Raw genomic sequence first — 230,686 nt, forward strand, 5'->3', positions numbered from 1 at the left:
TCAGAGGCTCCAAACCCTCGTTACCAGGTTCAACCTGGTAACGAGATATTAGAGCCTCTGGCTCTTGTTGGGTACAAGATCTGAGCAAAGGGACATACGCTTATATCTTTAGGGACTTCCAAATAAAAAAGTATCCAGCTACCTCTTGTGAAGTTAGGCGTCTTGCCTCGTATTTAGTTAGGGCGGGCTGTCCGGCCCACCGCACAAGATTGATAATTATTTTTTGGAAATTCCCTACTGATAGATGCCGATGTGATTTCAGGGTAAAAGGTTTAACAGAAAATTTAAAATAAAGTTTAAAAGTTTACTAAATATAAACACGCTATTACAGATTATTACGCTGCACCAGGCTGAAGAAAATTTTCACCTAAGTAAATACTGCGGATATCTGTTGGTAATTTCTCTTCTAGCACACGGTAACCTTCTTGAAGCAAAATTACTACTTCGCTTGGGGTAATGGCTTCTCCTTCAGCTTGTAGGTAGGCGGCAATTCTAGTTTCGCTCCAGTGGAAAGTTTGAGCCATCAAAACCATCAATCGTAACATAGCAGGCAGTTGATCTAATGCCTGTTCTACATAACACCAGAGTGGTGGAGAAGTGGCTTTGAGAGAATAATGAATCGCTTCCGTGGGAGGGAGTTCAATCTCGTTGATACAATAAGCTGTCATATTGATCAGCCAATTTTGAACAGTCAGACCGTCTTTCGCAAATTGAGTGGTGTTTAAATCGAGTCCACCGAGTTCGTAGTAGATATGTCGCCAGGTTAAAGCAAAAAGATAATCAGCTTGCACAGGCGATCGCGCTGAATGCCGAATCAACGTGTAGACTATCGGGTTGTAGCGGCAAAAAATCGCCGTGAAGTATCTACCTGCATCCGGGTTTTGCTGAAAAAGAGTCAGCAGTTCTTGGTCACTGTGATGAAACAGTGACTTAATCAGTGGGTGATTAGCTTCAGGAAAATGAGGAATTTGCACCATCCGAATCAGGCTATGTTGCTAAAATTATTTTGGCAAAGGCAATTAAGTTGCCCGTTGCATAATATCTTGCTGCTAGTCTTTTTATCAAAATTTTGGGTTTAAAACCCCGTCCTTGTAGGACGGCTTTATGTAAAAAATGGTAACATAAGGTAAGTATTGTTTAGGTCGAGCCGATGATAATTTACGAGTTCAAAGTTAAAGGGAAAGACAGGCAGTACAGAGCGATAGACGATGCTATTCGTACTAGTCAGTTCATTCAAAATAAGTGTTTGCGTTACTGGATGGATAACAAAGGTACTAGTTTGAATAGATATGATTTGAATAAACATTGTGCTGTCCTTGCTGCCGAGTTTCCCTTTGCTGAACAGCTAAATTCAATGGCTCGCCAATCTGCGGCTGAACGGGCTTGGAGTGCGATAGCGCGGTTTTACGACAATTGCAAAAAGAAAGTTAAGGGCAAAAAAGGATTTCCACAATTTAAAAGACACGGTCGTTCTGTTGAATACAAAACGTCAGGATGGAAACTCTCTACTACCCGAAAAGCAATAACCTTTTCAGACAAAAAGGGAATAGGAACCTTGAAATTAAAGGGAACCTATGATTTGAACTACTACGACATCAAACAGATAAAGCGTGTCCGGTTACTGCGTCGTGCTGATGGGTACTACGCTCAATTTGCAATTGATGTTGACTTGAAGGTTGAGACTCAGCCTACTGGTCAAGTAGTCGGTATTGATTTGGGATTGAAATACTTCATTGCTGATGATAAAGGCAATGTTGAACAGTCACCTCAATTTTACCGCAAGTCTGAAAAACAGTTGAATCGGGCTAATCGCAAGAAATCTAAGAAATACGATCCCAAAAAGAAAAAAGCTCACTTGCCGCAATCAACCAACTACCACAAAGCTAGAAATCGATATGCCCGTAAACATTTAAGAGTAAGTAGGCAACGAAAAGAGTATTGCAAGAAATTGGCATACTCCGTTATCCAATCTAACGATTTGGTAGCCTATGAAGACTTGAATGTGAAAGGCTTGGTACGTAACCCGCAACTGGCAAAGTCAATTAGTGATGCAGGCTGGTCAACTTTCCGGTCATGGTTAGAGTATCTTAGTCACAAATATGGGAAGGTAACGGTTGCTGTTCCTCCCCATAACACAAGCCAGAACTGTTCTAAGTGTGGCCAGAAGGTGAAAAAATCTCTATCCACCAGAACTCATGTCTGTCCGCATTGTGGATTTGTGGAGGATAGAGACGTAAACGCAGCCATCAACATCCTACAAAAGGGACTCAGTACCGTGGGGCACACGGGAACTTACGCTTGGGGAGATTTGCCCTCTTGGGCGATTGGGGCAACCCTGTCGTCTAATGGCGAGTCAACGAACCAAGAATCCCCGTCTCTTTAGAGCGGGGAGTGTCAAACTAGCGGTAATATTCTATTGCTCTTGATACACTAGAAACACAGACTTAAACTAAAGTCCTAATCTACAAAATTAAAAGTGGGTTTGTTTATACATTTCCTAATTTGTTCATGGTTATAGCAGTTAGCGTGTCCCAGTTCCTGCACGAGCCTTTTATCCTAGGCTCTTTTTTGCCTTCCCTACCGTTAGATAGCCTTTTTTCTACCCAAGGCATAATGGTGATGCTACTAGCAGCCTATGCTGGTGCGATGTGGATGTTTCTCACCAGTGCGCCGAAAGTACACACTGTTATGGTGTCGGATTTAGAGATTGCACGACAGATGTATGAAGGACTGCTAGATTTGCCAGCAGCTGAAGTGCCTTTGCACTACTACTACAACTACGAGCAAACTTTAGGTGCAACGGGAGTTGATCCGCTTTACCTGTCCAGCACTCCCAGCTTTTCCAGCAGCAGAATGTCCAATGCTAGCGAAGGACTTTGGTATCAGTTAAAGAAAAATACTCAGCTGCACGTGATTACGGGGGCAAGTTTAGGTAGTAAAAGTCAGCAACGCCACGTTTGCTTTGACCGCGACTGCCTAGAAATGATTTTAATGCGCGTGGAAACGCGGGGCTTAAAATTTAAGATCCGTAACCAAAAGCCATTGAATTTTTTAGTCAAGGACTATGAAGGGCGCATCATTGAGATGGCTGAGGTAGCGAATTAGTTACTTTTAGATTATACAGTAATTTGCAGTTGCAATTGTGGGGTGGGCCGGACAGCCCGCCCCTAATCTTAAACAGGCGTCTCGCCTATTTATCAAGAAAGTCAAAGCGCTAACTCTGGGGACGTGCTAACTTCAAAGCTTCGCGAGCTGATATTCCTTCACTTTGAGTACCAAAATACCACAAAGCAGCAGCAGCCTCAGCGCGGGTCAGTGGTTTCTTGGGTTGAAATAGCGTTGTATAGCCAAATACCCGACGAATATTTGATTTTTCACCATTTTGGAAATCTGCCAAAACTGCCCGTAACGCTTTCGGGTCGATTTTCCCAGCATCCTGAAAACCCCAAGTTTGTTTGACTGCTTCTAAATTGGCAGAGGGTAAAGCTTGACGTGTGTCAAGCGGGACTTTCCAAAGAATCAACTGCTCGCGCAACAGAGGTGCATCAGGTTGAAACAAAACTGCTGTAGAATCTCCAGACAGAGAACTGGGAATTAATCCTGCTTCGGCTAATCCCTGAATTGTCGGAAAATCAGGGTCTGTTTTTGGCACATCCCGAAAAGTTGGTTGAGAACTTTCTGATGCTACACGAATCTGCTTTGCTGCATCGTTAGCGTGCATCGCATTGTTAGCTGCAACAAGCCAACGGGCAAATTGCCGACGAGTCACAACTTTACCTGGGTCAAACTGGTTCGTTGTGCTGCCATTGGTTTTTGTCACATTTGATTCTACAGTTAAAACTCCTAAGGCTCCCAAATCTTGAATGTATTGCCGGAATCCTTGAGGTACCTTGTTGAGATCGCTGAATTCTTGAGAAGTGGGAGTGGCTGCTGTAGCGTTTTTGTTATCAGATGTATCACTTGGTTGTGTTGCTGTTTGTGATTGTACCGGACCAACAAACGAGCGATCGCCTGGCTGCGCAACAGCAGCATCGTTAGCAGTTTGAGGGCTTGGAGTTGGGTTAGGTTCAGTTGTTTGGGCGTTAGGAGTTTGGGGGCTTGGAGTTGGGTTAGCTTGTGCTGTTTCGGTAGAATTAGGTGAATAGGAAATCAGTATTTCAGTAGATGTTTGTGGTTGGTTGGGTGCAGGGTTGGTAACTGTTTTCGGCTGAATTGAAACTTTCAACTGCATATCATTGCGCCGCGCCTCAAAAGAGCTTCCTGGCTCATCTGTAGGGCTTTTCACAATCTGCCAGTTGTTTGCCTGAAATTGTTGAAGATAATAGTTTGCAATAAGATTGCTGGGGTCAGAACTCAGCCAGCGAGTGGATACATTGGAATTTTCGTTACTTGATGGTGTCACCTCTTGCAAGGTGGCGCTAGGATACAACGGGATATCCTTGGGAAAATCACTTGGCAACTGAACTGTCGGCTGAGGGGTTTGTGGTTGTTGGCTATTGCGTACCTCTTGAGCGCCAATGGTGAGTGGGCTATCCTTCAACCTGGGATCAGCCGCCAAAGACTGCTCAATGTTTTTGGCGGCGGGACTGTTGGCACAGGCTGTTAAAGAGGTGAGTAAAACAGCCAAACTCACTAATAAAACTGGATGTTTACAGTGCACCACGCTTAATCACAATTCAAGTGTCAATTCCTACACTAGCAAAATACTTTGAGAAGAACCTAGAAATCAGGTTAAAGCTGCAACGAAAAATGTCTAAGAACTGCAAAACTAAGTAACCTTGCACGTACATTAGAACCTTGGAGAACTTTTAGACGTAGAAAGCGTCCAGTTGCCAAACGAGAAATTCCCTTGAGGCGAGCCTGAAGCCTGACTGTTAAAAACTTGATTCCATCTTTTTCATTACCAGCATATAACGGCATAAATGCCAGTTGACCATAAAGGACATCAGCACGATGAGTTCTACTAAGATTGTTTTGCTGATGTTCTGGATTGGGTAATCCTCCATGTTCACCATAGTTCCGCCAAGGAATGTAGTTTTTCAACTTTCTTTGGCGTAGAAACGAATCAATAGTTGAGTCCCAAGTAGAGTAGGTCGTGGCTCCCTGTTTTTCTGTCACTTCCTCTGCCAAGTCTAGCAAGTAGCGGGCAGCCTGTGGAGTCACAATGTAAGCAACTGCTGAAGTAGAAAACCCTTCGGCATAGCCATCAGATGAAACGCTGTAGACCTGGGGTGCACAAGTATACAGCCAACAAATTCCAACATCACTTTGATTCGGATTAAAGGGTAGAGGAAGCTGAGCAAAATTTCGTACTGGGACAAAATCCGCCTCAATAATCAGAGTGAGTTTATCCTCTTGGACGGCTCTTTCCCAAGCTCGTTGATGATTCATTAGGCAAAGATAACTCCGGGAAAATTTTTGATATTCTGGTTTGGTTTCTTGCCTGAGGACTTCATGCAAAAAACCTTCTTTGCTCAATGCTTCTTCAAGCTGCTGAGTTGATTCTTTACTGGCAATCATAAAAACTTTACTAATAGAGTCTCCTAGGAGATTTTTTCTTGGCTGTTGGTTAGTCAACACTGCTTCTGGTGCTTTGATTTTCAAAGGATTAAGTTTCATGCTGTTAAAATTTTCCGAACAATTTTTGCAGGCGAAACAACTCAGTTAAACTCAATTTATAATTTTATGTTCAAAAAATAAAACGCTTTGAGTATTAATACTTTAAGCGAAGATTCAGCTTTTCTAAGAGGATGTTTGGAAAGTTGCTAATAACACCAAAATTTGAAGCAGATCCCCCCAACCCCCCTTCTTAAGGGGGGCAAAAAGCCTTTCAAAGTCCCCCTTTTTAAGGGGGATTTAGGGGGGTCTAAAATACTTGGCGTAACAAATATGACTTCTCAAACATCCTCTAACGCTAAATCTTTCAACCAGTTATTCAGTTATTCGTTACCAGTAGTTTTTGTCCATTATGAGTGTGCTAGTCACAGTCAAGCACTTACCAGTGATAACTGTTCAGTGTTCACTGTTTTAAATCCACTATTACGCTGTCATCTACGGCGCTAAGCAAAAGAAAGGAAGTTATCACCAACTATTTTGAAGTGCTAAGCTGGGAGTAAGTCCCCCCTTTGCCTCACTCAAGGGCGCATTCATGATAGCGATCGCTGTCCTTTCCAGTGCAGCCGATTTTGGATAGTATTCAGCGGACGAAGATAAGCTGAAGGCAGGCAACACTCGGAAAATTCCTATGTTGAGCGGTACAATGGCAGGTTGCATCGATCGTTGATTATTAGCCAGGGTTTTTTTCCAGTTCTACCGATGATGGATGGTAATTTGGGCGGTAAATTTGGCTGTTGTGTTGCTTTAAGGTGTCGCTGGTTTTCCAAAATCGGGACGCACAACAAGCGCAATCAAAAGCACAGAGTCTGATTGTTACTCGCTACGGACAAGTGGGAATCTGACTAACGTTCACTCATCGCGCAAAAGATAGCCCAGAGGTAGACAGACTGTTGTCTACCTCTGGGGTAAGATGGCAGCAACTCCTGGCTAAAAGCATACAAAGAGCAGTAAATTTGAGTTTGTGATGCGCTCAACTGATCTGCCAAAAGAAAATCATTTGCAGAGGATGGTGATGAGTTACACAAAGCTTTAGGGTTTTGGTACTACTCCCATCAGGAGTGCATAATGACCTATTTTTTCTTGGCGCTCTAGCGTGCGGCACGCCGCTTTGCGTCTTCCCGCGTCTAAAGCCCTAAGCGCAAAGCGTACGCACTCGCGTTCGCGTCTAAGGCATCTTGGCGGTTTTTTTAATAGGTAATCTTTTGGCAGGATAGGAGTAAAGTTCTTTGAAAACCTTCTAGAGCGTTAGTTGGGACAGTCAATTGCCCTTCTTGAGGTTGGCATCTGGTTGGGAGCAGCGTAAAAGATTGCCCGCAGTCTATGCAAGCAATCAAATTGATCTGATCTTGGACAAACCTTGACGAAACAGTTGATGAGAGCGAAGATTGCGGCTTAGATTCGATGCGCGCATGTCTTTGAGGTCAGCTAATTCCTCAACAAAAAGCAAGGAAATCGCTAAAAACTAAGTATCTCATTTGAAAAACCTATGTGGGTTAGGAGTCCGAAAAATCTAAAATAGATATTAAATTGAAAAAAAACAACGACTATTCCATCGACAACCGCCAGTCAATTTTTTACTTTCCGTAAAGCGTCCTCGGTTTGTTACCAGTGCTGAAACACGATTACATGCAAGTTTCCCAGGATCAGCCTATTTATTCTGATGCTCCACTACAGCTGTTACTTTTTGTCGATGGACGACCAAAGTCCAAACCGCAAGTACAGCGAATTCGCTCTTACTTAAAAGAGTTACAAGCTGACTACAACTTTGATCTTCAAATCATTGATGTCGGTCAACAACCATATTTGGCGGAACATTTTAAACTGGTAGCAACGCCAGCCTTAATCAAAATTCACCCTGAACCAAGGCAAATCCTAGCTGGTAGTAATATAACTGGTGAATTGAAAACTTGGTGGCCCAGGTGGCAAGCAGCTGTAGACGCCTACTTAGAATTACAAAGTGGTTTACACGAAAATGATGAAAATGGTCGTCTCAGAGAACCAAAGTCGTCTATTCGTTCAGTTGCTGTTTCAGCCGAACTAATACGACTTTCAGATGAAATTTTTCGCCTAAAACAGGAAAAAGAGAAACTCCAGGAGCAGATCCAGTTTAAAGACCGGGTGATTGCCATACTAGCCCATGACCTCCGCAATCCCCTGACTGCGGCTTCTATAGCTATAGATACCCTGCAATCTAACTACAATCCTCAAAAAGGTGAATTCGAGCGTCTAACACCAAAGATGACGTTGCATTTATTTAAGCACGCCCGTAACCAAGCCAAGACAATAGACCGTATGATTACTGACCTTTTGCAGGTAGATCGTGGTAATGAAAGGGAATTTCCCATTCAACCGCAAAAGGTGGATATAGGCAAACTTTGCCTTGAGGTTCTGGAGGAATTGCGCGATCGCTACATCGCCAAATCCCACAAAATAAAAAAAGATATCCCCAAAGACTTACCCAATGTTTACGCCGATCCAGAACGCATACGCCAAGTGCTGATCAACCTGTTAGACAATGCTATCAAATACACGCCTGAAGGTGGCGACATCAGCGTTTGTGGACTTCACCGCACTAGCCAAAAGGTTCAGTTTAGTATTGGCGATACTGGTCCTGGTATTCCTGAAGAAAACCGCGATCGCATCTTTGAAAATCACTATCGCCTGGAACGTGATCAAGGTAAAGAAGGTTACGGCATTGGTCTGTGTTTATGCCAGCGCATTATCCAGGCGCACTACGGTCAAATATGGGTAGATACAGCACCCGATGGCGGAGCATGGTTCCACTTTACGTTACCAGTGTATCCAACTTAGCTAGTTTTTGGATGTGAGTTGTCTCGTTCCCTGGCGGAGCGTGGGAATGCTATCAGTCAAGTGGCTCACATTATCCGTTTCAAACCCTAATTCTTGGCTTTGTTTGAGTCAATACTTTTCCTGGCTTCCTGAAAGCCTCAAAGCAGCGATAATTTGAGTATTTGCTTCCGGAAAAGCATACTGATCTAGGTCATCCAAACTGACCCAACGAATTTCTTCACATTCAATTGGTTGAGGAACACCACAGAGGTAACGGCAATTATGCACTGTCAGGGTAACGCGCAAGTGGGTATAGGTGTGGTCAATTGTGATCAGATGCTTTCCTACTTCTATCTCTATTCCCAGTTCTTCATAAATTTCCCGTCTAATACACTCCTCGACAGTTTCGCTTGGCTCGACTTTACCTCCAGGAAATTCCCACAAACCCCCCATCGTACCACCAGAACGACGGCGATCAATGAGAATTTTCCCCTTGTCGTTCCAAATCACAGCAACGCCAATAACTTTATGAGGTAGGAGAGTAGTGCTTTCATCCATGGTTTGTTTTTAGAGTAATGTGGAGACAAGCGGACAATAGGACTAATAGACTTCTTGCACTCATTAGTTTGCTTGATGTTCTTGTTTGCGACGAAAGCGCTACTCATTTCTACTTCTGTTGCCTCTCTACTATTGAGTCCATGTCCGAAGACTCCAGTGAAGAATATGACATCAAAGTAATCATGTTTTATATAATTACTTAATTTCTCAATAGAATCACTGATATGGTTTTTAGCACCATATTTCCTTTTCTCCTGCTCAATTTCTATTGTCCAATAATCTTTATTTTTAAAGTATTTTTATAAGGTTTTGTATACCAATCACAACCAATAAATAAAATTTTATGGAATTCCTTATGTTTCACAAAATAAGGAATAATGATATCTTCTAAGATACGGCGCTCAGGATAATTTAGATGTATATCAAACCCCCGAAGCCTATGTGTTGCGATTATAAAAAGAAAACTTTGAACTTTTTTAACTAAGGGAAGAGGAAGTAAATTCCTTAAAAAAGTTTTTGTGGAAGCAAGGACATCCATAAGTGATTTGTCATTTTAGAGTGGTAGATCATAAGGAGAAGGAGTTATCAAAATACTGCTGATTATGAACTCTAGCTCAGTGTTAGCATATCAACAGTATAATGACTCCCTCTACTACTAATAAGTGACCCTAGTTAAGAAATCAATTTTCGCCTTATGAGAATTTAACTTTTGAAAAAAATCTCATAAGGCAAAAAGAAACGTTGTAGAAAGCCACTGGGTAATCCAGGCATTTGAGAGGAGTAGGTTTCAATAGCTTGTTTTTTTCTGTCTTTAACAGAATCAATCGCTAATCGGTAAGCATCACCTATATCCTTAAAGTTTAGATCAAAAGACAGTGGATTTTGCCAAAGCATCCAAATTGGATATTGTAATAGTTCGACTTGGATTCCCGATGCGGCGATCGCCTCCTGAACCAACTGGTAAGTTGCTTCGTGATCCCCATGAACATCTTTTCTATGAGGAACGTAAATCTCTTCTGGCATAAAGGACTGTAGCCGTTTAACTAACTCATTAACTATGTATTGGCGTTGATCATCAGCCAGATTTTGCAAAGAACCATCTATTTGATTGAGAAAGTGAGTTTCTGAACTTGCAATTCCCAAAATATTTAGAGCCTTCGTAGCTTCTTGCTGGCGAATATCTGTGATTGTTTCTGGTGTAATCCAGTCGGGTCTGCCATACCGTCCATCCGTCAGAAAAATTACCTCTACAGGCACTCCTAGTGACCGTTTCAGAGCAATAGTACCACCACAACCTAGAGTTTCATCATCTTGATGGGGAGCAAACACCATTGCTGATTTTTTACTCACTGTTAGTGGCTGACTTTTAAAATACAAAATCCAGCGAGACAGGATGCCTGCATTGATAGAACGAAGCTTACCTCCGAAAATCGCTTTTAACTTACTAAAAATTTGTCTGTTTCCCATGTTCTTCCATGCGTGTCTTTTTTGCCCTGATTGCTGAGAATTTTCTCTACAACATTTCGATATTATTCTGTAAATTTCTCTCTGGTATGATTAGCTCTCACAAATTCCCAGGCTTTTCTCGCCATGATTTTTAGTTCTAAAGGAGAAAGACTGGCAATCATCCGGATCGAATTCTTAATTTCTTCAACCGAAGATTCTTTTAAAAGCACCCCAAAATCGTCATGTACATCCACACTTGCTTCATAGCATTTTACTAAAATTTAGCTATTTTAGAGTGTAATCTGGTTCTAAAACAGAAGAATGAAGTAAGAGCAAAAATGCCTTTTTACCCCAGTTTTACTGTTGTGTTAACTTTACCAGAAACAGAAATTTAAAAGTTAACATATAAGCAAACATAGAGTTAAGTTTTTGTAAAGATAATAGAAAATTTTATAAACTTTTGATTAAGCGTAACTACTAATGCGCATCTGAGCAAAGTAGTAGCCCTGATTCAGCGGCTGTTCTGTCATTCGGTTAACAACCTGCTTAGAGGAATTTGACAAAATACGTAGGAGGAAATAAATAAACTATCTTGACTTATTATTTAAATTTATTGATGCCATCATTCTGAAAAAATATACTTTTGTATTTTTTTTGTAAGGATTGTTCTAAGTGGCGCTTTGGTTTACATATCTTCGCATAGCGCTCTTTCCTTTTTTCTATCTAATTAGGTATTGACTTTTGAATGGAGGTGTCGTCTGTTTGCTTACTAAGCAGAAATTGAGGTGGTATAAATACATCGAGCATTGAAAAGTAAAATAGAAGGCATGAGCGATTGCAAGGCTATGCTCAGGTAAATCTTTGATAGGACGCCATAGAAAATGTTTTGACAACCATTTACCAAGAGAACAATCTCATCAATTTTCGCTTGTTCCTATTTGGATAAATTTTGGATAAATTGCAGCCAACAATACAAAACGGTAAGTGCTAAGTCATACCATTATTCATTGCGTAACATATCACACAACTGCACTGAGTAAAATATTTTCCACAAAGTTTTAGCTTTCGTACTTCCGGCGCGAATTTCAAGTTTTAATATTTGCTTTAACTTCCCAGTTATGATCCAAAAAACCTCTAGCTCTCTCATCGAGACTTTACGCGATCGCCGACAAAGACTAGCCAACCTCATTGATTTTCCGGCAATTCTTTGGTCAGGAACTAGCAGCCCGCGTAACTTTCCAGCAAATGTCTTTCCGTTCCGTGCAAGCAGTCATTTCCTCTACTTTGCAGGGCTTCCACTGCCCAATGCAGCAATTCGGCTTGCAGCAGGTAAGCTAGAACTCTTCATGGATGATCCCCAACCAGAAAGCGCTCTTTGGCATGGAGAAACGCCTCATCGTGAGGAAATTGCTCAGATGATTGGAGCAGACGCTGCTAAACCAATGGCAGAATTAGAGTTGTGGACAGAAGATGCAGCAACAATTGCCGCACAAGATGCTGCTACTTGGACACAGCAGTCGCAACTCTTGAATAGATGGGTTTTGCCAAAAAGCCCACCGCAAGGAATCGACTTCGAGTTAGCCAAGGCAATTATCTCGTTACGCCTCATCCACGACGACGGGGCATTAGCCGAACTCCGAAAAGCTGCCGCCCTCACCGTAGAAGCTCACAAAGCTGGCATGGCGGCGACAGCTAGCGCCAAAATTGAAGCAGAAGTCCGTGCGGCGATGGAACGAGTCATTATTGGCAATAATATGACCACGTCCTACACCAGTATAGTCACAGTTCACGGCGAAGTTCTGCACAACGAGCAATATCATCACGCACTGCAACCAGGCGACTTGGTGCTTGCTGATGTTGGTGCTGAAACCGAGATGGGTTGGGCTGCTGATGTTACTCGTACTTGGTCAGTTACGGGTAAATTTTCATCTACCCAAAGAGATATTTATGATATTGTACTAGCGGCTCATGATGCTTGCATCGCCAAAATACGCCCTGATGTGGAGTATCAAGATTTACATTTACTCGCCTGTACTGTGATTGCAGAAGGCTTGGTGGATTTAGGCATTTTGCAAGGAAACACGCAAGATTTAGTGGAAATGGACGCCCACACGCTCTTTTTTCCCCACGGTATCGGTCATTTGCTGGGTTTAGATGTCCATGATATGGAAGATTTGGGAGATTTAGCAGGTTATGAAGAGGAACGCACAAGGAGTAACCGTTTTGGTTTAGGCTACTTGCGTTTAAATCGTCCCTTACGTCCGGGAATGTTAGTCACAATTGAGCCGGGATTTTATCAAGTTCCAGCAATTTTAAATGATGCCAATCGACGTTCCAAATATCAAAATATTGTTAACTGGGAGCGCTTATCTCAATTTGCCGACGTGCGAGGAATTCGCATTGAAGATGATGTTTTAGTGACAGAAGAAGGGAGTGAAGTTTTAACTGCGGCATTGCCGACACAAGCCAGTGCTGTCGAGAATTTAGTACGTGGTTAAAAAGGACAATGGTCTGTGGCTACTTGGTTGACATTTAAGCGAATGCTTAACTATAATGAAATTAAGCATTTGCTTAAGTGTTGGCAGCAATATCCTATGCTGCGTATAAAGGTTGAAATCTTATGAATCAGGAAGACAGAAAAACTATTGAGAAACGAGTTGTCTATGTGCCTGAAGTAAATAACTCATTTGCACCTGGTTCTGTCCTTAGTGTTGAAGTGATCAATGATGAAGAAGTTGAGTGGCAATGGACGCACTTTCCTCAAGGTCAAAGTGCAATCACTGGATATAAGATAGTCAAGAAGAACAATAAAGCTAATCTTCCCTAGCTAGCCTTAAGCGACGACTAGCACTAAGTTCAGTGAGCAAAGTTTCATAAGTTTGCCAGCTAATACCTGATAAGTGAATTATTTCTTGAGGTTGAATTAGAGTTTTACTAGTCATATCAATAAATTGACAAATAGAAAGTATTTATGGCTATTTCATTCTATGCACAACCACCCGGAAATAAATTTCACTGGGTTTTAGCCGAAGTCAGTTTTAACTGACTGAAAATCAGAATTTTGTCGGTTAAAACTGATATCTTGCAAGAGTTGCAACAGTGAGTCGTCAGAGGCTCCAAACCCTCGTTACCAGGTTGAACCTGGTAACGAGATATTAGAGCCTCTGGCTCTTGTTGAGAATAGTGCAAGATCTGAGTTAAAACCGACTTAAGCTATAAGCTGTGGAACTTGAGTTCCTGGCAAATTGAGGAAGAATGAAATAACCTTGCCCTGACTTTAGTCTACGAGCGAAGGCGTTAGCGCTTTTCCAGAAACTGTAGAAATTGCGACGGATTGTACCAGTTGCTTCTAAATTTTCTATCTACACTCTTATCACCTAACTAGAAGTTCCTAACTTTGGTTGATTCAAAGTTTCCCAGACTACAAGCCATTTTTTCTCCAACTGTGTTGCCTGGTTAATTTTTACACTACTCAAGTTCGCACCATTGAGATTGGCTCTGCTGAGATCAGCGCCTTCCAAATTAGCACCTTCCAGGTTAGCATTCTCTAAATTGGCATCGCTGAGGTTGGCGTTCTTCAAATTGGCACCACAGAGGTTAGCCCCACAAAGGTTACTACCGCTGAGGTTTGCCTCCTTAAGCTTGGCATCGCTGAGATTGGTTTCTTTGAGAAAGGCACTACTAAGGTTCGCATTCCTGAGTTTGGTGCTATTCATATAGGCACTGCTAAGATTAGCACCCAAAAGCGTGGCATTACTAAGATTGCCACGCCATAAATAGGCACTACTGAGGTTTGCACTGCTGAGGTTTGCACTCCTCAAGTCAGCATTGCTGAGGTTGGCATTACTGAGATTTGCATCTTTTAAGTCAGCATTGCTGAGGTTGGCATTACTGAGATTTGCATCTTTTAAGTCAGCATTGCTGAGGTTGGCATTTATCAAATCAGCACTGCTTAGGTTTGCATTCTTCAGGTTGGCATTGCTGAGGTTGGTATCTACTAATCGAGTACCACTGAGGTTACCATTCGATATGCTGGCTCCACTGAGGTTGGCACTACTGAGGTTGCTACCGCTAAGGTAGACAGAGTTGAAATCAATATCTGCTAATTGAGCATTGCTAAGGTTAGCAAGGATGAGGTTCAAACTGTTAATGTCTTGATTGTGAGATTTCAGATTAATAATTTGCTCAAGCAAATCAGATTGACAATCAACTTCTTTTTCTGCGTCACTCAAGTCTGTGTTGTTAAGAGCTTGAGAAATTGTCAATATTTTTTCAGACTCCTTCTCGACGCGCTGCTGTTCGCTCCAAGCAAAAAATAAAGTACATAAACATAAGTACAAACCAACTACAAACCCTGGTGGTTTACCTTTTGTCAGCAGCAGCATGACGGTAAAACCTGAACCAACCCAAGCCATTGGCTTGACTAACGAAATCACTCTAGTCTTCGCTTCTCGATAGACACTAAATTTTTTACGGTTAGTTAAAGTCATGCTCAATACCTTTCTTGCCTTTGTTGGAATTACTCAAATTTGCTTAAAACTGACTAGCTATTCAACCTACAAGCAAAAGCCATAGAAGAACCTTAAATGTCAATATGCTCAAACCTGGCATACTATGGTAGACACAAGCCATTTTCTTGCAGGCAAACATCATGGTCATAAGATCCATTTATCACGCGATGTGCTGCCCGATTAAGTTTAAAATTGTGAGAATATAATTCAGGACGAGTTTTGTTGGTTTGAGCTACCCTGAAGTAAGCGACCAATGAACAGCATTTCTGCTGAACGCGTCCTGATTTGGCTGGTAAATATACCTGATAAAAAATATGTATAACTATATACTAGTTTAATTGTAGTAACTCTTTCTATATTTTTTGTCTGTCAAAGTTTACTGACAGCATCATTTGTGATCAGAATTTCTTCAGGAGCCTAACTACAATCTGTGACGCGTGTGATGCACCTTATTTATGATCCTGATTTGTAGAGGGCGTTCAATTGGTAACGCCAACAATATGTTATTGAACCCTTCTTTTGAGCGCTGTAGATGAGCTTCTGACTACAAGGGAACCTAAATATTCTAAAACCTCTAATGGTTCAACTGCAACTTTATCTTTCACTACTTACATTAAAGTATCATTCTTTTTTCACTATTATAACAATTATAAAAAAGCGAAATAAAGTCTAGATATTTACATAAAATAACAAGTGCATTTGACTAAAACGAAAAACTTAAATATATTCAGATTTCTATAATGAAAAAGTTTGTAGACGCACTTAGGGTAGGTTTCTATCGGGCCAAGCGAAGTATAAAATTTTTCTTTTCCTTGCTCTTTTCTCCTCTAGACTTTCTACACAGTATCCCTTTGCTACAGTGGAAGTTAAAAAACACTAAGCTGTATATAGCGCGTTAAAACTCTGCTGCTAACTACCTGTCACTTAACTCATTATGTTTGAAGCACTAGCTGACCGTTTAGAATCTACCTGGAAGAAACTCCGAGGTCAGGACAAAATTTCCCAATCCAATATTCAAGAAGCTTTGCGGGAAGTGCGTCGCGCCTTGTTAGAAGCGGATGTCAATCTCCAGGTAGTTAAAGATTTTGTCACCGAAGTTGAAGCCAAAGCACAGGGATCAGAGGTCATCGCTGGCGTACGACCTGACCAACAGTTCATCAAAATTGTCTACGATGAGCTGGTAAAGGTGATGGGGGAAGAAAACGTTCCTTTAGCACAGGTTGAGCAGTCTCCTACAGTTGTGCTGATGGCGGGGTTGCAGGGTACTGGGAAAACAACTGCTACTGCCAAGTTAGCCTTGCATCTACGTAAATTAGAACGTAGCTGCTTAATGGTGGCGACAGACGTGTATCGTCCAGCAGCGATCGACCAACTGGTGACACTAGGTAAGCAAATTGACGTGCCAGTATTTGAGCTAGGATCTGATGCTGACCCGGTTGAAATTGCGCGGCAGGGTGTGGAACGCGGCAGAGCAGAAGGGATTGATACAGTCATTATTGATACTGCGGGTCGCTTGCAAATAGACCAAGATATGATGGCGGAGTTAGCCCGCATTAAAGAAACTGTCCAACCCAATGAAACGCTGTTGGTGGTGGACGCGATGACTGGTCAAGAAGCAGCCAATTTGACCCGCACTTTCCACGAACAAATTGGCATCACTGGTGCAATTCTCACCAAGTTGGATGGCGATAGCCGAGGTGGAGCAGCACTGTCTGTGCGGCACATCTCAGGAGCACCAATCAAGTTTGTTGGTGTGGGTGAAAAAGTTGAGGCTCTGCAACCGTTTTATCCTGAGCGCATGGCATCGCGGATTTTAGGGATGGGCGATGTTCTGACCTTGGTAGAAAAGGCTCAGGAAGAAATTGACCTTGCCGATGCCCAGAAAATGCAGGAGAAAATCTTGTCAGCGAAGTTCGACTTTACTGACTTTCTTAAGCAAATGCGCCTGCTTAAGAACATGGGTTCGCTCGGAGGAATCATGAAACTGATTCCAGGGATGAACAAGCTGTCAGATGAACAACTCAAGCAAGGCGAAACTCAGCTTAAGCGCTGTGAAGCGATGATTAATTCTATGACCCGCCAAGAACGCACTAACCCCGATTTGTTAGCAAGTTCTCCGAGTCGGCGGCGGCGGATTGCTAATGGATCTGGCTATAAGGAAGCAGATGTTAGTAAGCTGGTGAGTGACTTCCAAAAAATGCGTAATCTCATGCAGCAAATGGGCCAAGGAAGCTTTCCTGGTATGCCAGGAATGTTCGGTGGTATGGGTAACCCAGGGGCTGCCCTTAACCGTCCAGCTGCCCCTGGTTGGCGCGGTTATACTGGCGGTGCTACCTCGAAAAAGAAACCGAAGAAAGACAAAAAGAAGAAAGGCTTCGGTACGCTTTAGTCATAAGTGAGTGCTTAGTTGCAACTAAAAAATAACAACTAACACCTGACACTGTGCAAGTGCTAAAATAAGCATTTTAGCATCACTAGGTTCACCCGCCTACTTAATGGGAGGAGCCTAGACAAATAGATAGACTGTTTTTAGAGGAGTAACGTTGCCCTTTAAACTGTCTTCGGGAAGCTTCTATAATATGACTTCCCCATAAACTTACTTGCAAACCGATTTCACCAAACAGGAGAATGATTTCTTAACCATGATTAAACTGCGCCTGAAGCGATACGGTAAAAAGCGGGAAGCGAGTTACCGCATCATCGCTATCAACAGCCTCGCTCGCCGCGATGGTCGTCCCCTAGAAGAACTGGGTTTTTATAACCCTAGAACTGATGAAGTACGACTGGACGTTCCCGGTATCGTCAAGCGACTAGAACAGGGCGCTCAACCGACTGACACAGTGCGTCGCATCCTACAAAAAGCTAATGTCCTTGAACAGGTTAGTGCAAAAGCCTCATCATAAGGTCGGAAAAATATCCGCCACAACCAGCCCAGACTACGTTGAACTAGTACGGTTTCTGATACAACCGTTTTTAGATTCTCCGGAGTCTTTGAGTATCGATTGTGAAATGTCTGGCACCGGCAAACGCGCTTGGATTCGCATTGCCTTTGATAGCTCAGATAAAGGAAAAGTGTTTGGTCGGGGTGGACGCAATATTCAGGCGATTCGCACTGTGGTTGCCGCAGCAGCTACAGCAGCTGGACAATCAGTGTATTTGGACATCTATGGCAGCACTGCTACTCGGGAGGGCTTGTCTTTTGATGACGACACAGAAGAGCGATTACCGCCGCCAAAACCCAGAGAAAAACGTGGAAACGGACACAAACCTATTGCTAGATCACGCTCCCGATAGGTTTCAATTAGATTGTTGCCAACTGAAGTATCCAAGGTAGACCCCCAAAAGGAGATTTCCCGTAGGGTAGGGTAGTATAGGTATGAAGTAAAATACGGTGTATTTCAACCTTTATGCTTCAGCCTTTACCGCTCCGAAAAACCTATACAGAACTAGTCAATTCTAGACAAAACTGTACACAGTGTCGGGGCGTGCAGTCTAAGCCTTAAATGGCTACGTTCGATTGGTCATGACACCTACAAGTGAACGCCAGCTTGTAGCCACCGAAGTTTGTTACGGAGGGAAACCCTCCTGACAACTTCTCACTGTCGAAGATAGTTAAGGAATTAGCGAACAGGTTTATAGCTATAGTGCTGTCTTCCTAACAAGCCATTTGAACATTGACGAGGCAAACGTTACCCGCAAGGGGTTGGCAGAATATGCCATTGACACACATCTATACAAAATTACCTTTCTTTGTATAGATGTGTATAGAAATCAAGTTTCAGTTACTAGCCCTTGCTTTCATGGTTGATACTTCAACCTTGTAGTACCTGAAGGGGTGAAAAACGAGCAAATTTGGTACCCTGGCATGGCTTGGTTAGTGCAATTGCTGGTTGTAGCGCAATACCCTAACTTATAAATGGAATACTGCGCTCATCCGCAATCGGGCACTACATAGCAATAGCATTGTCAACACGCGATGCTAAATCAATTCTTCTCTCAAATTCATCAAAGAATCTCTGTAAGGAGGTGAAAACAGGGAGTGGCTGAAGTGCGTTTGGGTGAGAATGAGTCAATTGACTCGGCATTAAGGCGTTTTAAAAAGAAAATTCAGAAAGCTGGAATTTTATCAGAGGTCAAGCGCCGGGAAAGATACGAAAAACCCAGCTTGCGTCGTAAGCACAAAGCGGAAACAGCACGCAAAGGGGGTCGCTATTAAATCAAAGCAATGTCTTTGATTGTGGCGATTAATCAATGCCAACTAGCTGTTAAAGTTAAGCTTTGAATTTGTTGGAAATCCAACCAAGACAAAGTAGAGAAGTGATTCTGGTCTTCTCTACTTTTCATCAACAAGTCTTAATTTAGACGCAAATGTTCTCAAGAAATAAAACAACAAAATTATTTGAATTGTCTAGTTCAAGTAAAGTCTATTGCGTATTTTTATAATTTTGGATTTAGAATTTAGAATTTATGATGGCAGGTAGCTTAACAATTGAACTGCCGGATATTCCAAGTGCGATCGCACTGGCAGGAGAGGGGGAAGAAAATCTCAAAACTCTGGCACGGCAAACAGGAGCAACTCTAGTATTGCGCGGGCAAGAACTGTATATTTCTGGCACAGAAAAGCAAATTGATCTAGCGAATCGATTAGTGCGATCGCTTGAAGACCTTTGGAGTAAAGGCAATAGTATTGGTAACACGGATATATTGACAGCGCGTCAAGCCTTAGACAGCGATCGTGAAGAGGAACTGCAAGATTTACAGCGAGATGTGATCGCTAGAACGCGCAAAGGTGAGGAAATCCGCGCCAAAACCTTCCGCCAGCGACAGTATATCGAAGCGCTAGGCAAGCGTGATTTGACTTTTTGCACCGGTCCAGCTGGTACTGGTAAGACTTTCTTAGCAGTTGTCGTCGCTGTACAAGCACTGCTTGCCAACCAATTTGAACGGCTGATTTTAACTCGTCCTGCTGTGGAAGCTGGTGAAAGACTTGGTTTTTTACCTGGAGACTTGCAGCAGAAAGTTAATCCTTATTTACGTCCACTCTACGACGCGATCAACGAATTCATTGACCCAGAAAAAGTCCCATCATTGATCGAAAGAGGCGTTATAGAAGTGGCTCCTTTAGCGTATATGCGGGGACGTACACTAAACAATGCTTTCGTCATCGTCGATGAAGCTCAAAACACCACACCAGCTCAAATGAAAATGGTTTTGACTCGTTTGGGTTTCCGTTCTCGTATGGTGATTACGGGTGATATGACGCAAACCGACTTACCACTCAACCAACAATCTGGATTAACAGTGGCTGTACAAATTTTAAAATACGTTGAAGGCATAGCTTTTTGCGAATTTTCCCAAAAAGATGTTGTACGGCATCCTCTCGTTCAGCGCATAGTCGCTGCTTATGAAAAGTACGAAAAATAGTCATTACTCATGAAACAATGACTAATAGATCTATTGCAAAAGTCCAATTTTTTTGAATGGAAACCACAGATGGACACAGATGGACACAGATAATTTATCCGCGTCAGTCTGTATGCATCTGCGGTTCCAAATACCCAATTTTTGCAGGAAATCTAATGACTAATACAGCACATTGCAAGTAAATGAAGTACAACGTTGTTATCTAAAAGTCAGACACAGAGCAAATTTGACTTCTAACTTCTGACTTCTGACTCCTAAATTCTGCTGTCACTGATCACTAATAACTCATGACTAAAACACTTAAAGAATTTTTGGAAGCTTGTGAAACCCTGGGAACATTGCGTTTCATTGTCACTAGCAGCGCCGCTGTTTTAGAACCACGCGGTAAGCTGGAAAAGCTGTTTTATGCAGAACTCCCCAAGGGGAAGTACGCGAATATGCATACCGAAAGTTTTGAGTTTCACTTGAATATGGATAAAATTACCCAGGTGAAATTTGAAACAGGTGAAGCGAAGCGAGGCAACTTTACCACCTATGCTATTCGGTTTTTAGATGACAAACACGAACCAGCTTTGAGCTTATTTCTACAATGGGGTAAACCAGGAGAATATGAACCTGGACAGGTAGAGGCATGGCATACTCTACAGGAGAAATATGGGGAAGTTTGGGAACCAGCACCAGCAGAAATTTGATATTAGGTTCCAACAAGTGGATTTTCAGATTTTCTGCAAATTCTTGTAAAGAAAGCCCTGATAACTGTAGAGCGTTGATTGTTTACTGTTTACTGATAATTCCTAGAGATGCAACTTGACAAGAAAATTCTCCGCGTCTTCTTGGTTTTCACAATTTGGTAAACTCAAATACATCGTAATCACCTCCGCGAAGCACAGATTCGGTGTGTTTACCTTGCAAGCGCTTACCAGTAACTTGCTCTAGAACACCCCAAACAGCACCGAGCGTATAACTACATTTACGCTCGGAACCTTGGGGTTCGCCTGCAGAACAAAAAGTTTCTGAAGTGTAAACTTTAATAACATCGCCTTCTGATACAATGCTGTGAATAATACATAAGCGAGTCCCATTTTTACCCAAAGCCAACTCAAGTTTGTAGGCAATATCCTCGAAGGACAAAGATGTCTGTGTCAAACCTAATTCTTGTGCGAGATGTCTACCACGATTTCGTCCAGCAGCAATCAAGGCGATCGCAGCTGCCTTTTCACCCAATGCATCTTCTATCCCGACAACTGCTGACTTAAAACAGATAATACTGCTGAAATCTCCAAGTATTGGACGTAACATACATTATGCTCCAGTAAATAAAGGTCTTTTGGTGTAGCGAATTTAGATTTTGAATGCGCGGATTTTGGATGTAAAATCTCAACTCCAAAACGAGTTAACCTTTAAGCCAACAGCGGTATAATTCTGCCAACAGCGCGTTTAACTTCAAGAAACAAAATGCCTTGCTTGACAGCAGAATTTGCTAAAACCAATAAAACTGCTTCAGCACCACAACTTACTAATACGCCATAGCCTTTCTCACCTTCTACGACAATACGATCAACATTGCCGCGAGCTAACTCGCGTCCAATCCGTTCGCCCAAGGAAAGCATAGATGCAGACATAGCAGCAGTACGCTCTTCATCCATTCCAATTGGGAGCACGGAAGCTAACGTCAAACCATCAGGGCTAGCAAGAATTGCCCCTTGAACTTCAGCACTACCAGAGACAAAGTTTTGCAGTTCATCTTGCAACATTGAAATGTTAATCATGACTCTTTCCTGGGGAATTGTTAACAAAATTTGCGATATAGGGTATGGAACTTTGACAATTCAAAATTATTTTTTTGAATTTTGAATGAACGAATTTTTTTACACCTTGTCTTTTTCAATCGCTGTCTTTGAAAGCAACGTATAAGCTTTGGGCGACATTTATTCAGTGGAGTTTTGATGAAATTCGGCAATTTCTTGGATGAGAGCAATCAACGCTTGTGTCACCGAAGTTTTACAGGTAGCATTGACAGAAATGATCGGCGATCGCGCCTTTTCATCCACCAATCCCAAAGCGATCGCCACATCTTCTGCTTCCCATGCATCCGGGCAATCGGTGTGAGTCAGCCCAATCACATATGGTATCTGCATCCGTTGGTTAACAAAGTTGAGAATACGCCGTCCAAAACGTAAATGATCCGGGCGATGTGCATCTACGAGCAGGATGTAGGCATGTGCCTTGGCAATGAGGATGTCCCACATAAAGTCAAACCGTAACTGTCCAGGTGTACCATACAAGTGCAGCGATTGATTTGCTGCAATATTGAGTCGCCCAAAGTCCAAAGCGACTGTGGTTTTCTCCTTCAGTTGTCCGACTTCATCTGTCGCTTTCCTATCGGTATCCACGACATCTATTTCACTGATTGTGCGAATCAAGGTTGTCTTTCCTGCACCTACGCCTCCTGTCACCACTATGCGTAGGATTTCCATTTATACCTCCCCAATGGCACGAGAACCATAGTTACAAAATGCTTCTGGGGAAATGACAAAGCTAATCTCAAGACTAGGGGATATAACTTTAATGAGTAACTTTGAGCGATCGAGTGCGGATGATTGTGTTAAATACATCAACTTTTGTCCTCTTCAGGAAATTCGACAGTCATCACTTTTGTGTGTACCGATGCAATGTTCCTAACTATCAAAACAAATTGGGAGGATGAGAACCCCTGAAGATGTAGTTTTCCTCCGTGCGTCAAACTACATCTGTGTTTTTAAGGGGGGGCGAGGGTCTAACACGAAGAAAATGGTCAGCCTTATTACTACGAGTACGCGACTACGAAGACAGATAAACATTACAAAGGCTGACCATTTTCTAGGGGACAATGCGTCGGATGAAATCTGACTCATAGGGCTTTAGCTATGCGTTTCTTTTTCAATGTATTGCCTTACGGCTTCTCTGATTAACTCATTCATTGACCTCTCTTTTCGTTTACTTAGTTTTACCAATTCTTCATACTCTTATGAGCGAAAATCTTGCACTAAACCTACTCATAACATCATTAATATGTTATATTGATGTCATGGTAACACAAGGATGAAAAACTCCAAAAAACAAACGTGATGCCATGCCTACCCTCACAACTGAAGATATAGGGTTGTGTTGAGAAGAACCATTGCGTTGCCAACAACCGCGTAAAATCTTCAAGGTTGGAAGATCCTAAAGTAGCCGCACATTCCTTCTCCTGACGGAGACGCTACGCGAACGGGAGCGAGGCGGGTAGGACTGTTTGAACCAGTCAAAGCCTCTTTGGGGCAGAACAACGTTGCGTAGTCCGATTTCTAAGGAAAGTGCAACAACAGTTCGGAATCCACGTTTTTCAAAGCGTGGAGAGTTCAATGCATTTGTAGATTCCGCACCCTGAAATAGTGTTTTTAATCCTGGATTTTCAGTATCTCATATCACATAGAACGTGCGCCAGTGGTAATTAACCGTCTAAACAAGCCTTCTGTCCAGCCAGTTTCTTGAAGAACAGCAGCTGAAGAAACTTCCACATAAGCTTGCTCAATAAAAGCCAAGTCAATCATACAAATACGGCTGAGCGAATCTTTGAGAGCTTCAGTTTTCCCTTCTGTTTGCAGGCGTTTACCGACTTCGTGGATCACCGTCGCCATTGCTGGAACAACGTGCTGAGGTCCAATCCCAATGCGGACGTGAACTAAACCAATTTTCCAACGGCGATCGGCGTAAGCTGGACCCCACTCATCTATACCTGTAAACATTTCGTGAAACCATTCAGTAAAAGTTTGGCGGAGGCGATGAATGCGAGATTCTCCAGTGTGCAAAATCGCATTCATCTCCTCATCACGTTCCAGGTAAGCATAAAAGTGGTCAGCCATTTGTGGAGCAATTTCTAACCCCCAGTTTGCATGAGATTTCAGCACAACTTTGTCTTCATCTGTAAAGCTAGAACGCTTTTCCAGCGCGGACATAAATGCATATGGTTCTAAAGCCATTATCTAAGTTCTCCTTGTATCAATAAAAATAAGCAACCTTAATTAGGAACCTAAACATTGCTGTACAGGCTCTTGTTTATTCGCAATCAAGCCAAAAGGGGTGTAATTTTTGCAACAGCCCGTTTGATTTCAAGAAACAAGATGCCTTGCTTGACAGCAGAACTTGCTAAAACTAATAAAACTGCCTCAACACCACAACCCACCAATACGCCGTAGCCTTTCTCACCTTCTACAACAATACGGTCAACACTGCCGCGAGCTAACTCGCGTCCAATGCGTTCGCCCAACGAAAGCATCGATGCAGACATAGCAGCAGTACGCTCTTCATCCATTCCAATTGGGAGTACAGAAGCTAACGCTAAACCATCAGGGCTAGCAAGAATTGCCCCTTGAACTTCAGCACTACCAGAGATAAAGTCTTGTAATTCATCTTGTAGCATTGAAACTTTGATCATGATTCTTTCCTCCAAAATTTTTGGTAAAGGTGCTCCAGTATTTTCTGTAGTTGTCACTAAATTCGATATCCAGCGATTCTCGAAAGACTGACATACAACATTCCCAAACTCCTCTTCACTAGGCAAAATGGGGGAATTTTTCGCCTCGTCGTTTGCAGCAAGGGATAAGGGTTGGTGTTCTGGTTCTTCAGTATTTTCCACTAATATGGGTAACAAAGAATCTTCTTGAATTGATAAATTTGATACGTTTTCAGACTGAGTGAATATTCTTTGAAATACTACTGAAAGTAGGTTCAGGACTTTGCCAAAAGGCATAGCGGCTAAACAGCGTATCCAATATGTTAGTTTTTATTATTACATTAGTTTTTGTCAAAAAACTTTCTTGCCCACCTACTTTTTACATTCTTAGTTTGTTCTCAACAGGACAAAAACCCTCATCCCACCTAAAAGCCTTCTCAACTGGGAACGCATGAAACCACAGATGTAGACGCGTGATGTCTGTTGCAAAGAAGTTACGCTGTACCTGCGGCTTATAGTAGCTTCCCGTAAACTCTTTGATAAACGCACCTTTGTTAGGGGCTAGGATTCTCGATTAAGCTTTGCTCTTGAGAAAACCAACCAAATTTTGCAAAAACGAGGTACTTATCTTATGTGGTTCTAGTTGTTTAGATTTTTGGAATTGGGAGACAGAGGAATTAAGTGAGTTAAAATCCATCGGATAATCATTCAGGTTTAGTGTAGACTCCGCTAAGGGAATTTCTTCTACCAAACCTACAAGCATCAGCCGAAAAGCAGCTTGCTGGACTATCGCTATTGGTTGGTTGAGTTGAGAGGCGATCGCACTTAAAGAAACACTACCATTAGCAAATTCCCACACTTGCCACTCCAATGGATGCAAGTGAATCTGAGGTTTGTTATGAGTAATACTCCTAATACCAGAACTAGCATCCGGGAGGACATCGGCTAGCACTTTCCAGTCTTTTAAAGCTCTTACAGCCATCAGAGCCACTTCTATCGTTCTCAGGCTTAATCCTGTCATCTCTTTTAAAGGTACGGCTGCTTTGCTATCCAGTTTAAAGACTCCCTTTTGGATTGCAAAAAGCTCTCGAACCTGTTGTAATTGGCTGGCAAATAATAGGTTTAGCTGCTCAGCACTTAATATTCCATGAGTTTTCAGGAGTAACCCAAGCGGTGTTGCTAGCGATGTTTCAGGACAAAGTTGTTCAATCAGTTGTTGGTTTGCCCAGCCCCTTTGTATTATTTTGTAGCTTAAACCTTCACCGTTTAAGCGATTAGCAGCAGCAACAACACGCCCTTGGCGAAACCAAATGTAGTAGTAATGAGATTTAGAACCTGGAGCATGAAGATCTGGTAAAGTACAAACTGTTAAACAACCAGATTTTCGCCCTTGGTCAATCAGTTGAAACAATTCAGCCAAGGAAAAATCCGTAAAAGAACTAGATAGGCTCATTATTAATGCAAGAACTATAAAAGAATTAATTCATCCGAACTTGCACCCTGATAAATATTTTTTTTAGCAAGTTTGATATTGTGCTTTAGTCAAAAGCGACTTCATCGACTATTCGTTCACTAGAAGCATAAATACAATTTTCAATTAAGAGAACGAGTAATTCTACCAATAAAAAAACTCCTATTTCTTTACTTAAGTGATAGTACTTAAATAAAAGCTGATTTTTTTTATAAAATATACTTGTCTTTTGTCCTGACTTTTCACGTCATGTGGAAAAACCAACGTGAAACCTAACCCCCTAGCCCCCTTCCCTTGTAGGGAAGGGGGAAAATTGAAAGCCTCTCTCCTACAAGGAGAGAGGTTTTCCAGATATCGTGAAAAGTCAGGTCTTTTGTCCTAGCTTCTGTTTAACAAAGAGATTGGGTTAAGTATTGAGTTTATAGATGTCCATGTGAAATTTCATGAAAAAATAGCAATACAAGTTTTGATTGAATGAGTTATTACTCAAATAAAAATTCATAATTTGCAAAATACCGTCATGATGCTTGCTATGAAGGTGATTTGGACTTTTTGCTTGGTTTGTTTATTCCTTCTGTTAAATAGGGAGGCGTTAGCTGGAGAGTTATCTGAGCATTTGCTACATTTTCCCCAATGGGAAAAATTAACTTCCGTGCGACCTGCTGTCGGAGATTTAGTTTATCCTGACTGGATAATGGGTTCTTGGCAAGTGAAAAGTACGCTATGCGATTTAGTTGCACCCTTAGCTCCCGACATCGTGACACCTGGATTTGAGGGTAATCGTCAGTATCTCAAAGAGCCTATAAGTTTTCCAGTGCGATTTGTGCGAAAAACAACGCCTGAACCTGGATTAAAAATCCTTCCCCAAACAAGTCGCAAATCAGCAGTAGTAGCGGATAGAGCTTTTAATGGCTTGAATTTGGCAAAAGCATATTTAGGCAACACTGTGTTATCCGTCAAAGTAGATCCAGATTCTCCCAATCGTCAAATTACGTTTTTACGGGGTGAGCGTCAGCTTGTTTCCATTGTCGCAGCACGCGCTACAGAAAATACATCAGATGGCAAGTTTATCACCACAGAAGTGTTTCAACAACTGTTTAAAGGTGGTGGGCGTCCTTATTTCAACACTGTAGAATCCACCACCGCCTACCGCAAACTTTTGACATCCAATCAAGCTATTGAGGCGGATCAAGTCACTGCTGTTTATCTGTCGCCTCAAGATCCAGATTACTTTAAGGCTGGCTCTCGACCAGTCGCACTCTATCGCTATCGCCTGGAATTTCTTCCCATCGACGAGGTTCCAACTACTCCTTAAGAATGATTTACTCGTTGAGATGTTGAATAGTTTGTAGTATAAATGTAGTATAGAATTCCAAGCTAACGCTCTTGACCAGAGTGCATCATGGCAAAATTTAGAGATATTCTCACATACTACGATCGCTATCGAGCGATCATTATTTTCAGTATTGCCGCAGCAAGCATCTTTGAAATTGTTGATTTAATTGTACCTTATGCTACCGGACAGATTTTAAACGTACTTTCTGGACAACCGGTGGATCGCCTCATGCAGAATGCGATCGCCGCAGTTGCCAACATCACCCAACTCCCACAAAATCGGTTCCTATCTCTTGCAGTGCTAATGGGTTTAATCTTCTTAGTCACCGTTGTGAGAGCGCCGATTCAAATGTGGTCAGCATGGTGGTATCATTGGTACATTGCTTTACGTACCCGGCAAGATCACTTCAAAAAAACGGTAGCAAAAATCCTCACCCTACCGCTAGAATTTTACGACGAAAATAACCCAGGACGCATTGCCGGAAAAATTTCCAAAGGTATAGAAAACCACACCTGGACTTATCCAGAAGTCGCGGGACAATTGATTCCAAAGCTGTTTAGAGTACTGGGAATTTTTGTAGTTATCTTGTTGATTGAGTGGCGCATAGCTTTACTATTTCTACTTTCGTTCGTGGTTATCCTCAGCTTCACTCTTAAAGATTTGAAGCAGTTGGTGGAACAAGAACGACGGCTAGATAAATACATGGAAAATACCCAAAGCCGCAATTCAGAAATTATCACCAACATCAAAACAGTCAAAGCTTTTGCCACAGAAGCACAAGAACTGAAACGGCAAAAACAACGGCTTAACCGCGAGTTTAAAGTCGTTGTTTTCCGCATCCATCTTGGTTACATCAAGCTAGGTACTTTAAGAACAGCTGTCATTCAGTTTTGTGTTTTTATGGTGCTAGGTTTGACGCTGATGGCTACCGTAAAAGGACAAATTTCTCTGGGACATTTCGTAACCACTTTAACTGTTTCCAGCATGGCTTATGCGGAGTTGGAACCAATTAGCAACCTAGCAGAAATATTTGCCCGTCGCTATGCTTCAATGTTGGGGTATCACGACTTAATGCAGCAGCCCATTGGGGTAGATGCAGCCAGCCTGGAAGAGAGTACCGAGGCTTATAATTTCACTGGGAAAGTTGAGTTTTCTCATCTCAGTTTTGGGTATGACAGCGAGCGCCCGGTTCTTTCTGACATCAATCTGTTAATTGAACCATATCAAACAGTGGCACTGGTTGGGCGATCAGGTTCAGGGAAGTCTACTTTAGTGAAATTGCTGTTTCGGTATTTTGAGCCGAATCAAGGGAAGATATTGATTGATGGGCAAGATATTCGGACGTTAGATGTTGGCAATTATCGGCGGCGGTTGGCGATCGTTCACCAAGAAGTAGACGTCTTCAACGGGACTTTGTTGGATAACCTGACATACGGCGATCGACAAGCGAGTTTTCAGCAAGTGGAGGAAGCCTGTAGAATTGCCAGATTAGACGAAGTGATTCGCCAGTTACCCGAAGGTTACTACACTGTTGTCGGTGAGAGGGGTGTCAGGTTATCTGGAGGACAACGACAGCGATTGGGAATTGCTAGGGCGTTATTAGTGAATCCAGATGTCCTGATTTTTGACGAAGCGACATCTAGCTTAGATTACGAGTCTGAGAGATTGATTCAGCTAGCAATGCGTTCAATTTTGGGAACCCGCACCACAATTATCATTGCCCACCGTCTGAGTACAGTACGCGAAGCAGATAAAATTGTGGTTCTGGATCAAGGCAAGATTGTGGAAGTAGGTAGCCACGATGAACTTCTGCGGCACGAGGGAATTTACCGCCGCTTGCACTCCTTGCAAGAAACAGGTGAACTCATCGGCTAGGGTATGAGGTACAGGGTGTAGGTAGGGTACGCGATAGTTTAGCTGTCCGCTGTCACCTATTCCCTTTTTTTCTAAAAAAGCTTGCATTTCTAAACGCTTGTGGTAAGATAATAAATCGTTGGGTGACAAGGGTCGGTGTCCGAGTGGCTAATGGAGGCGGACTGTAAATCCGCTGGCTTACGCCTACGCTAGTTCGAATCTAGCCCGGCCCACCTCAAATTCGGTACCGAGTGCTGAGTTTTGAGTGACTAAAAAACTAATATAGTGATTTAGCATTCACAACTCAGCATTTAAAAACTAAGTCTGCCCGTGTAGCTCAGTGGTAGAGCACACCCTTGGTAAGGGTGAGGTCACGAGTTCAATCCTCGTCACGGGCTTTTTGAAAATAACGAAAAATCTAAAGCTTTCAAGTCATCGGATACTCCAGGATAAAGATTTCTGGGTATCCTATCTTGTTTTTTGGGTATCAAATGGGTATTCTGTTTCTAGGGCGTTGCAGAATAGAAATATGAATGTGCGAATCGATGTCGCACGACTTGAGCGAGAAAAGTCCAAATGGCTCTTAAATAGGCTATTAACCCGCCATCAGACAAGTCTCGGAACCAGTGTCCAAAGGTTCCTTCCCGCCCAAAGGGGCATCACGGATAACTGCTATGTCTCACAGCTAGAGGGTAGCTAGTATCGGACTCGTTGGGATTTGTTATATTCTCCTAGTTATGAGTTGGTGGATTCCCTTAGTGCCAACCTTGTTAGCTCTTTGGGGTGCGGAACTGACGACATCTTTTTTCGACTGAGATTTAAGAGTGCTACTCGAACAGCGCTCTTTAACTATCAAGCGATCTTTTGAGGCAATCCACAATGGACCTCTGCAAACTTTGGCTGTGATCTTAAGAAGTCTCGGCGAAGAAGATATATCGCCCGAACAATTGCGATCGCAACTTCAAGAACTGAATCAGGAGTTACGGAGTATCCCTGATTCCCTGAGTCAACCTCTGAGCGATCGCTTTTCTAAAATCATTGTTAGATTTGTAAATAATTATCTACTACAAAAGTATTTCCCTCTAATCATAGATTGACAGTGTTTGCTACTCACTGCCAATGTGTGACCACAGCCCCATCCCCAAAGAAAAAAACTGAGGTAGACATCAGTTACCTCAGTTTGCCATACGCAGCACTCGTCTTACATGAAAATGCTTGCGCCAGGAAATAGCTCGCCATCGACAACTGGTGGTATCAAAAAAATCGCAGCTGCACGTATGCTCAAAAACCTATCCATACCTGGAAGTTGGTTTTTAAGGTCACCACCAAAATTTGTACTGCCAAGCCAAGTTTGTTGTGTGAGCATTCTAAGCAACCGTTCGGGGGTATCTTGAAAACTCACAAAGTTCAACCCTGTGAGAAAGCCGGGAGCACTACCAAGTGGTTCGAGGAACTCGTAGCCTTGGCGAAAAATGCGGAGTGAGGAGCGATCACTGACTGGTGTAAGGTGATGGTTTGCCCTTTGAACATGACTTTGCTGTAGGATTGTTTCACTTACAGTGTCAGGTTCAAAGAAAGCCTCGTTGCCAGGGCTTAAAACATCCATACTTCCTGTGACTGGACACCCTGTTTTCGTCACTGGATTACCTTCACTATCAAGGGATATCAAAGGACAACCAGTTAATTTGTTCCTACCTACTAATAGCTCTTGCTGTTGACGATTAAGCTTTTGCCAAACCGTCAAGTTAATTGCAATCCTCAGAAACGCTAAATAAGTGCCGCCTTCAATCCATTGCTCCTCTGGTGGACGAGGTTTGATTGTGATCGCGCCAGAGCGTTCCGAGCTTTTCATGTTAGAGATACCATCATGAAAATCAATCCAGCTACGTCCATCATCGCGCTGAAATCCGCCATAAAAGGCGGTCAAAAGTAATGGAGCAGCACCTGTAGCTGGATCGCTCATGTTTTGCAAGGCTTTCCACGTTTCCACAACTGGACGATTTACTGCCAGTTGTGTTTCTGCAATAAACTGCACTGCAATCTCCTCAGTCGCAGGATTCGTTTTCACATCATCCGCATACCGCAAACCCGAACCAATCAGTAGTGGACCGCCTCCGGTTGGTAACGGCGAACGAAATGCACCAAAATCCTTAATATGATTGGGTAATTGACGCTGAATATCGGGGAGTTTAAAGACATTAGCACCATAGCCAACAAGAACTGTTAAATCACCAGCAGGAAGGGACTGTCCTGGCAAATCTCTTAACTTACCATTTTTCAAATCCTGATACATCTGCCAAAGCTTGCCAAACGCTTCTCCCACTTGGCGAGCATTCAAACCTGGTGAAGCTCGCAAAAATAAAATGTTAAAAAATTTACCAGGTCTTGCTCCTGGAGCATGATAAATGCCCTCTTGCAACTTTCCAGTCACTATCTTTAACCTCTAAATCCCATTGTTCGCGGCGCTATCCGTACCATTTGGTGCGTGTTATCATACTCCTGCTTGAGAGATTTTATAGTTTCACAAATTCGAGCTTCTTGGCATTGGATAGGAGCATCGCTTGCACTGAGAATGACATACTCATCCTCTGCGATGGGAGTAGGTTGCCCAATAACCACCAGAGGTCCTACCTCCATCTGTTGCACCACCTGAAAACCGCCTGTTAGTGGTTCTTCATTGGCACCAACAGCCACCGTAATATCATCTAAAAACGTTGGCTCGTCATCACTAGGACCAAATTCCAGGCGTTGATACATTTCTTCACTTGCACCTCTGCTCAAGCGTACCCATGAATCTGGAATGGGTTCCCCATTGAACAGAAAGACATCTTTTGTGAATGAACGAATATACATTCCTAACGGGTTAGCAAACGCAACTGTATGTCCGTTAAAAGCAGCTCCTAGTGCACCCATTGCCGCATTCGGGTCTGCATGACGGCACGCTAAATGCTCCACACCGAATTGACGGAAAAGCTGTTCTCGCGTTGCTTGTTTCGGATTACTAGCAGTGCCACTGGCATAAGGCTTGGCACCAAACATCACGATGTAAAGCAGGTCGTCGAGTCCGTTAATCGGATGCGTCATAAATAAAGCGTAGTCAGTGTTTAACTTACCAGTTGGTTGCGGCTCATTACCTTGACCTGCAACCACTGTAGAGAAAGCAATTTCCCGCTGCTCTTCAGTTAACGCAAGTGGGTCGCTGACTCCATAAAGGTCTTCCCAAGTTGGCTCAAAGCCAAGTACACTTTGTGCCATTGCACGCACAGATTTCGGGTCATACTTAGCAACAGATACCCAGTACTCGCGCAATTCAGTTGTGACTTGCACTCGTTTTGGTCGCATCCGACCTGTAGCATCAGCCTTCTCAATAATTCGATATTCGCAGTACTCGTTATGCAGGTTGTGTCTTCCTCGGACACCCCAATCAGATAATTGCCGCGCCACTTCTGCACCAAGACAAAAGTTAGGCTCTGCTGGATCGCCAAACCATTTAATCGGTGCTGGAATGGGGTTAGTCAAGGTGCTGGGGTCAAGGGTAAAAAAGCGACTGCCAAAATCGGGTTGTAAATTCCCATAGGCAGATTGAATTGCCTCATTCCATTTCTGAACTAAGTCAGCACTAAGTTGGTCAGCACGACCTGGAACGTCATAAACCATAGCTCGTCAAATACTCCTTTTTTATCTAATAGGACTTACGCATTGACAGAAGTTTGATTATGTGCATAAGTTTTACCTGATTTGCAACAACGGAAGTTAAGCTTAGAGAGCTTTTCTTGCCGTATTTTTATGTAAATGTAAGCAAAACCAACTTATGCACTCTTGGAGACAGAAATAGGAAAAACGTCATTTTACTTCTTCTAAAACGTGTAAATTTTTGCAAATTGTTTAGACAAATTCACTTTTAAGACAAGTTATAAACCGAAGTACGGGTTACCGAGAAAGATGGTGTAGCCAATTGAAGGGTCGATTCTGTCTGCAAAGTAAGGGTAAACGTCCTGCTGCTTTTGATAATCCGCTTCATGAGGATTTACAAAAAGCTGCTGGGCTCTTTTTTAATCATGGGCAGACTGCGGAACATCAAGAAATGATAGCTTTAATCAAAAAACTTCAGCAAGGTTAAGCTTAAGCTTTTTAGCCACTACCGCGCACACAGCAGTGTTAACCCTTTAAGAAAGTTCTTGTGGGGTTTAATAATGACCTAGTGGAAGAGCTACGTCAAATCTATCAGCCTTCAACCTGAGAGTGAAGCAGTTGACTAGCCCTCAGTTCTCACCGAGGGCTTTAATATCCTTTCAATTTTCCAGCTGAGAACTAGCTCAACTTAATCCCAGAGAACCGTACCCAACTTATCCCAGGTTTTTGCACCAACGATACCATCTACTTTCAAGTCGTTTTCTTCTTGGAAGTTTCTCACCGCCTCATCTGTTTGGTCTTGAAAGTTTGTAGTGGGTGAATCACTGTCAAGGTAATCTAGAGCAATCAAGATATTCTGTAGCAATTTTACACTACTACCAGTATCACCCTTTTTTAGAACTGGCAATTCTTTACTAGTTGTTGGTGCCATAATTAAAATCCTCCATAAATTGTAGTTTGATCAGCTTAACCACGTTCCAGATACTTTTTAATGCAATGCACAGAACCTAAGTTTTGTGCAAAGGGGTGAAAGTCGGCGAGTTGATGAACCACAAAACCTAATTCTTCCCAAATGCGTTTATTTTCCGCATCGATGGAAGCAAGATCCGCCCAATCACCATGACCGTATGTTGGTAACCAGACGTGATTTCCATTATACGTATCAATTTGCACTAGGCTATTATTGGCTGTCGCAAAATACCAAAAACGGGTTTTGCTTGCAGCATCATCGACATACGTGATTGGTAGAGGGTTGCGAATCACTTCAAATCCCAAGTTTTGCAGATTTTGGGCTATGTCATCGAAAATTTCTGCGATCGCATGTTCCACAGGAGGACGACCGAGAATTCGGTCTGCTTCTGGCATTCGCAGTGTTCATTTTTCTTCGCCTCATCTGTATTCTTAATAAATATCAGTTAAATTATCTTATGCACTTTCAATTTAATAGATTCAAAAGTTTTGTCGCTGGGTAGCTATCCGCTAAACACGCTTACATCAGTGGACAAGATAGCCAGTCTGAGTACAAGCTACGTTATCTAAGTCATGACACCCGTGGGTGCTTTCCAGCTTGCGGCTCTGTCGTTAGTCGTTAAACATCTGTATTTAGCTAAAGACTTGCGGCTAACACAACAAGTTTAGATAACCTTGACGAGGAAAACTTAACCTGAGTAATCAGAGGACAAAATGTCTAACTTTGTATTTGTTCTAGATGCCAACAAACAACCCCTCAATCCAGTTCCACCAGGACAAGTGAGACGGTTACTCAAGCAGGGGCAGGCAGCAGTCTTCCGTCGCTACCCTTTCACGATTATTTTGAAATATGCCGTACCCAATCACAGGATCAAGCCCCACCAACTAAAGATAGACCCAGGTTCTAATACGACTGGGCTAGCTATTATTCAAGGAAACAAGGTTGTGTGGGGTGCGGAAGTTAAACATCGGGGACAGCAAATCAAGAATGACTTAGAGTCACGTCGTGCGATTCGTCGTAATCGGCGTAACCGCAAAACTCGTTATCGCAAGCCTAGATTTCTTAACCGCACTCGATTATCAGGATGGCTACCGCCTAGCTTGCAATCTAGGGTTGAGAATGTCATGACGTGGGTTCATCGCTTACGTCGGTTTGTACCAATAACTGGAATATCTCAAGAATTGGTCAAATTCGACACTCAAGCAATGCAGAACCCTGAGATTTCCGGAGTGGAATATCAGCAGGGTGAATTGGCTGGCTACGAAGTACGGGAATATTTACTCGAAAAATGGGGAAGGAAGTGTGCTTATTGTGGTGCAACTGATACTAGACTTGAAGTTGAACATATAGTCCCACGCTCTAAAGGTGGAAATAATCGGGTTTCTAATCTTGCATTAGCGTGCCATCATTGCAACCAAAGAAAAGGGAACCAAGATATTCGTGATTTCTTGTCGAAGAAGCTAGACGTGATGAAACGCATACTAGCTCAAGCGAAACAACCACTTAAAGACGCCGCAGCCGTTAATAGCACTCGATGGGCGTTGTTTAGTAGGTTAAAAGAAACAGCGTTGCCAGTTGAAACGGGAACAGGTGGTAGAACAAAATACAACCGTACACGTCTCGGGCTACCCAAGACTCACTGGTTGGACGCTGCCTGTGTTGGCGTTGTTGAAACCTTGCAAGTCCTAACGATTCAGCCTCTATTGATTGTTGCGAAAGGGTGGGGGAACCGTCAGATGTGTACAACAAATAAGTACGGGTTTCCTATTAAGCATAGAACCCGTTGTAAAACCTTCTTTGGCTTTCAAACTGGTGATATGGTGCAAGCTATACTACCTACCGGAAAATTTGCCGGAACTCACGTCGGTCGATTAACCGTAAGAGAAAGTGGTGTCTTTGAAATGAGAACGCCAAAAGGCAAGATCAGCCCAGTTCGCTATAAGTACTGCAAATCTATTCACCGCAACGATGGCTATATGTACGCATTTTCCAGCAATGTCCAGCAAATAAGCAATTAGAGGCGTACCGATCGCCCTCTAGGACGCTGCGCTCCGCGCGATCGCTACCCATGCCACTGTTCCTTGCCCAATCGCCCATAAACGCTTAGATTCCCGACTTCTTTAAGAAGTCGGGAATCTTGTTGTTGACGTAGCCGAAGGCAGCTCGTAGGGCTTATGATTTAGGATTGCTATAGGCGACTACGCTGTGTTTCCATCACCAATGACTAATTACTCATAGGTAATCTACTCTACGGGAACACCTAGCGGCGAACGAGGGCGACAGAAGTAGCATTTACCATCTGGCTGCAACTATCGGTATTTGCATGATCTCAATAGTGGTTTGACACCAAAAAGCAAAAGATTATTGCGGCTCAATGTGCTGACGAGGAGCAACACCGGGATTAACGATTTCTGCCACCTCTTCTTCCGGCAGACTGTTGAGTTTAGTTTGCAATTCTTCGGCAGTGAAGTTATAACCACTGTCTTGAGCAATTTGGACCCAGTCCTGGGTATCAGTTGCCGCTTTGAGTTTTTGTTTTAATTCTTGGTCTTTTCTGGCATCTGCTAAAAATTCAGTGACACCTGCTTGAGACATAACTGTTATTCTCCTTTTCATTGAGCCTGTTGAGTTTGAGATTTGAGAGGCGGAGGGTTTGAGGCACTGCTATCATCGGAAGGATGCTATCACTTAGCGGAAGTGGGTAGGATTAGAGCAACTTGCTTTTCTCTTGGCTTGCGGTTCGTGTTCAGTTGAGCAATTGTATGTTGTGCTTCCTTAGCGCAATAGACATCTTCAACTTGATCAATCACCGCTTGTAATGCCACCGTTGCAACTTCAGCCGAATTTGTCTTCGATTTGTCGTCATCGTTGCTGAAGTCGCTGTCAACGCTTCTATTGATAGACTAGCGGCTTTTGAAGCCCTATAGCTTCCCCTCACAGGCAGATTCACAAGCGCCTATTAACAGTGAACAGTACCAGCCGCAGTTATCAGTTAAATACGAGTGGTCGCGCGTCCCCCACCAAGAGCACCTTTATGCGTTGGTGGCGGTGAGCGCATCCCCCAAAGCGCCCGTCTGATAACTGATAACTGATAACTGATAACTGATTTAATTGCCCCTGCTATCTCAAGCTGTTCCGCCGTTAACGCGGATGTTTTGCCCAGTGATCCAACGCGCTTCGTCACTGGCAAGAAACGCCACCACGTCAGCAATATCTTGCACTTGTCCCAGTCGTCCTAACGCTGCCATTTGGGCAAAACGATTTATTTGTTCTTCAGTTTTGCCTTGTCTGAACAGTTCTGTGTCGGTGGGACCAGGAGAAATGATGTTGGCTGTGATTTCCCGTCCTCCCAACTCTTTCGCCAGAACTCTTGTGATTTGTTCGACAGCACCTTTAGTTGCCACATAAGCACTATAAGTAGGTAGCATCATAGCCGTCGTTGATGAAGAAAAATTGATAATGCGTCCGCCGTCTGCCAAGTGGTGTGCAGCTTGTTGACAAGCAAAATAAGTCCCTTTGACATTGATGGCAAAAATCTTGTCGAAATCTTCTTCTGTTACTTCAGTAATTGGTTTATAGAAAATAACACCAGCATTATTGACTAAAATATCGACTTTGCCAAAACGTTCAATTGTCTGCTGAAAAAGTCGCTGGATATCAGCAACTTTGCTGACATCGGCTTGAAGTGCAACTGCTTGTACTCCAAGCTTTTCGATTTCTGTAACAACTTCTTGTGCCTTGTCTGCATTACCCGCATAGTTAACGACAACTGACGCACCGTTACTAGCTAATTTGAGGGCGATTGCCCGAAGGGCACTGCGCTTCGCGCAATCGCTCGTCCAATTCCCCGTGATGCCCCGGTGACTATCGCAACTTTTTCTGCAAGAGGTGCCATCAATGTCTTTCCTTTACTAAACATTAATTTTGCTTCTAGGTTCAACCTAGAAGCAAAATTAATGTTTCTATGTCTCTAGAAAATTCTTGAGACTTAGCAACTGTTGCTCAAGAATTTTCGTTTCTTCAGGTGTTTCTTACGCCAAATCAAAAAGCAAGATTTCTCCACCAATGTTGGTGGTGATTTCAAGTTGCTCTTCGCCACTGATTTGTACCCCATCACCTGCTCTGAGTTCTTCACCATTCAACGTTACGATACCTTGAGCTATTTGCAACCAAGCATAACGATTAGGTTGGACCTGATAATTTATAACGTCACCTGGTTGTAAAACAGATGTGTATAAATCCACATCTTGATGAATGGTTATAGCACCATCACGCCCATCTTTGGCACCAATTAAACGCAGTTTCCCACGCCTTTCTTCAAGGGAAAAAGCTTTTTGGTCATACCTTGGTTGCAATCCTTGTTTGTCAGGAAGAATCCAAATTTGCAGAAAGTGGACTGGCTCAGTATCAGAATGATTGTATTCGCTGTGCGTGATGCCAGTACCAGCGCTCATGATTTGCGCTTCACCAGGACGTATGACTGAACCAGTTCCCAAGCTGTCTTTATGTTCTATTGCTCCTTCCAATACATAGGTGAAAATTTCCATATCACGGTGTCCATGTGTCCCAAAACCAGCGCCGGGAACAACACGGTCATCGTTAATCACTCGTAGAGCGCGAAATCCCATGCGGTCTGGATCGTGAAAACCACCAAAGGAAAATGTGTGATAACTATCGAGCCAACCTATCTTGGTACGACCGCGTGCATTTCTATCATGAATGAGGTGAGTTTTGGTATTAGCAGCCATAGATTTTCCCTCCATTTTGATGGTTGATTGCAGTAAAAACATTCTGCACACTTGTTGACTACCATTCATCAATTCTGGTTACAACAGCCAGAACAAACTTTCTCTTTGGTAGCTACACTGCAGGAATGATAATTTTGGAGTTGCTTGAAAGCTAAGAAATTTCGTGAATCAATACTCAATTTAGGTATGGTTGAATACCAGATTACAACAGCTATGTTTACAAAATCACTAAACAAACTTTTTCTTTAGATTTATCTAATTGCATCTGGTTTTCAACTATCTCAATCTTAAAATATGTATATATAAAATGAAAAGTACGCACTTGAAAGTGCTGTACTTACCAAAAAGATACTGCTAAATTACATTCAGATTCCCGACTTCTTCAAGAAGTCGGGAATCTAAAAATTTAAATGCAAACTACTGTAACAGATAAGCTGGGTTGAAGAACGAAACCTAGCCTACAATACATGACTAATAGCTATTAACTATTAGCAACAAGAGACTTATCTGACAGCAGGTTGTCTGACAACAGCTTGCTCTTCAGTTTTAATATTAGCTGCATTACCATTTCCATTTTGGGTGACAGCGGCTTGCAGATGGGCTTCTAGGAACCACAGGCGCTTGTCAATGGTACGAGACACTTCGGTGTAAAGGTCAGCGGTGTCAGCATCGCCTAGCTCCGTCGTTTTGTCAATGGCTTCCCGCAACTGCTTAGCATAGGGTGCAAAGCGCTCTGCTAAAGCTGTTACATGCTCCATACCCATTAAAATATCAGTAGGATATTCTGACAGGAATGAATTCTCTGCAGCCATACGAACTGTGCCACAAGCATACCCTCCTAAGGCGGTGATGCGCTCAGCAAACATATCAATGTACTCTTCTAACTCACCTGCAATTTCATCGAACAATTCGTGCAACTGGTAGAAGTCGGTGCCTTTAACGTTCCAGTGCGCTTGCTTGGCTTGGCTTTTCAGATCCGATGTTGCGGCTAGAGTTTGGTTGAGAATGCCAGCAATCTGCTTGCGCGCCTCGGCTGGAATGTCAATACGGGTCGGATACAGACGTGTTGCAAGATTATCGCTCATTGTTCTACCTCTCTCATCAGCGTGACAAGACAAGTCTACAGATACTGCTATGCTGTCGGAAACTCTCTACCGACAGATGGAATTTTTGCTGAACCAGTTATAATTTTTGTTAATAATTTACTCTTCGGTTCATAACGAATTGCGATGGTTGTCTATAGCACTGAATGTACCACCGTAGAGGCGATCGCGGATTGTGTCATTTTGTAAAAAGTCGTGGGGGAAGCCAAGCTCAATTTGACTCACTTCGTTTAAGCGTTGCAGATGTTCTGGTGATAGGGTGAGATCCAGACAAGCTAAGTTATCTTTAATCTGCGATTCTTTACGTGCGCCGATAATAGGGATAACTACGCCGCTTTGTGCGCGTAACCAGGCGATCGCCACTTGGGAAGGTGTGCGTCCAATCTCTTGTGCAACTTGGGACACAACATCAGCAATAGCGAGTTGGCGTTCAGAAATATTTCCTCCCGTAGTTTCGATTCGTCCCTGTTCGCTATTACCGTTGCGCTTGTTGTACTTACCAGTTAGCACACCACCTCCAAGAGGTGACCACGGCGTCACAGCCAAGTCAAAGGCTTTTGCCATTGGTAATAAGTCGCGTTCTGGCGTCCGTTGAATCAAACTATACTCCACTTGCAGTGCAACAAACGGTGTCCAACCGTGACATTGCGCGAGAGTATTTGCTTGTGCAACAATCCAAGCTGGTGCATCAGAGATACCAATGTAGAGTACCTTGCCTGAGCGAACCATGTCATCGAAAGCACGCATCACTTCCTCAACAGGGGTCATGAAATCCCAAGCGTGCAACCAAAATAAATCAATGTAGTCGGTGTTCAGCCGTTTCAAACTGCCTTCTAACGACTGCATCATATTTTTACGATGATTGCCACTGCCATTAGGGTTGCCTTTGTGGTCATTCATCTGCAAGGGCAATGAGTACTTCGTCGCAACAACAAAGCGTTCTCGTTCCGAGGCGATAAACTCTCCAACAATTTTCTCACTGGTGCCATCAGTGTAACCGTTAGCCGTATCGATGAAGTTTCCCCCCGCTTCCACAAAGGCATCAAAGACTTTGCGGCTTTCGTCTTGGGATGCACCCCAACCCCAGTCTTCACCAAAGGTCATGGTTCCCAAGCACAGTTCAGAGACTCTTAACCCGCTTTTGCCTAAAAGTTTGTAGCGCATAGTTAATCATTCTCCTTTTATTTGTTAATGCTGATAAGGATTATTGGTTGCTGTAGGGTAAATTGCATGAATTTGTCCTGCTCAACAAGCCTTAAACTTGATGAAATTGAGTTTAGCGATCGCCTCCTACTCTTGTCTTGTCAGTTGTTGCTAAAAATATCACTATTTTGCGGAAATTCTCCTCAAGCCACGCTCTCGATTGTTGCTTAAACTAAAAAGCAGGGAACCAGATGATGGCGAATCCTACGCAGGCAAGGCTAATGATGTTAGATTTTAATCGTTCTGAGCGTGTGGTTAGTCAGGACATCGGAGAAGTCAGAGTACAGGTTAAGCTTACGAATGCAGTGGATGAAGCTTTGGTCAATCGAGGACTGCTTAACCCAAATCAGTTGCGTGTGCATGAGACACAAGCACTTGTAGACACGGGTGCGGTACGCACTGTGCTACCAAGGGAAATAGTGGAAAAGCTTGGTTTACAGCAGTTTTCACGTATTTGAACCACACTGTAAGGGCACAGCAATGCTGTGCCCCTACGGCAGATGTGGTCTATTTACCTGAAAATAGCTGTAAGAATTCGAGGTCAGCAAATGGCAAAATATGCTGATGGCAGACAGGAAGCAGTGGGATTGACCGAACCTGTGATTATTGAGTTGACGTACTCCCCGCACTAAAGCGACGGGGATTCTCAAAGGATGTTACGAGGCACGGCTTCAGCCTGCCTCGTAACCCTTCTTCGTGTCTCTTCGACTCTTAACTAGACTGTCACCAGTCCCCGTCAGATCGTCTCCACAGGCATTTTGTTCCACGCTGCGTCCCAGCGCGTTGATCCCTCTGTTACGGATCACTTGTGCGGCTGCCACATCTCGATGTGTCGTGTAGCCGCATTCAAGACAGGTGTGAACCCTATCCTTCAGTTCTTTTTTCCCCGTGTGGGCATCACATTGAGGGCAAACTTGAGATGTGTAGTCCTTGTTTACTTTCGCAAAATACACCCCCCGTTTCCAACATACCCATTGCAAGATTTCGACAAATTGCCCAAACCCAGCATCAAGAGTATGCTTGCAGAACATCCCTTTAGCCCACACACGGAAATCGATATCTTCAACAAAAATCATTCCTGCATTATTGCAAAGCTTATGGGCTAACTTAAAATGCCAATCTTTGCGAGTGTCAGAAATGCGTTGATGTAGTCTTGCAATCTTCCGATTTAACTTGTGACGATTGTTTGACCCTTTTTGCTTTTTTTTGAGTCTACGTTGCAGCAATTTCAGCTTGCGATGTAGTGTCTGAAGAAAACGAGGGCGTTCAACTAAGGTACCGTCAGAAGTTGCCACAAATTTATCTAATCCCAAATCCAATCCCACAGGATGCTCCGCAGGAACAGTATCAGGGACATTGACATCACACTCCAGCGAGAACATCAGGAAATATCCAGAGGCTTTACGAACAAGCCTAACTTGTTTCGCTTTAAAGCCGTCAGGAATTTCGCGTGATTTCACATACTCCATCCATCCCAATTGTGGCAACTTAATTTGGTTGCCTCTTAATATCTGCCCTTCTCCAAGCTGAGGATAAACGTAGGAACGCATTCTGTATCGATTCTTGAAACGAGGAAAACCCATTCCTTTGCGTCTCATATCGATAAATGCAGTTTCTAGTTTTCTCAATACCTGTTGCAACACTTGAGCGTTAACAGTTTTTAACTCTGGATATTGCTTTTTGGCGAGTGTGAGAGATTTCGCTTGAGTATTGTAATTGGGGTATGGCTCGTCTACTGGGATAATGTATTCAGATGTGATTGAACAAGCGTTAATTGGGCACTTACGAGAATTTAACCAATCTTTGCGTTCACGTAGAGCAAAATTCCAGACTTTGCTACATACGTCTAGCGTGTGTTCAATTAGCTGAACTTGCTCTTTAGTGGGCTTGGCTTTGTATTCGTAAGTTAAATTTAACACTATTCATCACCTCCTACAAAATAATAACACATTTTGTAGGATTAATGCTAATAACGGAAACACCGGGTTAAAACCCGCTGCGTCACGTTTCATCCCCGGATTAAAAGGTAGGGGTTCTCACGCTCCCGCGATGACTTGATAGTCTTGGAACTACTACTGCGGTTTAGCCATAATTAACTCTGCTGCAGCTTCACTATCCAATGGTGGGGAGAAAAAATATCCCTGAGCATATTCACATTTCAACTCTTGAAGGAATGCCAGTTGCTCTGCTGTTTCAACTCCTTCTGCTGTCACATTTATACCAAGTTTGTGTGCTAAAGTGACGATCGCCTCAGTAATTTCTGAATCTACTGACAAAGCACCCATACCACTGATAAAGGAACGGTCAATCTTCAACATACTAATGGGAAACTGGTGGAGACGACCTAATGAGGAATAGCCTGTTCCGAAATCATCAATTGATAGCCCAATTCCAAGTTCCTGTAGTTGTGAGAGTACAGTAGCCGCCTGATTTCCATTTTCCATGATGACGCTTTCAGTAATTTCTAGCATTAAGCGATCAGTACTCAGACCTGTTTTCCTCAAAATGTCTACAATTTGCAGCACCAAATTAGGTTGCAAAAACTGCTTGACAGAGAGATTAACACTGATTTTTCCAGGCGCGTCATCACCAAATCGCATCTGCCAAGCTTGTAGTTGGTGGCAAGCCTCGTGTAGTACCCAATAGCCAATTGGAACAATCAATCCTGTTTCTTCTGCTACAGATATGAACTTGGCTGGATTGACAATACCCCGTTCTGGATGCTGCCAGCGCACTAAAGCCTCAAACCCAGCTATCCGACCAGTATTAAGTGCCACAATTGGTTGGTAATACACGCGAAACTCTTGGCGCTCAAGGGCGTGGCGCAGATCTGTGTCCAACTGTAATCTAGCTACGGCTTGAGTATACATATTGGGATTGAATATCTCGCAACGTGCCTTACCCAAGGACTTAGCATGGTACATCGCTGTGTCGGCGTCGCGCAACAAATCTTCTGGTCGATCATACCCAGTTGTACTTAGGGCGATGCCAATACTTACGCTCGTAAAAACCTCTTGCCCTTGGAGAATAAAGGGTAATGAGAGAACCTGTTGAATCCTGTTAGCAACGTAAAGGACATCATCGACATCCTGAAGCTTCTCTAGCAAAATTGTAAACTCGTCTCCTCCAAGTCGAGCCGCTGTGTCTGAATGACGTAGACAGGTTTTAATCTGGTTGGCGATCGCGCATAACAATTCATCGCCCACAAGATGTCCAAGGCTGTCATTGATCACTTTAAAGCGATCCAAGTCCAAAAACAGGACTGCGAACAGCTCATGATTCTCCTGGGATTGAGCCTGATCAAGCGCCTGCTTCAGGCGGTTCATAAAAAATGCTCGGTTGGGTAAGCCCGTCAAGGTATCGTGAAGGGCGGCGTGCAGTAATTGCTCTTCTACCTGCTGGCGAACGGCAATTTCTTTTTCTAGCTCAAGTTTGGCAACCTCAGCCACCTTCGCTCGTAACAGAGCCTTCTCTGCTTGTTTACGCTCAGTGATGTCCCGAATGATAACTTGCGTTGCCCCTTTGCTGCGATAAGTCACGGGTATTCCTGTGATCTCCACATCAATAACCTCACCGTCAAGCCGAACCAACTTTCCCTCGTTGACAGCAGGTTGGTTTGGTTTCTCCTCAAGAAGTTCCAGTTGCACCTCTGGGTTTTGCTGCTCATTTAAATAGATGAGATTCTCTAGTGATTGACCAATCAGTTCTTCTGCATTTGCTGCACCAAATAGTTTGACACCAGTCGTATTTATGTAGGCTAATTTCCCTCTACTATAAACAGCGATAGATTCCGGAGAAAGTTCTATCAGGCGGCGATAGCGTTGTTCACTTTCTCTAAGCGCTGCTTCTGATTGCTGGCGCTGTATCATCGTCTCTTCTAAAGCTGTCAGATTCCGCCGTAACTCCAATTGTGTGATCACCTGTCGCCCTAGAATCCCTAAAGCTTCTTGTTGTGCACCACTCAAATTTCGTGGTACGTAATCAATGACGCATAAGGTGCCTAATGCTAGGTTTTCTGGGGTAATCAACGGAATACCAGCATAAAACCGAATCTTAGGCTCTGAAGTTACCAGAGGATTGTCACAGAAGCGAGCATCCTGGCAAGCATCCCCAACGATAAACAGGTGAGGCTCTAGAATTGTGTAGGCACAAAACGCTACATCCCGGGGGGTTTCTGATGCGTTTAAACCTACTTTTGATTTGAACCATTGTCGGTTAGTATCAATCAAGCTGATGAGCGCTGTTGGCGTGCTGCAAATATGTGCAGCTAAGCGGGTAAGATCATCATATGCTTCTTCCGCAGAGGTATCGAGAATTTTGTACTGATGTAGCGCCTTAATCCTGGCTGCTTCATTAGTTGGCAGTGGGAAGCTCACTATCTTATTATTTTGGTTTTAGGTTAATGGACACTAGACAATTTTTTTAAATTAGGTAATACTAACTGAGTTGCTGCAGTCGGCTAAACAAGAATTACCGATGTGCATAAAGCATCGCTTTGAATTACTAGAAAAGCTGTGTTGTTCAACCTTAATTTGTTCATAAGTGATTACGCTGCTCATCAAGTGATCAAGAATCTAAGAAATAGAAACGCCTAGTGGCTACCTCATTCCTGGAGCTTCATAGATTCTTGTTCCAAAAATTACAGAAAGTACAAAAAACTCGTCTCAGTAATTTCCTCTCCAGGCTTAAAAATGGAAATGAAAACAAGGCAATAAATATCTTCCCCATTTAGAGGTAAAGTCTATACATTTATACACGTTCCAAAAAAAAGATCAGGAACATTCATCTACAGTGACAGATTAGTACCGTCGTAAAAAATAGTTGTCATCAAAAAGCTGAGTGTGGTTGAAAGCTAAGGGAGATGCTCCTAGCTCCTGTTTCTCATGTGTCTCAAGGGCATTGAGCCTTTGAATTCTGCATACTACGGAAATAGAGGCTCTGAAAGCTTATCCTATATAGATTTCACCTTTTTACTTCTCTGTTTTAACCAAACAGGGGAAGAGATATCCCTGCGATCGCCAATGGTCATGGTCGCCAGCAACAGCAACATTGGCTGAAAACCTTATTCTTTGATCAACTTTCAAAATTTTTCGTTCATTTGTAGAACTTCAATGTTTTTTTTGGAGATGTAAACAAGGGGTGTGGTGGAACTTCACTCCCTAAGTTTAATGGACTGCCTGCGTCATGATAGTGAAATAGCTACTCTAGCTCGGGTACTTCTGTTTTCGCCAATCAGCAAATTCTAAGGGAAAATCTGATGACAAACCAAGAGAAACACTCTAGTGATAAAACAAAACCTACTACCTCAGCAGAGCGGGACAATGAAATAGATAGATTGGGTCTAGAAGCTCAACGGGATGCCTCTGGAAGCCATGAGCAACAGCAAAATCTAGAGAGACTAATTTCAGCTATTTCACAACCGGACTGGCTGAAAGTATCTTCCAACAAGCATAAGTTACCAAAGGAGGGGCACAGGGAAGTTACTGATACAGCAATCCAAGATATCGGTTTGAGATTGATTAAGAAGATTCAAGCAGGAGAATTTGATCCCCAAAAAGGAAAAATCTCCCATTTTGTTAAGAAAAGTATATCCTTCAGACAGAAGGATGCTGCAAAAGAATACCAAAGTAAGTTTTCCTATGTCAGCCAGGGAAAAAAGAATTTTCTAACTCTTATATCATTTGATACTTTTTACCCGGATTCTCAGTTCGATGACACCGATAAGTCGGGAAGTTTGTCCGAGGTTTACCAAAGTTTAGAAAGTCCTTTACTATCTCAACAGATTATTGACTGTATCAAAGAAGACCCTGATAAAATCTTCAGGCAGAAACATATGCGAAAGCGCCCAAAAGCAAACTTTCAAGCAATAGCGCTACGCAGGATCTACGGCTATAACTGGCAGGAAATTGCGGAATATTTTGGAACTCAACTAAAAGCAACTGCTCGCTTTCACGACCGTTGTCTTCAAGAATTTGCGCCTAAAATCCGGGAGTACTTGCAATCATGATCGAACTACAGCGAGGATAATACGTATATCAGGAATCTAATGAAGATTCATAGAGGAGCAACTCTTCGAGCTTTGCTGCTTCACCACCTAAACTTAGTATTATGAACTAACGGAGGATTATCCATTTTTTAAAAGGGGGTATATCAAAAGAGTGTGCTGACTGCATGAAATAAGGACTTAGCCTTAAAAACAATATGAATGAAAAACGCCTGGATGCTTATCTAAATCTGATTAACGAGTTGTTGGTCTGTTCCAGTGGTGAGGAAAGTTTAATTTTGAACGCCAACTGGCAGCTAGTTGATGCTGGTTTAGTGAAAATAATGGCACAGGTGGCAGATGAGTTTAAAGACAAGGGCGATCAAGATTCTGCTGATTTTCTAATCGCTACGGCTCATCTAATTAAACAGACACTCCAATCTCCAAGAAAAATTACGGATAGGACAGTAGGTAAAGGCGAGGCGTTATCAACAACTAAACAGGAAGAAAACCTGATTTTTTTAGACAAGCTATATCAGGCGATATCAGAAAGCAATAGCGAGCCGCAGGTGGTATACCCGTTACTAGCAGCAAATTTGGACAAGCTGAATGATGATTTCGCTCAGTTATTAGATCGAGTCGTAACGGACACTCTGTCTCAAGTAGAACCAGAAAAGGCGCAGAGTATCGCAGCAGTTATTGGAAATTTCAGCAACCTGATACGAGAGTTTCCTTTAGGTGACAGAGCTAGCAAATTGGAGATTGCCCTTGCTAGCAGTAAAGTCGCTGCCACCATTTTTACTCATGAGGTATTTCCAGTAGATTGGGGCATAATCCAAAATAACTTAGGTACTATCTATAAAAATCGTATTTATGGGAATAGAGCCGAAAATCTGGAAATATCTATTGCTTGTTACACAAATGCTTTACAAATATTTTCCTTAGAGGCATTCCCACAGGAATGGGCTGCTATTCAAAACAATCTGGCAAATGCTTACAGTGAACGTATTTGCGGTAACAAGGCTGAAAATCTAGAACAAGCTATTAGCTGTTATCAACAAGCTTTACGTGTATACACTTCTGAGACAATACCCGAAGAATGGGCAAAAACCCAAAATAATCTAGGGGCTGCCTATAGCAACCGTATTTATGGGGATAAAGCCCAAAATTTGGAAATAGCACTCCGGGCTTACCAAATGGCTCTGAAAGTCCGCGCTAGAGAGGATCTACCAGAAGATTGGGCTGCGACTCAAAGTAATCTAGGTATCATCTACAGCAACCGTATTTTTGGAAATAAGGCTGAAAATCTCGAACAAGCTATCGCTTTATATATTAACGCCCTACAGGTTTATACTCGTGAGGCATTTCCCCAAGAATGGGCAATGATCCAAAACAATCTAGCAGTTGCTTACCGGGAGCGGATCTTTGGAGAAAGAGCAGAAAACCTGGAAGTGTCCATCCAAGCTTACCAGGCAGCTCTTGAAGTACGCACTCGGGAAGCATTGCCAGTACAATGGGCTGCAACTCAAAGTAATCTGGCAGTTGCTTATGGTGAACGTATCTACGGAGACAGAGCAGAAAATTTAGAGCAAGCTCTTGCCTGCTGCATAAACGCTTTACAGGTTTACACTCGTGAAGCATTTCCAGAACAATGGGCTGCAACTCAAAGTAATCTGGGTTTTGCTTACAGAGAGCGCATCTACGGGGATAGGACTGAAAATCTGGAACGAGCAATTATTTGCTATGTAAGTGCTTTACAAATCTACACTCGTGAAGCATTTCCTCAATACTGTGCAGAAACTTTACTTAAGCTTGGTCACCTCTATCAAAATGCTCAACAGTTGCTCAACGCCTACAATAGTTTTGCTACAGCTATTGGCATTGTAGAATCCTTAAAGGCTGAGATTGTTTCTGGTGATGAAGTTAAACAAAAACTGGCTGGAGAATGGAATAATCTCTATCAACAGATAGTGGAAGTTTGCTTAGAATTAGGCAATCTTACCGCTGCTATTGAATATGTAGAGCGTAGTAAAACCCGTAGCTTAGTTGAACTTATCCTCAACCGTGACCTTAAAACCGTCTTCCCCCCAGAAGTTGTCAATCAAATAGAACAACTTCAAGAGGAAATCACCATAGGTCAAAACCAACTTCAAACAGGCAGAGTAGAGAATCCAACTGTTTTAGGGCAACATCTCCAACAGTTGCGACAGAAGCGCAATGAACTGCAAGACAGCTACTTGCCCATCGGTTATGGTTTCAAATTCGACCAATTCCAAACAACATTAGATAAGCAAACCGTTCTATTGGAATGGTATGCCACAGGTGAAAAGCTACTAACTTTTATCGTCACATCAGAAACACAGACCCCTATTGTCTGGGAATCCTCTCTGGAAGACCAGCAAGCTTTGGTAGATTGGACAAGTACCTATTTTACAACTTACTACAGCGATAAAAGACAATGGCAGGATAAACTAAGTGTTTATCTGCGTGAACTTTCGGAGATTCTACACCTCAACCATCTCGTCTCCCTGATTCCAGCGGAGTGCCAAAAACTCATTCTCATCCCCCATCGCTTCCTGCATCTATTTCCCCTACATACTTTGCCGATAAGTGATAGACAATTGGAATGGGCAAATTACGATGAAGATTCTGCTACAGTTTCCGAACCCTTCTACTTGTTAGATCGATTTTCCCAAGGAGTTAGCTATGCTCCTAGTTGCCAACTACTGCAACTAGCCCAGAAGCGCCAGCGCCCAAACTTCAGCAATTTCCTGGCAGTACAAAATCCTACATCAGACCTAATTTTTAGTGATGTTGAGGTAGAGTCTATCCAACAGCATTTTCACCCTAATGCAGTTTTAGTCCACGAAGCCGCAACTAAGGACGCAATCTTTACTCAGCAACTAAGTTCGGTTCACTGCATTCACTTTGCATGTCATGGCTATTTTAATCTAGAATCACCGCCTAACTCTGCTCTAATCCTGGCAGATGCAATCCTTCCAGACTCTCAGCGCAATAAGAACTCAAATCAAGTTTTTGTGCCCAGAGAAGTTCAACAAGCTAAATATAATAATGTTATTGATCTATCTAAATGCCTGACTTTGGAAGATATCTTAAGCCTGAATCTTGATCAATGTCGTTTAGTCACACTTTCTGCTTGTGAGACAGGACTAGTTGATTTTAACTCCGTAAGCGATGAGTACATTGGTCTGCCCAGTGGCTTTCTTTATGCGGGCAGTCCTAGTGTCGTTAGTAGCCTTTGGGCAGTGGAAGATATGTCCACTGCATTCTTGATGATTAAGTTTTATGAAAATCTTCAAAAGTTCTCATCAATAGCTATGGCACTTGGCCAAGCTCAGATTTGGCTCCGAGATGTCACTATATCTCAACTAAGGCAGTGGATTCAAGAAAGGAACTTATCTTTAGATAACAGACTAGAGACTTTTTTACAAAATTATTTTTCTAAACACCATAGTAGAAAGCGAATTTTTGCAAACCCTTATTATTGGGCTGCTTTTACATGCCAGGGATTGGGCTAATTCCATCTTTAATTTGTCGAATCTTACGGTAGTTTGCTGAGAAGTACTTGACAGGAATTGGGAGGGAAAACAGCAATGTCCACAAGATTAATTGACATAGATGAAATCTTGGATTTACGGTATGAAATTCTCACTAAGGCAGAAAAACGCCTTGCTATCGTTGATGATATCTTTGCAAAAATTTCTATAGAGCAGAGAATTCGAGAAGAAATCATACCAGAACTTCGTAAATATGAGGCTAAGTATTGGCAGCTTTTGTCACAAGAGGCGCACTCCCATGTAATTGCAGAACTTAATGCACGTAATGCCATTACTGAGGTAGTGCGGGAACTTGAAATGATTGAGAAAAAGCCTAGTATGAACTATCCTGATGAGTTTATGCGGTTATTACTGGAAATTCGAGATAAACTTAACGAATCGGGAAAACCCGCAGCCGCTAAGGTAAAGTTAGCTCTGCCTCTTATCCCTGGAATTCTGTCTTATGAGGTAGAACTAGATACAGAAAGCTCCTTGAGAAGAGCATTTCAGCTTATTAGAAGACTATTTAAGGGGCACTGAAGCTAAAAAATTAATTAGCCCTAATAATTGCTTGGATTAGAGGCGACTCTAAACTGAAATACTTTCCAAAACCGGCAATAGAAAATTGTTTTTTGTTGCCAGTTTCTGAGTGAGTTAACACATGGTATATAGAAAGTCGAAATTGACACATTTACATCAGTTATTTCTTATGATAGAACACATCAACTGTGTGCCTTCGCTCCTCAAAAAATAGAGGTATTTCTGTTTTTAAGGTATAAATTGATGCCTACTTTAGTATCTAAATCTGTGTGTTGAGAACGTCATCTACATAATTCGCGAAACAATCACCGCGCTGTGCTGGTCGTAACGTTCTACGCACAAGAGCCAATCTACAACGCTCGTTACTCGAAACGCAGATTAGAAAAGGATTCCGGAGGATTGTATAGGCAATGCTCATCCTGCGTTAACTAGCACTAACACATCATCCAAAAGTGATTAAAGCTAAATTTTTACCTGTTTTCTATAAGCGTTAGGTGTTGTACCTATGAGTTTACGAAAGACGTTTGTGAAGTGGCTTTGACTCTGAAAACCTACTTGCTCGCAGATTTGGTCTATCGCTTCTTCTGTTTTAGCCAATAACCTTTTCGCTCTCTCTATTCTGCAATTCATCACGTATTGATGCGGCGAAAAACCAGTTGATTGTTTAAATAGGCGTGAGAAATAATACATACTCATCCCCACAGCAGTGGCAATTTCAGCCAAGCCTAAATCTTTTTCTAAGTTTTGATTGATATAATCAATTGTTTGCTGCAACTTCAAACGCGAAAGCCCTTCAGAATCGGAATGTCTGCCAATCTTAGTGGAAGGTGCAGAATAGTGCTTGAGTAAATGAATGCAGAGCGTCGTCGCAAGAGATTCGATGTAGACACGGCTACCTTTGCCATCTGATTCCAGTTCTGAGTGTAGCGCCAGTCCTATTTGCTGAATCAGCGGGTCTGCGGCAGCAAAATGTGGTATAATCTCCATCTGTTGCAAATCGACTGAATCGTAGGCAGCACGGGCAAATAAAGGTTTCTCTAAACTCAGGACTAAAAATTCAGATTCTAACTCCCAACTGCTTTTGTGATAACTGTTTGCTGGAACGACTGCAACATCGCCATATTTGATACACTCATGCTGAACGTGTCCATTCAACACCCGTTCTGCCTTAACAGCCTGTTTTGTCAGGCTGACACCAATGACGTGCTGTTGAGGAGTATGTTCTGGTGTCTCAAAAGCTGGCTGTTGATGATGATCTAAGCGGATACCATCCCAGTTAGCATGGTAACTGGACGCAAGGGGCGATCGCGGAAGAATTTCTGAACAGGCATCTTCCTGAGTAAAATCAATATTTATGATTTCCTGTGTTGGCATCGCTCTCACCCCAGAAACGATCGCTTTTAAGCTTTAACCTTTGCTGGCTTTTTTGACACCCTGGATAGTTGTCTTTAAAAGCAAAATGTTTAATGTTTAAAATGTTAACACACTAAGCGTTCAAAATAATTTGCGACTTCGATGAGTTACTTTGTTATCTACGACGGGAATTGTAATCTCTGTGTCACCAGCGTGCAATTGCTGGAGAATCTTGACCAAGGACAACTGTTTCGCTACGCCCCCATGCAAGATGAGGCAACTCTCAAACAGTGGGGAATTACACCCCAAGATTGTGAGCTTGGTATGATTCTCATTGATGCGGATGCACCAGAAAGACGCTGGCAAGGCAGTGCGGCGGCTGAGGAAATTGGACGGCTGTTACCTTTGGGGAGTGTATTTGTGGATGCATATCGTGCTTTACCTGGGGTCAAGTGGATCGGCGACCAGGTTTACGAACAAATCCGCGATAACCGTTACACCATTTTTGGTAAGCGTTCCAGTACCTATAAATCTGTGTATTGTGTTGACGATAGCTGCAAGACAGCTAAAAACGATGCATTATGATTCAGAATTATCATCGGTGACAGTTACCGAATCAGAGGTGAAGTACCTACATCAACTGCAAGCAGTATGATATAGGCTTCGGGTAAACTCCCGAATTTCCTTGAGGGTACTCATAGAACCCGAAGATTCTATCACCAATTTCCCCCTCCGGCTTTTTATAGTTGGAAAAACTCCCAATCCAACTCGTTTTATGTTGACTGCCGCGTTGATATCACGGTTTATAATGCCAACATCACACGCTTTACAATCGTGAATCCTATCTGATAGTTCTTTCGGTGCATAGGCATCACAATTGCAACAAATCTGGCTCGTGTAGTTTGGTTTCACCTTGATAACCTGTCCCCCAGCTTTCTCGGCTATGTAAGATAGGATATCAACAAACTGACCGAACCCAGCATCCAAGAAACTTTTATTTAACCCGCTTTTTTGGGCTTGATGATTTGGTAAGAACTTACCGTTTTCATCTTGTTTTGCTTTGTTCCGTAAGGTAAGATTCTTTAAGTCCAAGTCTTCTACAAAGAAGACTTTTTTACCAGTTATTGTTAACTGATGACTTGTTTTGAAGTGATGGTCTTTACGAGAACGTGCTATTTTCTGATGTAACTTAGCTTCCTGACTTGCTAGCTTACGTCTTTTAGCAGACCCTTTTTTCTTGGTTGACTTCTTTTTAGATATTTTTGCTAGTTTCTCTTGGTTTTTGCGGAATGCTTTTACTGATGGTAGCAGTTCCCCTTCGGAAGTGGCAATAAAAGCGTCTCCATCTAGTACCGCATCTAAACCATTGGAATTCTTAACAGTTGGAACAATTTCTATAGACGGAAGTAATGGTACTTTCCTGTCTTCCAATGATAGTGTTATGTACCAACCATCTGCTTTCTTGGAAACAATACAAGTTTTGACCTTGAAACCGGAGGGTAATGAACGGTGAAGAATTATTTCTACTTCCCCTATCTTAGGGAGTTTAATAAAATTTCCTTTAATCCAACTATCTAAGGCTTGTGGATAAGTGAATGATTTGAAGCTTGATTCTGATTTGAACCTGGGCTTACCACTTCGTTTACCATTTTTATCACCTTTGATGTAACGGTCAAAACCTAAATGAACCCGTTTAACAGTGTCTTGTAAAACTTGAGAGTAAACATCACTAAGGTCTAGTAATTCTCCTGACCATTCAACAAGAATTAAGTCCTCTTTGAGAAAGGGTAGTAAGTCTTGATGAGTATTGTAGTTAGGATTAACTCTAAGTTTTGGGAGTGGACAAGAGATGATTGAACAGCTATCTACTGGACAACGATTGTTTTCCCACCAATCCAATTTATCTCCCAACATCCTGTTATAAAGATACTGGCATAATCTTCTAACATGATTTAACCTATCCTTTTGTTCAGTGTTAGGCTTAATCCGGTACTGGTAGCTTACTCTCAACCCTATCTCACCCCCTCGTTGAGTATCAGTGTTATCATTAACTATGATTGATAGTAGGGAAAAATTGAATGAGTGTCAAGAATGACAGAAAAATATTTGTCCCGTGCCAGAGGGCTTTCAGACCTAAAAGCGCATTTAGTGTTAGTGACAAAATATAGAAAAAAGGTGTTTACAGATGAAATGCTAGTAAGGTTAGCTGATATTCTCAAAGAATTGCTTTCAAAGTGGGATTGTGAAGTAATAGAGTTTAATGGCGAAACTGACCACATCCATCTACTATTTAGGTATACTCCACAAACCGACTTGCCAAAATTTATTAATAATTTGAAGTCAGTTACTAGCAGGTATCTAAGAAAAGAATTCGCAGAGCATCTTAGTCAGTATTATTGGAAAGATGTATTTTGGAGTGGTTCATACTTCATTGCTTCGTGTGGTGGGGTAACGGTCGAAACGTTGAAGAAATATGTTGAATCTCAATCACGACCTGAGTAACAAATACTCATATGTCCTCCAATTTCGTCTGGCTGCGCCAAACATTGATTGGAGGACTATTCGCAAATGTTGCCGTTATTCATCCCGGCACTGATTCCTAAGAAAGAATACAGTGCGGGACTTCTACCGGGTAAAGTTAAAAATTTCTAGTGTCTGCTGACAAAACTGTTTAAGCTTTTCCCCTATCTGTGGGGAAGGTTCAGATGCACCAACAAAATTCCAGTTTTCCACCGTAGAAAGCCGCCACTGTTCACCAAGATGGTTGAACCCAGCGGCTTCCACACCTATTGCACGACGTGAACCGTTTAAGGGGTCTTGATAAAAACGGATTTGAATTAATATACTGCGGCTTTGCCAGGATTTACTGATACCAGGAAAGTGAAAACCTATGTCTATAGAATCTGGATCGACTAACTCCCTGGTTTGCGGGTCATTTTTCCAAGGTTTGAGATCCGATCTGGCATCTGGAAACTCAAATTTGAATAAATTTACTACGGTAGCAATCTTGCTGGCGAATTCAAGGTTTGTTGCCATCTCAGATGCGTTCACGAAAAATGCTCCTATATTGTTTCGGCTTACTTTATGTGACCACAGAAAAACCGCCAGAAGGCTTGATATATTAGTGTTTTAGATTATCAATACTTATTTAATTTAGCAACTAGTAGTTTATGTCATTAATTTTGATATGTCGTAGGGTTTAGATCCCCGACTTCTTAAAGAAGTCGGGGATCTTGTAACCCATTAGAATTAATGCGATAGACCACGAGTCCAAAAATCCTAATTCAGCAGTTTTGAAACTGGTATGGCTATATTAAGTAATTGTACTTAATATTTTGAGAAAAGATACTGAAAATATGCCTTCGAGGCAAAAGATTACGTGAAGATAGAGGATTTTCAGCAAAATCCCTCGCTAGCAAGCACGAGAAAATACCCTAGCGATCTAAAATGACACTGATAATTGGCAAGTAAATAAGTTCAGCTTATGCCGCGTCAACGCTCAATTTTGTCATTGATTCTGGTATTGTTGGCAACATTTCTCATTAGTTGTGGCGGTCCTAGCGTCGCAACACCACCTCCAACGTACACACAAGCTCAAGTCGTGAAAATTCAGGAATATACTCCTGAAATTCAGGCTGTACGCGATCGCTCACAAGAAGTGCAAAACCTGATCCAAACCAGACAGTGGATCAAGGTCAGAAACTTCACACACGGTCCTATGGCAGAAGCCAGGCTGTCGATGAACTACATCACATCCAATCTGCTCCCTAAAGACCAAGCAGCAGGGCGTGAGTTAGTGCGTGATTTATTGGATCACCTGATTAAAATCGACCAAGCTGCTGATGTGGGTAACACGAATAGTGCCTTGAATAACTCCGTCGCTGCTTTCGCAGATATTGACAAATTCCTACAACTGGTTCCTAAAACAAGCAGCCAGTCAGAAGAAAGCGAAGCGTGATAGGGTGAGGAGATGAGGGAGATGAGGGAGATGAGGGAGATGAGGGAGATTAAAAGATGAATTTGTCTTTCCCCACTTCCCATCTCCCCATCAATTCATCTCCTCATCTTCTCTGTGTTCACTAGCACAAACAATGAGTCATGTAGTTATTATCGGTTGCGGTGTGGTTGGGGCAACAATTGCTTACGAACTCAGCAAGGTAAAAGGGCTAGAAATCACAGTTGTTGACCAACAACCGCCCGCCCTTGCCTCGACAGGGGCAGCACTGGGTGTTTTGATGGGTATCATCAGCCAAAAAACCAAGGGTAAGGCTTGGCAGATGCGACAAACAAGCATCCAGCGTTATGAAACTCTTATCCCGGAACTGGAAGCCATCACAGGTCGTAAAATTCTCTTCAACCGCCAGGGAATTCTCATGTTACTCCCTGAACCCTCGATATCCTCTTTAGAAAAAGGAGATGGGGAAATCTCACAATGGGAAAAGCTGCAAGAAATCCGTCAATCTCAAGGTTTTTCCTTGGAAATTTGGGATAGTGCTAAACTTAAGCAAATTTGTCCTCAGGTTGATAACGATAAGATTGTGGGCGGTGTTTACTCGAAGTGCGATCGCCAAGTTGACCCGACAGCACTCACATTAGCTTTAGTTGACGCTGCACAGCATCACGGCGTTAGTTTCAAATTTGGCGTTCAGGTTTTGGGTATAGAACCCCACCCCCTACCCCCTCCTCTTTCAAGGGGAGGGGATACAGAACCCCACTCCCTGTCCCCTTCGCATGAACGGGGAGGAGGTGCTGAAAAATATTGCTACCAACTTGAGACAACAGAGGGAAAAATTACCGCTGATTGGTTTGTTGTGGCGGCTGGGCTGGGTTCATCTTTGCTCACAGCACAATTACAGCAAATGATTGATATCCGCCCTGTCCTTGGGCAAGCTTTGCACCTCCGCTTGGGGTATTCTTTGGGAAATCCCGAATTCCAACCTGTGATCACTGGTAATGATGTCCATATTGTCCCCGTAGGTGCTGGAGATTACTGGATAGGTGCCACTGTTGAATTTCCTAGCAACAAAGATGAAATACCACCCAACAAAGAACTGCTGGAGTCTGTTAGACAACAAGCGATCGCCTTTTGCCCAGACTTAGCCAAAGCAACGACTATCCGTACTTGGTCAGGGTTACGTCCCCGCCCTGAAGGACGCCCAGCACCAGTAATTGGTAAATTGCCTGGATATAATAACATCCTGCTTGCTACTGGACATTATCGCAACGGCGTTTTACTAGCGCCTGCAACAGCTGACGCGATTCGTGAGATGATTATCTCTTACGAATCTAAATAACTCACATCTGTAACAACATGACGACCCTACTCCCAAACCCCCTTCCCATGCATGGGGAGGGGGTGGGTCACTGTGCTGGTGCAAGCTGTGAAAATAACAAACTACCTTTTTATCTTTGCGTCTTTGCGCCTTTGCGTGAAGCTTTTCATTCAAATGTCAATAACAGAAAATAAAATTCAAGTTGGGTCATTAGAATGGTTTTACCGTGAATCTTCACCTATTGGTAGAACTGATTTACTCCCTGTGTTACTGCTGCATGGTTTACCATCACAAAGTTACAGTTGGCGCAACTTTTTGCCAGCTTTGGCAAAGCAAGGGACAAGAGCAATAGCGCCTGATTGGATTGGCTTTGGCTTTTCTTCCAAGCCAGAAAAAAGAGATTTCGCTTACACACCTGATGCGTTTATTACGGCTTTAGAAGAGTTTCTAAAATCCATAGAACTTGAACGTTTTTCTTTAGTTGTGCAAGGCTTTTTAGGTTCTGTCGGTTTACAATATGCCTTGCGTCATCCAGAACAAATTGCCAACATCGCTATACTCAATACACCAATTTCTAGCCAAGCAAAGTTACCCTGGAAAATTCAACAAATGGGATTACCTTTGGCAGGTGAAATGATTACCCAAGACCCCTTACTTGTTGACCGGACTCTAGAAGGTGGTTCTCGTTACGTCATTACAGATAAGGATTTAGATATTTATCGTAAACCCTTTTTGAAAAGTTCTGCTGCTGGAAGAAGTCTTCTAGCAACTATCCGTAATCTACAGTTGCCGTCAGCAATGACAGAAATCGAATCTGGTTTTCAAAAATGGCAACAACAAATTTTAATTTTGTGGGGAATGATAGACCCTTGGCTACCGCTAAAAATAGCGCAAGATTTTGTAAATCCCTTAGCACTTGGAGATTTAATTAAACTTAACAACGTTGGGCATTATCCCCAAGAACACTACCACGAAACAATTCTTGAAGACCTGTTGCCTTTTGTTCGTGTCAAAGATGTAAGTTAAGAAGAACACAGAACGCAGAACACAGAACACAGTTGGGTTTCCACAAAGAAAATATGTTCTATTTGGCAAGAAAAAATTCTTTTTTCTCGATGAAGAAATACATTAGCCTTTATATGAATACTCTCCATCCAGTTGTGGAGAACTTATACCGAAGGGCGTATAGGCGTTTTTTATTCTGAGTTCTGACAACTGGGTTCTGAGTTCTTTTTTGGTAAGAATGATAGCAATTGGAATTCAAAATTCAAATATCCTTTATATATTCTTAAGATTCTTGTGTCTGTAGGGTGGGCATTTTGTCCGCCATCTATTTTGCGCTTCATTAAATAACTCAAGTTCAGTTTCATGGATCAGATAGGATTTCTATAGCGCTGTTGTGTTACTTAACTTGCGGCGAAATTCCATTAATGGAGAAAAATATTCATGGCTTATTCCTGGTTTAAAGCTTTTCACATTGTTGGTATAGTCGTTTGGTTTGCTGGTTTGTTCTACCTAGTGCGTCTTTTTATCTATCACGCTGAAGCTAACCAAGAACCGGAACCAGCACGCACAATACTGAAAAATCAGTATCAAATAATGGAAAAGCGTCTGTACAGTATTATCACAACTCCAGGGATGCTGGTGACGGTAGCAATGGCAATTGGTTTATTGACTACGGAACCAGACGTTCTTAAAGAAGGATGGCTGCACGTCAAACTAGGATTTGTTGTCCTTTTAATTGGCTATCATCATTACTGCAAGCGTCTGATGAAGCAGTTGGCAGAAGACAAGTGCAAATGGAATAGTCAGCAGTTACGGGCGTTAAATGAAGCGCCAACTGTGATGTTGATAGTCATTGTGTTGCTGGCTGTGTTCAAGAATAATTTACCCACAGATATCACGGTTTGGGGCATTGTTGGCTTGGTGATCGCGATGGCGGCGACTATTCAGCTTTACGCCAGAAAACGCCGTAAAGATCAGGAAAAGCTTACCGAACAAGTGCCACAGATTCCACAGCAGCAAGGTAGTTAGATCATCTTACCTGGGTTGTCAAAGTTGTTATACATTAAGAAATGTTAAGAACAATACTTTGACATCTCAGGCGTAAGTATGTCCAGTCAACCATTCGGTCAACCTCGTCCTCTATGGCGAGTCATTCTTTTATCTGTAGTCACTTTGATGCTGTATTACGGGTGGTATAAATGGATTATCCAAGAGGAATTACGGCGCTATAACGGCTATGGTTGGTCAGGAACCCTTTCGCTAGCGCCGTTTGTCTTGGGGGTAACAGTTCCCCAAGCCTTGCGGATCTTCGATCCAGATGTTCCAGGATGGTTTGGCTGGTTTTCCTTGCTGGGTATCGTTTGGATTTACATCGTTCAGTTCAAGTTGTACAAAACAGTCAACGAACTCTACCGCCAAGCAGGAATGAAAGAACCGTTAGTGGTTTGGTGGCTGTTTATACCAGGATTGAATTTAATCGTCGGTTTGAGGCAAATTCACTTTTTAACTCAGTTTTGGGCAAAAAAACAGGGTATTACCGTTAACGATGCATTGGCTGAGAATATTCCTTTTTTGTCAGTTAATGCATGAGCAAACTTGATGACTAACCAAGAAAAAGCTCTCTTGCCATTGACTAACAAGAGAGCTACGGTGTGGTGTGAGGAGCAAACTTAATGTTTGCTTATATAAGTGTAGCAAACGAAATATAAAGTTTTGATAGTTAATTTCTTAAAATTATCAAAGCCGTAGTACCCCATCCCCAACGCCGTAGTCCGGGGATATAAGGCGGATAAAAAAAGTCCGTCTCCCAACAATATCAACTATCACTTGCTAACTTTGCCTTCACGCTGGCTAGAAAACGACCAGGACATATTCCCCTTTAAATTTTCTAGCGTAGTTAAAAATGACTCAATCCGGCAGCAGCTTGGCTGGAGCCCTCGTTATAACAGCGATCGCGAGGGGTTGCAACATGTACAGACATGGCTGAGTAAAAATGAAGTCGAATGACCCCGAATAGACATTAGGAATAGGGGACTGGGGAAGAATCTTCTTAATCCCCAATCCCCAATAATCAACCACCAATCCCTACCCACCAACCCGTTTCTTGGCTATGAATTAAAGGGTGATCTCCTGCTACCCACCCTAGAGCATTGCTTACTTAGTAGTACTTTATACTGTTGCTTGAGCACTGGACTTGCCAATCAGCTTTTCAGCATTTTCTTCGCTTTCGAGGATACCGAATTCAATCAACAACTCTTCTAGCTCCTCCATCTCAATGGGTGTGGGAATTGTGAGCTTATCGTTGTTGATGATCTTGTTAGCCAATGTCCGATATTCGTTACTTTGATTGCTGTCAGGTGCGTACTCGTTCACAGTCATCCGGCGTAATTCTGCGTGCTGAACGATGTTGTCGCGAGGTACGTAGTGAATCATTTGGGTGTTCAAGCGTTTTGCCAGGGTTTCGATCAGTTCGATTTCCCGGTCAACGTTACGGCTGTTACAAATCAAACCACCCAAGCGCACACCGCCAGTGTGAGCATATTTGAGAACACCGCGAGCAATATTGTTAGCTGCATACATCGCCATCATCTCACCAGAGGTAACAATGTAGATTTCTTGTGCTTTGCCTTCACGAATAGGCATAGCAAAACCACCGCAGACAACGTCACCCAACACGTCGTAGCTAACGAAGTCAACGTCTTGGTATGCACCGTTTTCTTCCAAGAAGTTGATGGCAGTGATGATACCGCGACCGGCGCAACCTACACCAGGTTCAGGACCGCCAGACTCCACACAACGTACGTCCCGAAAGCCGGTGAGCATGACTTCATGGAGTTCTATATCTTCCACAGCGCCTCGTTCAGCAGCCAATTGGAGAACGCTGGTTTGAGCTTTGCTGTGTAGCATCAAACGGGTAGAGTCAGCTTTCGGGTCGCATCCTACAATCAAAATACGCTGACCTATTTCTGCCATAGCAGCAAGGGTGTTTTGAGAGGTGGTAGATTTACCAATACCGCCTTTACCGTAGAAAGCTATCTGTCTGATTTTTTCGTCAGTAGTCATGGTTAGTGTTTTCCTACAATGATTTTGTTGGTGGATCTGAAGGTTTATGTGAGACGTTCACGCTTGCGTTGGCATATAGCGCCTACTGGAGGCGAACGAACCACCCCAAAAACAGTTACAATCCAGAACATATGCAAGTGTTGATAAGTTTGTGTTGATTATTAGTCATGAGTCCTTTTTCCTGAACAATGACTAATAAGCAATGGCTCAATTGCTTTGACTATCTGGTTCTACAGTCAACAGCGATCGCCCGGAGGCGGGCACTCTGTGCCATCGCTGCGGGCTGCGGGTACTGCGTGCGATCGCTCTTTGGACAGTGCGTTCCGGGCGATCGCCCAGTCTGGCTTTTATGTCAATCTTGAGGGTTGCCAAAACAATCCACACTGAGGCAGATATATTTCCACTCTCGTTTGACTTCGACACAACTGACGCCAGCCAAAATTGCCAAAAAGCTCAATTTATTGAACCGCAAAGCGGCTGCTAACGCAGATAAAAAGATGAGAATGCGTAAGTCCTATTCGATTTAGATCTCGTCAAACCGCTACGAGTCGTTCGTCGATTTCAGATGAATTCTGGCGTTTTGGCGGATAGTGCAAATGTCACCAGACGCGCAGTCATAGGGAATTGCGTTCAAAGATATCAGCCAGTTGTTGGGACAAGGGACACAAAGGAGAGAGGGTAAGATGTATGAACGCAACTTGGTATCAGATAGATGATTTCTCCAAACGAAGTGACGCTATCTGTAGCTTGCTTCCCATAGGGTAGAGTAAGCGTGCTTGGAGTTGATGTAGGGAAACTCTATATCTATCGATAACGAAGCTTTGAAAACTTGTATCTGACCATCGCCAGTTTTTACAACAAAACTCTAATCGTAGCTCAAATCTTTAGAATGGTTGCAGCAGGAGTTCTTAATTTACGTAGAGTTTTGCCACACAACCAACCAAAATAGCAATCCACTCTAAATCGTTGCTACCACGTTCCCAGTTTTGCTAGTATCATAACCGCCGAGAACCTCTAACTGTGAGTGAACCTGCCAATATCCCAAGGTAGTGAGCAAATACCGTGCTTGATTATAAGCTAGCTCAGTTAGCCAACTCTTGTAGGCTCATAACCAGACGAGTTCTGATTAACTTGAAGTTGTTACAAAGGTCACTATCCTGCTTCATCTGGCTTTATCCCTTTATTAAAAGCTGTAGCGAATTGAAGTGGATTGACCAAAGCAAATAAACTATATTCAACTTACCTCAATTTTTTATTGAAGTCTTTTTGTGCTTTTGCTTTTTTTGATTCCTATACAAACCATAACATATATATTGATAATTTATTTACCAATAAATAATAAAGTTTCATTGAAAGCCTATTTTTATTTTTCTTTGTGAGCTTTTGCTCATGGAGTTTCTTACAAAAGCCAATTTTCTAGAGATTTGATAGATATCTATATACGTGTGCTAAACAGAAATTCTCCAACTACTGTACTGCTTCGCGGTAACAATCAAAGAAGCAGATAAAAGGGAATTTGGCTGACACTGTCAGCAAAGGAAGTGATTAATCACGATACCAGGTTACCTGTAAGCCTTGGTTTTGCGCCAAGTTCATATCTCTGTATGAGTTGTAGCCTGTCATTGTCATCTGTTTTCCCTCAATTTTCAAAGAAAGAAATTTTTGAAAAAAGTTTATTTTTCCAGAACTAGTGATTTGAATTTCAAAGTAAGTTCCATCAGTAGCTCTAGTTACATTTTTGTAACTAACCTTTTTATCGTTACCGAACTTTATGGTATTTGGATTAATTAACAGAGTTTCTCCTCGACCATTCGACCATGTACCGACGTAATTTTGAGAAGATTTTGCTAATAGAAGTGTCGTGGGTTGTGTGTCGTTAATTGTTAAAGGTATAGTTTTAGTATCCTCAGCGGTAGGGAGATTTCTTAAAGCTAGCTCTTGAATATTTTTTTCTAGGTTGCTAGCACTCACTGGTGTTTGGAAAAGAGTATAACCACCAACAGAAGTAGCCAATAAAAGTCCTAAAGCAGTCAATCGCTTCTTGAACAATCTATACATGATTTTCTCGTTTATGTAGTTATTTTTTAAGAAAAAGATAGTATTTTTTAGCTTGATAAGTGATTTTCAGAAAAAATTACTATTTTTTCAAATTAATATAAAACTCAGCTTGTAAATCAAATATCTATGCTGTTTTTAATAGTTTTTAGTGCGCTTACACTTATCGGATAATCTGCATTTTGGTAATTAAAGTCTCTAATCGAGATTTACCGCAAGGCTCAGCGCTTTGGCAATCGTTTACCGAAACTCGGTTATAGGATAGCCGTACTTTCTTGTTTAAAAAAGTTTTTTCATTTGCACACAACTCAAACGATGCACCGACACTGTTATACTGTTTTCCTTTGTTATCTACTAAGTTGACATAGCACATGATGTCACCATTTACTATGCTTTTAACTGTGGCAATTGTAGGTCTTTGAACTGCCTTATTCTGTGCTTGTACAGTAGTACTACCCAGCAATCCAATAGCAGAGGCAGCAAAGATAGACACAGATAAGCTGATAGTTTTGAAGGACATTTTTGTACCTTGCATTGTTTTGTATTCCTTTGTTGTCTTGAGTTAAGACTACTTAAGTTCAATTCGTGATTCAAACTTCATCATTTGTCTTTGACTAAGTGATTCAGAATGTATTACTTGTTTTTTCCTACATCACATTCATCTAATATTCCTGAAAAGAGGTTAAACTACTTTTGCTATTAAGAAACGCTCTGGTTCAAAGTTACTAACTTGAGAATTGCCTATGCTGGGAATACTCCTATCCCGCCCGTTCGCCGCTCTTGTGTTCCCGTAGGGTAGAGTACCGAATTAAATAAAGCGCTCCTGAGAAGGACGCCAAGAAAAAGATAGGTAATTTTGTAGCACCGAAGGCAGTAGTCGGGTCTAAACTGATTTGAAAAACTTCAGAAAGTCAGGGGTTACGTAATTAACCAAAAATCTATATAAAATAACACATTTATACACTGCGTAAGTCCTAAACCTTTTCCTGAGCGCCGAGTACTCGGGAGAAAGTAAAGCAATGGCTTTCCTCAGCACTTAGAACTGTTTTGGTCAGGAATAGCAAGATTCAAACATTTTTGGCAAGAACTGAAAAGACAATAGGGGAAAATTACTTGTAAGCTTATTTTTAGCATTCCCCTTTCGATAGATTTGACAAGAGCACGGAAAAAGTATATTGAAATGGATTACTAAGTGGTTCACAGGTGAGCCTTATGCTACTTAAGCAATTTCTCTATCAACGGCTCCAGTTTTGATTCGGTTCTTTGTTAATTTCTTCACAGGTGCCTGTAAGTCATGAAATCTCCTGAGCCTCAAACTCATTTTGAAGACAATCGTCCAGAAAGCCGATTAGAAGAGCCACCCCGCAGATCGCGAAGGTGGCTTTGGTTATTGTTAGCCGTAGTAGTAGCAGGTGGAGGCTATGGACTTTGGCGTTGGCTTGCTCCTCAAAAAAGCGCACCCACAGCTACTAATGCTCAACCGCCAGCATCAAGAGTCAAGATATCCACAGTACAATCTGGCATCATTGAGGATAGTTCAGAGTTTGTTGCTAACTTGGAATCGCGCCGCTCAGTGACTCTTCAGCCGAGAGTTCAGGGTCAAGTAGCCCAAATATTTGTCAGGTCGGGAGATACAGTGGCTGCGGGAAATCCCATCATGCAACTCGACCCTAGAGAGCAACAAGCAGCTGTCAGTAGTGTGAACGCTGCTGCTGAGGTGGCTCAGTCACAACTGGAAAATGCCCGCGCTATCCTCAGATCTCTGGAAGCTGAACGGCAATCTAGCCTAGCTGATTTGAGGTTGAATCAGCAGGACTACGAAAGGTATACCAATTTGGCATCTCAAGGAGCTGTCTCTCGACAGACGAGTGAGCAGTATGCTAACAGATTGGCAACATCACAAGCTGCTGTCCGTGAAGTAGAAGCCCGGATTAAAGCACAGCAAGCTAGCATTAACCAAGCTGAAAAATCCTTAAAGCAAGCACAAGCTAATACCAGTGAACGACAAGTCCAGCTTCAGTATTACAAAATCACCGCTCCCTTTGCTGGCACAGTTGGGAACGTACCCGTAAAAGTCGGTGATTTTGTCAATACGTCTACACAATTAGTTAGCATTACTCAAAACCAACCTTTAGAAGTCAATATATTCGTGTCGATTGAGCGGGGACCTCAACTACGAAAGGGAACACCAGTCGAGGTTATGGACGCACAAGGCAAGGTTATAGGTATGAGTCGTGTATTTTTTATATCACCTAATGTCAATAATAATACTCAATCCATACTTATTAAATCGCTATTTGATAACTCGAACAATCAACTACGAGCAGATCAGTTTGCTCGCGCAAGAGTGATCTGGAGCCAGCGCCCTGGAGTCCTCATCCCAGCAACAGCAGTAACTCGTGTCGCAGGAGAAACTTTTGTCTATGTAACAGCTCAAGCACCCTTACAACCTCCTCAAGGAGAAAAACGAGAAAAACCTCAAGCAGCTCAACAAGGAGCATCTCAACTGGTAGCTCGGCAAAAACGCGTGAAGCTAGGCAATATCAAAGGTAATAACTACCAAGTTCTGGAAGGATTACAGCCAGGAGACAAAATTATTGTCTCAGGGTTACTCAATCTTAGAGATGGTGCTCCCATCGTTCCTGAATCATACTAATGGCGACTAGGGATTGGGGACTGCGGACTAGGGAATAGGTAATCCCTAATCTCTCATCCCCAATTTCTAATGCCCATTACCCTTAATCCCCACTCCCTATGTGTTTTGCAAATGGCAGGGGGGAAGCGTGAGTTCTCCAGTTCCCCATTCCTTTATGCCCCTATGTTCGTTGACTTTTTCATCAAGCGACCTGTCTTCACCAGTGTTTGCGCCATCGTTATTTTGCTGGTTGGGGCAATTAGTATCCCCACACTACCCACGGCGCAGTATCCTGAAATTAGCCCAGTTCAAGTTACCGTTAATGCAAACTATGTCGGTGCTAGTTCTGAAGTTGTAGAAAACACGGTTACGACTCTTTTAGAAAGAGAGATTAACGGGGTCGAGGGCATGAAGTACATGACCTCAAGCAGCAGTAACAATGGCAGTAGTACAATTACAGTTACATTTGATGCATCCCGTAACAAAGATATTGCAGCGGTCGATGTGCAAAATCGAGTGTCGCAGGCTGAGCCGCAATTGCCAGAATCAGTACAAAGGACTGGAGTTACTGTTAGCAAGCAAACCAACGACATCCTGTTAGCCATAGGTTTATACAGCGACAACAACGAGTTCGACAACGTATTTTTAAGCAACTATGCCGACCTTTACTTAGTAGATGCCCTACAAAGAATCGGCGGTGTGAGTGAAGCGCGGATTTTTGGTGAACGCCGCTATGCTATGCGTCTGTGGCTTGACCCCAACCGCCTCGCCAGTCGCAACCTCACCGCCCAAGATGTGGTTGATGCTCTCAACGAGCAAAACATTCAGGTGGGTGCTGGGCAAATTGGTCAGCAGCCTGCGCCAAATGATCAAATGTATCAAATAGACCTGCGAGCGGTCAGCAGACTCAGGGAACCATCCGAATTTAACGAACTAGTTATTCAAACAGGTCAAAATGGTACGCTTGTTAAGCTTAAAGATGTAGGTCGGGCGGAACTGGGAGCAGAAAATTATAACTCCTTCCTCCGGTTCAGAGGTAAGGAGGGTGTGGGTATAGGGATATTTCCCACTCCAGGAAGTAATGCTTTGGATGTTGCCAGGGCAGTTAAAGCGGAAATGGAGCGACTCAAACAAGATTTTCCGCCAGGGTTGAAATCTCAAGTAGCGTTTGATACTACATCATTTGTGGAAGCATCCCTAAGAGAAGTGGTTAAGACGCTGTTTGAGGCACTTGTCCTCGTAGTCGTAGTCATTTTTATCTTCTTGCAGGACTGGCGTACCACTCTGATTCCGGTAATTGTCATTCCTCTGACATTAATTGGTACTTTTGCCTTTATTAAAGTTTTTGGCTTTTCAATCAATACCCTGACCTTGTTTGGTCTGACTTTAGCCACTGGGTTGGTGGTCGATGATGCAATCGTCGTAGTTGAGGACATTTCTCGCCTGATCGAGGAAGAAGAAATGTCGCCGGGTAAAGCAGCCTCACACGCAATGCATGAATTGTTTGGAGCGGTGATTGCCACTTCCTTGGTAATGATGGCAGTATTTGTGCCTGTTGCCTTCTTTCCAGGGTCTATAGGACAGATTTACCGCCAATTTGCGCTGACCATTGCCTTCTCGATGGCAATTTCGACTTTTCTTGCCATTACCTTGACTCCTGCTCTGTCAGCTCTACTACTGCGTCGCGGGCAAAAACCAACCGGTTGGATGGGTTGGGCGTTTGCACGGTTTAATAATGTTATTGATTGGACTCGCAGGCAGTACGAGCGATCGCTTATCTTCTTAAATCGTTTCCGAGCAGTCGTAGTGCTGCTGTTTATCCTGTCATTGGGTTTCACAGGCTGGCTTTACACCCAAGTCCCCACAGCATTTATCCCTGAAGAAGACCAAGGCTATTTCATCACCATCATTCAAGGTCCAGAAGGTGTTTCGCTCAATTACACCAGCAAGGTCATGCGTCAGGTAGAAGAAGAAATCCTGAAATTGCCTGAAGTTGTCGGTACTTTTGCCATAGGTGGCTTTGGTTTTAGTGGCTCTACTGCCAATAAGGGTGTAATTTTTACAACACTCAAAAATTGGGAAGAGCGCCATGAGCCAGATCAGTCAGTACAAGGAATTATCAAGAATTTGGGAGGAAAGCTATCAACAATTACAGATTCAACAGTTTTGCCAGTTAACCCGCCTGCAATTAGGGGTTTAGGCAGTTTTGGTGGCTTCCAATTTCAACTACAAGACAGACGAGGCAACAGTGGCTTGGATACCATGCTGCAAGTCATGGGTCAATTACTAGGGCGGGGAAATCAGACACCAGGGTTGCAAGCTGTGTTTAGCACTTTTTCAGCAAATACGGCTCAGCTTTTGATTGAAGTAGACCGTAATAAAGCCAAGTCGCTGCAAGTCGATGTAGACGATATTTTTAATACCCTACAAAGTTACTTGGGTTCGCGGTACGTCAACGATTTTAACTATCTCCAGCGGACTTACCGAGTTTATGTCCAAGCAGACACTCAGTTTCGCTCCAACCCTCAGGATATTGGTCGTTTGTATGTCCGTTCTCAAAACAATCAAATGGTTCCCCTGAGCAATTTGGTGAAAATTGTCCCAACGACGGGGGCGCAAACAATTAACCATTACAACTTATTCCGGTCAATTGAAATTAACGGTTTAGCTGCTCCTGGTACTAGTTCAGAACAAGCCCTTCAAGCGATGGAACAAGTGGCAAAGCAGGTTTTACCAGCAGGTTATGGTTACGAATGGTCGGGAATCTCAGCTGAAGAGCAACAGTCTGGCGCTCAAGCACCACTGATTTTTGCCTTGGGACTTCTCTTCGTGTTCCTCGTCCTAGCTGCCCAGTACGAGAATTACATTGACCCCTTGATTATTATGCTGTCAGTTCCCTTAGCTATCCTAGGGGCGCTATCGGCGCAGTCGTTGCGAGGTTTAGCCAATGATGTATACTGCCAAGTTGGTTTAGTGATGTTGATTGGTTTGGCAAGTAAGAACGCCATTTTGATTGTGGAATTTGCCAACCAACTACGCGAGCAGGGACGCTCAATTACCAAAGCAGCGATAGAAGCATCAGAACAGCGCTTGCGACCAATTCTGATGACAACATTTGCTTTTATTTTGGGTGTTTGGCCATTACTATTTCCTGAAGGAGCCGGAACTGCTAGCAGAAAATCTCTGGGTACAGCTATTGTTGGTGGGACGTTAGTCTCTACTTTATTAAGCCTGTTTGTAGTACCAATTTTATATATTGTGATTGGAAAGATTCGCGATCGCCTACAACGACGGCGCAAGTCTCCACAGCTACAGCCAGTTGAGGATGGTAGAGTTCCTACTGAGATCCATAAGTAAATTGACTGACTAGGGTGGGCATTGTCCACCCTACTCTTTGTCCGCTATTGAAGAATGGACAGGCGAAGACACTTGTCCCAACAATCTGCCTCCTCAAATATTAGAGAAAACACCATGACACTAGTAGATACTATTACCAGAGTCACTTCTCTCAATTTCTACGAAATCATCCCTGTGCTTGCAACAGCCACAGAAGCAGAAAATGCACCGATGGTACTGTCAGGAGTACTGGCGAGTTTGGTTGTCATTTACCTTGCCAGCACCATCGGTGCAGAAATTTGTGCCCGCATCAATTTACCTCCTGTATTGGGACAACTGCTAGGCGGTTTAGTGGTAGGTATCTCTGCCTTTCATTTGCTGGTTTTTCCTGAGGGTGGTGGTAATATTAGTGACTCATTGATGATGAATTTCTTGGAAGTCACTACTGGGTTGAGTCCAAACGACGCAGCCGCAATTTTTCAAGTAGACAGCGAAGTGATTTCGACCTTGGCAGAAATTGGTGTAGTCATTCTGCTGTTTGAAATTGGTTTGGAATCAGACTTACAAGAACTACTCAAAGTAGGTCCCCAAGCAGCAATAGTAGCAGTGGTAGGAGTCGTCACACCATTTGTTGCGGGTACTTTAGGGTTAATATTCTTGTTCGGTGTCCCTACTATTGCTGCTATTTTCGCAGGTGCAGCCTTAACTGCAACAAGTATCGGCATTACGGCGAAAGTGCTGGCAGAACTCCAATATCTCAATAGTAAAGAAGGTCAGATTATTATTGGCGCAGCAGTGCTAGACGATATTTTAGGTATTATCGTTCTCGCAGTGGTTGCTAGTTTGGCAAAGACCGGAGAGGTGGAACTGACCAATGTGCTATATCTCATTGTCAGTGCAGTAGTTTTCTTGGTAGGAGCTGTTTTTCTCGGTCGCTTGTTCAATCCTTACTTTGTGAAAATAGTTAGTGAACTTAAAACACGCGGTCAACTTCTGATTCCTGCCCTGATTTTTGCTTTTGTTCTTGCCTATATCGCGACTGTTATCAAGTTAGAAGCGATTCTGGGAGCTTTTACCGCTGGCTTAATTTTAGCCGAAACTCAAAAATGCCGAGAGCTAAAAGATCAGGTGATACCAATTGCAGATATACTGGTACCCGTTTTCTTTGTCGTTGTCAGCGCTAAAACGAATATCGGTGTTTTAAATCCATTGATCCCTGAGAATCGCGAAGGGCTGATTATGGCAAGCTTTCTGATTGTAGTCGCAATTTTGGGTAAACTGGTTAGCGGCTTTGCAGTGTTCGGTCAACCAGATACGAATCGGCTGGCAATTGGTGTCGGTATGATTCCACGAGGTGAGGTGGGACTTGTATTTGCTGGTATTGGTTCAGCAAGTGGTATTCTCTCAAGTGCCTTGGATGCTGCCATTATTGTGATGGTGATTGTCACTACCTTTTTAGCGCCGCCTTTATTATCGGTTGTGTTTCGACCAAATCAGCTTGCTGCTGAAGCAAAAGTTCGAGAATCAGCCAAGGTTCCTGCTGAGGTTAAAGAGGCGAACTGAGAGGAAGACACAAAAATTTCTGTTTATCTTAATAAATAGAATCATTACAATCGCTTATTGCTGACAACAATGTTGTGCTTCCAATTCAAGCTGCTGTGCCATTTTGCGTAACTTTTGTGACTTAGAACCTAGAAAAATGGCTAGTAGCAGTGGTGCATGACACAAGGTATGATGCTTCCAAGCTTCCGATTTTCTGTAATTCAAAATAATTGCCTAGCAAGTCATCAGGAGATTAAGGCATGCCTGCGATCGCCAAAAACAACGATGTGATTACGGTGATCATTATCTTCGCCGTAGAACCGGAACGCCAGCAAGAACTCATTGATACTATTGTGGAATTTCTTGAAACCACGGTGAAACAGCAGCCTGGTTTTGTCTCATCCAGCATCCACAAAAGTCTAGACGGGGTGCGGGTGATGAACTATGCCCAGTGGAAAACTCAAGAAGACTACCAAGCGTTTATCAACAATTCCGAGGTGCAAGCGAAAGGAGCTAAACTTTCCCAGTTCGAGTTATTAGATTCCCACATTTTTGAGGTCGTCATTTCCAAGCCGGACAATCACAGCCCCAAAATTACTAAAGGAGGTTTTCTCACTCACTTGGCAGAATTCCGTATGAAACCGGAGAATCAACAAGCCATGCTGCATTTAGCAAAGAAAGAGATAGTGACAGCAGTACAACAGAATCCAGGACTTATATCTGCAACCTTCCACCGTTCATTTGACGGTACTCGTGTCATGAACTACGGACAATGGCGCTCTCAAGAAGATTTTGAAGCAATTCTAAAGAAACCAGATTTTGAAATCGAATCAGGTTATTGGGTAGGTTTAGCTGAGAACGAGTTTCATGTTTACGAGGTAGTTTACACCCAGCCTACTGATTAATTGGGTTTGTTTTCAGTCTCGTGTAAAGCCGCTAACAGAGAAACTTTGCGTCTTGGCGACGCCAGTCGCCTACAGAGGGAAACCCTCCTGCAGCGCTGGCTCGACTTTGCGCGAAATGATATTTGCCTGTATTTAAGGAGATAACCCCTGTGACCACCAATATCAACCTTTTCACCCCCGTTCAACTTGGTCCCTACACCCTGCCAAACCGCACAGTGATGGCACCAATGACCCGTTTGCGAGCAATTGACAATGTCCCCAACTCATTGATGGCGACATACTACGCGCAACGCGCAACAGCAGGGCTGATTGTCACCGAATGCACGATGGTTTCACCCTTAAGTTTAGGCTACATGAACTCTCCGGGTATCTACTCAGAAGAACACATTGCCGGATGGCGGCAAGTAACCAATGCTGTACATGAAAAAGGAGGAAGAATTTTCTTGCAACTGTGGCACTCTGGAAGGGTTTCCCATCCTTCTTTATTGGGTGGAGAGTCGCCAGTTGCACCTTCTGCCATTGCCGCTTCTGGCACACTGCATACTCCTATAGGGAAAGTAGCAATGGAAACTCCCCGCGCCTTAGAAACCCATGAAATTCCTGAAATTGTTGAGCAGTTTCGCAAAGGTGCAGAAAATGCTCTTGCCGCAGGATTTGATGGCGTGGAATTTCATGGGGCATTTGGTTACTTAATCGACCAGTTTCTGCAAGATTGCACAAACCAACGTACTGATGAATACGGTGGTTCGGTAGAAAATCGGGCGCGATTTATGCTGGAAGTTGTAGAAGCTGTCGCCAGTGTGTGGGGTGCAAATCGTGTTGGTATCAAACTTTCACCCAGTAACACATACTACGGAATGGGCGACTCGAATCCGCAAGAAACTTTTGGTTATGCAATAGATGCTCTCAACCGCTTTGATTTGGCATATCTCCACCTGATGGAACCAAATGAAGTTGATTTGGCAAACCGTGTTGTGATGAACCCGGTAACACCCTACTTCCGTAAAATTTACCAAGGGACTTTAATTACCAATGGCAACTATGATCATCCCAAAGCAGATAGCATACTCGCTAGCGGTGATGCAGATTTGGTTTCCTTTGGCAAATTATTTCTCGCCAATCCTGACTTACCAAAACGCTTTGAATTGAATGCATCTTTGAACACGCCAGATCCAAGAACGTTTTACGCGCCAGACGAGAAGGGATACACAGATTATCCATTCTTGGAACTTCAACATAAGTAATTAGGTGCTAGGAGCCAGAAGCCTGCTTGGGAGTTTTGCGTGACTGGCAACGGACTGCCCGTAAGCTTGTCCTGACTTCTGAACGCCAGATCCCTAGGTCGGGAAGCCCTCCTGCATGGCTAGCGCTCCTGCTTACAAAAAATTAATTAAAACTAGGTTGATTTTCACATAGTGTTTAAGTGAAAACCACGCTGTATTCTTCACACACAGTGTCCTTTGTATAAAAGGAAGGTCCATTATGCTTTACTCACGCATCACATGGCTGATTCCACTAGCCTTCACTTTAGTTGGTTTCGGGTCTAGTATCAAAAGCGCAACGGCGCAGACCACGTACCCATTTGAAGCTGTTTATGACACAGAAGCCACCCTTAGGCCCATTCCCAACAGGTCGAATGTCTTTGAGATATTTGTCTCAGGCACAAATCCTGATGCCCCTTACGGTCTGACTAACTTTACAAGCACCAACAACTACGGTCAGCTTGATCCCGGAACTGGAGTACTCACATTTGGTCCAGACCCAGCAACACTTGGTTTAGAAGGCCCATTCGGTAGAGACGAGTTTTTTGGTAGCAGCGATGATAGCCTGTTTGGAAGCAGTAGTGCCACCGCTTTATTGGACTTGCAAAACTTTACATTGTCAGGTTCTGGCACTGTAAATATCACTGGCGGTACGGGCAGATTCAGCGGTGCGATCGGCACACTAAACTTTTTCGAGAACGACGAACTCAATCCCGACCCAACTGCTCCCACAAGAGGTAGAGCTATTTTAAGTGGCTTTTTCCAAGTACCTGAAAAAGTTCCAGAACCGAGAACCAACTTGGCGCTGGTTGGCGTAGGGGTGACCGGGGCAGGTTTCCTGCTGCGTCAACGCCGCCTTCGTTCTGCTGGTAAATCATAATGTCTAGTTGGGCGTGGGAGTTTGCTCACCTATGCCCACAATTCAATTGATCATTAATTCAATACAAAAATCAATACAAAAAATAAATTTATGCAACCAGCAAGCCTGGATGAGCAGCAAAAATCCCCAAAGAATCTGTACATAGATACAAATTTTTACATTATTTGTGCAGTTTCTTTGATGGCAGTTCTCGCGGTATCTAGCGTATCTCCGGCTTTTCCGAAAATATCCTTAGCATTAAACGTCAATCCCCAAAATCTAGGATTGTTGGTTACAGTCTTTACATTTCCTGCTGTTATTTTAGGTCCTATTATTGGTGTCCTTGCTGATAGATTAGGTAGGAAAAAAATTCTCGTTCCTTCACTGTTTTTATTTGGCATTACGGGGACAGCTTGCGCTTTTGCCCGTGATTTTAACCTTTTACTCTTGTTGCGTTTCCTACAAGGAATTGGTGCTGCTTCTTTGCTATCTATGAGCATTACCTTAATCGGCGATTTGTATGCAGGAGATAGACGCACTACAGCAATGGGTTACAATGCCAGCATCACAAGTACTGGCACAGCTTTTTACCCTATTATTGGCGGCATACTAGCAACCCTCGGCTGGTACTACCCCTTTTTGTTACCTATTGTATCGATTCCAATTGGTTTGCTGGTGTTATTTGCATTAAAAAATCCAGAACCAAAAGGAGAAAGAAATCTTCAAGAGTATTTGAAACATGCTTTAAAAGCCTTGAAAAACCGGAAGTTAGCTGGACTATTTATTGGGAGTGCTGCTAACATGGTTCTTCTTTACGGAGCTTACATGACTTATTTACCCGAATTAATCAATGATACTTTCAAAGCGCCTGCTTCCACAATTGGATTCATACTCTCTAGTGTTTCTATAGCAATTGTTATTACATCTTCACAATTAGGAAGATTGACTAAAAAATTTAATACCACAACTTTAATTAGAGCATCTTTTATTTTGTATGCTCTAGCTCTATTCACAATTCCGCTAATACCTCCTCTAATAGCAAATGTCTGGTTACTATTAATCCCAACCACAATTTTTGGCATTGGTATAGGGATTGGTGCTCCTAGTATCCAAACTCGTTTGACAGAAATTGCCCCCAAACAATATCTGGCTACGATTCTCTCTGTCAATGGGACCTTTTACGGGTTAGGACAAACCCTTGGTCCGTTACTAATGCTAATTGCCTTTAGTTTGGGAGGTATCAATAGTGTATTTTATGCAGGTATTGGATTCGCAATTCTTACCCTTGCTGTCTTTAGGTATTGCACTTGCTTGTAATTAAGGAAATGAAATGACATGAGTCAGTCAAAGGTTGCAGTTGTTCTGGGGGTGGGTCCCGGGCTCGGAGCCGCAGTTGCTCATCGGTTTGCACGAGAAGGCTTTGTTGTAGGATTGATGGCAAGAAGCTTTGAGCAGCTGACTCAAATTCCGTCAGAAATTGAACAGTCTGGCGGTAAGGCATTGTCTGTTACGGTTGATGCCACTGATCCTGCATCAGTAAAAGCTGCATTTGAACAGGTGCGATGGCACGGAGTGCCCGCATAATAGCGATCGCAACTTGGTTGTGCTGAAGTCTTTGTCTACAATGCTGGAGCATTTAAGATGGCTGGCATACTCGAACTGACACCAGAACAGTTTGAACAGAACTGGAAAGTCAATTGTTTTGGAGCTTTTCTAGCGGTACAGCAAGTCCTTCCGGCGATGGTTGAACGAGGTCGCGGGACTATCCTGTTGACGGGAGCAACTGCTGCTGTGAGAGGTTCAGGCAAGTTTGCAGCATTGGCGGTGGGCAAATTTGGGTTACGTGCATTGGCGCAGTCGTTGGCGCGGGAGTTTGGTTCTCAGGGCATTCATGTAGCTCATATCATTATTGATGGCATGATTAACACTCCAAGAGTGCGAGCAATGGCATCACAGCGAGAAGAACATACGCTACTCTCACCTGAGGCAATAGCCCAAACATATTGGCAACTTTATCAGCAGGATGCAACTGCATGGACTTTAGAACTTGATTTACGACCTGCGGTGGAGAAATTCTGATTTGTTTGTCAAGTTTTAGCAAGATGAGAACATTTTCCGCAAGAACGTAAAAGACAACACCTCCGGACATTTGCCAATCTTTTAGACAATTGCTCACTCAAGGAGGCTTTTAAACTATGGCATCTCTCGTTGAAAAAGTGGCAATTGTCACAGGTGCATCGCGTGGTATCGGACGGGCTATTGCTGAAAAATTAGCTCAAGAAGGTGCGACAGTTGTTATTAACTATTCTCATAGTGCTGATAAAGCGCAGGAAGTCGTATCGGCTATTACAGCACAAGGCGGAAAGGCAATAGCCACGCAAGCCGATATCAGCCGAGTTACAGACATCAGCCGCCTATTTCAGGAAACAGTAGATAAGTTTGGCAAGCTTGACATCCTGGTTAACAATGCCGGTATCTCTTTATTTAAGCCGCTAGCTGAGACAACTGAGCAAGAGTTTGATCAACAGTTTGCTCTTAACGCCAAAGGGACTTTCTTTGCACTTCAAGAAGCAGCACTTAGGTTTTCAGATGGTGGACGAATTGTCAATATATCCACAGGTGGTACTGTTAACGGTGGTGCTAACTTCTCCGCGTACGTTGGCAGTAAAGCAGCGATCGAGGGCTTCAGTAAGTGCCTAGCAAAGGAACTGGGACAGCGCGGCATCACGGTTAACACCGTCCTACCAGGTGTAACTGAGACAGACATGAACCTAGAGACACTTCCCGAAGAAGCAAGGGCAGCGATGATTGCCCAAACACCCCTAGGTCGCCTGGGTAAACCAGAGGACATTGCAGACGTAGTTGCTTTTTTGGTGAGTGACCAAGCCCGTTGGATCACTGGGCGAAATATCCCTGTTGATGGTGGTTTAGCTTGATTTACAGCTTTTCTAAACAAGTAAAACAAAGGCACAAAACAAAATGGCAACAATGAAAGCAGTACGCATTCATACTTATGGTGGCCCAGAAACCTTAGCTTACGAAGATGCTCCACGACCAGAACCAGCAGCAGACGAAGTTCTGATTCACATTCATGCCGCAAGTGTAAATCCCCTTGACTGGAAAATTCGTGGCGGCTTTGGCAAAGACAGGTTCAAGCACCACTTGCCTTTGATTCTTGGTTGGGATGTTGCTGGAACAATTGCAGCAACTGGTTCTCAAGTGGAGCAGTTCCAGACAGGCGATGCTGTTTATGGTTATACAAGTTTGTTCCGTGATGGTGGTTATGCCGAGTTTATAGTTGCCAAGACAATAGAGATTGCTTTAAAGCCTACATCTGTTGATTTCATTGAAGCAGCCGCCATCCCAGTTGCCGCACTGACGCCATGGCAAGCATTGTTTGATACAGCAGGTTTGTCTGCAAATCAACGAGTGCTGATTCATGCGGCATCAGGTGGGGTCGGTTCATTGGCGGTGCAGTTGGCAAAGGCGAAGGGTGCCTACGTCATCGGCACAGCATCGGCACGCAATGCTGACTTTCTGCGCGAGTTAGGAACTGACGAAATCATTGACTACCAGACAACCAAGTTTGAGACAGCTGTCCAGGATGTGGATGTCGTTTTTGACACAATCGGCGGCGACACTCAAGAGCGCTCGTTTGGCGTGTTGCGAAAAGATGGATGGCTTGTCTCTATCGTTTCTCCCCCATCACAAGAAACAGCCGCCCAGTACGGTGTGCGAAGTACTATGGTTGGGGTTCAACCCAACGGAATACAACTTAAAGAGATTGCTGCGCTAGTGGACTCCGGAAAAGTCAAGCCGTATGTGGAAACAGTCTTGCCACTGAAAGAGGCGCGACAAGCACATGAACTCAGCCAAAGCGGTCGCACACGCGGCAAAATCATCTTACAGATGGTTGACAACTAGCCTGAGCTACAAAATAAATCTCGCTCAAGTTGATAGTCAAAGGTTTGTATGTCCTTAGAAAACAAAAAAATTGTCATTATCGGTGGAACCTCAGGTATGGGATTGGCAACTGCTAAAGCTGCGATCGCTACGGGAGCTTCTGTCACAATTGCCAGCCGCTCCAAGGAAAAACTAGAAACAACACAAAAAGAAATTGGCGGTCATGTAGAAGCTCAACCAATTGATTTGATGCAAGAAAATTCCATCCGAGACTTCTTTCAAACAGTTGGCTCAATTGATCACTTGGTAGTTTCAGGAAGCTCAACCAAATCTAGTTCTTTTCGCGATCTAGCAACCGAAGATGCAAAAGCGTCAATGGCGAGTAAGTTTTGGGGACCTTACCTAGCAGCAAAGTACGCGCAGATAAACTCCAATGGCTCGATTGTGCTGTTCTCTGGAATTCTCAGCCGCAAGCCTTCTTCTGGTATGGCAGTTCTTTCTGCAATTAACGCTGCGGTTGAGGGTTTAGGGCGGGCTTTAGCTGTTGAACTTGCCCCGATTCGGGTAAATGTGATTTCTCCTGGCTTGGTGGCAACTTCAGCTTATGACAAAATGCCAGAAGACCAGAGAGAAGCCATGTTTCAGAACACTGCGAGCCACTTGCCCGTAGGACGGATTGGCAACCCGGAGGAAATTGCAGCAACAGTGCTGCACCTGATGGAAAACGGTTATATAACCGGAGCAGTCATCGATGTCGATGGCGGTGCGCTGGTGATGTAATCTCAGGTTCCTGTTCGAGTGGTAGAAAACCAAGAGTGGTATCATGGTTAACCTCAAATGGTGGAAACAACTGCACTGGTCTGAATACGGAGCAGAACTGCTTGGAACTGCAATTCTTGTTTTTGTGGGGCTGAGCGCTGTTGTATTCAATTTTGCTCAAGGCTTGCCAATGCAACAACTCATACCCGATAAAAGCATACGCTTGCTGCTTACGGGATTGATGTTTTCTGGAACTGGTTCGCTCGTTGCAATTTCGCCGCTGGGAAAACTGAGTGGCGCTCACGTTAATCCTGCTGTTTCTTTGGGATTTTGGCTACAAGGCAAAATGCACCATCATGACATAGGCGGCTACATTATTGCCCAATTCCTCGGCGCAATGAGTGGTGCAGTGTTGTTAGTATTTGTTTGGGGAAAATATGCTGCCAATGTGAATAATGGGATGGCTTTACCTGGGACAGGTTATCCATTGTGGTATGTATTTTTGGCGGAAGTGACCATGACGGCAATACTTGTGCTGGCTATTTTTATTTTTGTCAGCAGTCGTCGCTTGATGCGTTGGACACCACTGATGACGTGGCTGTTGGTAGCAATAATGGTTTGGCTGGAATCGCCGATTTCTGGCACGAGTTTAAATCCAGCACGTAGCATTGGTCCTGCTTTAGTTTCGTGGTTCTGGCAAGACCAATGGCTTTACTGCATTGCACCACCGTTTGGTGCAATCCTTGCGGTGGGAGTTTTTCGCTTGGTGAGTTTGGGGGATAGCGAAATTTTGACCGCAAAACTTTTTCACGTGTCCCACTACCGTTGTATCTTTAAAAACGTTAAAGTTCCCCATCGAACCGCAGGATAAGGAGATCACTAGACATGAGCAATTATGAGTTCCACGACCAACTCAGCTTGGAAGCAAAAGCCGAACAACTAGGGAAACAGGCAATGGCACTTGGTTTGATACCTAGTTTTGTTGTCCATTATTTCCCTGATAACTGGATATTCTACATTCCTAACGAAAAGCAGTCTGAACCTCTAACACCAGAAGAGGCATACCTGTATTTGAAAAAATTGGTTCAACAGTAGACCCGTCAAGGCTCAAAATAAACATGACTATACAATCTCAACAACCAAAAGTCTCCTTGCTGCTTGCTGATGTGGATGGCACTCTAGTCACCCGCGAGAAAGTGTTGACAGATCGCGCCCGTGATGCTGTTCGCAAGCTTAACGAAGCAGGCATTGGCTTTGCCATCACCAGCGGTCGTCCACCTTTAGGGATGAAGATGGTCGTCGAAGCCCTCCAGCTAACCACACCAATTGCTGCCTTTAATGGTGGAGTCTTCCTCAATCCGGACTTTTCCATCATCGACCAGAATGTGCTGAGCGGGGCGATCGCCAAGCAAGTCATTGAAATCATCACAGCACATAAACTCGATGTCTGGATTTATCGCGGCAATGACTGGTTTGTGCATGAACGGCATGGTTCTCACGTTGACCGCGAAGAGAAGACAGTCAAGTTTCCGCCTACCGTCGTTCCCAGCTTTGATGATCTGTTGGACAACGTGGCAAAAATCGTCGGAGTTAGCGATGACTTAGAAGCTGTCGCCAAGTGCGAAAAAGACGTGCAACAACAGTTTAGTGAACAAGTTTTGTGCAAAGCTGGTGCCAATTCCTCTGGCGCTGAGTACGTCTGTGCTGCTCGTAGCCAACCCTACTACTTGGATGTCACCCATCCCCGTGCCAATAAAGGGGCAGTGGTTGACCGCCTCTCAGAACTGCTTGGGATTAACAGTTCGGAGATTGCCACAATTGGCGATATGCCCAACGATGTGCCAATGTTTCAGCGCAGCGGCTTGAGCATTGCGATGGGCAACGCCAGTGCTGATGTGCAGCACTCCGCCAACTACGTCACAACTTCTAACGAAGACGAGGGCTTTGCTCAAGCAGTTGAGCGCTTCGTTTTAAGTATTGAAAATCAAAATACAAGTCAAAAATGAAACGACTGACAAATAAAGTTGCCATTGTGACTGGAGCATCCCGCAGCATTGGACGGGCAATAGCCGAACGATTAGCTGAAGATGGCGCAACAGTTGCTATCAACTACAGAAGTGGTGCTGATGAAGCTAAAGAGGTGATTGAAAGCATCAAATCTCAAGGTGGAGTGGCGATCGCTATCCAAGCAGATGTCAGCCAAGTTTCAGATATTCGTCGCTTGTTTCAAACAGTCATAGACCAATTGGGGCAGTTGGATATTTTGGTCAACAATGCCGGGATTGCACGGGGAGGATTAGTAGCAGAAGTAACAGAAGAAGATTACGAAGCAGTTTTTGGCATCAATGTCCGGGGTGTCCTCTTCTGTCTTCAAGAAGCTGCTCGACAAATGTCGGATAACGGACGCATAGTCAATGTCTCCTCCTCAGCAAGCGTGTTCCCCAGTCCAGGTATTGCTGTGTACGCTGCTAGCAAAGCCGCAGAGAAGTTATTTACAGAAGTCCTAGCGAAAGAATTGGGAGGGCGTGGGATTACAGTTAACAGCGTTCTTCCAGGACCAACGAGTCCGGGAATGTTTGACTCAGTATCGCCGGAATATAAGCAGGCGGCGGCAATGAGTTCTCCGTTTGGTCGTTTGGGACAACCTGAGGATATTGCTGATGTCGTTGCTTTCCTAGTGAGCGAGCAAGCACGCTGGATCACCGGACAGCACATTTTGGCAAATGGCGGAGCAACAATTTAACCTTTTGACAACCTTTTGACAACAATTTGACAACAAGGAGAATAGACATGAAACTTGAAGATAAAGTCGCGCTAGTTACAGGTAGTAGTCAGGGAATCGGACAGGCGATCGCCATTCGTCTTGCCGAAGAAGGTGCGAATATCGTCATTGACTATCGCTCTCATGCAGAAGGTGCTGAAGAAACCAAAGCGAAAGTCGAAGCCAGCGGACGCAAAGGCTTAGTTATCAAAGCAGATTTAGGTGTCGTCAGCGATATCCGTCAGATGGTTGACGAAGGTATCCAACATTTCGGCAAAATAGATATCTTGGTAAACAACGCTGGGTTGGAAAAGAATGCCTCGTTCTGGGATGTCACAGAACAAGACTACGATAATGTACTTAACGTTAACCTCAAGGGTGTATTTTTTGCAACACAGGCTGTTGTCCAGCACTTCCGGGAAACTCAGCGCCCTGGAAAAATTATCAATATCAGTTCAGTGCATGAAGAATTGCCGTTCCCGCACTTTACCTCTTACTGTGCCAGCAAGGGTGGTGTGAAGATGTTGATGCGAAACTTGGCGGTGGAACTCGGACCCTTGGGGATCACCGTAAACAATGTTGCACCGGGAGCAATTGAGACACCGATTAACAAAAGTTTGTTGGAAGACAAAGAAAAGCTAGGCGCTGTACTAAAGAATATCCCCCTCGGGCGACTGGGACAACCCCAGGATGTAGCTTCTCTAGTTGCTTTTTTAGCTTCATCAGACGCAGATTATATCACAGGCTCCACCTTTTTTGTCGATGGCGGACTGCTGTGGAATTATCAAGAGCAGTAAGTCTAACGTTAAACGTCTGCACAAATATAGTGCTTCTGATTTACATGAACGGGATTGGGGATTGGGGATTGGGGATTGGGAATTGGATTCCCACTCTGATTAATTATGGTGGGGGTTGAAACCCACCACCAAATTTTGATTCCCAGTACCCAGTACCGTCGCGTCCATTCATGAGGGCAGTGCGGTGGTGAGCCAGCGCTGCAGGAGGGTTTCCCGACAGCAGGCGACTGGCGTGCATGGTTCCCCGGCATAAAGCAACTGCTCGTCCCCCACCAACGAGTACATATGGTAGGGGTATTCTGGGCGCGACTAGATGACTAGATAAAGTACAAATTTATCTGTGTCCATCTGTGGTTGATTATTTCTTTGGTGTATCTTACCCAATTGCAAACCGCTATGAAGGAAAACCATGAAACCATTAGAAGGAAAAATTGCAATTATCACCGGTGGATCTGGTGGCATTGGTTCAGCCATTTGTGAACGACTTGCCCAAGATGGTGCCAAGGTAGTTGTCCACTACGGCGGTCATCAGGATGCGGCGGACGATGTCGTTGCCAGAATTAAAGATAAGGGCGGGGAAGCCGTTGCTATCCAAGCAAACCTTAGCAAAGTCGAAGACGTTGTCAGGCTGTTTGACCAGACGCACCAACGTTTTGGAACGCCCGATATTGTTGTCAACAATGCTGGAACAGGTGTTGGCGGACCGATTGCCGAGACGGAAGAAGAAGCCTTTGATAAGGTCTTTGGGTTGAACACGAAAGGAACATTCTTCTCCATGAGGGAAGCCGCCCGTCGTGTTAATCCAAATGGGCGTATTGTCAATATATCTAGTGGGTTAGTTGTGCGCCCGCTCGCAGGCTTCAGTCTTTATGTTGGCAGTAAAGCGGCTGTGGAACTGATGGGCAAAGTTCTCTCGATGGAACTTGGCGATCGCGGCATCACAGTGAACACAGTTTCGCCAGGACCAACAGAAACAGAGATGTTTGCCCACTCTGGTGATGACCCAACAGCAGCGGCTGCACGGTCACCCTTTAACCGTCTTGGGAAATCAGAGGATATTGCAGATGTCGTCGCCTTCGTTGTCAGCGACCAATGCCGATGGATTACCGGGCATACCTTCCAAGCAGGAGGTGGATACGTTTGAGTTCGCAATTAAATGGAAAATACGCCCTTGTCACTGGCGGAAATAAAGGCATTGGTTTTGCCATTTGTCAAGGACTGCTAGCAGCTGGGTTTGATGTAACTGTTGCAGGGCGATCGCACCACAAAGCCAAAGCAGCAGCAGAAAAATTGCATACCAACTCGAAAGTGCGTGTCGTCGAACTTGATGTCGCAGATGACCAAAGCATTGACCGAGCTGTAAAGCATTTAAGTCAAGAAATTCCTCAACTGGATGTACTGGTAAATAACGCAGGCATTTATCCTGACGAAGGCGTGAACATTCTGACTATCTCTCGCGAATTGCTAAATCTAGCGATGAACACCAATGCTTTTGGACCAATTCGCACGAGCCAAGCATTTCTACCCCTACTAGAAAAAGCACCCAAAGCCCGTATCATTAATGTTTCTAGTAGTTACGGTCAGTTGGATGGGCTTTCTTTTGATGTTCCCAGTTATTGCTTGTCTAAACTTACCCTCAACGGCGCAACTATTATGCTAGCAGAAGCTTTACAAGCAAAAGGCATTGCAGTCAACGCTATAGATCCTGGCTGGGTCAAAACAGATATGGGCGGTACTTCCGCACCTCGTTCCCCGGAACAGGGCGCTGACACTGCTATTTGGCTCGCAACCGAAGCTTCACCAAACTTAAGCGGGAAGTTGTTCCGGGATCGTAGGGAGATTTCTTACTGAAGCATTTATTTGAACTTAATTTTCACATAGGAGTCAAAAATGGCACATAAATTAGATGGAAAAGTTGCGCTAATTACTGGCGCTTCATCGGGCATTGGTGAAGCAACCGCCCTAGCACTAGCAGCCGAAGGAGCAAAGGTGGCATTGGCAGCAAGACGCGCTGAACGCCTACAGAAGTTGGAAAAACAGATTACAGATGGTGGTGGAAAGGCGCTTTCCCTCGTCACAGATATTGCCGATGAAGCCCAAGCAACTGAGATGGTTCACAAGACTAACAGCAATTTCGGCAGTGTGGATATCTTGGTCAATAACGCTGGTGTGATGCTTGTTGGTCCCGTTGAAGGTGCAGATACTTCAGATTGGCAACGTATGATTAACATCAACTTAATGGGTTTGATGTATGCTACCCATGCTGCCCTACCTTTAATGAAAGCTCAGGGTGGAGGACATATCGTGAATATTTCCTCTGTAGCAGGTCGTGTAGCTGTACCTAATTATGCAGTATACAATGCCACTAAGTTTGGAGTTGGCGCGTTTAGTGAAGCTTTACGGAAGGAGGTTTATAAAGACAAAATCCGTGTCACCGTGATTGAGCCAGGTGGGGTGGCAACGGAATTAGCTGACCAGATTACCAACCCAGAGTTTAAGCAGCTGACAGACCAGTTTTATGAGTCATTAACGGCACTCGAAAGCGAGGATATTGCTGCTGCGTTCACCGAAGGTGGGCGCTCTGCGCCATCGCTTATGCCGTAACTCAGCCGCCTCGTGTCAATGTCAATGAAATTTTAATCCGTCCAACCGAGCAAGAATTGTAGCTTTTTGTCCAATTTCTATTAGGAGACTCTAAGACATGAGAATTGGCACGATTGGTACAGGAAATATGGCAAGGTCTTTGGGGATCTTGTGGGCAGAACAGGGTCACGAAGTTTTTTTCGGTTCCCGCGACTCCTATAAGGGTAAATCTGTAGCCGAATTTGCGGGACACGGAGCCAAAGGCGGAACCAATGATGAAGCAGTTGCATTTGCCGATGTCATCTTCTATTCAGTCCGTGACATGCCTTCTAGCGTGCTGTCCTCAACCGAGGTTCTATCGGACAAGGTTTTGATTGACTGTAACAACCGGGAGATTCCTGAAGGTTTCGCTTTTGAACCTATTTTTGATGAATCACTTGCTGAAAAACTGGCAGCAAATGTACCGAATGCTCATGTGGTTAAAGCATTTAACACAATGGCGCAAGAAGTTTTTGAATTAAGCCCGGAACCACTCAACGAATATAACGTTTCGTGTTTCATTTGTGCTGATAACGAGCAGGCTAAGAAAACAGTCATGACGCTTGCTAAAGAAATAGGTTTTTCTCCTATTGACTGCGGATCGTTACGTAGCGCTCGCATGGTTGAAGGTTTAGGGGACTTTATCCGTTTTATGATAGGTGGAATGAAACTTGGCTCATATGCAACTATTTCTGTCAATAAGCTTTCAGAAGCTAAAAAACAGCGTCTTGGCGGTCGAAACCCAGGGTATCGGTAATTCTTTTGAAATTTAAAATGCGTAAGGTGGGCACTTACCGCCCACCCGACTACTTGTGCAAAACTCGCATGAGATTTAAAACTTAGGAGAAAAAAGAGAAAATCAAGATGGATTTACAACTCAATGGAAAAAGAGCTTTGGTAACTGGCAGTAGTAGCGGCATCGGTCAAGCGATCGCTAAAATACTAGCGCGCTAGGGAGTCAGCGTTATTGTACATGGTCGCAGTCAAGAGCGAACGAATCGTGTTGCCCAAGAAATGATCAATGAAGTAATCATTTATCTGTGTCCATCTGTGTCCCATGAGTGGTTCATTATTTCTTTGGTGTACCTTACTCCGGATTCTTACCGCTATAAGAGGAAAATCATGACCCAAGAAGAAGCAAGATTGCAGCAAGATCGCGAACGCACCGCCTATTGGAAACGCTGGGGTCCGTACCTCAGCGAACGGCAATGGGGAACAGTCCGCGAAGACTACAGCCCTGACGGTAGTGCTTGGGACTACTTCCCTCACGACCACGCCCGTTCCCGCGCTTATCGTTGGGGTGAAGATGGAATCGCTGGTATTTCTGATAACCATCAAAGATTATGTTTTGCGATCGCTTTGTGGAATGGTCAAGACCCAATTCTCAAAGAACGAATTTTTGGCTTAACAGGAAATGAAGGCAATCACGGGGAAGATGTCAAAGAATACTATTTCTATCTCGACAACACCCCGACCCACTCTTACATGAAATGTCTTTATAAGTACCCACAAGCTGCTTTTCCCTATACTCAACTTGTAGAAGAAAATCGCTCCAGAAGCCGCAAAGAATTCGAGTTTGAATTGCTCGATACAGGTGTTTTTGCTGAAGACCGCTATTTTGATGTATTCGTTGAATACGCCAAAAATACACCGGAAGATATTTTAATTCAAATCAGTGCAGTCAACCGAGGACCAGAGGAAAAAACATTATATCTGTTACCAACGCTATGGTTTCGCAATACTTGGTCTTGGTATCCCAATCAAGAAAAGCCTTTTGTTAAAGTCTTAAAATCTGATAATCACCTCAGTGTGATTGAAGCTTTTGAATCAACTTTAGGAAACAGATGGCTATACTGTAACGAAGCGACACAATTGCTGTTTACAGAAAACGAGACAAATTGTGAAAGATTATTTGGTGTTAATAATGGTTGTGCCTACGTCAAAGACGGAATTAACGATTATTTGATTCAGGGTCGTCAAGATGCAGTCAATCCTAATCAAATTGGCACGAAAATGTCAGCTTCTTATGTGTTGACGATCGCACCCGGCGAAACCAAAACTGTGCGGTTGCGACTTTGTGACAATTCAGAACTGGCAGAACCATTTGGCGCTAATTTTGATACGATTTTGGGCGATCGCACCAGAGAAGCCGATGAATTTTATCAGCGCATTTCTCCCTTTCCTGCAACCGAAGACGAACGCAATGTCCAGCGACAAGCATTTGCAGGGTTGTTGTGGAGTAAACAATTTTACTATTATGTGGTAGAAGATTGGTTAAAAGGCGATCCGTCGGGTCCACCGCCACCAGAGTCGCGTCAAAAGGGCAGAAACTCCGAATGGCTACACGTTTTTAATGATGATGTGATCTCAATGCCTGATAAATGGGAGTACCCTTGGTTTGCTGCTTGGGATTTGGCGTTTCATTTGATACCCTTAGCCATGATTGACCCAGACTTTGCTAAGCGGCAACTTAGCCGCCTGACGCGAGAATGGTATATGCACCCCAACGGTCAACTTCCCGCTTATGAATGGGCGTTGAGTGATGTCAACCCTCCAGTTCACGCTTGGGCAGCTTGGCGGATCTACGAGATTGAGCAAAAGATGTACGGACGTGCTGATAAACAATTTTTAGAGCGCGTGTTTCAAAAGCTCCTCGTCAACTTTACTTGGTGGGTAAATCGCAAAGATATCGAGGGCAAGAATATCTTTCAAGGCGGTTTTTTGGGGTTAGACAACATTGGCGTGTTTGATCGCAGTTCTGAACTTCCCACAGGTGGCTACTTAGAACAAGCAGATGGTACCAGTTGGATGGGTATGTTCTCCGTGAATATGCTGACGATCGCCTTAGAACTGGCAAAAGATGAGCCAGTTTATGAAGATATTGCCAGCAAATTTTTTGAGCATTTTCTTCGCATTGCAAGTGCAATGGATGGCATTGGCAACGATGATATAGCACTGTGGGATGAAGCCGATGGCTTTTACTACGATGCGCTGCATTTCCCTGATGGTCATCATTGCCCGATGAAAGTGCGATCAGTCGTGGGGTTGGTTCCCTTGTTTGCTGTGGGAACGCTAGAACCAGAAATTTTAGAAAAACTGCCTTCCTTCAAACGAAGAACCGAATGGTTTATCAAAAACCGACCTGACTTGACTTCAGGTATCGCCTGTATGCAAAGCTTAGGGGCGGGTCATCGCAAATTGCTGGCAATTACTAATCAAGATAAGTTGCACCGCATTCTGGAAAAAATGTTAGATGAAGCAGAATTTTTGAGTCCTTATGGCATTCGCTCTGTTTCCAAATATCACCAGGAGCATCCTTATATCCTAACGGTAAATGGTCATGAGTACCGAGTGGATTACGAACCAGCCGAATCCTGCACTGATTTGTTTGGTGGTAACTCTAACTGGCGTGGTCCGATTTGGTTTCCGATGAATTATTTGATTATTGAATCACTCCAAAGGTTCCATCACTACATGGGCGACTCATTCAAAGTGGAATGTCCAACAGGTTCTGGCAATCACATGACCTTAAACGAAGTGGCAATTGAATTATCTAACAGGCTAGGTCAGATTTTTATGAGAAATTCCTCTGGACGTAGACCTGTTTATGGTGGTACCGAGGTGTTTCAAACTAATCCACATTGGCGTGACTTAATTCTTTTCAACGAATACTTTCATGGAGACAACGGCGCGGGTTTGGGCGCTAGCCATCAAACTGGTTGGACGGGTCTAGTTGCAGAAATGATTCAGCGATGCACAGAACATGGCAAAGAATTATGAAATCAGCGATTATAAGGTGCAAAAATGAGCCTGTCTCTTGATATTGTTGGTTACAGTCATCGCACTTATATGTAAGACGCTTGTCCTAAGGAGAAATTCGAGCATCTGTTGTGTTTACTCCCTTCCCACTCTAAAATTACCTAAATCTCTCTAACTCTTACCTCTGTGTCCTCTGCGCCTCTGCGGTTTTTTAATTAAGTAATCTTCGGGCGGGAAGGGAGTAGTTGTGTTTAATTGATAGCAAACTGCAAACAGGCATTTGGCGCAAGCCGTCTTGAAGAGAAGGACGCGAAGAAAAAAGGGAAAAACTTAATGAAAGTTGGAAAATCATACACAAGATTACTTGTCAAGGACTGGAAGGCTTGTTTCTTGTTTTACAAAGATGTCATAGAATTTGACGTTGCTGTAGAAAATGAACAAGACGGATATGCTGAGTTTAAAGCCGGAGATATGAGACTAAATCTATTCCGGCGGCAAGAAATGGCACAATTGATTCACAACTCAGAAAAGCCTGCTCATGCTGAATGTCAAGATACTGTGGCGTTGATTTTTACAGTGCATGATTTAGAGGAGGAATATCAGCGATTAAGACATAAAGGGGTGCAATTTACCGCAGCACCTATGAATAATCCCTACTTTGGAATCAAAACAGCTTATCTTCGAGATCCAGACGGAACTCTGATTGGCTTATACGAGTTTCTTGTATAAAAAACCAGCAATTAAACAAGGGAGGTCACCGAAGCGCTATGGCTAAACCTGTAATAATAACCGTTGACGATGACCCAGAAGTTTTGCAAGCCGTGGCGCGGGATCTACGGCAAGAGTATGGCGATCGCTTCCGAATTATCCGCGCCGACTCTGGTGCCAGTGCCTTGGAAGCTTTGGAACAACTCAAACTCCGTAATCAGCCAGTGTCGCTGTTTCTTGTGGATCAACGGATGCCACAAATGTCCGGTGTGGAGTTTTTGGAACAAGCCATGTCTATGTTCCCAGAGGCGAAACGTGCTTTACTCACCGCTTATGCAGATACCGATGCCGCCATCCGCGCCATCAACAATACAAAAATTGATTACTATTTGATGAAGCCGTGGGACCCGCCAGAAGAACGCTTGTATCCAGTACTAAACGATTTACTCGAAGACTGGCAAGCAAACTTCCACCCACCGTTTGAAGGGATTCGCGTCATCGGTAACCGCTGGTCACCGCACTCACACCAAGTTAAAGATTTCCTAGCGCGAAATCAAGTGCCTTACCAGTGGATGGATATTGAATTATCAGAAGAAGGACAAAAACTCACGGAATATGCTAGCGGTGATAAAGTAAACCTGCCGGTCGTCCTCTTTGCTGACGGTTCCCATCTCATCCAGCCAACCAACCTGCAAATTGCTGAGAAAATTGGGCTGCAAACTCAAGCAGGAAAACCATTTTATGACTTGATTATCGTTGGTGGCGGTCCTGGTGGTTTAGCAGCTGCGGTGTATGGCGCATCAGAAGGGCTACGCACGGTGATGATTGAACGTGAAGCCCCAGGCGGACAAGCTGGGACAAGCTCGCGTATCGAAAATTACCTTGGTTTTCCCACAGGCTTGAGTGGTGGCGATTTGGCACGGCGTGCTGTGACTCAAGCAAGACGGTTTGGCGTTGAAATTCTCACCCCACAAGAAGTTACGGGTCTTCGCTTAGAAGACCAGTATCGAATTGTGCAACTGGGAGACGGTGGCGAAATCAGTTGCCACGCCATGATCTTAGCGCTGGGTGTGTCGTGGCGGCGGTTAGATGTGCCTGGACTTGATCGGCTGACTGGTGCAGGAGTCTACTATGGTGCCGCACAAGCTGAAGCGATGAGTTGCCAAGGAGAAGAAGTTTACATTATTGGTGGGGCAAACTCAGCCGGACAAGCTGCAATGTACTTTTCGAGATACGCCCACACAGTGACGATGTTAGTGCGTGGCGGCTCCCTAACTAAGAGTATGTCTCAGTATCTGATTGAGCAAATTGTAGAAACACCAAATATCATTGTCAAGACACATAGCAGTGTGATAGAGGCAAAAGGAGAAACAAGTTTAGAAGCACTTACTATTCACAATTCTTTAACAGGTGAAACACAAACCGTTCCTGCAACATCACTATTCATTTTTATTGGTGCCGTTCCCCGCACTGAATGGTTAGATGGTGTCATTGAACGAGATGATCGCGGCTATATCATAACAGGTCCAGACTTGCAAAAAGATGGGCAACGCATCAAGGGATGGACACTAGAACGCGATCCCTATTTGTTAGAAACGAACGTCCCTGGCGTTTTCGCTGTGGGTGATGTGCGTCATGGTTCGGTGAAGCGAGTTGCTTCTGGCGTTGGTGAAGGTTCAATCTGCGTTCAGTTCGTTCATCGATACCTTAGCAACGTGTTGTGATCCTTGAAATGAGTTCACAATGTCTGCCAGATACAGCAACTCTGGCGTTGCATTTACCACATTGTAGGGGTACAGCACTGCTGTGCCTCTACAAGCGCGGTGTATTGCAATGAACTGAAAACCTTAATGCGGGGAATCTCTTGGATTTGATGTCAACATTGATTTAGCACTCAAAGGTGACAGCCATGCAGCAAATAACTCTCGCTGAAGCATCTAAACAATTGCCTGAATTAATCGAGGCAGTAATCAATGGCGAAGAAATTATCATTAATGCCTCATAACAACAGTATAATGATGCAACTGATCGCACCTGGAACACTTAAGACTTCACGGCTGTTGCTTGAGCCACTAGTGGCATCTCATGCAGTACATATCTACAGGGAATTGCAGGATGAAAGGCTTTATCAGTTTATCCCACAGGAGCCTCCTACATCATTGCAGCTTTTGGAGACTCGATACAGTGCGCTATCTTCAAGACTTTCTCCTGACCGGCAACAAGCATGGCTGAATTGGGCTGTGAGTCTTCGCGGTGGAAGATATATTGGAACATTAGAAGCAACAGTATATGCGAACCGGACAGCTGCGATCGCCTACATGATTTTCCCATCATTCTGGCGACAAGGTTATGCAAAGGAAGGATGTTTACAACTGCTAAATCATCTTTTCAACGACTATAAAGTCAACCTTGTAGCAGCCGAGATAGATACTCGTAACGTCGCGTCCATTGAACTCATTAAATCACTTGGATTTAAGCGCGTGTCCACAAAAGAAAACGCGGACTTTTTTAAAGGATGTGTCAGCCACGAGTATCGATATGAGTGTATGTCGTCTTTTACTTGACTCACTCATCTGCTAGTTGGATAAACTAAACTAAGGTTTTTGCATCAAACAACCAATTTTTGATGTAAGTATGAATTAGGAATAAGAGGTAACAGCCATGCAAGAAATAACTCTCGCTGAAGCATCTAAAAATCTGCCTGAATTAATTGAAGCCGCCATCAGTGGCGAAGAAATTGTGATTACAAAAGACAATCAACCTGTTGTCAAATTAACTCCTATATCGCCAGTGAAGCGTCGCCGTGCTGGGAGTGCTAAAGGCTTGATTACAATATCCGATGATTTCGACGAACCGTTAGAAGATTTCAAGGACTATATGTAATGAGGCTGTTGATAAACACTCATATCTTTCTTTGGTACATTCTGGACATTCAGAAACTTAGTCCTACAGTACGAGCATTAATTGACGATGAAGATAACAAAATTCTGCTTAGTACTGCTAGTGTGTGGGAGATGGCAATTAAACAAAGCACAGGCAAGCTCAATTTTCATCTGCCATTTAGGATATTCATAGAGCAGCAACTCAGCCAAAATAACTTCTCTTTGCTAAACATCAACCTCGACCACCTTGCTGTTGTTGCTACTCTACCTTTTCACCATCGTGACCCATTTGACAGACTTTTAATTGCACAGTCTATCGTAGAAAACATACCTATTTTAAGTGTAGATTCAGCCTTTGATGCCTATCCTATTGAACGGCTGTGGTAAGTAACAATTATTTGTTTAATATAAGGAGTTGCCATGCTGCACGATCCAAATCAAATGACGCTGTTTCCTAAATTGCCAGATGATGCTTTGGACGAAATGAAGCAGTTTGGTACTGAAATAGAACTTAATGCAGGTGATCTGTTGTTTAGTGAAGGTGACTCAAAATATCACTTTTTTGTTGTCTTAGAAGGCGAAATTGAAATCACTAAACAAGTTGGCGCTGAAACGAAAGTGCTAGCTGTTCATCGTCGTGGTGAGTTCATGGGCGAACTTTCAATGCTAACAGGTTCGGGTGCGATCGCCTCAGGGCATGCGATCGCACCCAGCCGCGTTTTGCAAATCGACGTTGAAACATTTAGACATATCCTCACTGAATGTTCGCCTATTGCTGAAGTCATTCTCAGTGCTATGGCAGGACGCACCAAAGATGTGGAAGTGCAACTGCGGCAGCAAGAGAAGATGGCAGCCTTAGGTAAAATGTCAGCAGGTTTAGCACACGAATTGAATAATCCAGGGGCGGCGGCGCGACGGGCGGCTTCCCAGTTGCGCGAGAATTTTCAAAACTTGCAAACTCAAGCTTTAGCGCTCAATTTACTATCCAAAGAGCAACTAAAATTTATTAATGATATTCAACATCAAGCAACATTACACGCCTGTCACTCGTCCAAACTCGACCCCATTACCCAAAGCGATCAAGAAGACGAAGTGACAGAATGGCTGGAAGACCATGATGTGAAGAATAGTTGGAAACTTGCCCCCACATTGGTTAACGCCGGACTAGACACTTCAAAGCTTGATACTCTTGCTGACAACATTCCCGTTGACTGTCTTTGCAGTGTCCTCACATGGCTTGACGCAACACTTTCATCCTTCGGGCTGATCCACGAAATTGAGCAAAGTACCGTCCGTATTTCTGAGTTGGTAAAAGCAATTAAAGGTTATTCCTACATGGATCAAGCCCCTCTGCAAGAAATAGATGTGCATGAGGGAATTGAAAACACTCTGCTCATTCTTCATCATCGTCTCAAAAAAGGAGTCATTGTTAACCGAGAGTATGACCGCACTTTGCCAAAAATTTGTGCTTATGCCAGTGAACTTAATCAAGTGTGGACAAATTTAATTGACAATGGCATAGATGCAATGAAAGGCAAAGGTGATTTAACGATTCGTACTTATAGAGAAAATAATTGTTTGGTTGTGGAAATTGGGGATACTGGGGTAGGTATTCCACTAGCAATTCAATCTCGGATTTTTGAACCATTTTTCACAACTAAAGGAGTGGGTAAAGGCACAGGCTTAGGTTTAGAAATTGCCTATCGCATTATTGTTAACAAACATCACGGTGATATTCGGTTTGAATCGAAACCTGGTGAGACACGCTTTCGAGTGCATTTGCCTATTCAAGGTGTAAATTCATGTCAAAAGGTTTGTGAGTAGAATTTTCACGCCTGATTGGATGCAAGCTATGACTGAGATTTTCCAAACACAGCGTTTGATTATTCGTGAGTGGATACCTGAAGCTGATGCTGCACAAGCCTTTGAAATCTACGGTGATTCAGAGGTGGTGCGCTTTCTGAGTGGCATTCCAGAGGAGAGTGTGGAAAACGTTCGGGTGAGACTGCAACGAGTGACTGAACGCTATACCCAACTTAATAATGGTTCTGGCTTGTGGGCAATTGTTGAAAAGCAAACCGGAGAAATTGTAGGAACTGTCCTGCTGAAACAACTACCTAATAACGAGGGCAAACCAACCCAAGATTATGAAGTGGGTTGGCACTTAAAAAAAGCGGTTTGGGGCAAGGGTTATGCGACAGAAGCCGGACGAGGTGCTATTGAGTATGGATTCAATCTTCTCAAATTACCCGTCATCTATGCAGTAGTGAAGCTTGAAAACCATGGTTCAATTCGGGTGACTCAACGGCTTGGCATGATACCAATGGGTCGTACTCACAAATATTACGGTATCGAACTGGAGTTATTTAAACTAGATACAGATCAGTTTTTTCTGTCTTGCCAAATTTAATAACATTCTAATTTTGGGATGTGTATTGCTAATACAGCCAAGGTTTAATATTCATAGTGCTGAAAATTTTGGGACTTAGGAGGAGCGGGTGTCCGAAGTGGAACTATTATCTGATGTTGGTGCGGACTATACCCGACTGCGTAAGCTGTTGGAAGCTGGCAAGTGGAAAGAAGCCGATGAGGAAACCGGAACGCTCATGCTTAAAGTTGCCAGTCGGGAAACTCAAGGCTGGCTAGATAGCGAATCCCTTAGCAAATTCCCCTGCACAGACCTTCGCACAATTGATCAGCTTTGGGTGGAATACTCAAAAGGGCGTTTCGGCTTTAGTGTGCAAAAGCGCATCTATGATGAAGTTGGAAAAGACTCCGAGAAGTGGGGCGATCTCGTTGGATGGCGTCAAGAAGGCATCTGGTTGAACTTTTCAGATCTCACTTTCAATATCAATGCCCCAACTGGTCACCTACCGGGACGGTTTGCGCGTTTCCCAGTGGGGTGGGGGTGGTGGTTTGGTCCTTTTCTTGTGTCGAGAATTGAAGAGTGTAGCCTTTGACATCCTCACCGCCCGCTTATGGGACGGTGATTCCCAAGACTCACGACTTGGGTTTCTGCTTCATTGCAACTGCCTCTACCCTTGAGGGATTTGGTCTTATGTTCGATCCACAGACTGTAACGGTGTGTCCCACCGCCATATGTATCGAAATCCAAAAAAAAGGAATTCTTATGCGTTTTGTTGATTCAAGGGATGTTTCCCATTGCCCCATCCTCTTTTCCCGGTCTACCGATTTTTCTTCCCCGTTGCAATACTTGCAAACTTTGGTGTTAGGGTTTATGTCTCCATCGTCGCGGGTGGGTCAGTGACCTCTTTGATTGTATCAGTAAAGCCGTCCTTTTAGGACGGGGTTTTAGACCCAAAATTTTCGATAAACTCAAGGTGTTATCATGCTTAATATAGAAACTTTACGCCAAGTTCCTCTGTTCTCTAAGTTATCAGACAAACAGTTGCAATGGCTACTTGATCAAGGTGTGGAGGTATGGCGAGAACCGGGAGAAATTCATCGCCATGAAGGTGACCCTGCTGACCATGTTTTTGTACTGCTAGAAGGTCAAGTTCGGATTACACAGAAAGTTGGCAATCAAGAGATTTTGTTGGCGATGTACGAACCAAAAACGCTGTTTGGTGAATTGCCTGTGTTAATGGGTCAGACACATTTCTGGGCGAGTGGTCGTGCTGTGACTCGTAGCCATATTCTGGAATTGCCAAACCAGGTGTTTTGGGAAATGCTTTCGAGTTGTACTTGCGTCATGACGGAAATTCTCCGCACAATGGCAGAACGGTTGCAAGCGGTACAGACGATATCACAGCACAGAGAAAAACTAGTAGCATTAGGCACTCTGGCAGCAGGATTGGCACACGAGTTGAATAACCCGGCTTCCGCATGTCGCAGAGCTGTAGGACAATTACGTCAAACCAGGCAGGTGTTGCAGCCTTTAACAGTAAAGCTGAATCAAAAAGAAATGACCTGCGACCAAAAAGCGTTTGTTGCTAAATTGCAGCAAGATGCGATCGCCACTGCTAGAACAGCAACCAGACTCGATCCACTGATGCAAAGCGATCGCGAGGATGAGGTGATGCAATGGCTAGAAGCACATAACGTTGGCAATGGTTGGAAACTTGCTCCCACGTTAGTTACAGCAGGGCTTGATATCGATTGGTTGGAGAATGTTAAGAAAAATGTAGGTGAATTCTTGCTTGGTAATGTCCTGACTTGGACAGAAATAACGTTACAAGAATGGGGTTTGTTAGACGAACTTGACCATTCTACAACCCGAATCTCTACCTTAGTTGATGCCGTCAAAGATTATTCCTACATGGATCGGGCACCTCTACAGGAAATAGACGTACATGAAGGTATAGAAAGTACTCTCACAATTTTAAATCACAAGTTAAAGCACAGTAATGTAGTGCTCACGCGCGAGTATGACTGTGACGTGCCGCTGATTAGTGCTTATGGCAGAGAACTTAATCAAGTTTGGACGAATTTGATTGATAATGCGATCGATGCTGTCAACGGGCAAGGTGGTCAAATCTGGATTCGCACCAATTGCGAAAGTGACTTTTTGCTCGTGGAGATTGCTGACAATGGTCCGGGAATTCCGCCAGAGGTTCAGTCTCACATTTTCGAGCCATTTTTTACAACTAAAGGAGTCGGTGAGGGGACTGGATTAGGTTTGCACATTGTCTACCAGATTGTCGTGGGACAGCATCAAGGTGATATTCGGCTGTTGTCTCAGCCAGGGGACACTAGGTTTCAGGTGCGGTTGCCGATGAATTTGTCGTAATTTGCTGATTTTACCTCAAAGTTTATCAAGCGTTATACGCGCGTTGCATTCATACGTATAACCTCACCCCGCCCTTACGGGCACCCCTCTCCTTAATAAGGAGAGGGGCAGGGGTGAGGTTTTGGACGCAACGCGCGTATTAGGCTTAAGCCCGAAGGTGTATATCACCTCAGCGAGAAAGGGTTATGATTTGGTGCAAAAAATAATTCCTAAGGATTCAGACAATGCGAGCAACCGTTTACCACGGACCCGGCGACGTGCGAGTTGAAAACGTTCCCGACCCAAAAATTCAGCAGCCCAGCGATGCAATTGTCCGAATCACCCACGCCTGCATCTGCGGTTCAGATTTGTGGTTTTACCGAGGGTTGGAGAATTGGAAACCGGGGTGGCGCACAGGTCACGAGTGGATGGGCGTAGTCGAGGAAGTTGGTTCCGAAGTCCGCAATATTAAAAAAGGCGATCGCGTCCTTGCCCCCTTTGCTTTTTCCGATGGCACCTGCGAATTCTGCGGTCAGGGATTGCAGACTTCCTGTGTTCAAGGTGACTTTTGGGGCGGAGAATCGAACGACGGCGGGCAAGCAGAAGCGGTACGTGCGCCGTTCGCTGAGGCTACTCTTGTCGTTGTACCCCCTTCCGTGGAAAACGACGATGCCATGCTCAAGGCAATTCTGCCTCTCACCGATGTCATGTCAACTGGTCATCACGCGGCGGTTTCTGCTGGAGTGCAGCCAGGGGGTACAGCAGCGGTCATTGGCGATGGTGCTGTTGGGCTGTGCGGCGTACTGGCAGCGAAGCGGTTGGGAGCAGAACGCATCATTATCCTTGGTCGTCACGAAAAACGTTTAGAAATTGCGCGGCGCTTCGGGGCTACTGATGTGGTGACGAGTAGAGATAAGCAGGCGGTTGGCGAAGTTCAGGAGATGACCAAGGGCGGCGTGGAGTCGGTGCTGGAATGCGTCGGAACTGAATCATCTATGGATACAGCAATCGGAATTGCTCGTCCTGGGGGGGCGATCGGCTTTGTGGGAGTACCCCACGGTAGCGAGACAATCAATTTGGGGCGGATGTTCTACTCAAACATCGCCTTACGCGGCGGAGTTGCGCCAGCCCGTGCTTACATTCCCGAACTACTTACCGACGTGGTAGCAGGTAAACTGGACTCTTCCCCCGTCTTGGATCTCACCGTTGACCTCAATGGCGTTCCCTCTGGATACGCAGCGATGGACACCAGGGAAGCGATTAAGGTGATGGTGCAACCCTAATTTCAATTTTGGATTGGTACTGAGTTGCCTTAAATGTGAAAATTAAGGCAGACATCAGGACAATCCTATGAGCACAAACTGTACGCATCTCAATGAGATCCACGACGTTACACCCAGCGCCAACGGCTGCAAAGAATGTCTCAAGATGGGCGATAGGTGGGTGCATTTGCGCCAGTGCCTTATTTGCGGTCACGTTGGCTGCTGTGACTCGTCAAAAAACAAACACGCTACTAAGCACTTCGACGGTACTGGGCATCCGGTTGTGAAGTCCTTCGAGCCTGGCGAGGACTGGAGGTGGTGCTACATCGATAAGACTTTCGTGTAGAAGCATGATTGAATTAGTTAACCTGAGTTCGGTATCCAATTAAGCCATTGCAACTTCTTGGAATTTAGATCCTACTGTAGCGGCTTTAGGAAGTTTTGCGATCGCCTTTATGCGGGGCTTTGCCCATCGCTTGGCATCACTTTGCGCTATTGCAAAACACCATAAGTCTTGCGGGCAGCCTAAGCCAACGCGTAGGGTGCGCTTTGTGTTTAGGCGGGTACAGACTGCCCGCTGAGTTCTGAGCCGGCGGCACGGCTTCGCCCTTAGCGCAAGCTCCTCCGGAGGAGGCACGGACACGCTACGCACATGAAGGAGCCTGCGCTTTGCGCTTACGCGATCGCATTAGGACGTTTGCGTAGCTTGCCCAGGTAATATAGCAATTCTCACTTGTATATAGCAGTCCGTGCAGGATTTGTGAAAAAACAAGATCCCCGACTTCTTTAAGAAGTCGGGGATCTGAAAAACTCAATTTTCACAAATGAAATAGGATTGCTATAGAATACACCTATAAACATAAATTTCCCTTACTGCAAAACCAAAAACCCGATGCCCGCCAAAGACCTCTATCACGATGCTGTAAAAAATGCTCTGATTAAAGATGGGTGGCTGATCATCGCTGACCCTTACATAATTAAATATGAAGACGCTGAACTGTATGCTGACTTAGCCGCAGAAAAACCAATTGCCGCAGAACGCCAGGGGCAGAAAATTGTTGTCGAAATTAAAAGCTTTGTTGGTAAGTCTCAGATGTACGACTTCCATAACGCTCTGGGACAGTACATCGTCTATCGCAACCTCATCCAAGTCAGCGAACCTGAATATAATTTGTACTTAGCAATTGACGACATTGTTTATTTAAACTTTTTTCAACGTCCATCAGTTCAACTCATTGCCAGCCAAAACAATCTGCAATTAATTATCGTAGATATCCAACAGGAGCAAATTGTGCAATGGATACACTAAGCCGCTATCGCCATACTGTCCAAGAAACCATAAAAAAATACTATAACTTGACCAATTCTCAACCCGCTAACACCACAGACTCTACAATTAGCGATCGCCTGATTTTAGATGAACAAAACGACCAATACCTGTGGCTGCGTTGCGGCTGGGATGACAAAAAACGAGTGCAGCACATTATCTTATACCTCCAGATTCAAAAGGGTAAAATCTGGGTTGAAGAAGATAGCACCGACTTGGTGATTGTTGATGACTTATTGGCAGCAGGTATCCCAAAAACCGATATTATTTTGGGCTTCCATCACCCAAGTAAAAGGGCATTAACTGAATTCGCGCTCGCCTAAAGCGGGGCGATGCCCATCGCCTAAACAAATTCCAGTCCTGACTCTGTGAAAAAATTAAGAAACCCGGTCTAAAGCACGCTTGGACGGCACTACGTGCCTGTTCCTCCGGGGCTTTCACGGTCCCGCTAAGTTTTGGTAAAAATACCATCAATCTCTTCACTTACCTGCGGAATGTGGGCTGTAATATAAGGCTTTAAGGCTTTCATCGAAATTTTCAGCAAAAGTTTGCCGGACATTCGGCTGCTTTTATCATTTTTATGAGAGATTCCCATAAGTAAATCATAAGTAAATATAGTTAGATTTGATAAAATTGGCAATAGCCGTATAGGTATACGGATAATACCTCAATGAAGCGTGACAGAACGGGAAAATTTATCCATACTTGGGAAAAAGAACCGAAGCAGGCAGTCAACTTATCGCTAACTAAGACAGCTTGGCAGATTCTAAAGCAGGAGGCGCGTGAACGTGGTATTTCCCGTTCTGAGTTGGTAGAACGCTATGCTCGTACCTTGCAATCTGATTTGTCTTTCAACAATCTTAGTAGCAACGGCAAGCTTGGCGCTTCCCATCTAGCAGCGGAAACACAACAAAGAGTTGATAACGACTTAGAAGGACTTGTCGCAGAACGAACGTCCCAACTATATCGAGCCAATGCACAACTGCAAGTGCAAATTCTTGAACTGCAACGAACCATTGAAGCTTTGCAGTCACGCAAGTTTGATTTCACTCCACCTCAGCCAGCCCAAGCAGCACTACAAGGTAATCCCGAAGTTATTCACATTCTCGAAAGTATCACTGATGCTTTCATTGCCTACGATCGCGACTGGCGCTACACCTACGTTAATGAGGCAGCTGTTGGGCTACTAAAGAAGAGCAGAAACGAACTCATTGGTAAGCGCGTCTGGGATGTGTTTCCTCTTTTATGCGGCACCAACGTTGAACGCATAATGCACAAAGCGGTAGATGAACAAACTGCTCTTGTCTTCGAGGATTATTACGCTCCTTTGGACACTTGGGGGGAAGTTCATGCCTACCCGTCTGCTGAAGGGCTTTCTCTGTTCGTTCGGGACATCACCGAGCGCAAGAAATTGGAACAACTACTCCAAGAGAACGCACAAGCTCAAGCTAATCAACGCCAATGGCTGGAGGCGGTACTCAATCTGCTGCCCATTCCACTGGTATTTATTGAACCTCAAACGGCTCGCTTCACCTTCTCCAATCAGGCAGCAAATGAGATGGCAGGGGGTAAAATTCTTGATCATCGCCCTGCTGGTGTGTATGATACAGAGTTTTCCTGCACCGATGCCACAGGGCTACTTATTCCGCCCGAGCAACTTCCCGCAGTCCGGGTGGCACGAGGCGAAAAAATTCATGGGGCAGAGCTGAACTGGCACACTCCAACAGGTGTTTACTCGCTGCTGGTTTATGCAGATACCTTACCCGCAATGCACGATCAACCAGCAACTTGCGTGATGGTGTTTCAAGATATTGGCTCCCGCAAACAGGTAGAGTTGCAACTTCACCAAAGCCAGCGATTCATCCAACAGGTTGCCGATGCTACGCCCGGTGTGTTGTACATCTATGATTTAATCGAGCAGCGCAATGTCTATGTAAATCGTCAGATTGGCGAACTCCTGGGTTATACCCCAGAACAAATTCAGGCAATGGGAAGCGAACTGTTTCCTCACCTCATGCACCCTGACGATTTTGCCACTCTTCCTAACCACTTGGAACGCTTTGAGCACGCTCATGACGGTGAAATTATTGAACGAGAGTATCGAATGCAGCATGCCAATGGAGAATGGCGTTGGCTTTGGAGTCGGGATCTTATTTTCAGCCGTACACACGATGGGTTACCCCAGCAAGTGATTGGCATCTCACATGATATTAGCGAACGCAAACAAGCAGAAGAAGCTCTGCGGCAACAAGCCGAGGCATTAGAGAACCAGCAGAAATGGTTGGAAGCGGTGCTTGATTTAATGCCGACGCCTATGGTGTTCATCGAACCGGGAACAGCAAAGGTAACTTTTGCCAATCGAATTGCCAATGAATTGGCAGGTGGTGACTTACCCAAAAACAAATCTCTCGAAGAATACCCCCAAGCATACTACTGCACAGATGCAGCAGGTCAGCGCATTCCGACTGAGCGAATGCCTGCGGTTCTTCTAGCAAGAGGAGAAAGATTAGAAAACTATGAAATGAACTGGCATACACCTGGTGGTATTCGCTCAACTCTGTGCTGGGGAGAAACATTACCACCCATGTACGGACATTCCGCTGTTTGCATTGGAATGTTTCAAGATGTCACTAGGTTGAAGCAAATTGAGGAGAACCTGCGACAAACCGAGGAAGGGCTACACCTTGCCTTGTCTGGAACAGGCACGATCGCTTGGGATATGGATTTGAGGGCAAATCATGTCGTGTGCTCTCCCAATGCCCTTGAGGTTTGGGGAATTCAAGCAGGTACGAGAGAAGACTTTTTTGCTGTCGTCCACTCTGAAGATCGGCAAAGTGTCATCGAAGCCTATGAGCGTGCTAAAACCGGAGAAGACTACGCTCAAGAATACCGCGTTATTGGTTCAGATGGAATGGCAAGATGGTTCCGCAGCCAGGGACGAGTATACAAAGATGCTGATGGTCCTGTACGGTTGGTAGGAGTATCGATTGATATAAGCGCCCGTAAACAAACAGAACAAGCGCTCGCAGCAAATGCTCAACGATTAAGTCTGGCTTTGGCAGCTGCGAAAATGGGAGATTGGAGTTGGGATGCAGCAACAGATATTGTCACATTTTCTCAACGAGCAGCCGAAATTTTTGGCATTCCGTCTGGTCCTTATATGACTTGGACGCATATGCGCGACCTACTTCATAAGGAAGACCGAGAGCCGGCTCGTCTAGCGGTCGAGGAAGCAATCCGCTACGAGCGTGATTATGACATTGAATACCGGGTGATTCATCCCAATGGAGCCGAACGATGGGTTGCTGCAAAAGGACGTGCTCAGTATAGCGTTTCAGGAGATGTCCTGAGTATGTTCGGAGTTGTGCAGGATGTGACCGATCGCAAACAGATGGAAGCGGAACTCCGTCGTCGAGAGCAAAGGTTCAAGACTTTAGCTGAAAATTCCCCAGATATCATCAGTCGAATTGATTCAGAATTTCGCCATCTTTATGTTAGCCCTGGTATCGAACAGGTGACTGGCATTCCAGCAGAAGAATTCATTGGCAAAACCAATATTGACTTAGGTATGCCACCAGAGAATTGTAGGCTCTGGCATGAGAACTGGCAACAGATATTCACAACTGGGCAAAGCCGTTCGATAGAGTTTAACTTTCAGGCGCTTAATGGTACCCGTTGGTATCAATCGCGTTTTGTACCTGAGTTTGCAGCTGATGGGACGGTCGAATCAATCATTGGCTATCTCCGTGATGTAACTGAGTTCAAGCGTAATGAGCAACAAGAGCGTTTTCTCGCTCAAGCATCGCAAACGTTTGCAGCAGCGAGTTTAGATTTGCAAACGGTTTTGAATACTATCACCCAACTTGTTAGCGAATATACAGGTGATGTTTGCGTCCTGAGTCTCCTTTCTGAAGATGGGCAGTGGCTTGACCCTGTCTCTGTTTACCATGTTGATCCAGAGGTAAGACAGTTTGTGAATGAACTGTTAAACAGTTATCCTCGCCGTGCTGATGAAGGGATTGGGGGGCGAGTGATGCAGACTGGAGTTGCCCTTTTGATGCCAGTGACATCACAGGAGGAGTTACGTGCCGCTATTATACCAGAGTATCAGCGCTACTTGGATCGCTTTAGGGTTTACAGCACATTGCTTGTGCCACTTAAGGTACGAGGACAAGCGATTGGAGTGTTGAGCCTGACTCGGAATTATCCCGGAGAACCTCACAATACCAATGACCAAACTTTATTTCAAAATTTGGCAGACCGGGCGGCTATGGCGATCGCCAATGCTCAACTCTATCAACAAGCTCAACTCTCACGCCAGCAAGCAGAGCAAACTGCTGACCGTAATGCACGTCTTTTATCAGTCACAGCAGCACTCTCTGAATCGCTCACTCCCACTGAAGTTGCTAAAGTGATTGTTGAGCAAAGTACCGCCGTTTTGAATGCTTGCTCTGCTATGATGGCAATTCTAAATAAAAATGGTACGGAGCTTGAAATCGTCTATTCTATTGGGTATCCACAAGATATAGGAGAATGGCGTTGCTTTCCAATCACAACACAAGTACCACTGGCTGAAGCTGTAAGAACTGGAGAACCCATTTGGGAAGAATCGACCGAAGCACGAGTGGCTCGTTATCCTCACTTGGCAGAATACTACGCCCAGTGTAATTACGGTAGTTGGATTTCGTTACCTCTGGTGGTAGAGGGTCGAGCAGTTGGAGGAATATCTCTCAACTTTACTCAATTCTCACCTTTAAGCGACGATGACCGGGCGTTTATCCTTGCCTTGGCTCAACAGTGTGCTCAAGCTATAGTCCGTGCCCAATTATATGAAGCCGAGCAACAGGCACTAGCCGCAGCCGTTCGCGAAGCGGCGCGTAGTGCAGCAGCTAACCGCACAAAAGATGAGTTTCTTGCTGTTCTCTCACATGAACTGAGAACACCCATGAACCCAATTTTAGGTTGGACGAAATTGTTGCGAGAAGGCAAACTCGATGCTAGCAAGACAGCAGTCGCTCTAGAAACTATTGAACGTAATGCCAAGCTACAAGTCCAACTGATTGAAGATTTACTCAATATTTCTCGGATTTTGCAAGGCAAGCTTAGTTTAAATTCTTGCCCTATCGATTTAAAATCGACAATTGCAGCGGCGCTCAAAACAGTAGATTTGGCAGCCCAAGCTAAAACGATTCAAATTCAAACTTATTTTGAATCGGATGTGGGTAATGTTTTAGGCGATGCCACTCGTTTACAGCAAGTCGTTTGGAATCTGCTCTCCAACGCTATTAAATTTACTCCGAATGGTGGGCGTGTAGAAATCCATCTCAAGGAAGTTGAAAAGCAAGCACAAATTATTGTTAGTGATACAGGCAAGGGCATCAATCCTGATTTTTTGCCCTACGTCTTCGATTACTTCCGTCAAGCAGATAGCAGTATCACTAGAAAATTTGGTGGTTTGGGGTTGGGGCTGGCAATCGCACGGCACATTGTTGAGCTACATGGGGGAACAATCCAAGCTGACAGTTTAGGAGAAGGACAGGGAGCGACGTTTACCGTTATGCTTCCCCTTATGCCGACAACGGCTTCAGCAACTCAAGAGGAGGCATTTATGCAAGACGCACTCACTTTGCAAGGAATTCAAATCCTGGCTGTTGATGATGATGCAGACAATTTAGAATTAGTCACTTTCGTTTTAGAGCAAGCTGGTGCTAGTGTTATGTCTGTGTCTTCTGCAACCGAGGCGCTGCAAAGACTCAAGCAAAACCAGTTCGATATTTTGTTAGCAGATATTGCTATGCCTGAAATGGACGGCTATACATTGTTGCGCTTCTTAAGAGCTATGCCACCAGAACAAGGGGGGGCAATTCCAGCGATCGCTCTGACTGCTTATGCAGGAGAAATCAATCAGCAACAGGCACTAGCCGCTGGATTTCAGTTACATATTCCCAAACCAATTGATCCAGAAGAACTGATTGAGGCGATCGCCCAAATTGTGTCGACTCATTCTACTATACTGTCGGATGAGCGCAAATGATTCATGAGACGACGGGGACTGTACATAAGGAAATCTTTATCCGCTCTCGGTTGCTATGCTATGGGGTTGCGATTCTGGCAGCGACAGTAGCCCTCCTGTTAACACAACTGCTTCTGCCGCTGCTAAATCCGCTGATATTTCCGCTGTTTTTCGCGGCTGTTGCAGTCAGTGCTTGGTATGGTGGAATGGGACCGGGATTGCTGGCGATCGCTCTGGGAGTTGGCTACAGCCTCTACTTCCTTATTGAGCCGATCCACTCATTTGTCATCACTAGTGCGAATCGCTTGGTGCAATTGATTGCGTTCTCACTCGTGTCATTTTTAATCGCATTAATCTGTACACAGTTGCACGTTGCCAACCGGAAAACCAAGGCAAGCTTGCGGGCAGTGCGGCAAGCCAATCGGCAGGTAACACGTACTTTAGAAAGCATAAGTGATGCGTTTGTTGCTCTCGACCGTGACTGGCGGATCATTTACCAGAATGCAGAAGCCGAGCGACTTAACGGCAAATCTCTGACAGAAGTCATTGGAAAGACTTACTGGGAGGAGTGGTCTGCGTTGGTAGGGACGAACGTAGAGCGCCAGTATCGGCGGGCAATGGCAGAACAGATTCCCGTCCACTTTGAGCATCACTATTACCAACCACCCACATCCGATATGTGGCTTGAGATTCACGCCTATCCTCATGAGGATGGTCTGGACATTTTCTTCCGGGATATCACTGATCGCAAACAGGCTGAAGTTGCATTGCGCGAACGGGAAGCACGACTGAGGCTAGCCCTTCGAGCCGCAAAAATGGGCACTTGGCAGGTAGACCTCCGCACAGGAGCAGTGCAGTTCGATGAAGCGCTCAATCAAATTTTTGGACTGTCGAGGAGTCCTCAGAATCGAGACGAGTGGCGCGAGTGCTTATATCCAGAGGATCGCGATCAAGTGGAACAGGTTTTTCAAAAAGCGGTGGCTAGTGAGGGTGAATACGATGTAGAGTACCGTATCGTTTGGTCGGATGGCTCACTGCACTGGGTCATCTCCAGAGGTGATATCATCCGTGACGAAGCCGGACAGCCAATCCGTGCTATTGGTGTCATTGCCGACATTAGCGAACGGCAAGCCGCGCTGCCCGAACGCAAACAAGCGCAACAGGAACTCCAAAAAACCTTACAAACCCTAAGCACCCTCATTAAAGCCTCTCCATTGCCTATAGTTGTCATTAAACCCGACATGACGGTACAGCTTTGGAATCCGGCGACAGAGCGGCTATTTGGTTGGAGTGAAACCGAGGTGTTGGGTCAACTCATTCCGATTGTTCCAGAAGAGAAACGGGAAGAATGCTGTCAGGTCAGAGCTGCGGTGGCGAAGGGAGAAATTTTTGCTGGCGTGGAAACCTATCGCTGTAAGCGTGATGGTTCAACGGTAATCGTCAGCATTTCGGCGGCTCCCCTTTACGATGAATCTGGCAGCGTCAATGCGATCGTGCTAATTTTTCAGGACATCACTGAACAACAGCAGGCAGAGTCAGCGTTGCGCGAGAGCGAAGAACGCGCGCAGCTTGCCATTAAGGTGGGTCGGCTTGGGATTTGGCGTTACGACCCCGACACAAATCTCGTCGAGCTGGACGAGCGGATGCGCGAGATTTGGGGCGAGCCGAATGATGTACTCAAGATTCCCCTTTCTACAGTGATAGAGCGGATACACCCTGATGACCGGACACGCGTAGCAAGTGCTGTTAGCAATGCGCTTGATCCCAAATTGTCGGGCACTTACGAGATTGATTATCGTATCGTGTGCTGCGATGGAACCGAACGGTGGGTGTCAGCCAACGGGCAGGCACAATTCGAGGGAGAGGGCATAGCCCGACGACCGATTGGGTTCACTGGAACCGCACTCGACATCACTGATCGCAAACAAACCGAAGCAACCCTGCGGCAAAGTGAAGAACGCTATCGGTATTTAGCAGAATCGATTCCGCAACTGGTGTGGACTGCCAACACAGATGGAATGCTTATTGATGTCAATCAACGGTGGTCAGATTTTACTGGATTAACCCTTACCCAAGCTCAAACCGCAGGCTGGGAAGCCATCGTCCATCCTGATGATCTACCCACTCTCAGCCAGAATTGGGCAGCAGCTCAACAAGCAGGTACCAGCTATCGAGCAGAAGGTCGGATGCGAGGAGCAGATGGAGAATATCGCTGGCATTTGCATCAAGCAGTACCGCTGAAAAATGAGCAGGGTCAGGTGATTAAGTGGTTTGGTACAGCAACAGATATAGAAAATCAAAAACAACTCGACCAACAACGCCAGCGGCTACTAGAGCAGGAGCAAGTCGCTCGTGCCCAAGCTGAAACCGCTAACCGTATAAAAGATGAATTTTTAGCGGTGCTGTCTCACGAGTTGCGATCGCCCCTCAATCCTATCCTGGGTTGGTCTAAGTTGCTCCTCACCGGCAAGTTAGATGCCACAAAAACGACTCAGGCGATAGAAACAATTGAACGCAATGCCAAACTTCAAGCGCAACTGATTGAAGATTTGTTAGATGTCTCTCGCATTCTGCGTGGCAAACTCAGCTTCAATATGGATTCTGTTAATTTGGCATCAACGATTTCAGCAGCTATTGAAACAGTGCAGTTGGCAGCGCAAGCCAAGTCAATTCAAATTCAGACAGTGCTTGATCCAAATATCGGGCAGGTTTTAGGTGATTCTGCTCGGTTACAGCAAGTGATTTGGAATCTGCTCAGCAACGCCGTCAAATTCACACTTGCAGGCGGACGGGTCGAAATTCGCCTGCAGCGCGTTAGCTCACTCGCTCAAATTACTGTCAGCGATACAGGCAAAGGGATTGATCCTGATTTTTTACCACACGTCTTTGAGTATTTCCGCCAGGAAGATGGCGCAACAACACGCAAGTTTGGTGGACTCGGGTTAGGGCTGGCGATCGTCCGTCACTTGGTCGAGCTGCATGGTGGTACTGTTCGCGCGGAAAGTGCTGGTGTTGGGCAAGGAGCAACTTTCACTGTCAGCTTACCGCTTTTAAACCCGGAAAAAAGTATAAAAAACGAAGATAAATCTTCATCTACCACGCTTGGCAAATTACCTCTCACTGCTCTCAAGATTCTTGTTGTTGATGATGAAGTGGACACAAGAGAGTTAATTGCCTTCATTTTGGAGCAGGCTGGAGGAAGCGTCATAACAGCGGTTTCTGCGATGGAAGCACTCCAAGTCATAGCACAGACCAAGTTTGATGTCCTAGTAAGCGACATTGGGATGCCCGACATGGACGGCTATATGCTCATGCGACAAATTCGGGTAATGCAAAGCGAGAGAAATAGTCAGATAAGAGCTATTGCTCTAACTGCTTATGCAGGAGAAATCGATCAGCAGCAGGCACTTGCGGCTGGATTTCAGTTACATATTCCCAAACCAATTGATCCAGAAGTCTTGATTGAGGCGATCGCTCAAATGTCAACTCATTCTAAGTAGGTTGGCGTTAAAAATTGTCGTTATCACAAGCCAGAAGGCAAAATATCATAAGATTCGCTTGCACTTTAACATCTTATGCTATCTGATACTTCTATGCCGATTTCTTCAACACTAGCTCATCGCCTTCAAGCCATGCCGAAAGTAGAAATTCACGTGCATCTTGAAGGTGCAACTGATGCAGAAACCATTTATGAAATGGCTCAGCGGAATCAAGTGGAATTACCTGTTACCTCACTTGATGAATGGAAAAAATTCTACCAGTTTCGTGATTTTAATCATTTTATTCAGGTTTATACTACTGCAAGCGAGTGTATACAAGCACCTGACGATTATAACTTGATGATAGAGCGATTCATCAAGTATCAATCAGAACAAAATATTCGCTACAGCGAAGTTTTTCTGAGTGTTTCGCTACATTCTCAAAAATTAACTGATGATGAATTACTTGCTGCCTTAGCTGCCGGAATTGCAGCAGGCGAAGCTAAATACAACAGCCGTGTGAAGTTTATTGCTGATATCTCGCGGGAATACCCAGACACACAAACCAAAGTTTTAGAGTTTGCCCTTAAAGGTCAGGAAAAAGGAATTTTTATTGGTCTTGGTTTGGGTGGAGTAGAACCAGGAAATCCACCAGAGGGTTTTGCTGAAACTTATCAGGAAGCCAAAAGACAAGGACTTCGAGTGGTCGCCCATGCTGGCGAAGCTGACGGACCGGAAAGTATTCGTGGTGCGATCAAAAGTTTGCAAGCAGAACGCATCGGACACGGGATTAGATGTTTAGAAGATCCAGAACTCGTTGAGGAACTACGTCGCAGTCAAATACCACTTGAAGTCTCACCACAAAGTAACTACTGCTTAGGTATTGTACCGCCTGATCAACCGCATCCAATTCGTAAAATGATTGATGCCGGACTATACTGCACGCTCAATTCCGACGATCCGCCGATGTTTTCCACCAACTTAAATAAGGAGTATCTGACGCTTGCAGCTCAAGGCTTTTCCTGGGAAGAACTTTGGCAGTTGAATCTTAATACACTTGAAGCCAGTTTTTTAAGCGAAGCGGAAAAAGTCATGTATCGTGCTCAGTGGCAAGCGTTTTTACTATAGTAGTAAACAAGAACCCCGACTTCTTAGAGAAGTCGGGGTTCTGTGTCTTCTACACCATCGGCAGCTTAACTCAAGTAACTTTGCAATAAAGATACAATAGCCTCAGGGTGAATCTTTTTATATTCTTTTGTCCCAATTTGCAAAATATAATTAGGTGCGCTTTTACAACATTTAAAACAGCCAGTTTGCTCAATGATAACTTGGTCAGACAAACCATGATCAGACAACATCTTTTCTAATTCTGATAAGAAACTTTTTCCACCCCGCTTTATACAACCAGATTTTTGACAGACTAAAATCTTGGCTTTGGGAGGAGACTTTCGTTGTTGAAGGGGGATTTCTTGATTTGGACAAACACCAATTGGTGTCACCCCAAAAGCTTTTAGTTTGATTTCGCCTGTATGTGTGTCTAACTTACTAATACCAAATACACGAATTTGCTCACCAGGAACTAGGGATAAACTGAGAAATTGACGCAACTCCTTAGGGATTTTAATTTGCACATTCTCGGATTCTAATGCCAATTGCAGGTATTTAAATTTTCCAGGAGTCTCACCTACAAAGCCAATAAACTGTCCCTCAAGGTTAAATTCAGATAATTTTAGGTAATGATGACTCATGTTATTTAAAATCGTAAACTTTTTCGTATTTATTTTCATGTAAATCGTCCTTTGTAATGAGTCATTTGCATTTCCAAAGGACAGTCGCTGACACTCAAATTCAAAATTCAAAATCATCAATTAAAAATTCTTCTTTTGAGCTTTGAATTTTGAATTCCCCTTTTAGAGGTGACAAGCGTTAAGTTACGAGAGACGTTTAGCCTCATAAGTCTGGGGTAACTGTAGCGGATCTGGCAAGTTGGTAAATGCTAATTCCCAACCATTTGCTAAAGTAAAAATCTTGCCTTCTGCTCCTTCCGTTTGTTTAACAACTTCTTCTTCAAGGTCTTTTTTAGCAACGTAAGCAATCAAAGCTCCAGCAGCATTATGACGTAGCATGACTTTCATCTCTAGTTTTCCCGCTTACTAGTGGTGATATTAATGTATTAGTGAAATGTCTTAATTTCTGTTCAGGAAAAGAAGTTTGCTAGGCTTCTTCAACGACTTCTTGTTCCTTGTCAACAGGTTCTAATTCTTTTTTAAGACAACCGACAACAAATCCTCTCTCCAAAAAATGCACAGCATAGATATACGACCTTTGTAAATAGGTGCCTATACTAGCGACGTAGCCGATATCTCCCTTTTTTGCCAAGATGACCCCAATTTCTTGACCGGGAAAAGTACCATCGTTCTTGATCATTTTGCGAAGTCGGACTTTATCACCGATGTTAAAGGCGGGTGGCTGCTCTAGCTCTAATTCATCTGACCGCATGAGAATACCTCTGTTGTTCTTGTACCAAATTCAATAGTTCCTGCACGGTTAAGCTACGTTTTTTCTGTACCGACTCTTGTCGTACCACCTCCAACACAGATTGAGTTTCTTGCGAGTTCAAAAAAATGCCATGCTGCTGTAGCACACTAGACAACAAATGCCTACCAGAATGCTTACCCACAACCAAACGTCGTTCCCACCCAACCTCTTCAGGAGCAAACGGTTCGTAAGTCATCGGGTTTTGCAGAACGCCGTGAGCATGAATACCTGCTTCGTGAGCAAAGGTATTTTCGCCCACAATTGCCTTCCAAGGCGGTACATTGCTCCCTGATGCTGCTGCAACAAGTCGAGACAGTTCTAATAAACGAGGAGTGTCAAGACCAACATTAACGCCATAAATACGTTTGAGAGCCATGACAACTTCTTCTAAAGCTGCATTTCCAGCTCTTTCACCCAACCCATTCACCGTTGTATTCACCGATAAAGCTCCACCTTTGATCCCAGCAAGGGCATTGGCAGTTGCTAGACCAAAATCATTGTGGGTGTGGACTTCTACGGGAATTAACAAAGCCGTCACCAGTCGTCTTACTTTCGCATATGTGGTGAAGGGGTCAAGAATACCTACCGTGTCACAGAAGCGAAACCGCGATGCACCCCATTCTTGGGCATATTGTGCTACGTCTAGGAGGAAGCTTTCATCAGCTCTGGAAGAATCTTCTCCTCCTACAGCGACCCAAAGACCTTTATCAACGGCGAAACTAATACTGTCTTTAAGTTGTTGCAAAGTTACCCGCCATTGACCGTGAAATTTGGCAGTAATTTGGATTCCAGAAACGGGAATAGCAATATGCACTCGCTTCAAACCACAAGCCATAGAAGCCTGGATATCAGAAATCACCGCGCGGTTCCAGCCAAGCAGTTTGGCTTGCAAACCCATCTCAGCAATTGCCGAGATTGCTCGTGTTTCTTGCTCACCCATCGCCGGAATACCGACTTCTATTTCATGAACGCCGATCGCATCAAGAAATTTGGCGATCGCAACTTTCTCCTCTAAGTTGAAGGCAACTCCTGCTGCTTGTTCGCCGTCGCGCAATGTTGTGTCATTTATTAAGACTTGATTCATCTTGTAAAAACCTCTTGGATAATGATGAATGATGACGAAAAAAGAACTCAGAACTCGTACGGTAAGAACTCAAAATGGTTTTTTACCGATTGGGTGTTGAGCCAGAATGCACAGCAACTATAGCTGTTATCATCCGGAGCAAGTAGAAGTACCCTGCCTTAAGCCCTTCGGGTATCTCCTATGCCTGCGGCACACCAAGGGCGAACGGAGACGCTGCGCACATGAAGGAGCCTGCGCTTTGCGCTTACGCAGTCGCTGTGAGTTCGGGCTAACCCTCCTGCAGCGCTGTCTCACCACCTTTGGGGCGTCTACATCTGCGTCCAATCTTTTGTCCATTGCGGTTCGTTAATTCTTTGATGTATTGCACCCAATTGAAAACCGTTATAAATTTACAGGTCGATGAATCACATTTTCGTTGTCAAATGCCTGGAATGAATTCGTAGGCATATTCACTTATTCTGAATTCTGCGTTCTGAGTTCTCATCAAAAATATCACTATTCATAATTCACCATCTCTAATTTATAGTTGATAATTCTTGTTCTATCTGTATGGCTTAAAACAAGAATTTAGTATCAACTACGATTTTTTATCATCAGGTGAAAATTCTGTGTCAGAAAATAGCCTTTGGCTGAAATATGTATTAGCCATTCCTGAAAAAAACAAGATGCTTAATCCGGCAATTAAAGTAGAAATCATCGTCATGTCCTCCCTAGTTTTTCAATTTTTTTATTGGTTACTGTGTAGTAGAAATGACTAATAAAAAGGACAAAATTCCTAAGCTATCCTTCATTAAAATGACACATTTATAGCAAGAGTAAGATACTTGCTATGATTGCTATTTGTCATTCTGGATTGCTTAAACTTGCTCTTCCAGCCAATCAAAAATGCGTTCTAACTGTTGTATGTCCACTAAACCATATTGCCAAAGAAGCATTGCTAAGGGGCTATTATCTAACTCGTGTTTGCGTAGTGCTACAGCAATATCGACAGTTGAAAGTGCGAACTCAGATTGTAAAAAATCAATGAATTTTATATCACTGTGACAATTCGCCATAATACAAGTTTTCACAAAAAGAACGAAGTATAAAGGTTTAAGAATAAAGAATCTAGACGCCCTCTGGAGAGCTTCCTAGAAGGTAGGATAAAAATCTTTATATTTCACCTTCATACTTGTTGTCACACTTCACACCTGTTTTCATACTTCTTATTTCAGATTTGCCTGAATTGAGGTAGTCAAAAATTCAAAGCTGCCAACATCTTTCTAGCCAATCGATTAATTCTTGGCGACTTGCCATAAATTGCAGTACGGTACTACGGACAAGAATCGCTGTTAAACAACTATTCACTTGCACCCGCAAAGAACCATCAGAGAGACACCAACAGGGAATCATCAACTCTTGCAAGCGGTGATAAATTGAAAAGCGATCGCTCATAGGAATTTGCAAAATATGCTCGCCTGTGGTTTGAAAATTACGGGATTGCAACATAGTTAATGTTCCTTTGTCACCAGTTCTTTTTCCTTTGTTTGGCTTGTAAGGGTTTGCAGCTTTTGTTCGAGTTGCTCAATACGTTCCTGCAAACAGCGAAACACTTCAGCTTCTAAATCAGGTAGTTTTCCATGTTCTAAAGGAGAAACCTGTTCGCCCTGTTTGCTCGAAATAATCCGCCCCGGGATTCCCACAACAGTGCAATAGTCAGGGACATTCCGCAAAACAATCGAACCTGCGCCGATGCGGACGCGATCGCCAATCTCAATATTGCCTAAGACTTTCGCACCTGCTCCCACAACGACATTTTTGCCCAAGGTAGGATGGCGTTTACCACTTTCTTTTCCAGTTCCGCCAAGGGTGACATCCTGGTAAATCAGTGTGTAGTCTCCCACAATAGCGGTTTCGCCAATAACAACACCCATACCGTGGTCGATAAACACGCCTTTGCCAATCTCTGCACCTGGGTGAATTTCAATTCCTGTAAGGAACCGTCCCAAGTGAGAAATGAAACGGGGGATAAAAGCCACTCCACGGCGGTGCAACCAATGAGCAATGCGATGCAAACATAGTGCGTGCAATCCAGGGTAACAAAACAGGACCTCCAGCCAATGACATGCTGCTGGATCTCGTTCAAATATGATGCGAAAATCAGTCAATACTGGCTCAAAAGAAATGCCAGAAAGCATTGCAAAAAACAGGTTGGAATAATCACCCAACATTTTTGCAATCTTTGAATTCCTTATGTGGTCGAATGGCTGTTGCATCGGTACTGGTTTTTTGAAAATAACCGTGTGGTACGTTCTCTGCTTATATCAGGTGTTTGCAAAGACAGCTTAAATCCGACGCCGATTGGATTTATTGGATTGATTAAGGCTGTACTCACCAGCCCTAAACCTTGATGTAACGCAAATTTAAAATTTCTCTTAGGGTAGGGGTACTAGTATTTTCAGGATCGGGGTACTGGAATTTATGGGGGAGGGGGATAAGTATTTCTGTACTCAATATCAATTGACTTGCCTGTAAGACTTTGATGCGATTTAGGCAAGAAATTTTTGCATAAATTAACAACTGTTCACTTGTACTCAAACAACACGCGAACAAGATGAAAAGTAAAAATTCTGTATATCGAGTTACTATTTATTATTGTATTCCTACAATTGAGAAAAGACAAGCGAAGCTATTTTGCCTAACAGTTTTTGTCTGTAAGTATAGATACTATTTTGTATATTTATAATTGTAGTTTGCTTAACTGTTATACCTATTTTATCCTTGGCGACAGGCATCTTGACCATTAGATATGAATAAAATGCAACGTAATTATGCATTTAGTGCATGATAGATTTCTTGCAAAAGCCTGTATTTGAACTGGGGATTGGCAATTAGGGATTAGGGACTGGGATGGGAGGATTATGGACGAGGATTCAAACCCTGCCCAAAGGAAAGTAGGAACATCTTCCCAGTCCCCAGTACCTAGTACCCAGTCCCAGAGCGGCGTTCCTCCCCTCAGACTTCTATTCTGATAGTTTTTACAAAACTTTGACACGTTAACCCGCAACTGCAATTGCTATTTTGCCCACTGCTCGCTCGCTTTCGCTATATGCATGAGCAGCAGCTAGTTCTTGTAGGGGAAAGGTGCGGTCAATCACAGAACGAATTTTACCAGCCTCAATCAACTCTTTCAGGTAAAGCAAGTCCTGACTCCTAGGTGTTTCTAAGATAAATTTAGCTTTTTTACCAGGAATAAACGCTGTCAATACACTTTGCACAATGGTTTCCGGCGTAGGGAGCGTATTTACATAAATTCCCTTGGCTTTTAAAACTTGTTTACAACTAGAAAACGACTGCTTAGCAACCGCATCCAAAATAATGTCGTACTGCGCCGTGCCTTGAGTAAAATCTTCTTGGCTGTAATCAATGACGTGGTCTGCTCCTAAAGATTTCACCAAGTTTATGTTTTTTGTACTGCAAACTGCGGTGACCTCTGCTCCCAAAGCCTTAGCAATTTGCACAGCAAAAGTGCCTACACCGCCAGAAGCGCCATTGATAAGCACGGTTTGTCCTACTTGGATATGGGCTAAGTCTTGCATGGCTTGTAGGGCTGTGAGGGCTGCTACGGGTACAGAGGCTGCTTCTTCATAAGTCATGTTCGTCGGTTTCAGGGCGACAGATTTTTCTGGGACGGCTGCAAGTTCTGCGTAAGCTCCTCCCAATAAACCAACGTTTCCGTAAATTGCGTCTCCTGGCTTGAAGCGCGTCACTTGTGAGCCCACCTCCACCACATCTCCCGACAAATCAAACCCCAAAATCATTGGGAATTTGTTACCCGTGATCAATTTCAACATTCCCTTGCGGATTTTCCAATCAACCGGATTAACGCAAGTCGCACGAACTTTGACGAGTAATTGGTCGGGCTTAATTTTCGGCGGCTCCACCTCTTGGTACTGCAACACTTCAGGGGAGCCATACTCACGGATAACAACTGCTTTCATAGGTTTCTTCCTGGTACCCTGATTCCTGCTGAATTAGGAAAACATTTTTCCAGTGTATAGTACACTGCTGTAGCTTTTCACCTGTTGTTGTATCTCACGGTCTTGCAATGGGGGTAGGATGAATGGATAACTGTTTACTATTAACTAATAATTGATGGTTAAGCCAGTGCCTTACGGTGCTGCGCGCGAGGATAGACTTTCCTGCGCATCCAGAACCAATAATCATGATTTTCTTCACTTAAGACCAAATCTACGTTAAAAAACATCTTTTTCTATATGCTAAAACTCAGTTAATTGAGATAAAATTCTATTAATCATCCGTAAAAAACAATGTGATTCCTTGTTTGTGCCTATGTTCCAGCCCAAATGGATGAGAAAAATTTATGAACTGATACTAGTGAACACAGCAAAAATTAAAAAAGTTTGAATTGCATTTTTTCCTTTGAAAAAATGATATTCTGTATACAGAATTGAATTTCGCAAATTTCTGGAGTCAGTCTCCGTAACTTACTCCAGATTTCCAAAGTCAAAATCTCCCTTGGGGCAGTGCTCGGAGTCTTGCTAAATCAGCCTTTGAGTACAAGTCGGAAAAGCTAAAAAAAAGCTAAAATTTTACTCAAATCCTTACTGGGATTGACTTTGCTCTGAGTACACGAATACTTGTCCCTATTTCCATAAATACTCGAACCCCAACCCAAAAATTCTAGTACCCCTACCCAGAAAAAATCTTTTTGAGTCCTCAAATGCCGAAAGGGTGAGGGTTTTCGGTTTTGAGTACAAATCTAATCAATCCAATAAATTCTATCCAGGACACAAGCGCTGCCCTCGTTTGAGACGACTGATATAAAACTTATATCGCCAACACTTCAAGCGCAAACAAAAACAACGCTTCGGAGTGAGTGGAGGGATGAGATAGCACCATGCCCCTGTGAACAGAAGTCGTGGCTTGACCCGCTAGTCCTCCCCAAGTCCAAGAGCGTTGACACACACCAGCCCTTGCGTTCCTTGGGTTGACAGCGTAAGTACAAGACGCGGCTTCCATTCCTGACAAAACACAGACAAAACAGAGTCGCTATAGCATCTTCCACAGTGGCAGCGTTAGTACCCGATATGCATGCGAGATTCAATGACATCACCCTCTACAGGACGCATTACCCCATCAGTTGGTTCCCCAACTTCTACCAAAGCAAAATCCAGTGGTTGCGGCACCGGATGCAGCGATAGCAGCACCACTGTGGAAATGGATGAAAAACTTAAAGAACGTATTGCCAATCATCCCTGCTACAGCGAAGAAGCTCATCACCACTTCGCAAGGTTGCACGTTGCAGTCGCCCCTGCTTGCAACATACAATGCAATTACTGTAACCGTAAATACGACTGTGCTAACGAGAGCCGTCCTGGAGTGGTAAGCGAGTTGCTAACTCCGGAAGAAGCAGCGCACAAAGCTTTAGTGATTGCAGGTAAGATTCCTCAATTGACGGTGTTGGGAATTGCAGGTCCTGGCGATCCACTAGCGAATCCAGAACAAACTTTCCGCACTTTTGAGTTGATTGCTGAGAAAGCGCCAGATATCAAGCTTTGTCTGTCAACTAACGGTTTAATGCTCCCTGAGTATGTTGACCGCATCAAACAACTGAATATCGACCACGTTACAATTACCATTAATATGGTAGACCCAGAAATTGGGGCAAAGATTTATCCTTGGGTTCACTACAAGCGCAAGCGTTACAGAGGCATCGAAGGGGTAAAAATTCTGCACGAAAAGCAGATGGAAGGATTGCAAGCCCTCAAAGAAGCCGATATTTTGTGCAAAGTCAACTCGGTGATGATTCCCGGAATTAATGATGAGCACCTGACAGAAGTGAATAAGGTCATTCGCTCCAAAGGCGCATTCATTCACAACATTATGCCGCTGATTTCCGCACCAGAACACGGCACTCACTTCGGTTTGACTGGTCAGCGCGGTCCTACACCAAAAGAACTGCAGACAGTGCAAGATAACTGTGGTGGTAATATGAAGATGATGCGTCATTGCCGTCAGTGCCGTGCGGATGCAGTAGGTCTTTTGGGTGAAGACCGCAGCCAGGAATTTACGAAAGCCAAAATCATGGAAATGGCTCCTGAATATGACCTTCAAAAACGCCAAGAAGTTCATGCAGGTATTGAGAAGTTCCAAGAAGAACTGAAACTAGCCAAACAAAAGGCTCTGACTGCTGTAGAAGCTGTACAAAATAGTCCAAAAATCCTAGTTGCAGTCGCGACTAAGGGCAGCGGATTGGTTAATCAGCACTTCGGTCATGCCAAAGAATTCCAGATTTACGAAGTCGATGGCAATCAAACTCGCTTTATCGGTCATCGCAAAGTTGACCACTATTGCCAAGGCGGATACGGAGAGAAAGCCACTCTAGAAAATATCATCCAAGCGATCGCTGATTGCAAAGCAGTGTTGGTTTCCAAGATTGGTGACAGTCCAAAGGAAAAATTGCATCAACTCGGAATTGAGGTGGTTGAAAGCTACGACGTGATTGAAAAGGTGGCTTTGGAATTTTACAAGCAATACGTACAGGAACAACAGAAGTAATTTAAAAGTAAAAAGTCAAAAGTCAAAAGAATATTTGTAACTTTTTACTTTTAACTTTTTACTTTTTTCCTCAATTACCATTATCCAGTACCCAATTCCCAATCCACAATCTACAAATTTAGTAAAGGGAATAGTCATGGCTTACAAAATTACCAGCAAGTGCATTTCCTGCAACCTATGTCTTTCCGCGTGTCCTACTGGTGCAATCAAAATAGTGAACGGACAGCACTGGATTGACCCCAACCTCTGCACAAACTGCAATGGAACTGCTTACAGCGTCCCTCAGTGTGTGGCTACTTGTCCCACCTACGATGGTTCCGTCATAGAGCGTAAGGATTACTGGGAGTCCTGGTTTCACACTTACAATAAAGTAGTAACAAAATTAACAAAAAAACAAGATTATTGGGATAACTGGTTTAACGTTTATTCCCAAAAGTTATCACAGCAATTACAAAAGGTTTCAATTCCTGATGGAATTGAACGTTAATCAACAGTCCTTGATAAAAAACATTCCTCTCATTCTTAGTTGTTATCACGTAAAATTGGAAGCAATGCAAAAAGACTGCATTTATCTCGACAATAATGCCACCACGAAGGTAGATCCAGAAGTTATAGAGGCAATGCTGCCCTACTTGAGGGATTACTACGGAAACCCTTCCAGCATGCACACCTTTGGTGGACAAGTCGGCAAAGCGGTTAGACAAGCACGAGAACAAGTCGCCGCCCTCCTCGGTGCTGATGAATCAGAAATTATCTTTACCAGTTGTGGTACCGAGGGAGATAACGCCGCCATTCGAGCAGCACTGTTGGCGCAACCAGAAAAGCGACACATCATCACCACACAAGTGGAACACCCAGCGGTGCTGAATGTCTGCAAACAATTGGAAACCCAGGGTTACAGCGTTACCTATTTGTCGGTGAATCGTCAGGGACAGTTGGATCTCGATGAACTCGAAGCCTCGCTGACGGGTAACACCGCGCTGGTGACGATTATGTACGCCAATAACGAAACCGGAACCGTTTTCCCAATAGAGCAGATTGGGTTGCGGGCGAAAGAGCGTGGCGCACTCTTCCATGTCGATGCGGTGCAAGCAGTGGGGAAAATCCCCTTGAACATGAAGACAAGCACCATTGATATACTCACCATGTCTGGTCATAAGATCCATGCTCCGAAAGGAATTGGTGCATTATACGTGCGGCGCGGAGTTCGGTTCCGCCCCCTGCTGATTGGCGGAGGACAAGAGCGCGGAAGAAGAGCGGGAACAGAAAATGTTCCAGGAATAGTTGCATTAGGCAAAGCAGCTGAATTAGAATTATTTCATCTAGAAGAAGCGACAACCAGAGAAAAGCGGTTGCGCGATCGCCTTGAACAAACTTTAATCGCCACAATTCCTGAGTGCGAAGTCAACGGTGATCCAACCCACAGACTGCCAAACACCACCAACATTGGCTTCAAGTACATTGAAGGTGAAGCAATTCTCCTCCACCTCAACAAACACAACATTTGTGCCTCATCTGGTTCTGCTTGCAGTTCTGGCTCTCTAGAACCCTCTCATGTTTTGCGAGCGATGGGTTTACCTTACACCATCTTGCATGGTTCCATCCGCTTCAGCCTTTGCCGTTATACCACAGAAGCCGAAATTGATGCAGTTTTATCGGTGATGCCTAGTGTTGTAGAACGTCTACGCGCCCTCTCGCCCTTCAAGAGTGATCAAGCGAATTGGCTGCAACAACAAGAGCAAGCACTACTCACTAAGTCCTGAGTCACAATTTCCTACTTTGGTTTATCCAACTCAGCACTGTCAAAGCATTTATCACGCTATCACTTGTAACTAGTAAAGGCTATGTGGGACTATACAGATAAAGTCATGGATCTCTTCTACAATCCCAAAAATCAAGGGGTTTTGGAAGACAACAGCGAACCTGGAATCAAAATTACTGTTGGTGAAGTAGGTAGCATTGCTTGCGGAGATGCCCTGAGACTACACCTGAAAGTTGAGGAACAAACCGACAAAATCGTCGATGCTCGCTATCAAACCTTTGGCTGCACGAGCGCGATCGCATCTTCAGAAGCTCTAGTGGATTTAATCAAGGGTTTAACTCTAGACGAAGCCCTCAATGTGACTAACAAAGATATTGCCAACTACCTTGGGGGATTACCATCTGCAAAGATGCATTGCTCGGTAATGGGACAAGAAGCGCTAGAAGCAGCTATCTATAACTACCGAGGCATTGCTCACGATGTCCATGAAGACGATGATGAAGGAGCACTGATTTGCACCTGTTTTGGCATCAGCGATACAAAAATTCGGCGTGTAATTGTAGAAAATAATCTTAGCACTGCCGAAGAAGTCACAAATTATGTCAAAGCCGGTGGCGGATGCGGATCTTGTCTGGCAACGATTGATGATATAATTGCATCTGTGCATAAAGAATCTGCTGCCCCTGTCAGGACTTCCTTGAAACAGAATACGGTTAGCCAGCAAGCCGAAAAACTGCTGACGCCGGTGCAAAAGATTGCACTGATTCAAAAAGTTCTAGATGAAGAAGTCAGACCCGTTTTAATCGCCGACGGGGGTGATGTGGAACTGTATGACATACAAGGCAATTCTGTGAAAGTTCTGCTGCAAGGTGCGTGTGGTTCTTGTTCTAGCAGCACAGCAACACTCAAGGTTGCGATTGAAGCAAGACTGCGCGATCGCGTAAGCAAAGACCTTGTCGTAGAAGCGGTTGAGCCTTTGCTTTAGAAGTCTTATAAATAGACCGTAATATGCATTAGCCTGAAACACCAAGTAGGATGTGACTCATATAATTGTCAATCATCAATGCTTAAGTCCTGCTTACAACAAACCGCAAGGCGCTGTACTGAGAACACATTAGTGGTATTAAGCGCACGAGCGTGCCAATTTCGATATCCAACTCGCTTCAAAGGAAAAGGATATGAGCACATTATTCGACAAACTTGGCGGACAGCAGGGTATTGATCAAATCGTCGATGATTTCTACAAACGTGTCATGGCTGACAACACCCTGAACCACTTTTTCGCTAATACAGATATGGACAAACAGCGCCGTCATCAAGCTGCTTTGTTCTCCCAGATTTTTGATGGTCCGAACCAATACAGCGGTCGTCAAATGGAAAAAGTACACACGGGTATGAATCTGCAGCAACAACACTTCGATGCTATTGCGAAGCACCTTGGTGAGTCACTTGCTCAGGTTGGAGTGTCGTCAGAGGACACAAACGCTGCACTTGCTCGCGTCTCAAGTTTGAAGGACTCTATTTTGAACAAGTGAGACCAGTGTTGCAGGCGGGTTTCTCCACCCAAGCAACTAGCGTAAGCGCAAAGCGAAGAATGATGTAGAACCTACGCATTGATTGTTGACGAATAACCACCTCAAGTCCTACTTGGTGTTTCAGGCTAATGCACATTAAATACTAATTGTCAAGTTTTCTCGTCCTATGCTTATTGGTCATGAGTCACGACAAATGACATAGATGCCCGGAGGGCTTCTTGAAGGGTAGGACAAACAACAAATAGAAATTTAACGAGGAAATCGATGTTCTTGCTTTGTTTTGTTTTAGGGGTAGAGCGATCGCCCCCGGCGGGCAGATAGTGCCAACGCCAAAACGCGACGTTCTATACGCGGTTCCAGCTGTAACCCAACAGGTGTGAACGCATCACACAAAAAGACAGACCCATCAACCAACCAATTGCAGGAGAAAAACCCATCATGTCCGTTGACGAAAGAATTAGACAGATAGCATTCTACGGCAAAGGCGGTATCGGTAAATCTACCACTTCCCAAAATACCCTTGCCGCTATGGCAGAAATGGGTCAGCGTATCTTGATTGTGGGATGCGACCCGAAAGCTGACTCCACCCGTTTGATGCTGCACAGCAAAGCTCAAACCACCGTATTGCACTTGGCTGCTGAACGCGGTGCTGTAGAAGATCTAGAACTCGAAGAAGTGATGCTCACCGGTTTCCGTGGTGTGCGTTGCGTGGAGTCTGGTGGTCCAGAACCCGGTGTAGGTTGCGCCGGTCGTGGTATCATCACTGCCATCAACTTCTTGGAAGAAAACGGTGCATACCAAGATGTTGACTTCGTTAGCTACGACGTGTTGGGTGACGTTGTTTGCGGTGGTTTCGCTATGCCTATTCGTGAAGGCAAAGCACAAGAAATCTACATCGTGACCTCTGGTGAGATGATGGCGATGTACGCTGCTAACAACATCGCTCGCGGTATTCTCAAGTATGCTCACACTGGTGGTGTGCGCTTGGGTGGTTTGATTTGTAACAGCCGTAAAGTTGACCGGGAAATCGAACTGATCGAAACCCTGGCAGAACGGTTAAACACCCAGATGATTCACTTCGTACCTCGCGACAACATCGTTCAGCACGCAGAATTGCGTCGGATGACCGTCAACGAGTACGCACCTGACAGCAACCAAGGTCAGGAATACCGCGCATTAGCTAAGAAAATCATCAACAACGACAAACTCACCATTCCTACACCAATCGAAATGGACGAGCTAGAAGCATTGTTGATCGAATTCGGTATCCTCGAAAGCGACGAAGAAGCAGAAAAGCTGATTGCCGCAGAAGCAGCAGCTAAAGCAGCAGCTGGCGCTAAATAAAGCCTTAGCAAAAGGAAAAAGGGAAAGGAAAAAATTGCATAATTTCTCTTTGACCTTCTCCCAACATTCCTTTTATACCCCAAGGGGACTGGTGAGTCCCCAAACCCCAAAGGGGACAACGGGCAGTTAAACAGCCCTCCCCTACTCCCCCCATCTCCATTCCTTAGGTGCAACAGAGGCAAAAATGACTCCTCCAGAAAACAACAACATCATCGAAGAAAGAAAAGAACTAATTAAAGAAGTTCTAGAAGCTTACCCAGAAAAAGCTAAGAAAAAACGCGAAAAGCACTTAAACGTATACGAAGAAGGTAAGAGCGACTGCGGAGTTAAATCTAACATTAAATCCCTTCCCGGTGTCATGACCGCTCGTGGTTGTGCTTATGCTGGTTCTAAGGGTGTGGTTTGGGGTCCGATCAAAGACATGATCCACATCAGCCACGGTCCTGTCGGTTGCGGTTACTGGTCTTGGTCTGGTCGTCGTAACTACTACATCGGCACCACAGGTGTTGACACCTTTGGTACCATGCACTTCACCTCCGACTTCCAAGAACGCGATATCGTTTTCGGCGGTGACAAAAAACTCTTCAAACTAATCCAAGAACTCGACGAACTCTTCCCCCTCAACCGTGGTGTCTCAATTCAATCCGAATGTCCCATCGGTCTGATTGGGGATGACATCGAAGCAGTAGCTAAGAAGTCATCAAAAGAGATTGACAAGCCCGTTGTCCCCGTACGTTGCGAAGGCTTCCGGGGTGTTTCCCAGTCTCTTGGACACCACATTGCGAACGACATGGTTCGTGACTGGGTGTTCACCAGATCCGATAAGGAAAGAAAAGAAGGCAAGCTGCAATTTGAGTCTACTCCCTATGATGTAGCAATTATCGGTGACTACAACATCGGTGGTGATGCTTGGGCTAGCCGTATCCTGCTAGAAGAACTCGGCTTGCGCGTAGTCGCCCAGTGGTCAGGTGATGGCACCATCAACGAGATGATGCAGACACCGAACGTGAAGATGAACCTCATCCACTGCTACCGGTCGATGAACTACATCAGCCGCCACATGGAAGAAACTTACGGTATACCCTGGTTGGAATACAACTTCTTTGGTCCTACCAAGATTGCCGAATCCTTACGGGAAATCGCTTCCAAATTTGACGAGAAGATCCAAGAAAACGCTGAGAAGATCATCGCCAAGTATCAGCCAGTCATGGATGAAATCGTCGCTAAGTACCGTCCAGGCTTGGAAGGCAAGACTGTCGCCATGATGGTTGGTGGTTTACGTCCTCGCCACGTCGTTCCCGCGTTCCAAGATTTGGGAATGAAGATGGTTGGTACTGGTTATGAGTTCGCTCACAACGACGACTACAAGCGCACTACCGACTACATCGAAAACGGCACCATCGTTTATGATGACGTGACCGCATATGAGTTCGAGGAGTTTGTGAAAGCACTCAAGCCCGACCTCATCGCTTCTGGTGTGAAAGAGAAGTACGTCTTCCAAAAGATGGGTCTTCCTTTCCGTCAAATGCACTCTTGGGATTACTCCGGTCTTGGCGATCGCGCTTCAAAGTCAGGTAAGCCAAGGTTTTTTAGCGACGGCAGAAAAAACAGCCTATTTCTAGCCTAAATACAAGTTTTAGGGTTATGTAGGAACAATCTGTTTTTATGCTTAAGACAGTACAACTCTTATTCTGTCTGGTTTTAAGATTTTGCTTGCATTTTGCTCAAAGAAAAACTGTAAAAAAAAAGACTATTTTAAATGACGTTTTTTTAGATTAAATAAAGTGATGGACATTCAAACAAACCAAGGCAATATTGATTTGGGCGAAGCTGAAGCAATTATTTTGGCACTGGAATTAAGAGCAGATTTACTCTTGATGGATGAGCGTCGTAGTAGAGCATTGGCTACATCTGTATCCAACAAATATTTCATGCCTCATCCTGAATTTCGATTATTGGCTCATCGCCTTGACGAATCGCACGTCCATAAGCGAGTACCTCTTCAAACGCAGGCTCGTCTTTGAAGGAAGCAGTAATTTGTTGGAGCCAATTTGTTGGTTGAGAAGCCGCTACTTGTTTTTGCAACTCCGTCACAGCCGCCTCGACAGCTGCGAGACGTTCTTCCACAGAAGTATTAGTTGACATTTGAGGTTCTCCCTAACTGCCTTTGCGCCTATCTGAAGAATAACGAGTCAGAGTAAGGGGTGGCAACTCTCAAAGAAGGTAATAAAGATGATTTAATTGCTTTTATGAGCGATCGCCCCAACTGAATTGATAATTTTGAATGTTTGAGAAGCGAGTGACGTGTTCTGAGTTGGGATAGAAATCTATAATTTTAGAAATAATCCGGTCAGACAGGTTTTCGTCTAAAAGCAGTTTCACAGGGACACCACAAATAACTTTTTCTCACGATCAGCAGCGAAAGCAAGGCAAGCCTTAATATCCTCAGAAGTGAGTTCAGAAAAATCTTCGAGAATCTCCGCCTCAGTCATACCACCTGCGAGATATTCCAAGACATCGTATACAGTTATTCGCATACCTCGGATGCAAGGTTTTCCGCTACGCTTTCCTGGTTCAATCGTGATAATGTCGTGGTAGTCCATAAGCTATTTGTAAGTTATCCATCCATATTATAAGAAAGGTCAAAATTCAGTGAAATGCATAAGCATAGATTGTTGTAGACATCCCCTCAACTTTGCCGAAAGCCAGTGTATATTTAAGGATCTGTGTGAAAGGTGTAGACGTAGTCTGTCGTAGATATCGCCCCAAGACAAACAGCAATTGCATCCTTTGTGTGATAGTAAGTGAAGTCAAACGATTTCCTCTAACTCAGGAATGTGTTCAGTTTCATAATTTTCAATTAAGACACCGATGACTTCCATTAGAGACGCCAGCGGATGGCTTTCATCTTCACCTACTTGATCGATAAGGCGATCAAGCATTTCGACCAAGCGATTATATTCCTCTTCGGTGTGAGGAACAAAGACATTTTCGGCAATGGATGACCAAGCAGTGATGGTTTGAGCGAGGTTGAAACTTTGCATTATTCTTTCCACTTTCCTTCATCGTATTCTGGGTGCGTTAACACAGCCCGGATGTAGATTTTTTGGCGGTTGTAGTGAATTGCGGCAATGAGTCGAACTTTGTTACCACCAATATTAAACACAGTCAATTTACCGACTTGATCTGAGTAAGTGCAAACATTTCACGGAGTTCCACAAATGAGGCAAAGTCCGGAGTGCTTTACCAATCGATACCACTGAGCCAGAGCATTCGTTGTATCTGGATAGAGTTTGGCAAATTCATTCAGCCGTTTACGAGTAATCACATGCATGTGAAAACCCCTGATATGTTAATAATTCTGTCATCTATCCAACTCACCTTCCATCGTTAATCTTATATTTTATATAGCAATCCTAAATCTAAACTTGACAAAAAAACTACTTTATGTATATATCTGCAACACGATTGTTATGCAGCAATGCTGTAATTAGCTGATGCCTTAGTCTCTTCCTTCACCTATGACTTGAACATCGAACTGCTTAAGCCAGCTAATGTCCAGTTTCCAATTATAGTTACTCCGTTGTCGCCATACCTCAAATTGGGTACTAACATACTCCCTTGTCTGTTCATGCGTCCATCCATTAACCTTTGCCAAATGCTCCTTAGCAATGTGAGCGCGTCCACGAATGTTTGCCAAGCCCATATGTTTCACTTCGTGACACGCAGGGCACAGCGCAACAAGACTCACCAAAGTTTGAATGTGCTGATGATCGTCGTAGTGCCAAATTTCATGACATTCTACTGGCCACTGAGAACCTTTACCACCACAAACTTCGCATCGATAGCTAGCTTTCTGAAACGTGATTTTCTTTAACTTGTTCCAATCTTCATCACTGACTTCTGAACGTACATTCGAGAACCAACACGTTTCGGGAACAAGTTCAATTGTCAAGCGTAGTTCTGGGTTACTAGATTGTGGCAAATGAGCAGTCTGTGCAACATCTCCAAGTATATTTTCTGACTGCAACTGTCTATGTGCGGCAAGCAGTCCTGCTTCTTTGCATTTATAGTACAACCAGCCCGGTTTATAGCCTTTCTCGCCTCTGGTGGCTTCTAGTTGCAAAACTTGTTCACGAGCAGACATAGAAACTTCCGGTAAATTATCTTCACTTAAAGACATATCAATGCTCCTACTTAACTACATTAAGACGACAATTGTACGGCATAACCATTTAGTATACGGAAAGTTTCCGTTTATTCTTGTGGTTTAGTCTGGGAAAGCTACACCAGTCATTGGGTCACGGATATACAGCCCTAGTGTGAGACTACGTATCACTTCATCCCAAACGGGTATTAGCTGCTGTGCCTGATCTGCCCAATAATCGAATGTAATCAAGCACTGAACATTCGACCCCAAACCAATGCAAGTTCGCGAAAAAGCTTCGCGTGGCTCTGTTTGGGTGTCGATAAACTTAATTTCTGTCCACACAATCTTGGCGGTTTGGCGCTTGATGGTAAAGATTTCTCCCGATTCAATGACGTTGCGGCTGTCGTCTTCTATGATTTTCTTCAAGGTAGATTTTAGCGGAAACTGGCTCCAGTCATTGGGTGGCAGACGATTGAAAGAGACTTCCAAGCAGCAATCATCGTTGGGCGGTTTTCTATCAAGGAACTTGAACGATTTTTCTTGTGGCTCAAAAACCCAATCCTGAGGAACATTGAAGCGAACAGATCCTCGATCCGCTACAAAAATTTTGTAGCCTGATGGAGATTCCCAGCGATGGTCAGGTTTTAGTTCAAGCGTTTCTTTAATCCACTGGAGATTGCTTTTCTTACGCTTTGCCATAGTGTTGAATGCAAATCTGCTGATGAGTGCGTTCGCGTAGCGTGCCCCTTGGGCGATCGCCCATTTTGTTAATGGTATCAAATCGCTGGTAGGGTTTGTTCCATTTGTTGGCCTATACTAACTCCGATATCCATCTCGTAGAATAACAAATAAAAGCAGTGCAACTTACCCCTCTAACGGAAACCTTAAATGGTAAAAATCCCTGCTAAACTCGTAACTTTAGAAGAATTCCTAAAGCTGCCGGAGACGGAACCTGCCAGTGAATATATTGATGGGCGTATTATACAAAAACCAATCCCGCAAGGAGAACATAGCGTCATTCAAACTGAGTTAGCATCTGCAATCAACTTTGTCGTAAAATCTAAACAGATTGCCCGAGCTTTCTCAGAACTTCGCTGTACCTTTGGTGGACGCTCAATTGTACCTGACATTTCAGTGTTTTTATGGGGAAGAATCCCACGCAAGGAAAATGGTGGGGTTGCTAACATCTTCTCAATTGCCCCAGATTGGACAATCGAAATCCTATCTCCTGATCAAAGTCAAACTAAAGTTACCAAAAATATTCTGCATTGTCTCAAGCATGGAACTCAGATGGGATGGCTCATTGATCCAGAAGAACAATCTGTGTTTGTTTACCCGCCAGATCAAAGTGCCACTTTTTACGATGAACCAGGAACACGTTTGCCAGTGCCAGAATTTGCTAAAGATTTCAACCTTACTGTAGAAGGCTTGTTTGGTTGGTTGCTTGAGTAAGTTATGCTCTTACCCTGCTAAAATCTAAACGACAATATTTTCCAAATTCGTCTTGCTGAAAAAGTGAACGTCTGTGCCAACATCATTCGCTATAATTCTGTGCGGCATTTTGTGCACTGCAACAATGGGCTTTTTCGAGTATTCATCGTTTTATCACAAGTTGTTGTGAAAGAGTTCTAGAACATGTTGCCAAGCATCAGGAGCAGCTTCTGGGTTGTAACTTGGGTGCTGCTTGAAGAATGGGTATTGGTCTACAAATAATCCGTGGAAGAATCCGTGTTCTGCATCGTATCGGAATACACGATGATTGATTTTATGTTTTTTTAATTCTGCCTCAATTTGCTCGTTTTCCTCCTGCGAAACAAATGAATCTCTTGTAGCATAAAACGCATAAATAGTACCTTTAATTTGAGGGGTGCGATTAATAGTTGGAGTCTCTTCACCATAACTAGAAGTGGTAATCCCACCACCGTAGAACGAAGCTGTTGCTTTGATATCGGGTAACGTTGCAGCCATGTAAGCAACATGACCACCAAAACAGAAACCAATCACACCAATTGCATTATCTTTGACATTAGGTAAAGTTTTTAGGTAGGCAATCGTAGCTTGAATATCGCTTAATATTTCTTGATACTTTACTTGTTGATAGTATTGCAAGCCAAGCCGATAGCTTTCTTGGCTATACCCAACATCTTCTTGGCTATAGTCAACCTCAAAACCGGGAGCAATACGTTGATACATGGCGGGCGCTATTGCTACATAACCTTGTTTAGCTATGAGTTCGGTGACATCTCGAATCTGACTGTTGACTCCAAAAATTTCGTGAAAAACTATAACCGCGCCAAAGATTCCCTTATGTGCAGGTTGAGCTAAGTAAGCATCGATTTCTAAGTTATTGTTAGGTACTTTAACATAGTAAGTGTTAATTTCAACGTTTCTTATTTCTACCATCTTTGTTTCAGCTTATCTTGGTGTTATCCTACTGTAGAAAAAGTGCTACTTAGGACTCTAGAAAAAAGTTGCGGGATTTTAGTAAATTATTGCGATTGGATTTGGAGGAGTTGTTTGGGTGTAACGCCAACAATCCGCTTGAAATATCGAGTAAAGTGGCTTTGATCGCAAAAACCTAGCCTAGCAGCAATGTCTGCAATGCTGAGTTCGCTATGTTGCAACAGATATTTGGCTTTATCGATCCGACATTGCAAAATGTATTGGTGGGGCGTTACACCCATACTTTGCTTGAACAAACGCAAGAAGTGATATTGACTCATCTGGGCGATCGCAGCAATCTCACTTAGCTTTACATCCTGATGGAGATGTTCATTGATATACTCGGTTACCTGTTGCAGGGTATATTTGGATAATCCATCAGCATAGCTAGAGAGCTTAGGTTGCGTGGTGCAATAGTTCCGTAATAGATGAATGGCTAATGTCGTTTTGAGACTATCAATCAGCAAATCACCACCAATTTTGCCAGACTCTAATTCTTCTCTCAAGGCACAGAAGATACCTTGTATCAATACATCTTGCCCAGTCATAAAATGAGGGATGAGTTCAATGCGATCGGGATTAACCAAATCTTCACCGACTTGTTTGAGGAGTGCAGACTCAATTGCCAAAATCATAAACTGGACTGAGGTGTTCCAATTACAGCGATGGGAAATACCCGCAGGGATGATAGCAATGTCTCCCAAATTGCGCGTCTCTCTTGTCAGCTTTCCATCCAACCATCGTTCTCCTGATGAGCAAACGCGTGATGAGCAGGAAAGCCCAGAAGCAATGACGTGCATTGTGTGTTGATGCTCAGCTACGTCAAACTTTGGCTGTTGATGGAGTTCAAGATAGATACTGTCCCAACCGCGGCTTGAGAGAACAGCGGGTTTAGGCACAAACGGAGCTGATGCATTCTCTTGGCGGTAATCAATAACTTTGATCGTTTGCCCTTGCGTTCTCATAGAGTGCTTAAACAGCTTGGGGATTTATCTATTCTGACTGTTTTTCGACACGGATGAGCGATCGCCCAAAAGGCACTGTGCTGCGTCCGATCACAGCAGTGACAAGCTAGAATGTGCGCTATTACTGAAAATTTTGTCAAGCGCAAATAAGTGCGATTGTTGAGAGCATAGCGATAGCCGCTTCACCCCCTCACTGTTAACGGCAAAGTTGAGCAGCAGCAAATAACCTCGGCAACTCCATCAGGGGCTTTCGTCCATCCGCTGCATTGTCTTGTTAGCCCGCCCCAAGTGACAGATGTAGAGTGCGTGTACCATGATAGTAACAGACAAACTATTAATAATTCTAAAGAAGATGGGACTCCAGATCTCGATCTCTGACTCTATTGTGCAAGCTCTTCGTTTACCGGAGCAGCGTATTGAGCAAGAACTGCGCCGAGAATTAGCTATTGCTCTATACACACAAGACATTCTTGCGTTTGGCAAAGCACGAGAACTTGCTGAGATGGATAAATATGAATTTGGACAATTACTTGCTCGTCGCGGAGTAGTGCGGCACTATAGTTGTAAAGCCGGATTTCGGATTGCACCAGAGTTATTGGTAGAAATTCTGATGCAGTAGCATGAACGTTGCCAATGTGGACGGCAATCAAAATGGAAAGAACACAGCAACGACAAGCTAAAATGTGTGCTATTACTCAAAATTTTGTCAAGCGGCAATAAGTGCGATCGCCCAGAGCATAGGGATCACTCTGACTGTTAACGGCAAAAATCAGCGGCGGCAGACAACCTTTCCAACCCCACGAGGGGCTTTCCTCCTTCTGCTGCTTGGGCTGCTGGTACTGACGACAAGCTTTAAACTGCTTGAAGCTGTTTTTCTATTGCATCACTCGCAGCACTAACCCCGTTTTCAGCTTGAATGATATGTCTGACTTCTGCTGCTTTAGTTGCATAACTAGGATTTTCCAACAACTCACATAACTCCTTGGCTACCCGTGACGCGAAATACTGCTTACGGGGAATCGTACGAGATGTTCCTAACCGTTCAACTCGTGCGGCGTTGTCCGGTTGGTCATGACTATAGGGCATGATTAGAGTTGGACGACCCGCCCGTAATGCTTGAGCTGTCGTCCCAATTCCGCCGTGATGCACGATCGCACAAGCGTTAGGAAAAATCTGAGAATACGGCACATACTTGACAGCTACAATATCTGCTGAAAGATTCTCTGGAGGTGTATTGTTGCCAATCAACAAAACAGCACGGCGATTAAGGCGCATTGCGGCTTGGATGCTTTCCTGGTAGAAGTTGCCAGCGTCCATCACGGCGGCTGATCCAAGGGTGAAGACAATCGGCGGCTCACCTGCATCCAAAAACTCCTTCAGTTCTGGAGTCAGCTCTGCTTTGCCTTGCGTCCCATCATAGAACGTGAAACCTGCTACTACAGTATTTGCAGCCCAGTCCGGTTGAGGCTTTGCTAAAACAGAGGAAAACAGCGCAACAACAAGGTAGGGGGAGAACTTGCTGTCAATGAAGGGATTGCCCTTGAGCGGCGATAATCCGAGTTCACGGCGAAGTTGACGAATCGGCTCTGCCCAAGAATTACTGACAAATTTGGCAAAAGTGACAATGCCTCGATTCATAGTCAGACCGAGCCTATATAGGTTCGCCAAAGCAGGAAATGACGCTAAAACGGATGGGTCGTAAGCCGAGAAAAAGGACATGGGAACCATTGCACTGGATGCCCATCGCATTCTGAGTTTCTCTGCCACCAGTGGAGTTGCGATTACACCTTCGCCTGAAAAGATAAAATCTGCTCTCTTCGCAACGTTCAGCAAGTCCGTGTACATCTCGCGTAAATTTGGATTAGCCCACTGGCGCACCATGTACTCTTGACCTGTTTTCAGATCCATCATTTGTGCCATTTCTTGTGGATTGTCCAGTGCAGTAAAATCGGGGCGCATTCGATGAAACTCAAATTTCAACGCTTCAATCTTGGATTGATACTCTTTGTGCGTTACGAATACGACATCATGACCGCGTTGCCGCAATTCCAGTGCGATCGCAATCATAGGATGGAGATCGCCAAGAGTTCCTAACGTGGTAACAACAATTCGACTCACTATGAAAGCCTCTCGCTCAGGATCGTTTGCATAAACACAGTTGCTTCATTTTAAACTGTCTGAATTGCTCCACTGAAAAAATTAAAGAACCGCCCCTATTGATAACCTAAGCAGCCTAACTACTACTCTGCCAACCCAAAATTAACGGGTAAAGGCAGACACACCAGACACACCAGATACACGGTCGCGGAGAATGTTTACACCCTGCAAAGTTGCTGTGACAGAGTACTAGCTTGAAAATCGACGCTCTGACGCGGAGAAAGGGAGACGCGGTGAATGAGATTTTCATGTTTGGTTATGGGATTTTCCCATGATTGACTGACTTGAAAAAGGCATAGAGTGCCAGAGAAAATGCTAGCTTGCTTAGATTATAATGAGAATAAACTTAGTCTACAAACTAAGTTTATTCTCATTATGGAAACAGTCAATATCCACCAAGCTAAAATGAATCTCTCACGGCTTTTGTCGCGGGTAGAACTTGGAGAAGAAATCATTATTTCAAACCGAGGTATTGCGATCGCCAAGCTAGTTCCGTTTCGATCCTCATCCAATCGACGCAGTAGTCTAGGGCAGGTTCGAGGGCGTTTCGTAATTCTAGAGGACTTCAACGCTCCCTTGCCGGAAGATATCCTAGCAGCATTTGAGGGTAGCCAGGAGTGAAACTTTTGCTAGATACGTAGTAGGGTGCGTTCTCGCACAAGGTAAGCGCACCACATCAATATTTTTAGCAAATTTAACTACGCTTATAAACTAACTCCATTTTCAGCTTTTCAATCTCAAGCTTCAACTTTTCATTCTCCATCTTCAGCTTGGCATTTTCCTCCTTAATAACTTCAATTTCATTTCTCTTCGTTAAAGCCTGATTCATCGCCAACTTTCGCATATCTAGTGAGAACCAACGCTGATAAGTTTGAGTATGAACTTGCACACTATGCCCCAAATTATCCGCCGCAGCTTTTATAGGTATTCCCAAAATATGCGCCCTAATTGCCCATGCATGACGTAAATCATACGGCTTAAAATCCAATCCTATTTTCCGGAACCACCAACTCACTCGTTGTGTTAATGCCGTTATCTCTGCATGATTACTTTTATCTTTTTTACTAATTGCTGTTGCTAGCATTTCTAAATATTTCGGATTTCTTAAATCAAATTCTTCAATCCATTGTTTATGTAATGGTAATGCTTGTCTTTCACCAGTTTTACACTCTTTATGAACTTTCCACGTCATGTCTGCATTTTCTTCGCTTAACCACCAATCGATATCAGGACTAATAAAAAGCTCCCGTGGTCGTAAACCAAAAGTTGCTAACATTCCATAAGTCCATCGCCAAAGCTGCCAACTATCTTTAACATCTGGATTAACTTGATTGCCTCTGTTATTGAGGTAATCGGCAAACTTGATAATTCCTGCGGATATTTCCACATCAGTCGGTATCTTCCGGGAATTATTTTCAGGCATTTTAGAATATTTAGATAAATCAATTTCAATTTGGAATGTTATGCAAAATGCAGAAATAGCTCTTGCAGCATTATATTTAGCCCATTCTTTATCAATTTTATCAATGCAATTAATCAGATTTTCTGGAGTAGCCAAATCTTTAGGATTAGTGAATCGCTTGGTTCGAGAAAAGTAATAAAAAAAAGTATGCTCGCTTTTTGTAGTACGTTTATGATTTTTAAAATACTCATTTTCAAATTCTTCGAGTAACTCTCCTATTGTTTTCAAGTCTTTTTTACTTGCTTCATTACCTAAATATTTCTCATTCCATTCAAAAGTATGCCTTGCGATTAACTTTCCTAATTCATATGCTTCTTCCTCTGCCGTCTTTAATCCATCCAAATTAGCAGGAATATTCAAACTGAGATTATATTGTTTTCTTCCAGTTCCATTTGTGTCCTTATCTCCGGGTTTAATGGGTAACGTCGCTCGTAATTGCAGACTTCCATTCGATTCTCTAATTGTCACCTTTGTCTTTGCAGACTTCAAACGCTGATTAACTTTCTCTAATTCTAATAGTACTTTTGTTCTCATATACTCTCTTTGCTGCTGTGCTTGCTGACTTGAGCCAAGAAAACTCCCATCGGTAGATGAAATTGGCTCCAAGCCTTCAAAAGCTTGCTGATACTTGTCTTTATCTTGGTTATGCATTGTTGTGTTTTTAGCCTATATTTAGCCTAAAAATAAATGTGTTATCAGCGAACAATGCTTAAGACTGACACTGCTTACTGTAAACATTAGGCTATTTGAAGCTATTGAATCATAAAAAGGATTACTCCGGTCCTTACCACGGTTATGACGGCTTTGCCATCTTTGCCCGCGACATGGATCTCGCGCTCAACAGCCCTACATGGGGATTAATCGGCGCTCCCTGGAATCAAAACGCTAAAGCTAAAGCTGAGGCTAAGGCTGTCGCCTAGGGAAATGGGAGAAAAAAAGATGTGGGGATAACCTGGGGTTTTTACCCCAGGGGGGAGTAGAAAGTAGGGAATGTAACACTCACCACTTCCCACTCCCCACTCCCAACTCTTATTACGCACTCTCCATTACCTCAAATCTTTATTCCTCGACCAATAACTCATTACAGCAACCTAAGGATAGGAAAATGCCTCAGAATCCGGAAAAAATTCAAGACCACGTCGAACTATTCCACCAACCGGAATACCAGCAGCTATTTGAGAACAAAAAGCAATTTGAAAACGGACACGACCCTGAAGAAGTAAAAAGGGTTGCAGAATGGACGAAGACTTGGGAGTATCGTGAAAAGAACTTCGCTCGTGAAGCATTGACCGTTAACCCTGCTAAAGGCTGCCAACCATTAGGGGCAATCTTCGCTGCTGTTGGTTTTGAAGGCACTCTACCTTTTGTCCAAGGTTCCCAAGGTTGCGTTGCTTACTTCCGTACCCACCTAACCCGTCACTACAAAGAACCGTTTTCTGGCGTGTCTTCCTCGATGACTGAAGACGCAGCGGTGTTCGGTGGACTGCAAAACATGATCGACGGCTTGGCGAATTCCTACCAACTCTACAAGCCCAAGATGATTGCTGTCTGCACCACCTGTATGGCAGAGGTTATCGGTGATGACTTGCAGGCTTTCATCAACAATGCCAAGAATGCAGGTTCAGTTCCTCAAGATTTCCCAGTCCCCTTTGCTCACACTCCTAGCTTTGTTGGTTCCCACATCACAGGCTACGACAACATGATGAAGGGTATTCTTTCTAACCTCACAGCAGGTAAGAAGAAAGAAACCAGCAATGGCAAAATCAACTTTATCCCTGGTTTTGACACGTATGTTGGTAACAACCGGGAAATCAAGCGGATTTGTAATCTGATGGGTATCGATTACACCGTGCTGGCTGATAACAGCGACTATCTGGATTCACCCAACACAGGTGAATTTGATATGTACCCAGGTGGTACTCCCCTAGAAGAAGCAGCAGATTCAATTAATGCTAAAGCTACAGTTGCTCTGCAAGCACACTCTACCCCCAAAACCCGCGAATACATCGAAAAAGAATGGAAGCAACAGACCGTAGTTTCTCGTCCTTGGGGTATTAAGGGTACTGATGAGTTCTTGATGAAACTCAGTGAACTGACTGGTAAACCCATTCCTAAAGAACTGGAAATCGAACGCGGTCGCGCAGTTGATGCGATGACTGACTCCCATGCATGGGTTCACGGCAAGCGCTTCGCTATCTACGGTGAGCCTGATCTCGTGTACTGCATGGTAAGCTTCATGCTGGAAATGGGTGCTGAACCTGTGCATATCCTGGTTCATAACAGCAATGAACACTTTGAGAAAGAACTTAAAGAGTTGCTGGATTCTAGCCCCAATGGTAAGAGTGCTACCATCTGGCCTGGTAAAGACCTGTGGCATATGCGTTCTTTGCTATTCACCGAACCCGTAGACTTGCTCATCGGTAACACCTACGGTAAGTACCTGTGGCGTGATTGCAAGGTTCCCCTCGTGAGAATTGGCTATCCGATCATGGATCGTCACCACCTGCACCGCTACGCCACTATCGGATATCAAGGTGCGATCAACTTGCTCAACTGGATCGTGAATACCCTCTTCGAGGAAATCGATCGCAACACCAACATTCCTGCTAAGACCGATATCTCCTACGACTTGATTCGTTAGAGATTGCTTCAACTCGCGTCGTGCCAATAAAGGAAAAGGAAAAGGCAGAAGTAAAATTGAACATTTCTTAATGAATGCCTTTTTCCTTTTACCTTTTTTCTTTTACCTTTTTCCTAAGGATTGTATTATGAAATCGGTAACTCACACTCACACTCACCGGAACTATTATCCACCTAACTATAAAAAATCTGGTTTTGATATTCTAAATCCATTGCGCCGTCGGGTGGATGAAATTCAAGTTAAAAATGCTCGCTTCGCTCATTTAATTTGCCAAGTCATTCCTTGTTGTTGCCCGTTTGAGCGAAAGATTCATTTCTTTGGACATACCCTTCACATTCCTGCACTGTGCAAACTTAATCCCCTGTATGACAATTTTGTTGGATTACGTTTCCGTGCCTTATCTTACCTAAGCGATCAGTGTGGAGAGGATGTCACAAAATATATTTGCTAGTTATTAGTCATTAGTGAGCCAGCGCTGCAGGAGGTGAGACCAGTGCTGCAGGAGGGTTTCCCGACCTAGGCAACTGGCTCTCCCGTTGGGGTTTCCCGACAGCAGGCGACTGGCGTAAGCGCAAAGCGCAGGCTCCGCCAACGCGAAGCGTCTCCGAAGGAGATACCCGAAGGGTCATTAGTCATTGGTTAATCACAAAGCAACGAACAAAAACAAATGACAAAGGATGAAAGACAGATAACAAACGACAAAGGAAAAATCAGATGAAAATCACCCAAGGCAAAATCAACGAGCTGCTCACTGAGCCTGGATGCGAACACAATAAAGACAAGCATGGAGACAAGAAAAACAAGTCTTGCACGCAATTACCGAAGCCTGGTGCTGCTCAGGGTGGTTGTGCCTTTGATGGTGCAATGATTTCCCTAGTCCCAATTACCGATGCTGCTCATTTAGTCCACGGACCGATCGCCTGCTCTGGTAACTCCTGGGGAAGTCGTGGTAGTCTCTCCTCTGGTCCTATGCTCTACAAAACGGGCTTTACCACCGATTTGAGTGAGAATGATGTCATCTTCGGCGGGGAAAAAAAGCTCTACAAAGCCATCCAGGACATACACAAGCGTTACCAACCAGCTGCCATCTTTGTTTACTCCACCTGTGTCACCGCCTTGATTGGTGAAGATATAGATGCAGTCTGCGAAGCCGCTGCCAAGAAATTAGGAACTCCTGTTATCCCCGTAAATGCACCAGGGTTCATTGGTAGCAAAAATCTAGGCAACCGCCTTGCTGGTGAAGCTCTGCTGGAACACGTTGTCGGAACAGCCGAACCTGAATTTACCACACCTTATGACATCAACCTCATCGGTGAATACAACATCGCGGGTGAAATGTGGGGAGTGCTCCCACTGTTGGAGAAATTAGGTATTCGAGTCTTGGCAAAAATTACAGGTGATGCTCGCTACGAAGAAATTTGCTACGCCCACCGTGCCAAGCTCAACGTGATGATCTGCTCAAAAGCGCTAGTCAACATGGGCAGAAAGATGGAAGAGCGCTATGGCATCCCCTACATTGAAGAGTCTTTCTACGGCATAGAAGACATGAACCGCTGTCTGCGGAACACTGCCGCGAAATTGGGCGATCCTGATTTGCAAGAACGTACAGAAAAGCTCATTGCTGAAGAAACCGCCGCCCTGGATCTAGGACTGGCTCCCTATCGCGATCGCCTCAAAGGAAAGCGCGTCGTACTTTATACTGGGGGTGTCAAGAGTTGGTCGATTATTTCTGCGGCTCGTGACTTGGGGATGGAAGTTGTTGCGACCAGCGCCAGAAAAAGTACTGAGGAGGATAAAGCCCGAATCAAGAGGTTGCTAGGTAAAGATGGCGTCATTCTTGAACAAGAAAGCCCTAAGGAAATCTTGCGAATCATTGACGAATCTAAGGCAGATATGTTGATTGCTGGTGGTCGCAATCAATACACCGCTCTTAAAGCCCGGATTCCTTTCTTAGACATCAACCAAGAACGCCATCATCCGTATGCAGGCTATGTGGGGATGTTAGAGATGGCACGAGAAGTGTATGAAGCCCTCTACAGCCCTGTGTGGGAGCAAGTACGCAAACCGGCTCCGTGGGAAGCAAAGGGAGATGAGGGAAATAAGGTAGCAATATCCTCCTCATCCCCCTCATCCTCCTCATCCCCATCTCTTCTACAGGAGGTGAGGTGATGGCGATTGTCAGCGTCACAAACTCATCAGTTGCAGTTAATCCCCTCAAGCAAAGCCAAGCCTTGGGTGCAGCCTTAGCTTTTTTGGGATTGAAAGGCATAATTCCCTTAATGCACGGTTCTCAAGGCTGTACTGCCTTTGCCAAAGTCGTTCTGGTGCGGCATTTCCGTGAAGCGATTCCTCTTTCCACCACAGCGATGACTGAAGTATCGACTATTTTGGGTGGCGAGGAAAATGTTGAACAGGCAATCCTAACGCTGGTGCAAAAGTCTAAGCCAGAAATTATTGGTTTGTGTACCACTGGACTGACGGAAACCAGAGGGGATGATATGCCGGGCTTTCTCAAGGAAATCCGCAAACGTCACCCAGAACTAGATCACCTGCCGATTGTGTTAGTCTCTACACCTGATTTTAAGGGTGCATTGCAAGATGGCTTTGCTGCTGCTGTCGAAAGCATAGTTAAGGAAATTCCGCAAGCAGGCGAAACCAAAGCGCAACAAATCACGATTTTGGCAAGTTCTGCCTTCACTCCAGGGGATGTGCAGGAAATCAAAGAAATTGTCACCGCCTTTGGACTAAAGCCGATCTTTGTGCCCGATCTTTCCGCTTCACTAGATGGTCACTTAGAGGATTCCTACAGCCCCATAACAGCATCTGGCACGAGTTTGGCACAACTGCGGCAAATCGGCAGTTCTTCGTTCACTTTGGCACTCGGCGAAAGTATGCGGGGTGCGGCGCAAATTTTGGAACAGCAGTTTGGCATACCTTACGAGGTGTTTGGTGAACTGACGGGATTAGAAGCGGTGGACTCTTTCCTGCAAGCATTGGCAGACATCAGCGGTATGAGTGTACCAGAGAAATATCGTCGCCAACGCCGCCAGCTACAAGATGCCATGTTGGATACTCACTTTTATTTTGGTTGTAAGCGAGTGTCTTTAGCGCTGGAACCGGACTTGCTTTGGTCAACAGTTCGTTTTCTGCAATCAATGGGGTCTCAGATTCATGCAGCAGTAACGACAACACGCTCTGCTGTGCTGGAAAAACTCCCCGTTAAAAGCGTCACCATCGGTGATTTGGAAGATTTTGAGCAACTCGCACCTGGATCTGACTTGTTGATTGGTAATTCTCATACAGTGGCGATCGCCAAACGCTTAGGAATTCCTGTTTACCGCCAAGGCATTCCGATTTTTGACCGCTTGGGCAATGGTCAGTTTACCAAAGTTGGCTACCGAGGCACGATACAGCTTTTGTTTGACATTGGGAACCTCTTTTTAGAGGAAGAGGAAGAAAAAGCTAAGCATTTCATGAACCACAAAGACCTAGAAAACGCTAATAAAGAATGAGAATTGGGTGTCAGTTTTAGCATTCATGAAATTTCAAAAACATGAGTTATGAATTATGAGTTGTCGTAAATGTTTATTTACTACTCATTACTCATCACTCATAAATTGAGTAGAGGAGAATAAGGATGAAAATTGCTTTCACGACAAGTGACCGACTTCATATTAATGCTCACTTTGGTTGGGCGAAAGAAATTGATGTTTATGAAATTTCTGATTCTGGATATCAGTTTCTAGAAACTCTCACCTTTGATGGTGATCTCAAACAAGATGGTAATGAGGATAAAGTCACACCGAAACTTGATGCACTGGCTGACTGCACGATTGTTTATGTTGCGGCAATTGGAGGTAGTGCAGCTGCTCGGTTAATCAAGAAAGGTGTCACTCCAGTCAAGGCGAAATCGGAAGAAGAAGAGATTGCTGATATTCTCAATAAGTTAGTGCAAACTCTCAAAGGAAACCCTCCGCCTTGGTTGCGTAAAGCTTTACAACAAAAACCCCAAAGCTTTGAAGATGAATTGGAAGAGGAAGCAACCGTATGACGACAACTAATAGTGTTAACGGAACAACTCCAGCAGAAATCTTAAACTCGCCTTTTCTCAAGGCGATCGTGCAACAATTCCGAGGTCAGGATAGTTATGGAACTTACCGTAAGTGGTCGGATGAGTTGCTGCTTAAACCATTTGTTGTAAGTAAACAAAAGAAACGCGAAATTTCTCTTGAGGGTGAAGTCGATCCGATGACTCAGGCACGGATTATGACGTTTTATCGCGCTGTAGCTGCTTGTATTGAAAAGGAAACAGGTCTTTTATCGCAAGTTGTCATTGATTTGAGTCATGAAGGATTTGGTTGGGCGCTCGTCTTTTCCGGTCGTCTTTTGTTAGTTACAAAGACCTTACGCGATGCACACCGCTTTGGCTTTGATTCGTTGGAAAAATTAGCAGAAGAAGGAGAAAAGTTCGTACAAAAGGGAATTGATTTGGCTAAGCGCTTTCCCGAAGTCAGCAAGGTTTAACTAATTAGTCATTAGTCATTAGTCATTGGTCATTAGTAAAGATAAATGACAATGATTAATGACAAATGACAAAGGACAAATGACAAAGGACACGTGAAAAATGACAGTTGAGGAGTTGAAAACTCAAATAAAACGTCTCAATAGTAAAGCAGGTCAAATGAAAATGGACTTGCATGATTTGGCAGAGGGATTACCAACAAATTATCAACAGCTTATGGATGCTGCCTCTGAAACTTATGAAATTTATCGTCAGTTAGATGAACTTAAGCAACAGCTAAAAAAACTGGAGCAGGCAAAATGAACTGGGATTATAATAAATTCAAAAATCTCGTAGATGCAGAGGAGTATTTTGATTTTTTTGAACTCCCATACGACCAAAATGTTGTACACGTAAACCGTCTGCATATTTTGAAAAAGTTTTCTCAACTTATCAAAGAAATTGATGAAAATGATACTGACCTCAGTCTCTCAGATAGGTTAAGTAAATATCGTGAGGCTTTTTCTAAAGCCTATGAGGTATTTCTTGAATCAACACCCCAAGAACAAAAGCTGTTCAAAGTGTTTAATGAGAAGCCTAAAAATGTAGTCACGCTGACAGAAATCACATCGGATTAGGAGGTAAAAAGTGGTAAACCTAACGCCTACCGAATTGGAACGTTACCGTCGCCAAATGATGCTTCCTAATTTTGGCGAAGTAGCACAGAAGCGCCTCAAGTCAGCGACGGTTGTGGTTACAGGAGTAGGAGGCTTGGGCGGTACGGCGGCGCTATACCTTGCGGTAGCTGGCGTTGGGCGGCTGATTCTGGTTCGGGGTGGTGATCTGCGGCTTGATGATATGAATCGTCAGATTCTGATGACGCACGATTGGGTAGGCAAACCCAGAGTATTCAAAGCAAAAGAAACTCTGGAAGCTATCAATCCTGATGTCCAGGTGGAAGCAGTTCATGAATATGTCACCCCGGAAAATGTAGACTCCTTGGTGCAATCAGCTGATATGGCTCTTGACTGCGCTCATAATTTTACGGAGCGCGATTTGTTAAATGAAGCTTGCGTGCGGTGGCGTAAGCCTATGGTAGAAGCAGCAATGGACGGGATGGAGGCTTACTTAACCACGATTATTCCTGGTGTAACGCCTTGTTTATCTTGCCTATTTCCTGAGAAGCCTGATTGGGATACACGTGGCTTTTCAGTTCTGGGTGCTGTTTCTGGAACACTGGCTTGTCTGGCGGCGCTGGAGGCTATCAAGCTGATCACTGGGTTGAGTCAACCTCTGTTGTCAGAACTTTTGACAATTGACCTGACCCGGATGGAATTTGTCAAGCGTCGTTCTTACCGCGATCGCTCTTGTCCTGTATGCGGTAACAGTGCGCCTTGGAGATACTCGCAATCCAATCCTATGGAAACCACCAGTCATTGCAAGTAAATATTAGTCATGTTGGTGTCTTCATTCATTGCTTTAGGGTTTGCCATAGCGTTGTCTCAAGTCAGTGCAAAAATCGCAAATCAAATCTGGCAGTTCCTGGCTATGTTAATTGCTTTGTTCTGCTTGGGTTTAAGCTTCATTTTTTCACCTGTGCCAATTGAAGTGCTGATTGTGATTGCTTTACTCATCACCACTAAACAAATTCACACTTTGAATCACAACAACTAATTCCAACTCATTAGGAGGTTTGATGACGGTTACTTTGACGGAAAAAGCAGAATTTCGCCTGCGCGCGTTTCTGCGGGATTCTACTCCCGAAACCAATACGCCAACTAAAGGTATCCGCATCTCAGTCAAAGATGGTGGTTGCAGTGGCTATGAGTATGCAATGGAAGTCACAAGTTCGCCGCAACCAGATGATTTAGTCAGCCAGCAAGGCAAGGTGCAAGTTTACGTTGATGCTAAAAGTGCGCCGTTATTGGAAGGGGTGGTTGTCGATTTTGTAGAAGGCGTCATGGACGGCGGGTTTAGGTTCATCAACCCCAAGGCTACTGATACCTGTGGTTGTGGAAAGTCATTTAGAACGGCTGACTGTTCCTCTGATGGCGTACCTTGCAGCTAATAGACCTATGATTGAAAATCACTTTCAGACCCTTATGCCGTATGGTCTGAAATCTAATTTCTGGAGATGTCTAATAGCCAATTAGATCCTTCGCCTGGAAAGGAATTCAAATTCAAAATTAGAATTCAAGAATTTTTTGAATTTTGAATTTTGAATGCGTGAATTCTTAAAGCCCTTGAAGTCATAAAACCTAACTGAACTGTACCGCGTGTGAAAAGAATCAGAAAATGACTACATACCAAGTTCGATTAATCAGCAAGAAAGAAGGTCTGGATACCACAATTGAAGTTGATGAGGAGACAACCATCCTAGATGCAGCTGAAGAAAGCGGTATTGATTTGCCCTTTTCTTGTCACGCAGGTGCTTGTTCTAGCTGCGTTGGTAAAGTTGTTGAAGGTGAAATCGACCAATCTGAGCAAAGCTTTTTGGATGACGAGCAAATGTCGAAGGGTTTTGCTCTACTTTGCGTGACTTATCCACGTTCTAATTGCACGATTAAGACTCACCAAGAACCGTACTTAGTCTAGTTCATCTCTTGTTGCAGTGTTTTCATCTGTAAGGCAATAAATTCCTGACTCATGTAGAGACGTAACATGTGAGTCCAGCGCTGCGGGAGGGAAACCCTCCGCAGGCGACTGGCTCTCCCGTTGGGCTACATCTGTACAATAAACTTCTTGTAAAAATCTGAGTTATGAATTTTTAACCACAGATGGACACGAGATTTACACAGATAATTTATCTGTGTCCATCTGTGTTCATCTGTGGTTTCTTTATCAAAAATTAGACTTTTTTAGATATGCAAAATCGAAAATAAGTAAGTAGGCGAGAAAAAATCAAACTATATAAAGAAAAGTAAAGGTTGGAAACTCGCTTGTAGTAGGCGCTTTAGCGCTAAAGCGCTTACTACATACCTTTAATTATTTACACTGACCTACTTAAATAATGTTTTCTAAATTTAGTATCGCAGGTTCCTCATTAGCCTTGCTGAAAATAGGAGAGCGAGGAATCGTCAAGTTCTGCAACATTAAGGACGAAAAATTTCTCAAAGAACTGATATCAATGGGAGTAATACCAGGAGCTTCCATCACTTTAGAACAGCAGTTTCCTTATTTTGTCATCAGAGTAGGAGAAAACAGATTGACACTGCAAAAGGAAATTGCTCGAAGAATTTATGTCCGCATTGATGATCAGTAAACCAATGAGGAATTTGTAGAACCATGATTGAGAATACCGCTGTACGCCACCATCAAAACTTTTTACAAGTCATTCAGAGTTACTATCAACTCACAAAGCCTCGGATTATCCCGCTACTACTCATGACGACTGCTGCTAGTATGTGGATTGCATCCGAGGGAAACGTCAACCCGGTATTGCTGCTTGTGACTCTTTGTGGCGGGACTTTCGCCGCTGCTAGCGCCCAGACAATTAACTGTATCTATGACCGCGACATTGATGACCAAATGGAACGTACGCGTCATCGACCTTTGGTTTCCGGTCGCATACAGCCATCTCATGCTTTGATATTTGCGATCGCACTTGCTTGTCTTTCCTTCAGCCTACTTGCTGTGTTCGTCAACTTGCTAAGTGCTTTATTAACAATGTCCGGTATTATCTTTTATATAGGCGTCTACACTCACTTACTCAAACGCCATAATTCTGCAAACATCGTCATTGGTGGTGCTGCTGGAGCAATTCCGACCTTAGTAGGTTGGGCGGCGGTAACAGATACTTTAAGCTGGGCAGCATGGTTACTATTTGCGATCATATTCTTGTGGACACCTCCCCATTTCTGGGCTTTAGCATTGATGATCCGTGATGAGTATGCCAAAGTTAGTGTACCGATGCTTCCTGTTGTCGCTGGTAGTGTTGCTGCGACTCGTCAGATTTGGGTGTACTCTTTGCTTCTTATCCCCACTACATTTTTACTCGTCTATCCGCTTGCTGTTACTGGTGCTGTTTACGCCTGTATCGCCCTTGTACTGGGGGCTATTTTCATCAAAAAAGCTTGGGCGCTTTTGCACAATCCAGATGATAAACAACTAGCGCGTTCTCTATTTCTCTACTCGATTTTTTATATGATGTTGCTATGCGTTGGAATGGTGATTGATAGCTTGCCTTTGACTCATCGGCTAATAGGAGCAATTTTAGATTTGAGATTTTAGATGGGAGATGACACAGAAAAAAAGGTAGAAGGAAAAAGGCATGGTATATTTTACCTTTTCCCTTACACCTTTACCTAATTGCTGATCTCACATCCAAACTTCAAACCGAGTCATTTTTCGTTCAAGATAAGGAGTTGCAGGAAAAAGCCAGCCACTTTCTCAAGCAACAGCAATTATCATGTTAATACTAGCTTGTTATAAGGATTACTGTCCTCAGTAAATTTACTACTGTGATAACATCTACCGTAGCTTTACTAAACTAAGATGCAAAATCTATTACAGTGGTTTTCTTTGGGGTGGGTATTGCTCGCGAATATCTCAAATGTCCACCAAATCGGCTTTTATAAGCAACAAATACCCTATGATTTATGATTTAATCATAGAAGAAGCAATGTAATTTTTTTCTAAATATTAATTAATATAGTAATTCTAAATCATAAGCTCAACGGGCTGCCTTCGGCTACGTCAACAACAAGATTCCCGACTTCTTTAAGAAGTCGGGAATCTGAACACGCGCGATTTTCATAAATCAAATAGGATTTTTATATATGGGTTAGTTGTGAAAATTTCCACGAGTAATTGTATATATTATGTCAGAAGTGAATCACTATCAATCTGAAGGTAAAGATTTTGAGCGCAAGTGGTCGGATTATTATAACGCTGTTGTGGGTCGTCCACCACGAGACACCCTACTTGAAGCTTTAGCGCGTTTTGACGCTGAAAGTCTTAACCAACAAGAAACAGTTGTCGAACAGCCACGGTTTGCCATTGACTTAGGCTGCGGGGAAGGGCGAGATACAGTAGAACTGTTGCGTCGGGGTTGGCGGGTTTTGGCTATTGATGGTGAAGCTGAAGCGATCGCCCGTTTATTAAATCGTTCAGATATTAATCGCCAACTTCTAGAAACTCGCGTTGTTCTCTTTGAAGACGTAGTGCTACCCGAATCAGTAGATTTAGTAAACGCCAGCTTTTCATTACCATTTTGTCCGCCAAACTCTTTCCCTAGTTTATGGGAAAAAATTATTTCATCATTGCGTTCTGGTGGTCGTTTCTGTGGACAATTGTTTGGGGAACGCGATTCTTGGGCAATTTATGCTTCCATGAATCACCATACGCGCCAACAGATAGAAATGTTGCTGCAACCTTTTGAAATAGAAATGTTACAGGAAGAAGATCATCCCGGAAAAACAGCTATAGGGGAAGACAAGCACTGGCATATTTTTCATGTTGTGGCTCGCAAAAAGTAAGATTTTTATGATAAAAACCTTCGCCAAGCAAATCAGTAGGCAGTGCCTACCCATTCATCATCGAAAATTATGGGTAGAAACCCCGTCCTTCTAGGACGGCTTTGCATTTTTCTTATGAACCATTGCCGCCTTGGGGTTACTTGATTTGGTGTACTTTTGTGTTGTACTTTCAACGGGACAATTACCGTCTCAAATCTTTCACCCTGTACGCACAACGGTTTTGCTCGGTAGAGCCTTCCCGAAAGGGAGTAATGTTAGCCTAGACAATGTTATTAATCGGTACTATATCAAAGACACTGGCTTAACCCTCTAAACCTGTTTAATCCTTGATTTCTAGAGCTACAGACTGGCTGCGCATCCGTAGGTAGGAACTTAAACGCTTACCAATAACGTAGTACTCAAGGTACTTAGTCGGGTCAACTAATCCTATCGGTTTGAGGCGCTTAAGCCCCGAGCCGCGAGAAAGGGGTGTTGACTAGATAGACAGTACCCAATACGGTTGATGATAACATGGTTTGCACTGCCTTCTGACCTATGTAGAGACGTAGCATGCTACGTCTCTACAAGTATGGAATTGTCACAAATAACCCTTAACTTAACGATATTGAGACACTACCCATCCTATCCTTATAGTAATGGTTAACGTCCCGAGCCAGGAGCTGTTGTGCCAGAAGTGCCAGAAGTGCCAGAAGTGCCAGAAGTTCCTGCGCCATTCGTGCCGGAACCGCCGGTAGTTCCTGTACCATTCGTGCCGGAACCGGTAGTTCCTGTACCAGAATGTCCAGAACCAGAATGTCCAGAGCCGCTTGAGCCGGTAGTTCCCGAGCCTCCTGCCATGTTCTGTGCCATTTGTAGGTGATCGGCGACGATTGGAGCAAACTGACTTGCAAACGCTCTCAGATCTGGGTCTTGTCCCTGTTTGAGGTAATTTTGGTAATTAGCCAGAGTTTTGGCATGAGCTTGAGCCTGCCCTTGCATATATGCTCGGTCAAACTCTGTACCTTTTAGGTTGCTCAGTTTCGTCAATAAAGCTCTGTTTTCCTTGCCGATGTCTTTTGGTGGTGTAAAACCCTTTTGCTGGGCTATGGGCGTCAGTTGTTGGCTCGAAGTTGTATGCTCTTGAATCATGCGCTCTGCAAAGCTTCTCACTTCTTGGTTTTGAGACCGTTTAAGTGCCAGTTGACTTGTTTGGATCTCTGTCTGGTCACTTTGCGCTGCCTTGGTGATAAATTGTTTATCCACAGCAGTGAGCGAACGATTAGAACTCGTGCCACCAGGAGAAGACGTGGCACCACCAGAAGGGCTTGTTGTCCCTGGAGTATTCTGGGAAAGGATGGACTGACTAGAACTATTGGAAGAACTAGAGTTAATGTTGGCTTGTACCATTCCTGGGAAAACAATGAAGCTACTTACGCCAGCCACTCCTACAAAACTGCCTACAAACTTTTTCATTAACCGTGTGTGATTGTGCATATTCTTTGATACCTGTGTGTTTGAATCTTTGAAAGATGGTTATGATTTCTATTCCTGAGCGCTCTTGAAGGAGATTCAGAGTAAGGTATGTTCCAAAAATCAGCTTTTATAGGAACTTTCACACTGCTTTGCTTCTAACGGTATTCCTCGCACAAAAACAGGTATAGAGAGCATTCAGGTCAAGTCTCCTTGCCGTTGAGTCGTTAAGGCAGGCTTGAGCTTAATTTATTTGCTTCTTATGAAAAGGTAACTACTGTAGCTTTTTCAAACTTCTACCTCAGGAATATCCTGCCCTTCCATCTGTGGAGGTACTTTATGCCTATTGCAAAGTACGGTGAGCAGCTATCAAGCTAAATGCTTGCTATACCAAGTTCATAACACTTGTAAGTATCTTTGATCTCTTTTGTAATAACAGACCTATTTCATTTGTGATTCAGATCTCCGACTTCTTTAAGAAGTCGGAGATCTTGTGTTTTCACAAATTATTTAGGTTTGCTATATTTACTAAAATCAATGCTTATTATTTATATTTTTTAAGATCCTACTTAAATTATAAGAGTTAGAAAAATATTTTTTTGGATCTGTGATTTTTCCTGATATTGAAAATTAAATCAATACTTGTATCGGTCTTTATAATGCCCTGAGATCTATAAATACACCGATAGTCGTAACTCATTGTTAGAGGCTAACAAACTAAACAATCAAGTAATGCTACAAAAAAGAAATAGAGTATTTCAAAGCAAAACTAACGAATGTTTATGAAGCAACCTTTGAGTGAGACGACAACCCAATGGCTTATAGCAAAAGCTTACAATATTCAAGATTTAAATTCCAGAGGTGAAAATGGCGATACAGCTTTGATGAAAGCCACAAGAGAAGGCGTTTACTCAGTCGTTAAAGAACTGATTGACGCAGGTGCAAATATCAATGCTAGAAACAATGATGGCAATAATGCTTTGTGGTTTGCTTGTTTTGGCAACCACTACGATTTGATGAATTTATTACTGATGACGAATATTAACATTGACAACCAAAATGATAACGGCGCTACTGTTTTGATGTACGCAGCATCAGCGGGCAAACTAGAAGTTGTCAAGCTGCTCTTAAAGCATAACCCTAACCTAGATTTGAAGAACTTAGATGATTTTAAAGCTCTAGATTTTGCCAGCACTATAGAAGTTTTAACAATACTGAAAGATGCAACCAAACCAAAAAGTAGGTAAAACTTATCACGACTCCACAAAGCATTCTTACCTATCAGTAATGCTCGACCCAAATTATGTCGATGCATCTACCCAACCATCACCATTTAAATTCTATCCAAAGTTTTATAGGAGATTGAAATTAAATGTCAATAATCCTATTCATTCATTTCTTTGGCTAACCAGCGCTATTACTTTTGAAAAAAATTATCAAGATGCTCCATATAAGCTGCGAGTCAATCCATCCGCTGGCGCTCTCTATCCTACTGAAGTTTACGTCCAAATTCGAGGGATAGAGGGGATAGTAGATGGTATCTATCATCTAGAAGTTGCAAATCATTGTCTAACACTCATTTATGAATTGATTGATGATGGATTAGAGAGTTACATATTAGCTAATAATCGTATCATCGGATTCATTTTTTTAATCAGTTGCGTTTATTATAGGTCTAGTTGGAAATATAAAGAAAGGAGTGTGAGGTATTGCTGTTTAGATAGCGGGCACCATTTAGGCGCTATTGCAGCCTCAACTTATCTACACAATAGAAAGCTACAATTATTTTTTGATTTTGATAAACTCGCTCTCAATGCTGATTTAGGCTTTGAGAATAAAGAGTTTATAACTGCTTGTGCTATCTCTGGTGAGTTCCAAGAAAAGACTGTCAGACGTTTAAGGCTGAAAGTGCCTTTCGTTTGCGGAACTGATTATTTTGAAGCTAATCAATTTATTGAAGATGGCTATCAAGCAACTGCTACTTCTGGGAGTTCCCAAAAACAACTAGAGTATCCGCAGTTTGACTTTGACAAGGAAAGATTTTACCAAACTGTTTGGAACAGACGCTCAATCAGGCGTTTTCAGAAAAAGTCTATCTCTGCAAAAGATTTCTGGAATATCTTACAAGAAGTACAAAAACCGATACCAACAGAAAATTTCGAGGAGATAGAAATTTACTCTGTTATTCACCGAGTTGAGGGAATATCGCCTGGCTTATATCAAGGAAAGCGTCTGATTAAAGCAGGTAATTTCAATGACAAGGTGGGTTACTTGTGTGTGAATCAAGCCCTTGCTAGAGATAGTGCTGTAACTTTATTTTTTGTTTCCAACTACAGCAATTATCAAACGGCGATGCAAATTGCTGGTTTTTTGGGACAGAGGCTGTATCTATCCAGCAACTATTGGGATATTCAGTGTAGCGGTATTGGTGCTTTCTATGATGACGAGACTCAGGAATTTTTAGAAACAAAGAAAGACGTACTCTATGCAATGGTCATTGGAAAATAGTTAGAGCAATCGAGAGACAAGGAGATGAAGAGCAAACATTTTTTTCACGAAGAGGATTCACGCCCTGTTCAAGCTACATCAGCAGATATTATTCTGCGGCAGCAACTCGAGTATTCTATTAGTAGATACTTTTACGAAGGGTGCGATCGCACTATCCAAGATTTATTGTCTAATTGTCGGTGGTACGTAACCACTCACGTGAGTACTTTGACTTTGGTCATTGAATGTCCTGACCAAGTGACAAACTGGCGTATGTTACAGAAACTTGTGACGATGGCTGCATTGCTACATACACTTGTCAGCAGTGCAAAAATTCGCCTCTGTCCTCCCAAAGGTCAAGGAATGCCTTTTGAAATGAGAGTGGATGAATTATCAGTTTACCGAGATTTGGCTTAAGTTTGCAACACAGCCTGCGTTCTTAATTCGCGGGATCTACTCAACATATTCTTGGCGTACAATCAACATCTCAAAGCACACTTGTCTTTATTATTACTAACTACATTTGGTTGGATGCTGAGATTTTGACTGAGTTAGCATGAGCCAGGAACTTAGCTCATGCTAACTCAGTCAGTAACTTTGACTTACTATGTTACATGTTTTCCCATTTGGTTAAAGGTAGTTCAAAATTGCAGTGAAGACTCATTTACATCAAACAAAGTAAGCTTGAACGCAAGGCGAGTAAAAAAAGACGAGAGAACAGTTTCATTTTTCGTGTCAAGTGTTTCTCCTTGGCTGCATCTACCTCTTTATTCCTCTTGCCTTTCTCTGGACGCGATAAATCGCTTCTGGTACAATAATGGCTACTTTGTTAGTATTAAGTGCAATTTCATGACGCAACTTTGCACAAAATTTACTGAATACCAACCAAAGGATGTGAAAACATTAAAGCCATACCTTCTGTAGTTACAGATGTTTTTAAGCAGATGAACAGAAAATTTGTCTTCACCTTGCTTTCTAGTCCAGTACTGTTTGCTTCGATGCTGTCTTTGGCAATGATGACCCAACCAGCTAGAGCAAATCAAACAGCGAATCCAGCCACCAACAATCTCTCCTGCACAACTTCCCCTCACAAATCAACCCCTCGTCTAACATGTTCGCGGGTTAACAACACTTCTGGTTCCTCTGTTGTAGAATTTGCAGCACCACAAGGCGATCAAAATAAAGCCGCCGGAGAACTGGAATTCACTGATGAAGAAAGCGAAGCAGCCATAGCCAAATATGGCTGTGATTGCGTAGCCTGCATCAATGGTATTCGTCAAATGCGAGGTCTTGCTCCTGTGACAGGATAGTGAACAAGCCAGGAAAATAGGCACACAAGAGCCAGAAATTATCCAAAAGCACCATAATACCCCATCCTAAAAATACCCGTAGGTTGGGGTATTACGTATGTAATGACGACGAATGACCCCTAAATAATCAGGACTTACGCATTTTAACGAAAAACTGTCATTCTGAGTGTAGCAAAGAGCGAAACGTAAGCGCTTTGCGCTTACGCTACACTCCGTTTCGCTTAGTATGACATTCTCGACTTGGCGTAAGTCCTGTAATGTTTCACGTAGTGAGGCTACTAGGTGTCAATAAGCCTTTCTAAAAAGAGGTTAATTAACAGTAAACAAGCAATCATCATGAAGATAATATGAACTGCTGCGCTTTCCGCTACGCTCCAAACGGAGTTTCTGCAGAAAACATCGCTTCTGACGCTTCACCTGGAGAACTTACCAACTTGATTCCCGGAGGTACAAGATGATAGCGGTTCTCCATCGACGTCTAAGGACGCTAGTTCCTAACGCCCATATTTATTTCTTGTTGACAGGGGACTTATTTTTTCGTCGTATTCCTGCCTTACGGGTTGGCTTCTCCGGGTACTGCCGTCAACTGTACCGAACAGGGGTAGATAAGAGCTTTTGTCCCTTTAGGGGAAGGAGGTTGTCATCCCTAACAGCAAGCGCCTCTGATTACAAGTTTTAGGTCGCTGCATGTATGATTTCATACTTCCGGTCTACCTGTCAAGTGGACGCCTGCCTTTCATCCCCAGGTTCCGCTGCACTCCACCTGGGGACTTCCCGCCAGGATTGTTAAACTCAAGGTGATGTAGATTCATAGTTCCTACCTGTGTTATGTCCTCTACCATTGATTCCTTGCCACCAAATCTTGCTAAAATTGTCCAACGTTTCCAACGAGCCTCTGACCCGAAGCGACGTTACGAACAGCTCATTTGGTATGGTCAGCGGCTCAAGGAGTTCCCAGAAGGTGACAAAGTACCAGAAAACAAAGTTCCTGGCTGCGCTTCCCAAGTTTTTGTCACAGCGACTCTGGAAGACGATAAAGTCATATTCCAAGGGGACTCGGATTCTCAATTAACCAAAGGATTAGTCGGGCTTTTGGTCGAAGGGTTAAATGGACTGACTCCTAGTGAAATTGTGCAACTGACTCCAGATTTTATTCAAGAAACTGGTTTAAATGTCAGCCTGACGCCCTCGCGAGCGAATGGATTTTACAACATTTTTAAAACTATGCAAAAAAAAGCCTTGGAATCTCAGTTAATCGCTAATGGCTAACATATAGTTAATAGTCAATAGTCAATAGTTAATAGTTAATAGTAAAAAACTATAGATTATAGGCTATGGACACCGGACTATTGACTTATCAGAAAACTCAAATAGCCAAACCTTTTAAGAAAATATTTTGTTATGTCAACCAATTTATTATCTGCATCTCCCTATAGTGAGATTGGTGGAGTCGTTCAAGAATATTTTTGGAACTGGGAAAACCAGCAATTACGTGCTGTGTATGAAAGTTTAGGAAAAGGTTCGCAGCTTTTGCTACTCCCAGCTTTCAGTACCGTTTCTACGCGCTCAGAAATGGGCGAAATCGGCAAATTGCTTTCTCCCAATTTTCAAGTAGTCGCAGTAGATTGGCCTGGTTTTGGGCAATCTTCACGCCTTGCAGTAAATTACGGACCAGCTTTGTACCAGGAATTTCTGGAAGGTTTCGTCACATCTGTAATAAAGACGCCAGTAGCAGTGGTTGCGGCGGGTCATAGCGCAGCTTATGTTCTGCAACTCGCAAATAAAATACCAACCGTATTTTCGCGTATAGTCTTGGTAGCTCCAACTTGGCGCGGTCCGTTACGGGTTATGGGACTCAATCAGCAAATCACTGGGACAGTTAGAGAGTTGGTGCGATCGCCTTTTGTTGGTCAATTTCTTTACAAGCTCAACACCTTACCCTCTTTCCTCAGTTTTATGTATCGTCGCCACGTCTATGTAGATGCGGCAAAACTCACACCCGACTTCATCCAGCATAAATGGCGCAATACACAACAGCCAGGGGGAAGATATGCTCCGGCGGCATTTGTCACCGGTACCCTCGATGCTGTAGACAACCAAGCTGATTTTCTAGCACTTGCTCGGGGTTTGTCTGTACCGTTGAAAGTTGTTATTGGAGAATCCAGCCCTGCGAAATCTCGTGCAGAAATGGATGCTTTGGCAACTTTACCGGGAGTACAAACAGTTGTTCTTCCAGGTTCGTTAGGAATGCATGAGGAATACCCACAGGCTGTGGTTGAAGCGGTTCGAGACTTTTTATTATCTTCCTGAAATTTAATCGACTCCAGACAGAAAGCGGTTTTCTCCAAGAAACCCGCTTTCTATTGTCACCTGATTAGCTACCCAATCTGTTAGCAGTACGTTTCTTGTGTCGAAAAAGCGAAAACGCTAGTAACCCAACAACACCGAGTCCAATTGTGGTTGTAGGTTCAGGTATTGGCTTGACTTGAAAATCAAAACTGAAGGTGCCAGACTCGCCGAGAAGTGTGCGGTTATTAGCAGTACCTAAATCTATAAGCTTGAATGTAGCTAAGTAATTTCCTTGTGGCGCAGCAGCGTCAGTCCAAAAAGTAGGAGTGAAAGAAAAATCATCCCCACTGCCGATAGTGTAAATATCGCCAACAGAGTTGAAGAGATTTGACCCTGACTGGTCAGCAATATTTAAACCATTGCTTAATGACACCAATTGTAAACCAATTGTTGCTCCCTCAAGCGATCCTTGCCAACGACTATTACTGCTATTAAACAGATATTGGTTTTCTGGTTCGGTAGAATTTTGGAGCGATCGCACAGGTTGTATATTGAGATCGCTGTACTCCTCGTTTGTCGGAGTGGTAATTAAACGACCAGTAAAAACTCCTGTTCCTGGTAATAATGTTAGAGGCGATTGTTGTAAGTATGGTTCAGGAATTCTGTTATTTGTGTTGGTTGAGGTAATGGTTGGACTGTTTTGTGACCCTAAATAGCTGTAAGCACCAATACCGTGGAAATGGTTGGTTGTGGGGTCTTCTTCCCTATGTGCATACAAAAAGGTCAGACGATTGTAGTTCGGGTTTTCCAAGCCAGCGTATGTACCGCTCGTAAGAACCTGCAAAGTATCTCGCCCTACGAAGTATTCAGTTTCATCAGCATGACTATGAGCGTCATGAGCTTGTGCTGATGTCAATGCGGTAGATAACACTAGGGGTGCTGACACTAAAAAGCTGACTGCAATAGACACAGATGCTTGCCCTGTTTGAATTTGTTGCTTAAGAAACCGGGTCGTGTTATTCGCAACCACAACGCTTCTCCATTTAAGTCTGATTTTGATTAAGATAATGATTATCACAAAGTCTTGGATTTTGTTTATTAAGAATTTTTAAAGAGAATTTCAAGCTACTGTTTCGCTTCCTACCAAGTTACGTTCAAAACCTTAGCGCCGCGCCTCTTTGAACTTTAGAGAGGCGTATCCGTAAGGGCGGGTTCAGTGTCGGGTGTGGGACTACCGCAGCCTGAAGGTGGTGCAGGAGAGATTGCTGAGCGGTCCGCTCAGCAACGAGCTGTGTGATAAGATGTCAGGACATCTTCACGGATTGTATTTCAACTTGGGTAGTAGTGTATGAAGTGGAATCCACAAGACTATGCTAAAAACTCGGATGCTCAATTGAAATGGGCAAAGGAACTAAAGCAAAGTCTTAATTTGCAAGGTGATGAATCCGTTCTGGATGTCGGCTGTGGAGATGGAAAAATCACCGCTGAGTTTGCAACTACTTTACCCAAAGGCAGAGTGGTTGGTATAGATAGTTCCCCCGATATGATTGCTTATGCTACTCGCACCTATGGGGCTCATGTATATGCAAACCTTTCTTTCGCTTGTGTTGATGCACGTTCTCTCGATTTCGAGCAGGAGTTCCATCTGTGCTTTTCAAATGAGGCGCTGCACTGGGTTGACGATCACCAAGCATTTCTTGGAGGTGCGAGTCGGTCGTTGCGGCGTGGGGGTCGGTTGGTTATTGCATGTGGTGGTCAGGGAACTGCGGCGGATATTTTGCAAGTTTTCTCTGAACTTATCTGCTGCGAACCTTGGAAGCACTATTTTGATGGCTTTCACAATCCCTATTTCTTCTACGGGGATCAGGACTATTCACTATGGTTAGAAAAAGCTGGTTTTAACATTGAGCGGCTTGAGTTAATTCCAAAAGACATGACGCATGTTGGTAAAGAGGGTTTAGCAGGTTGGATACGCACAACCTGGATGCCTTTCACACAAAGCGTTCCTGAGAGTAAACGGGGCGATTTTATCACTCATTTTGTGGAGACATACCTCCAAAGGATTCCCCTTGACCAAGATGGATTAGTACATGTTCGTATGGTGAAATTAGAAGTCAGTGCCCTCAAGTCATAATCCTCATAACTTGAGGGCAAATGCATTTGAGCAGCAGTTAAGAAACGGGTCGTGCGCCCTTGCAAGTTTGGCAAAGGTAGCAAAGTCATTCCACGTCCAGGAATAGTACGGCTAAACCTGTTCAAAGTGCAGCAATACTACTAAAAACCAAGAAAAAGCCGTTCTAGAAGGACGGGGCTTGTATCCCATTAATTTCGGTCAAAGTTTCGGGCGCGGCTGATTTCTTGTTTGCAATCTCAAGCGGAAATTCAGCAAGCAAGAGGTGATTTATCTTATACCCTTTCTAAATAAGCCTAATGACTCTTGAGAGAAAATTAGTTATGCTGTATGTGCAAGACTCCTATGTTTTCGTAAACTATGAAAGTAGCTAAACTGATTATTCTAGCGTCTCCTGCAGTTGTAGCATCTATGCTGCTGTTAACTAAACCTGCAGAAGCATCAATTGTGAAATCTGCACCTGCTCAATCACACCTTGCTTTGGCATCTGAGCAATCACTTTCTGAGTCAGTAACAGCAAATTCCTCTCAAGAGTCTAATCCAATCAAGGATCAAATGGGTTGCAATTGTGCCAGTTGCGCGGAAGCTAGACTTAAGCTACAAGGCAAGTTACCTCTCTCCAACCATTTCTCCAACCATTTATAAATTGTCAAGTAAGAATGTAAAATATGAATTATGAATTTTTCTAAAATTTATAGTTCATATTTTTTATTTTCAATTCTTCAAAAATTTTCTATTCATTACATATTCATAAGTTTAACAAAAATCTCCCCATTTATTTCATCCCTTTCATCTCCCACTAAAAAGTTTTTTCTTGTCTGTCCTTATAAACGGGAAGTTGGCGGGGATAGGAAAAAAGGGGAGCTTCGCTTATGAAATTTTTTCTATAATTGCCAAAAGATGCATAATATAGCTGGCGAAAACAACCCGTATAAGCAGTATCCGCCATCATTATTGTGTTTGTGCAAATAAAAGTTATTATGTCAAAAAAATTACGATTCACCTTACCATTACGTACTGCTCTCGTCGCTCTTACTATTGGCTTGTTCGGGTGTCAAAATCTGGATAGTGTAGCCAAGACTTCTTCTACTGCGACTGTTTCTGAACTCAACAGTAATCTTCCTAAAGTCGTGGTAACGACAAGCATATTATGCGACTTCACCAAACAGATTGCACAGGAGACAATTAATCTCACCTGCTTGATTCCCCCTGATACAAATCCCTACCTTTATCAACCAAAACCAGAAGATCGCCAAGCCATTGAGCAAGCTCAATTGATTCTTTTCACTGGGTACAATTTAGAACCTAGTTTGCTCAAGTTAATGAAAGCGACTAAAAACAGTGTGCCTAAAATCGCAGTTGGTCAACGTGCTGTTCCTCAACCACTAGAGTTTAGAGGAGATGGTAACACAGTACCAGACCCTTACATTTGGCACAATGCTAACAATGGTATCAGGATGGTAGAGGTCATTAGCAGTAACCTGAGTAAAGCAATACCAGAAAATGCATCGCTTTACAGCAGCAACGCGCAAAAAGTCAAAAATGAACTCACCAAATTGGATGCTTGGATTAAGTCAAGAATTGGTAGCGTTCCCGCGAAACAACGCGAATTAATCACAACTCTCGATGTCATGGGTTATTATGCCAAAGCTTACGGTCTTTCATATGCAGCTGCTTCGGAAGGTGTTAGTGATCAGTCTAAACCTACTGCAACCCGAGTAAAAGCACTGACAAGATACATCAAACAATCTGGGGTTCCAACAGTTTTTGTAGAAACAACAAATAACGCTGATTTCATGAAATCTGTCGCCAAAGACACAAAAGTAAAACTGTCAGAAAGAAAGCTATTTGTTGATAACTTAGGTGCGCCAGGAAGCGAAGCGGACACTTATCAAAAAATGATGGTTGCCAATACGCGGACAATTGTAGAAGGCTTGGGGGGGACATATCTGATATTTGAGCCAATACTCTCAAAGTAGCCAACACCAATACTAATAACTATTGGAAAATTCGGTAATCGGTAATGGTTGATGGGATATCCCACCATTACCATGTGAGTATTACGTAATAATACAAATAGTATCAGTAGTATTAGGTTAACAACATGACTTGCGAGTTGTGTGAAAGAGAAGTGGAACCATTAACCGTTCACCATCTGATTCCTAGGCAGAAAAAGGGTCATCATGGACCGAAAATAAATATCTGTTCTGCCTGCCATAAGCAGATTCACACCCTGTACGATAATACACGCTTAGCACAGGAATTGAACTCGCTGGAGAAGCTAAAAAACGAGCCGCAAATGCACAAATTCCTCTGTTGGGTGAGCAAGCAAGACCCCAATAAACGGGTTAAAGTGCATCGTAGAAAAGCTTAAAGCGGTGGTGCTGGAAGAGGTTTCGCTGGAGCTGACATTGGATCTACCCCACCTTGCCCCACTTCAAACTGACTCATCATATCGTGGTCTTCGTGAACTATGTTGTGGCAATGGTACATATATTTACCCATGTTAGGTTTAAACTTTCCAATCACCCGTACTGTCTCGTTTTCACCAACGTAGAAAACATCCTTCAAGCCACGCTCATAAGGAAAAGGTGGTTGACCATTACGGTCAAGTATTCGACCATCAATGAGGTGAAGGTGCATTGGATGAAACGAGATATTTGCGGTGTCGTTAAATGTCCATATTTCCACGTCTTCGAGTTGAGGATTTGCATCCACTCGATTTCGGTCCCATCCATTGTTGTTGATCACCCACAATTTATCACCACTTCTCTGCTCCATCGTGAAGTCGCGAGTTCGTACAGCTGAAGATTCTGGTATGAATTCAATATTGCGTAGTGTGCTGGGAACAAGGCTGTTATCAGTCTCGGCACGCACTACGTCAAAGCGCATAATTTTATCTGTGTGGGTGAAATTATCGTTATTAGGCAGCCCCAGATTTTGCAATACTATCTGAGTTCCTATAGGATATTTAGAAAAATCGATAATCAACTCATAACGCTCTCCCGTTGCAAGACGCATATCTTTAGTATTTACTGGTGCAGGCATCAATCCACCATCAGTCCCAATCACAATCAAGTCCTCACCAGTACTGAGAGCGAGTTTGTAAGAACGGGAAATGGATGCGTTTAACACCCGAAAACGGTATTTGCGGTTAGCCACTTCCATGCGAGGCCAAGGCACACCATTGACTGTAATGACATCCCCCATTAGGCGCACATGAGCTTGGTCATCAAAAATGAGTGAATTATCAGACGCGAATTGCTTATCCTGAATGATTAAAGGGATATCATAATCATCCTTGGGCAGTGGCAAATTAAGTTCATTGTCATCTTGGACAATGTACATCCCAGCCAACCCCATGTAAACATTTTGGGAAGTTCTACCATGAGCATGGTCGTGGTACCACAAAGTAGCAGCGTTAGTGTTGGGATAGACATAATCCTTGTAGTACCCCGTAGAAACAAAATCCCTAGCGTAGCCATCGTACTGCGGTTGGGATGCCATTCCATGTAAATGGACTGAGGTGTTTACACTAAGAGTCTTGGGAAACCACATAGATAGTCCATTGCTACGTTGTTTGATAGCAATATTATTGATAAACCGCACAACTGATTGTCGATCTTTACGCTGTTTAATTGTCGGTCCCGGAAATATACCGTTATAGCCCCAAATCTCCGTCGTTTGCCCTGGTAGAATCCCTACTTGAGCAGTCTGCATCGTGATTTGGTAGTAATCAGTTGTTGCATCGCTGCGTACAGGACTCAACACTGGCGGTGTGCGGAACCCAAGTGTAAATGGCTGAACTGAGTTATTGACATTCTGAGCGTATCCGCGATACTGAAGTCCTACGGGAAGCACAATAGAACCTCCTGCAAGCGCTGCCATCTTCAGCGCTTGGCGTCTGCTGATTTTTTTCATGCTCAAGTTTTTTGGTTAAGAACCTGTATAAATTTGACTAGTTCAAAACTATTCACGAATTTCTGTAAATATTTCAGAATAAATATAGCAAAATATAATTTTTTGTTTTTAGTAAAAATACTAACTTGGCTAAGATTTTACAAATAACAAGTTTTCATAAAATTTCAATTTTTATCCCTGTTTGAATTTTTACTTCTGTTTATTAGAAAAGTAACGGAAAAAAGTATGCTGTGGTTTCAAAGCCATTTATACAAGTTTTTTCTACAAAGAAGGCTTATTTTTTCTTGGATAAAAACGCTAATGATTGAAAAATATCTCAGAGATACAAATAATATTTTGTAAATTAAAATCTTGATTGATAATAAATAATCCTACAGCGAAGTAAATAAGTTTAATTTATTTTGATTATTACTTGTTTAAAAAATAAGAAATCACGTTTTTTGCAACTCATGAAACATCACCCCGCCCTTACGGGCAACCCTCTCCGAACTTCGGAGAGAGGTTTTGAACGCAACTTGGTATTATTCGCCTCCGTAATGACCGTCAGTCACTTTCCCCCGGAAAACAATGTACTGGTAAAGGTTGTAAAACAGCATAACGGGAATGAGGAAGCCAATGAAGATAATCATGATCACCAGCGAACTGGGATCAGCAGATGCTTCATAAATAGTGATTTGCGTGGGAATGATATAGGGGAAAACAATTAACCCTAGTCCCAAGAATGTGAGAACGAAAAGAAGAATTGTCCAGACAAAGGGCGCTCTTTCTTCTTTACGGTTCAGGCTTTGAAGAAGTTGCCAAATCAGCAGAACTCCCAGTATGGGAATGATGGCAAAGATATAAACGAGCGGCTGCTGAAACAAACGCGTTCTGGCACTTTCATAAAATATTGGTGTTGCAATTGTAATGAAAATGGCACCAATCAGCGTTGTCAAAGCGGCAATTTTGGCAGTTCTATAGTGAGTTGTTTGCAGTTCGCCTGTTGTTTTCCAAACAAGATAAGTTGAGCCAATGAGGACATATGCTTGAATTAAAGTTAGAGCCACCAGCACTGTTTGCCAGCTCAGCCAGTCCCAAGATGTTCCAATAAAGTGACCTGTCTCATCAACTCGAATCCCTTTTAGCACAGCACCAAGAGCAAACCCTTGACCGAGTGCGGCGACAAAACTCCCAGCACCAAAGGCAAAATTCCAAAAGAATTTTCGGTTTGCTAACTCGCGAAACTCAAACGCTACAGCACGAAAGATGAACCCAAACACCATAGTGAGAATTGGGATGTACAGCGCGTTGAGAATTGTGCCATAAGCTAAGGGAAATGCTCCAAAAAGACCCCCCGCCATGAGAACCAGCCAGGTTTCATTGGCATCCCAAATATTGCTCAAGCTGGTCATTAAGATGCTGCGGCGTTCTTCATCTTGTGAAGTTAGAGATAAAATACCTACCCCTAAGTCAAATCCATCCAGCATCACATAGAGGAACAAGAAGAGGGCTAAAATGACGAACCATACCTGGGGCAGAAAATACTCTAGCGTCTCCATATAATCTCTTTGAGTGTTGTGCCTTTATTTGCACCTAGCACTAGTAGTTTGTCACATTAAGTAGGTCAACCTAATTAAACGTAAGACCTCTCTCCAAACCTCTCCCCTACAAGGGGAGAGGCTTTGACTCTCCCTTTTCCCTTATAGGGAACTCGGGGCCCCCACGGAGGAGCCAGCGCCTTGCGGGGGTTCCCCCCGTTGTGGCGACTGGCGTTGGGGATTAGGGTCAGGGGGCTGGGGGGTTAGGTTTGTTTTATGTTTTTTAAGGTTGACCTACTTAATAATGAATGATGGTTGTATAAGTTTGTAGTAAGGACTTTAGTCCTAGACTCCAAAAGCGTAGACGCGAGAGCGGCTTCCCGTAGGGTAGACAGCGCTTACTACGAACCGTTCAAATCAAAATTGATAAACTACTACGCTAGGATGCTTACCAAAATAACTAACTCTTGACTTTTGTTTATTGTTGTGCTTCTAGAGGACGATCATCTGGAACAAACTCTCCTGGAGTCGTATCTATTGCAGGTCTATCCGGTTCCACTCCTGGCACAGGGAGTTCTAAATTCGGACCTTTACGAATAATGCGGCTGCCAAAGTACAAAACCCCAACAAACAAAATGCTGTAGACGACAGCAAAGCTAGTGAGTGAGACTAAAACATTACTTGCAGGTAGATTAGATGCCCCATCAACGGTGCGAATTTGCCCGTAGAGAATCCAGGGTTGTCGTCCAACACAACGCACAATCCAGCCTGAGTCTACGGCGATGTATCCTAGAGGAGCTGCAAAGACCCAACCACGCATCAGCCAACGCTGCTGACCAATATTTTCCGCTGAGAGTTTACCTCGCAACCACTGCAAAACGCTCAACACCATCAATCCCGCGAAGAAAAATCCAATCGCAATCATGGTGCGGAAAGCGTAGTAAATTAAACCAATCATGTGAGGACGGTCTTCTGGTTTCCATTCACTCAATCCGCGTACTGGGTAGGTGAGATTTTTCTTGAATTCCAGAATATATCCGAGTGCATTGGGAACGGTGATTTCCCAGTCATTTTTCTGTGCTTTGTCGTTGGGTATAGCCAGCAAACTCCAATCTGCTGGCTGTCCGGCGGGTGCTGTCTCCCACTGCGCCTCCATTGCGGCTAGTTTTGAGGGCTGATACTGATAGACTTGTTCGCCACTCAAATGCCCGATGTAAATTTGTATTGGAGCAACGGCGATCGCCGCAGCTAAAGCAATCTTCAAAGACTTAGAAAAGAAAGCTTCGTGGCGACGATTCAGAATGTACCAAGCGCTAATCCCACCAATCACAAACAACGAAGTCTCCAATGTGGCAAAGAACATATGGAGAACACTGTTCTTCATGAACGGGTTGGCGATCGCCGCAAAGTAATCATGGACAACAAACTTGCCATTGACAAGTTCCCCACCCGCTGGGGTTTGCATCCAAGAGTTTGCTGTGAGAATCCACAGCGTTGATAAGTTTGCGCCAACTGCAACAAGGATCGTGGAGAGATAGTGAATTATAGGATTGACACGCTCCCAACCAAATAGCATAATGCCAAGGAAGGCAGCTTCGAGCATAAATGCCCAAGAAGCTTCAAACCCAATGACACTGCCAAAAAAGTTGCCAACTGCTTCCGAAAAGCGTGACCAATTGGTGCCGAACTGAAACTCCATTGGAATGCCCGTTGCTACACCAATCCCGAAATTTAGGACGTAGAACTTAGACCAAAAGCGAGCATGATGGTAGTAATCAGGGTTACGAGTCTTGAGCCACACTCCTTCAACGATCACCAGATAGATTCCCATACCTGTGGTTAGCACGGGCCAAAGCATATGGAATAATGCAGTTAGGGCAAACTGCATACGTGATAACACAACTGAATCAGATAAAAATTCCACAAGCCACCCCTATAATTAGGCAAAATCTACGGAGAGATTCCCTTGTATAGTATTGCAACAATTCTTGACGGTGCGTTTTTTGGGAAAGTTTTAAGGTTTGACAAGGCGTCGTTGACTTCTGCATCAACGCGATATTTTCGAGAAGGCTGGCGATTACCTTACTTGTTGGGATTTGCGGCGGTTGGTGATACATCGTCACAGAGATGGCGAACCTCCTGCGGAGGAGCTTCGCTAACGCTCTTATGACATTAGGGTTATTCCATCAAGACGAAAACTGCTTGGCACAAGTCTCCATGCGAGAGAAGAGCTTCCATCTATCTAGAGGAGCGGCGTATCCTCCTATTGTCCACTCACCCCACAGCACGGGGAGATGTCCTGGCGGAGCATCCAGGGTAAAAATGAGCTTGTCGTATTTCCTAAGGAGAGAGAATTTAGACCAGCCAACGCGCCCCATAAATTGCCAGGTGATGCGATTAACTGCTATTGTTTCTTTCCAGTGGTATTTGTCAGGTTGACCGCCAAGGTTCTGCCAGATTTCCTTCTGCACGCTAAAGCCAAATCGTCCCTGACTGTATTTCATCCAAAGTTGGTCAATGGTGTGGAGGTCTGTGCAAGGAAACTTTGTCATGCTTTCTGTATCGAACGCTCCTTCTATAGCGCTTCCATCTTCTTCTATGCTCAATATATAGAGCATGATAGCAGTAGTTTCTTGGTCAGCTTCCTTCCATTTGCCTGCCTGTAGCAAGTCTTGCAGCTTGGTGTAGTTTATGCGTCGCGCCGAACTGAAGTCGTTGGAGTCATCTCTTGATGCAGATGGGGTTGTGTAAGCTGAAGCAATTTCTTGCGTCTTCTCCTTAAATAGCTCCAAAGCTCTAAATCCTGTTTCTAGGAAAGATTGCATTTCTTGAGGTTGGATGATCGTGTTAGCACGGTAGCAGATTAGGCGATCGCCTTTTGCTTCCGTACAGAGGTTCTGTTCTGCTTCGTAGAAAGCACGAATGCGTTCGCTAAAAATCTGCTGGTAATAAATCTGTTCTCTAGCTTGTAGATTGTAAAGCTTGGAGAATTGGGGTTGGCTCTGACTATGTCCCAATGATTTGCCAATTTTGTTAGTTTTTGTAAGGCTAAACTCAGGTAAGTGTAAATTTTCCGAAACAAAAACAATCACAGTTTGCGATGATTTAGTTACTGAAACATTTACTGAAACAGTAGGGTCTGCATCTGCACTGGTAAATTCAGTTTTTTTAGTAATGGGAAATTTAGTTTCTTTAGTATAGAAATCACAAATCATAACTAATACTTCTTGTTTTTTTCCTTTGAAAATATTTCTGATTTTTCTTGTCTCTATCCCTGAAAAGACTTTCCCTGACATATTTAATTCAAATAATATATTTAGACCAATTAAAGGTAAAAATATCCTTGCTAGTGTACAAAAACTTACTCTGAAGTCATTCAATAAATTTTTCATAACTGGCTTTATTCCTTGAAAAACTTGCATATCTTGAACGATGGGTACAATCTGTTCGTCGCCTTTTTTATAAAAATCTAATCCCATTGTAATGGCGATTTCTTGAAGTTTTATAGTCCTTTGCTTCTCTTGATATTTCTCTTGATATAAAGAAACAGACTTTTGGAAAATTAGGAATATGACAATTGCGAGAAAACTACCATAGGGTAAAAGCAAAAATTTATAACCTACGACCATTAATAAGCCAAATAATATCCAGGAGATCAAGGTGATTTTTTTGTCATTCATATCATACCTTTTGATATTGAACAGTAAAGATAAGATTATATAATTGCTATAAAAACTAATAACTACACTAATTAAATAGTGACTTAAACATCGTTAGTGAGAGGACAAGAAGAATGAACCCTAAGCCCTTGACAACATTATTTTCATGGGACAAGAGGATTATACTTAAGGTAATGGCAGCTACAATAATAGGAGTCTTCTCTAAAGCTCTTAACGAACGCTGGAAGCGCCTTTTCGTCAAGCTGCGCTCAACAAACGCCAACTCATTTTTGTTTAGCCAGTTGTTGCTACCAGAATTCATGACCTCCTTCAACCCATTCAAATAGGGATCAGCATCCCAGAGAAAATTTAATGCAGCCTGAGGTTTTAAATAATCTTCACGTTCCCAATAATCTCGAACTTTGCGATAAGAGTTCTTCCTCCCAAACTCTACAGATCGCTGCAAATTCCAATTTTCAGCAGCAAAAGTGAGGCGGCGTTGTAATAACAGAGTTTCTCGCTCATCTGCGATCCATTTCACAAGCATTTTCCATCCTGTGATTAAAACATCGTGGGCTGGTTCTATATAAGGTTCACCCCCTGTTTTCTTTCCTCTGACAACTAGACGAGCTTGCACCAGATGTTCAATCACTTGCGCCACTTGCTGGTTTTTTTCAGGGTTTGGGTATATCAACTCTGAATCAGGTACTTGTCGCCGTGCTGACTCCCCGCCCTCTACAGCCACCATCCGCAGCATTACTTGGCGTATCGTCTGCTCATAAGCGGGGTCTTTTGCAACTAGGTTCTCATATTCCTGGTTTGCACGTTGGGTTAGAGAACCAACGACTCTTCCTAACTCTTCGTAATCTTTCTTTGTTAAGGCGCGGTTATCCCTTCGCTGCTCTAAATATTTCAGATACAATTGACTGAGGGTGAAAGAAAGCAAGGGTAAAGCACCAGGCATTTGTACGACTTCGTTAATCAGTTCGTCTACTAAACTGGCAGGGTCGAAGTATACCACTTTTTCCGATGCTGGTTTCTCAATTACTGTTCGGAATTCATCTTGGGTCATTGGTGGGACGACAAACCGAGTAGCATCATTCCAAAAGTCTTTAAGTACAGAGTTTTGGAACTGTGCTTCAAAGTCGAGCCGCAGGGTGATAACTACATGGATGTTTTGGGGATATTTGGCGATCGCATTTTTAATAAGTTTCTGAAATTGCTCTCGTTCCTTGTCACTCTTACAGAGAGTTATCAATTCTTCAAACTGGTCAATTGGTAGCAACAGCTTCGTCTTAGGATTAGTCTGACTCCAACGTTCAACGATGTTTGCTAAAGCTTGCTCATTTTTTGCCAGTTCCTCTGGTGTAACTATAGTTGCGATCAACAAACAAATCTGTGCCAAAGCCTTCAAAGGACTTTCCCCCGGTCGCATGGGGTTTAAAATCTCAAATTTATGCTCTTGGGAATCACGCAGACGCTTCAACAACCCGGCTTTCATTAAGCTGGATTTTCCCGTTCCAGAAACACCAAGCACTAATGTCAATGCCTGTTTGTTGGCAACGGCTTTTTGATAAAGCTTTTCAATCAGGTTCTCTCTACTAAAGAATAAGTGACTGTCTTTTTCGTCATAGGATTGCAATCCTCGGTAGGGATTATTTTCTGGAATGAGTGGAGGAGCATCTTCTAATTTGTCTCGGTCAAACTCAGGTAATAAGAAGATGAATTCTCCTTTATCATGTTTTTTAAGCGGACACAGACCAGGAGTTTGTCGCTTGTAGTGTTTTTCTGTAAGGATTTCAACCTGATCCCGCAGATACGAGTAAAGCTCAGTGGCGGTGATGATACCATCTTTATTCAAGTCCGCACCTTCATCAGCTCCCCCGCGTAAGGCATCAAAAAGAGCTTTTGCAAAGGGAGAGTGAATCTCGTTCCCGTCGATGACTTTCCCTCGCTGTCCCAAAAAATCCAAAGCTTTTTGATCATCAGCCGCTGAAGTAATGACTTGCCAAGCTGCATCACTAATGAAGCGATCATAGCGTTCTTTATAGACTGTAACTTTGGGCACGATATCTCGCTTGAGGCTTGCCCAACGAAAAGCTCCAGCAAAGCAGCAATCTAGAATTGCTAACATATGCCGACACGGAAGTGCGTTTAAGGCATCATGTAACTCCTGCATCGGCAAGTAGGTGTTGCTATTCCCTAAAGTGGCATCTTGAGGAATCAGATAACCCACTGGTCCTTCTTGATTTTCTAAAGCTTCCAAGGCGATTCCATGCCCAGCAAAGTAAAAGAGGACGCGATCGTCCTTATTCACCGTCACTTTTTCGTTGTCAAAAGGTATTTGTCCTTTTTTGAAGTCTTCAATTAATTGGCTGATCTGGTTCAGGGTAGCGCGTTGATTCAAGAACAACTGAACTTCATACTTATTTTGTTCTTGATATTTATCTTTGAGATGTGTATGTTGCTCTCCCAAAATATGAGCTAGTTTTAAAGCGTCCGGAGCCGCTGTTTCTAGCGCTGGAATTCCATTTTTATAGTTATTAATACCGATAATAATAGCGAAATTACGGTTAAATTTATATTTTGACATGAAGATACCTTCTAAGCGTATAAATACAAAGGTGAGAAGGGAACATCTCACTTTTGTAAACATAGACTGAACTACAAACTAAAGTTGCGGCTTTTCGGATTCTTTTCCTAGATATTTTTGCAAAACTGAGATGCTCCCGGTGAGAAAGGCACTCATTCAGAGCGTTCGTAAGATACTCTTCTATTGCTGTAATGTCATTAACGTAGCCTTATAAACAGTGAGTTTGGTCGGGATAATTGTCGATACCAACTAACAAAGCATATAAGTTAAGACTCATAGTTATTTTGTTCTCCTAAAGCTATCATGTCTCTATTGACAAGCTCAGATGACGGCGTTTTTTGACCTTTTTTGAATTCAAACTTCACGCGTTCACGCGTTCAATCCGGAAGAATAATTTTGAATTGATTAATTCTGGGTACAAGCCCCCACCATAATCTTTGATTTGGTGGTCTTTAATTAGTGGCGAGTCCAAGCTCCCACTAATTAAATTTTGAATTTTGAATTTTGAATTTTGAATTTGAGCGAAGCGAGTGACTTCGCCAACAGTCGTCTTGAGCTGCAAACCAACTCACGCATCAAAATTCTTAGTTTTTCTGCCTTCTTTTGAATAGTTGTCAGCTGGTACGACTTATGCACTGTACAATTGCAGCGGCTTAGAGCCGCTGATGGGTGACGCCCACCATACAGCAAAAACCCTACTCAAGGTAAACTCAGCGTTAACTTAGCTACGGATATTCCTCTGGAGTTTGCCTATGCTTATTCTCGATGCTCCTCAAGTTCAAGTCATCGTTGGAGAAAATGCGGTTCCTATTTCTCAATTGCCAAAGGTGTGGCAAGACATTGCTGTAGGAGAGGCTGGCGTTGGGCTGGCAAATCCACAGAGTTATGTTGAGATGGCGCAGTTGTTTCAATACAAATTGGAACAGGGAGACGTTGACCTTTTTAACGAACGCCCGGAACTTGCTCACCTCAAACCTGCGTTTCGTGAGTTGTTTGGATTGTTGGCACGGGAAACACTTGAGTTTTACGGGCAAGATTTTAAGGTTGAGAGATATCCAAATTTTGAAGCAGTTCTGCGTGAATTGGAGTCAAAGGGAGCAGATTACTCTAACGAAGTGAAGGTCGCTCGCATTGGTCTAGAATTGTTTAATGAGTTCGATTATGAACTTCCCGCCAGCTTTTACCAAGTGCATCTTGCTCCCATTGACCGAGATAGCATTTTTGAAGAACGAGCTTTACGGTTTGACCCCCGTGATATAGAACACAAGCGCTCTTGGGATGCAGTTCTGCATGCTGGAAAAGTGTTTGCTGTGCAGATGAAGATACAAAGCATTGCTTCCAAGTATGGTTTTACCTATCAACACGGCTGCGGTTGCGAATCCCACTTATCTTCTATTGATCAGTCACTGGGAGCATTTGATTATGAGTTGAATACCGAAAAGCGTGGTCGATGGATTCGCAGTTTCATTTGGACAGCATGGTACGAGTACGCTTTCTTCCCCATCGTACCGAATACTAGATATTTAGTTTGATACAGCGCTACGGGCTAGGCGCACGGCATTGCCCATACGTGTCTAAGGCAAGAACCTTGTTATTACGTTACATCATGGCTTTGTGCTTGCCCACAATTTTCGCTTCACCCCACCCCGGTTTTGTCTTGCGCCAAAACCTCCCCTCCCCTTAGTAAGGGGAGGGGTTGGGGGTGGGGTAAAACCAACGTGGAATAAAGGTTTAAACGTTAAGTTGACACGTATGGGCACAGAACAGCCCCTACGAAAATCTGTGGTTCAATTAACTGAAAATAGCTGTAAACACAAACGGCTGTAAATTGCAGGATGTGATGCGTGGGGCTACCTTATCGGGCAGTTTCCAACATCTTATCTTGGAACATGGGGGTGCTGAGGTAACGTTCGCCAAAGGAAGGCTGAATCATCACGATTAAACTACCTGCATTTTCTAGGCGTTTTGCTACCTGAATCGCTGCATATAAAGCAGCACCAGAGGATATGCCGGATAATAAACCTTCTTCCCTGGCTAACCGCCGCCCAAAGGCGATCGCCTGCTCATCGCTGACGGTGATCACTTCATCTATTAAATCGCTGCGCAGAACTTCTGGGACAAATCCGGCACCAATACCTTGAATTTTATGTGATCCTGCTTGACCTCCAGAAAGCACAGGGCTGTTACTTGGTTCCACAGCGATCGCCTGAAAACTCGGTTTGCGCGCTTTGAGGACTTCTGCAACTCCGGTAATCGTTCCACCAGTACCTACACCTGCAATAACAATATCCACTTTTCCATCGGTATCTGCCCAAATCTCCTCAGCTGTGGTTTCTCTGTGAATTTTGGGATTCGCTGGGTTGCGGAATTGTTGCAACATAAAAGCATTGGGAGTGTTAGCAACGATTTCTTCGGCTTTGCGAATCGCACCCCGCATTCCCTCAAGCCCGGGCGTCAATTCTAAAGCAGCACCGTATGCTCGTAGCATAGCGCGTCGTTCCATGCTCATAGTTTCGGGCATTGTCAAAATCAAATCGTAGCCACGCGCCGCCGCCACCATCGCCAGTCCAATTCCTGTATTCCCCGACGTCGGCTCAACTAAAATGCTTTTTCCTGGCTGAATCAGCCCCTCTTCTTCAGCCGCCTTCACCATACTTGCAGCAATGCGGTCTTTCACCGAAGCTGCTGGATTCATTCCTTCCAACTTAACGACAATCTTGGCTACACATCCCTCCGCTTGAGGGATTTTGTTTAACTGAACTAAAGGAGTCCGTCCAACCAGTTCTGTAACGTCGCGAGCTATGTGCATGAATTATGTCCTAAAAAGATGCCTTTTCATCAAGGTATTTATGTGTAGACTTTACAGCGCTTCTTCTTATGATTACACCACAAATCATAGGGTGTTTTTTGCCCATAAAAGCCTATGTGATGAACATTTGAGAGATTGGTGAGCAAGGAACACCTTACAGAAAATTGCTGTCACCTGTAGCAAATAAGTACATAAATAGAGATTTTAAAAGTCAACAAACTTAATTAAAGTTAATTTTAAACGATTTTGAGAAAATGATTAATATTCTGTTATTTTTGAACAAAATCCTAAATTTTATGACCTTTTCAATATTTTTTATTACTTCATCAATATTGTTTATTACTTAATTATATAATTATATACTAATATATTTTTTGAGTACAAGCTTTATCCTTAAAAAAATAGCAAAAAAACTTGCCAGTACCAAAGCCTAGACAGGTTTTACGTTGAGTACACAAACACCAGAACCCCTTTTGATAAATACTAGTCCCCCAGGGCTGAAAGTCTAGTACCTGTACCCAAAAAGAATCCATAACACTTATCTAGTAAGAATTACAAGCTTTGAGTACAACCCTAATTAATTTAATAATCTTGATCCAATGGCAATAAATTCTTCTCGGCTGAGACATCTGATATAAAACCTATAGGATTTACGCAGAGATTCCCCTCTACCCCCCAAAATTCGCAGGTGAAAGCCGAGGAATGAGGGGGGACTTCTTAGCCCAACAGACAGTTAGCAGCTGACAGTTAGCAGTGAATAGTTAGCAGTAATAGCTGAATGAAATTCAAACTTGTCCAATTTCTGACAGTTTGTTTAGTTACTGTATTGGTACTTTCTCCAGAGCTAGTGGTATTTAGCATGGTTTGGGAGCGACATATGGAGCTAGTACAAACAAAGAGTTTAGCTTGTCAACTTAACCAGAGTTATACAAGTGAAATTGGATTAACTCCTACACAAGATAAATCAGAGCAAGATAGGTTTAACATCCATTCTGCTACAAACTTTGTCAAGCAATCCCTAGCGAACACCGAACAGTACAAAATTATCAAGATATTACGATGGTTCTTTTTGTTATTCCCTATTTTTCTGGGAACACTCGTTTTCTTATATGACAGATATCTGGTTTATCGCGCTGCTGTTTTTCAGCAACAAGTAGAAATGTTAGAAAGACTTTGGCAAGGTATTGAACAATAAATTATTAACCATGACTCAACAACGAGAAGATTTGTATTTCAATCTCATTGACCAACTGCTTCGTTGCCCAAATGGTCAAGAACCAGAAGTTTTAGAAGCTCAGCCAGAATTGCTTGACGCTGGTTTTATACAAACAATCATGCAAGTGGCAACTGGATTTGCACACCAAGGCAATCAGGATGGAGCCCAGTTTTTAATCCATGTTGCGCGTGAGCTATCTAAGGAATTGGGATTGTATCCTGATCTTTCAAATAAGGAGTAAATAATGCTACTGACTTCAACTGACGCCGGACAAATAGCGTTAGAATTTTTGATGGCTGAATGGAATGTTTTAGAAGAAAATAGAGAATGGTTTGTCATTGTTAACTCTCGCCTGATTGGTCAAAGTTGGTACATTGTGGAATTGGCTGTCCCAGGATTTCCTGATAGGTGGTATGTCCAAGTTTACGATAACGGAGCGTGCGACCCAGACTATACATTTCTTTCACCGAGCCGTGGTTCTGACGGATATCTTGACCTTAACCAATTGCCAAGCTTGGTAGCGGAAGTGTTGGTATCAGAGCGTAATGTCCGATAAAAAATGACACTTCAAAAATCTCAAAGTCATGGAAATGTGCAAGTTTGCACATTATTGAAAACAGTCTTTTGGGAAAATCAAGTAACAATATTAGTTAATTTTTGGTTTTAGATAGCTAAAAAGTGTAGGGTGGGCATTGCTCACCCTACAAGCTGTTAATGTATGATTTTCCATTAAATAAATTTCAAGTATAATTGGTTTCTAAAAAATAGTAAAAGCTGTTTTTGTTCATAAATAGTAATCTTGATTTTATAATAACTTAGGGATATTTGTACTATAAGCATAATAGAATTATGCTATATTTAATAGTGTGACAATCCCTACAAAAATATCTTTTGTCATGATTAGTGAAGACATCCTAGCAAAAGAATTCATGAGGGTCGTCAATCACTATTACCCAAAAGTAGGGGAATTACTAGACGGCTGTTATGTGAAAGTTATTTCCTCTTACTGGGGACGACCTCCTAAACGCTTGCAATACATAGGAATTTATTGCTCTGAGGAAATAATGCCTTATGTGCAAGCTCACAAAGAAGTTTTAAGAGAGATAGCAGAAAATATGGGGCTAGTTCAGGTAGTCTTCCTGAATGCAACACGACTGCTGCGTGACCCAATGTCAAAAATCAAGCACATATATCCGCGTTTGTGGTTGGATTTGCACTTGGTCAGAACCTAAGAATAATAGTGAACGCAACTTCCTCGCTTATTAACCCTTAATCTAAAGGGGCTTGTATGAAAAATAGATCCTTTCTTCCTCCAGATGATTTGCCTTCAACTGAGGCAACGCAAGTTGATAAAATACTGCGATCGCAACTGGAACATTCGACTGGCAGATGCTTTTTTGAAGCGTGCGACCAGATTACGCGAGCATTGTTGTCTAGCTGTCAGTGGTATGTCACGACCGATGATGGTGCTTTAATGCTGGTTATCGACTGTCCTGACATCGTCACCTACTGGCATATAGTCAGCAATATTCCACCAATTGGCAATAGGCTGGAACGGTTTGCCAGTAGCGCCAAAATCCGCGTATATCCGCCATTTGGCAAGGGGACGCCGTTTGAAATCAGCGTCAATGAAATTTCGGCTTATCGAGATTGGCTATAAAAGTCTTGAATGACCGATTATCTGTGATCACAGATGAAGCGCTAATACCAGTTCTCTATAAACTTGCACTTAATACATATTCTTCTGTCCCTTGGCGTTCTTGGCTTCTTGGCGGTTCGTTTCCTATGCGGTTCGTTTGCTATACCGCTTGTTTGTGTTGGGTGCAATACATCAAGAAATAAGAACCACAGATGGACACAGATGGACACAGATAAATAATTACTTCATCCAAACCAGAAGCGCTCTAAAGCGCTCTAATATTAAGTGCATCTTCATGGGGAATTGGTATAAGTCAACTGAAAACTGTTAATTCATATTGTGCCTTCCTACCAGCCAGAAAATGGGAATAGCAGCGAATTGAATCACGACAGAAAAAACAACCAGTAAGCTAACTGATTGGTCATATAAAATTCCCATCAAGGCACTTCCTAAAAACCACGACAAACCATAGCCAGCGCTAAAAGTACCGTAAGCAGAAGCACGTTTGTCCATTGGTACCATTCCAGCGACAGCAGCTTTTAAAATTGATTCCTGTGCCCCCATTCCAATACCCCACAAAATCATTCCCACAATGGCAAGATGAGAATTGCCTAAGAAAACTAACGGGGCGAACATCAATGACAGAAAAACCGCAACCACGAGGATAGAAATACCAGCGCGGTCAAAAAGACGCCCAAATATCAGCGCGGCTACAGCATCAACTCCCATAGCCAAAGCATAAAGCAAGGGAATCGTTTGCTCAGTAGCGATCGCCTCCGGCGCTGCGCTTTGCGCAATCGCTCCTTTTTGGAAATGATAAGCAATGAGGGGAAAATCTGCATACCCAGCAGCAACAAGTGCGACAGCGCCCAGGTAAATCCAAAAGACTTGCGGCAAACCTTCCCCTTTAAGTGTTGGGGTTTCTTGTTCAAAATCACGAGGGTTCGGGTAAAGCCATTGTGCCACTAAAAGCACACTCAACCCCAAGACAGCTGGCACAATCAAAATTGCAAAGCCACCCTGATATCCTCCTTTCAAATAAATCACCGCCGCCACAGCCAATGGACCCATGACAGCACCAATTTGATCCAGCGCTTCATGCAAACCAAAGCCAAAACCTCTACCAACTTGAGTCGCAGCATGAGAAAGCAACACATCTCGTGGAGGGGTGCGAATTGCTTTACCTGTACGTTCGGCAATCATTAATCCCGCTGCGACTTCCCAACGTCCTGCAAGGGCTAAAAAAGGCACAACTGCTGTATTCACAACATAACCAAGTGTGGTAATTCCCCAGTATTTTCGCGTTTGGTCACTGATGTAACCAATAACCAAGCGAAAGCCATAGCCAATTAACTCTCCCAAACCGGCTACAAGACCTACCACAGTTGCACTAGCGCCTAAAACTCCAAGGTAAGCCCCTGTGATACTACGCGCCCCTTCATAAGTTGCATCAGCACAAAGGCTAACAATACCTAACAAAATCACGAACTTTAAAGCCGCTTTTTTCTGCGACATACCGCTCCTAAAAACCTATGCAAATCTATACAACAGCTTGAAAATCTTGTGTGACCAGATATGTATGTTTTTGGGTTCTTAATGGGTCTACCACTAAAGGCATAAACGGCAATGCCTTTATTCCCTGGCTGAAAGCATTACTGATTACTTTGCGAATTATATTCATGCTGCCGTTAACGTCAGCATTTATTAGCTGTTTTTTAGCAGTACGATACAAGCCACGCTTGACACGATAACCTGAGAATTTAGGCTCTTTTTTCACTTGGGCGTAAACAGGAATTTTATCATTATCTAAAGCACTTGCTTTTGAGGTATATGACTCTTCTGTTACGACAACTTTGATACCTACTAACTCAGCTTTGTAAGTGAGCATTCCAACGAGAGTGGTATGAGGAATGTTAACAAATTGCTGATTATTTTTCTTACCTAACTTAATACCATTTTTGATTCCATCATTTTTACCAATAATCAAAGTACCTACGGAATTGCTAACACACCAATCAATTACCCGGCGGGTGCTAGTGTGAAGATAGTTATCAACACGGCAATTTCGCTTATGAGTAATTTGTTTAATTTTAGTGGTGGCTTCAACCGATTGGTATTGAGCGCGTATGAGTGTTATAGAAGGTATTAATCGCTTTTAATGGCTTGCCTGTTACCAACAGAGGCTTAACACCTGGTTGGTTAGTGGTTACAGCCATCAAATTGTTAAGACCTAAATCTACACCAGCAACGCCTGTATTGTTTGTATGCTGAGGTTGATGACGAGTGTAAACTACTTCTATGACATAACAACAAGATGACGGAATAATCCTAACTTCTGCAATATCTAAAGCCTTTGTAGGGAATTCAATATTAGACATTGACAGCTTACAAATTCCCCTCGCCAATAACTTTTTGGCAATGGACTCTTTGCCTGGATAAGGCAGAATGTTTCTACATGGGCGTTTTGTGTTTATAACCTGGTATCCGTGGTTTGCCTACAAACTTAGACGGATTTTTGTAATAAGCTTTTTCTGCCTTTATAAATGTTGTCCAAGCTTGCTCAAGCCTCCGGATGATCTGTTTACTTACTTTAGTAGGCAGTACCTGATAATCAACTAAATTTTTAGTGGCATGGTACAGAGAATTAAAATCTAATTTTGCACCATTAGCAAAGAAGTGCTGACGACAGATGTAATTAGCAGCATTCCATAAATTCTTAGATAGAAATGCTAGTTTGTCACATTCTTGCCAGTGCTTATGCTGTCTATCAATTACGTGACGTTCTACTAATTGCATGACACGACGTTTTAACTACTATAATAGAGTAGTTAAAATGAAAAAGGTTGTCAACTATGCCGAAAAGAAAATCAGAGAAATTATGGCAAAATGCCCACCCGGAAAAAGTCAAAGGATATCAACAAAATTACCTCAAAGACAAAACCCAAGCCACCGTGGTGATCGATGGTTGGGTTGTAGAACAGATAGATAAGGTAAAACCGCCTGAAATGAGCTACAGTAGATGGGTTCGGGAATTTTTACAGCAATGGGCAGTCGAACTGCGTCAAACGCCCTAAAAAAACAAATATCTGTACAAACTGTCGAGCTTTGTACAGATATAGGGAGATATTAGCTAACAGTTACTAACCCTGATAAGCAATTCAACATTAAACAACTTTTGAACTCTCCACGCTTTGAAAAACGTGGATTCTAGACTGTTGTTGCTCCGCGGGCTAAAAGCCGCACTTCGCAACGTTGTCTCATGTTTTTGTAAAACACCTTGGCTGGTTCAAACAGCCCTACCCGCCTCGACATGAATCAGGCTGTGCGGCTACTTTAGGATTTTCCAACCATGAAGATTTTACATGTTGATGGCTCTAAAAAGACTTTTCAACACAATCCCATATCTTCAATTCGTGGCTAAGCATGGCATCACGTTTGTTTTTTGGAGTTTTTCATCCTGTGTTACCATCATCCCATATTAACACATATATGGGATGATGCAACGCTATAACTTGAGGTTGTCTGATAGAGAATATGAAGATATGAAAAAGATGTCAGCACTTACAGAACGCTCAATCAACGACTTGATTAGAGAAGCAATAAGAGAATATGTTGAGAAAAAAGAAAGAGAAACAAAGGGCTAAAGCCCTATGAGTCGGGTATCCCGTCCCTGTTTAAAAACACAGATGTAGTTTTCCTCCGTGCGTCAAACTACATCTAACGGGGTTCTCACCCTCCCACTATGTTTTGATAGCCCTTGTACCGGAGAGATCAATCTTCAGGGAATCATTGCTACCTTAATGACCTTACGCTCCCTCATATCACAAAACACCTGTTCTAAATCCTGCAAAGGACGGTGTTCGCTAATCAGCAACTCAAAGGGAATCTTCCTGCTAGCAATGAGTGACAGCGCCGCCCGGACATATTCAGGAGTATTGTGAAACACTCCTTTAAGAGTCAGTTCACTGTAGTGCAGTTGTTCTGTATTGACAGTAATAGTCGTATCTCGCGGACATCCACCAAATAGGTTAACGGTTGCACCGGGACGGGCGCAAGCAATTGCTGTTTCCCAAACACTTGGTACACCAGTTGCTTCTATCACAACATCTGCACCCCATCCTTGTGTCAGTTCTTTAACGAAACTAGGAATATCCGGCAACTGGCGGTAATTGAAGGTTTTTGCCGCGCCTAATTTTTCCCCAATTTCTAGTCTTTGGTCATTTCCGCCAAACAGCAACACCTCAGCTTTTAGATCATGAGCCAACTTTGCTACAAACATCAGTCCGATCGCCCCATCTCCCAATACGACCACGCAATCCCCTGCTTTGACGTTGGAACGGGCTACCCCATGCAGCACACAAGCTAGAGGTTCTGTCATTGCTGCCAATTCATACGGCAACTCATCAGGAATTGGCAACATATTCTGTTGCACAATAGCTGCGGGAATTTTCAAGTATTGGGCAAAAGTCCCGTTATTCCATGTCAAATTTGGACAAAGAGAGTATTCTTCCCGTTGACAAAAAAAACACTTTATGCATGGTGCAGAATTATTTGCCACCACGCGATTGCCCACCTGCCAAGCCGTAACACCTTCTCCTACGGCTACAATCTCCCCAGCAGCTTCATGACCAAACAAAGTTGGCGGTTTGAGCATCTTAGCATGACCGCCGCGACGCCAAACTTTCAAGTCAGTACCGCAAGTTGTCGCTGCTCCCACCTTTATAACGACTTCACCGACACCGGGGGTTGGGTCAGCGACTTGTTCTAAACTTAAATTTTCTTTGCCGTAAAGTAAGGCTGCTAGCACAGCTTATGACCAGTAATGAACTCCACCTGATTTTACCAGGTGGAGTTGGGAACTTTTTATTGGTTAATCAGTCTTAAGTTCTAAAGACCTAGGATTTGACTGCTGGTTGAGGAACAACTGCCGTGCTTCTTGCTTCTGCGTTGGGCATACGACTCACACTTAACAATGGCACTTCTTGCCAGCAGGTTTTACAAAACCAGTAGAATTCACCATGACGGACATGACGCAACAGAGAACCACCGCAACAGGGACAACTGTTGGAGTTCAGACTCATATTTATGTCCTCCTTTTGAAAACTTGTTGATTATAGATGCACTAAAAAAGTTGTTGATTAAAATTGGATTCTAGCGGCATGAATGCGACCGTTTGAATTGATGCGGTCTTTGATGATTTTTCCATAAACCGCCTCGTACCCATCAACCATTTGGATAACGCTAAACTTGTTCTCTATATATTCTCGGCAAGTTTGACGATTGAGTTCCAAAGCTCGTGGAATCATTGCCGCCATTTCATCGAAGCTTTGGCACACAAAACCTGAGACTCCGTGGGCAATCACCTCGGATACGGAACCTAAATTCATGGCAATGACTGGCGTACCAGTTGCCATTGATTCAATCATCACTAAACCAAAGGGTTCTTGCCAGGTTATTGGGAAGAGGGTGATAGCAGCATTGCCCAGCAGTTCAACTTTTTCGGCGTGGTTAATTTCACCTAGGTATTGAATTTGCTGACCATCAATGTGTGGGGCAATCTCTTGTTCAAAAAACTTAGAGTCTACTACATCAACTTTTCCTGCCATTTTGAGATGCCAGCCAGTTTGCTTAGCAATGGCGATCGCGTGTTGCGGTCCCTTTTCCGGCGAAAAGCGTCCTAAGAATGCCAAATATGGCGCTTCTTGAGGTTGGGCGACAAAACGGTAATCTTCTGGATTAATCCCGTTGTAGACCGTGCCAACATAGTTCAGGTTGATTTCACGCTGCGCGTTACTAATGCTGACGTATGGTTGCTTTTGGTGGTGGGTATATACGTTACGGTTGTCTGTTGTAAATCTGCCGTGCAGGGTATGCACTGTGGGTGTTGGCACAAAATTCGCCAAAGCTAACGCCGAAATTCCCAAATGGGAGTGGATAATATCGAATTCCTCTGCTAGCTGATAAACTTGGCTGAGTTCCAGCATTTCGTACGCTGTATACTCTTTGACGTTCGGGTCTAAGCGCAATGCACGAGGATAAACTGCTTCTAACCTAGCCAATGTTTGCGAATCTCCAGACGCGAACAAAGTGACATCATGACCTCGACGCACTAGTTCATCGGTCAAGCGACTCACGACTAGCTCTATTCCTCCGTATGTAGGAGGCGGAACTCGTTCCCATAAGGGGGCTACTTGAGCGATTTTCATAAGTTGTTTTGGTTCAGCAAGTGAAATAGTCCTATTGCTAGGACTGACATCTGATGACGGTAGAGCATTTGTACCTAATCATCATGATTTTTAAGTTAACCCGACTAGCTCAAGCGAGCGCAATTTCGGTTAACCGTACCCTGATATAGCCACAGACTCATTTCACACCACTTTTTATAATGACTATACAGAGAATGTAGTTTTACATTACTCTTTAATAAGATAGCGATTCATCTATCTTGGGGATCATAATAATTCAAACGTTTTGTAACGAAAAATACCAAATTATCAGAATGGGATCAATTTTTGAGAGGCTTGCAGGAGGAGGAGAAAATAATTAATGACTACTGAAGAGTAACTCATATGAAAATTGCTACTTGGAATGTCAACTCGATTCGCACTCGTCTTGGACACGTTGTTGATTGGTTGAGTCAAAATCACGTTGATGTCCTGTGTATGCAAGAAACGAAAGTTGTAGATGAGAAATTTCCCTGTGCTACCTTCGAGCAACTGGGCTACCATCTTTATCTATCAGGACAAAAAGCTTACAACGGTGTTGCCATAGCAAGCCGTAAACCACTAGAAGATGTCAGCCGTGGTTTTACGCCTATTTTGTTAGATGTGCAGCCAGATTGGGATGAGCAAAAACGGGTGATCACAGGTGTGATTGACGGTATCAGAATTGTCAATCTTTACGTCCCCAATGGTTCCGCTGTGGGGAGCGAGAAATATGAATACAAGCTGGGTTGGTTAACAGTGCTGCAGGAGTATTTGCGATCGCTTCTTTTATCTTCACCTGCTATCTGTATGTGTGGAGACTTTAACATTGCTCTAGAAGATAAAGATATTCATAATAGTGTGAGTACTGAAAATCACATCATGGCATCAGAAGGAGAGCGCCAAGCCTTACGAGATATTCTCTTATTAGGATTTGCTGATGCTTTTCGCAAATTTACCTCTGAAGGCGGACACTATAGTTGGTGGGACTATCGAGCCGTATCTTTTCGGCGTAACTTGGGTTGGCGTATTGACCATCACTATCTCACACCCGAGTTATATGAGCGTGCTAAAAGCTGCACTATTGATGTAGCTCCCAGAAAATTACCTCAACCGAGCGATCATACGCCAGTGATTATTGAATTCTAGAATTTAGTTATTCATCATTGTAGAGACGCGCCATGGCGCGTCTGTACATCTTCATTAGTTAAAAACCTTTGGACTATTGACTCATCCACAATCCAAAATCCAAAAATGATATGTTTCTAGTCACTGGAGCCACTGGGGGAATAGGTCGTAGAGTTGTGCGACTTCTACGTGAACAGGAAAAGGAGGTACGCGCATTTGTCCGCCTCACCTCGCGCTACGGCGAGTTAGAACACCGAGGAGCTAACATCTTCATTGGCGATTTGCGCGAAGAAAAGGATATTCAAAAAGCTTGTCAGGGCGTACAGTACATTATCAGCACTCATGGTTCCGATGGTGATGCCCTATCTTTAGACTATCGCGCTAACATCGAACTCATAGACTCAGCAAAAGCGAATGGAGTACAACACTTTGTCTTCATTTCCGTGCTAGGAGCAGACCGGGGATACGAAGATGCTCCTGTCTTTAAGGCAAAACGAGCGGTAGAGCGATACCTGCAAACTAGTGGCTTAAACTACACTATTTTACGCCCAGCTGGATTAGCATCGAACTTGCTGCCATTGGCAGAACGTTTTCGAGAAACGGGGTTGTACCTGCTGGTTGGCGATCCCAAAAACCGTACCTCTATTGTGAGTACAGATGATTTGGCAAGGATAGTGATAGATTCTGTGACAGTAGCAGCCGCTCGCAATCAGATATTCCCAGTCGGCGGACCAGAGATTTTATCCCGAGAGGATATTCCCAAAATTTTTAGTCGCATTTTTAACAAAGAGTCAGTGGTGATTAACCCGCCACTGTTTGCAGTAGATGCGCTGCGGGGTGCATTAGGATTTTTCAATCCCCAAGCACAAAAAGCTTTGGGAACGTTTCGTACACTACTGAAGAACGAATTTTTCTGTACAAATCAGGAAATCGCCCAATTAGAGACTATTTTCAATTTTCAGTTGGAAACATTAGAAACTTTCTTGCGACGTTACCTAGCAGTTTAAATGGGGAATCGGTAATGGCGGCTGGGTACTGGGGACTGGGCAATACTCGCACCTTACCCTAATCCCTAATTCCCAATCCCTAATCCCTAGTCCCTAATGTAAAATCCCAAATCTAAAATTTTATGAAATACTCCCTAGCTGCAAATGCTGCTCAAGCACGTAAAACAAAACAGCGATTCGCAAAACCTGATGAACATCTATCTTATGAACTTGGTAAGGCGGTACAGGAATTGCCGCCTTTGTATAGTAGATTGTTAGCGGGAACAGTGAGTGCTGTGGTATTGGGGACGATCGCCTGGGCAAATTTTTCGCTGATTGATGAAGTGGCGACAGCACCAGGGGAGTTAATTGCTGCTACACAAGTACGACCAGTGACATCGATAGGTAATGGGACAATTGTCACGGTAAATGTCAAAGAAGGCGATCGCGTACTCAAAGGTCAACCTCTGGTTAAACGTGACCCAGACTTGCAACAAGTCGATGTTACTCGCTTAGCCACATCTGCTAAATTGATTCAAGAAGATTTACGGCGTTTGGATGCAGAACGCATCGGCGCTCAAGCTGGTGGCACACAACTTCAAGATGAACTCCTAAACTCTCGTATACGAGACTATCAAGCGCGTCAAGCCGCAGCCCAAGCCGAATCAAATCGCCAACAAGCGCTGATTAACCAAGCAAAAGTACGCCTGACTCGCTTGCAAGAAAATCTGGTAAATGCAAAAACTAGCCTTGCCAACGCCAAAACGAACAAAATCAACGCCCAAAATATTCGGACTAAAGTTGAACGCGGCTTAGCAATTGCTCAAAAAAGGGAAGAAAGCCTAAAAACCCTCGTCACTCCCGGTGCAATACCTCGACTCGATTACCTAGACGCCCAAGAAAGACTCAATCGTGTGACTGCGGAAATCACCAGGGCAAATGATGAGGTGACAAACTCCCAAAATAAGGTAACAGAAGCTCAAGACAAAGTCACATCCTTAGAAAAAGATATAGCTGCTCAGGCTCAAGAAATTCGCCAAGTCGAAGAAGCATATCAAGCAGCTCGCACTCAAGCACAACGTCTGGAATCAGAGCGTCAAAGTGAAATTATCACCCAGATTAACAAACGCAAAGAAGAACTGACCACCATTCAAGGTCAGCTTGAGCAAGCACGCAAGCAGCAAGACAAGGAAACTATCAAAGCTCCAGTGTCAGGTACTATCTACAGAATCAAAGCAACAAAAGGACCAGTGCAAGCAGGCGAAGAATTGCTGTCAATTTTACCAGAAGGCGAAGAACTTTTGTTAGAGGTGAAAGTCCTTAACCGGGATATTGGTTTTATTCAGGAGGGAATGCAGGCAAAAGTGAAACTGGCGACCTTCCCCTTCCAAGAATTTGGAACTATTGAGGGCGAGGTGGTGCAAGTCAGTCCCAATGCTATTCTTGATAAAGAAATGGGCTTAGTTTTTCCCACCCGAATTAAGCTGAACAAACATTCAATATTGGTGCGCGGTCAAGAAGTCGTGTTTACTCCTGGAATGGCTGCTAATGGTGAGATTGTCACTCGCAGGAAATCAGTTTTGACATTCTTAATTGAGCCGATTACTCGTCGCTTTAGTGAGGCATTTTCTGTGAGGTAGGATACTAGGACTTACGCACTGTACAGATTGACCATCATATGTGTTAACGTGCATTCGGTTGTTTCAGACGACAACACAAAGTAGGGTGGGCAGTGCCCTAAACTGATGTCCAGATTATATGCTAATGCTAAGCAAAGCCCACCTTACAGTCGAAGAATGAAATCCATAAGTAGGTCGGTGTAAATAATTAAAGGTATGTAGTAAGCGCTTTAGCGCTAAAGGGCTTACTACTTTGCTAGTTTCCAATCTTTACTTTTCTTTACATAGTTTGATTTTTTCTCGCCTACTTACTTATTTGATGATTTTTGGCGTAAGTCCTAGATACTATTGGCGATTATGATACGTTACAGCGCTAATCATTTGAAAAGCGTTGTAAACATAGGCTAACCTGATAGAAATTAATTAAATCCAGTGATTTTGACTAATTTGATATTAGTTACAGGAAATTTACAACAATCCCTTTTAAGGTTGTCATTAAAGTAAAGAAGTATTGTGTTGATAAACACAGTCTGGATTATCTTTAATCAATACCTTTTCTGCCTATAGGTAGTGAAAGATTAATCAAGAAAATGGAATTATCAAACAAAGAATAACATTAACATCAACATCCCTGCCTCTCCTGCCCTTAAGCTAATTTAACAGTGCTTTTGGCAGGGGTTTCCTTTATAGAATCCATTGTAAATGTAGCTAGATTTACAAGCAAACTTAATATTCTATCTATCTAGCGATAGTAAAAACTCGTAGATTTTTTTTTGAAAATAAAAAATTAGGAATACATCAATTTTTGAATTCTCTCCTGCTATCTTGACTCTCTAGTTAGCAGGTTTTTTTTTATTTATAGAGTATGAACTATGCCGTAATAACGAATAAGGTCTTCTTGGTTAGATACAAACTTAATATTAACCAATTCTTTTAGCAGAAGCTAGGGTAAATAGAATCAATTAACTATTCAAAAGCTATTCAATAGGAGTACAAGGTGAATATCCCGAATTTTACAGAGTTTGTATTAGGTAGCTTTGTAGCACTTTTTCCGATAGTAGACCCAATTGGAAATGTCCCTACGTTTCTCGTCTTAACATCGGGAAATTCTCCAAAAGAGCGTCATCAATTCGCAAGCAAAACTGCTCAGTATACAGTTTTAGTATTGTCACTATTTCTCTTAATTGGAGGGGGGATTTTACGCTTTTTTGGAATTTCTCTAGAGGTCGTCCGTATTGCTGGGGGAATTGTGGTGTTTCACACTGCTTGGCAAATGATGAGCGCACGACCAAGGCTAACACCAACGGAAAATCAAGCAGCCGCTGAAAAAAGCGCTCAGCACGAAGACATTTCTTTTATGCCGATGACCGTTCCCTTGTTGGCAGGACCGAGCGCTCTTGCTGTGACCTTGGGTTTATCTGCTCAAGCAGGACGCGCTTTGTCTGTCCCAACTGTACTGAATTTTCTAGCAGTTTTGTTAGCGATTTTTCTGTTAGGATTGCTCATTTATTTATGTTTGCGAGCCTCTAATTGGTTTCTCATTTGGTTGGGAGAAACGGGTATCAAAGCATCTAGCCGAATTTTGGGATTTTTTATTATGGCGGTAGGTGTTCAGCTAATTCTCAATGGAATCGCTGATTGGCTGAGACACCTACAAATAATTACTAATTCGTAATTGAATTGGTAATTACGAATGACTCATTATGAATTAGGAATTGTCTATCGTTTCCTTAATGGCTGCAATGAAAGCGTCAATTTCAGAGTAAGTGTTGTAAAAGTACAGACTTGCTCGTGCAGTAGACTCAACGCCCAAGTACTGGTGCAAAGGCTGGGTAGCGTGTAAGCCTGCGTTGATAGCAATTCCAGCCTGATCCAGACGGGAGGATAAATCTTTGGCGGGGATACCCTCAACAGTAAACATGACTATAGCGACTTTACCCACAGCAGCATTTTCTGGTTGAGGACCGTAAATACGAATTGAGGGAATTTGTTGCAGCTGTTTGACTAAGTATTTAGTCAGTTCTGTTTCGTAGACATAGATTTTATCCATACCAATTTCGCTGAGGTAGTCAACAGCTGCACCAAAGGCGATGTCTGACGACAAGCCGCTCCGCGTCTACGTATCTGCAATTGACGGTGTTCCCGCTTCAAACTTATAAGGCAAATCCTTATACGTGGCGTGATCGCGGAAGACCTCAGCAACCATGTCACCTCCGGTTAAGAAAGGAGGCATTGACCGCAGTAACTCCGACTTCCCATAAAGCAAGCCAATACCTGTAGGACCGCACATTTTGTAACCGGAACCAACAAGCCAATCACAGTCCATCTTTTGGACATCGATAGGCATATGGGGAAGACTTTGGCAGGTGTCGATTAAGACTTTAGACCCCTTTTGGCGAGCGATCGCAATAATTTCCTCTACGGGGTTAATACAACCCAAAGTGCTGGAAAGATGCAATATAGAAACCAATTTAGTTCGGTCTGAAATTAGAGTTTTGAACTGTTCCAAATTGAATTCTTCATTTTCGTTCAGTTCAACAAATTTCAGCACTGCACCTGTCTTTTGAGCAACCACCTGCCAGGGAACGATATTACTGTGGTGTTCCATCACCGAGATGATAATCTCATCCCCCCTTGTCAAGTTATTTATGCCCCAGTCATAAGCCACTAAATTAATCCCCTCAGTTGCATTGCGGGTGTAGATAATTTCTTGTGGCGAAGCAGCATTGATAAACTTCGCTAATTTTTCCCGCGCTGCTTCATAGGCTTCTGTAGCTTCCTTAGCAAGAACATGTGTGCTCTGATGCACGTTGGAATTATATTCCTCGTAGGAATCCCGTAGGGCATTTAGTACTACCGAGGGTTTGTGGGAACTTTCAGCATTGTCGAAGTAAACTAAGGGTTTGCCGTTGACTTTTCGCTGCAAAATTGGGAAGTCAGCACGGACTTTATCGGCAAGCGTTTTTTCCTGATTAACTATCATTGTTCAAACTAAGTGATGAAGGTTTGCGGGCTGAAGGTTAATAATGCCCTTCAATAGTTGCAACTATGTCGGTAACAAATAATCGTCCGTTAGTTTGAACAATAAGTCTTAGAAAAACAAACGCTTTCGTATTCACAAATACAATTTTTGGTTACATTTTTGTTGACTCCACACTGATAGAAGTATGTCACATCACGCTATGTTAAAGTTAACTAACTATTCCCGATACTCCTCCAGCATTTCCTTGCGTTTCTTCAGCGTATTTTCAGAATCAGTACCACTATAGTCACTGATAGTGTAGTTAATATTCTTGTCCAGTGTAGTTTGGTAGCTTGAGAATTGCGACCAGAGAACTGGATTGTCAAACATCTTGTTATTCCCGATTTCAGGACTGGCGCTGAAGCTATACTGTTCCAGTGTATTGGCATCATCCAACTGGTTTTGTGGGGTGGGCATCTTGCCCGCCCACTGTATTTCAGAGCCAGGTGGGACAGCACAAGAGCCATCTTGATACTGTGTAATGCTGAAGCTAGAAGTTGCAATACGGCTCTGTGTCATCGAGTCTTTGAAACTTAAACCTGGGAGGCTAAAGCTTGGGGTTGTTGTACTGTGTACTGCTGTCTCTGCAACAATTTGACGTACTTGAGCATCAGTAAGATTGCGATTAGCACTAAGCATCAGGGCCACTACGCCAGCAACATGGGGACTAGCCATTGATGTGCCACTGTAGGAAGCATACTGATTACCCGGAAGTGTAGAATAGACATCGACTCCTGGAGCTGTAACGTAAGTGAGTGAACTCACTCCTGCGCGGTTGGAGAAGTCAGCCATGTTGTTATTTTTATCAACTGCTCCAACTGCAATTCCCGATTTGTCTGCATAGCGAGCTGGATAGTCTGGTTGAAAGCCACCATCATTGCCAGCTGCCATAACGACAACCACTCCTTTACTGCTGGCATATTCAATAGCTGTTTGCATTGTATCGTCGGAAGAACTACCGCCCAGGCTGAGGTTAATTACATTAGCTCCATGATCCACAGCATAGTAAATGCCCTTAGTAATGGAAGTGTAGGAGCCTGTACCTTCATCATTAAGGACTTTGACTGGCATAATTTTGGCATCATAGGCAATGCCAGTAACACCAAAGCCATTGTTTTCCCCAGCAATAGTGCCAGCAACATGGGTGCCATGACCAGGATCACTATTATCTAAGGTGTTGTTGTTGTTGTCAGCAAAGTTCCAACCGTGAACGTCATCAATAAAGCCATCGCCATCATCATCCTTGCCATTGCCAGCAATTTCCTTGGGATTTGTCCAGATATTATCCTTCAAGTCATCGTGGTTGAAGTCAACCCCAGTATCCAGAACAGCAACAACCACATCCTGACCTGTGTATCCTTTTGCCCAGACTTCTGGAGCTTTCACAAGGTCGGCTCCCCAATTATTACCACCAAGGTCAGGAACATCAGCAAAGGGACTCTGACCAACAGCTTTACCCACTGCGGCGGCTGCATTTATCAAGCCATAACCAGAGGAGAAATCGTAGCCATTATCATTGAATAATTGCTCTTCAGCATTTGGCTGCTTGTTATCGCTAGTTGAGTAAAAACTACTGTGAGCGCCAAAGTTGAGGCTATAGTCATTGTTGACATGAAAGGAATCTACTGAGGAGGTAGACGTGATATTTAGCCCTTGATTAGAAAAAGAATTGTTAGTATTTATATCGGTGGGCATCAGTATTATCTCCTCAAATATATCTCTCTTTTTTTGACAGCATGACCTGCAAAAGCCTTATGATTAACAGGGCTTTTGTCTGAAAGAGAGTTTTTATAAGATAATAATTACTATTTACTAAAAATAAAAAATGCTAATTATTTTACAAATAATATAGTGGTTTGTATTTACATTGAATACAGTTCTTGTGAGGCAGATATTCTGTCCGCTCATAATTAGGGACGAGAGTCTCGCCCCGCATCCGGCAAAAGCCATTTGTCCTTAGTCATTTGTTTACAAATAACAAATAACTAAGGACGACCCAAAGGAGTGTCTCACAACTTAACTAGGGGTGGTATAATATTAATTTATTGTAGAATCCCAATAACTAAAGCTTGACTCAATGTCACTCCAACTTAATTCTAAAACACCAGGTTTTGAAGAATTGGTGTCTACTCCCCAAGGATTAAAAAGAGTGAATTTTTGGGTGGAGGAATTGTAATCTATCAGCGCGTAAGCATGACCAGACACGATATTTGATGCTACTCCAGTTGGTTTTGTACCAAACCCAATCAATTGTCCAGAATTGAAGGCATCAACTAGAGAGCTAAAGTTCAGACTATTACCAAGAGAAGTCTTTTTTCCTGTAATTTGTGCTAATGCATCGCTGATATACCCACCTTTTCCAATACCAGTGTAGGTGTTGGAATTATCTTGATAAATCCAACCAGACTCGTTAAGTTGAGCGTAAGCTTTCTCCGCAAAAGCAACCCATAACTCATTAGAAGAGCTATTGTGGTCACTACCTTGATTGGCGTAAGCTAAATACCCTAATGAATTCGTTGGTAAATATCTGTCTACCGTTACATAATCAGCAACTCCATTGTGCCAGAAGCGCAGGGTGAAAGTATTATCGCCGTTGTCAATGAACATACTCTCAATTGTGCCTGGAGAACGAACGGCTGTCGCAGCTAAACCTGTAAGGAAATAACAGTCATTTATCTGTCCTTGTTTCACATCTTGGTAACTAATACCATTTTGGAACAAAGAACCATTCGCGTATTGATAAGTGTATGAGGTTTGTGGGCGATCGCCTCCCAGAAACCACTTATTAATCAGGTTCTCCATCTGAATGTCGCTGCTACCTGTATTCAAGTTGCCTAGTGTGTTCCCTTGATACTTCTGGTTAGCAGTGTCACCATTGACAACCTTGTTAGACAAGACTCGGACGTACTCCGGCATTTGTAAGTAAGAGGCATTATTCACTAACGTGCGGAGATCTGTAATTTCAGTAGCATCAACTGTACTACCGTCGTTTGCTTGACGCAAAATAGCTATCATATCGTTGCGGTCTAATACACCATCAGCAAAGCGGTTTCTAGACTCTACGCGTAAAACACCATCTTGAACATTCAGCTCAAACCAGTCTTGAGTAAGAACAATGTTAAAGCTTGTTTGTACACTGTCTGTGCTAGCACCAGATTTGTCATAAGCCTTTGCTGACAGCTGATAGTTGCCACTACCTAGACCGCTGAGAGTGTAGTTAAAGCTGGAATAGCGGTTATCGCTGCTATCAGGGGTGAATTGGACAGTATCAGAGATGTCTTGCGAGTTTCCGCCGTCTTTTTGCAACCAAAAATCCACTCGTGCTATATCGTTTGCACGATCACCATCAAATACCCTGGTGTTGGTTAGGCTGACTGTTTCCCCTGCTTGATAGCTGCTTTTATCAGTGCTAAATTGTAAGAATTGGGGTGCTTCGTTTTTGGAAACATTAAGATTATAAAAAGTTCTTTTACTACTTACACGGTAGACTTGGATAGAATAAGTGCCTGCATCCAAAGTCGTGTTGATAGATTCAGCACTATCACGATCATTATGCGAACTTGCTATCACTGAGCGATTGCTGTCTAGCAATTGCAGATCTGCATCCGCTGACAAACCATCAACAGCAAAGTTCAAACTACTACGACCACTCAGAGTAAAGCTGTAGTCATCAATGCGATTGTTATGACCTAGCCATCCATTAAAAACCTGATTTTTAGAAGTAGTATTTGTATTAGCTGATGGGCTTAGGTTAATACTGTTATAATCAATTGGCATAATTATCTATGTGTCCTTGAATTGACAATATTTGGTAGACACAGCAACTAGAACCTCTGCCATAGAAAGGTTTTATATGAAGATATCAAAATCAAATTGTTGAATGCCTGTTGTTCTATACTGCTACTTGTTAGTCCAAAGCAGCCAGGTTGAAAACACGGAATTTTGATGAAAAGTAAAAATAGGCAATCCGGTAATAGTACTTTCTTCGTATTAATAAGTGAAGATACTCATTTCTTAATCAAAAATACTTGAAAGCAGAGACGCAAAGCACAAGCTTTTTTCTCTGTATGAGGGATTTTCAAAATGATAAGCTAGGCATTTTTACAAGAAATTTAAACAAGAGAATTGATTCGTAGGGATTTAGCTTAATTCTTTATTATTCAGGCAGATAACACTTTCAAAATGTGCGATTCTCCTAACAGGTTAGAGAAAAGCAGCAGTTGATTTATAGTCCAATACCGTTCAGTTAAGGATTTTTTGTGATAGCGTTCTTAGACAATTCCTTCCAGTCCCCAGTCCCCAGTCCCTAGTCCCCGTGAACTTTATTGCAAATTGTCTTATCTAAACTGTATTGCTCTATAGTCAATTCAATCTCTAATAGAGTTTTGTAACAAGAACAAAATTATAATAATAAAACTTGGAAAAATTGTTTATAACTCAATAATAATTTTTCTATAGCAATCGGGTTAGATTTTTGAAAAAATCTAAGTATCTTTCGGGTGGGCAATGCCTACCATATCTGGGTTCTATCTGGGTTTTAGTGAGCATTGCCCACCCTACGTGTATTTCAAAAATCTGCGGAGGAATCCTATATATCTAGTTCGTTGTTAGTTGTTTAACCCGTTTTTATCAGCTAGTAGAAAACCTTTTTTTACTTAGAGTGGTATTAAACCAGTGAAGAATAAACAGTCCGGAAGGCGTATCGTGAGGGATAAAAAAGTGCCACTAACGCCTTCCACGCTCTTGGTAGGGTTTCCCGACCCAGGCGACTGTCGGTGTGGTGTTTCGCGATTGCGCGGAGCGCAGTGGGCTAAAGCCCAATCGCCATGAAACTGATAACTGTTAAACAAAAATATAATATAAGGTAGGTCTATTATAATGTCGTCGTTATTTTAACCGAATACTATTATTTTGTAAAAGGGGATGGACAAAAAATGACCCTAGTTGTTGCAGCACTATATAAATTTGTTAAATTGCCAGATTTTGCCGAGAAACAACACTCTCTGCTGTCTTTATGCGAATCGCATGGCGTTAAGGGGACAATTCTATTAGCACCAGAAGGTATTAACGGTACAATAGCGGCTTCACGTCAAGCGGTTGACTCTGTTCTCTGTTTTTTGCGCTCCGATCCCCGCTTAGCAAACTTGGAACACAAAGAGTCTTATGCTGACTACTCACCCTTTGAGCGGATGAAAGTGCGCTTGAAAAAAGAAATTGTGACTATCGGAAGGACTGAAGTTGACCCGAATGAACAAGTGGGTACCTATGTTAGTCCCAAGGATTGGAATGAGCTGATTTGCGATCCTGAAGTCACGGTGGTTGACACCCGCAATGATTATGAGGTGAGGATCGGAACCTTTAAACGAGCGCAAAATCCTCATACGGAATCATTCCGTGAATTTCCCGAGTATGTTCACAAGCACCTCGACCCCAACAAACACAAAAAGGTTGCCCTGTTTTGTACCGGGGGAATTCGCTGCGAAAAAGCCTCTTCCTTCATGCTGTCCCAAGGGTTTCAAGAGGTTTATCACCTAAAAGGTGGGATTCTCAAATATTTAGAGGAAGTTCCTGAGTCTGAGAGTTTGTGGGATGGCGAGTGTTTTGTGTTTGACCAACGCATCGCTGTCAGTCACGGTTTAGAAACGGGTAGTTATGATATGTGCCCAAGTTGCGGGCGTCCCGTCTCTGAAGCTGATAAATCATCTCCTAAGTATGAGGAAGGAGTTTCTTGCGCCTATTGTTTTGATAGCCTATCCCAGGAGAAAAAGACACGTCAGCAGGAGAAAAAACGACAGTTGGAGTTGGCTAGGAAGCGGAATGGACAAGATTTATCGGTGACTTCGACACAATGAAGGGTGGGCTATAGGAACAAAGGCTGTCTTTGCAGCCTCTGTAACGTTCACCTAGAGACGCTTTAGGGCTAAGGTTAAGCCATCGGCAATTGGCACCAAACTCATGGTGATTCGTGGATCTTGATGCAGTTTCTGATTAAATGCCCGGATGCTATTAGTTATCTTGTCTTGCTCTTGGGGATTTGCGACTCGTCCTGACTGTAGGACATTATCAATCGCAATCAACCCACCTGGACGTAGAAGTTGTAGAGATCGCTCGTAGTAATTACCGTAGTTGTTTTTATCAGCATCGATAAAGGCAAAATCAAAGGTGCCTGCTTCTCCTGCGGCTATAAGCCTATCTAGAGTGTCGAGTGCTGGGGCAATGTGTAGTTCAACTTTATGTGCCACTCCGGCTTGCTGCCAGTAGCGGCGGGCGATCGCTGTATACTCTTCGCTGACATCACAGGCAACGACCTTACCCTCTGGTGGTAACGCCAATGCCACCACTAGGGAACTATACCCCGTAAATACACCTATATCTAAAGTTTTTTTTGCGCCCATCAACTGCACCAGCAGCGCCATAAATTGCCCCTGTTCTGGAGTAATCTGCATTCTGCTACTTGGATGCTGTGCTGTTTCTTGTCTTAACTGCGCTAAAATTTCAGGTTCTCGCAATGAAACTGATTGCAAGTATTCATAAAGACTTTTTTCAAGTCCTGACGTTTTATATGCCATGTTCTGCTACTAATGGCTAATTGTATTTTTATGATTGCATAAGTATCAGTGACTCTCTGTATTTCTTTATCTTGAAGTCAGAAACCTCCCACTCTCTCTTTATATTTAAACGCACCCGAGATGGCTACTGTGCGCGATTCTCAGGGTTATGTTAAGAAAGCCCGCCGATAAATATTTTATAGTGTTTATGAAAGTAATTTTTTATTTACAAAAATAAATAGACATCGTTGTCAGGGACAAAAAACCTTAATTATCAATGATAATTTCAAAAAATCATGACTTATTCAGGTAGATAATTCATACTCTCTTTCTTCAGTTGTATTTTATAAATTCTCTAAAATTAGTAAACTAACATACAATCTAAAATTATAGTTTACTGTAGCGTTACACAGGGGGAATCATGAGCCGTCCTATAATTCTTGGTATTGTTGGTGACAGCGCAGCTGGGAAAACAACACTGACTAAAGGGATTGCTCAAGTTCTTGGTCCGGAGAATGTTACGGTGATTTGTACGGATGATTACCATAAGTACGACCGTAAGCAACGTGCTGAGATTGGTATCACTGCTCTTCATCCTGACTGCAACTATTTAGATATTATGCAGCACCACCTGTCGCAACTTAGGATAGGGCAGTCAATCCTTAAGCCTGTTTACAGCCATAAAACTGGTACTTTTGAGCCACCAGTTTATATAAAGCCAAGTAAATTTGTCATAGTGGAGGGATTGCTGGGTTATTCCACCCGTGGTGCGCGTGACTGCTATGACGTGAAAGTTTACCTTGCTCCACCTGAGTCTCTACGTGCCAAGTGGAAAGTTAAGCGAGATACGCAAAAGCGAGGGTATACAGAAGAACAAGTACTTGAAGATCTCAGAAAACGCGAACCAGATTCTGAGCAATTTATCCGTCCCCAACGGCAATGGTCAGATATAGTCGTGAGTTTTTATCCTCCTAGCGACGATTTAGAGCAAACCAATGGACACCTAAATGTGCGTCTGGTACTGCGTCCTACGATTCCTCATCCAGATTTTAGCCAAATTCTCAACTACGGCGATGGCAGTTTTGAGTCAGCAATCCGCTTAGGATTAGACCGGGATATGGGTAAACCGGTTGATGTTCTAGAAGTTGATGGTCATGCCACTTTGGAACAAGTCAATAAGTTAGAGCATATTATTTGTGCTGATATGCCCTACCTCAAGAATATATGCGATCGCGAAAGCAACCCAGAGTTGGGGAAAATTGCTGGTACAACAGGGGAAACACTTCAAAGTTACCCCCTCGCTCTCACCCAGCTATTGATTACGTACCATATGCTCAAAGCGACACAAAATTATCAGCATGAAATCAGGGAAACTACGCTAAAATAGCTCAAAATTAAATATTTGGTCAAATATGGAGAGGTTGTCAGAATTACAGGCAATAACTTAGGAATAAATGCATATATCATCATTTATCCTCTGTATTCGTCTATGACTTATTCTCTCAGAATTGCCGATATACCTGTAACTGAGCGTCCGCGCGAGCGGTTGTTAACGCATGGTCCGAAAATTTTAGCCACAGCGGAGTTAATAGCAATTCTGCTAGCTACTGGTCAAGGACACGGTAAACTTTCTGCTGTGGGTCTAGGGCAATATATTTTGCAGGAACTGAGCAAACACCAGCGAGACCCTTTAGCAGTTCTGCGAGATGTCAGCGCCGCCGAGTTGATGAAAATTCCTGGTATTGGTCCAGCAAAAGCAACGACCATCTTGGCGGCGATTGAATTAGGGAAACGAGCATTTCAATCCCGTCCAGGAGAACGCACGTTAATTGATAGTCCACAGGCGGCGGCGGCAGCACTCAGTCAAGATTTAATGTGGCAAAATCAAGAACGTTTTGCAGTGGTATTGTTAGATGTGAAGAATCGCCTCTTAGGAACGCAAGTTATTACCATTGGCACAGCAACCGAAACTTTAGCTCCTCCCCGCGAAATTTTTCGAGAAGTGATTCGTCAAGGAGCAACGCGCGTTATAGTGGCACATAACCATCCGTCTGGACATGTAGAACCTAGTCAAGAAGATATCGAATTAACGCGACAGTTGTTACTTGGAGCGCAATTTTTGGGGATTCCTCTTTTAGACCATCTTATTTTAGGCGATGGCAATCATCAGAGCATACGGGAGATAACAACATTGTGGGAGGATTGTCCGCAGGGAGATTAAGCCTCTTGGTGACGTACTCCCACGCTGATTGCAAGCAATACAGTGTGGGCTTCTCAGCGACTCCTGCTATTGCATAGGACATTAACTGAGCTTTGTTTTGATTCCACGAGACGCCCCTCCGCAGAATTGAACAATACAAAAATGTTCACACCTTTGTACTGCTGGAATTTTACCCATCTACAGAAAGCGATTTCAAAGAAGTCTAGTTACTAGATGGAACCCCATATTCCAGGTTGTCAAGGTACAGCGTACAGGAGAGCCACTGCGCCCTTGGTGGTTCCCCCCGTTGAAGCAAGTGGCGTAGCGGTTAGCTATTAGTTTGATTAAACCCGTACTACCCTATGTTAACATTAACGTATTAACATTGGGTGGTCAAAAATGAAGACAACTAGATTAAATGTACGGATTTCAGAGAGGAGATTAAATAAGTTACGTTTATATGCTACCAGTAAGGATAAGACGGTTACTCAAATTGTCGAAGACGCTTGTTGACAGGTTGCCCAACACGGAGATTGGCAATTCCTCCGAGACCAACGAGCGATAGTGAACGCAGTTCACTATCGCTCGTTGGTCAATTCGTCATTGCCCCGTCATTCATCCCAACACGTTCCCTGGGTACAGGTACAGTGTGGGGCTTCTGCCGGAATCAGCTAAAGTCAATTGGATGAAAATGAAACCACAGATGAACGTGAGTTCGATATATCCTGATTTGACCCCTCTCCAAACCTCTCCCCTTGTAGGGGAGAGGCTTAAAAATCCCATTTTTACGTAGCTCCTCCCTCTCCTTGTAGGAGAGGGAGGTTGGGTGGGAGAGGTTCGTCGAACTTACGTCAGATGAACGTAGATAAATTATCTGTGTCCATCTGTGTTCATCTGTGGTTTTAAATATCCTTATCTAAAAAATCAACTAGTTTATTAAGTAATAATATACATGATTTACTTTTTAGTAGTTAATTATTATTCCACCAATCTCGTTACTAAATTAATTCGTTCTTTCCCTGCTGAAAAAAAAAATGAGTACAAAACGATTATCGTCAATAACTCTCCTGATGATGATTCGATTGATACTCTCAAAAATGAAGATGTTTTCATTTTAAACGCTCTCGATAATTTAGGATTTGGTGGTGGTTGCAATTTGGGAATAAATTGGATTTATACCCAAGAACCTCAAGCAATTGTTTGGATTATTAATCCCGATGCTTATTTAGAAAAAAATATTTTGCCTCAAGTCGAGTTATTTTTTGAGGCACATCCAGAAATTTCTATTCTCGGCACAATAGTTCATACTCCTACGGGCGACGTTTGGTTTGCAGGCGGTCGCTTTATTCCCGCAACAGGGGCAATTCTCACTCAAGATTTGTTAACCAATACAGATGCAGATTATGTAGCTTGCGATTGGATTACAGGTTGTAGCTTTATCATTAATCTCAGAAAGTTTGATGAGTGTCCTCAGTTTGACCCTGCTTACTTTCTTTACTATGAAGATTTTGACTTTTGCCGACGCTATGCTAATCAAGGACATCTCATTGCAGTTACTAAGCAGTTTGGTGTCCTGCATCAGCCTTCTTCAATTACTAATAAGTATGTTTTTAGAAAAATCAAAAATAGTACCTATGGTTATTTATTATCTTTAGATAGATATACAAATAAAGCGGTTTTTCTATTAAGGTTAGTTCGTTTGATTCTTTATGCTTTAATTTTGATGATAGTAAAACCTCAAGTAGCATTTGGCAAATTTGCTGGCGTGTTTATGTATTGCAAGCGATTGCCCAAGGGGCACTGGCGGAGCCAATCGCTCTCTTAAACCTATCTCTGGTGATCCTAGGCTAAGATTATATCGTAAAATCAAAAACTCACTGGCTCGTGCTATGGTTGTACAGATTCCGCCCCGTCTTCACTCAATTGAGGAGTATTTTGCACTTGAGGAAAGTGCCGACTACCGCAGCGAATACCGTGATGGAGAAATTGTTCCTATGACAGGGGGTTCGATTAACCATAACCGTATTGTACGTAACCTTAGTAGACTCACGGAACTAGCCCTGCAAGGACAATCATATGAAGTCTTTGTGAATGATTTGCGTTTATGGATTCCTCGCTATCGCCAATACACTTATCCAGATGTTTTGATTATCAAAGGTGAACCAGTATTTGAGTCAGGACGTACTGATACTGTTCTGAATCCCAGTATTATCTTTGAAGTTCTCTCTAAATTTACCAGTAGCCGCGATAGAGGTGATAAATTTACATACTATCGCTCTATTCCTCAATTTCAAGAATACGTTTTGATTGACCAAGATCAAATCCACATTGAGCAGTTTAGTAAAACCCCAGAAAATAACTGGCTATTTAGCGAATCTGACGCTGAGGATGGAGTTATGACCCTAGTTTCAGCTAATTGCCAAATCCCGCACTGTCAAATTTATGAGCGGGTTAAGTTTGATAGAAATGAGTAAAATATTATTTAATTTATCCATTCTTTTTTCCCAACCCACAGGCATAAGCAACTATGCAAAAAATCTTGTTCCTTATTTAAAAACTCTTAACCCCACCTTATTAACTGCACAAAACTACCCTGAATTTAACTGTTATCCAATTCCTAATAATCTTACGCCTGCTCAGGGAACCAAAGGACATTTTGACCGTCTTGTATGGACACAATTTCAACTGCCAAAAATCTATAAAAATCTGAAATCTCAACTTATATTTTCTCCTGTTCCGGAAGCCCCACTTTCTGCCAATTGCCGTTATATTGTGATGGTTCACGATTTGATACCATTGCGCTTTCCCAAACTCTTGTCACCACTGACGCATTTCTCGCGCTACTACGTTCCCCAAGTTCTTGCGCAAGCGCAACACATTATTTGCAACTCCCACGCTACAGCAAAGGACATCACCGACTTTTATCAGATTCGGGCAAGCAAAATCACCCCTATTCCTCTCGCATACGACGCCAATCATTTTCGCCCGCTTCATTTAAATAATGGCGGACAAGATACCCCCTTGAGAAGATGTCCCTATTTTCTCTACATTGGGCGACAGGATTCCTACAAAAACTTACATCGACTGATTACTGCTTTTGCAGCATTATTTAATAATAAGGACTACGAATTGTGGTTAGCAGGACCACAAGATAAACGCTTCACTCCTGTCTTACAAACGCAAGTTGAGGAACTAGGTATAACCGATAAAGTTAAATTTCTTAACTACGTTTCTTACACTGAATTGCCGAAAATAATTTGTGGTGCTACAGCCCTCGTCTTTCCGAGTCTTTGGGAGGGTTTTGGTTTCCCAGTTCTCGAAGCAATGGCTTGCGGGACTCCCGTGATTACTTCCAACCTCTCATCTTTACCAGAAGTTGCTGGCGACGCTGCTCTTCTTATCAATCCTTACAACGTTGAGGAAATGACTGAAGCGATGCAAACAATTGCAACTGATTCCGCATTGCGTCAGCAGCTTTCGACTCAAAGCATAAGCAGGGCAAGCCAGTTCAGTTGGGAAAAAACAGGGCTTTCTACTGTTGAAGTTTTATCACGCTACCTTTAAAACCCACAATAATATTTTTACTTTGGTTAAATAATAGCTCCTACGAGTAGCATATTGTTCAGCGTTTTTAATTTTGTTTAATTTATAATTAAATAGCTTTACCAATATTATAGTAGCTGCTCAATAACAGTTAAATAAACATCTTTCTTTAGAAAGAGGAAAGAGAGCGAACACTTAAACAACAGTTTAGTAACACTTGAATAACTGATTTGAAAATGAGAATATAGTTAAGAAGTTAACAAAAGAGCGCTTAGTAACCCTGTTTTATTAAGTTAGAGATGATTCTCTAACCGTCATTTTAATGTGCTTTTGCAACAAGAGCATTGAAATGACACACAATACAGTGCGCTTCCCTAATCTATGATTCTGCTGAGAGTTCAGGATAGCTATATTTTTCTATGAGAAGAGCAAAACAGGGAGAATTAGCAACATGAAGCAATCTAAGAGTAGGAGAAGACGGGGAATTGTGCTGACTCCTGTAGGGCTGAAGCGGCTACAAGCAGCAATTCTGGCTGTGGAGAAGGCGCACAACAACGGCGATCGCTTTACTCTAGACGAACTGGGCTTACGCATGAATGTTTCTAGCAAAACACTGAGTCGATTGTGGTCGTTGGATAGAGGCGTAGACCAAAAAACTGTGAAACTGTGCTTTAGCGCTTTTAACCTGGAATTATGTAGCGAAGACTATACAATCCTGGATGAACCGAATCAGGCTGAAACTTCTGGCGAGCTTTTGGTGAGTTTAGATACACAGGAGGTAAGTTCGTGTGAGTCTTTATCCGAAGACTCATTTAACGAACAGCGTGACAAACTTAAACATTTTTGGTCATACCCAGATGGTCCGGTACCTCTGGATTCCCCCTTCTACATCGAACGTCCCCCGATTGAGGAACTGGTTTATCGAGAAGTGACTCAGCCAGGCTGTGTGATTCGGATTCGAGCACCTAGACAGATGGGTAAGAGTTCTCTGGTGCTGCGGCTATGTGCTTTTGCACAAAACCAAGGGTATCGCACAGTGAATCTGAATTGCTACCAGATAGATTCCGATTCCGATGGTCTAACTGACTTAAGTCAGGTTTTGCGTAATTTTTGCTGGCGAATTGCAACAGAATTAGACATTGATCCCAACCTGAATGACATATGGGATGAGGAAGTTGGTTGTAAGTTGAATTGTAGCTTTTACTTGCACTATTTGCTCAAGCAGATTCAAAGCCCAGTAGTTCTGGTGTTGAATGAAATTGACCGCTTTTTTGAACATCCTCACATTGCTCAGGAATTCTTTGCTTTGTTGCGTTCGTGGTGCGAGGAAGCACGACAAAATGTCGATTGGCAGAAGCTGAGGCTAGTAGTAGTTTACTCTACAGAAGAGTATGCCACCCTAGATATCAACCGCTCCCCGTTTAATATTGGACTACCTATCTGTCTGGTGGAATTTACCCAGCAACAGGTAGAAGATTTAGCGCATCGGCATGGGCTAGACTGGAGTACTGGTAAAGAATCCGCCCAACTGATATCGTTTGTAGGCGGTCATCCAGCACTGATTCGGATCGCGCTGTATTATCTTTGCTCTCAGGTCATCACTTTAGAAGAACTGATACAAGAGGCAGTTGCCAACGGCGGCATCTACCGCTATAATTTATGGCGACACTGGGCGAAACTGCAAGAAAAACCCAGTCTAGCAAAAACCTATACTGATGTTGTGACAGCAAAGCAAGGTATTTCTCTTGATCCGATTGATGTTTATAAACTGGACAGTTTGGGATTGATTCGCTTTGAGGGCGATCGCATCTTCCCGCGTTGCGAACTCTACCGCGCTTATTTTGCAAAACAACTAGCGACAATCATTTAAGAAATCATTTAATGATACGGGTTTGAACCCCTATCATTGAATGATTTTATGTTCAAAAATTACCTTATTTGCAACGACTCGCCTACTTTCAAGAAGTCGAGAGCCAGCACCTGAAGTATCTTTTGGCTTTCCGCTTCTTGGTGGTTCAAACGCTCTGTATTCTTGGATAAAAGTAGTGTTTCTCGTTTCTAGCTTTGTTAGATCTAAAGCTAATCCTACAGCTAATCCTATGATAAGCAGGCATAAAGCAGTTTTCCATCGCAAATCAGCTATTTTGGAGTGTAAATAATAGGTTGACAGCATTAATTAAAGTTACGCAATTCGTCAACTTTAATGACTGAAACGGTAACATCTCCCGCGTTATCGTTAATCTCGGTATCGAAGAAGAAAGCACACAGTTTCGACGGTTCTGACACAGCTATAGTCAGGGTATGGTCATATCCATTTAGGGTTGACCAACCAGCTGTAACTTGCTTATTCGTTTTTAAGTTCTTGAACTTACCGCCATAAATCCAGAGCATAACTAAGGGTTCGCTTTCTGCGTCTTCAGAATCTTTGACATAATCGAATGCACCTTCTTTGATGCGGACAACATAGATTCCCTGTGTTAGCTCTGCTGTTACTCCTTTGTTTTGGATAGCCTCCATTTGCTCTTTTGTAAGCTGATAGCAATTTTTAGCACTGTTAACGACTAAATCGGTGATAGAGGTTTGAGTTGTCATGATTTTTTCCTCCTTGTAATCAGAAAATTGTATTGATATTGCTACCTGGAAAATAGTGTTTGTTCATTTGGCAATAGAACCACAATTATTCGTAACTTAGGGTGCCATCAATGTTGACAATGTGAGAATCTAGCTCAATCTCGGATGGATAATATGTGTCTCCTGATGCTGTTTTGCACTCAGCAACAAGTACAAGTTGTCTCGTACTCAGCAACTGCGCTGGAGCAATATTTTTGCAGCTTTTAGAAAAATTTTTATCACTCCAGGATAATTTTCCATCCAAGTTACCAATGTATTGATCTAAGTCGATGGAGGTTTGCTGAGAATCGCCATTACTTTTTGTGCAACTTGTTGATAGGATTGATCCATTGATTTCTATCTTGTCTTTGTCGCAGCTTAGGCTAAATTCACCTGTTGCCATCGCTTTATCAACAACAAAGTTAAGTGACACAACCAAAGCAAACAAAAAGACCGTAGCAACTCGCAGTAGTAGCCATTTCTTCATTTTGTATTAACCTCTTCTATTTGTAATGTCGGCAATTGTTTAGATTAAATCGTTTGTTTTGTTTCCTGGGTGTCAAGTTACTAGATTTTGAACATGAGTGCAGCTTTTTCACTTGCTGTCAACGCCAACTCAGCACAATAGTTCACCACAAGACATGAGTTTGGGGCGCAATACTATTGCTGCAGCTTATAAGCCGTTGGCTTTATGTGTCTAGTTTGACAAATGCTTTGGCGGAAATTGCTTTCACTTCATGTGAATATAATCTTACTTTTGCCATGAAAATGCAAGGACAGATAAGACAGTTAAGGAGACATTTAAGAAACTGATTGCAATAGATAAAGGACAGTTAAGACAGTTAAGACAGTTAAGACAGTTACTCCCTTCTCGGTCTAAGATTACCTATCTTCTTTTTGTTCTTCCTATGCGCCTGCAGCGCACGCTGCGCGTTGGCGTGCCTCTTTCAGAGGAGCTACGCTAACGCCCAAGCCGCGTGGCGAAGCCTCAGCCTGCGCTTTGCGCTTACGTGTCCTTAGCGACGCCAGTCGCCTGGGTCGGGAAACCCCTTCAGGGAGAACCTCCGGTTCCGCTAGCCCCGTTCGGGGGCGGTGCGCTAACGCGTTCCGCCAGTCGCCTGGGTCGGGAAACCCTCCAAAGAGGCTGGTCTCACCTCCTGTAGCGCTGGCTCGTCTTTGCGGTACCCTGCGGGAAGCCGCTGCGCGTCTACATCCGACTGAGGCTTGCAAACTTTACAGTTTGGGATTGATTCGCTTTGAGGGTCATCTTACCGACTTGCGAACTCTACCGCGCTTCCAACCGAGAAACAAAACTTCTGTTCAACCTAAGTGCTGTTTGAGTTCACGAATTGCTGCACTGGTATTCCGCTCGTAGGCAACTTCAAAGCACCTAGAAACTATATCGTGGATGTTTATATTTGGGAAATATTGGCTTTGAGTTTGAACAAGGTATTCTGTACCTTGCAACTGATAAACACACAGTTGTTTTTTGCGGAACAGCCAGACTTCTGGCACTTGATAAGGGAGGTAATCATTCACGTCAGAATAGCTCGTCACATCAATTTCCAGTACTAAATCAGGAGGAGGATCAATACTCCAGTCAATTCGCTCTTTACCAGAGACAGCTTCCCAATGGTTAATGTAAAAACAATAGTCTGGTTCAATTCCGCTCTTTTCTGGTAATTCCATAGTGACAGGAGTAAAAGCATCGTACTCACGTCCAATATGATCCAGCAGGACTGTGATAACATTCGCAATTAAATGGGCATCGCGTCCATGTTTGGGAAGAGGAGACATGAGTAAGACTTCTCCGGATCGGTACTTTACGCGGGGAATTGAACCATCGCCTCGCCAGTGACACAAATCCTGATAATCTTGCCAGGTTGCAGGTAACCGGACAACCGCCCCTACAGGTAGCTGAATTTTCTCAGGCGAGACTAGAGCAAACATGGTTCAAACCTTAGAGGTCAAAAATTACAAGCTCAAGATTATTGTAATCTGTATGGTTTGATTGAGATGCTAGGGGTTTTGAGAATGGTGCAAGATCTCAGTTAGTGAACCACATCGTCTCAAACGCCGTTATAGATGCTAGGATAGAGCCGCCAATCCAAGCCTTGCTGCTGTTTTGCACTCAGCAACGAGTATGAGTTGTCTGGTTCTCAGCAACCGCGCTGGAGCAATATTCTTGCAGGTTTTAGAAAAATTTTTATCAACCCAGGATAATCAGCAGGGCTGGTAACAGCCCTGCTGAGTTTAATCAAGCAGAATGAAAGAAAGAATTTTGAGCAAAAACCTCTATTTTATCGGCATTCGCGCGACTTTTTCTTCACAATGCCGAAGAGCTAGCCCTACTTGTTGCTCGCATCCCTATGCAGCGTTTAACCGCGCTTCAAGTGCGCTCACCTTATCTGACAAATCCTTGATCGCATTGACAAGGGTGAAAGTCAGCTCTGAAATATCTGTCATTAAAAGAGAAGACGACTCGTTATGCCTTTGTGTTTCTAAAACCATGCTGGGGCAAACTTTTTGCAACTCCTGAGCAACAAAGCCTACATACTCCCTACCTGCGTCACTGCCTTTTGCATCAAACTCCGGCTTATAACGGAATTTCACTGGAGACAATTGTTTAATAAGTTCTAATCCGCGCTGGTAAGGCATAACATTTGTTTTTGTTCTTGCATCTGAAAGCGCAGCAAAAGTTCCACCGCCTGTTTTAGAAGCGTTGCCATCAATACTTAAGGTTTGGTCGGGGTTGGCAGTATTGATTCCTACTCTCTTGTAAGCTGAAAAAATATTGATCGCTTCCCAAGAATTGTCATTATTACCTGGTACATAAACCGTAATGACATCACCGCCAACTGCGTTAGGACGGTTATAGCCCCAACGAATAAACTTAGATTTTTGGGAACCATTACTTAAGCTCCAACTTGGACCATGAAAATCAATTCCAGCTGCGGCGTCAAAAGCAGCAAGCCCGGAAACTTGTAATTTTGCTTCGGGTTTCTGTGTCCCAATGCCGACGTTACCATTGGTAACTGTTAGTCTTTCCGCACCGGATTGAAACAAACCAATGCTATCATCAGAATCGTTCTCAATTCCAATCAATAACTTGGTTTTTTCGCTTGTATTTGCTGAGGTCGTGCCTTCAACATAGTAGCGAATATAAGCTTTATCGCCTGAACCGCCACCGGGATCTTTTGGAAACAAAATACCTGCTTGATCATTATTTCCAACCTCTGGCGTAATCGCTCCACCAGTAACTTGCAATTTTGCTTGTGGTGTCGTTGTCCCGATACCAACATTGCCGTCAGCAGTAACTGTTAGTAAATCACCAGTCACGGGTGTCCAAAGACGAAATGCCCCGTTTGGGTTGTACAAATCAAACGCGTCACCCTTAGCCCATGTCTTTGGGGCAGTGGTGAGGTTACGTCTGTAAAGTTGAAGACTACCCTTCTCTCCTGTAACTCTAATCTTACCTATATTTGGTTCAAAATCTATTGGTCCAACATCTATGTTAGAAGTCACATAAAGTTCGCCATCAATTTTTTGCTGAGCCATGTTTTTTGTTCCTTGGTTTAACAGATTAGAAAGTATGCAAAACTTGCATCTTTCGATATATTTTCACAATTCTAATAAAAAGGCAAGGACAGATAAGACAGTTAAGCAGACAGTTAAAAACTAATTTATAAGACAGTTAAGACAGTTAAAACAGTTAAGAACTGAATTGAAATAAATAATGGACAGTTAAGACAGTTAAGACAGTTAAGAACTGAATTGAAATAAATAATGGACAGTTAAGACAGTTAAGACAGTTAAGCTACAAATAGGCAAATGATGTAGTTAGAAAAGTGATAAAATCTTAAATCAGATGTATAGGAATTCGGTTTGATTTGTGAAATGACTCGTTGAGACAGGGAACAGGGAACAGAAAGTGTACTGATTTTTTTAAGCGCAGAGCGCAGGCACTTTCAGAAAATTCAAATAGTAGTTCTATATCTACAAATTTCTAATACTTGTGTTATTGCGATTTTGTAATCACACTTTGAGATGAGATACCAGGTTGGTGGCAGTCTCCACAGTGACGATCCTAGCTATGTTGTCCGTCAGGCAGACGAAAGACTTTATGCCAGCTTGAAAGCTGGCGAGTTTTGTTACGTCTTAAATTCTCGCCAGATGGGCAAGTCATCGTTATTACAACGCACAAGTTATCGTCTTAGGAAAGAAGGCTATAGCTGTGCATACTTGGATGTCACCCGATTGGGTAGCGAAAATACCACACCGGAACAATGGTACAAAGGCATCATCGTCAGCCTGTTCTACGACTTAAATCTGGCAGAACACCTCAACTTTAAGCATTGGTGGGATACGCAAGCAGGCATTTCCCCAGTGCAAAAACTACACTCCTTTGTTGAAGGAGTTTTACTGCCAAATGTTCAAAGCGAATTTCTGCGAGACGGCAAAGCTGAACGCATTTTCATCTTTATTGATGAAATTGATAGTTTACTGAGTTTGAGTTTTCCTGTCAGTGACTTTTTTGCCTGGATTCGTCATTGCTATAATCAGCAGGCACACGACCCGAATTTTCAACGCTTGGGATTTGCACTGTTTGGAGTAGCCAGTCCATCTGATTTGATTGCCGACAAGCGCCGGACACCCTTTAACATTGGTACAGCGATTGAGTTATATGGGTTTCAACTGCATCAAGCAACACCATTGCTCAAAGGGTTAGAGGAAGTTGTCAGCCAACCTGAAATTGTGCTGCGAGAGATTATTTACTCGAGTGGGGGACAACCGTTTCTGACTCAAAAACTCTGTCAGCTCATTGTCCGAACAGCCTTAGAGACATCAAGTAGAAAAATTGTCCTACCTCCAGCAACTGAAGCATTTTGGGTAGAGCAATTGGTGCTACAGCACATTATCCAACACTGGGAAGCAAAAGATGAACCGGAACACCTCCGCACGATTCGCGATCGCCTACTTTTCAATGAACAACGGGCAGGACGGTTGTTAGGTGTTTATCAGCAGGTGTTGCAAGCTCTTGAAACAGACACTCAAACATCTGGTGTCCCTACCGATGATAGTCGAGAACAAACAGAACTTTTACTATCCGGATTAGTTGAGAAACACAACGGCTATCTCAAAATTAAAAATCCTATCTACCGCAGTGTCTTTAATTCTGAATGGGTACTCAGGCAGTTAGACAATCTGCGCCCCTATTCCCAGGCATTCAATGCATGGGTAGCCTCTGGTTATCAAGATGAATCACGTCTGCTGCGGGGGCAAGCGTTGCAAGAGGTGTTGGAATGGAGTGGGCGCAAAAGTCTCAGTGATTTGGATTATCGATTTTTGGCAGCTAGCCAGGAACTGGAACACCGGGAAACTGAGCAAAGACTGAAAGCTGAGCGGTTGAGAGAAACAGAAGCACGATTAGCGATTGAGCGAAAAAGTGCCCGTCGTCAGAGGCGATTACTGGCAGTAGTGAGTTTAGCTCTAATAATTTCTACAGTGTTAGGAGTGATGACGCTTGTTGCCTATCGTGAATCTGCTTTGAGTGAAGTTCGTATAACCGCCGTTGCTTCCAACGCAAACTTTGCCTCAAACCAGCATCTTGATGCCTTGGTGCAAGCAATTCAAGCACGCACGAAATTTCAACGGCTCTGGCTACTCGATCCATCAACGAAATCGGTGTTAGATCAGCAAACGCGCAAGGTGCTAGAGGAAGCAGTGTATGGAGCAGATGAGGTAAATAGTATATTAGCGCACCAGGGAGGAGCCTTAGGCGTTGACTTTAGCGCTGATGGACAGTGGATTGCTAGCGGTGGTACAGACCGAATCGTCCGGCTTTGGAAACGTGATGGTACCCTAGTTCACACCTTACCCCACAATGCTAGCCTATATGGTGTTCAATTCAGCCCGGATAGCCAACGGGTTGCTGCGGCTGGGCTAGATGGCGTGGTGCGGCTTTGGTCAGTGGATGGTACCCCATTGGCAACAATGAAAGGACACACGGCACCCGTTTGGGGAGTGGCATTCAGCCCGGATGGACAGATTATTGCATCTACAAGTGCCGATCGCACCATCAATCTCTGGCGCACTAATGGTACGCTGATCAAAACGCTGGAAGGACATAAAGCAGACGTTTGGAGTGTGGCATTTAGCCCTGATGGCAAGATTCTGGCATCTTCCAGTGTGGATAAGACCATCAAGCTCTGGAGTCCAGATGGCACAGTCATCCGAACCCTACAGGTTGGTTCAGGACCAGTCTGGGGTGTGGCATTTAGTCCGGATGGGCAAATCCTAGTTTCTGGTTGTGAAGACAATTACGTCAAACTGTGGAACCGCTCAGGAGAACTGCTCAGAACTCTGGAGGGACATACGGCGGGGGTGCAGAAGGTAGCGTTCAGCTCTGATGGGCAAACGATCGCCTCGACAGGTAATGATAAAACAGTGAAGCTCTGGCGGCGTGACGGTAGCCTGTTGAGAACTTTTCGCGGGCATCGCACAGTCATTCGCTCAGTTGCCATAAGCCCCGTTCGGGTGATGCGAAGCGATAGCGATCAAGAAGCGTCAGCGTTAGTTGGTCAGATTATCGCCTCTGCTGGCGAAGATGGTATCATCAAGCTTTGGAAAAGTTCGCCCTTCCAGCACCTTCTCAATAATCATCAAAATGTCGTTTGGCGAGTTGCTTATGCACCAAACACGCCTCTTGATCAGTCTCTACTTGCCACTGTTGCAGGGCAGGCAATTAAGCTATGGCGACGGGACGGTTCTCTGATTAAGACAATTCCAATCAATACCAGCCAGGTTAACACTGTAGCTTTCAGCACCGTTCCCAGAGCTGCTTTCAAGAAGAATCAGGAGACTCTTGCAATAGGGACTATCAACGGCAACATTCAACTCCTCAACCTTAGCAATGACGAAACGACTATTCTTCGTGGTCACAACGCTGGAATTTTTGGATTAGCATATAGCCCGGATGGGGAGTTTCTGGTGTCGGTAGCGGACGATCTCACCCTCAGACTCTGGCAGCGTGATGCTTCTGGGCAGTTTCAACTTTGCCAAACAATCCAAGCACATTCCAGCCGCATTTGGGATCTCGCCTTCAGCTCTGACGGGCAGTTCATTGCCTCCGCCAGTGTCGATGGCACAGTCAAGCTGTGGACGTGGAAGAATGCCAATCACCAAGCCCTCCAGCTTTATAAAACCCTCAAAGGACACAAGAGTGCCGTTTGGGGTGTTGCCATCAGCCCTTCAAGTCAACACATCGTCTCTGCCGGACGAGATGGTCAACTGCTGCTGTGGAATCGAGATGGTAAACTCATGCAATCCTTTAAAGAAGGAAACATTGGTTTGACACGAGTGGCATTCAGCCCTGATGGACAAAAAATTGCCGCAGCCAGTTGGGACAACACAATCAAGATTTGGGCACTAGACGGCACGCTGCTCAAAACCTTGAGTGGACACCTCTCTACCGTGATGTCTGTCGCCTTCAGTCCGGATGGCAAAACCTTGGCATCTGGCAGTGATGACCAAACGGCGATTCTGTGGGATTTGCAACAGATTCTCCATATCGATCCACTAGCATACGGCTGTGACTGGGTGCGGGATTATTTGAAAACTAATAAACAAGTGGAGAAAGGCGTGAGCGGATCTCTAACCCAGGGCGATCGCTTTATCTGCAATTGATCGCTTCCTACTTACTACTTCTTACGGCGTTCCCACTGCTCCAGAGTAAATTAAGCCGCGTTGCACATCCATAGTCAAAATCGCTCCATCCCGAATCACTTGTGTCGCCTTTTTCACTCCAACGATAACTGGCACACCGAGACGCAAGCCAATCACAGCTGCATGGCTGGTAAGACTTTCTTCTTCGGTAATAATTCCGGCAGCTTTGCGAATTGCTTCAACAAAATCAGCACTTGTACCCGAGGCAACCAAAATATCTCCGTAACTAAAGTTACTAACATCCATGCCAGTCTGTGCCACCCTTGCGCGACCACTCACAGAACCTTGTCCCAGTCCAATTCCTTGACCTAGTACCGCTGTTACAACTTCAACTTTAATCAAATCTGTTGACCCGGAAACTCCCTGGAGAGTCCCAGCTGTCATGACTACCAAATCCCCCTGAGATAAGAGTTCTCTTTCTTGAGCTACATTGATAGCTGCTTGGAATGTCTGACCAGTGGAAGGTAATTCTAACATCAACAACGGTTTGACGCCCCATACAAGTTGTAACTGTCGCGCTACATTCACGTGAGGTGTCACTGCCAAAATGGGTGTTTGGGGACGAAACTTGGAGACATTTCGTGCTGTTGCGCCTGTTTGCGTCAAAGTCATAATTGCTGCTGCTCCCAACTGTTCTGCAATTTGACCGACAGCTTGGCTGATGGCATTAGGAATCGAACGTTTGGTGTCTCTGGCTTGATTTGGGTTTCTGTGCAGCGCTACCTCTTGTTCTATGCGTTCGGCAATTCGCGCCATCGTCGCGACAGCTTCCACTGGAAATTTGCCTACAGCAGTTTCATTCGACAGCATGACTGCATCCGTACCATCTAAAATCGCATTTGCCACATCTGACACTTCGGCGCGAGTCGGACGGGGGTTACTAACCATGCTGTCTAACATTTGGGTGGCGGTGATGATTGGAATCCCCATGCGATTGGCAGTCGCAATCAACCGCTTTTGTAGTACCGGGACATCCTCTGCTGGGAGTTCTACACCTAAGTCACCTCTTGCCACCATGACGCCATCACACAAAGCCAGAACAGCTTCCATTTGTTCAATGGCTTCGTGCTTTTCAATTTTGGCAATCACTGGCACTTGTTTGCCTGTCGTGGAAATGAGTTCTTTAATTTCTATCATGTCTTGGGGGTTGCGGACAAAGGAAAGTGCTACCCAGTCCACACCCTGATCCAGACCGAACATCAAATCCTCACGGTCTTTGTCGGTCATTGCTTTAATCGACAGGTAAACTCCGGGAAAGTTAACGCCTTTGTTGTTTGAAAGCGTTCCACCGACAGTGAGGCGACAGTGCAAATCCCCTTTTTCGCGGTTAATTTCCTCTACCAGCATTTCCACGCGCCCATCATCTAGCAGGATTCTTGCCCCTACAGGGACTTCCTCTGCCAAATAATCGTACGTGACGCAGCTGATTTCTTGTGTGCCGACAACTGGACGATTGGTTAAGGTGAAGCGATCGCCTTTTGCCAGGACTATAGATCCGTTTTCAAATTTCCCCAAGCGAATTTTTGGTCCTTGCAAGTCTTGGAGGATGCCTACTGGTTTATTCAGTTCAAAGGCAGTTTGCCGAATGAGGCGAATATTACGCTGATGATCAGCATGAGTCCCGTGAGAGAAGTTTAGCCGCAGTGTTGTTGCACCAGCTTCAATCAGAGCTTTTAGCGTTTCTGGGCTGCTGGTAGCAGGACCAATTGTGGCGACAATTTTTGTTCGGCGGATAGAATCTTTTAGTTGCATAAAAGCGGAATCTAGGGAGCTACTCAGGGAATCATCCTAATTTAGGAGAGACATGTATGTCTGTTGCTGCTGAATCAATCATTAAAGCTGGTAGATGGCAGGCGTAGGGAGTGAAGGGGAGGCGGGGGAGACAGGGTAGAAAATTGCTCTTTGCTCTGCTGATTCCCCTTGTTCCTATTGTCCTCTTTTTAGATTTCACTAAGGAAGCAAAAGCTTAGAGTCTGTTGAAATCATACCGTTATTGGGCTGCTAATCTGTAAAGAAGTAGATAAATCTTGCTACACACAAATTTATTATTCGTCATTATGTACCGCAAAACTTCACTTTCCTTATAGAAAAGTGGCATTATCTAGATACTACATCTTAAGTAAAGCAACAAGGAGTTCATAATGCTGATGTCGGAGGCACAAAAGCCACTGACAGTCCCGCCAAAGGAATTTTTAGCGCCTCCGGGTGATTTTAATCCGACGCTGCTTATGTTCTTGGCAGCTGCGGGAACATTTGTTTTGTCTAACTTTGGTTACTGGGTTTGGCAATGGCCACACTGGTTATGCTTTAGTGCTAATACCTTGGCGCTGCATATTGCAGGAACTGTAATTCACGACGCCTGCCACCAATCGGCACATCGTAACCGAATTATTAACGCCATGTTAGGACATGGCAGTGCCCTGATGCTGACTTTTGTCTTCCCAGTGTTTACACGCGTGCATTTGCAGCATCATGCTCATGTCAACGACCCAGAAAACGACCCAGATCATTATGTTTCCACAGGTGGTCCTTTGTGGTTGCTTCCAGTCCGCTTTTTATACCACGAGGTGTTTTTCTTTCAGCGGCGACTATGGCGTAAATATGAGCTACTGGAATGGTTTGTGAGTCGCTTGTTTGTGGTTGGAATTTTTTGTATCTCAATTCACTACCACTTTTTGGGCTACGTTCTCAATTTTTGGTTTATCCCTTCTGCCGTTGTCGGGTTAGCACTTGGTTTATTTTTTGATTATTTACCCCATCGTCCTCACCAAGAGCGCGATCGCTGGAAAAATGCTCGTGTCTACCCTAACTCAATTTTGAATTTCCTGATCATGGGGCAAAATTATCATTTAATTCATCATTTGTGGCCTTCTATTCCGTGGTATAATTACCAGCCCACATATTATTTCATGAAGCCCCTTTTAGATGAAAAAGGCTGTTATCAAACTTCAGGTCTACTGCAAAAAAAAGACTTTTGGGAGTTTGTTTATGACATTTTTTTAGGAATTCGGTTTGATCACCACAAATCACCTGAAAATGAGCAAGGGGAGGGAAGATAGGCTTATTTCTATTCACAGCCTGATAATGAGCAATCACTAAGCAAACGAAGGCAACGCTCAACGAAGAGTAAGCTATTATACTTACCAAACGTTAACGGGAGACTCCTGGTGATTGAGGTGTGGAGTTTTGGATCTCAGGATGAGTAATAATCTGCACAGACCAGTAGGTCACAACCATGAGAATGAGACCAGAACCCACGCCTAATATCAAACCAATGAGTAAAGCGAGTTTGTGAGGAGAAATAGCCTGATCGTTTTCTAGTGGTGGAGTAGGAGTCTCCTCCTGTGTTGACTTGTAGAGAGAAGTTGGTGGCAAAAGCGTCTCAAACTCCGCATCATCACTTGTTTGGTGGTTGTTGAGTCGTGCTGACAGCTTGCCCCCAAACATTTGGTTAATGTTCTGCTCAGGTAAAGGGCTTTGAGGCTCAAATGTAACGTTGATTAATGGTAAAGTAGGGGCTGAGTCTTGTGTTGGCGTGTAGAGATGAGTGAGTGGTAGGAGTGCCTCCAGTGCTTCTTTTGCCGAATTGTATCGGTCTTTAAAGTGGTAGTGGACCATTTTGTTGAGTACTGAAGCTAGCCCAGTATTAACTTCAGCTAAGTGTTCCCAAATAATCTCACCTGTGTTGCGGTCTTCTGGTAATTGTGTTGGATGTACTCCCGTTAGAGCTTGGATGCCAATCATTCCTAAAGCATAGATATCACTATTGGGGCGTGGTTTGCCTCGCTCTTGCTCATGAGGCATATAGCCTGGTGTACCGATAGCAATTGTGGTGTATTCAAGGGGAATGAAGTTGGAATTTTTTCCTTGACTTTTAAGCAATTGATTCCAGATTGGCTTGACAGCACCAAAATCAATTAGGACTAACCGATTGTCCTGCTTTCGTCTAATAATATTACTAGGCTTGACATCTCTGTGGATCAGCCCGTAGCTGTGAATAAAATCCAGGATGTCCAATATCTCTTGCAATAGTTGAAAAACTTTGCTTTCAGACCAGCGATGACCCGCCGACAGTTCCACATTGAGGGGATGCCCTTCAATAAACTCTTGCACCAAGTAGAACTCAAGGTTGTCTTCAAAATGAGTTAAAAGATGAGGAACCAGGTCATAGTTGTCCAGTTTTTTCAGGGCTTCTACTTCTCGGGTAAACAGCCGTCTGCGTATTTCCACTGAAATAGGACATTGGCTGCTCGGTAAAAAATGTTTTACGACGCAGATGGGACGCTCAGGCAAGTGAGTGTCTTCAACCAAGTAGGTTTGACAAAATATACCTTGACTTAAAACTTGAACAACCTGGTAACGCTCTCCTTGTAACTTGGTTAACATGTTACGATATACCTAACGGTTCTATTAAGTAAATTTACTTAAATAGAATCTATCTATAAAATTAATATATAGCTTTTATCATACAAAATGATTTCATAAAAGCTTGCGGGACGTGTGGAACGAGCATACCTAAAATAACGCGGGAGGCAGATAGCGCCGAAGCATGAGGTCAAGAAATTAAATGAATTGACGTCATGAGTCATTTATGTCGGGGTGGAATGCCCTTCGGGTTCACCAGTCCCCGCTTGTTGGGAAACCCGCCTACAGGGCTGGGTTCACCGGCACGATGAATTTATTCATCGTCAATATTGTTTTTTCTTGCCCAACCCTCAATAAGTTCACTTACGCTTGTTGCTTTAACTGCTGCCATTTTTTGCAATTTACTCCATGCTGTAGGGGTAAGGTGTATTCTGTGGGATTCTTTAAGCTCAGAGTGAAGTGCTGGTTGATTTCTTGTTCTTTTTATCCCTTTTCCTGTTGACATATTTAGAACTGGTACGCTATTCTAAATAGAGTATAACACAAAGTTAAGGAGGTGGTTACAAGCCATGCCACGGAGTACAAAGCCATCGTTTGTTCTGGAACTACCATTAAAGGTAGACAGCCAACAGGACTCAGAACTGCAAGCAAGATTCAATGCAGCTATGCGACTGTACAACAACGTTCTTGGAGAAGCTAAGGCGCGGATGGAACTAGTACGCAAATCCGAGGCATACCAAGCAGCTAAAAAGGTATCTCGTGACCGAAAGAAAGAGCGAAGTGATGCTTTTAAGTTGGCTCGTGAAGCTTAGCGATTTAACGATTACGACCTCCAGTCCTATGCCAACAGAGCAGCCAAAGACTCAAAGTGGATTGCTCAAAAGATAGACGCGGCTGTTCAACAAAAACTAGCAAAAGAGTGCTTTTCAAGCTGTTGAGCGTGTTCTTTTTGGTAAAGCGAAGGATGTTCGGTTCAAGGTTGAATCTCGATTCCGCTCTATCGAAGGGAAGACCAACAAACAAGGCATTAGATGGAAGGACAATTGTGTTGTCTGGAGTGGGCTAGAACTTCCAGCAATCATTGATACCGAAAATGTTGTCGTTCAGCATGGTCTCTCCTGTCCTGTCAAGTACTGCGGTCTCATTCGGCGTACCTTCGGAGGAAAGCGTAGATGGTTCGTGCAGCTTGTTCTGAAAGGTACGCCCTACTCCGAAGCTAAGAACTACGTTTCTAACGGTGTTGTTGGTCTCGACCTTAACGTTAGTAACATTGCATTTGTGGCGGACAGCCACGCTGGTTTATTGCCCTTTGCGGACAAAGTTCCTACTTTCAGCAAGGAAATAACCAAGCTACAACGACAGATGCAGCGGTCACAGCGTGTCAACAATCCGGATAATTTTGAGGAAGATTTCGAGACGCGCAAAGGGCGTAGAACTGTTGTCAAAAAAGGCAAGAACAAGAAAGGTAAACGTCAATGGAACAAGTCTGCCAACTACCGTAAGGCTGCACAGAAGAAACGTGAGCTAGAACGCAGGAAAGCTGCTTATTCCAAGTCTCAAAATCGTTGCGTTGTCAACGAAATCTTGAGACATGGCAAGAACATCAAAACTGAGAATGTATCAGTTAAGGGGTGGCAAAAAAGGTACGGTAAAGCTATAAGAGCCAAATCCCCAGGATTTGTTCAATCAGAATTGAAACGTAAAGCTGAGAATGCTGGCGGTTCGTTCACAAAGTTCTCTACTCAAAAAACGGCACCTATTCTCACTCATTTGGACGGTAGCCGCATCAAAAAAACACTTTCTGAGCGGGTTCATCGGGATGTCACGGGGATTCCAGAACATCCCCGGGACTTGTTTAGCGCCTTTTTGAGTAGATCAGTCAATCAGGATAAGTTGATATTGCAAGATGCTCAAACCGAGTATCTGAGGCTGGAACCAGTCTTGTTGGAGGCGTATCAACGTTATTTAACCCGCAATTCCCGTAAGCAAGTCCGCTCTTCAGGCAGTCTGATTCTCCCGACTAGCGGGTCTCCAACGAGCTACTAATCCCTGACCAGATAGCTGAATCGAGCAAAAAGTCAGATGAGGATGTGGCCGTACCGCCCCGTTTTCGCGCGCGGGGGAGGGTTCAAGTGGCGGGTCTTGTACCGGAGAGAGTAGGAGCAATTGGTACCGTCTTGGATGCCAAAAGCCTACGGGTGAGTAGGGGTAAACAGCAACTCTGTCTTCCAAAAGAATCCCATCGGCTTTTAGCCGTGGGAGTGTCAAGAGAAATACTAGAACGTGTCATCTTAGGATAAAGGCTGGCGGATATTCCAGTCAGGACGTAACTTTTCGGCGTGACGCAAATACGTATGGAAAATTTGGGCGGAGGCAGGCAGATAGGCGTGACCTAAAAACCGGATGCAGCGCTCTAAGCTGCCATCAACGTGCATTTCCTGTACATCCAACATGGGTACATTGTCCCAATGACGGCGTGAACGTGCAATTGCAGCAGGAAAAGTAGCATTTAAATCGCGTGTGACTGAGAAAGTCATACTAACAATATCTGTTGGATGCAATTGATTCCGTTTTTCCAGTTCATCTAGTAGTTCCATCACAGCTTCTCGCATTGCTTCAACCGTATTTTCTGGAACGGTTGTTGCTCCGCGAATAGCCCACATTCGCCACTCCACAAAACAATCCTCCATTTAGTTATGAGTCATTAGTCATTAATTACCAGTTATCACTCATGAGTCATTTGTCCTTTGACTCATGAGTGATAACCATTTATGGTCTATACATCCATAAAGGCAAACCATTGGTAGACACTTCAAATTCAACCCAGTTGAGACCAGTCCCAAGCCCTGAAGAAACTTGACGACTTCCTGGCAAGATGCGATTTAACAGAGGTTTGCGTTCTTCTAGGGTGTAGACGGGAGTTTTTTCGGGATCAAGACCAACCAGTTCGGCTGCCCAACGGCGGGCATCTTCCTCTGTTCCCAGACGATCTACAATACCTAACTCTACGGCTTGCTGTCCAGTAAAAATTCGACCATCAGCGAAACTTCTCACAGTTTCAACCCCCAAGGAACGCGCATCAGCTACTGTCTGGACAAACTGCTGGTAACTTGTGTCAATTAATTCTTGCAAAATGTTTTGTTCTGGTTCCGTTAGTTCTCGGTCAAACGCCAAAATGTCTTTATAAGGACCAGACTTGATGACCTTGAAGGAAACACCGATTTTTTGCAACAAGCGTTCCAAGTTGTTACCACGCAAAATCACACCAATGCTACCTGTAATCGTACCAGGATTAGCCATGATATGTTGCGCTCCCATGCCGATATAAACTCCACCAGAAGCAGAAATGTTGCCAAAACTAGCAACAATTTTTACTTTCTCACGCAACCGCTTCAAGGCGCTGTAGATTTCTTGGGAATCTCCTACTGTCCCGCCAGGACTATCAATCCTCAGCAGTAACGCTGGAAATTTTCTTTCTTCTACAGTTTTCAGCGCTTCTAATACATGCTTGCGAGTCCCACTGGCAATCGCACCTGTAATTTCAATACGAGCAATTTGTTTACGATATCTAGGCTTAAAAGGCCAAACCATGAGCAGTCAACAAACTTCCTAATAAACTTAATCATAAAACGTTACGTGCTCAAAGCACTTGCTTTCCCTATGTTAAGAAAAACGAGCTAGTTTTGTGATCATTACAATTTTAATAAAATTTTTATAATTTATGTGTATCTTTATTTGCTATGATAATTCAAGTAGAGAAAAACCTCAGTAAGTCTTTTAAGGTTCACTACAAGACCATAAAGTTTTTTATCCTTGAATTTGAGTACTAGCAACGTAACTCAAGGACTATAAATTCTACAATCAATATATAAACGTTCAATAGAAATAGCGATTAGCCAATGCTAATTCTTGAGCGAGTAGCACTAGCAGCGTTTTTAGTCTTGACAATGTAAGTTGCGAATATATTGACCCGAATGCCTATCAGAGCCAAAATTCGAGATTTATCGTAAAATTTGATACCGATAATAAGCGTAAGTGTCAAATAGCGCCCCGACAAAACTGCAAGTTAAAGAGATAACAAATAGTCCGCCAACAGGAGTGCCACTGCCAAATATGGCAAGAAACTCCATAATCAGAGTTGTGATTACCTCAGTGACGCCTTGTAAACCAGGAATATAGCCGACAAGCGATAGGACGAGCAACGTAATGCCGAATAAAAACATGGGAGCGACGAAACTGAAAATAATCGATAATACAAGCGAGCGGAGAAAGTTCGTCATAACGGTCATGTAGAGTAGGCTCCGTAAGTTTATTAGGCAGACCATAGTTGCCTGCCTAGTCGTCACTTTCTACAATAAAGGCGATCGCTCTGTCTCAGGCGTTATTTCAAAAATCTTAAGTTTTCATTAAAATATATACACAATCTTTCCAAGATATGTTGCGAAATCCAAAAAGGGATTAACAGGACGTAAGCCTTGAAAAATCAATGTTTACAGATGTAGTTGCAGCTATTGTTTCAACGGCAGCCCTGTTCACAAAAGCTTTAGTTTCTGAGATTGCCTTTAAACAAAGTTAATCTTAATTCCAAAAGTGTAACCGACAGCGACGCCAAGACCCTAGAAATGCTATCACGCTCAAAATAACTCCTGACTCATGACTTAAACTACCGCTTCGTAATTCGCTATGATGACGGCAGTTATAGAGTTAGCTTGTCAACATTGAGTGAGACGATATCCAAATCTAGTTTAGGAGCATGGAGTCAGCGATTGCTGGCAGCTATTTTCTTGGGTGGACAAGTCATGATTCACCTACTTAAGGGAAAAATCCATCGGCGTAATACCTTAGAGCAAATGGCAGCAGTTGGACCGGACTCCTTGTTTATTGCCTTGTTAACGGCTGTTTTCGTTGGGGCAGTATTTACCATTCAGGTGGCGCGGGAATTTATTAACTTTGGCGCGGGAAACGTCGTCGGTGGAGTGCTGGCGATCGCCTTGACACGCGAACTTTCCCCCGTTTTGACAGCAGTGATTTTGGCGGGGCGAGTTGGTTCGGCATTTGCAGCGGAAATCGGTACGATGCAAGTCACCGAACAAATTGACGCCCTTTTGATGTTAAAAACTGATCCAATTGATTATTTGGTTATCCCGCGCGTACTTGCTTGCGGCTTAATGTTACCAATCTTAACGCTTTTGTCTCTGGTAACAGGTATGTTAGGGGGATTAATTATTGCAACAAACATATACAATCTCTCCGAGACATCGTTTATAGACTCAGCCCGTAACTTTCTCGGCGGTTGGGATATTGTCAGCGCCATGATTAAGGCGTGTTGCTTTGGAATTTTAATAGCTGTAATTGGGTGCAGCTGGGGTTTGACGACAAAAGGAGGAGCAAAAGGAGTGGGACAGTCTACCACAACAGCTGTTGTCACTGCCTTGTTGATTATCTTTGTGAGCAACTTTTTTCTTTCTTGGCTGATGTTCCAAGGAACTGGTGGTGGATTTATGCCAGGGTTCTAGACCAATAGCGATTAGGGATTAGGGATTGGGGATAACGGTTTGATTGATAGTTGCTGGCTCCTAGTCCCTAGTCTATACCCGTAACTCCTAAAATAGAAATAATGTTTACTAACCAAGCAGGAGTTTCTCGTTTTGACGACTTCATATACGTCCAAGGCATCAACCACCGTCGAACTCAAGCCTAGTTACAACATACCTTTGGTATTAGTGATTGCCGCAATTCCAATGCTTGTGGTGCAACCTTGGGTAGCAGGCGCGATCGCCCTGTTTGGCTTGTTTCTCATGTTTCAAGCGGTTACACTGCGTCTGTTATTTACTCCCACCGACTTGGATATTTACAGAGGTGAAAAATTAATTCGGCGCTTTCCCTACCAGGAATGGCAAAATTGGCGCATATTCTGGAATTCGATTCCCATTCTGTTTTATTTTAAAGAAGTTAAAAGTATTCACTTTTTGCCGATTTTATTTAACCCTAACACTCTCAAAACTTGCTTAGAAGAACGCTGTCCGCGTATTTAATGCTTCACCATGACTCAGTACTGTGTACCCTATAAAGTGATGACTGGACATGACTTCAGTTGTGCTCACTCATCACTTAAGGCTATCTCAGACTTAATTCAGACTTAATATAGATTGCTGAAAGCTATTTATTCGTGTCATAGGAATTACACTATTGTTTATGAACCCCGAGGAATCTCAAACACCACAAACAACTGATGAGTCGTTGATGCAAAAAGAACAACCAAAAGTTGAGCAACCAGAAAATTCATCTGTTGAGTCAGTGGTGGAAAGAGCAGCGCCAAACTCCACAGTTGATAGACAAAATGTCCAACCAACTTCTGCTGTGTCCAATTTAAATCCAGAAGAACAAAGTCTTACAAATGAATTAACACAGCAGTCAACTGCTGAAGTGGTGACGCTCTTACAAGAGGAAACTACCGCGCAGGGGTCAGAAGTAGAATCAATATATAATCGCCAAGAAGAAGCCGCGCAACGAGTCGCGCAGTTACAAAGCCAAAAACAAGCGCTAAAAGAAGAAATAGCTAACCTGCAACTATCCTACAAAACTGTTCAGGCGCAATTGGGTGACACTCAAATGGCGTTGGCACAACTGGTGCAAGAAACGCTCTCAGGGCTTGAACAACGCAAAGCGGCGCTGCAAATTTCTGTAGAACAGCTAGAACGCCGTCAAGAACGGATTCGCAACGAAATGCGAACCACTTTTGCAGGGACTTCTCAAGACTTAGCGATTCGGGTACAGGGTTTTAAGGATTATCTCACGGGCAGTTTACAAGATTTGGCAGCCGCAGCAGAACAGTTGCAACTGGTACCAAAACAGAAACCGGAACCAGAAAAGCTAGAGATCAAACAGGTTAAGCCAGCCGAAGAGCAGCTAGGAACACCACAATTTGCTCAACAGCAGTTCCAGGATACGACAAAACAAGTTCGTCGTCTCATCGACCAGTATCGCACGAAACCAGATTATTACGGTCCACCGTGGCAACTGCGCCGCACCTTTGAACCAGTGCATGCAGAACGAGTCTCCAACTGGTTTTTTAGCCAAGGAGGACGAGGTGCTTTACGGACGACAGGCAGTAGGTTGCAGAATATTCTCATTGCCTCAGCAGTGATTTCGATATTACACAAGTTGTATGGCGATCGCCTCCGGAGTTTGGTGTTAGCGAATACGCCAGAACGTTTAGGTGAATGGCGGCGTGGCTTGCAGGACTGCTTGGGAATAGGTCGTCCAGACTTTGGACCAGACAGAGGTGTAGTATTATTTGAAACACCTGAAGCTTTGGCACAAAAAGCAGACCGACTGGTAAAAGCCAATCAACTCCCTCTGATTTTGATTGACGATTCTGAAGAGCAAATTAGTTTGGGACTGTTGCAATTTCCCTTATGGTTAGCTTTTGCTCCTGACCCGAAAATGATGAGAAGTTATGATGATGACTACTAAGTCGTCGTTAGTCCTGAGTCACAAAAGACCAAAAACAGAAAACTCATAACTCATAACTCTGAAATATGGCTATTTGGTTAAGTTTGTGCGGAGCGGTTTTGGTTGTGGCTTATCTAGTGGGTTCTACACCCACTGGCTACACAGTAGCTAAGCTATTGAAAGGCATTGATATTCGCTCAGTTGGTTCTGGCTCAACAGGAGCAACCAATGTGCTCAGAACCTTAGGCACAGGACCAGGGGCATTTGTTTTAGTGATAGATTGCTTGAAAGGAGTATTGGCGATCGCCCTGGTTGACTGGTTTTTCCACTTTGCTCGCAGTCAAAATTTGATTCCTCCAGAGATAAATACCGAGTTATGGCAACCTTTGATGGTCACTTTCGCCGGACTATTCGCCATACTTGGACACAGTAAGTCAATCTTTTTAGGCTTCACTGGTGGGAAATCTGTGGCGACCAGTTTGGGTATTTTGTTGGCGATGAATTGGCAGGTCGGTTTGGCTACGTTTGGCGTATTTGCCGTTATGCTGGCAATATCGCGGATTGTCTCTTTGAGTTCGATTGCTGGTGCCGTTACCGTTTCTATTTTCATGCTACTCCTGCATCAACCGTTACCTTACATCTTGTTTGGTGTTGTTGCAGGCTTGTATGTGATTTGGCGACACAGTAGTAATGTTGGGCGTATACTTGCAGGGACTGAGCCAAAATTAGGGCAGAAGTTACAGGTGGAACAGCAAGAAACTGTAAACTCAGCCTCTTAGAATTCAATACGGTTCAGTTAAGGTTATGTGTAAAAAATCACGTATTTAGAGACGCGCCATCCGAGAGTTCTACATTGTGTTCCTAATAAAACGTGAGTTCGACGAACCTCTCCCACCCAACCTCCCTCTCCTACAAGGAGAGGGAGGAGCAACGTAAAAATCAGAGTTTTAAGCCTCTCCCCTTGTAGGGGAGAGGTTTGGAGAGGGGTTAAATCAGGATACATCGAACTCACGTTAATAAGGGTTTTGGTCTTATCTGAACCGTATTGTCTTAGAATTAGGTTTCGTTCAGCTTCACCACGTTAGTCGCCTGAACGAGAGGAACAGTTTCTTGCGTAGGCGACTACGTAATGTTTTTCTAAAATAATAGAAAAATTTTTACTCAGGGCTCAGGACTTCCTTAGAACTCAGCACTCGGTATCACTTGCTCGCCAATCCATTTTAGATAGGGTTGAGAACCAGCAACAATAGGTACAGCAATAATTTCCGGTACTTGATACGAGTGCAGTTCACAAATTTTTGCTGACAAAATAGGAAATTTGCTCAAGTCTGTTTTAATCAGCAGTTGCCATTCCTGCTCCTTGTGTATTTGTCCTTGCCAAGTATAAATGGAATGGATTGGCAACAGACTAACACACGCAGCAAGTTTAGCCTCTACTAGAGCATTTGCGATCGCTTGTGCCTCCTGCTCTGAAGAAGCTGTTACAAATACTACACCGTAGCCTGTTGATTCAGCCATGACCAAAACTTTTTCGCTCCTCATAATTAAACACTAGACGACAAAGAGTAAACCTGACCATCAATCAACAGTCGAGTGATTCCCTTTGCCTGTAGATGATAACGAGCCTTGTGCAGCATTTTACTATCGGGAATTTTAATCACGCGATCGCGCTTGGTTGAGAAGCGCTTTGCCACTCGATGGTTATCAAATACTGGGAGCGTTCTTTGCTGGGTTTCTAAGTTAGGAATTTGCCCCAAGTCGCCAAAGTCCCGCAGTGGACGAGTAATTAATTCCGAGGAGCGGTCTATTACCAAATAGCAAGTTTTGGGCAAACTAGCTGCTGACAGTGGCAAAACTCGAACTAATGACTCTCCCGACCTTGGTCTTGTGACAAAAGGTCGGGCTGGTTCAAAGTCCTCTTCGTCTGAGTATTCCTCTTCGTCATCGTCTAAATCATCTTCCAAATCCTCTAAATCATCTGACTCATCCAATAAGTCTTCGCCAAACATTTCTGCGATGACGTTAGCTTCTGGACGTCTATCTTCTAAAAGGGGACTGGGAATGCTTGTGATTTCTGGAGGTTTCTCTGGCGGTTTCTCTGGCGGTTTTTGTTCTAAAAGTTCCAATTGCTCAGCAACTGGTTGCTCAACTCGCTCAATTCGTCTTGGTATTGGTTTTGTTGTTGGCGCGGTGGTGCGCCGCTTCACTCGCCTGATAGCAGGAGTTGGTTCATCAACTTCTATAGGCTGCGGCTCCTGTGCCACTACTGGCTCCTCCTGCGGCAGCTGAACCTCAACTACACTCGGCTCAGGAACAGGAACTGCTGGTTGTTGTCTCTGGTCTTCCTGTGGCTCGCTGCTAAACACAGGCAGGTTTTCATAGTCCACCTGTGCCCTTCCTTCAGGAGTTCTTGCGGCACGCTTTAAAGAGACGAGGTATTCATACTCATCTTCTGGCAAAGTGCTTTTGAGTAAGCGGCTAATCGTCGAGTTACTCACGTCATAGCGCTCTGCCAAAGTTGAGGTCGTTTCGGCAGTTTCGCGATATAATTTCAGGATTTCGTGTTTATCTGATTCTGTTAGTTTTCTCACGGTAGACACCACAAATTTCTAAGCTCGTTTTCTTCCACTGGCACGTCGTGAACGGTTTCATGATGCGTCGTATTCCAGGACAGCGCCCATGCCAAATAAAACTCAACTCCATACCCAAAATTCCTCTAATATCTCCCCAGTTTGATAGTTGGGAATCCAATTTGTGGCGTTTTTAAACCACATATCTGCAATCTTAAGCGAAAATGCTGTTGTTGCAATCATTCGCCCAGACAAAGGCATTCTTTGATGCCAAAAGGCTAACATTGAGGTAGTCGCGATCATTAACAGCCGCAGATCACTGACGATAGAAAAGCAATTCAAAATTGGAGCAATACTTTCTACCCTGGTTGGCGTCTGATCCTGAACTGTTGCTTGTGGTTGCTCAGATAACCATGCCAACGCACTACCAAAAGCTCCTATTGCCAACACAATGATCCACTGCCATTTTTCTAAATTTCGTTCCCTAGAAGCCACTGCCAAAATCATGCCTATGCCCAGCAACAAATAAGTTATCACAAAAAACACATCGCCAAGGGAAACGATAAGTTCTTCTTTCAAGAGTATTTCCGTATAACCGAAAAATATCCCTCGAATGAAATAACAAAGCATACCGATGTCGATTGCTAGCCAAACATCCCGAACACTAACAATTTGTCTACTGCACCAATTTCTCAAGCATAAGACATCGGCACTCAGATCAGCTATGGTTTCAAAAATATATCTACCAGTAACGTAGCAATCACCACGCCTTTCTATGCTATCTGAGCCTGGCATTCTAGCACTAAACAAAGAAAAGTACAATAGTACTAGGGTACTCAAGCCTAGGTTAGCTAAGACAATACTCTGAGTGGAAAACATAAATTTGGGACGGTGTGACCTGTTGTAAACGCTACTCATAGAACTTTACTGTATAAATGCACTCTAACAGTTTTTTGACTGATTGACTGTTTAAGAAACAGCCGTACTCAAAGCTAACAAGTCAAATTAATATAAACGCAATAGATCATCCAACATGATGAAAAACTGCTAGAGCGCTAATGCCACAGTTTACTTAACGGAGATTGATTTAGCCAACTGATGAAAAGCGTTCGTTCTCATAAAGGCATATTTTGTAAGTTATTAAGCACTTGACAGCTAACCACTTGACAGGAAAAGTTGGTATTGCCAAAATACGCTTGATATATGGAATCTTGGTACCTGCTGAGCCAGTGCGTGTGTGCTAGATGGTAGATATTTCAATATTTTGCCGTTTCACAATCAACATGACACTGGCAATAACTCCTCACCCAGCCATTCTTTACACGGAAAATATTCAAAGTAGGTACGCAGGTTGCTCGCGCTTGCGCTTGGCGTCCGCTTTCTTTGCGTTTGCCTTAGCAAACCCATTGACATAACAGTATAACTAAGCTATACCCCATTTTCTTGTTTTCGGTGTACATTTACTAACTCTTGCGACGACTTGGATCTTAGCTTTACCAATGTGAAATCTGCAATAAATTTGAATTGCCTTTTGCTCATGTTTACAGATATAATATGATAGCTGACTGTACAGTCAGCCAGTATATTCGTTTGGGCGCGTAGCTCAGTGGATAGAGCCACGGATTTCTAATCCGTTGGTCGCAGGTTCGAATCCTGCCGCGCCCGTTATAACTAAATACGAACCCTTAAGCCTACTAAAATGGTACGATGATTCAGCCAAGTAGAGGGTTCATACTAAATATTGCTACACCATACAAAAAATAAGGCAGACATTGCTGCTACCAAAGCAATAGCAGACCTAACTGCAAAAGGTTACTCGGTTTTTACACCTGTTGTCTGTGAGCATTTGGCATTTGATTTGATTGCATACAAGAACGGGAAATGTTATAGGGTGCAGGCTAAGTACGCTGCCCATAATACAGTAAAAAATAAAACGAGTTGGGCAGATAAAAACGGATGCCATGAGAAAAAGTACCAAGCAGATGACTTTGATTTCTATGCTGTTTACTTGCCAGATATAGATCAAGTCATTTATCCAGCAATTAAATTTGGCGGTTGCGGTATCAGAACAACACCGCCGAAATCGCCTAATCCTTTTTACTGGTGGGAAGATTTTACAAACTTTACAGAAGAAGCGACTAAGCGAACTTACAAAGAGTTTGGAGTTGATTTAACCACTAGGAAGGTGAACGTAGATTCTAGAATTCACACGAGAAAAGTTGAAAGACCTACTAAAGAAGAATTACAAAAACTGGTGTGGGAAAAACCAACTGCACAAATAGCTAACGACTTTGGAGTATCCGACAAGGCTATTGAAAAATGGTGTAAGGCTTATGGGATTGAAAAGCCACCCAGAGGATACTGGGTTAAAAAAGCTTATGCAAAACTATCAAAATAGAAGTGGTAGATGGTAGACCAAAAGAAAAATTCCACCTACCACTTACTCGCAAATCATTTAGGAGTGCGATATTTCTTGCTCTATTCTTGCGAATCTCTTCATGCTCCTGAACCAGCAGTGGTAATGACTAATTTATCTGGATGAATTAACTCCTGAATTACCTGCTGGACTTGAGGCAAAGTCACAGCTTGAATGCGCTTGGGAAATTCTCGAATCTCCGCTTGAGAAAGACCGTAGACGGCATTTTCCAAAACTATGCTTGCCACACTACCAGGATTAGCTAATTCCACAGGGTAACTATTAGTTATTGAGCGTTTCGCCGTGTTCAATTCCGCTTCGGTGATTCCTTGCTCTCGCAACTGCTTGAGTAAAGCTAAAGCGCTGGTAATAGCCTTCTGAGCATCACTTGGTGCAGTCTGCATTTGAATCAAGAATGGACCGGGATTGATACCTGCAGCAAAGGCACTGTAGATACCGTAGGTTAGACCTTGGCGATCGCGCACCTCAGTACCCAAACGGCTAGACAAAGTATCGCCGCCCAAAATTTGATTCAGTACCTCTGCAGCGTAGAAACGAGGGTCTTTCCGGGAAATACCATTGTAACCAATGTAGGTCACAGCCTCCGCCTTTCCGGGAATGACTGCACTTAAGCGTTTCATAGTTTGCGGTAAAGACACGGTCGGTAAGTTGAGAGCCGGTGGCTTACCTTGAGCTTGCCATTTGTCGAAAGCTTGATTGAATAGCGCTTTGACTTGATTTGGGTCAAAGTCACCAACCAAGGCGATCATCGTCGTATCTGGTCGGTAGTGTTCTTGGTAAAAGCGAAGCACATCATCACGAGTCACGCTTTTTAAGCTTTCTTCTGTGGGAAAGCTATGAAACGGATGATTTTCAGGATAAATTGCTTGCTGGAATACGCGCCGTCCCAGTCCGCGAGGGTCATCGAGCTGTACTTTCAGACTTATCAACGCCCGCTGACGGCTGAGTTCTAGCTGGTTTTCTGGGAAGGTAGCATTTTGCACCACATCTGCCAGGGTTTGAATTAATATCGGCAAATTAGCAGACAGCCCATTGCCACCAATACTAACTCCTTCGCGACTCGCATTGAATCCCAAGCTGACTCCCCGATCCTCCAACGTTTTTGCTAAAGTTAGAGCGTTTTTTCTCTGAGTTCCATTCATTAAATTGGTAGCAACAAGACTTGATAATCCAGCTTGGGAAATTGTGTCATATTCGCTACCTGCGTCAATTTGTCCGCTCAGGTTAACGGTGGGGACGCTGTGGTCAGCCAGAAGGAAAACGCGCAACCCATTTTTAAGAGTGAATTGCTCTGGTAGCGGTTGAGTCGTCGAAGCGGTGGCTGATGTTGCAGGGGGAAGGTATTTGGCAAGTTCTGCCGGATCTACAGGCTTACCGGGGCTAAAGTTTTCTACGGTGCGACCAGAACCACCACTGGAAGTTCCAGGCTTACCATCTGGTTGAGTCGGTTCAAAAAAGCCGATAGTTTGTTTAGCAGGATTGAGGTAAGTTTTCGCCACTCGTTGCACATCTGCTGCTGAGACTTTAGCGATCGCCTCCAGATATCGCTCAATATAGCGATAATCTCCAGCGACAGTTTGGTTATACCCCAGCTGCGTTGCTTGAGAGGTGATGTCCTGGTTACTAAGTACAAAGGAAGCTTGCAGTTGCGTCTTTGCTCGATTCAATTCTGCTTCAGTGACTTGTTGCTGTTGCAATTGAGCCAAAGACTGTTGCAGCACAGAGGCAATTTTCCCAAGCTGTTGACCCGGAGCAGCCGTAGCATTAATTTCGTACCAACCTGGTTCGATGAGTTCTGCGGGACTTGCACTCACTGAACTAGCCAAGCCAGATTCTACCAAAGCTTGGTAAAGCTGCGAGCTACGCCCGCCCGTGAGAATGGCATCCATAACATCAATTGCAGGTACGTCCGGATGATTAAGATCTGGTAGAGGATAAACAACTTGCAATAGTGCACCGCTTCCTGGCTCTTTCAGGACAATAGGTGATTTTTTACCTGCCGAGGAGGATGAGGGGGATGAGGGAGATGAGGGGGATGAGGAGGAAACTCCTAATTTTGAATTTTGAATTTTGTAGACGCCCCCTGGGCGGCTTCCCGCAGGGTATTTTGAATTGATTGCTCCCCCTGCTCTCGATGCCCGTTTCGCCAGCTTCCCGAAAGTTTGTTGGACATTTTTCAGCACGGGTTCAGTCGCAAAATCTCCCGTAATCACCAGGGTGGCATTGTCAGGGCTGTAGTAGGTCTTGTAATAGTCCCGTACCTGCTGCACGGTGAATTTCTCCACATCGGCTTTTGTGCCTCCGACAGGTAAGCCATAAGCTCGGTTGGGGAAAGCTGATCGCATAACTGCTCGGTTAAGGCGATATCCTGGAGAATTTTCGTATCCCTGTAACTCTGAGATAACTACGCGCTTCTCACTTGTCAGTTGTTCGGCTCCAATTAAAGCGCCTTCCATGCGATCGGCTTCTAAGGCGAGCAGTGCTTGCAATTTGTCGCGCTGCACTGTGCCAAAATAAGCTGTTTCGTCATAGCTAGTAAAAGCATTGAATTGACTGCCCAATGCACTAAAGAGCCGACCAAACTGCACCGGACGGTCAGTGGTTCCCTTGAACATCAAATGCTCTAGCTGATGGGAGATGCCATTCTCCCCCGCTTTCTCGTTGCGCGAACCAACTCGATACCATACCTGCACGCTCACCACTGGTGCAGTATGAACTTCCTTGGTTAGTACTGTTAAGCCATTTTCCAATACCGTTTTACGCACCCCTTGAGTCAGGGACACACTGGATACAGGTGTGACTGCATCTGGTGTTGCAGCATTGCAGAAATTGCTTACTGATAGCACTGCACTTAAAACTAAGCTGAGGAAAAAGCCCGCCACAATCAATGGACGCAGCTTTAAGAAAAAAGGCATGGTAGGTTACACAATAAATAAAGGGTGTCAACAAATATATGCTACAAAAATGCTCTCTTGCTATTTACCAAACAAGAGAGCATGAGGTGTGGTGATAAAAGGAAATTTAATATTTGCTTAAAGTTAGCCTAACAAGGCAATGTTACGGCTTAGTGACAAAGAATTGTCACTTTCATGACTGAATGACTCCCATCAAGAGTGCAAGATTACCTATT

At 43.5% G+C, this 230,686-nt stretch carries 219 protein-coding genes, 3 tRNA genes and 7 pseudogenes; 132 read left to right on the forward strand and 97 right to left on the reverse strand.

Features of this window, described 5'->3' with window-relative positions:
- Positions 1-335: 335 nt before the first annotated feature.
- On the reverse strand, positions 336-974 hold the full coding sequence (locus tag ACM0OZ_RS00265; RefSeq protein ID WP_414581039.1) for a sigma-70 family RNA polymerase sigma factor: 639 nt from the start codon (positions 972-974) through the stop codon (positions 336-338).
- A 176-nt stretch (positions 975-1,150) separates the two neighbouring features.
- On the opposite strand from ACM0OZ_RS00265, the gene ACM0OZ_RS00270 reads away from it, so the two are divergent.
- Together ACM0OZ_RS00270 and ACM0OZ_RS00275 are read left to right on the forward strand one after the other, a co-directional pair.
- A complete protein-coding gene (locus ACM0OZ_RS00270) occupies positions 1,151-2,383 on the forward strand; it encodes an RNA-guided endonuclease InsQ/TnpB family protein (protein ID WP_414580744.1) in 1,233 nt (410 codons plus the stop codon).
- A 125-nt stretch (positions 2,384-2,508) separates the two neighbouring features.
- Positions 2,509-3,105, forward strand: a complete 597-nt coding sequence (locus ACM0OZ_RS00275; RefSeq protein WP_414580745.1) for a glyoxalase-like domain protein — start codon at positions 2,509-2,511, stop codon at positions 3,103-3,105.
- A gap of 109 nt (positions 3,106-3,214) precedes the next feature.
- Here ACM0OZ_RS00275 and ACM0OZ_RS00280 read toward each other — a convergent pair whose 3' ends face one another.
- From ACM0OZ_RS00280 to ACM0OZ_RS00290, 3 genes are all read right to left on the reverse strand, one after another.
- Positions 3,215-4,663, reverse strand: coding sequence for an S-layer homology domain-containing protein (locus ACM0OZ_RS00280; RefSeq protein WP_414580746.1), 1,449 nt, complete (start codon positions 4,661-4,663; stop codon positions 3,215-3,217).
- A 68-nt stretch (positions 4,664-4,731) separates the two neighbouring features.
- The gene (locus tag ACM0OZ_RS00285; protein WP_414580747.1) at positions 4,732-5,619 is read right to left on the reverse strand and encodes an LPS biosynthesis glycosyltransferase; all 888 of its coding nucleotides are present in this window, start codon (positions 5,617-5,619) and stop codon (positions 4,732-4,734) included.
- 462 nt (positions 5,620-6,081) lie between these two features.
- On the reverse strand, positions 6,082-6,273 hold the full coding sequence (locus ACM0OZ_RS00290) for a hypothetical protein (RefSeq protein WP_414580748.1): 192 nt from the start codon (positions 6,271-6,273) through the stop codon (positions 6,082-6,084).
- Positions 6,274-7,242: 969 nt separating this feature from the next.
- Between ACM0OZ_RS00290 and ACM0OZ_RS00295 the strand changes: the two genes are divergently transcribed.
- On the forward strand, positions 7,243-8,427 hold the full coding sequence (locus ACM0OZ_RS00295) for a histidine kinase (protein ID WP_414580749.1): 1,185 nt from the start codon (positions 7,243-7,245) through the stop codon (positions 8,425-8,427).
- A gap of 108 nt (positions 8,428-8,535) precedes the next feature.
- Here ACM0OZ_RS00295 and mutT read toward each other — a convergent pair whose 3' ends face one another.
- The 4 genes from mutT to ACM0OZ_RS00315 form a co-directional block, all read right to left on the reverse strand.
- Positions 8,536-8,964 carry an 8-oxo-dGTP diphosphatase MutT gene (mutT, locus tag ACM0OZ_RS00300; RefSeq protein WP_414580750.1) on the reverse strand — a complete coding sequence of 143 codons (429 nt, stop codon included), beginning with the start codon at positions 8,962-8,964 and terminating at the stop codon, positions 8,536-8,538.
- A gap of 265 nt (positions 8,965-9,229) precedes the next feature.
- Positions 9,230-9,502, reverse strand: a complete 273-nt coding sequence (locus tag ACM0OZ_RS00305) for a hypothetical protein (RefSeq protein ID WP_414580751.1) — start codon at positions 9,500-9,502, stop codon at positions 9,230-9,232.
- 164 nt (positions 9,503-9,666) lie between these two features.
- Positions 9,667-10,431, reverse strand: coding sequence for a PIG-L deacetylase family protein (locus ACM0OZ_RS00310; RefSeq protein ID WP_414580752.1), 765 nt, complete (start codon positions 10,429-10,431; stop codon positions 9,667-9,669).
- Between the two features lie 62 nt (positions 10,432-10,493).
- Positions 10,494-10,664 carry a hypothetical protein gene (locus tag ACM0OZ_RS00315; RefSeq protein ID WP_414580753.1) on the reverse strand — a complete coding sequence of 57 codons (171 nt, stop codon included), beginning with the start codon at positions 10,662-10,664 and terminating at the stop codon, positions 10,494-10,496.
- Positions 10,665-11,528: 864 nt separating this feature from the next.
- Here ACM0OZ_RS00315 and ACM0OZ_RS00320 point away from each other — a divergent pair.
- Entirely contained in the window at positions 11,529-12,908 is a 1,380-nt protein-coding gene (locus ACM0OZ_RS00320; protein ID WP_414580754.1) for an aminopeptidase P family protein, read from the forward strand.
- A gap of 122 nt (positions 12,909-13,030) precedes the next feature.
- Positions 13,031-13,237 (forward strand): hypothetical protein, encoded by a 207-nt coding sequence (locus ACM0OZ_RS00325; protein WP_414580755.1) that lies wholly within the window; start codon positions 13,031-13,033, stop codon positions 13,235-13,237.
- Here ACM0OZ_RS00325 and ACM0OZ_RS00330 read toward each other — a convergent pair.
- Together ACM0OZ_RS00330 and ACM0OZ_RS00335 are read right to left on the reverse strand one after the other, a co-directional pair.
- Positions 13,224-13,352, reverse strand: a complete 129-nt coding sequence (locus tag ACM0OZ_RS00330) for a hypothetical protein (RefSeq protein ID WP_414580756.1) — start codon at positions 13,350-13,352, stop codon at positions 13,224-13,226. The two genes, ACM0OZ_RS00325 and ACM0OZ_RS00330, sit on opposite strands and share 14 nt — an antisense overlap.
- A 435-nt stretch (positions 13,353-13,787) precedes the next feature.
- Complete coding sequence (locus ACM0OZ_RS00335) at positions 13,788-14,900, reverse strand: pentapeptide repeat-containing protein (RefSeq protein ID WP_414580757.1); 1,113 nt, start codon at positions 14,898-14,900, stop codon at positions 13,788-13,790.
- A gap of 955 nt (positions 14,901-15,855) precedes the next feature.
- On the opposite strand from ACM0OZ_RS00335, the gene ffh reads away from it, so the two are divergent.
- The 6 genes from ffh (at position 15,856) to ACM0OZ_RS00365 (ending at position 21,037) form a co-directional block, all read left to right on the forward strand.
- On the forward strand, positions 15,856-17,310 hold the full coding sequence (gene ffh / locus ACM0OZ_RS00340) for a signal recognition particle protein (protein WP_414580758.1): 1,455 nt from the start codon (positions 15,856-15,858) through the stop codon (positions 17,308-17,310).
- Positions 17,311-17,563: 253 nt separating this feature from the next.
- On the forward strand, positions 17,564-17,824 hold the full coding sequence (gene rpsP / locus ACM0OZ_RS00345; RefSeq protein WP_041037084.1) for a 30S ribosomal protein S16: 261 nt from the start codon (positions 17,564-17,566) through the stop codon (positions 17,822-17,824).
- Positions 17,787-18,215, forward strand: coding sequence for a KH domain-containing protein (locus ACM0OZ_RS00350; protein WP_414580759.1), 429 nt, complete (start codon positions 17,787-17,789; stop codon positions 18,213-18,215). The genes rpsP and ACM0OZ_RS00350 overlap by 38 nt, the downstream gene beginning before the upstream one ends.
- 745 nt (positions 18,216-18,960) lie before the next feature.
- Positions 18,961-19,137, forward strand: a complete 177-nt coding sequence (rpsU, locus tag ACM0OZ_RS00355; RefSeq protein WP_414580760.1) for a 30S ribosomal protein S21 — start codon at positions 18,961-18,963, stop codon at positions 19,135-19,137.
- A gap of 254 nt (positions 19,138-19,391) precedes the next feature.
- The gene (locus ACM0OZ_RS00360; protein WP_414581041.1) at positions 19,392-20,345 is read left to right on the forward strand and encodes a PhoH family protein; all 954 of its coding nucleotides are present in this window, start codon (positions 19,392-19,394) and stop codon (positions 20,343-20,345) included.
- A 287-nt stretch (positions 20,346-20,632) separates the two neighbouring features.
- Positions 20,633-21,037, forward strand: coding sequence for a ChuX/HutX family heme-like substrate-binding protein (locus ACM0OZ_RS00365; protein ID WP_041037093.1), 405 nt, complete (start codon positions 20,633-20,635; stop codon positions 21,035-21,037).
- A 148-nt stretch (positions 21,038-21,185) separates the two neighbouring features.
- Here ACM0OZ_RS00365 and ACM0OZ_RS00370 read toward each other — a convergent pair whose 3' ends face one another.
- The 8 genes and pseudogenes from ACM0OZ_RS00370 to ACM0OZ_RS00405 all read right to left on the reverse strand — a co-directional run bounded on the left by ACM0OZ_RS00370 (position 21,186) and on the right by ACM0OZ_RS00405 (position 26,272).
- The gene (locus ACM0OZ_RS00370; protein ID WP_414580761.1) at positions 21,186-21,644 is read right to left on the reverse strand and encodes a hydrocarbon-binding protein; all 459 of its coding nucleotides are present in this window, start codon (positions 21,642-21,644) and stop codon (positions 21,186-21,188) included.
- Positions 21,645-21,745: 101 nt separating this feature from the next.
- Positions 21,746-22,117 (reverse strand): annotated as a pseudogene (locus ACM0OZ_RS00375) (roadblock/LC7 domain-containing protein); the annotation flags it as partial.
- 156 nt (positions 22,118-22,273) lie between these two features.
- A complete protein-coding gene (locus ACM0OZ_RS00380; RefSeq protein ID WP_414580762.1) occupies positions 22,274-22,822 on the reverse strand; it encodes a GTP-binding protein in 549 nt (182 codons plus the stop codon).
- Positions 22,823-22,960: a hypothetical protein gene (locus ACM0OZ_RS00385; protein WP_414580763.1), complete on the reverse strand. Its 138-nt coding sequence runs from the start codon at positions 22,958-22,960 to the stop codon at positions 22,823-22,825.
- 285 nt (positions 22,961-23,245) lie between these two features.
- Positions 23,246-23,338 (reverse strand): ribbon-helix-helix protein, CopG family, encoded by a 93-nt coding sequence (locus tag ACM0OZ_RS00390; protein ID WP_414580764.1) that lies wholly within the window; start codon positions 23,336-23,338, stop codon positions 23,246-23,248.
- 453 nt (positions 23,339-23,791) lie between these two features.
- Positions 23,792-24,346, reverse strand: coding sequence for a protoglobin domain-containing protein (locus tag ACM0OZ_RS00395; protein WP_414580765.1), 555 nt, complete (start codon positions 24,344-24,346; stop codon positions 23,792-23,794).
- An 86-nt stretch (positions 24,347-24,432) separates the two neighbouring features.
- A complete protein-coding gene (locus ACM0OZ_RS00400) occupies positions 24,433-25,017 on the reverse strand; it encodes a roadblock/LC7 domain-containing protein (protein ID WP_414580766.1) in 585 nt (194 codons plus the stop codon).
- Positions 25,018-25,393: 376 nt separating this feature from the next.
- Positions 25,394-26,272, reverse strand: a complete 879-nt coding sequence (locus ACM0OZ_RS00405; RefSeq protein WP_414580767.1) for a DUF4388 domain-containing protein — start codon at positions 26,270-26,272, stop codon at positions 25,394-25,396.
- A 541-nt stretch (positions 26,273-26,813) separates the two neighbouring features.
- On the opposite strand from ACM0OZ_RS00405, the gene ACM0OZ_RS00410 reads away from it, so the two are divergent.
- From ACM0OZ_RS00410 to ACM0OZ_RS00430, 5 genes are all read left to right on the forward strand, one after another.
- Entirely contained in the window at positions 26,814-27,605 is a 792-nt protein-coding gene (locus ACM0OZ_RS00410; protein WP_414581043.1) for a DUF6816 family protein, read from the forward strand.
- 87 nt (positions 27,606-27,692) lie between these two features.
- Positions 27,693-29,501, forward strand: a complete 1,809-nt coding sequence (locus ACM0OZ_RS00415) for an ABC transporter ATP-binding protein (RefSeq protein WP_414580768.1) — start codon at positions 27,693-27,695, stop codon at positions 29,499-29,501.
- 129 nt (positions 29,502-29,630) lie between these two features.
- Positions 29,631-29,713: transfer RNA gene (locus ACM0OZ_RS00420), tRNA-Tyr, on the forward strand.
- Between the two features lie 93 nt (positions 29,714-29,806).
- Positions 29,807-29,878 (forward strand) — tRNA-Thr (locus ACM0OZ_RS00425).
- A 426-nt stretch (positions 29,879-30,304) separates the two neighbouring features.
- The gene (locus ACM0OZ_RS00430) at positions 30,305-30,577 is read left to right on the forward strand and encodes a hypothetical protein (RefSeq protein WP_414580769.1); all 273 of its coding nucleotides are present in this window, start codon (positions 30,305-30,307) and stop codon (positions 30,575-30,577) included.
- A 104-nt stretch (positions 30,578-30,681) separates the two neighbouring features.
- Here the strand turns inward: ACM0OZ_RS00430 and ACM0OZ_RS00435 are convergent, their stop codons facing one another.
- The 4 genes from ACM0OZ_RS00435 to ACM0OZ_RS00450 form a co-directional block, all read right to left on the reverse strand.
- Positions 30,682-31,911 (reverse strand): Dyp-type peroxidase, encoded by a 1,230-nt coding sequence (locus ACM0OZ_RS00435; protein ID WP_414580770.1) that lies wholly within the window; start codon positions 31,909-31,911, stop codon positions 30,682-30,684.
- 5 nt (positions 31,912-31,916) lie between these two features.
- On the reverse strand, positions 31,917-33,137 hold the full coding sequence (locus ACM0OZ_RS00440) for a hypothetical protein (protein WP_414580771.1): 1,221 nt from the start codon (positions 33,135-33,137) through the stop codon (positions 31,917-31,919).
- Positions 33,138-33,801: 664 nt separating this feature from the next.
- A complete protein-coding gene (locus tag ACM0OZ_RS00445) occupies positions 33,802-34,044 on the reverse strand; it encodes a peptidoglycan-binding domain-containing protein (protein WP_414580772.1) in 243 nt (80 codons plus the stop codon).
- A 35-nt stretch (positions 34,045-34,079) separates the two neighbouring features.
- The gene (locus tag ACM0OZ_RS00450; RefSeq protein WP_414580773.1) at positions 34,080-34,478 is read right to left on the reverse strand and encodes a hypothetical protein; all 399 of its coding nucleotides are present in this window, start codon (positions 34,476-34,478) and stop codon (positions 34,080-34,082) included.
- Between the two features lie 318 nt (positions 34,479-34,796).
- Between ACM0OZ_RS00450 and iscB the strand changes: the two genes are divergently transcribed.
- Positions 34,797-36,101, forward strand: a complete 1,305-nt coding sequence (iscB, locus tag ACM0OZ_RS00455; RefSeq protein WP_414580774.1) for an RNA-guided endonuclease IscB — start codon at positions 34,797-34,799, stop codon at positions 36,099-36,101.
- A 343-nt stretch (positions 36,102-36,444) separates the two neighbouring features.
- Here iscB and ACM0OZ_RS00460 read toward each other — a convergent pair whose 3' ends face one another.
- The 6 genes and pseudogenes from ACM0OZ_RS00460 to ACM0OZ_RS00485 all read right to left on the reverse strand — a co-directional run bounded on the left by ACM0OZ_RS00460 (position 36,445) and on the right by ACM0OZ_RS00485 (position 41,098).
- Positions 36,445-36,678 (reverse strand): Nif11-like leader peptide family natural product precursor, encoded by a 234-nt coding sequence (locus ACM0OZ_RS00460; RefSeq protein WP_414580775.1) that lies wholly within the window; start codon positions 36,676-36,678, stop codon positions 36,445-36,447.
- An 89-nt stretch (positions 36,679-36,767) separates the two neighbouring features.
- Positions 36,768-36,908, reverse strand: coding sequence for a hypothetical protein (locus ACM0OZ_RS00465; RefSeq protein WP_158054831.1), 141 nt, complete (start codon positions 36,906-36,908; stop codon positions 36,768-36,770).
- A 300-nt stretch (positions 36,909-37,208) separates the two neighbouring features.
- A pseudogene (locus ACM0OZ_RS00470) lies at positions 37,209-37,978 on the reverse strand (SDR family oxidoreductase).
- Between the two features lie 136 nt (positions 37,979-38,114).
- Positions 38,115-38,831, reverse strand: coding sequence for a pirin family protein (locus ACM0OZ_RS00475; protein ID WP_414580776.1), 717 nt, complete (start codon positions 38,829-38,831; stop codon positions 38,115-38,117).
- Between the two features lie 503 nt (positions 38,832-39,334).
- The gene (gene dps, locus ACM0OZ_RS00480; RefSeq protein ID WP_414580777.1) at positions 39,335-39,916 is read right to left on the reverse strand and encodes a DNA starvation/stationary phase protection protein Dps; all 582 of its coding nucleotides are present in this window, start codon (positions 39,914-39,916) and stop codon (positions 39,335-39,337) included.
- A gap of 129 nt (positions 39,917-40,045) precedes the next feature.
- Positions 40,046-41,098, reverse strand: coding sequence for an aldo/keto reductase (locus ACM0OZ_RS00485; protein ID WP_414580778.1), 1,053 nt, complete (start codon positions 41,096-41,098; stop codon positions 40,046-40,048).
- 230 nt (positions 41,099-41,328) lie between these two features.
- Here ACM0OZ_RS00485 and ACM0OZ_RS00490 point away from each other — a divergent pair, with 230 nt between their 5' ends.
- Positions 41,329-41,595 (forward strand): hypothetical protein, encoded by a 267-nt coding sequence (locus ACM0OZ_RS00490; RefSeq protein ID WP_414580779.1) that lies wholly within the window; start codon positions 41,329-41,331, stop codon positions 41,593-41,595.
- Between the two features lie 27 nt (positions 41,596-41,622).
- On the forward strand, positions 41,623-41,769 hold the full coding sequence (locus ACM0OZ_RS00495) for a hypothetical protein (RefSeq protein WP_414580780.1): 147 nt from the start codon (positions 41,623-41,625) through the stop codon (positions 41,767-41,769).
- 39 nt (positions 41,770-41,808) lie between these two features.
- Here ACM0OZ_RS00495 and ACM0OZ_RS00500 read toward each other — a convergent pair whose 3' ends face one another.
- Both ACM0OZ_RS00500 and ACM0OZ_RS00505 read right to left on the reverse strand, forming a co-directional pair.
- Positions 41,809-43,056 (reverse strand): RNA-guided endonuclease InsQ/TnpB family protein, encoded by a 1,248-nt coding sequence (locus tag ACM0OZ_RS00500; protein WP_414580781.1) that lies wholly within the window; start codon positions 43,054-43,056, stop codon positions 41,809-41,811.
- A gap of 153 nt (positions 43,057-43,209) precedes the next feature.
- The gene (locus tag ACM0OZ_RS00505) at positions 43,210-45,513 is read right to left on the reverse strand and encodes an EAL domain-containing protein (RefSeq protein ID WP_414580782.1); all 2,304 of its coding nucleotides are present in this window, start codon (positions 45,511-45,513) and stop codon (positions 43,210-43,212) included.
- An 881-nt stretch (positions 45,514-46,394) separates the two neighbouring features.
- On the opposite strand from ACM0OZ_RS00505, the gene ACM0OZ_RS00510 reads away from it, so the two are divergent.
- The 3 genes from ACM0OZ_RS00510 to ACM0OZ_RS00520 all read left to right on the forward strand — a co-directional run bounded on the left by ACM0OZ_RS00510 (position 46,395) and on the right by ACM0OZ_RS00520 (position 51,217).
- The gene (locus ACM0OZ_RS00510) at positions 46,395-47,144 is read left to right on the forward strand and encodes a hypothetical protein (protein WP_414580783.1); all 750 of its coding nucleotides are present in this window, start codon (positions 46,395-46,397) and stop codon (positions 47,142-47,144) included.
- Positions 47,145-47,338: 194 nt separating this feature from the next.
- The gene (locus ACM0OZ_RS00515) at positions 47,339-50,659 is read left to right on the forward strand and encodes a CHAT domain-containing protein (protein ID WP_414580784.1); all 3,321 of its coding nucleotides are present in this window, start codon (positions 47,339-47,341) and stop codon (positions 50,657-50,659) included.
- Between the two features lie 75 nt (positions 50,660-50,734).
- Complete coding sequence (locus ACM0OZ_RS00520; RefSeq protein WP_414580785.1) at positions 50,735-51,217, forward strand: hypothetical protein; 483 nt, start codon at positions 50,735-50,737, stop codon at positions 51,215-51,217.
- Positions 51,218-51,679: 462 nt separating this feature from the next.
- Here ACM0OZ_RS00520 and ACM0OZ_RS00525 read toward each other — a convergent pair whose 3' ends face one another.
- Positions 51,680-52,591, reverse strand: a complete 912-nt coding sequence (locus ACM0OZ_RS00525) for a helix-turn-helix domain-containing protein (RefSeq protein ID WP_414580786.1) — start codon at positions 52,589-52,591, stop codon at positions 51,680-51,682.
- Between the two features lie 141 nt (positions 52,592-52,732).
- On the opposite strand from ACM0OZ_RS00525, the gene ACM0OZ_RS00530 reads away from it, so the two are divergent.
- On the forward strand, positions 52,733-53,155 hold the full coding sequence (locus ACM0OZ_RS00530) for a thiol-disulfide oxidoreductase DCC family protein (protein WP_414580787.1): 423 nt from the start codon (positions 52,733-52,735) through the stop codon (positions 53,153-53,155).
- 51 nt (positions 53,156-53,206) lie between these two features.
- Here ACM0OZ_RS00530 and ACM0OZ_RS00535 read toward each other — a convergent pair whose 3' ends face one another.
- Complete coding sequence (locus ACM0OZ_RS00535) at positions 53,207-54,580, reverse strand: RNA-guided endonuclease InsQ/TnpB family protein (protein ID WP_414580788.1); 1,374 nt, start codon at positions 54,578-54,580, stop codon at positions 53,207-53,209.
- An 81-nt stretch (positions 54,581-54,661) separates the two neighbouring features.
- On the opposite strand from ACM0OZ_RS00535, the gene tnpA reads away from it, so the two are divergent.
- Positions 54,662-55,072, forward strand: a complete 411-nt coding sequence (gene tnpA / locus ACM0OZ_RS00540) for an IS200/IS605 family transposase (RefSeq protein ID WP_414580789.1) — start codon at positions 54,662-54,664, stop codon at positions 55,070-55,072.
- A 123-nt stretch (positions 55,073-55,195) separates the two neighbouring features.
- Here tnpA and ACM0OZ_RS00545 read toward each other — a convergent pair whose 3' ends face one another.
- Complete coding sequence (locus tag ACM0OZ_RS00545; RefSeq protein ID WP_096569129.1) at positions 55,196-55,621, reverse strand: hypothetical protein; 426 nt, start codon at positions 55,619-55,621, stop codon at positions 55,196-55,198.
- 433 nt (positions 55,622-56,054) lie between these two features.
- Here ACM0OZ_RS00545 and psbQ point away from each other — a divergent pair, with 433 nt between their 5' ends.
- From psbQ to ACM0OZ_RS00570, 5 genes are all read left to right on the forward strand, one after another.
- The gene (gene psbQ / locus ACM0OZ_RS00550; RefSeq protein ID WP_414580790.1) at positions 56,055-56,528 is read left to right on the forward strand and encodes a photosystem II protein PsbQ; all 474 of its coding nucleotides are present in this window, start codon (positions 56,055-56,057) and stop codon (positions 56,526-56,528) included.
- A gap of 133 nt (positions 56,529-56,661) precedes the next feature.
- Complete coding sequence (locus tag ACM0OZ_RS00555; protein ID WP_414580791.1) at positions 56,662-57,864, forward strand: NAD(P)/FAD-dependent oxidoreductase; 1,203 nt, start codon at positions 56,662-56,664, stop codon at positions 57,862-57,864.
- Between the two features lie 153 nt (positions 57,865-58,017).
- Positions 58,018-58,869, forward strand: a complete 852-nt coding sequence (locus ACM0OZ_RS00560; RefSeq protein WP_414580792.1) for an alpha/beta fold hydrolase — start codon at positions 58,018-58,020, stop codon at positions 58,867-58,869.
- Between the two features lie 420 nt (positions 58,870-59,289).
- Positions 59,290-59,877 (forward strand): protoporphyrinogen oxidase HemJ, encoded by a 588-nt coding sequence (hemJ, locus tag ACM0OZ_RS00565; protein WP_414580793.1) that lies wholly within the window; start codon positions 59,290-59,292, stop codon positions 59,875-59,877.
- Positions 59,878-59,955: 78 nt separating this feature from the next.
- Entirely contained in the window at positions 59,956-60,438 is a 483-nt protein-coding gene (locus ACM0OZ_RS00570) for a hypothetical protein (RefSeq protein WP_414580794.1), read from the forward strand.
- Between the two features lie 579 nt (positions 60,439-61,017).
- Here the strand turns inward: ACM0OZ_RS00570 and nifH (ACM0OZ_RS00575) are convergent.
- From nifH (ACM0OZ_RS00575) to ACM0OZ_RS00590, 4 genes are all read right to left on the reverse strand, one after another.
- A complete protein-coding gene (gene nifH, locus ACM0OZ_RS00575; RefSeq protein WP_414580795.1) occupies positions 61,018-61,911 on the reverse strand; it encodes a nitrogenase iron protein in 894 nt (297 codons plus the stop codon).
- Between the two features lie 207 nt (positions 61,912-62,118).
- Complete coding sequence (locus ACM0OZ_RS00580; RefSeq protein ID WP_414580796.1) at positions 62,119-62,334, reverse strand: hypothetical protein; 216 nt, start codon at positions 62,332-62,334, stop codon at positions 62,119-62,121.
- A 1,122-nt stretch (positions 62,335-63,456) separates the two neighbouring features.
- Positions 63,457-63,969, reverse strand: a complete 513-nt coding sequence (locus ACM0OZ_RS00585) for a hypothetical protein (protein ID WP_414580797.1) — start codon at positions 63,967-63,969, stop codon at positions 63,457-63,459.
- Between the two features lie 160 nt (positions 63,970-64,129).
- Positions 64,130-64,501, reverse strand: coding sequence for a hypothetical protein (locus ACM0OZ_RS00590; protein ID WP_414580798.1), 372 nt, complete (start codon positions 64,499-64,501; stop codon positions 64,130-64,132).
- A 759-nt stretch (positions 64,502-65,260) separates the two neighbouring features.
- On the opposite strand from ACM0OZ_RS00590, the gene ACM0OZ_RS00595 reads away from it, so the two are divergent.
- The 3 genes from ACM0OZ_RS00595 (at position 65,261) to ACM0OZ_RS00605 (ending at position 71,500) form a co-directional block, all read left to right on the forward strand.
- Positions 65,261-66,622, forward strand: coding sequence for an efflux RND transporter periplasmic adaptor subunit (locus tag ACM0OZ_RS00595; protein WP_414580799.1), 1,362 nt, complete (start codon positions 65,261-65,263; stop codon positions 66,620-66,622).
- 162 nt (positions 66,623-66,784) lie between these two features.
- On the forward strand, positions 66,785-69,958 hold the full coding sequence (locus ACM0OZ_RS00600; protein WP_414581045.1) for an efflux RND transporter permease subunit: 3,174 nt from the start codon (positions 66,785-66,787) through the stop codon (positions 69,956-69,958).
- 114 nt (positions 69,959-70,072) lie between these two features.
- Positions 70,073-71,500 carry a cation:proton antiporter gene (locus tag ACM0OZ_RS00605; protein WP_414580800.1) on the forward strand — a complete coding sequence of 476 codons (1,428 nt, stop codon included), beginning with the start codon at positions 70,073-70,075 and terminating at the stop codon, positions 71,498-71,500.
- A 54-nt stretch (positions 71,501-71,554) separates the two neighbouring features.
- On the opposite strand, the gene ACM0OZ_RS00610 is transcribed toward ACM0OZ_RS00605, so the two are convergent.
- Entirely contained in the window at positions 71,555-71,704 is a 150-nt protein-coding gene (locus tag ACM0OZ_RS00610; RefSeq protein ID WP_414580801.1) for a hypothetical protein, read from the reverse strand.
- A gap of 35 nt (positions 71,705-71,739) precedes the next feature.
- Here ACM0OZ_RS00610 and ACM0OZ_RS00615 point away from each other — a divergent pair, with 35 nt between their 5' ends.
- The 13 genes and pseudogenes from ACM0OZ_RS00615 (at position 71,740) to ACM0OZ_RS00675 (ending at position 82,725) form a co-directional block, all read left to right on the forward strand.
- Complete coding sequence (locus tag ACM0OZ_RS00615) at positions 71,740-72,384, forward strand: antibiotic biosynthesis monooxygenase family protein (protein ID WP_414580802.1); 645 nt, start codon at positions 71,740-71,742, stop codon at positions 72,382-72,384.
- A gap of 149 nt (positions 72,385-72,533) precedes the next feature.
- Positions 72,534-73,628, forward strand: coding sequence for an alkene reductase (locus ACM0OZ_RS00620; RefSeq protein ID WP_414580803.1), 1,095 nt, complete (start codon positions 72,534-72,536; stop codon positions 73,626-73,628).
- Positions 73,629-73,866: 238 nt separating this feature from the next.
- The gene (locus tag ACM0OZ_RS00625) at positions 73,867-74,526 is read left to right on the forward strand and encodes a hypothetical protein (RefSeq protein ID WP_414580804.1); all 660 of its coding nucleotides are present in this window, start codon (positions 73,867-73,869) and stop codon (positions 74,524-74,526) included.
- 90 nt (positions 74,527-74,616) lie between these two features.
- Complete coding sequence (locus ACM0OZ_RS00630; RefSeq protein ID WP_414580805.1) at positions 74,617-75,822, forward strand: MFS transporter; 1,206 nt, start codon at positions 74,617-74,619, stop codon at positions 75,820-75,822.
- 18 nt (positions 75,823-75,840) lie between these two features.
- Positions 75,841-76,584, forward strand: a pseudogene (locus tag ACM0OZ_RS00635) (SDR family NAD(P)-dependent oxidoreductase).
- Between the two features lie 116 nt (positions 76,585-76,700).
- On the forward strand, positions 76,701-77,441 hold the full coding sequence (locus tag ACM0OZ_RS00640; protein ID WP_414580806.1) for an SDR family oxidoreductase: 741 nt from the start codon (positions 76,701-76,703) through the stop codon (positions 77,439-77,441).
- 52 nt (positions 77,442-77,493) lie between these two features.
- The gene (locus ACM0OZ_RS00645; protein ID WP_414580807.1) at positions 77,494-78,429 is read left to right on the forward strand and encodes an NADP-dependent oxidoreductase; all 936 of its coding nucleotides are present in this window, start codon (positions 77,494-77,496) and stop codon (positions 78,427-78,429) included.
- Between the two features lie 48 nt (positions 78,430-78,477).
- A complete protein-coding gene (locus tag ACM0OZ_RS00650) occupies positions 78,478-79,188 on the forward strand; it encodes an SDR family oxidoreductase (RefSeq protein ID WP_414580808.1) in 711 nt (236 codons plus the stop codon).
- Between the two features lie 43 nt (positions 79,189-79,231).
- Positions 79,232-80,038: an MIP/aquaporin family protein gene (locus ACM0OZ_RS00655; RefSeq protein ID WP_414580809.1), complete on the forward strand. Its 807-nt coding sequence runs from the start codon at positions 79,232-79,234 to the stop codon at positions 80,036-80,038.
- Positions 80,039-80,052: 14 nt separating this feature from the next.
- Positions 80,053-80,262: a hypothetical protein gene (locus tag ACM0OZ_RS00660; protein WP_414580810.1), complete on the forward strand. Its 210-nt coding sequence runs from the start codon at positions 80,053-80,055 to the stop codon at positions 80,260-80,262.
- A 23-nt stretch (positions 80,263-80,285) separates the two neighbouring features.
- Entirely contained in the window at positions 80,286-81,173 is an 888-nt protein-coding gene (locus ACM0OZ_RS00665; RefSeq protein ID WP_414580811.1) for a Cof-type HAD-IIB family hydrolase, read from the forward strand.
- The gene (locus ACM0OZ_RS00670; protein WP_414580812.1) at positions 81,170-81,910 is read left to right on the forward strand and encodes a glucose 1-dehydrogenase; all 741 of its coding nucleotides are present in this window, start codon (positions 81,170-81,172) and stop codon (positions 81,908-81,910) included. The genes ACM0OZ_RS00665 and ACM0OZ_RS00670 overlap by 4 nt, the downstream gene beginning before the upstream one ends.
- 47 nt (positions 81,911-81,957) lie before the next feature.
- A complete protein-coding gene (locus ACM0OZ_RS00675; protein WP_414580813.1) occupies positions 81,958-82,725 on the forward strand; it encodes a glucose 1-dehydrogenase in 768 nt (255 codons plus the stop codon).
- A 103-nt stretch (positions 82,726-82,828) separates the two neighbouring features.
- On the opposite strand, the gene ACM0OZ_RS00680 is transcribed toward ACM0OZ_RS00675, so the two are convergent.
- Entirely contained in the window at positions 82,829-82,963 is a 135-nt protein-coding gene (locus ACM0OZ_RS00680; RefSeq protein ID WP_414580814.1) for a hypothetical protein, read from the reverse strand.
- A 171-nt stretch (positions 82,964-83,134) separates the two neighbouring features.
- Here ACM0OZ_RS00680 and ACM0OZ_RS00685 point away from each other — a divergent pair, with 171 nt between their 5' ends.
- The 15 genes from ACM0OZ_RS00685 (at position 83,135) to ACM0OZ_RS00755 (ending at position 98,708) form a co-directional block, all read left to right on the forward strand.
- Entirely contained in the window at positions 83,135-83,869 is a 735-nt protein-coding gene (locus ACM0OZ_RS00685; RefSeq protein ID WP_414580815.1) for an SDR family oxidoreductase, read from the forward strand.
- Positions 83,866-84,576 (forward strand): SDR family NAD(P)-dependent oxidoreductase, encoded by a 711-nt coding sequence (locus ACM0OZ_RS00690; RefSeq protein WP_414580816.1) that lies wholly within the window; start codon positions 83,866-83,868, stop codon positions 84,574-84,576. Before ACM0OZ_RS00685 ends, ACM0OZ_RS00690 begins: the two co-directional genes overlap by 4 nt.
- A 39-nt stretch (positions 84,577-84,615) precedes the next feature.
- The gene (locus ACM0OZ_RS00695; protein WP_414580817.1) at positions 84,616-85,329 is read left to right on the forward strand and encodes an SDR family NAD(P)-dependent oxidoreductase; all 714 of its coding nucleotides are present in this window, start codon (positions 84,616-84,618) and stop codon (positions 85,327-85,329) included.
- A gap of 97 nt (positions 85,330-85,426) precedes the next feature.
- Positions 85,427-86,104 carry an NADPH-dependent F420 reductase gene (locus tag ACM0OZ_RS00700; RefSeq protein WP_414580818.1) on the forward strand — a complete coding sequence of 226 codons (678 nt, stop codon included), beginning with the start codon at positions 85,427-85,429 and terminating at the stop codon, positions 86,102-86,104.
- A gap of 365 nt (positions 86,105-86,469) precedes the next feature.
- Positions 86,470-89,127: an MGH1-like glycoside hydrolase domain-containing protein gene (locus ACM0OZ_RS00705; RefSeq protein ID WP_414580819.1), complete on the forward strand. Its 2,658-nt coding sequence runs from the start codon at positions 86,470-86,472 to the stop codon at positions 89,125-89,127.
- A gap of 312 nt (positions 89,128-89,439) precedes the next feature.
- On the forward strand, positions 89,440-89,835 hold the full coding sequence (locus ACM0OZ_RS00710; RefSeq protein WP_414580820.1) for a VOC family protein: 396 nt from the start codon (positions 89,440-89,442) through the stop codon (positions 89,833-89,835).
- Between the two features lie 38 nt (positions 89,836-89,873).
- Positions 89,874-91,538 carry an FAD-dependent oxidoreductase gene (locus ACM0OZ_RS00715; RefSeq protein ID WP_414580821.1) on the forward strand — a complete coding sequence of 555 codons (1,665 nt, stop codon included), beginning with the start codon at positions 89,874-89,876 and terminating at the stop codon, positions 91,536-91,538.
- Positions 91,539-91,787: 249 nt separating this feature from the next.
- Complete coding sequence (locus ACM0OZ_RS00720) at positions 91,788-92,378, forward strand: GNAT family N-acetyltransferase (RefSeq protein ID WP_414580822.1); 591 nt, start codon at positions 91,788-91,790, stop codon at positions 92,376-92,378.
- A 97-nt stretch (positions 92,379-92,475) separates the two neighbouring features.
- Positions 92,476-92,697: a type II toxin-antitoxin system Phd/YefM family antitoxin gene (locus ACM0OZ_RS00725; protein WP_073634655.1), complete on the forward strand. Its 222-nt coding sequence runs from the start codon at positions 92,476-92,478 to the stop codon at positions 92,695-92,697.
- Positions 92,697-93,083 (forward strand): type II toxin-antitoxin system VapC family toxin, encoded by a 387-nt coding sequence (locus ACM0OZ_RS00730; protein ID WP_414580823.1) that lies wholly within the window; start codon positions 92,697-92,699, stop codon positions 93,081-93,083. The genes ACM0OZ_RS00725 and ACM0OZ_RS00730 overlap by 1 nt, the downstream gene beginning before the upstream one ends.
- A gap of 33 nt (positions 93,084-93,116) precedes the next feature.
- Entirely contained in the window at positions 93,117-94,520 is a 1,404-nt protein-coding gene (locus ACM0OZ_RS00735; RefSeq protein ID WP_414580824.1) for an ATP-binding protein, read from the forward strand.
- A 28-nt stretch (positions 94,521-94,548) separates the two neighbouring features.
- Entirely contained in the window at positions 94,549-95,106 is a 558-nt protein-coding gene (locus tag ACM0OZ_RS00740) for a GNAT family N-acetyltransferase (protein ID WP_414580825.1), read from the forward strand.
- 88 nt (positions 95,107-95,194) lie between these two features.
- Positions 95,195-95,656 (forward strand): GUN4 domain-containing protein, encoded by a 462-nt coding sequence (locus tag ACM0OZ_RS00745; protein WP_414580826.1) that lies wholly within the window; start codon positions 95,195-95,197, stop codon positions 95,654-95,656.
- Positions 95,657-96,045: 389 nt separating this feature from the next.
- A complete protein-coding gene (locus ACM0OZ_RS00750; protein ID WP_414580827.1) occupies positions 96,046-97,446 on the forward strand; it encodes an ATP-binding protein in 1,401 nt (466 codons plus the stop codon).
- 224 nt (positions 97,447-97,670) lie between these two features.
- On the forward strand, positions 97,671-98,708 hold the full coding sequence (locus tag ACM0OZ_RS00755; protein ID WP_414580828.1) for a zinc-dependent alcohol dehydrogenase family protein: 1,038 nt from the start codon (positions 97,671-97,673) through the stop codon (positions 98,706-98,708).
- On the opposite strand, the gene ACM0OZ_RS00760 is transcribed toward ACM0OZ_RS00755, so the two are convergent.
- Positions 98,686-98,901, reverse strand: coding sequence for a hypothetical protein (locus ACM0OZ_RS00760; RefSeq protein WP_414581059.1), 216 nt, complete (start codon positions 98,899-98,901; stop codon positions 98,686-98,688). The genes ACM0OZ_RS00755 and ACM0OZ_RS00760 overlap by 23 nt on opposite strands.
- On the opposite strand from ACM0OZ_RS00760, the gene ACM0OZ_RS00765 reads away from it, so the two are divergent.
- The 3 genes from ACM0OZ_RS00765 to ACM0OZ_RS00775 all read left to right on the forward strand — a co-directional run bounded on the left by ACM0OZ_RS00765 (position 98,854) and on the right by ACM0OZ_RS00775 (position 100,337).
- Positions 98,854-99,033 (forward strand): UBP-type zinc finger domain-containing protein, encoded by a 180-nt coding sequence (locus tag ACM0OZ_RS00765; RefSeq protein ID WP_414580830.1) that lies wholly within the window; start codon positions 98,854-98,856, stop codon positions 99,031-99,033. The genes ACM0OZ_RS00760 and ACM0OZ_RS00765 overlap by 48 nt on opposite strands.
- 546 nt (positions 99,034-99,579) lie before the next feature.
- Complete coding sequence (locus ACM0OZ_RS00770) at positions 99,580-99,996, forward strand: XisH family protein (protein WP_414580831.1); 417 nt, start codon at positions 99,580-99,582, stop codon at positions 99,994-99,996.
- The gene (locus ACM0OZ_RS00775; RefSeq protein ID WP_414580833.1) at positions 99,984-100,337 is read left to right on the forward strand and encodes a XisI protein; all 354 of its coding nucleotides are present in this window, start codon (positions 99,984-99,986) and stop codon (positions 100,335-100,337) included. Before ACM0OZ_RS00770 ends, ACM0OZ_RS00775 begins: the two co-directional genes overlap by 13 nt.
- Before the next feature lie 125 nt (positions 100,338-100,462).
- Here ACM0OZ_RS00775 and ACM0OZ_RS00780 read toward each other — a convergent pair whose 3' ends face one another.
- Entirely contained in the window at positions 100,463-100,609 is a 147-nt protein-coding gene (locus ACM0OZ_RS00780; RefSeq protein ID WP_414580835.1) for a hypothetical protein, read from the reverse strand.
- A 75-nt stretch (positions 100,610-100,684) separates the two neighbouring features.
- On the opposite strand from ACM0OZ_RS00780, the gene ACM0OZ_RS00785 reads away from it, so the two are divergent.
- The 3 genes from ACM0OZ_RS00785 (at position 100,685) to add (ending at position 110,634) form a co-directional block, all read left to right on the forward strand.
- Entirely contained in the window at positions 100,685-106,048 is a 5,364-nt protein-coding gene (locus tag ACM0OZ_RS00785; protein ID WP_414580836.1) for a PAS domain S-box protein, read from the forward strand.
- Positions 106,045-109,527 carry a PAS domain S-box protein gene (locus tag ACM0OZ_RS00790; RefSeq protein WP_414580838.1) on the forward strand — a complete coding sequence of 1,161 codons (3,483 nt, stop codon included), beginning with the start codon at positions 106,045-106,047 and terminating at the stop codon, positions 109,525-109,527. Before ACM0OZ_RS00785 ends, ACM0OZ_RS00790 begins: the two co-directional genes overlap by 4 nt.
- 75 nt (positions 109,528-109,602) lie before the next feature.
- Positions 109,603-110,634, forward strand: coding sequence for an adenosine deaminase (gene add / locus ACM0OZ_RS00795; protein ID WP_414580839.1), 1,032 nt, complete (start codon positions 109,603-109,605; stop codon positions 110,632-110,634).
- Between the two features lie 65 nt (positions 110,635-110,699).
- Here the strand turns inward: add and ACM0OZ_RS00800 are convergent, their stop codons facing one another.
- The 8 genes from ACM0OZ_RS00800 to ACM0OZ_RS00835 form a co-directional block, all read right to left on the reverse strand.
- Complete coding sequence (locus ACM0OZ_RS00800) at positions 110,700-111,254, reverse strand: (2Fe-2S) ferredoxin domain-containing protein (protein WP_414581047.1); 555 nt, start codon at positions 111,252-111,254, stop codon at positions 110,700-110,702.
- A 183-nt stretch (positions 111,255-111,437) separates the two neighbouring features.
- Positions 111,438-111,641: a putative nitrogen fixation protein NifT gene (gene nifT, locus ACM0OZ_RS00805; RefSeq protein ID WP_073635418.1), complete on the reverse strand. Its 204-nt coding sequence runs from the start codon at positions 111,639-111,641 to the stop codon at positions 111,438-111,440.
- A gap of 79 nt (positions 111,642-111,720) precedes the next feature.
- Complete coding sequence (locus ACM0OZ_RS00810; RefSeq protein ID WP_414580841.1) at positions 111,721-112,005, reverse strand: nitrogen fixation protein NifZ; 285 nt, start codon at positions 112,003-112,005, stop codon at positions 111,721-111,723.
- Positions 111,992-113,128, reverse strand: coding sequence for a homocitrate synthase (gene nifV, locus ACM0OZ_RS00815; RefSeq protein WP_414580843.1), 1,137 nt, complete (start codon positions 113,126-113,128; stop codon positions 111,992-111,994). Before nifV ends, ACM0OZ_RS00810 begins: the two co-directional genes overlap by 14 nt.
- Positions 113,129-113,985: 857 nt before the next feature.
- Positions 113,986-114,183: a DUF2949 domain-containing protein gene (locus tag ACM0OZ_RS00820; protein WP_096571503.1), complete on the reverse strand. Its 198-nt coding sequence runs from the start codon at positions 114,181-114,183 to the stop codon at positions 113,986-113,988.
- 187 nt (positions 114,184-114,370) lie between these two features.
- Positions 114,371-114,616, reverse strand: coding sequence for an Asr1405/Asl0597 family protein (locus tag ACM0OZ_RS00825; protein WP_414580845.1), 246 nt, complete (start codon positions 114,614-114,616; stop codon positions 114,371-114,373).
- Between the two features lie 2 nt (positions 114,617-114,618).
- A complete protein-coding gene (gene cysE / locus ACM0OZ_RS00830; protein WP_414580847.1) occupies positions 114,619-115,383 on the reverse strand; it encodes a serine O-acetyltransferase in 765 nt (254 codons plus the stop codon).
- Positions 115,384-116,163: 780 nt separating this feature from the next.
- Positions 116,164-117,108, reverse strand: coding sequence for an NAD(P)-dependent alcohol dehydrogenase (locus ACM0OZ_RS00835; RefSeq protein WP_414580848.1), 945 nt, complete (start codon positions 117,106-117,108; stop codon positions 116,164-116,166).
- A 1,126-nt stretch (positions 117,109-118,234) separates the two neighbouring features.
- Between ACM0OZ_RS00835 and nifB the strand changes: the two genes are divergently transcribed.
- The 7 genes from nifB to nifD all read left to right on the forward strand — a co-directional run bounded on the left by nifB (position 118,235) and on the right by nifD (position 125,957).
- Positions 118,235-119,689: a nitrogenase cofactor biosynthesis protein NifB gene (gene nifB / locus ACM0OZ_RS00840; protein ID WP_414580849.1), complete on the forward strand. Its 1,455-nt coding sequence runs from the start codon at positions 118,235-118,237 to the stop codon at positions 119,687-119,689.
- Positions 119,690-119,825: 136 nt separating this feature from the next.
- Positions 119,826-120,176 (forward strand): DUF362 domain-containing protein, encoded by a 351-nt coding sequence (locus ACM0OZ_RS00845; protein ID WP_414580850.1) that lies wholly within the window; start codon positions 119,826-119,828, stop codon positions 120,174-120,176.
- Positions 120,177-120,240: 64 nt separating this feature from the next.
- Positions 120,241-121,452, forward strand: coding sequence for a cysteine desulfurase NifS (gene nifS / locus ACM0OZ_RS00850; RefSeq protein ID WP_414580852.1), 1,212 nt, complete (start codon positions 120,241-120,243; stop codon positions 121,450-121,452).
- An 81-nt stretch (positions 121,453-121,533) separates the two neighbouring features.
- The gene (nifU, locus tag ACM0OZ_RS00855) at positions 121,534-122,436 is read left to right on the forward strand and encodes a Fe-S cluster assembly protein NifU (RefSeq protein WP_414580853.1); all 903 of its coding nucleotides are present in this window, start codon (positions 121,534-121,536) and stop codon (positions 122,434-122,436) included.
- A gap of 193 nt (positions 122,437-122,629) precedes the next feature.
- Positions 122,630-122,986 (forward strand): group I truncated hemoglobin, encoded by a 357-nt coding sequence (locus ACM0OZ_RS00860; protein WP_414580855.1) that lies wholly within the window; start codon positions 122,630-122,632, stop codon positions 122,984-122,986.
- A 438-nt stretch (positions 122,987-123,424) separates the two neighbouring features.
- Positions 123,425-124,330: a nitrogenase iron protein gene (gene nifH / locus ACM0OZ_RS00865; protein ID WP_414580857.1), complete on the forward strand. Its 906-nt coding sequence runs from the start codon at positions 123,425-123,427 to the stop codon at positions 124,328-124,330.
- Positions 124,331-124,514: 184 nt separating this feature from the next.
- Entirely contained in the window at positions 124,515-125,957 is a 1,443-nt protein-coding gene (nifD, locus tag ACM0OZ_RS00870) for a nitrogenase molybdenum-iron protein alpha chain (RefSeq protein WP_414580859.1), read from the forward strand.
- A gap of 168 nt (positions 125,958-126,125) precedes the next feature.
- Here the strand turns inward: nifD and ACM0OZ_RS00875 are convergent, their stop codons facing one another.
- From ACM0OZ_RS00875 to ACM0OZ_RS00915, 9 genes and pseudogenes are all read right to left on the reverse strand, one after another.
- Positions 126,126-126,263, reverse strand: a complete 138-nt coding sequence (locus ACM0OZ_RS00875; protein ID WP_414580861.1) for a hypothetical protein — start codon at positions 126,261-126,263, stop codon at positions 126,126-126,128.
- The gene (locus ACM0OZ_RS00880) at positions 126,260-126,475 is read right to left on the reverse strand and encodes a hypothetical protein (RefSeq protein ID WP_414580863.1); all 216 of its coding nucleotides are present in this window, start codon (positions 126,473-126,475) and stop codon (positions 126,260-126,262) included. The genes ACM0OZ_RS00875 and ACM0OZ_RS00880 overlap by 4 nt, the downstream gene beginning before the upstream one ends.
- Before the next feature lie 102 nt (positions 126,476-126,577).
- Complete coding sequence (locus ACM0OZ_RS00885; RefSeq protein ID WP_414580865.1) at positions 126,578-126,712, reverse strand: hypothetical protein; 135 nt, start codon at positions 126,710-126,712, stop codon at positions 126,578-126,580.
- Complete coding sequence (locus tag ACM0OZ_RS00890; RefSeq protein WP_414580866.1) at positions 126,709-126,933, reverse strand: DUF433 domain-containing protein; 225 nt, start codon at positions 126,931-126,933, stop codon at positions 126,709-126,711. Before ACM0OZ_RS00890 ends, ACM0OZ_RS00885 begins: the two co-directional genes overlap by 4 nt.
- A gap of 207 nt (positions 126,934-127,140) precedes the next feature.
- Positions 127,141-127,386: a hypothetical protein gene (locus tag ACM0OZ_RS00895; protein WP_414580868.1), complete on the reverse strand. Its 246-nt coding sequence runs from the start codon at positions 127,384-127,386 to the stop codon at positions 127,141-127,143.
- Positions 127,374-127,511: pseudogene (locus tag ACM0OZ_RS00900) on the reverse strand (type II toxin-antitoxin system HigB family toxin); the annotation flags it as partial. The gene ACM0OZ_RS00895 and the pseudogene ACM0OZ_RS00900, both read right to left, overlap by 13 nt.
- A gap of 24 nt (positions 127,512-127,535) precedes the next feature.
- Positions 127,536-127,664, reverse strand: coding sequence for a hypothetical protein (locus tag ACM0OZ_RS00905; protein WP_414580870.1), 129 nt, complete (start codon positions 127,662-127,664; stop codon positions 127,536-127,538).
- Positions 127,665-127,832: 168 nt separating this feature from the next.
- Entirely contained in the window at positions 127,833-128,513 is a 681-nt protein-coding gene (locus tag ACM0OZ_RS00910; protein WP_414580872.1) for an HNH endonuclease, read from the reverse strand.
- Positions 128,514-128,600: 87 nt separating this feature from the next.
- Entirely contained in the window at positions 128,601-129,179 is a 579-nt protein-coding gene (locus ACM0OZ_RS00915; RefSeq protein WP_414581049.1) for a hypothetical protein, read from the reverse strand.
- A gap of 189 nt (positions 129,180-129,368) precedes the next feature.
- Here ACM0OZ_RS00915 and ACM0OZ_RS00920 point away from each other — a divergent pair, with 189 nt between their 5' ends.
- Entirely contained in the window at positions 129,369-129,932 is a 564-nt protein-coding gene (locus tag ACM0OZ_RS00920) for a Uma2 family endonuclease (RefSeq protein ID WP_414580873.1), read from the forward strand.
- A gap of 153 nt (positions 129,933-130,085) precedes the next feature.
- Here the strand turns inward: ACM0OZ_RS00920 and ACM0OZ_RS00925 are convergent, their stop codons facing one another.
- Together ACM0OZ_RS00925 and ACM0OZ_RS00930 are read right to left on the reverse strand one after the other, a co-directional pair.
- Complete coding sequence (locus tag ACM0OZ_RS00925) at positions 130,086-130,883, reverse strand: dienelactone hydrolase family protein (RefSeq protein WP_414580874.1); 798 nt, start codon at positions 130,881-130,883, stop codon at positions 130,086-130,088.
- 86 nt (positions 130,884-130,969) lie between these two features.
- A complete protein-coding gene (locus tag ACM0OZ_RS00930) occupies positions 130,970-131,887 on the reverse strand; it encodes a helix-turn-helix domain-containing protein (protein ID WP_414580876.1) in 918 nt (305 codons plus the stop codon).
- A 352-nt stretch (positions 131,888-132,239) separates the two neighbouring features.
- Between ACM0OZ_RS00930 and ACM0OZ_RS00935 the strand changes: the two genes are divergently transcribed.
- Positions 132,240-132,506: a UPF0175 family protein gene (locus ACM0OZ_RS00935; protein ID WP_414580878.1), complete on the forward strand. Its 267-nt coding sequence runs from the start codon at positions 132,240-132,242 to the stop codon at positions 132,504-132,506.
- A 233-nt stretch (positions 132,507-132,739) separates the two neighbouring features.
- Here the strand turns inward: ACM0OZ_RS00935 and ACM0OZ_RS00940 are convergent, their stop codons facing one another.
- Positions 132,740-134,005 (reverse strand): glycosyltransferase, encoded by a 1,266-nt coding sequence (locus tag ACM0OZ_RS00940; RefSeq protein WP_414580880.1) that lies wholly within the window; start codon positions 134,003-134,005, stop codon positions 132,740-132,742.
- A gap of 414 nt (positions 134,006-134,419) precedes the next feature.
- On the opposite strand from ACM0OZ_RS00940, the gene ACM0OZ_RS00945 reads away from it, so the two are divergent.
- A complete protein-coding gene (locus ACM0OZ_RS00945; RefSeq protein WP_414580882.1) occupies positions 134,420-134,665 on the forward strand; it encodes a type II toxin-antitoxin system Phd/YefM family antitoxin in 246 nt (81 codons plus the stop codon).
- A 73-nt stretch (positions 134,666-134,738) separates the two neighbouring features.
- On the opposite strand, the gene ACM0OZ_RS00950 is transcribed toward ACM0OZ_RS00945, so the two are convergent.
- Complete coding sequence (locus tag ACM0OZ_RS00950) at positions 134,739-136,157, reverse strand: site-specific integrase (protein WP_414580883.1); 1,419 nt, start codon at positions 136,155-136,157, stop codon at positions 134,739-134,741.
- Between the two features lie 110 nt (positions 136,158-136,267).
- Here ACM0OZ_RS00950 and ACM0OZ_RS00955 point away from each other — a divergent pair.
- The 3 genes and pseudogenes from ACM0OZ_RS00955 to ACM0OZ_RS00965 all read left to right on the forward strand — a co-directional run.
- Positions 136,268-136,426, forward strand: a pseudogene (locus ACM0OZ_RS00955) (nitrogenase molybdenum-iron protein alpha chain); the annotation flags it as partial.
- Between the two features lie 185 nt (positions 136,427-136,611).
- Positions 136,612-138,147 (forward strand): nitrogenase molybdenum-iron protein subunit beta, encoded by a 1,536-nt coding sequence (gene nifK / locus ACM0OZ_RS00960; RefSeq protein WP_414580885.1) that lies wholly within the window; start codon positions 136,612-136,614, stop codon positions 138,145-138,147.
- A 127-nt stretch (positions 138,148-138,274) separates the two neighbouring features.
- Positions 138,275-138,598, forward strand: a complete 324-nt coding sequence (locus ACM0OZ_RS00965) for a Mo-dependent nitrogenase C-terminal domain-containing protein (RefSeq protein WP_414580887.1) — start codon at positions 138,275-138,277, stop codon at positions 138,596-138,598.
- A 10-nt stretch (positions 138,599-138,608) separates the two neighbouring features.
- Here the strand turns inward: ACM0OZ_RS00965 and ACM0OZ_RS00970 are convergent, their stop codons facing one another.
- The gene (locus ACM0OZ_RS00970; protein ID WP_414580889.1) at positions 138,609-138,776 is read right to left on the reverse strand and encodes a hypothetical protein; all 168 of its coding nucleotides are present in this window, start codon (positions 138,774-138,776) and stop codon (positions 138,609-138,611) included.
- An 85-nt stretch (positions 138,777-138,861) separates the two neighbouring features.
- On the opposite strand from ACM0OZ_RS00970, the gene nifE reads away from it, so the two are divergent.
- From nifE to ACM0OZ_RS01035, 13 genes are all read left to right on the forward strand, one after another.
- Positions 138,862-140,316: a nitrogenase iron-molybdenum cofactor biosynthesis protein NifE gene (gene nifE, locus ACM0OZ_RS00975; RefSeq protein ID WP_414580891.1), complete on the forward strand. Its 1,455-nt coding sequence runs from the start codon at positions 138,862-138,864 to the stop codon at positions 140,314-140,316.
- The gene (nifN, locus tag ACM0OZ_RS00980) at positions 140,316-141,659 is read left to right on the forward strand and encodes a nitrogenase iron-molybdenum cofactor biosynthesis protein NifN (RefSeq protein ID WP_414580893.1); all 1,344 of its coding nucleotides are present in this window, start codon (positions 140,316-140,318) and stop codon (positions 141,657-141,659) included. The genes nifE and nifN overlap by 1 nt, the downstream gene beginning before the upstream one ends.
- Before the next feature lie 125 nt (positions 141,660-141,784).
- A complete protein-coding gene (nifX, locus tag ACM0OZ_RS00985; protein WP_414580894.1) occupies positions 141,785-142,198 on the forward strand; it encodes a nitrogen fixation protein NifX in 414 nt (137 codons plus the stop codon).
- Positions 142,195-142,671: a NifX-associated nitrogen fixation protein gene (locus ACM0OZ_RS00990; protein ID WP_414580896.1), complete on the forward strand. Its 477-nt coding sequence runs from the start codon at positions 142,195-142,197 to the stop codon at positions 142,669-142,671. Before nifX ends, ACM0OZ_RS00990 begins: the two co-directional genes overlap by 4 nt.
- A 100-nt stretch (positions 142,672-142,771) precedes the next feature.
- The gene (locus ACM0OZ_RS00995; protein ID WP_414580897.1) at positions 142,772-142,972 is read left to right on the forward strand and encodes a CCE_0567 family metalloprotein; all 201 of its coding nucleotides are present in this window, start codon (positions 142,772-142,774) and stop codon (positions 142,970-142,972) included.
- Positions 142,969-143,286, forward strand: a complete 318-nt coding sequence (nifW, locus tag ACM0OZ_RS01000; RefSeq protein WP_414580898.1) for a nitrogenase-stabilizing/protective protein NifW — start codon at positions 142,969-142,971, stop codon at positions 143,284-143,286. The genes ACM0OZ_RS00995 and nifW overlap by 4 nt, the downstream gene beginning before the upstream one ends.
- Positions 143,287-143,296: 10 nt before the next feature.
- The gene (locus tag ACM0OZ_RS01005; RefSeq protein ID WP_414580900.1) at positions 143,297-144,094 is read left to right on the forward strand and encodes a HesA/MoeB/ThiF family protein; all 798 of its coding nucleotides are present in this window, start codon (positions 143,297-143,299) and stop codon (positions 144,092-144,094) included.
- Between the two features lie 9 nt (positions 144,095-144,103).
- A complete protein-coding gene (locus ACM0OZ_RS01010; RefSeq protein ID WP_041037231.1) occupies positions 144,104-144,322 on the forward strand; it encodes a hypothetical protein in 219 nt (72 codons plus the stop codon).
- Between the two features lie 22 nt (positions 144,323-144,344).
- A complete protein-coding gene (locus ACM0OZ_RS01015; RefSeq protein ID WP_414580902.1) occupies positions 144,345-144,716 on the forward strand; it encodes a HesB/IscA family protein in 372 nt (123 codons plus the stop codon).
- A gap of 227 nt (positions 144,717-144,943) precedes the next feature.
- Entirely contained in the window at positions 144,944-145,243 is a 300-nt protein-coding gene (locus tag ACM0OZ_RS01020) for a 2Fe-2S iron-sulfur cluster-binding protein (RefSeq protein WP_096569368.1), read from the forward strand.
- Positions 145,244-145,658: 415 nt separating this feature from the next.
- Positions 145,659-145,910 carry a FeoA family protein gene (locus ACM0OZ_RS01025; protein ID WP_414580905.1) on the forward strand — a complete coding sequence of 84 codons (252 nt, stop codon included), beginning with the start codon at positions 145,659-145,661 and terminating at the stop codon, positions 145,908-145,910.
- A gap of 23 nt (positions 145,911-145,933) precedes the next feature.
- Positions 145,934-146,878, forward strand: coding sequence for a heme o synthase (locus ACM0OZ_RS01030; RefSeq protein WP_414580906.1), 945 nt, complete (start codon positions 145,934-145,936; stop codon positions 146,876-146,878).
- 590 nt (positions 146,879-147,468) lie between these two features.
- Positions 147,469-148,125, forward strand: a complete 657-nt coding sequence (locus ACM0OZ_RS01035) for a class I SAM-dependent methyltransferase (protein ID WP_414580908.1) — start codon at positions 147,469-147,471, stop codon at positions 148,123-148,125.
- A gap of 639 nt (positions 148,126-148,764) precedes the next feature.
- On the opposite strand, the gene ACM0OZ_RS01040 is transcribed toward ACM0OZ_RS01035, so the two are convergent.
- Positions 148,765-149,598: a DUF4142 domain-containing protein gene (locus ACM0OZ_RS01040; protein WP_414580910.1), complete on the reverse strand. Its 834-nt coding sequence runs from the start codon at positions 149,596-149,598 to the stop codon at positions 148,765-148,767.
- A 758-nt stretch (positions 149,599-150,356) separates the two neighbouring features.
- On the opposite strand from ACM0OZ_RS01040, the gene ACM0OZ_RS01045 reads away from it, so the two are divergent.
- The 6 genes from ACM0OZ_RS01045 to ACM0OZ_RS01070 all read left to right on the forward strand — a co-directional run bounded on the left by ACM0OZ_RS01045 (position 150,357) and on the right by ACM0OZ_RS01070 (position 155,681).
- A complete protein-coding gene (locus tag ACM0OZ_RS01045; protein WP_414580911.1) occupies positions 150,357-150,821 on the forward strand; it encodes an ankyrin repeat domain-containing protein in 465 nt (154 codons plus the stop codon).
- Entirely contained in the window at positions 150,796-152,082 is a 1,287-nt protein-coding gene (locus ACM0OZ_RS01050; protein WP_414580912.1) for a SagB family peptide dehydrogenase, read from the forward strand. The genes ACM0OZ_RS01045 and ACM0OZ_RS01050 overlap by 26 nt, the downstream gene beginning before the upstream one ends.
- A 24-nt stretch (positions 152,083-152,106) precedes the next feature.
- On the forward strand, positions 152,107-152,478 hold the full coding sequence (locus ACM0OZ_RS01055; RefSeq protein ID WP_096569385.1) for a hypothetical protein: 372 nt from the start codon (positions 152,107-152,109) through the stop codon (positions 152,476-152,478).
- A 527-nt stretch (positions 152,479-153,005) separates the two neighbouring features.
- A complete protein-coding gene (locus ACM0OZ_RS01060; RefSeq protein WP_414580914.1) occupies positions 153,006-153,371 on the forward strand; it encodes a hypothetical protein in 366 nt (121 codons plus the stop codon).
- Positions 153,372-154,199: 828 nt separating this feature from the next.
- On the forward strand, positions 154,200-154,640 hold the full coding sequence (locus tag ACM0OZ_RS01065) for a SufE family protein (protein WP_414580916.1): 441 nt from the start codon (positions 154,200-154,202) through the stop codon (positions 154,638-154,640).
- Positions 154,641-154,772: 132 nt separating this feature from the next.
- Positions 154,773-155,681: an alpha/beta fold hydrolase gene (locus ACM0OZ_RS01070; protein WP_414580918.1), complete on the forward strand. Its 909-nt coding sequence runs from the start codon at positions 154,773-154,775 to the stop codon at positions 155,679-155,681.
- A gap of 64 nt (positions 155,682-155,745) precedes the next feature.
- On the opposite strand, the gene ACM0OZ_RS01075 is transcribed toward ACM0OZ_RS01070, so the two are convergent.
- Entirely contained in the window at positions 155,746-156,690 is a 945-nt protein-coding gene (locus ACM0OZ_RS01075; protein WP_414580920.1) for an all3515 family Zur-repressed PEP-CTERM protein, read from the reverse strand.
- Positions 156,691-157,008: 318 nt separating this feature from the next.
- On the opposite strand from ACM0OZ_RS01075, the gene ACM0OZ_RS01080 reads away from it, so the two are divergent.
- The 4 genes from ACM0OZ_RS01080 (at position 157,009) to ACM0OZ_RS01095 (ending at position 160,165) form a co-directional block, all read left to right on the forward strand.
- The gene (locus tag ACM0OZ_RS01080; RefSeq protein ID WP_414580921.1) at positions 157,009-157,794 is read left to right on the forward strand and encodes a class I SAM-dependent methyltransferase; all 786 of its coding nucleotides are present in this window, start codon (positions 157,009-157,011) and stop codon (positions 157,792-157,794) included.
- Between the two features lie 357 nt (positions 157,795-158,151).
- Positions 158,152-158,436, forward strand: a complete 285-nt coding sequence (locus ACM0OZ_RS01085) for a hypothetical protein (protein ID WP_414580923.1) — start codon at positions 158,152-158,154, stop codon at positions 158,434-158,436.
- Positions 158,437-158,771: 335 nt separating this feature from the next.
- Entirely contained in the window at positions 158,772-159,770 is a 999-nt protein-coding gene (locus ACM0OZ_RS01090; RefSeq protein ID WP_414580925.1) for a metal ABC transporter solute-binding protein, Zn/Mn family, read from the forward strand.
- A 125-nt stretch (positions 159,771-159,895) separates the two neighbouring features.
- A complete protein-coding gene (locus ACM0OZ_RS01095) occupies positions 159,896-160,165 on the forward strand; it encodes an HNH endonuclease (RefSeq protein WP_414580926.1) in 270 nt (89 codons plus the stop codon).
- Here ACM0OZ_RS01095 and ACM0OZ_RS01100 read toward each other — a convergent pair.
- The 5 genes from ACM0OZ_RS01100 to ACM0OZ_RS01120 all read right to left on the reverse strand — a co-directional run bounded on the left by ACM0OZ_RS01100 (position 160,162) and on the right by ACM0OZ_RS01120 (position 169,481).
- Positions 160,162-161,712 carry a multicopper oxidase family protein gene (locus ACM0OZ_RS01100; RefSeq protein WP_414580928.1) on the reverse strand — a complete coding sequence of 517 codons (1,551 nt, stop codon included), beginning with the start codon at positions 161,710-161,712 and terminating at the stop codon, positions 160,162-160,164. The two genes, ACM0OZ_RS01095 and ACM0OZ_RS01100, sit on opposite strands and share 4 nt — an antisense overlap.
- Before the next feature lie 521 nt (positions 161,713-162,233).
- Positions 162,234-163,250 (reverse strand): cytochrome d ubiquinol oxidase subunit II, encoded by a 1,017-nt coding sequence (gene cydB, locus ACM0OZ_RS01105; RefSeq protein ID WP_414580929.1) that lies wholly within the window; start codon positions 163,248-163,250, stop codon positions 162,234-162,236.
- 457 nt (positions 163,251-163,707) lie between these two features.
- Entirely contained in the window at positions 163,708-165,153 is a 1,446-nt protein-coding gene (locus ACM0OZ_RS01110; RefSeq protein WP_414580931.1) for a cytochrome ubiquinol oxidase subunit I, read from the reverse strand.
- A gap of 262 nt (positions 165,154-165,415) precedes the next feature.
- Positions 165,416-166,909, reverse strand: coding sequence for a GUN4 domain-containing protein (locus ACM0OZ_RS01115; RefSeq protein WP_414580933.1), 1,494 nt, complete (start codon positions 166,907-166,909; stop codon positions 165,416-165,418).
- 67 nt (positions 166,910-166,976) lie between these two features.
- Positions 166,977-169,481: a caspase family protein gene (locus tag ACM0OZ_RS01120; RefSeq protein WP_414580935.1), complete on the reverse strand. Its 2,505-nt coding sequence runs from the start codon at positions 169,479-169,481 to the stop codon at positions 166,977-166,979.
- Positions 169,482-170,233: 752 nt separating this feature from the next.
- Here ACM0OZ_RS01120 and ACM0OZ_RS01125 point away from each other — a divergent pair.
- On the forward strand, positions 170,234-171,013 hold the full coding sequence (locus ACM0OZ_RS01125; protein ID WP_414580936.1) for a hypothetical protein: 780 nt from the start codon (positions 170,234-170,236) through the stop codon (positions 171,011-171,013).
- A 323-nt stretch (positions 171,014-171,336) separates the two neighbouring features.
- Here the strand turns inward: ACM0OZ_RS01125 and cysK are convergent, their stop codons facing one another.
- Positions 171,337-172,290, reverse strand: coding sequence for a cysteine synthase A (gene cysK, locus ACM0OZ_RS01130; protein WP_414580938.1), 954 nt, complete (start codon positions 172,288-172,290; stop codon positions 171,337-171,339).
- Between the two features lie 778 nt (positions 172,291-173,068).
- On the opposite strand from cysK, the gene ACM0OZ_RS01135 reads away from it, so the two are divergent.
- The 5 genes from ACM0OZ_RS01135 to ACM0OZ_RS01155 all read left to right on the forward strand — a co-directional run bounded on the left by ACM0OZ_RS01135 (position 173,069) and on the right by ACM0OZ_RS01155 (position 175,166).
- Entirely contained in the window at positions 173,069-173,485 is a 417-nt protein-coding gene (locus ACM0OZ_RS01135; RefSeq protein ID WP_414580939.1) for a hypothetical protein, read from the forward strand.
- Positions 173,486-173,495: 10 nt separating this feature from the next.
- Complete coding sequence (locus ACM0OZ_RS01140) at positions 173,496-173,747, forward strand: hypothetical protein (RefSeq protein WP_414580940.1); 252 nt, start codon at positions 173,496-173,498, stop codon at positions 173,745-173,747.
- Positions 173,748-173,750: 3 nt separating this feature from the next.
- Positions 173,751-174,062: a hypothetical protein gene (locus ACM0OZ_RS01145; protein ID WP_414580942.1), complete on the forward strand. Its 312-nt coding sequence runs from the start codon at positions 173,751-173,753 to the stop codon at positions 174,060-174,062.
- A gap of 340 nt (positions 174,063-174,402) precedes the next feature.
- Entirely contained in the window at positions 174,403-174,738 is a 336-nt protein-coding gene (locus tag ACM0OZ_RS01150; protein WP_041037274.1) for a hypothetical protein, read from the forward strand.
- A 56-nt stretch (positions 174,739-174,794) separates the two neighbouring features.
- A complete protein-coding gene (locus ACM0OZ_RS01155) occupies positions 174,795-175,166 on the forward strand; it encodes a hypothetical protein (protein WP_041037276.1) in 372 nt (123 codons plus the stop codon).
- 306 nt (positions 175,167-175,472) lie between these two features.
- On the opposite strand, the gene ACM0OZ_RS01160 is transcribed toward ACM0OZ_RS01155, so the two are convergent.
- The 4 genes from ACM0OZ_RS01160 to ACM0OZ_RS01175 all read right to left on the reverse strand — a co-directional run bounded on the left by ACM0OZ_RS01160 (position 175,473) and on the right by ACM0OZ_RS01175 (position 177,941).
- Positions 175,473-176,660 carry an MFS transporter gene (locus ACM0OZ_RS01160; RefSeq protein WP_414580944.1) on the reverse strand — a complete coding sequence of 396 codons (1,188 nt, stop codon included), beginning with the start codon at positions 176,658-176,660 and terminating at the stop codon, positions 175,473-175,475.
- A gap of 25 nt (positions 176,661-176,685) precedes the next feature.
- Entirely contained in the window at positions 176,686-177,291 is a 606-nt protein-coding gene (locus tag ACM0OZ_RS01165) for an IS200/IS605 family accessory protein TnpB-related protein (protein WP_414581051.1), read from the reverse strand.
- On the reverse strand, positions 177,248-177,523 hold the full coding sequence (locus tag ACM0OZ_RS01170; protein ID WP_414580946.1) for a hypothetical protein: 276 nt from the start codon (positions 177,521-177,523) through the stop codon (positions 177,248-177,250). The genes ACM0OZ_RS01165 and ACM0OZ_RS01170 overlap by 44 nt, the downstream gene beginning before the upstream one ends.
- Positions 177,524-177,596: 73 nt before the next feature.
- Positions 177,597-177,941: a hypothetical protein gene (locus ACM0OZ_RS01175; RefSeq protein WP_414580947.1), complete on the reverse strand. Its 345-nt coding sequence runs from the start codon at positions 177,939-177,941 to the stop codon at positions 177,597-177,599.
- Positions 177,942-177,997: 56 nt separating this feature from the next.
- On the opposite strand from ACM0OZ_RS01175, the gene ACM0OZ_RS01180 reads away from it, so the two are divergent.
- A complete protein-coding gene (locus ACM0OZ_RS01180) occupies positions 177,998-178,219 on the forward strand; it encodes a hypothetical protein (RefSeq protein WP_414580949.1) in 222 nt (73 codons plus the stop codon).
- A gap of 420 nt (positions 178,220-178,639) precedes the next feature.
- Complete coding sequence (locus tag ACM0OZ_RS01185; protein ID WP_414580951.1) at positions 178,640-178,789, forward strand: ribbon-helix-helix protein, CopG family; 150 nt, start codon at positions 178,640-178,642, stop codon at positions 178,787-178,789.
- A gap of 134 nt (positions 178,790-178,923) precedes the next feature.
- Here ACM0OZ_RS01185 and ACM0OZ_RS01190 read toward each other — a convergent pair whose 3' ends face one another.
- From ACM0OZ_RS01190 to ACM0OZ_RS01200, 3 genes are all read right to left on the reverse strand, one after another.
- Positions 178,924-179,952, reverse strand: a complete 1,029-nt coding sequence (locus tag ACM0OZ_RS01190; RefSeq protein ID WP_414580953.1) for a zinc-dependent alcohol dehydrogenase — start codon at positions 179,950-179,952, stop codon at positions 178,924-178,926.
- 88 nt (positions 179,953-180,040) lie between these two features.
- Positions 180,041-180,226, reverse strand: coding sequence for a hypothetical protein (locus ACM0OZ_RS01195; RefSeq protein ID WP_332987277.1), 186 nt, complete (start codon positions 180,224-180,226; stop codon positions 180,041-180,043).
- Positions 180,227-180,283: 57 nt separating this feature from the next.
- Positions 180,284-181,351, reverse strand: coding sequence for a glycosyltransferase family 4 protein (locus tag ACM0OZ_RS01200; RefSeq protein ID WP_414580955.1), 1,068 nt, complete (start codon positions 181,349-181,351; stop codon positions 180,284-180,286).
- 363 nt (positions 181,352-181,714) lie between these two features.
- Between ACM0OZ_RS01200 and xth the strand changes: the two genes are divergently transcribed.
- From xth to ACM0OZ_RS01220, 4 genes are all read left to right on the forward strand, one after another.
- Positions 181,715-182,497 (forward strand): exodeoxyribonuclease III, encoded by a 783-nt coding sequence (gene xth / locus ACM0OZ_RS01205; RefSeq protein ID WP_414580956.1) that lies wholly within the window; start codon positions 181,715-181,717, stop codon positions 182,495-182,497.
- A gap of 110 nt (positions 182,498-182,607) precedes the next feature.
- On the forward strand, positions 182,608-183,483 hold the full coding sequence (locus ACM0OZ_RS01210; RefSeq protein ID WP_414580958.1) for an SDR family oxidoreductase: 876 nt from the start codon (positions 182,608-182,610) through the stop codon (positions 183,481-183,483).
- Positions 183,484-183,605: 122 nt separating this feature from the next.
- Positions 183,606-185,102, forward strand: a complete 1,497-nt coding sequence (locus ACM0OZ_RS01215) for an HlyD family efflux transporter periplasmic adaptor subunit (RefSeq protein ID WP_414580959.1) — start codon at positions 183,606-183,608, stop codon at positions 185,100-185,102.
- Between the two features lie 976 nt (positions 185,103-186,078).
- A complete protein-coding gene (locus tag ACM0OZ_RS01220) occupies positions 186,079-186,756 on the forward strand; it encodes a MarC family protein (protein WP_414580961.1) in 678 nt (225 codons plus the stop codon).
- 33 nt (positions 186,757-186,789) lie between these two features.
- Here ACM0OZ_RS01220 and ACM0OZ_RS01225 read toward each other — a convergent pair.
- The 3 genes and pseudogenes from ACM0OZ_RS01225 to ACM0OZ_RS01235 all read right to left on the reverse strand — a co-directional run bounded on the left by ACM0OZ_RS01225 (position 186,790) and on the right by ACM0OZ_RS01235 (position 191,880).
- Positions 186,790-188,064 (reverse strand): annotated as a pseudogene (locus ACM0OZ_RS01225) (SufS family cysteine desulfurase).
- A 216-nt stretch (positions 188,065-188,280) separates the two neighbouring features.
- Positions 188,281-189,798: a S8 family peptidase gene (locus ACM0OZ_RS01230; protein ID WP_414580963.1), complete on the reverse strand. Its 1,518-nt coding sequence runs from the start codon at positions 189,796-189,798 to the stop codon at positions 188,281-188,283.
- Positions 189,799-190,140: 342 nt separating this feature from the next.
- Complete coding sequence (locus tag ACM0OZ_RS01235; protein WP_414580964.1) at positions 190,141-191,880, reverse strand: C2 family cysteine protease; 1,740 nt, start codon at positions 191,878-191,880, stop codon at positions 190,141-190,143.
- A 1,157-nt stretch (positions 191,881-193,037) separates the two neighbouring features.
- Between ACM0OZ_RS01235 and ACM0OZ_RS01240 the strand changes: the two genes are divergently transcribed.
- A complete protein-coding gene (locus tag ACM0OZ_RS01240) occupies positions 193,038-193,955 on the forward strand; it encodes a rhodanese-related sulfurtransferase (RefSeq protein WP_414580966.1) in 918 nt (305 codons plus the stop codon).
- A gap of 51 nt (positions 193,956-194,006) precedes the next feature.
- Here the strand turns inward: ACM0OZ_RS01240 and ACM0OZ_RS01245 are convergent, their stop codons facing one another.
- Positions 194,007-194,672, reverse strand: a complete 666-nt coding sequence (locus ACM0OZ_RS01245) for a class I SAM-dependent methyltransferase (RefSeq protein WP_414580968.1) — start codon at positions 194,670-194,672, stop codon at positions 194,007-194,009.
- A 400-nt stretch (positions 194,673-195,072) separates the two neighbouring features.
- Here ACM0OZ_RS01245 and ACM0OZ_RS01250 point away from each other — a divergent pair, with 400 nt between their 5' ends.
- From ACM0OZ_RS01250 to ACM0OZ_RS01275, 6 genes are all read left to right on the forward strand, one after another.
- On the forward strand, positions 195,073-196,038 hold the full coding sequence (locus ACM0OZ_RS01250; RefSeq protein ID WP_414580970.1) for a phosphoribulokinase: 966 nt from the start codon (positions 195,073-195,075) through the stop codon (positions 196,036-196,038).
- A 102-nt stretch (positions 196,039-196,140) separates the two neighbouring features.
- Positions 196,141-196,872 carry a RadC family protein gene (gene radC / locus ACM0OZ_RS01255; protein ID WP_414580972.1) on the forward strand — a complete coding sequence of 244 codons (732 nt, stop codon included), beginning with the start codon at positions 196,141-196,143 and terminating at the stop codon, positions 196,870-196,872.
- Positions 196,873-197,803: 931 nt separating this feature from the next.
- A complete protein-coding gene (locus tag ACM0OZ_RS01260) occupies positions 197,804-198,676 on the forward strand; it encodes a glycosyltransferase (RefSeq protein WP_414580974.1) in 873 nt (290 codons plus the stop codon).
- Between the two features lie 64 nt (positions 198,677-198,740).
- Positions 198,741-199,325, forward strand: coding sequence for a Uma2 family endonuclease (locus ACM0OZ_RS01265; protein ID WP_414580976.1), 585 nt, complete (start codon positions 198,741-198,743; stop codon positions 199,323-199,325).
- Complete coding sequence (locus ACM0OZ_RS01270; protein ID WP_414580977.1) at positions 199,318-200,415, forward strand: glycosyltransferase family 4 protein; 1,098 nt, start codon at positions 199,318-199,320, stop codon at positions 200,413-200,415. The genes ACM0OZ_RS01265 and ACM0OZ_RS01270 overlap by 8 nt, the downstream gene beginning before the upstream one ends.
- A 430-nt stretch (positions 200,416-200,845) precedes the next feature.
- On the forward strand, positions 200,846-202,264 hold the full coding sequence (locus ACM0OZ_RS01275) for an AAA-like domain-containing protein (protein ID WP_414580979.1): 1,419 nt from the start codon (positions 200,846-200,848) through the stop codon (positions 202,262-202,264).
- 33 nt (positions 202,265-202,297) lie between these two features.
- On the opposite strand, the gene ACM0OZ_RS01280 is transcribed toward ACM0OZ_RS01275, so the two are convergent.
- The 5 genes from ACM0OZ_RS01280 to ACM0OZ_RS01300 form a co-directional block, all read right to left on the reverse strand.
- Positions 202,298-202,567, reverse strand: a complete 270-nt coding sequence (locus ACM0OZ_RS01280) for a hypothetical protein (protein WP_414580981.1) — start codon at positions 202,565-202,567, stop codon at positions 202,298-202,300.
- Positions 202,567-202,986, reverse strand: a complete 420-nt coding sequence (locus tag ACM0OZ_RS01285; protein WP_414580983.1) for a hypothetical protein — start codon at positions 202,984-202,986, stop codon at positions 202,567-202,569. Before ACM0OZ_RS01285 ends, ACM0OZ_RS01280 begins: the two co-directional genes overlap by 1 nt.
- Positions 202,987-203,071: 85 nt before the next feature.
- Positions 203,072-203,491 (reverse strand): CVNH domain-containing protein, encoded by a 420-nt coding sequence (locus ACM0OZ_RS01290; protein WP_414580984.1) that lies wholly within the window; start codon positions 203,489-203,491, stop codon positions 203,072-203,074.
- An 833-nt stretch (positions 203,492-204,324) separates the two neighbouring features.
- A complete protein-coding gene (locus ACM0OZ_RS01295) occupies positions 204,325-204,954 on the reverse strand; it encodes a Uma2 family endonuclease (protein WP_414580986.1) in 630 nt (209 codons plus the stop codon).
- Between the two features lie 417 nt (positions 204,955-205,371).
- Positions 205,372-206,562 (reverse strand): tail fiber domain-containing protein, encoded by a 1,191-nt coding sequence (locus tag ACM0OZ_RS01300; RefSeq protein ID WP_414580988.1) that lies wholly within the window; start codon positions 206,560-206,562, stop codon positions 205,372-205,374.
- A gap of 489 nt (positions 206,563-207,051) precedes the next feature.
- Here ACM0OZ_RS01300 and ACM0OZ_RS01305 point away from each other — a divergent pair, with 489 nt between their 5' ends.
- A complete protein-coding gene (locus ACM0OZ_RS01305; RefSeq protein ID WP_414580990.1) occupies positions 207,052-210,690 on the forward strand; it encodes an AAA-like domain-containing protein in 3,639 nt (1,212 codons plus the stop codon).
- Between the two features lie 21 nt (positions 210,691-210,711).
- Here the strand turns inward: ACM0OZ_RS01305 and pyk are convergent, their stop codons facing one another.
- Complete coding sequence (pyk, locus tag ACM0OZ_RS01310) at positions 210,712-212,481, reverse strand: pyruvate kinase (protein ID WP_414580992.1); 1,770 nt, start codon at positions 212,479-212,481, stop codon at positions 210,712-210,714.
- A gap of 389 nt (positions 212,482-212,870) precedes the next feature.
- On the opposite strand from pyk, the gene crtR reads away from it, so the two are divergent.
- Positions 212,871-213,788: a beta-carotene hydroxylase gene (gene crtR, locus ACM0OZ_RS01315; protein ID WP_414580994.1), complete on the forward strand. Its 918-nt coding sequence runs from the start codon at positions 212,871-212,873 to the stop codon at positions 213,786-213,788.
- A 91-nt stretch (positions 213,789-213,879) separates the two neighbouring features.
- Here crtR and ACM0OZ_RS01320 read toward each other — a convergent pair whose 3' ends face one another.
- Both ACM0OZ_RS01320 and ACM0OZ_RS01325 read right to left on the reverse strand, forming a co-directional pair.
- On the reverse strand, positions 213,880-215,115 hold the full coding sequence (locus tag ACM0OZ_RS01320) for a protein kinase domain-containing protein (protein WP_414580996.1): 1,236 nt from the start codon (positions 215,113-215,115) through the stop codon (positions 213,880-213,882).
- 292 nt (positions 215,116-215,407) lie between these two features.
- The gene (locus tag ACM0OZ_RS01325) at positions 215,408-215,599 is read right to left on the reverse strand and encodes a hypothetical protein (RefSeq protein WP_414580997.1); all 192 of its coding nucleotides are present in this window, start codon (positions 215,597-215,599) and stop codon (positions 215,408-215,410) included.
- A gap of 64 nt (positions 215,600-215,663) precedes the next feature.
- Between ACM0OZ_RS01325 and ACM0OZ_RS01330 the strand changes: the two genes are divergently transcribed.
- From ACM0OZ_RS01330 to ACM0OZ_RS01340, 3 genes are all read left to right on the forward strand, one after another.
- On the forward strand, positions 215,664-215,906 hold the full coding sequence (locus ACM0OZ_RS01330) for a hypothetical protein (protein WP_414580998.1): 243 nt from the start codon (positions 215,664-215,666) through the stop codon (positions 215,904-215,906).
- A 367-nt stretch (positions 215,907-216,273) separates the two neighbouring features.
- Positions 216,274-217,140, forward strand: a complete 867-nt coding sequence (locus tag ACM0OZ_RS01335; RefSeq protein WP_414581000.1) for a hypothetical protein — start codon at positions 216,274-216,276, stop codon at positions 217,138-217,140.
- An 86-nt stretch (positions 217,141-217,226) separates the two neighbouring features.
- Complete coding sequence (locus tag ACM0OZ_RS01340; RefSeq protein WP_414581001.1) at positions 217,227-217,394, forward strand: hypothetical protein; 168 nt, start codon at positions 217,227-217,229, stop codon at positions 217,392-217,394.
- On the opposite strand, the gene aroH is transcribed toward ACM0OZ_RS01340, so the two are convergent.
- From aroH to ACM0OZ_RS01355, 3 genes are all read right to left on the reverse strand, one after another.
- The gene (gene aroH / locus ACM0OZ_RS01345) at positions 217,386-217,757 is read right to left on the reverse strand and encodes a chorismate mutase (protein WP_414581003.1); all 372 of its coding nucleotides are present in this window, start codon (positions 217,755-217,757) and stop codon (positions 217,386-217,388) included. The two genes, ACM0OZ_RS01340 and aroH, sit on opposite strands and share 9 nt — an antisense overlap.
- 106 nt (positions 217,758-217,863) lie before the next feature.
- Entirely contained in the window at positions 217,864-218,685 is an 822-nt protein-coding gene (gene sppA, locus ACM0OZ_RS01350; RefSeq protein ID WP_414581005.1) for a signal peptide peptidase SppA, read from the reverse strand.
- A 410-nt stretch (positions 218,686-219,095) separates the two neighbouring features.
- On the reverse strand, positions 219,096-219,383 hold the full coding sequence (locus ACM0OZ_RS01355; RefSeq protein ID WP_414581052.1) for a hypothetical protein: 288 nt from the start codon (positions 219,381-219,383) through the stop codon (positions 219,096-219,098).
- Positions 219,384-219,812: 429 nt separating this feature from the next.
- Here ACM0OZ_RS01355 and ACM0OZ_RS01360 point away from each other — a divergent pair, with 429 nt between their 5' ends.
- The 4 genes from ACM0OZ_RS01360 (at position 219,813) to plsY (ending at position 223,328) form a co-directional block, all read left to right on the forward strand.
- A complete protein-coding gene (locus tag ACM0OZ_RS01360; protein ID WP_414581007.1) occupies positions 219,813-220,610 on the forward strand; it encodes an MlaE family lipid ABC transporter permease subunit in 798 nt (265 codons plus the stop codon).
- Positions 220,611-220,742: 132 nt separating this feature from the next.
- The gene (locus ACM0OZ_RS01365) at positions 220,743-221,129 is read left to right on the forward strand and encodes a DUF3119 family protein (RefSeq protein WP_414581009.1); all 387 of its coding nucleotides are present in this window, start codon (positions 220,743-220,745) and stop codon (positions 221,127-221,129) included.
- Between the two features lie 160 nt (positions 221,130-221,289).
- Positions 221,290-222,570, forward strand: a complete 1,281-nt coding sequence (locus ACM0OZ_RS01370; protein WP_414581011.1) for a DUF3086 domain-containing protein — start codon at positions 221,290-221,292, stop codon at positions 222,568-222,570.
- Between the two features lie 65 nt (positions 222,571-222,635).
- The gene (gene plsY, locus ACM0OZ_RS01375; RefSeq protein WP_414581013.1) at positions 222,636-223,328 is read left to right on the forward strand and encodes a glycerol-3-phosphate 1-O-acyltransferase PlsY; all 693 of its coding nucleotides are present in this window, start codon (positions 222,636-222,638) and stop codon (positions 223,326-223,328) included.
- Between the two features lie 400 nt (positions 223,329-223,728).
- Here the strand turns inward: plsY and cutA are convergent, their stop codons facing one another.
- From cutA to ACM0OZ_RS01390, 3 genes and pseudogenes are all read right to left on the reverse strand, one after another.
- Positions 223,729-224,067, reverse strand: a complete 339-nt coding sequence (gene cutA / locus ACM0OZ_RS01380) for a divalent-cation tolerance protein CutA (protein ID WP_414581054.1) — start codon at positions 224,065-224,067, stop codon at positions 223,729-223,731.
- A gap of 26 nt (positions 224,068-224,093) precedes the next feature.
- Complete coding sequence (locus ACM0OZ_RS01385; RefSeq protein ID WP_414581015.1) at positions 224,094-225,140, reverse strand: transposase; 1,047 nt, start codon at positions 225,138-225,140, stop codon at positions 224,094-224,096.
- 57 nt (positions 225,141-225,197) lie between these two features.
- Positions 225,198-226,037 (reverse strand): annotated as a pseudogene (locus ACM0OZ_RS01390) (hypothetical protein).
- 674 nt (positions 226,038-226,711) lie between these two features.
- Here ACM0OZ_RS01390 and ACM0OZ_RS01395 point away from each other — a divergent pair.
- Positions 226,712-226,784: transfer RNA gene (locus ACM0OZ_RS01395), tRNA-Arg, on the forward strand.
- A gap of 76 nt (positions 226,785-226,860) precedes the next feature.
- The gene (locus ACM0OZ_RS01400) at positions 226,861-227,517 is read left to right on the forward strand and encodes a group I intron-associated PD-(D/E)XK endonuclease (protein WP_414581017.1); all 657 of its coding nucleotides are present in this window, start codon (positions 226,861-226,863) and stop codon (positions 227,515-227,517) included.
- Between the two features lie 98 nt (positions 227,518-227,615).
- Here ACM0OZ_RS01400 and ACM0OZ_RS01405 read toward each other — a convergent pair whose 3' ends face one another.
- The gene (locus tag ACM0OZ_RS01405) at positions 227,616-230,471 is read right to left on the reverse strand and encodes a M16 family metallopeptidase (protein WP_414581019.1); all 2,856 of its coding nucleotides are present in this window, start codon (positions 230,469-230,471) and stop codon (positions 227,616-227,618) included.
- Positions 230,472-230,686 lie beyond the last annotated feature (215 nt).

Source organism: Scytonema sp. PCC 10023, assembly GCF_963920835.1.
In the GTDB taxonomy this organism is placed as follows: domain Bacteria; phylum Cyanobacteriota; class Cyanobacteriia; order Cyanobacteriales; family Nostocaceae; genus Kalymmatonema.

Coding starts and splice junctions, on each gene's coding strand:
- ACM0OZ_RS00270 (WP_414580744.1), top strand. CDS start 1,151: ATGATAATTTACGAGTTCAAAGTTAAAGGGAAAGACAGGCAGTACAGA.
- ACM0OZ_RS00275 (WP_414580745.1), top strand. CDS start 2,509: ATGGTTATAGCAGTTAGCGTGTCCCAGTTCCTGCACGAGCCTTTTATC.
- ACM0OZ_RS00285 (WP_414580747.1), bottom strand. CDS start 5,619: ATGAAACTTAATCCTTTGAAAATCAAAGCACCAGAAGCAGTGTTGACT.
- ACM0OZ_RS00290 (WP_414580748.1), bottom strand. CDS start 6,273: ATGCAACCTGCCATTGTACCGCTCAACATAGGAATTTTCCGAGTGTTG.
- ACM0OZ_RS00295 (WP_414580749.1), top strand. CDS start 7,243: ATGCAAGTTTCCCAGGATCAGCCTATTTATTCTGATGCTCCACTACAG.
- mutT (WP_414580750.1), bottom strand. CDS start 8,964: ATGGATGAAAGCACTACTCTCCTACCTCATAAAGTTATTGGCGTTGCT.
- ACM0OZ_RS00305 (WP_414580751.1), bottom strand. CDS start 9,502: ATGGATGTCCTTGCTTCCACAAAAACTTTTTTAAGGAATTTACTTCCT.
- ACM0OZ_RS00310 (WP_414580752.1), bottom strand. CDS start 10,431: ATGGGAAACAGACAAATTTTTAGTAAGTTAAAAGCGATTTTCGGAGGT.
- ACM0OZ_RS00320 (WP_414580754.1), top strand. CDS start 11,529: ATGATCCAAAAAACCTCTAGCTCTCTCATCGAGACTTTACGCGATCGC.
- ACM0OZ_RS00325 (WP_414580755.1), top strand. CDS start 13,031: ATGAATCAGGAAGACAGAAAAACTATTGAGAAACGAGTTGTCTATGTG.
- ACM0OZ_RS00330 (WP_414580756.1), bottom strand. CDS start 13,352: ATGACTAGTAAAACTCTAATTCAACCTCAAGAAATAATTCACTTATCA.
- ACM0OZ_RS00335 (WP_414580757.1), bottom strand. CDS start 14,900: ATGACTTTAACTAACCGTAAAAAATTTAGTGTCTATCGAGAAGCGAAG.
- ffh (WP_414580758.1), top strand. CDS start 15,856: ATGTTTGAAGCACTAGCTGACCGTTTAGAATCTACCTGGAAGAAACTC.
- rpsP (WP_041037084.1), top strand. CDS start 17,564: ATGATTAAACTGCGCCTGAAGCGATACGGTAAAAAGCGGGAAGCGAGT.
- ACM0OZ_RS00350 (WP_414580759.1), top strand. CDS start 17,787: ATGTCCTTGAACAGGTTAGTGCAAAAGCCTCATCATAAGGTCGGAAAA.
- ACM0OZ_RS00360 (WP_414581041.1), top strand. CDS start 19,392: ATGGCAGGTAGCTTAACAATTGAACTGCCGGATATTCCAAGTGCGATC.
- ACM0OZ_RS00365 (WP_041037093.1), top strand. CDS start 20,633: ATGACTAAAACACTTAAAGAATTTTTGGAAGCTTGTGAAACCCTGGGA.
- ACM0OZ_RS00370 (WP_414580761.1), bottom strand. CDS start 21,644: ATGTTACGTCCAATACTTGGAGATTTCAGCAGTATTATCTGTTTTAAG.
- ACM0OZ_RS00380 (WP_414580762.1), bottom strand. CDS start 22,822: ATGGAAATCCTACGCATAGTGGTGACAGGAGGCGTAGGTGCAGGAAAG.
- ACM0OZ_RS00385 (WP_414580763.1), bottom strand. CDS start 22,960: ATGTATTTAACACAATCATCCGCACTCGATCGCTCAAAGTTACTCATT.
- ACM0OZ_RS00395 (WP_414580765.1), bottom strand. CDS start 24,346: ATGGCTTTAGAACCATATGCATTTATGTCCGCGCTGGAAAAGCGTTCT.
- ACM0OZ_RS00405 (WP_414580767.1), bottom strand. CDS start 26,272: ATGAGCCTATCTAGTTCTTTTACGGATTTTTCCTTGGCTGAATTGTTT.
- ACM0OZ_RS00410 (WP_414581043.1), top strand. CDS start 26,814: ATGCTTGCTATGAAGGTGATTTGGACTTTTTGCTTGGTTTGTTTATTC.
- ACM0OZ_RS00415 (WP_414580768.1), top strand. CDS start 27,693: ATGGCAAAATTTAGAGATATTCTCACATACTACGATCGCTATCGAGCG.
- ACM0OZ_RS00440 (WP_414580771.1), bottom strand. CDS start 33,137: ATGGTTTATGACGTTCCAGGTCGTGCTGACCAACTTAGTGCTGACTTA.
- ACM0OZ_RS00445 (WP_414580772.1), bottom strand. CDS start 34,044: ATGGCACCAACAACTAGTAAAGAATTGCCAGTTCTAAAAAAGGGTGAT.
- ACM0OZ_RS00450 (WP_414580773.1), bottom strand. CDS start 34,478: ATGCCAGAAGCAGACCGAATTCTCGGTCGTCCTCCTGTGGAACATGCG.
- iscB (WP_414580774.1), top strand. CDS start 34,797: ATGTCTAACTTTGTATTTGTTCTAGATGCCAACAAACAACCCCTCAAT.
- ACM0OZ_RS00460 (WP_414580775.1), bottom strand. CDS start 36,678: ATGTCTCAAGCAGGTGTCACTGAATTTTTAGCAGATGCCAGAAAAGAC.
- ACM0OZ_RS00475 (WP_414580776.1), bottom strand. CDS start 38,831: ATGGCTGCTAATACCAAAACTCACCTCATTCATGATAGAAATGCACGC.
- dps (WP_414580777.1), bottom strand. CDS start 39,916: ATGAGCGATAATCTTGCAACACGTCTGTATCCGACCCGTATTGACATT.
- ACM0OZ_RS00485 (WP_414580778.1), bottom strand. CDS start 41,098: ATGCGCTACAAACTTTTAGGCAAAAGCGGGTTAAGAGTCTCTGAACTG.
- ACM0OZ_RS00490 (WP_414580779.1), top strand. CDS start 41,329: ATGATGGCGAATCCTACGCAGGCAAGGCTAATGATGTTAGATTTTAAT.
- ACM0OZ_RS00510 (WP_414580783.1), top strand. CDS start 46,395: ATGACAAACCAAGAGAAACACTCTAGTGATAAAACAAAACCTACTACC.
- ACM0OZ_RS00515 (WP_414580784.1), top strand. CDS start 47,339: ATGAATGAAAAACGCCTGGATGCTTATCTAAATCTGATTAACGAGTTG.
- ACM0OZ_RS00520 (WP_414580785.1), top strand. CDS start 50,735: ATGTCCACAAGATTAATTGACATAGATGAAATCTTGGATTTACGGTAT.
- ACM0OZ_RS00525 (WP_414580786.1), bottom strand. CDS start 52,591: ATGCCAACACAGGAAATCATAAATATTGATTTTACTCAGGAAGATGCC.
- ACM0OZ_RS00530 (WP_414580787.1), top strand. CDS start 52,733: ATGAGTTACTTTGTTATCTACGACGGGAATTGTAATCTCTGTGTCACC.
- tnpA (WP_414580789.1), top strand. CDS start 54,662: ATGACAGAAAAATATTTGTCCCGTGCCAGAGGGCTTTCAGACCTAAAA.
- psbQ (WP_414580790.1), top strand. CDS start 56,055: ATGCCGCGTCAACGCTCAATTTTGTCATTGATTCTGGTATTGTTGGCA.
- ACM0OZ_RS00555 (WP_414580791.1), top strand. CDS start 56,662: ATGAGTCATGTAGTTATTATCGGTTGCGGTGTGGTTGGGGCAACAATT.
- ACM0OZ_RS00560 (WP_414580792.1), top strand. CDS start 58,018: ATGTCAATAACAGAAAATAAAATTCAAGTTGGGTCATTAGAATGGTTT.
- hemJ (WP_414580793.1), top strand. CDS start 59,290: ATGGCTTATTCCTGGTTTAAAGCTTTTCACATTGTTGGTATAGTCGTT.
- ACM0OZ_RS00570 (WP_414580794.1), top strand. CDS start 59,956: ATGTCCAGTCAACCATTCGGTCAACCTCGTCCTCTATGGCGAGTCATT.
- nifH (WP_414580795.1), bottom strand. CDS start 61,911: ATGACTACTGACGAAAAAATCAGACAGATAGCTTTCTACGGTAAAGGC.
- ACM0OZ_RS00585 (WP_414580797.1), bottom strand. CDS start 63,969: ATGTATAGATTGTTCAAGAAGCGATTGACTGCTTTAGGACTTTTATTG.
- ACM0OZ_RS00590 (WP_414580798.1), bottom strand. CDS start 64,501: ATGCAAGGTACAAAAATGTCCTTCAAAACTATCAGCTTATCTGTGTCT.
- ACM0OZ_RS00595 (WP_414580799.1), top strand. CDS start 65,261: ATGAAATCTCCTGAGCCTCAAACTCATTTTGAAGACAATCGTCCAGAA.
- ACM0OZ_RS00600 (WP_414581045.1), top strand. CDS start 66,785: ATGTTCGTTGACTTTTTCATCAAGCGACCTGTCTTCACCAGTGTTTGC.
- ACM0OZ_RS00605 (WP_414580800.1), top strand. CDS start 70,073: ATGACACTAGTAGATACTATTACCAGAGTCACTTCTCTCAATTTCTAC.
- ACM0OZ_RS00615 (WP_414580802.1), top strand. CDS start 71,740: ATGCCTGCGATCGCCAAAAACAACGATGTGATTACGGTGATCATTATC.
- ACM0OZ_RS00625 (WP_414580804.1), top strand. CDS start 73,867: ATGCTTTACTCACGCATCACATGGCTGATTCCACTAGCCTTCACTTTA.
- ACM0OZ_RS00630 (WP_414580805.1), top strand. CDS start 74,617: ATGCAACCAGCAAGCCTGGATGAGCAGCAAAAATCCCCAAAGAATCTG.
- ACM0OZ_RS00640 (WP_414580806.1), top strand. CDS start 76,701: ATGGCATCTCTCGTTGAAAAAGTGGCAATTGTCACAGGTGCATCGCGT.
- ACM0OZ_RS00645 (WP_414580807.1), top strand. CDS start 77,494: ATGAAAGCAGTACGCATTCATACTTATGGTGGCCCAGAAACCTTAGCT.
- ACM0OZ_RS00650 (WP_414580808.1), top strand. CDS start 78,478: ATGTCCTTAGAAAACAAAAAAATTGTCATTATCGGTGGAACCTCAGGT.
- ACM0OZ_RS00655 (WP_414580809.1), top strand. CDS start 79,232: ATGGTTAACCTCAAATGGTGGAAACAACTGCACTGGTCTGAATACGGA.
- ACM0OZ_RS00660 (WP_414580810.1), top strand. CDS start 80,053: ATGAGCAATTATGAGTTCCACGACCAACTCAGCTTGGAAGCAAAAGCC.
- ACM0OZ_RS00665 (WP_414580811.1), top strand. CDS start 80,286: ATGACTATACAATCTCAACAACCAAAAGTCTCCTTGCTGCTTGCTGAT.
- ACM0OZ_RS00670 (WP_414580812.1), top strand. CDS start 81,170: ATGAAACGACTGACAAATAAAGTTGCCATTGTGACTGGAGCATCCCGC.
- ACM0OZ_RS00675 (WP_414580813.1), top strand. CDS start 81,958: ATGAAACTTGAAGATAAAGTCGCGCTAGTTACAGGTAGTAGTCAGGGA.
- ACM0OZ_RS00680 (WP_414580814.1), bottom strand. CDS start 82,963: ATGCACGCCAGTCGCCTGCTGTCGGGAAACCCTCCTGCAGCGCTGGCT.
- ACM0OZ_RS00685 (WP_414580815.1), top strand. CDS start 83,135: ATGAAACCATTAGAAGGAAAAATTGCAATTATCACCGGTGGATCTGGT.
- ACM0OZ_RS00695 (WP_414580817.1), top strand. CDS start 84,616: ATGGCACATAAATTAGATGGAAAAGTTGCGCTAATTACTGGCGCTTCA.
- ACM0OZ_RS00700 (WP_414580818.1), top strand. CDS start 85,427: ATGAGAATTGGCACGATTGGTACAGGAAATATGGCAAGGTCTTTGGGG.
- ACM0OZ_RS00705 (WP_414580819.1), top strand. CDS start 86,470: ATGACCCAAGAAGAAGCAAGATTGCAGCAAGATCGCGAACGCACCGCC.
- ACM0OZ_RS00710 (WP_414580820.1), top strand. CDS start 89,440: ATGAAAGTTGGAAAATCATACACAAGATTACTTGTCAAGGACTGGAAG.
- ACM0OZ_RS00715 (WP_414580821.1), top strand. CDS start 89,874: ATGGCTAAACCTGTAATAATAACCGTTGACGATGACCCAGAAGTTTTG.
- ACM0OZ_RS00720 (WP_414580822.1), top strand. CDS start 91,788: ATGGCGAAGAAATTATCATTAATGCCTCATAACAACAGTATAATGATG.
- ACM0OZ_RS00725 (WP_073634655.1), top strand. CDS start 92,476: ATGCAAGAAATAACTCTCGCTGAAGCATCTAAAAATCTGCCTGAATTA.
- ACM0OZ_RS00730 (WP_414580823.1), top strand. CDS start 92,697: ATGAGGCTGTTGATAAACACTCATATCTTTCTTTGGTACATTCTGGAC.
- ACM0OZ_RS00735 (WP_414580824.1), top strand. CDS start 93,117: ATGCTGCACGATCCAAATCAAATGACGCTGTTTCCTAAATTGCCAGAT.
- ACM0OZ_RS00740 (WP_414580825.1), top strand. CDS start 94,549: ATGACTGAGATTTTCCAAACACAGCGTTTGATTATTCGTGAGTGGATA.
- ACM0OZ_RS00750 (WP_414580827.1), top strand. CDS start 96,046: ATGCTTAATATAGAAACTTTACGCCAAGTTCCTCTGTTCTCTAAGTTA.
- ACM0OZ_RS00755 (WP_414580828.1), top strand. CDS start 97,671: ATGCGAGCAACCGTTTACCACGGACCCGGCGACGTGCGAGTTGAAAAC.
- ACM0OZ_RS00765 (WP_414580830.1), top strand. CDS start 98,854: ATGGGCGATAGGTGGGTGCATTTGCGCCAGTGCCTTATTTGCGGTCAC.
- ACM0OZ_RS00770 (WP_414580831.1), top strand. CDS start 99,580: ATGCCCGCCAAAGACCTCTATCACGATGCTGTAAAAAATGCTCTGATT.
- ACM0OZ_RS00775 (WP_414580833.1), top strand. CDS start 99,984: ATGGATACACTAAGCCGCTATCGCCATACTGTCCAAGAAACCATAAAA.
- ACM0OZ_RS00780 (WP_414580835.1), bottom strand. CDS start 100,609: ATGGGAATCTCTCATAAAAATGATAAAAGCAGCCGAATGTCCGGCAAA.
- ACM0OZ_RS00785 (WP_414580836.1), top strand. CDS start 100,685: ATGAAGCGTGACAGAACGGGAAAATTTATCCATACTTGGGAAAAAGAA.
- ACM0OZ_RS00790 (WP_414580838.1), top strand. CDS start 106,045: ATGATTCATGAGACGACGGGGACTGTACATAAGGAAATCTTTATCCGC.
- add (WP_414580839.1), top strand. CDS start 109,603: ATGCTATCTGATACTTCTATGCCGATTTCTTCAACACTAGCTCATCGC.
- ACM0OZ_RS00800 (WP_414581047.1), bottom strand. CDS start 111,254: ATGAGTCATCATTACCTAAAATTATCTGAATTTAACCTTGAGGGACAG.
- nifT (WP_073635418.1), bottom strand. CDS start 111,641: ATGAAAGTCATGCTACGTCATAATGCTGCTGGAGCTTTGATTGCTTAC.
- ACM0OZ_RS00810 (WP_414580841.1), bottom strand. CDS start 112,005: ATGCGGTCAGATGAATTAGAGCTAGAGCAGCCACCCGCCTTTAACATC.
- nifV (WP_414580843.1), bottom strand. CDS start 113,128: ATGAATCAAGTCTTAATAAATGACACAACATTGCGCGACGGCGAACAA.
- ACM0OZ_RS00820 (WP_096571503.1), bottom strand. CDS start 114,183: ATGGCGAATTGTCACAGTGATATAAAATTCATTGATTTTTTACAATCT.
- ACM0OZ_RS00825 (WP_414580845.1), bottom strand. CDS start 114,616: ATGTTGCAATCCCGTAATTTTCAAACCACAGGCGAGCATATTTTGCAA.
- cysE (WP_414580847.1), bottom strand. CDS start 115,383: ATGCAACAGCCATTCGACCACATAAGGAATTCAAAGATTGCAAAAATG.
- ACM0OZ_RS00835 (WP_414580848.1), bottom strand. CDS start 117,108: ATGAAAGCAGTTGTTATCCGTGAGTATGGCTCCCCTGAAGTGTTGCAG.
- nifB (WP_414580849.1), top strand. CDS start 118,235: ATGACATCACCCTCTACAGGACGCATTACCCCATCAGTTGGTTCCCCA.
- ACM0OZ_RS00845 (WP_414580850.1), top strand. CDS start 119,826: ATGGCTTACAAAATTACCAGCAAGTGCATTTCCTGCAACCTATGTCTT.
- nifS (WP_414580852.1), top strand. CDS start 120,241: ATGCAAAAAGACTGCATTTATCTCGACAATAATGCCACCACGAAGGTA.
- nifU (WP_414580853.1), top strand. CDS start 121,534: ATGTGGGACTATACAGATAAAGTCATGGATCTCTTCTACAATCCCAAA.
- ACM0OZ_RS00860 (WP_414580855.1), top strand. CDS start 122,630: ATGAGCACATTATTCGACAAACTTGGCGGACAGCAGGGTATTGATCAA.
- nifH (WP_414580857.1), top strand. CDS start 123,425: ATGTCCGTTGACGAAAGAATTAGACAGATAGCATTCTACGGCAAAGGC.
- nifD (WP_414580859.1), top strand. CDS start 124,515: ATGACTCCTCCAGAAAACAACAACATCATCGAAGAAAGAAAAGAACTA.
- ACM0OZ_RS00875 (WP_414580861.1), bottom strand. CDS start 126,263: ATGAAATATTTGTTGGATACAGATGTAGCCAATGCTCTACTACGACGC.
- ACM0OZ_RS00880 (WP_414580863.1), bottom strand. CDS start 126,475: ATGTCAACTAATACTTCTGTGGAAGAACGTCTCGCAGCTGTCGAGGCG.
- ACM0OZ_RS00890 (WP_414580866.1), bottom strand. CDS start 126,933: ATGGACTACCACGACATTATCACGATTGAACCAGGAAAGCGTAGCGGA.
- ACM0OZ_RS00905 (WP_414580870.1), bottom strand. CDS start 127,664: ATGCATGTGATTACTCGTAAACGGCTGAATGAATTTGCCAAACTCTAT.
- ACM0OZ_RS00910 (WP_414580872.1), bottom strand. CDS start 128,513: ATGTCTTTAAGTGAAGATAATTTACCGGAAGTTTCTATGTCTGCTCGT.
- ACM0OZ_RS00915 (WP_414581049.1), bottom strand. CDS start 129,179: ATGGCAAAGCGTAAGAAAAGCAATCTCCAGTGGATTAAAGAAACGCTT.
- ACM0OZ_RS00920 (WP_414580873.1), top strand. CDS start 129,369: ATGGTAAAAATCCCTGCTAAACTCGTAACTTTAGAAGAATTCCTAAAG.
- ACM0OZ_RS00925 (WP_414580874.1), bottom strand. CDS start 130,883: ATGGTAGAAATAAGAAACGTTGAAATTAACACTTACTATGTTAAAGTA.
- ACM0OZ_RS00930 (WP_414580876.1), bottom strand. CDS start 131,887: ATGAGAACGCAAGGGCAAACGATCAAAGTTATTGATTACCGCCAAGAG.
- ACM0OZ_RS00935 (WP_414580878.1), top strand. CDS start 132,240: ATGGGACTCCAGATCTCGATCTCTGACTCTATTGTGCAAGCTCTTCGT.
- ACM0OZ_RS00945 (WP_414580882.1), top strand. CDS start 134,420: ATGGAAACAGTCAATATCCACCAAGCTAAAATGAATCTCTCACGGCTT.
- ACM0OZ_RS00950 (WP_414580883.1), bottom strand. CDS start 136,157: ATGCATAACCAAGATAAAGACAAGTATCAGCAAGCTTTTGAAGGCTTG.
- nifK (WP_414580885.1), top strand. CDS start 136,612: ATGCCTCAGAATCCGGAAAAAATTCAAGACCACGTCGAACTATTCCAC.
- ACM0OZ_RS00965 (WP_414580887.1), top strand. CDS start 138,275: ATGAAATCGGTAACTCACACTCACACTCACCGGAACTATTATCCACCT.
- ACM0OZ_RS00970 (WP_414580889.1), bottom strand. CDS start 138,776: ATGACCCTTCGGGTATCTCCTTCGGAGACGCTTCGCGTTGGCGGAGCC.
- nifE (WP_414580891.1), top strand. CDS start 138,862: ATGAAAATCACCCAAGGCAAAATCAACGAGCTGCTCACTGAGCCTGGA.
- nifN (WP_414580893.1), top strand. CDS start 140,316: ATGGCGATTGTCAGCGTCACAAACTCATCAGTTGCAGTTAATCCCCTC.
- nifX (WP_414580894.1), top strand. CDS start 141,785: ATGAAAATTGCTTTCACGACAAGTGACCGACTTCATATTAATGCTCAC.
- ACM0OZ_RS00990 (WP_414580896.1), top strand. CDS start 142,195: ATGACGACAACTAATAGTGTTAACGGAACAACTCCAGCAGAAATCTTA.
- ACM0OZ_RS00995 (WP_414580897.1), top strand. CDS start 142,772: ATGACAGTTGAGGAGTTGAAAACTCAAATAAAACGTCTCAATAGTAAA.
- nifW (WP_414580898.1), top strand. CDS start 142,969: ATGAACTGGGATTATAATAAATTCAAAAATCTCGTAGATGCAGAGGAG.
- ACM0OZ_RS01010 (WP_041037231.1), top strand. CDS start 144,104: ATGTTGGTGTCTTCATTCATTGCTTTAGGGTTTGCCATAGCGTTGTCT.
- ACM0OZ_RS01015 (WP_414580902.1), top strand. CDS start 144,345: ATGACGGTTACTTTGACGGAAAAAGCAGAATTTCGCCTGCGCGCGTTT.
- ACM0OZ_RS01020 (WP_096569368.1), top strand. CDS start 144,944: ATGACTACATACCAAGTTCGATTAATCAGCAAGAAAGAAGGTCTGGAT.
- ACM0OZ_RS01025 (WP_414580905.1), top strand. CDS start 145,659: ATGTTTTCTAAATTTAGTATCGCAGGTTCCTCATTAGCCTTGCTGAAA.
- ACM0OZ_RS01030 (WP_414580906.1), top strand. CDS start 145,934: ATGATTGAGAATACCGCTGTACGCCACCATCAAAACTTTTTACAAGTC.
- ACM0OZ_RS01035 (WP_414580908.1), top strand. CDS start 147,469: ATGTCAGAAGTGAATCACTATCAATCTGAAGGTAAAGATTTTGAGCGC.
- ACM0OZ_RS01040 (WP_414580910.1), bottom strand. CDS start 149,598: ATGCACAATCACACACGGTTAATGAAAAAGTTTGTAGGCAGTTTTGTA.
- ACM0OZ_RS01045 (WP_414580911.1), top strand. CDS start 150,357: ATGAAGCAACCTTTGAGTGAGACGACAACCCAATGGCTTATAGCAAAA.
- ACM0OZ_RS01050 (WP_414580912.1), top strand. CDS start 150,796: ATGCAACCAAACCAAAAAGTAGGTAAAACTTATCACGACTCCACAAAG.
- ACM0OZ_RS01055 (WP_096569385.1), top strand. CDS start 152,107: ATGAAGAGCAAACATTTTTTTCACGAAGAGGATTCACGCCCTGTTCAA.
- ACM0OZ_RS01060 (WP_414580914.1), top strand. CDS start 153,006: ATGAACAGAAAATTTGTCTTCACCTTGCTTTCTAGTCCAGTACTGTTT.
- ACM0OZ_RS01065 (WP_414580916.1), top strand. CDS start 154,200: ATGTCCTCTACCATTGATTCCTTGCCACCAAATCTTGCTAAAATTGTC.
- ACM0OZ_RS01070 (WP_414580918.1), top strand. CDS start 154,773: ATGTCAACCAATTTATTATCTGCATCTCCCTATAGTGAGATTGGTGGA.
- ACM0OZ_RS01080 (WP_414580921.1), top strand. CDS start 157,009: ATGAAGTGGAATCCACAAGACTATGCTAAAAACTCGGATGCTCAATTG.
- ACM0OZ_RS01085 (WP_414580923.1), top strand. CDS start 158,152: ATGAAAGTAGCTAAACTGATTATTCTAGCGTCTCCTGCAGTTGTAGCA.
- ACM0OZ_RS01090 (WP_414580925.1), top strand. CDS start 158,772: ATGTCAAAAAAATTACGATTCACCTTACCATTACGTACTGCTCTCGTC.
- ACM0OZ_RS01095 (WP_414580926.1), top strand. CDS start 159,896: ATGACTTGCGAGTTGTGTGAAAGAGAAGTGGAACCATTAACCGTTCAC.
- ACM0OZ_RS01100 (WP_414580928.1), bottom strand. CDS start 161,712: ATGAAAAAAATCAGCAGACGCCAAGCGCTGAAGATGGCAGCGCTTGCA.
- cydB (WP_414580929.1), bottom strand. CDS start 163,250: ATGGAGACGCTAGAGTATTTTCTGCCCCAGGTATGGTTCGTCATTTTA.
- ACM0OZ_RS01115 (WP_414580933.1), bottom strand. CDS start 166,909: ATGAATGACAAAAAAATCACCTTGATCTCCTGGATATTATTTGGCTTA.
- ACM0OZ_RS01120 (WP_414580935.1), bottom strand. CDS start 169,481: ATGTCAAAATATAAATTTAACCGTAATTTCGCTATTATTATCGGTATT.
- ACM0OZ_RS01125 (WP_414580936.1), top strand. CDS start 170,234: ATGCTTATTCTCGATGCTCCTCAAGTTCAAGTCATCGTTGGAGAAAAT.
- cysK (WP_414580938.1), bottom strand. CDS start 172,290: ATGCACATAGCTCGCGACGTTACAGAACTGGTTGGACGGACTCCTTTA.
- ACM0OZ_RS01135 (WP_414580939.1), top strand. CDS start 173,069: ATGAAATTCAAACTTGTCCAATTTCTGACAGTTTGTTTAGTTACTGTA.
- ACM0OZ_RS01140 (WP_414580940.1), top strand. CDS start 173,496: ATGACTCAACAACGAGAAGATTTGTATTTCAATCTCATTGACCAACTG.
- ACM0OZ_RS01145 (WP_414580942.1), top strand. CDS start 173,751: ATGCTACTGACTTCAACTGACGCCGGACAAATAGCGTTAGAATTTTTG.
- ACM0OZ_RS01150 (WP_041037274.1), top strand. CDS start 174,403: ATGATTAGTGAAGACATCCTAGCAAAAGAATTCATGAGGGTCGTCAAT.
- ACM0OZ_RS01155 (WP_041037276.1), top strand. CDS start 174,795: ATGAAAAATAGATCCTTTCTTCCTCCAGATGATTTGCCTTCAACTGAG.
- ACM0OZ_RS01160 (WP_414580944.1), bottom strand. CDS start 176,660: ATGTCGCAGAAAAAAGCGGCTTTAAAGTTCGTGATTTTGTTAGGTATT.
- ACM0OZ_RS01170 (WP_414580946.1), bottom strand. CDS start 177,523: ATGTCTAATATTGAATTCCCTACAAAGGCTTTAGATATTGCAGAAGTT.
- ACM0OZ_RS01175 (WP_414580947.1), bottom strand. CDS start 177,941: ATGCAATTAGTAGAACGTCACGTAATTGATAGACAGCATAAGCACTGG.
- ACM0OZ_RS01180 (WP_414580949.1), top strand. CDS start 177,998: ATGCCGAAAAGAAAATCAGAGAAATTATGGCAAAATGCCCACCCGGAA.
- ACM0OZ_RS01185 (WP_414580951.1), top strand. CDS start 178,640: ATGATGCAACGCTATAACTTGAGGTTGTCTGATAGAGAATATGAAGAT.
- ACM0OZ_RS01195 (WP_332987277.1), bottom strand. CDS start 180,226: ATGAGTCTGAACTCCAACAGTTGTCCCTGTTGCGGTGGTTCTCTGTTG.
- ACM0OZ_RS01200 (WP_414580955.1), bottom strand. CDS start 181,351: ATGAAAATCGCTCAAGTAGCCCCCTTATGGGAACGAGTTCCGCCTCCT.
- xth (WP_414580956.1), top strand. CDS start 181,715: ATGAAAATTGCTACTTGGAATGTCAACTCGATTCGCACTCGTCTTGGA.
- ACM0OZ_RS01210 (WP_414580958.1), top strand. CDS start 182,608: ATGTTTCTAGTCACTGGAGCCACTGGGGGAATAGGTCGTAGAGTTGTG.
- ACM0OZ_RS01215 (WP_414580959.1), top strand. CDS start 183,606: ATGAAATACTCCCTAGCTGCAAATGCTGCTCAAGCACGTAAAACAAAA.
- ACM0OZ_RS01230 (WP_414580963.1), bottom strand. CDS start 189,798: ATGCCCACCGATATAAATACTAACAATTCTTTTTCTAATCAAGGGCTA.
- ACM0OZ_RS01235 (WP_414580964.1), bottom strand. CDS start 191,880: ATGCCAATTGATTATAACAGTATTAACCTAAGCCCATCAGCTAATACA.
- ACM0OZ_RS01240 (WP_414580966.1), top strand. CDS start 193,038: ATGACCCTAGTTGTTGCAGCACTATATAAATTTGTTAAATTGCCAGAT.
- ACM0OZ_RS01245 (WP_414580968.1), bottom strand. CDS start 194,672: ATGGCATATAAAACGTCAGGACTTGAAAAAAGTCTTTATGAATACTTG.
- ACM0OZ_RS01250 (WP_414580970.1), top strand. CDS start 195,073: ATGAGCCGTCCTATAATTCTTGGTATTGTTGGTGACAGCGCAGCTGGG.
- radC (WP_414580972.1), top strand. CDS start 196,141: ATGACTTATTCTCTCAGAATTGCCGATATACCTGTAACTGAGCGTCCG.
- ACM0OZ_RS01260 (WP_414580974.1), top strand. CDS start 197,804: ATGATTTACTTTTTAGTAGTTAATTATTATTCCACCAATCTCGTTACT.
- ACM0OZ_RS01265 (WP_414580976.1), top strand. CDS start 198,741: ATGGTTGTACAGATTCCGCCCCGTCTTCACTCAATTGAGGAGTATTTT.
- ACM0OZ_RS01270 (WP_414580977.1), top strand. CDS start 199,318: ATGAGTAAAATATTATTTAATTTATCCATTCTTTTTTCCCAACCCACA.
- ACM0OZ_RS01275 (WP_414580979.1), top strand. CDS start 200,846: ATGAAGCAATCTAAGAGTAGGAGAAGACGGGGAATTGTGCTGACTCCT.
- ACM0OZ_RS01280 (WP_414580981.1), bottom strand. CDS start 202,567: ATGCTGTCAACCTATTATTTACACTCCAAAATAGCTGATTTGCGATGG.
- ACM0OZ_RS01285 (WP_414580983.1), bottom strand. CDS start 202,986: ATGACAACTCAAACCTCTATCACCGATTTAGTCGTTAACAGTGCTAAA.
- ACM0OZ_RS01290 (WP_414580984.1), bottom strand. CDS start 203,491: ATGAAGAAATGGCTACTACTGCGAGTTGCTACGGTCTTTTTGTTTGCT.
- ACM0OZ_RS01295 (WP_414580986.1), bottom strand. CDS start 204,954: ATGTTTGCTCTAGTCTCGCCTGAGAAAATTCAGCTACCTGTAGGGGCG.
- ACM0OZ_RS01300 (WP_414580988.1), bottom strand. CDS start 206,562: ATGGCTCAGCAAAAAATTGATGGCGAACTTTATGTGACTTCTAACATA.
- ACM0OZ_RS01305 (WP_414580990.1), top strand. CDS start 207,052: ATGAGATACCAGGTTGGTGGCAGTCTCCACAGTGACGATCCTAGCTAT.
- pyk (WP_414580992.1), bottom strand. CDS start 212,481: ATGCAACTAAAAGATTCTATCCGCCGAACAAAAATTGTCGCCACAATT.
- crtR (WP_414580994.1), top strand. CDS start 212,871: ATGCTGATGTCGGAGGCACAAAAGCCACTGACAGTCCCGCCAAAGGAA.
- ACM0OZ_RS01320 (WP_414580996.1), bottom strand. CDS start 215,115: ATGTTAACCAAGTTACAAGGAGAGCGTTACCAGGTTGTTCAAGTTTTA.
- ACM0OZ_RS01325 (WP_414580997.1), bottom strand. CDS start 215,599: ATGTCAACAGGAAAAGGGATAAAAAGAACAAGAAATCAACCAGCACTT.
- ACM0OZ_RS01330 (WP_414580998.1), top strand. CDS start 215,664: ATGCCACGGAGTACAAAGCCATCGTTTGTTCTGGAACTACCATTAAAG.
- aroH (WP_414581003.1), bottom strand. CDS start 217,757: ATGTGGGCTATTCGCGGAGCAACAACCGTTCCAGAAAATACGGTTGAA.
- sppA (WP_414581005.1), bottom strand. CDS start 218,685: ATGGTTTGGCCTTTTAAGCCTAGATATCGTAAACAAATTGCTCGTATT.
- ACM0OZ_RS01355 (WP_414581052.1), bottom strand. CDS start 219,383: ATGACCGTTATGACGAACTTTCTCCGCTCGCTTGTATTATCGATTATT.
- ACM0OZ_RS01370 (WP_414581011.1), top strand. CDS start 221,290: ATGAACCCCGAGGAATCTCAAACACCACAAACAACTGATGAGTCGTTG.
- plsY (WP_414581013.1), top strand. CDS start 222,636: ATGGCTATTTGGTTAAGTTTGTGCGGAGCGGTTTTGGTTGTGGCTTAT.
- cutA (WP_414581054.1), bottom strand. CDS start 224,067: ATGGCTGAATCAACAGGCTACGGTGTAGTATTTGTAACAGCTTCTTCA.
- ACM0OZ_RS01405 (WP_414581019.1), bottom strand. CDS start 230,471: ATGCCTTTTTTCTTAAAGCTGCGTCCATTGATTGTGGCGGGCTTTTTC.